The sequence below is a fragment of the Amycolatopsis sp. NPDC049868 genome, assembly GCF_044461365.1.
Classification (GTDB): Bacteria; Actinomycetota; Actinomycetes; order Mycobacteriales; family Pseudonocardiaceae; genus Amycolatopsis.
In genome coordinates, this window is record NZ_JBITKV010000016.1 from 1 (window position 1) to 192,546 (window position 192,546).

Annotated in this window: 186 protein-coding genes, 1 tRNA gene and 1 pseudogene; 85 read left to right on the forward strand and 103 right to left on the reverse strand. The window is 68.9% G+C overall.

Annotated features, from left to right (window positions below):
* Positions 1 to 281: 281 nt before the first annotated feature.
* The 4 genes from ACIBTM_RS40180 to ACIBTM_RS40195 all read right to left on the reverse strand — a co-directional run bounded on the left by ACIBTM_RS40180 (position 282) and on the right by ACIBTM_RS40195 (position 8,327).
* Positions 282 to 1,526 (reverse strand): low temperature requirement protein A, encoded by a 1,245-nt coding sequence (locus ACIBTM_RS40180; protein WP_395882382.1) that lies wholly within the window; start codon positions 1,524 to 1,526, stop codon positions 282 to 284.
* A 456-nt stretch (positions 1,527 to 1,982) separates the two neighbouring features.
* Positions 1,983 to 3,455: an MFS transporter gene (locus tag ACIBTM_RS40185; RefSeq protein ID WP_395882383.1), complete on the reverse strand. Its 1,473-nt coding sequence runs from the start codon at positions 3,453 to 3,455 to the stop codon at positions 1,983 to 1,985.
* Positions 3,455 to 7,039 carry a DNA polymerase III subunit alpha gene (gene dnaE, locus ACIBTM_RS40190; RefSeq protein WP_395882384.1) on the reverse strand — a complete coding sequence of 1,195 codons (3,585 nt, stop codon included), beginning with the start codon at positions 7,037 to 7,039 and terminating at the stop codon, positions 3,455 to 3,457. The genes ACIBTM_RS40185 and dnaE overlap by 1 nt, the downstream gene beginning before the upstream one ends.
* Before the next feature lie 202 nt (positions 7,040 to 7,241).
* The gene (locus ACIBTM_RS40195) at positions 7,242 to 8,327 is read right to left on the reverse strand and encodes a plasmid pRiA4b ORF-3 family protein (RefSeq protein WP_395882385.1); all 1,086 of its coding nucleotides are present in this window, start codon (positions 8,325 to 8,327) and stop codon (positions 7,242 to 7,244) included.
* A 131-nt stretch (positions 8,328 to 8,458) separates the two neighbouring features.
* On the opposite strand from ACIBTM_RS40195, the gene ACIBTM_RS40200 reads away from it, so the two are divergent.
* The 7 genes from ACIBTM_RS40200 (at position 8,459) to ACIBTM_RS40230 (ending at position 15,955) form a co-directional block, all read left to right on the forward strand.
* Positions 8,459 to 8,860: a nitroreductase/quinone reductase family protein gene (locus tag ACIBTM_RS40200; RefSeq protein ID WP_240594125.1), complete on the forward strand. Its 402-nt coding sequence runs from the start codon at positions 8,459 to 8,461 to the stop codon at positions 8,858 to 8,860.
* Between the two features lie 316 nt (positions 8,861 to 9,176).
* The gene (locus ACIBTM_RS40205; protein WP_395882386.1) at positions 9,177 to 9,317 is read left to right on the forward strand and encodes a hypothetical protein; all 141 of its coding nucleotides are present in this window, start codon (positions 9,177 to 9,179) and stop codon (positions 9,315 to 9,317) included.
* A 98-nt stretch (positions 9,318 to 9,415) separates the two neighbouring features.
* On the forward strand, positions 9,416 to 10,087 hold the full coding sequence (locus ACIBTM_RS40210; RefSeq protein ID WP_395882539.1) for a FadR/GntR family transcriptional regulator: 672 nt from the start codon (positions 9,416 to 9,418) through the stop codon (positions 10,085 to 10,087).
* A gap of 4 nt (positions 10,088 to 10,091) precedes the next feature.
* A complete protein-coding gene (locus ACIBTM_RS40215) occupies positions 10,092 to 11,531 on the forward strand; it encodes an amino acid permease (RefSeq protein WP_395882387.1) in 1,440 nt (479 codons plus the stop codon).
* Positions 11,528 to 12,481: an asparaginase gene (locus ACIBTM_RS40220; protein WP_395882388.1), complete on the forward strand. Its 954-nt coding sequence runs from the start codon at positions 11,528 to 11,530 to the stop codon at positions 12,479 to 12,481. The genes ACIBTM_RS40215 and ACIBTM_RS40220 overlap by 4 nt, the downstream gene beginning before the upstream one ends.
* A 10-nt stretch (positions 12,482 to 12,491) precedes the next feature.
* Entirely contained in the window at positions 12,492 to 13,880 is a 1,389-nt protein-coding gene (gene aspA / locus ACIBTM_RS40225; RefSeq protein WP_395882389.1) for an aspartate ammonia-lyase, read from the forward strand.
* A 452-nt stretch (positions 13,881 to 14,332) separates the two neighbouring features.
* The gene (locus ACIBTM_RS40230) at positions 14,333 to 15,955 is read left to right on the forward strand and encodes a CocE/NonD family hydrolase (protein ID WP_395882390.1); all 1,623 of its coding nucleotides are present in this window, start codon (positions 14,333 to 14,335) and stop codon (positions 15,953 to 15,955) included.
* A 10-nt stretch (positions 15,956 to 15,965) separates the two neighbouring features.
* Here ACIBTM_RS40230 and ACIBTM_RS40235 read toward each other — a convergent pair whose 3' ends face one another.
* Entirely contained in the window at positions 15,966 to 16,727 is a 762-nt protein-coding gene (locus ACIBTM_RS40235) for a metallophosphoesterase (RefSeq protein ID WP_395882391.1), read from the reverse strand.
* Positions 16,728 to 16,731: 4 nt separating this feature from the next.
* Complete coding sequence (locus ACIBTM_RS40240) at positions 16,732 to 17,361, reverse strand: GntR family transcriptional regulator (RefSeq protein ID WP_395882392.1); 630 nt, start codon at positions 17,359 to 17,361, stop codon at positions 16,732 to 16,734.
* A gap of 46 nt (positions 17,362 to 17,407) precedes the next feature.
* On the opposite strand from ACIBTM_RS40240, the gene ACIBTM_RS40245 reads away from it, so the two are divergent.
* The gene (locus ACIBTM_RS40245) at positions 17,408 to 18,586 is read left to right on the forward strand and encodes an aminotransferase class V-fold PLP-dependent enzyme (protein ID WP_395882393.1); all 1,179 of its coding nucleotides are present in this window, start codon (positions 17,408 to 17,410) and stop codon (positions 18,584 to 18,586) included.
* On the opposite strand, the gene ACIBTM_RS40250 is transcribed toward ACIBTM_RS40245, so the two are convergent.
* On the reverse strand, positions 18,583 to 19,074 hold the full coding sequence (locus ACIBTM_RS40250) for a DUF1453 domain-containing protein (protein WP_395882394.1): 492 nt from the start codon (positions 19,072 to 19,074) through the stop codon (positions 18,583 to 18,585). The genes ACIBTM_RS40245 and ACIBTM_RS40250 overlap by 4 nt on opposite strands.
* Positions 19,075 to 19,137: 63 nt before the next feature.
* Here ACIBTM_RS40250 and ACIBTM_RS40255 point away from each other — a divergent pair, with 63 nt between their 5' ends.
* From ACIBTM_RS40255 to ACIBTM_RS40265, 3 genes are read left to right on the forward strand one after another with little or no spacing between them, the layout of a single operon-like run.
* The gene (locus ACIBTM_RS40255) at positions 19,138 to 19,746 is read left to right on the forward strand and encodes a TetR/AcrR family transcriptional regulator (protein WP_395882395.1); all 609 of its coding nucleotides are present in this window, start codon (positions 19,138 to 19,140) and stop codon (positions 19,744 to 19,746) included.
* Positions 19,743 to 21,239, forward strand: a complete 1,497-nt coding sequence (locus ACIBTM_RS40260) for an AMP-binding protein (protein WP_395882396.1) — start codon at positions 19,743 to 19,745, stop codon at positions 21,237 to 21,239. Before ACIBTM_RS40255 ends, ACIBTM_RS40260 begins: the two co-directional genes overlap by 4 nt.
* 41 nt (positions 21,240 to 21,280) lie before the next feature.
* Entirely contained in the window at positions 21,281 to 21,700 is a 420-nt protein-coding gene (locus tag ACIBTM_RS40265; RefSeq protein ID WP_240594137.1) for a cupin domain-containing protein, read from the forward strand.
* 160 nt (positions 21,701 to 21,860) lie between these two features.
* Here ACIBTM_RS40265 and ACIBTM_RS40270 read toward each other — a convergent pair whose 3' ends face one another.
* Positions 21,861 to 22,379, reverse strand: coding sequence for a MarR family winged helix-turn-helix transcriptional regulator (locus tag ACIBTM_RS40270; protein ID WP_395882397.1), 519 nt, complete (start codon positions 22,377 to 22,379; stop codon positions 21,861 to 21,863).
* A gap of 14 nt (positions 22,380 to 22,393) precedes the next feature.
* Here ACIBTM_RS40270 and ACIBTM_RS40275 point away from each other — a divergent pair, with 14 nt between their 5' ends.
* Positions 22,394 to 22,897 carry a carboxymuconolactone decarboxylase family protein gene (locus ACIBTM_RS40275; RefSeq protein ID WP_395882398.1) on the forward strand — a complete coding sequence of 168 codons (504 nt, stop codon included), beginning with the start codon at positions 22,394 to 22,396 and terminating at the stop codon, positions 22,895 to 22,897.
* Between the two features lie 448 nt (positions 22,898 to 23,345).
* Here the strand turns inward: ACIBTM_RS40275 and ACIBTM_RS40280 are convergent, their stop codons facing one another.
* From ACIBTM_RS40280 to ACIBTM_RS40295, 4 genes are all read right to left on the reverse strand, one after another.
* Positions 23,346 to 24,299: a GNAT family N-acetyltransferase gene (locus ACIBTM_RS40280; protein ID WP_395882399.1), complete on the reverse strand. Its 954-nt coding sequence runs from the start codon at positions 24,297 to 24,299 to the stop codon at positions 23,346 to 23,348.
* A gap of 47 nt (positions 24,300 to 24,346) precedes the next feature.
* A tRNA-Val gene (locus tag ACIBTM_RS40285) sits at positions 24,347 to 24,418 on the reverse strand.
* Positions 24,419 to 24,456: 38 nt separating this feature from the next.
* Complete coding sequence (locus tag ACIBTM_RS40290; protein ID WP_016336116.1) at positions 24,457 to 24,918, reverse strand: peroxiredoxin; 462 nt, start codon at positions 24,916 to 24,918, stop codon at positions 24,457 to 24,459.
* A 76-nt stretch (positions 24,919 to 24,994) separates the two neighbouring features.
* Positions 24,995 to 25,426, reverse strand: a complete 432-nt coding sequence (locus tag ACIBTM_RS40295) for a DUF3052 domain-containing protein (protein ID WP_016336117.1) — start codon at positions 25,424 to 25,426, stop codon at positions 24,995 to 24,997.
* 402 nt (positions 25,427 to 25,828) lie between these two features.
* Here ACIBTM_RS40295 and aceE point away from each other — a divergent pair, with 402 nt between their 5' ends.
* Positions 25,829 to 28,624, forward strand: coding sequence for a pyruvate dehydrogenase (acetyl-transferring), homodimeric type (gene aceE / locus ACIBTM_RS40300; protein WP_395882400.1), 2,796 nt, complete (start codon positions 25,829 to 25,831; stop codon positions 28,622 to 28,624).
* Positions 28,625 to 28,749: 125 nt separating this feature from the next.
* Positions 28,750 to 29,961 carry an alpha-hydroxy-acid oxidizing protein gene (locus ACIBTM_RS40305; protein WP_395882401.1) on the forward strand — a complete coding sequence of 404 codons (1,212 nt, stop codon included), beginning with the start codon at positions 28,750 to 28,752 and terminating at the stop codon, positions 29,959 to 29,961.
* Here ACIBTM_RS40305 and ACIBTM_RS40310 read toward each other — a convergent pair.
* Together ACIBTM_RS40310 and ACIBTM_RS40315 are read right to left on the reverse strand one after the other, a co-directional pair.
* The gene (locus ACIBTM_RS40310; RefSeq protein WP_395882402.1) at positions 29,958 to 30,596 is read right to left on the reverse strand and encodes a nicotinamide riboside transporter PnuC; all 639 of its coding nucleotides are present in this window, start codon (positions 30,594 to 30,596) and stop codon (positions 29,958 to 29,960) included. The two genes, ACIBTM_RS40305 and ACIBTM_RS40310, sit on opposite strands and share 4 nt — an antisense overlap.
* Before the next feature lie 204 nt (positions 30,597 to 30,800).
* Complete coding sequence (locus tag ACIBTM_RS40315; protein WP_395882403.1) at positions 30,801 to 31,538, reverse strand: hypothetical protein; 738 nt, start codon at positions 31,536 to 31,538, stop codon at positions 30,801 to 30,803.
* A 330-nt stretch (positions 31,539 to 31,868) separates the two neighbouring features.
* Here ACIBTM_RS40315 and ACIBTM_RS40320 point away from each other — a divergent pair, with 330 nt between their 5' ends.
* The 5 genes from ACIBTM_RS40320 (at position 31,869) to ACIBTM_RS40340 (ending at position 36,923) form a co-directional block, all read left to right on the forward strand.
* Positions 31,869 to 33,083 (forward strand): PucR family transcriptional regulator, encoded by a 1,215-nt coding sequence (locus ACIBTM_RS40320; protein WP_395882404.1) that lies wholly within the window; start codon positions 31,869 to 31,871, stop codon positions 33,081 to 33,083.
* 328 nt (positions 33,084 to 33,411) lie between these two features.
* Positions 33,412 to 34,338, forward strand: a complete 927-nt coding sequence (locus ACIBTM_RS40325) for an ACP S-malonyltransferase (RefSeq protein WP_395882405.1) — start codon at positions 33,412 to 33,414, stop codon at positions 34,336 to 34,338.
* On the forward strand, positions 34,335 to 35,318 hold the full coding sequence (locus ACIBTM_RS40330; RefSeq protein ID WP_395882406.1) for a beta-ketoacyl-ACP synthase III: 984 nt from the start codon (positions 34,335 to 34,337) through the stop codon (positions 35,316 to 35,318). The genes ACIBTM_RS40325 and ACIBTM_RS40330 overlap by 4 nt, the downstream gene beginning before the upstream one ends.
* 68 nt (positions 35,319 to 35,386) lie before the next feature.
* The gene (locus ACIBTM_RS40335) at positions 35,387 to 35,632 is read left to right on the forward strand and encodes an acyl carrier protein (RefSeq protein ID WP_004559006.1); all 246 of its coding nucleotides are present in this window, start codon (positions 35,387 to 35,389) and stop codon (positions 35,630 to 35,632) included.
* Positions 35,633 to 35,672: 40 nt separating this feature from the next.
* Entirely contained in the window at positions 35,673 to 36,923 is a 1,251-nt protein-coding gene (locus ACIBTM_RS40340) for a beta-ketoacyl-[acyl-carrier-protein] synthase family protein (protein WP_395882407.1), read from the forward strand.
* Between the two features lie 70 nt (positions 36,924 to 36,993).
* Here ACIBTM_RS40340 and ACIBTM_RS40345 read toward each other — a convergent pair whose 3' ends face one another.
* Positions 36,994 to 37,503 (reverse strand): RICIN domain-containing protein, encoded by a 510-nt coding sequence (locus tag ACIBTM_RS40345; RefSeq protein WP_395882408.1) that lies wholly within the window; start codon positions 37,501 to 37,503, stop codon positions 36,994 to 36,996.
* 135 nt (positions 37,504 to 37,638) lie between these two features.
* Between ACIBTM_RS40345 and ACIBTM_RS40350 the strand changes: the two genes are divergently transcribed.
* Positions 37,639 to 39,195: an alpha/beta fold hydrolase gene (locus ACIBTM_RS40350; RefSeq protein ID WP_395882409.1), complete on the forward strand. Its 1,557-nt coding sequence runs from the start codon at positions 37,639 to 37,641 to the stop codon at positions 39,193 to 39,195.
* Here ACIBTM_RS40350 and ACIBTM_RS40355 read toward each other — a convergent pair.
* From ACIBTM_RS40355 to ACIBTM_RS40370, 4 genes are all read right to left on the reverse strand, one after another.
* Complete coding sequence (locus tag ACIBTM_RS40355) at positions 39,176 to 41,536, reverse strand: cation-translocating P-type ATPase (protein ID WP_395882410.1); 2,361 nt, start codon at positions 41,534 to 41,536, stop codon at positions 39,176 to 39,178. The genes ACIBTM_RS40350 and ACIBTM_RS40355 overlap by 20 nt on opposite strands.
* Positions 41,537 to 41,601: 65 nt before the next feature.
* Positions 41,602 to 42,195 carry a hypothetical protein gene (locus tag ACIBTM_RS40360; protein ID WP_395882411.1) on the reverse strand — a complete coding sequence of 198 codons (594 nt, stop codon included), beginning with the start codon at positions 42,193 to 42,195 and terminating at the stop codon, positions 41,602 to 41,604.
* A 42-nt stretch (positions 42,196 to 42,237) separates the two neighbouring features.
* A complete protein-coding gene (locus ACIBTM_RS40365; RefSeq protein WP_016336127.1) occupies positions 42,238 to 42,741 on the reverse strand; it encodes a DUF3145 domain-containing protein in 504 nt (167 codons plus the stop codon).
* A 316-nt stretch (positions 42,742 to 43,057) separates the two neighbouring features.
* Complete coding sequence (locus ACIBTM_RS40370) at positions 43,058 to 44,530, reverse strand: S8 family peptidase (protein ID WP_395882412.1); 1,473 nt, start codon at positions 44,528 to 44,530, stop codon at positions 43,058 to 43,060.
* A 193-nt stretch (positions 44,531 to 44,723) separates the two neighbouring features.
* Here ACIBTM_RS40370 and ACIBTM_RS40375 point away from each other — a divergent pair, with 193 nt between their 5' ends.
* Positions 44,724 to 46,166 (forward strand): hypothetical protein, encoded by a 1,443-nt coding sequence (locus tag ACIBTM_RS40375; RefSeq protein ID WP_395882413.1) that lies wholly within the window; start codon positions 44,724 to 44,726, stop codon positions 46,164 to 46,166.
* On the opposite strand, the gene ACIBTM_RS40380 is transcribed toward ACIBTM_RS40375, so the two are convergent.
* Positions 46,163 to 47,536 (reverse strand): dihydrolipoyl dehydrogenase family protein, encoded by a 1,374-nt coding sequence (locus ACIBTM_RS40380; protein WP_395882414.1) that lies wholly within the window; start codon positions 47,534 to 47,536, stop codon positions 46,163 to 46,165. The two genes, ACIBTM_RS40375 and ACIBTM_RS40380, sit on opposite strands and share 4 nt — an antisense overlap.
* 157 nt (positions 47,537 to 47,693) lie before the next feature.
* Between ACIBTM_RS40380 and ACIBTM_RS40385 the strand changes: the two genes are divergently transcribed.
* Positions 47,694 to 48,398, forward strand: coding sequence for a histone-like nucleoid-structuring protein Lsr2 (locus ACIBTM_RS40385; protein WP_395882415.1), 705 nt, complete (start codon positions 47,694 to 47,696; stop codon positions 48,396 to 48,398).
* 56 nt (positions 48,399 to 48,454) lie between these two features.
* Here ACIBTM_RS40385 and ACIBTM_RS40390 read toward each other — a convergent pair whose 3' ends face one another.
* The 5 genes from ACIBTM_RS40390 to ACIBTM_RS40410 all read right to left on the reverse strand — a co-directional run bounded on the left by ACIBTM_RS40390 (position 48,455) and on the right by ACIBTM_RS40410 (position 52,804).
* Complete coding sequence (locus ACIBTM_RS40390) at positions 48,455 to 49,183, reverse strand: lipoate--protein ligase family protein (RefSeq protein WP_395882416.1); 729 nt, start codon at positions 49,181 to 49,183, stop codon at positions 48,455 to 48,457.
* A complete protein-coding gene (locus ACIBTM_RS40395; RefSeq protein ID WP_395882417.1) occupies positions 49,180 to 50,565 on the reverse strand; it encodes an NAD(P)(+) transhydrogenase (Re/Si-specific) subunit beta in 1,386 nt (461 codons plus the stop codon). The genes ACIBTM_RS40390 and ACIBTM_RS40395 overlap by 4 nt, the downstream gene beginning before the upstream one ends.
* Entirely contained in the window at positions 50,562 to 50,861 is a 300-nt protein-coding gene (locus tag ACIBTM_RS40400; RefSeq protein WP_016336134.1) for an NAD(P) transhydrogenase subunit alpha, read from the reverse strand. Before ACIBTM_RS40400 ends, ACIBTM_RS40395 begins: the two co-directional genes overlap by 4 nt.
* A complete protein-coding gene (locus ACIBTM_RS40405; RefSeq protein ID WP_395882418.1) occupies positions 50,861 to 51,967 on the reverse strand; it encodes a Re/Si-specific NAD(P)(+) transhydrogenase subunit alpha in 1,107 nt (368 codons plus the stop codon). The genes ACIBTM_RS40400 and ACIBTM_RS40405 overlap by 1 nt, the downstream gene beginning before the upstream one ends.
* A 180-nt stretch (positions 51,968 to 52,147) precedes the next feature.
* Positions 52,148 to 52,804, reverse strand: coding sequence for a TetR family transcriptional regulator (locus ACIBTM_RS40410; RefSeq protein ID WP_395882419.1), 657 nt, complete (start codon positions 52,802 to 52,804; stop codon positions 52,148 to 52,150).
* An 89-nt stretch (positions 52,805 to 52,893) separates the two neighbouring features.
* Between ACIBTM_RS40410 and ACIBTM_RS40415 the strand changes: the two genes are divergently transcribed.
* From ACIBTM_RS40415 to ACIBTM_RS40435, 5 genes are all read left to right on the forward strand, one after another.
* On the forward strand, positions 52,894 to 53,985 hold the full coding sequence (locus ACIBTM_RS40415) for a ferredoxin reductase (RefSeq protein ID WP_395882420.1): 1,092 nt from the start codon (positions 52,894 to 52,896) through the stop codon (positions 53,983 to 53,985).
* Positions 53,986 to 53,998: 13 nt separating this feature from the next.
* On the forward strand, positions 53,999 to 55,114 hold the full coding sequence (locus ACIBTM_RS40420) for a fatty acid desaturase family protein (protein WP_395882421.1): 1,116 nt from the start codon (positions 53,999 to 54,001) through the stop codon (positions 55,112 to 55,114).
* A 10-nt stretch (positions 55,115 to 55,124) separates the two neighbouring features.
* Positions 55,125 to 55,337, forward strand: coding sequence for a hypothetical protein (locus ACIBTM_RS40425; RefSeq protein WP_395882422.1), 213 nt, complete (start codon positions 55,125 to 55,127; stop codon positions 55,335 to 55,337).
* Between the two features lie 187 nt (positions 55,338 to 55,524).
* A complete protein-coding gene (locus ACIBTM_RS40430; RefSeq protein ID WP_395882423.1) occupies positions 55,525 to 56,787 on the forward strand; it encodes a sensor histidine kinase in 1,263 nt (420 codons plus the stop codon).
* Between the two features lie 8 nt (positions 56,788 to 56,795).
* Positions 56,796 to 57,440: a response regulator gene (locus ACIBTM_RS40435; RefSeq protein ID WP_395882424.1), complete on the forward strand. Its 645-nt coding sequence runs from the start codon at positions 56,796 to 56,798 to the stop codon at positions 57,438 to 57,440.
* A 32-nt stretch (positions 57,441 to 57,472) separates the two neighbouring features.
* Here ACIBTM_RS40435 and ACIBTM_RS40440 read toward each other — a convergent pair whose 3' ends face one another.
* Positions 57,473 to 58,003, reverse strand: a complete 531-nt coding sequence (locus tag ACIBTM_RS40440) for a GNAT family N-acetyltransferase (protein ID WP_395882425.1) — start codon at positions 58,001 to 58,003, stop codon at positions 57,473 to 57,475.
* A gap of 31 nt (positions 58,004 to 58,034) precedes the next feature.
* On the opposite strand from ACIBTM_RS40440, the gene ACIBTM_RS40445 reads away from it, so the two are divergent.
* The 3 genes from ACIBTM_RS40445 to ACIBTM_RS40455 are packed head-to-tail and all read left to right on the forward strand — an operon-like array spanning position 58,035 to position 59,834.
* Positions 58,035 to 58,598, forward strand: coding sequence for a helix-turn-helix domain-containing protein (locus ACIBTM_RS40445; RefSeq protein ID WP_395882426.1), 564 nt, complete (start codon positions 58,035 to 58,037; stop codon positions 58,596 to 58,598).
* Positions 58,599 to 58,608: 10 nt separating this feature from the next.
* Positions 58,609 to 59,418: a DUF3626 domain-containing protein gene (locus tag ACIBTM_RS40450; protein WP_395882427.1), complete on the forward strand. Its 810-nt coding sequence runs from the start codon at positions 58,609 to 58,611 to the stop codon at positions 59,416 to 59,418.
* A 5-nt stretch (positions 59,419 to 59,423) separates the two neighbouring features.
* Positions 59,424 to 59,834 (forward strand): secondary thiamine-phosphate synthase enzyme YjbQ, encoded by a 411-nt coding sequence (locus tag ACIBTM_RS40455; protein WP_126736027.1) that lies wholly within the window; start codon positions 59,424 to 59,426, stop codon positions 59,832 to 59,834.
* On the opposite strand, the gene ACIBTM_RS40460 is transcribed toward ACIBTM_RS40455, so the two are convergent.
* On the reverse strand, positions 59,772 to 60,770 hold the full coding sequence (locus ACIBTM_RS40460) for an ABC transporter permease (protein ID WP_395882428.1): 999 nt from the start codon (positions 60,768 to 60,770) through the stop codon (positions 59,772 to 59,774). The two genes, ACIBTM_RS40455 and ACIBTM_RS40460, sit on opposite strands and share 63 nt — an antisense overlap.
* Positions 60,771 to 60,897: 127 nt before the next feature.
* Between ACIBTM_RS40460 and ACIBTM_RS40465 the strand changes: the two genes are divergently transcribed.
* The 4 genes from ACIBTM_RS40465 (at position 60,898) to ACIBTM_RS40480 (ending at position 65,614) form a co-directional block, all read left to right on the forward strand.
* On the forward strand, positions 60,898 to 61,584 hold the full coding sequence (locus ACIBTM_RS40465) for an HAD hydrolase-like protein (RefSeq protein WP_395882540.1): 687 nt from the start codon (positions 60,898 to 60,900) through the stop codon (positions 61,582 to 61,584).
* A 9-nt stretch (positions 61,585 to 61,593) separates the two neighbouring features.
* Positions 61,594 to 62,520 (forward strand): hypothetical protein, encoded by a 927-nt coding sequence (locus ACIBTM_RS40470; protein ID WP_395882429.1) that lies wholly within the window; start codon positions 61,594 to 61,596, stop codon positions 62,518 to 62,520.
* On the forward strand, positions 62,517 to 63,368 hold the full coding sequence (locus ACIBTM_RS40475; RefSeq protein WP_395882430.1) for a hypothetical protein: 852 nt from the start codon (positions 62,517 to 62,519) through the stop codon (positions 63,366 to 63,368). Before ACIBTM_RS40470 ends, ACIBTM_RS40475 begins: the two co-directional genes overlap by 4 nt.
* Positions 63,369 to 63,439: 71 nt before the next feature.
* Positions 63,440 to 65,614, forward strand: a complete 2,175-nt coding sequence (locus ACIBTM_RS40480; RefSeq protein ID WP_395882431.1) for a bifunctional lysylphosphatidylglycerol flippase/synthetase MprF — start codon at positions 63,440 to 63,442, stop codon at positions 65,612 to 65,614.
* Here ACIBTM_RS40480 and ACIBTM_RS40485 read toward each other — a convergent pair.
* Positions 65,551 to 66,477 (reverse strand): hypothetical protein, encoded by a 927-nt coding sequence (locus tag ACIBTM_RS40485; protein WP_395882432.1) that lies wholly within the window; start codon positions 66,475 to 66,477, stop codon positions 65,551 to 65,553. The genes ACIBTM_RS40480 and ACIBTM_RS40485 overlap by 64 nt on opposite strands.
* 162 nt (positions 66,478 to 66,639) lie before the next feature.
* Positions 66,640 to 68,388 (reverse strand): proline--tRNA ligase, encoded by a 1,749-nt coding sequence (locus tag ACIBTM_RS40490; RefSeq protein WP_395882433.1) that lies wholly within the window; start codon positions 68,386 to 68,388, stop codon positions 66,640 to 66,642.
* A 126-nt stretch (positions 68,389 to 68,514) separates the two neighbouring features.
* Between ACIBTM_RS40490 and ACIBTM_RS40495 the strand changes: the two genes are divergently transcribed.
* On the forward strand, positions 68,515 to 68,871 hold the full coding sequence (locus tag ACIBTM_RS40495) for a VOC family protein (RefSeq protein WP_395882434.1): 357 nt from the start codon (positions 68,515 to 68,517) through the stop codon (positions 68,869 to 68,871).
* Between the two features lie 28 nt (positions 68,872 to 68,899).
* A complete protein-coding gene (locus ACIBTM_RS40500; protein ID WP_395882435.1) occupies positions 68,900 to 69,805 on the forward strand; it encodes a 2-hydroxyacid dehydrogenase in 906 nt (301 codons plus the stop codon).
* Between the two features lie 270 nt (positions 69,806 to 70,075).
* Here ACIBTM_RS40500 and ACIBTM_RS40505 read toward each other — a convergent pair whose 3' ends face one another.
* Both ACIBTM_RS40505 and ACIBTM_RS40510 read right to left on the reverse strand, forming a co-directional pair.
* Positions 70,076 to 71,011 (reverse strand): aminoglycoside phosphotransferase, encoded by a 936-nt coding sequence (locus tag ACIBTM_RS40505; RefSeq protein ID WP_395882436.1) that lies wholly within the window; start codon positions 71,009 to 71,011, stop codon positions 70,076 to 70,078.
* Between the two features lie 73 nt (positions 71,012 to 71,084).
* Positions 71,085 to 72,053: a GNAT family N-acetyltransferase gene (locus tag ACIBTM_RS40510; RefSeq protein WP_395882437.1), complete on the reverse strand. Its 969-nt coding sequence runs from the start codon at positions 72,051 to 72,053 to the stop codon at positions 71,085 to 71,087.
* Positions 72,054 to 72,112: 59 nt separating this feature from the next.
* Between ACIBTM_RS40510 and yaaA the strand changes: the two genes are divergently transcribed.
* Together yaaA and ACIBTM_RS40520 are read left to right on the forward strand one after the other, a co-directional pair.
* Positions 72,113 to 72,868 (forward strand): peroxide stress protein YaaA, encoded by a 756-nt coding sequence (gene yaaA / locus ACIBTM_RS40515; RefSeq protein WP_395882438.1) that lies wholly within the window; start codon positions 72,113 to 72,115, stop codon positions 72,866 to 72,868.
* Between the two features lie 87 nt (positions 72,869 to 72,955).
* Positions 72,956 to 74,407, forward strand: coding sequence for a trypsin-like serine protease (locus ACIBTM_RS40520; RefSeq protein WP_395882439.1), 1,452 nt, complete (start codon positions 72,956 to 72,958; stop codon positions 74,405 to 74,407).
* Between the two features lie 61 nt (positions 74,408 to 74,468).
* Here ACIBTM_RS40520 and ACIBTM_RS40525 read toward each other — a convergent pair whose 3' ends face one another.
* From ACIBTM_RS40525 to ACIBTM_RS40535, 3 genes are all read right to left on the reverse strand, one after another.
* Positions 74,469 to 75,986, reverse strand: a complete 1,518-nt coding sequence (locus ACIBTM_RS40525; RefSeq protein WP_395882440.1) for a phytoene desaturase family protein — start codon at positions 75,984 to 75,986, stop codon at positions 74,469 to 74,471.
* Positions 75,987 to 76,058: 72 nt separating this feature from the next.
* Positions 76,059 to 77,606, reverse strand: a complete 1,548-nt coding sequence (locus ACIBTM_RS40530; protein ID WP_395882441.1) for a S8 family serine peptidase — start codon at positions 77,604 to 77,606, stop codon at positions 76,059 to 76,061.
* Positions 77,606 to 78,769, reverse strand: a complete 1,164-nt coding sequence (locus tag ACIBTM_RS40535; protein ID WP_395882442.1) for a S8 family peptidase — start codon at positions 78,767 to 78,769, stop codon at positions 77,606 to 77,608. Before ACIBTM_RS40535 ends, ACIBTM_RS40530 begins: the two co-directional genes overlap by 1 nt.
* Positions 78,770 to 79,078: 309 nt before the next feature.
* Here ACIBTM_RS40535 and ACIBTM_RS40540 point away from each other — a divergent pair, with 309 nt between their 5' ends.
* From ACIBTM_RS40540 to ACIBTM_RS40555, 4 genes are all read left to right on the forward strand, one after another.
* Positions 79,079 to 81,904 carry an ATP-binding protein gene (locus ACIBTM_RS40540; protein ID WP_395882541.1) on the forward strand — a complete coding sequence of 942 codons (2,826 nt, stop codon included), beginning with the start codon at positions 79,079 to 79,081 and terminating at the stop codon, positions 81,902 to 81,904.
* A 223-nt stretch (positions 81,905 to 82,127) separates the two neighbouring features.
* Positions 82,128 to 83,069, forward strand: coding sequence for a serine protein kinase RIO (locus ACIBTM_RS40545; RefSeq protein WP_395882443.1), 942 nt, complete (start codon positions 82,128 to 82,130; stop codon positions 83,067 to 83,069).
* 344 nt (positions 83,070 to 83,413) lie between these two features.
* A complete protein-coding gene (locus tag ACIBTM_RS40550; RefSeq protein ID WP_395882444.1) occupies positions 83,414 to 84,913 on the forward strand; it encodes a DEAD/DEAH box helicase in 1,500 nt (499 codons plus the stop codon).
* 142 nt (positions 84,914 to 85,055) lie between these two features.
* Positions 85,056 to 86,243: an 8-amino-7-oxononanoate synthase gene (locus ACIBTM_RS40555; RefSeq protein ID WP_395882445.1), complete on the forward strand. Its 1,188-nt coding sequence runs from the start codon at positions 85,056 to 85,058 to the stop codon at positions 86,241 to 86,243.
* Here ACIBTM_RS40555 and ACIBTM_RS40560 read toward each other — a convergent pair.
* Together ACIBTM_RS40560 and ACIBTM_RS40565 are read right to left on the reverse strand one after the other, a co-directional pair.
* The gene (locus tag ACIBTM_RS40560; protein ID WP_395882446.1) at positions 86,209 to 86,691 is read right to left on the reverse strand and encodes a GNAT family N-acetyltransferase; all 483 of its coding nucleotides are present in this window, start codon (positions 86,689 to 86,691) and stop codon (positions 86,209 to 86,211) included. The genes ACIBTM_RS40555 and ACIBTM_RS40560 overlap by 35 nt on opposite strands.
* Before the next feature lie 33 nt (positions 86,692 to 86,724).
* Positions 86,725 to 87,558: a S1 family peptidase gene (locus ACIBTM_RS40565; RefSeq protein ID WP_395882447.1), complete on the reverse strand. Its 834-nt coding sequence runs from the start codon at positions 87,556 to 87,558 to the stop codon at positions 86,725 to 86,727.
* A gap of 436 nt (positions 87,559 to 87,994) precedes the next feature.
* Between ACIBTM_RS40565 and ACIBTM_RS40570 the strand changes: the two genes are divergently transcribed.
* Entirely contained in the window at positions 87,995 to 88,153 is a 159-nt protein-coding gene (locus tag ACIBTM_RS40570) for a M15 family metallopeptidase (protein ID WP_395882448.1), read from the forward strand.
* Positions 88,154 to 88,227: 74 nt separating this feature from the next.
* Positions 88,228 to 89,622 (forward strand): mycothione reductase, encoded by a 1,395-nt coding sequence (locus ACIBTM_RS40575; protein ID WP_395882449.1) that lies wholly within the window; start codon positions 88,228 to 88,230, stop codon positions 89,620 to 89,622.
* 56 nt (positions 89,623 to 89,678) lie between these two features.
* On the opposite strand, the gene ACIBTM_RS40580 is transcribed toward ACIBTM_RS40575, so the two are convergent.
* Together ACIBTM_RS40580 and ACIBTM_RS40585 are read right to left on the reverse strand one after the other, a co-directional pair.
* Positions 89,679 to 90,191 (reverse strand): hypothetical protein, encoded by a 513-nt coding sequence (locus ACIBTM_RS40580; protein ID WP_395882450.1) that lies wholly within the window; start codon positions 90,189 to 90,191, stop codon positions 89,679 to 89,681.
* 55 nt (positions 90,192 to 90,246) lie between these two features.
* The gene (locus ACIBTM_RS40585; RefSeq protein WP_073849030.1) at positions 90,247 to 91,494 is read right to left on the reverse strand and encodes an MFS transporter; all 1,248 of its coding nucleotides are present in this window, start codon (positions 91,492 to 91,494) and stop codon (positions 90,247 to 90,249) included.
* Between the two features lie 48 nt (positions 91,495 to 91,542).
* Between ACIBTM_RS40585 and ACIBTM_RS40590 the strand changes: the two genes are divergently transcribed.
* On the forward strand, positions 91,543 to 92,232 hold the full coding sequence (locus ACIBTM_RS40590) for a FadR/GntR family transcriptional regulator (protein ID WP_395882451.1): 690 nt from the start codon (positions 91,543 to 91,545) through the stop codon (positions 92,230 to 92,232).
* Between the two features lie 168 nt (positions 92,233 to 92,400).
* Here ACIBTM_RS40590 and map read toward each other — a convergent pair whose 3' ends face one another.
* The 6 genes from map to dxr form a co-directional block, all read right to left on the reverse strand.
* Positions 92,401 to 93,258 carry a type I methionyl aminopeptidase gene (map, locus tag ACIBTM_RS40595; protein ID WP_395882452.1) on the reverse strand — a complete coding sequence of 286 codons (858 nt, stop codon included), beginning with the start codon at positions 93,256 to 93,258 and terminating at the stop codon, positions 92,401 to 92,403.
* A 23-nt stretch (positions 93,259 to 93,281) separates the two neighbouring features.
* A complete protein-coding gene (locus tag ACIBTM_RS40600; RefSeq protein WP_395882453.1) occupies positions 93,282 to 95,087 on the reverse strand; it encodes a penicillin-binding transpeptidase domain-containing protein in 1,806 nt (601 codons plus the stop codon).
* Positions 95,088 to 95,137: 50 nt separating this feature from the next.
* The gene (locus ACIBTM_RS40605) at positions 95,138 to 95,992 is read right to left on the reverse strand and encodes a GNAT family N-acetyltransferase (protein WP_395882454.1); all 855 of its coding nucleotides are present in this window, start codon (positions 95,990 to 95,992) and stop codon (positions 95,138 to 95,140) included.
* Between the two features lie 154 nt (positions 95,993 to 96,146).
* A complete protein-coding gene (gene ispG / locus ACIBTM_RS40610; RefSeq protein WP_073849032.1) occupies positions 96,147 to 97,298 on the reverse strand; it encodes a flavodoxin-dependent (E)-4-hydroxy-3-methylbut-2-enyl-diphosphate synthase in 1,152 nt (383 codons plus the stop codon).
* 118 nt (positions 97,299 to 97,416) lie between these two features.
* On the reverse strand, positions 97,417 to 98,658 hold the full coding sequence (locus ACIBTM_RS40615) for a M50 family metallopeptidase (protein ID WP_395882455.1): 1,242 nt from the start codon (positions 98,656 to 98,658) through the stop codon (positions 97,417 to 97,419).
* A gap of 3 nt (positions 98,659 to 98,661) precedes the next feature.
* Positions 98,662 to 99,867: a 1-deoxy-D-xylulose-5-phosphate reductoisomerase gene (gene dxr, locus ACIBTM_RS40620; RefSeq protein ID WP_395882456.1), complete on the reverse strand. Its 1,206-nt coding sequence runs from the start codon at positions 99,865 to 99,867 to the stop codon at positions 98,662 to 98,664.
* 95 nt (positions 99,868 to 99,962) lie between these two features.
* Here dxr and ACIBTM_RS40625 point away from each other — a divergent pair, with 95 nt between their 5' ends.
* Complete coding sequence (locus ACIBTM_RS40625) at positions 99,963 to 100,232, forward strand: DUF2631 domain-containing protein (RefSeq protein ID WP_037342353.1); 270 nt, start codon at positions 99,963 to 99,965, stop codon at positions 100,230 to 100,232.
* Between the two features lie 12 nt (positions 100,233 to 100,244).
* Here ACIBTM_RS40625 and ACIBTM_RS40630 read toward each other — a convergent pair whose 3' ends face one another.
* Positions 100,245 to 100,847 carry a hypothetical protein gene (locus ACIBTM_RS40630; RefSeq protein WP_395882457.1) on the reverse strand — a complete coding sequence of 201 codons (603 nt, stop codon included), beginning with the start codon at positions 100,845 to 100,847 and terminating at the stop codon, positions 100,245 to 100,247.
* Positions 100,848 to 101,066: 219 nt separating this feature from the next.
* Between ACIBTM_RS40630 and ACIBTM_RS40635 the strand changes: the two genes are divergently transcribed.
* Entirely contained in the window at positions 101,067 to 101,738 is a 672-nt protein-coding gene (locus tag ACIBTM_RS40635; RefSeq protein ID WP_395882458.1) for a peptidylprolyl isomerase, read from the forward strand.
* A gap of 211 nt (positions 101,739 to 101,949) precedes the next feature.
* On the opposite strand, the gene ACIBTM_RS40640 is transcribed toward ACIBTM_RS40635, so the two are convergent.
* Together ACIBTM_RS40640 and ACIBTM_RS40645 are read right to left on the reverse strand one after the other, a co-directional pair.
* Complete coding sequence (locus ACIBTM_RS40640; RefSeq protein WP_395882459.1) at positions 101,950 to 102,453, reverse strand: SMI1/KNR4 family protein; 504 nt, start codon at positions 102,451 to 102,453, stop codon at positions 101,950 to 101,952.
* 32 nt (positions 102,454 to 102,485) lie between these two features.
* Entirely contained in the window at positions 102,486 to 103,376 is an 891-nt protein-coding gene (locus ACIBTM_RS40645) for an SMI1/KNR4 family protein (protein WP_395882460.1), read from the reverse strand.
* A gap of 1,027 nt (positions 103,377 to 104,403) precedes the next feature.
* On the opposite strand from ACIBTM_RS40645, the gene ACIBTM_RS40650 reads away from it, so the two are divergent.
* From ACIBTM_RS40650 to ACIBTM_RS40660, 3 genes are all read left to right on the forward strand, one after another.
* Entirely contained in the window at positions 104,404 to 105,492 is a 1,089-nt protein-coding gene (locus ACIBTM_RS40650) for an acyltransferase family protein (protein ID WP_395882461.1), read from the forward strand.
* A 143-nt stretch (positions 105,493 to 105,635) separates the two neighbouring features.
* Positions 105,636 to 109,283, forward strand: a complete 3,648-nt coding sequence (gene metH, locus ACIBTM_RS40655) for a methionine synthase (protein WP_395882462.1) — start codon at positions 105,636 to 105,638, stop codon at positions 109,281 to 109,283.
* A 12-nt stretch (positions 109,284 to 109,295) separates the two neighbouring features.
* Positions 109,296 to 110,732, forward strand: coding sequence for a PLP-dependent aminotransferase family protein (locus tag ACIBTM_RS40660; protein WP_395882463.1), 1,437 nt, complete (start codon positions 109,296 to 109,298; stop codon positions 110,730 to 110,732).
* Here the strand turns inward: ACIBTM_RS40660 and ACIBTM_RS40665 are convergent.
* On the reverse strand, positions 110,722 to 111,450 hold the full coding sequence (locus tag ACIBTM_RS40665; RefSeq protein WP_395882464.1) for an alpha/beta fold hydrolase: 729 nt from the start codon (positions 111,448 to 111,450) through the stop codon (positions 110,722 to 110,724). The two genes, ACIBTM_RS40660 and ACIBTM_RS40665, sit on opposite strands and share 11 nt — an antisense overlap.
* Positions 111,451 to 111,498: 48 nt before the next feature.
* On the opposite strand from ACIBTM_RS40665, the gene ACIBTM_RS40670 reads away from it, so the two are divergent.
* Positions 111,499 to 112,749 carry a cytochrome P450 gene (locus ACIBTM_RS40670; RefSeq protein WP_395882465.1) on the forward strand — a complete coding sequence of 417 codons (1,251 nt, stop codon included), beginning with the start codon at positions 111,499 to 111,501 and terminating at the stop codon, positions 112,747 to 112,749.
* Between the two features lies 1 nt (position 112,750).
* On the opposite strand, the gene ACIBTM_RS40675 is transcribed toward ACIBTM_RS40670, so the two are convergent.
* Together ACIBTM_RS40675 and ACIBTM_RS40680 are read right to left on the reverse strand one after the other, a co-directional pair.
* A complete protein-coding gene (locus ACIBTM_RS40675) occupies positions 112,751 to 113,488 on the reverse strand; it encodes a LamG domain-containing protein (protein WP_395882466.1) in 738 nt (245 codons plus the stop codon).
* A 138-nt stretch (positions 113,489 to 113,626) separates the two neighbouring features.
* Positions 113,627 to 115,084, reverse strand: a complete 1,458-nt coding sequence (locus tag ACIBTM_RS40680) for an MFS transporter (protein ID WP_395882467.1) — start codon at positions 115,082 to 115,084, stop codon at positions 113,627 to 113,629.
* Positions 115,085 to 115,170: 86 nt separating this feature from the next.
* On the opposite strand from ACIBTM_RS40680, the gene ACIBTM_RS40685 reads away from it, so the two are divergent.
* Complete coding sequence (locus ACIBTM_RS40685; protein WP_395882468.1) at positions 115,171 to 115,557, forward strand: MarR family winged helix-turn-helix transcriptional regulator; 387 nt, start codon at positions 115,171 to 115,173, stop codon at positions 115,555 to 115,557.
* A gap of 15 nt (positions 115,558 to 115,572) precedes the next feature.
* On the opposite strand, the gene ACIBTM_RS40690 is transcribed toward ACIBTM_RS40685, so the two are convergent.
* On the reverse strand, positions 115,573 to 116,469 hold the full coding sequence (locus ACIBTM_RS40690; RefSeq protein ID WP_395882469.1) for an LLM class flavin-dependent oxidoreductase: 897 nt from the start codon (positions 116,467 to 116,469) through the stop codon (positions 115,573 to 115,575).
* Positions 116,470 to 116,576: 107 nt separating this feature from the next.
* On the opposite strand from ACIBTM_RS40690, the gene ACIBTM_RS40695 reads away from it, so the two are divergent.
* The 5 genes from ACIBTM_RS40695 to ACIBTM_RS40715 all read left to right on the forward strand — a co-directional run bounded on the left by ACIBTM_RS40695 (position 116,577) and on the right by ACIBTM_RS40715 (position 120,315).
* A complete protein-coding gene (locus tag ACIBTM_RS40695; protein ID WP_395882470.1) occupies positions 116,577 to 117,005 on the forward strand; it encodes a hypothetical protein in 429 nt (142 codons plus the stop codon).
* Positions 116,999 to 117,214, forward strand: a complete 216-nt coding sequence (locus ACIBTM_RS40700; RefSeq protein WP_395882471.1) for a helix-turn-helix transcriptional regulator — start codon at positions 116,999 to 117,001, stop codon at positions 117,212 to 117,214. The genes ACIBTM_RS40695 and ACIBTM_RS40700 overlap by 7 nt, the downstream gene beginning before the upstream one ends.
* 14 nt (positions 117,215 to 117,228) lie before the next feature.
* Positions 117,229 to 118,191: an NAD(P)-dependent alcohol dehydrogenase gene (locus ACIBTM_RS40705; protein WP_395882472.1), complete on the forward strand. Its 963-nt coding sequence runs from the start codon at positions 117,229 to 117,231 to the stop codon at positions 118,189 to 118,191.
* 83 nt (positions 118,192 to 118,274) lie between these two features.
* On the forward strand, positions 118,275 to 119,810 hold the full coding sequence (locus tag ACIBTM_RS40710; protein WP_395882473.1) for an alkaline phosphatase D family protein: 1,536 nt from the start codon (positions 118,275 to 118,277) through the stop codon (positions 119,808 to 119,810).
* A 115-nt stretch (positions 119,811 to 119,925) separates the two neighbouring features.
* Positions 119,926 to 120,315: a hypothetical protein gene (locus ACIBTM_RS40715; protein ID WP_395882474.1), complete on the forward strand. Its 390-nt coding sequence runs from the start codon at positions 119,926 to 119,928 to the stop codon at positions 120,313 to 120,315.
* Positions 120,316 to 120,352: 37 nt separating this feature from the next.
* On the opposite strand, the gene ACIBTM_RS40720 is transcribed toward ACIBTM_RS40715, so the two are convergent.
* Positions 120,353 to 121,216, reverse strand: a complete 864-nt coding sequence (locus ACIBTM_RS40720) for an alpha/beta fold hydrolase (RefSeq protein ID WP_395882475.1) — start codon at positions 121,214 to 121,216, stop codon at positions 120,353 to 120,355.
* Between the two features lie 28 nt (positions 121,217 to 121,244).
* Positions 121,245 to 122,069, reverse strand: a complete 825-nt coding sequence (locus tag ACIBTM_RS40725; protein ID WP_378368567.1) for a GAF and ANTAR domain-containing protein — start codon at positions 122,067 to 122,069, stop codon at positions 121,245 to 121,247.
* Between the two features lie 272 nt (positions 122,070 to 122,341).
* Between ACIBTM_RS40725 and ACIBTM_RS40730 the strand changes: the two genes are divergently transcribed.
* Positions 122,342 to 123,775, forward strand: coding sequence for a SpoIIE family protein phosphatase (locus ACIBTM_RS40730; RefSeq protein WP_395882542.1), 1,434 nt, complete (start codon positions 122,342 to 122,344; stop codon positions 123,773 to 123,775).
* 6 nt (positions 123,776 to 123,781) lie between these two features.
* Here the strand turns inward: ACIBTM_RS40730 and ACIBTM_RS40735 are convergent, their stop codons facing one another.
* From ACIBTM_RS40735 to ACIBTM_RS40760, 6 genes are all read right to left on the reverse strand, one after another.
* Complete coding sequence (locus ACIBTM_RS40735; RefSeq protein WP_395882476.1) at positions 123,782 to 124,336, reverse strand: cysteine hydrolase family protein; 555 nt, start codon at positions 124,334 to 124,336, stop codon at positions 123,782 to 123,784.
* A 68-nt stretch (positions 124,337 to 124,404) separates the two neighbouring features.
* Positions 124,405 to 125,232, reverse strand: a complete 828-nt coding sequence (locus ACIBTM_RS40740) for an acetylxylan esterase (protein WP_395882477.1) — start codon at positions 125,230 to 125,232, stop codon at positions 124,405 to 124,407.
* 138 nt (positions 125,233 to 125,370) lie between these two features.
* A complete protein-coding gene (locus ACIBTM_RS40745) occupies positions 125,371 to 125,922 on the reverse strand; it encodes a hypothetical protein (protein ID WP_395882478.1) in 552 nt (183 codons plus the stop codon).
* A gap of 80 nt (positions 125,923 to 126,002) precedes the next feature.
* The gene (locus ACIBTM_RS40750; RefSeq protein ID WP_395882479.1) at positions 126,003 to 127,184 is read right to left on the reverse strand and encodes a cysteine desulfurase-like protein; all 1,182 of its coding nucleotides are present in this window, start codon (positions 127,182 to 127,184) and stop codon (positions 126,003 to 126,005) included.
* An 80-nt stretch (positions 127,185 to 127,264) separates the two neighbouring features.
* Positions 127,265 to 129,250 (reverse strand): peptidase S8/S53 subtilisin kexin sedolisin, encoded by a 1,986-nt coding sequence (locus ACIBTM_RS40755; protein ID WP_395882480.1) that lies wholly within the window; start codon positions 129,248 to 129,250, stop codon positions 127,265 to 127,267.
* A gap of 128 nt (positions 129,251 to 129,378) precedes the next feature.
* The gene (locus ACIBTM_RS40760) at positions 129,379 to 130,182 is read right to left on the reverse strand and encodes a sulfite exporter TauE/SafE family protein (protein ID WP_395882481.1); all 804 of its coding nucleotides are present in this window, start codon (positions 130,180 to 130,182) and stop codon (positions 129,379 to 129,381) included.
* A gap of 91 nt (positions 130,183 to 130,273) precedes the next feature.
* Here ACIBTM_RS40760 and ACIBTM_RS40765 point away from each other — a divergent pair, with 91 nt between their 5' ends.
* On the forward strand, positions 130,274 to 131,038 hold the full coding sequence (locus tag ACIBTM_RS40765) for an AraC family transcriptional regulator (RefSeq protein WP_395882482.1): 765 nt from the start codon (positions 130,274 to 130,276) through the stop codon (positions 131,036 to 131,038).
* Here ACIBTM_RS40765 and ACIBTM_RS40770 read toward each other — a convergent pair.
* Positions 131,035 to 131,445, reverse strand: a complete 411-nt coding sequence (locus ACIBTM_RS40770) for a hypothetical protein (protein ID WP_395882483.1) — start codon at positions 131,443 to 131,445, stop codon at positions 131,035 to 131,037. The two genes, ACIBTM_RS40765 and ACIBTM_RS40770, sit on opposite strands and share 4 nt — an antisense overlap.
* 173 nt (positions 131,446 to 131,618) lie before the next feature.
* Here ACIBTM_RS40770 and ACIBTM_RS40775 point away from each other — a divergent pair, with 173 nt between their 5' ends.
* Positions 131,619 to 132,035: a polyketide cyclase gene (locus tag ACIBTM_RS40775; RefSeq protein WP_395882484.1), complete on the forward strand. Its 417-nt coding sequence runs from the start codon at positions 131,619 to 131,621 to the stop codon at positions 132,033 to 132,035.
* A complete protein-coding gene (locus tag ACIBTM_RS40780) occupies positions 132,032 to 132,616 on the forward strand; it encodes a dihydrofolate reductase family protein (RefSeq protein WP_395882485.1) in 585 nt (194 codons plus the stop codon). Before ACIBTM_RS40775 ends, ACIBTM_RS40780 begins: the two co-directional genes overlap by 4 nt.
* Before the next feature lie 32 nt (positions 132,617 to 132,648).
* Here ACIBTM_RS40780 and ACIBTM_RS40785 read toward each other — a convergent pair whose 3' ends face one another.
* Together ACIBTM_RS40785 and rlmN are read right to left on the reverse strand one after the other, a co-directional pair.
* Positions 132,649 to 132,942, reverse strand: coding sequence for a hypothetical protein (locus ACIBTM_RS40785; RefSeq protein ID WP_395882486.1), 294 nt, complete (start codon positions 132,940 to 132,942; stop codon positions 132,649 to 132,651).
* A 31-nt stretch (positions 132,943 to 132,973) separates the two neighbouring features.
* Entirely contained in the window at positions 132,974 to 134,080 is a 1,107-nt protein-coding gene (gene rlmN, locus ACIBTM_RS40790; protein WP_395882487.1) for a 23S rRNA (adenine(2503)-C(2))-methyltransferase RlmN, read from the reverse strand.
* 176 nt (positions 134,081 to 134,256) lie between these two features.
* On the opposite strand from rlmN, the gene ACIBTM_RS40795 reads away from it, so the two are divergent.
* Positions 134,257 to 134,868 carry a PadR family transcriptional regulator gene (locus ACIBTM_RS40795; protein WP_395882488.1) on the forward strand — a complete coding sequence of 204 codons (612 nt, stop codon included), beginning with the start codon at positions 134,257 to 134,259 and terminating at the stop codon, positions 134,866 to 134,868.
* Here ACIBTM_RS40795 and ACIBTM_RS40800 read toward each other — a convergent pair.
* The gene (locus tag ACIBTM_RS40800; RefSeq protein WP_395882489.1) at positions 134,814 to 135,653 is read right to left on the reverse strand and encodes a class I SAM-dependent methyltransferase; all 840 of its coding nucleotides are present in this window, start codon (positions 135,651 to 135,653) and stop codon (positions 134,814 to 134,816) included. The genes ACIBTM_RS40795 and ACIBTM_RS40800 overlap by 55 nt on opposite strands.
* Positions 135,654 to 135,768: 115 nt before the next feature.
* Here ACIBTM_RS40800 and ACIBTM_RS40805 point away from each other — a divergent pair, with 115 nt between their 5' ends.
* On the forward strand, positions 135,769 to 136,614 hold the full coding sequence (locus ACIBTM_RS40805; protein WP_395882490.1) for a VOC family protein: 846 nt from the start codon (positions 135,769 to 135,771) through the stop codon (positions 136,612 to 136,614).
* A 40-nt stretch (positions 136,615 to 136,654) separates the two neighbouring features.
* Here ACIBTM_RS40805 and ACIBTM_RS40810 read toward each other — a convergent pair whose 3' ends face one another.
* The 6 genes from ACIBTM_RS40810 to rpsB form a co-directional block, all read right to left on the reverse strand.
* Positions 136,655 to 138,166: a carboxylesterase/lipase family protein gene (locus ACIBTM_RS40810; protein ID WP_395882543.1), complete on the reverse strand. Its 1,512-nt coding sequence runs from the start codon at positions 138,164 to 138,166 to the stop codon at positions 136,655 to 136,657.
* 82 nt (positions 138,167 to 138,248) lie between these two features.
* Positions 138,249 to 139,145 (reverse strand): phosphatidate cytidylyltransferase, encoded by an 897-nt coding sequence (locus ACIBTM_RS40815; RefSeq protein WP_395882491.1) that lies wholly within the window; start codon positions 139,143 to 139,145, stop codon positions 138,249 to 138,251.
* On the reverse strand, positions 139,145 to 139,702 hold the full coding sequence (gene frr, locus ACIBTM_RS40820; protein WP_038509892.1) for a ribosome recycling factor: 558 nt from the start codon (positions 139,700 to 139,702) through the stop codon (positions 139,145 to 139,147). The genes ACIBTM_RS40815 and frr overlap by 1 nt, the downstream gene beginning before the upstream one ends.
* Before the next feature lie 51 nt (positions 139,703 to 139,753).
* On the reverse strand, positions 139,754 to 140,497 hold the full coding sequence (gene pyrH, locus ACIBTM_RS40825) for a UMP kinase (protein WP_005154669.1): 744 nt from the start codon (positions 140,495 to 140,497) through the stop codon (positions 139,754 to 139,756).
* A 92-nt stretch (positions 140,498 to 140,589) separates the two neighbouring features.
* The gene (tsf, locus tag ACIBTM_RS40830) at positions 140,590 to 141,414 is read right to left on the reverse strand and encodes a translation elongation factor Ts (RefSeq protein WP_395882492.1); all 825 of its coding nucleotides are present in this window, start codon (positions 141,412 to 141,414) and stop codon (positions 140,590 to 140,592) included.
* Positions 141,415 to 141,506: 92 nt separating this feature from the next.
* Complete coding sequence (rpsB, locus tag ACIBTM_RS40835) at positions 141,507 to 142,379, reverse strand: 30S ribosomal protein S2 (RefSeq protein ID WP_395882493.1); 873 nt, start codon at positions 142,377 to 142,379, stop codon at positions 141,507 to 141,509.
* 382 nt (positions 142,380 to 142,761) lie between these two features.
* On the opposite strand from rpsB, the gene ACIBTM_RS40840 reads away from it, so the two are divergent.
* On the forward strand, positions 142,762 to 143,367 hold the full coding sequence (locus ACIBTM_RS40840) for a murein hydrolase activator EnvC family protein (RefSeq protein ID WP_395882494.1): 606 nt from the start codon (positions 142,762 to 142,764) through the stop codon (positions 143,365 to 143,367).
* A 133-nt stretch (positions 143,368 to 143,500) separates the two neighbouring features.
* On the opposite strand, the gene ACIBTM_RS40845 is transcribed toward ACIBTM_RS40840, so the two are convergent.
* The 23 genes from ACIBTM_RS40845 to ACIBTM_RS40955 all read right to left on the reverse strand — a co-directional run bounded on the left by ACIBTM_RS40845 (position 143,501) and on the right by ACIBTM_RS40955 (position 163,977).
* Positions 143,501 to 144,349, reverse strand: a complete 849-nt coding sequence (locus tag ACIBTM_RS40845; RefSeq protein ID WP_091600115.1) for a FliA/WhiG family RNA polymerase sigma factor — start codon at positions 144,347 to 144,349, stop codon at positions 143,501 to 143,503.
* Between the two features lie 107 nt (positions 144,350 to 144,456).
* Complete coding sequence (locus ACIBTM_RS40850) at positions 144,457 to 145,452, reverse strand: tyrosine recombinase XerC (protein WP_395882495.1); 996 nt, start codon at positions 145,450 to 145,452, stop codon at positions 144,457 to 144,459.
* A gap of 105 nt (positions 145,453 to 145,557) precedes the next feature.
* Positions 145,558 to 146,697 (reverse strand): DNA-processing protein DprA, encoded by a 1,140-nt coding sequence (dprA, locus tag ACIBTM_RS40855; protein ID WP_395882496.1) that lies wholly within the window; start codon positions 146,695 to 146,697, stop codon positions 145,558 to 145,560.
* Positions 146,694 to 148,205: a YifB family Mg chelatase-like AAA ATPase gene (locus ACIBTM_RS40860; RefSeq protein ID WP_395882497.1), complete on the reverse strand. Its 1,512-nt coding sequence runs from the start codon at positions 148,203 to 148,205 to the stop codon at positions 146,694 to 146,696. The genes dprA and ACIBTM_RS40860 overlap by 4 nt, the downstream gene beginning before the upstream one ends.
* Complete coding sequence (locus ACIBTM_RS40865) at positions 148,206 to 148,592, reverse strand: YraN family protein (RefSeq protein WP_395882498.1); 387 nt, start codon at positions 148,590 to 148,592, stop codon at positions 148,206 to 148,208.
* A 243-nt stretch (positions 148,593 to 148,835) separates the two neighbouring features.
* Complete coding sequence (locus ACIBTM_RS40870; protein WP_003096226.1) at positions 148,836 to 149,159, reverse strand: DUF2469 domain-containing protein; 324 nt, start codon at positions 149,157 to 149,159, stop codon at positions 148,836 to 148,838.
* Complete coding sequence (locus tag ACIBTM_RS40875; protein ID WP_395882544.1) at positions 149,156 to 149,935, reverse strand: ribonuclease HII; 780 nt, start codon at positions 149,933 to 149,935, stop codon at positions 149,156 to 149,158. The genes ACIBTM_RS40870 and ACIBTM_RS40875 overlap by 4 nt, the downstream gene beginning before the upstream one ends.
* Before the next feature lie 58 nt (positions 149,936 to 149,993).
* Positions 149,994 to 150,923: a signal peptidase I gene (gene lepB, locus ACIBTM_RS40880; RefSeq protein WP_038509871.1), complete on the reverse strand. Its 930-nt coding sequence runs from the start codon at positions 150,921 to 150,923 to the stop codon at positions 149,994 to 149,996.
* A 31-nt stretch (positions 150,924 to 150,954) separates the two neighbouring features.
* The gene (gene rplS / locus ACIBTM_RS40885; RefSeq protein ID WP_005154717.1) at positions 150,955 to 151,323 is read right to left on the reverse strand and encodes a 50S ribosomal protein L19; all 369 of its coding nucleotides are present in this window, start codon (positions 151,321 to 151,323) and stop codon (positions 150,955 to 150,957) included.
* Positions 151,324 to 151,483: 160 nt separating this feature from the next.
* Complete coding sequence (gene trmD / locus ACIBTM_RS40890; protein WP_395882499.1) at positions 151,484 to 152,248, reverse strand: tRNA (guanosine(37)-N1)-methyltransferase TrmD; 765 nt, start codon at positions 152,246 to 152,248, stop codon at positions 151,484 to 151,486.
* Positions 152,248 to 152,760, reverse strand: coding sequence for a ribosome maturation factor RimM (rimM, locus tag ACIBTM_RS40895; RefSeq protein ID WP_037342315.1), 513 nt, complete (start codon positions 152,758 to 152,760; stop codon positions 152,248 to 152,250). The genes trmD and rimM overlap by 1 nt, the downstream gene beginning before the upstream one ends.
* A gap of 16 nt (positions 152,761 to 152,776) precedes the next feature.
* Positions 152,777 to 153,016 (reverse strand): RNA-binding protein, encoded by a 240-nt coding sequence (locus tag ACIBTM_RS40900; protein WP_003103110.1) that lies wholly within the window; start codon positions 153,014 to 153,016, stop codon positions 152,777 to 152,779.
* On the reverse strand, positions 153,013 to 153,459 hold the full coding sequence (gene rpsP, locus ACIBTM_RS40905; protein ID WP_037342314.1) for a 30S ribosomal protein S16: 447 nt from the start codon (positions 153,457 to 153,459) through the stop codon (positions 153,013 to 153,015). The genes ACIBTM_RS40900 and rpsP overlap by 4 nt, the downstream gene beginning before the upstream one ends.
* Before the next feature lie 157 nt (positions 153,460 to 153,616).
* Positions 153,617 to 154,420: a lysostaphin resistance A-like protein gene (locus ACIBTM_RS40910; RefSeq protein ID WP_395882500.1), complete on the reverse strand. Its 804-nt coding sequence runs from the start codon at positions 154,418 to 154,420 to the stop codon at positions 153,617 to 153,619.
* 57 nt (positions 154,421 to 154,477) lie between these two features.
* Positions 154,478 to 155,227 carry a lysostaphin resistance A-like protein gene (locus ACIBTM_RS40915; RefSeq protein ID WP_395882545.1) on the reverse strand — a complete coding sequence of 250 codons (750 nt, stop codon included), beginning with the start codon at positions 155,225 to 155,227 and terminating at the stop codon, positions 154,478 to 154,480.
* Between the two features lie 45 nt (positions 155,228 to 155,272).
* Positions 155,273 to 156,346 carry an amidohydrolase family protein gene (locus tag ACIBTM_RS40920; protein ID WP_395882501.1) on the reverse strand — a complete coding sequence of 358 codons (1,074 nt, stop codon included), beginning with the start codon at positions 156,344 to 156,346 and terminating at the stop codon, positions 155,273 to 155,275.
* Between the two features lie 3 nt (positions 156,347 to 156,349).
* Positions 156,350 to 157,894: a signal recognition particle protein gene (gene ffh, locus ACIBTM_RS40925; protein ID WP_395882502.1), complete on the reverse strand. Its 1,545-nt coding sequence runs from the start codon at positions 157,892 to 157,894 to the stop codon at positions 156,350 to 156,352.
* Positions 157,895 to 157,972: 78 nt separating this feature from the next.
* Positions 157,973 to 158,215 (reverse strand): hypothetical protein, encoded by a 243-nt coding sequence (locus ACIBTM_RS40930; protein WP_395882503.1) that lies wholly within the window; start codon positions 158,213 to 158,215, stop codon positions 157,973 to 157,975.
* A gap of 312 nt (positions 158,216 to 158,527) precedes the next feature.
* A complete protein-coding gene (locus tag ACIBTM_RS40935; RefSeq protein WP_395882504.1) occupies positions 158,528 to 159,388 on the reverse strand; it encodes a Ku protein in 861 nt (286 codons plus the stop codon).
* 50 nt (positions 159,389 to 159,438) lie between these two features.
* Complete coding sequence (locus ACIBTM_RS40940) at positions 159,439 to 159,831, reverse strand: hypothetical protein (protein ID WP_395882546.1); 393 nt, start codon at positions 159,829 to 159,831, stop codon at positions 159,439 to 159,441.
* A gap of 91 nt (positions 159,832 to 159,922) precedes the next feature.
* A complete protein-coding gene (locus tag ACIBTM_RS40945) occupies positions 159,923 to 162,238 on the reverse strand; it encodes a [protein-PII] uridylyltransferase (RefSeq protein WP_395882505.1) in 2,316 nt (771 codons plus the stop codon).
* 9 nt (positions 162,239 to 162,247) lie between these two features.
* On the reverse strand, positions 162,248 to 162,586 hold the full coding sequence (locus tag ACIBTM_RS40950; protein ID WP_395882506.1) for a P-II family nitrogen regulator: 339 nt from the start codon (positions 162,584 to 162,586) through the stop codon (positions 162,248 to 162,250).
* Positions 162,583 to 163,977 carry an ammonium transporter gene (locus tag ACIBTM_RS40955; RefSeq protein WP_395882507.1) on the reverse strand — a complete coding sequence of 465 codons (1,395 nt, stop codon included), beginning with the start codon at positions 163,975 to 163,977 and terminating at the stop codon, positions 162,583 to 162,585. Before ACIBTM_RS40955 ends, ACIBTM_RS40950 begins: the two co-directional genes overlap by 4 nt.
* A gap of 175 nt (positions 163,978 to 164,152) precedes the next feature.
* Here ACIBTM_RS40955 and ACIBTM_RS40960 point away from each other — a divergent pair, with 175 nt between their 5' ends.
* Positions 164,153 to 165,013, forward strand: a complete 861-nt coding sequence (locus ACIBTM_RS40960; RefSeq protein WP_395882508.1) for a putative RNA methyltransferase — start codon at positions 164,153 to 164,155, stop codon at positions 165,011 to 165,013.
* Positions 165,013 to 165,627, forward strand: coding sequence for a (2Fe-2S)-binding protein (locus ACIBTM_RS40965; RefSeq protein WP_395882509.1), 615 nt, complete (start codon positions 165,013 to 165,015; stop codon positions 165,625 to 165,627). Before ACIBTM_RS40960 ends, ACIBTM_RS40965 begins: the two co-directional genes overlap by 1 nt.
* A gap of 294 nt (positions 165,628 to 165,921) precedes the next feature.
* On the opposite strand, the gene ACIBTM_RS40970 is transcribed toward ACIBTM_RS40965, so the two are convergent.
* Positions 165,922 to 166,347 (reverse strand): LuxR C-terminal-related transcriptional regulator, encoded by a 426-nt coding sequence (locus ACIBTM_RS40970; protein WP_395882510.1) that lies wholly within the window; start codon positions 166,345 to 166,347, stop codon positions 165,922 to 165,924.
* Positions 166,348 to 166,568: 221 nt separating this feature from the next.
* On the opposite strand from ACIBTM_RS40970, the gene ACIBTM_RS40975 reads away from it, so the two are divergent.
* From ACIBTM_RS40975 to ACIBTM_RS41010, 8 genes are all read left to right on the forward strand, one after another.
* The gene (locus ACIBTM_RS40975) at positions 166,569 to 167,378 is read left to right on the forward strand and encodes a hypothetical protein (RefSeq protein ID WP_395882511.1); all 810 of its coding nucleotides are present in this window, start codon (positions 166,569 to 166,571) and stop codon (positions 167,376 to 167,378) included.
* Between the two features lie 286 nt (positions 167,379 to 167,664).
* The gene (locus tag ACIBTM_RS40980) at positions 167,665 to 168,882 is read left to right on the forward strand and encodes a hypothetical protein (RefSeq protein ID WP_395882512.1); all 1,218 of its coding nucleotides are present in this window, start codon (positions 167,665 to 167,667) and stop codon (positions 168,880 to 168,882) included.
* Positions 168,879 to 169,343 carry a hypothetical protein gene (locus ACIBTM_RS40985; protein WP_395882513.1) on the forward strand — a complete coding sequence of 155 codons (465 nt, stop codon included), beginning with the start codon at positions 168,879 to 168,881 and terminating at the stop codon, positions 169,341 to 169,343. Before ACIBTM_RS40980 ends, ACIBTM_RS40985 begins: the two co-directional genes overlap by 4 nt.
* Positions 169,340 to 170,710 (forward strand): hypothetical protein, encoded by a 1,371-nt coding sequence (locus ACIBTM_RS40990; protein ID WP_395882514.1) that lies wholly within the window; start codon positions 169,340 to 169,342, stop codon positions 170,708 to 170,710. Before ACIBTM_RS40985 ends, ACIBTM_RS40990 begins: the two co-directional genes overlap by 4 nt.
* Positions 170,711 to 170,734: 24 nt before the next feature.
* Entirely contained in the window at positions 170,735 to 171,916 is a 1,182-nt protein-coding gene (locus ACIBTM_RS40995) for a hypothetical protein (RefSeq protein WP_395882515.1), read from the forward strand.
* Between the two features lie 54 nt (positions 171,917 to 171,970).
* Complete coding sequence (locus ACIBTM_RS41000; RefSeq protein WP_395882516.1) at positions 171,971 to 173,260, forward strand: O-acetylhomoserine aminocarboxypropyltransferase/cysteine synthase family protein; 1,290 nt, start codon at positions 171,971 to 171,973, stop codon at positions 173,258 to 173,260.
* The gene (locus tag ACIBTM_RS41005; protein WP_395882517.1) at positions 173,257 to 173,733 is read left to right on the forward strand and encodes a CoA-binding protein; all 477 of its coding nucleotides are present in this window, start codon (positions 173,257 to 173,259) and stop codon (positions 173,731 to 173,733) included. Before ACIBTM_RS41000 ends, ACIBTM_RS41005 begins: the two co-directional genes overlap by 4 nt.
* A 35-nt stretch (positions 173,734 to 173,768) precedes the next feature.
* The gene (locus ACIBTM_RS41010; RefSeq protein WP_395882518.1) at positions 173,769 to 173,945 is read left to right on the forward strand and encodes a hypothetical protein; all 177 of its coding nucleotides are present in this window, start codon (positions 173,769 to 173,771) and stop codon (positions 173,943 to 173,945) included.
* Here the strand turns inward: ACIBTM_RS41010 and alc are convergent.
* Both alc and allB read right to left on the reverse strand, forming a co-directional pair.
* Positions 173,936 to 174,952, reverse strand: a complete 1,017-nt coding sequence (gene alc / locus ACIBTM_RS41015) for an allantoicase (RefSeq protein WP_395882519.1) — start codon at positions 174,950 to 174,952, stop codon at positions 173,936 to 173,938. The genes ACIBTM_RS41010 and alc overlap by 10 nt on opposite strands.
* Position 174,953: 1 nt before the next feature.
* Complete coding sequence (allB, locus tag ACIBTM_RS41020; protein ID WP_395882520.1) at positions 174,954 to 176,282, reverse strand: allantoinase AllB; 1,329 nt, start codon at positions 176,280 to 176,282, stop codon at positions 174,954 to 174,956.
* 105 nt (positions 176,283 to 176,387) lie between these two features.
* Here allB and ACIBTM_RS41025 point away from each other — a divergent pair, with 105 nt between their 5' ends.
* Genes ACIBTM_RS41025 through pucL form a run of 4 tightly spaced genes read left to right on the forward strand, consistent with a single transcriptional unit; the run spans position 176,388 to position 178,613 of the window.
* Positions 176,388 to 176,864, forward strand: coding sequence for a helix-turn-helix domain-containing protein (locus ACIBTM_RS41025; RefSeq protein ID WP_395882521.1), 477 nt, complete (start codon positions 176,388 to 176,390; stop codon positions 176,862 to 176,864).
* 58 nt (positions 176,865 to 176,922) lie between these two features.
* Positions 176,923 to 177,414 (forward strand): 2-oxo-4-hydroxy-4-carboxy-5-ureidoimidazoline decarboxylase, encoded by a 492-nt coding sequence (gene uraD, locus ACIBTM_RS41030; protein ID WP_395882522.1) that lies wholly within the window; start codon positions 176,923 to 176,925, stop codon positions 177,412 to 177,414.
* The gene (uraH, locus tag ACIBTM_RS41035; RefSeq protein WP_395882523.1) at positions 177,411 to 177,728 is read left to right on the forward strand and encodes a hydroxyisourate hydrolase; all 318 of its coding nucleotides are present in this window, start codon (positions 177,411 to 177,413) and stop codon (positions 177,726 to 177,728) included. Before uraD ends, uraH begins: the two co-directional genes overlap by 4 nt.
* 6 nt (positions 177,729 to 177,734) lie before the next feature.
* Positions 177,735 to 178,613 carry a factor-independent urate hydroxylase gene (gene pucL / locus ACIBTM_RS41040; protein ID WP_395882524.1) on the forward strand — a complete coding sequence of 293 codons (879 nt, stop codon included), beginning with the start codon at positions 177,735 to 177,737 and terminating at the stop codon, positions 178,611 to 178,613.
* Here the strand turns inward: pucL and ACIBTM_RS41045 are convergent.
* Positions 178,610 to 180,115, reverse strand: a complete 1,506-nt coding sequence (locus ACIBTM_RS41045) for an alpha/beta hydrolase (RefSeq protein WP_395882525.1) — start codon at positions 180,113 to 180,115, stop codon at positions 178,610 to 178,612. The two genes, pucL and ACIBTM_RS41045, sit on opposite strands and share 4 nt — an antisense overlap.
* A gap of 172 nt (positions 180,116 to 180,287) precedes the next feature.
* On the opposite strand from ACIBTM_RS41045, the gene ACIBTM_RS41050 reads away from it, so the two are divergent.
* Together ACIBTM_RS41050 and ACIBTM_RS41055 are read left to right on the forward strand one after the other, a co-directional pair.
* Positions 180,288 to 180,839 (forward strand): TetR/AcrR family transcriptional regulator, encoded by a 552-nt coding sequence (locus ACIBTM_RS41050; protein ID WP_395882547.1) that lies wholly within the window; start codon positions 180,288 to 180,290, stop codon positions 180,837 to 180,839.
* A gap of 102 nt (positions 180,840 to 180,941) precedes the next feature.
* Positions 180,942 to 181,631 carry a hypothetical protein gene (locus tag ACIBTM_RS41055; protein ID WP_395882526.1) on the forward strand — a complete coding sequence of 230 codons (690 nt, stop codon included), beginning with the start codon at positions 180,942 to 180,944 and terminating at the stop codon, positions 181,629 to 181,631.
* A gap of 43 nt (positions 181,632 to 181,674) precedes the next feature.
* Here the strand turns inward: ACIBTM_RS41055 and ACIBTM_RS41060 are convergent, their stop codons facing one another.
* From ACIBTM_RS41060 to ACIBTM_RS41090, 7 genes are read right to left on the reverse strand one after another with little or no spacing between them, the layout of a single operon-like run.
* Positions 181,675 to 182,046, reverse strand: a complete 372-nt coding sequence (locus tag ACIBTM_RS41060; protein ID WP_395882527.1) for a gamma-glutamylcyclotransferase — start codon at positions 182,044 to 182,046, stop codon at positions 181,675 to 181,677.
* Positions 182,037 to 183,479 (reverse strand): NCS2 family permease, encoded by a 1,443-nt coding sequence (locus ACIBTM_RS41065; protein WP_395882528.1) that lies wholly within the window; start codon positions 183,477 to 183,479, stop codon positions 182,037 to 182,039. The genes ACIBTM_RS41060 and ACIBTM_RS41065 overlap by 10 nt, the downstream gene beginning before the upstream one ends.
* A 34-nt stretch (positions 183,480 to 183,513) precedes the next feature.
* Positions 183,514 to 184,008, reverse strand: a complete 495-nt coding sequence (locus tag ACIBTM_RS41070; protein ID WP_395882529.1) for a nucleoside deaminase — start codon at positions 184,006 to 184,008, stop codon at positions 183,514 to 183,516.
* 31 nt (positions 184,009 to 184,039) lie between these two features.
* Positions 184,040 to 186,322, reverse strand: coding sequence for a xanthine dehydrogenase subunit D (pucD, locus tag ACIBTM_RS41075; protein ID WP_395882530.1), 2,283 nt, complete (start codon positions 186,320 to 186,322; stop codon positions 184,040 to 184,042).
* The gene (locus tag ACIBTM_RS41080) at positions 186,319 to 187,668 is read right to left on the reverse strand and encodes an 8-oxoguanine deaminase (protein WP_395882532.1); all 1,350 of its coding nucleotides are present in this window, start codon (positions 187,666 to 187,668) and stop codon (positions 186,319 to 186,321) included. Before ACIBTM_RS41080 ends, pucD begins: the two co-directional genes overlap by 4 nt.
* Positions 187,665 to 188,135 carry a (2Fe-2S)-binding protein gene (locus tag ACIBTM_RS41085; protein WP_395882533.1) on the reverse strand — a complete coding sequence of 157 codons (471 nt, stop codon included), beginning with the start codon at positions 188,133 to 188,135 and terminating at the stop codon, positions 187,665 to 187,667. Before ACIBTM_RS41085 ends, ACIBTM_RS41080 begins: the two co-directional genes overlap by 4 nt.
* Complete coding sequence (locus ACIBTM_RS41090) at positions 188,126 to 188,995, reverse strand: FAD binding domain-containing protein (RefSeq protein WP_395882534.1); 870 nt, start codon at positions 188,993 to 188,995, stop codon at positions 188,126 to 188,128. Before ACIBTM_RS41090 ends, ACIBTM_RS41085 begins: the two co-directional genes overlap by 10 nt.
* A gap of 136 nt (positions 188,996 to 189,131) precedes the next feature.
* Here ACIBTM_RS41090 and ACIBTM_RS41095 point away from each other — a divergent pair, with 136 nt between their 5' ends.
* The 5 genes and pseudogenes from ACIBTM_RS41095 to ACIBTM_RS41115 form a co-directional block, all read left to right on the forward strand.
* Complete coding sequence (locus ACIBTM_RS41095) at positions 189,132 to 190,553, forward strand: PucR family transcriptional regulator (protein WP_395882535.1); 1,422 nt, start codon at positions 189,132 to 189,134, stop codon at positions 190,551 to 190,553.
* Between the two features lies 1 nt (position 190,554).
* Complete coding sequence (locus ACIBTM_RS41100; RefSeq protein ID WP_395882536.1) at positions 190,555 to 191,037, forward strand: MarR family winged helix-turn-helix transcriptional regulator; 483 nt, start codon at positions 190,555 to 190,557, stop codon at positions 191,035 to 191,037.
* 36 nt (positions 191,038 to 191,073) lie between these two features.
* Positions 191,074 to 191,679: a DsbA family protein gene (locus ACIBTM_RS41105; protein WP_395882537.1), complete on the forward strand. Its 606-nt coding sequence runs from the start codon at positions 191,074 to 191,076 to the stop codon at positions 191,677 to 191,679.
* 9 nt (positions 191,680 to 191,688) lie between these two features.
* Entirely contained in the window at positions 191,689 to 192,168 is a 480-nt protein-coding gene (locus ACIBTM_RS41110) for a GNAT family N-acetyltransferase (protein WP_395882538.1), read from the forward strand.
* A gap of 157 nt (positions 192,169 to 192,325) precedes the next feature.
* Positions 192,326 to 192,546 (forward strand): annotated as a pseudogene (locus tag ACIBTM_RS41115) (HNH endonuclease); the annotation flags it as partial.

The following is a 192,546-nucleotide window of genomic DNA, read 5'->3' on the forward strand; positions in this document are numbered from 1 at the left end:
CTCTACTGGCTTAGTTCACTAGCACACTGTTGAGTTCTCAAGCAACACACCCCGAATCGCACCGTGGCTACACGGCCTTATCCGAAGCAGTCATTTCTTGGCTTTGTCCGGAGCACACCCTAGCACCTGCTCGAAACTGCCGTTTCAGCGGGGGTAGAGTTACCTCTCCGGTTCGGGACCACCCACTCTACCACCATCCGGTGGGAGCTTGGTTCGTGTTCCCGGCGGCCGCTCGGTTTCCCTGGCGACGAAGAGAACATTACACGGCCCGAAACCGGCGTTTACAGGGGGGTCCCTTTTTTCGCGCCGGCGCTCTGACCTGCGTCGATCTGGCTCTCGCCCGGCACCGGCTCGCCGTGGGTCGCGACGACCGTCAGCACGACGAGCGCGGCGGCGAGCCCCGCGGTGATGTGGATGGGCGCCGGCGTGAACGACGCGGCGAGCACGAGCACCGCGGTCACCGGGAAGCCGATCGCGATCGGACGGCATTCGTTGCTGGGTCCGATGTGCATGAGCCAGACGCTCAGGAGGTAGATCGCGACGGGCACGGTCGTCGCCATGGCGGCGGGCAGGGAGGCGACGTGCCCGGTGTGGGTGTCGTAGTCGACCGCCACTTCGAGGCCGGCGCCGAGCGCGGCGGCCGAGGCGAAGATCAGGTAGTGCCCATAACCCCAGCTCGCGACGGTGAACAGGTTCTTCGCCTTCTCCAGCCTGGCGTGGCCCGGCTGATCGAAGTACAGCCACCACAACGAGAAGACCAGCACGAGCCCGGCGGCGGCGAGCGAGATCAGGCTGCCGGTGTGCTTGCCCTCGTCCAGCCCCTCCTTGACCGCGGTGGTCGCGCCGAGGATGGATTCACCCAGCACGATGATCGTGAACAGGCCGTAGCGCTCGGCGATGTGGTGCGGGTGCCAGCCCGTCCAGCGCTTGCGTTCGGCGATCACCGGGACCGCGAGCTCCGCCACCAGGAGCAGGAAGAACGACGGCAGCGCCAGCGACTCCGGGAGACCGAGGCGGACGACCCACAGGATCTGAACGATCGTGATGCCGATGGCGTAGCGCAACGCGGCCGGACGGCATTCCGGATCGGTCCGCGCGGCGCGCAGCCACTGCACGACCATCGCGAGCCGCATCAGGACATAGCCGGCGACCACGATCTTGAAGTCGCCGTCGAAGGCGGACGAGACACCGGCGGCGACGGTCAGCCCTCCGGCGATCTGCACCAGCGTCACCAGCCGGTACGGGACGTCGTCGGTGTCGAACGACGACGCGAACCAGCTGAAATTCAGCCAGCCCCACCAGATCGCGAAGAACACCATCCCGAAGCTGAGCACCCCGTGCCCGATGTGGTTCTCGGCGATCGCGTGGTGCAGACCGGCGGCGGCCTGCGCGACGGCGACCACGAAACACAGGTCGAACAACAGCTCCAGCGGGGTCGCGACCCGGTGCCCTTCACCGGAGTCGCGCATCGTCATCGGCCGGTACCAGACCCGCAGCCGATTCCGCCGAACAGAACTCTCCGCCATCGGTGCTCCTCGCAATCTCGATCTGCGGAGATCTTCGCAGCCGGAAGCGGATGACACACTCGGAGAGACGCGCGGCGGGTGGGCCCGGGCCGGGTGCACCTCCCCAGGCGACCCCGCACGGGCCCACCCGCGCGAATGCCTCACCGCGACCAGGCTCGCCAGTGGTGTCGAACCGGCCGCCGCCGAACGGTCCCCCGCGGACGCCGACGGCTGTCCACCGGCTCGTGACCGTAGGTGTCCATTCCTGAGAACTCCGGACTCACCACGATCGCTTCCGCCGATCGATCCATCCCCGATCGATCGACAGAAATACCACTGTCGGTAGCCAAGTCACAGCGGTGAAGGCTCCGTTAGGTGTACCCGGTTGCTCTGAGTAGCACCAGAGGATGACTACCTCCGTCACTCGGATGGAGCATCCGATCTTGCCGAACGTAGTCGTCGGCACCTACGAAAGACTCAGCCGCGTTGACAATCGGCGGCGGCCCGCACGGCTTCCTCCCGCTCTGTGAGCGATCGCCGCGTCCTACGTGCACGAAGTTCGATCACGGCGAGTAAGAGCGCCGAGCTCGTCAACGCGGCGGCGCACAGCATCGCCGCGGTCAGCGCCGCCGGATAGCCGCCGGTCGCGCCGAGTACCGCGTGGAAGACCGAGGCCAGCACGACGGTGCCGATCGCGGTGCCGATCCGTTGCCCGGTCTGCAACGCTCCCCCGGCCACTCCGGCCATCGCCGTCGGGACGCGTTCCAACGTGAGCGTGGTGTTCGGCGAGATGACCATGCCACCGCCGACACCGGCGACGAGCAACGGCGGCGCGAACCACCAGCCCGCCGCGGCGCCCGGATCCTGCCCGGCGAGGATGGCGACCGTCACCATCCCGGCGATCACCATGACCAGCCCCGCGACGGTCAGCTTGCGACCCCACTTCGACACCAGCCGCCCCGCGATCGCCGCCGACACGGCCGAGCCGAGGGCGAAGGAGGTGACGGCAAGCCCGGATTGCAGTGGCGTGTAGCCGAGTCCTTGCTGGAAGAAGACGGCGAAGACCAGCCACATTCCGGTGAACCCGCTGAAGTACAGCGCGCCGACGGCGGCGCCCGAGGCATATCCCGGGGTGCCGGTGAACAGCCTGATGTCGAGCAGCGGCGGACGACCGCGCCGCACCATCGAGCGTTCCCAGCGCACGAACGCGAAGCCGAAGACCACCGCGACGACGAACAGCCACCACAGGCTGCCGAGCCCGCCCTGTTCGGATTCGATCAACGGCAGCAGGACACCGAGTACGGCGACACCCAGCAGCATGATGCCGACGAAGTCGATCTCACCCCGCAGGCTTCTCGGCGGGGCCTCGGCCTTCGGGAGCCATCTCAGTGCCAGTGCGAACGCCAGGATCCCGAGCGGCACGTTCACGTAGAAGACCCAGCGCCAGCCTTCCGGATCACCGAAGACGGCGAGGATCACGCCGCCGAGCACCGGCCCGACCGCGGTCGAGATCCCGACGGTGGCACCGAACATGCCGAACGCGCGGCCGCGTTCGGCGCCGCGGAACAGATCCTGGATCATCCCGCTGTTCTGCGGCGTCATCATGCCCGACGCGAAACCCTGCAGGAGCCGCGCGATGATCAGCGTCGTCTCGTTCGGCGCCGCGCCGGCGAACGCGCTGGTCAGCACGAACGCGGCGAGCGCGAACAGGAACATACGGCGGCGGCCGAGCGCGTCGCCGAGCCTGCCGCCGGACACCAGCACCAGCCCGAAGGCCAGCGCGTAGCCCGAAACCACCCACTGGATCCCGCCGCTCGACGCGCCGAGATCCTTCTGGATCGACGGCAGTGCCGTGTTGACGATGCTGACGTCGAGCAGGCCCATGAACCCGGCGGCGAGGGAGACGGCGAGCGCCTTCCAGCGCCGGGGGTCTGGTTCGTAGGCGTTCATCAGGTGCTGGCGGCGATCCCGGGGATGCCCTTGAGCTCACCGATCAGCATCGACGACACCTTGACCGGATAGTCGTAGAGCGCGAAGACCGTCTGGTTCTTGCCGACCAGTTTCAGGTGCACCGGGGTCTCGCCCTTGTGCGCCAGCAGGGTCTGCTTCAGTTCGCTGACCACCGACTGGTCGATCTTCTCCGCCGCGGCCAGCAGGACCAGCGGCAGGTCGTCGTCGCCGTTGCCGACCTCGGACAGGTCGAGCGGTACGAGGCCGCCACCGAAGATGGACATCTTGTCCTCGCGCCAGTTCACCCGGCCCTTGACCAGGACCGCGTTGTCCTCGATGAGGTCGGCGGAGAACATCGCGTAGGACTTCGGGAAGTACAGCACCTCGAGCGAGGCGTCCATGTCCTCGATGGTGCAGATCGCCCAGGGCTCGCCCTTCTTGTTGACCCGGCGTTCCAGCGAGGTGATCAGCCCGGAGACGATCAGCTCGCCTTCCTTCGGCGGGTCGGCGAGGATCGCGGCGATCGGCCGCGGCGCGTGTTTGCGCAGGATGCGTTCGGCGCCGTCCAGCGGATGCGCCGAGACGTACAGGCCGAGCATCTCCCGCTCGTAGGCCAGGAGCTGCTTGCGCGGGTACTCCTCTTCGCCGAACTTCAGATGCGCGAGCGGTGAAGAGGACGCCGCGGCCTCCGCGTCGTCGTCCCCGCCGAACCCGAAGAGGTCGAACTGGCCCATCGCCTCCTGGCGCTTGAGCGGGACCACGGCTTCGACCGCGTCTTCGTGCACCTGGATCATCGAAAGCCGCGTGTTGCCGAGCGAGTCGAAGCCGCCCGCCTTGATCAGCGATTCGATGACCCGCTTGTTGCAGGCCACCAGCTCCGACTTGTCGAGGAAATCGGTGAAGGAGGAGTACTTCCCCTTCTCCTCGCGGGTCTTGATGATCGACTCGACGACGTTCGCGCCGACGTTGCGGACCGCACCCATGCCGAAGCGGATGTCCTCCCCGACGGCCGCGAACCTCAGCGCCGATTCGTTGACGTCCGGCGGGAGCACCTTGATCCCGAGGCGGCGGCACTCGGAGAGGTAGACCGCGGACTTGTCCTTGTTGTCACCCACCGAGGTGAGCAGGGCGGCCATGTACTCCGGCGTGAAGTTCGCCTTGAGGTACGCCGTCCAGTACGAGATCAGGCCGTACGCGGCCGCGTGGCTCTTGTTGAACGCGTAGCCGGCGAACGGGAGGATCGTGTCCCAGAGCGCCTTGATCGCCTCGGAGGAGAAGCCGCCGGGAACGAGCTCGCTCGACTTCATCCCCTCTTCGAAGCCGACGAACTCCTTCTCGAGGACTTCCGCCTTCTTCTTACCCATGGCGCGGCGGAGCACGTCCGCGCGGCCCATGGAGTAACCGGCCACCTTCTGGCCGATGTGCATGATCTGCTCCTGATAGACGATCAGGCCGTAGGTGTCGGCCAGGATCTCCTTCAGGGGCTCTTCGAGCTCGGGGTGGATCGGTTTGACCTTTTGCCGCGCGTTCTTGCGGTCGGCGTAGTCGTTGTGCGCGTTCATGCCCATCGGGCCGGGGCGGTACAGCGCGCCCACCGCCACGATGTCGTCGAACACCGTCGGCTGCATCCGGCGAAGCAGGTCACGCATCGGCCCGCCGTCCAGCTGGAACACGCCGAGCGTGTCACCGCGGGAGAGCAGCTTGTACGTCTCCGGGTCTTCGACGCCGAGGGTGTCGAGGTCGATGTCGATCCCGCGGTTGGTCTTGATGTTGTCGATCGCGTCACCGATGACGGTGAGGTTCCGCAGGCCGAGGAAGTCCATCTTCAGCAGGCCGATGGCCTCGCACGACGGATAGTCCCAGCCGGTGATGATCGAACCGTCGTCACGCTGCCACAGCGGGATGGCGTCGGTCAGCGGGTCGCACGACATGATGACCGCGCAGGCGTGGACGCCGGCGTTGCGGATCAGGCCTTCGAGACCACGGGCGGTCTCGAAGATCGTCTTGCACTCTTCGTCGGTCTCGACGAGGGCGCGGACCTCGGCCGCTTCGCCGTAGCGCTCGTGCTTCGAGTCGACGATGCCCGAGAGCGGGATGTCCTTCGCCATGATCGGCGGCGGGAGCGCCTTCGAGATCCGGTCCGCGATCGCGTACCCCGGCTGACCGAAGTGGACACGGGCGGAGTCCTTGATGGCCGCCTTGGTCTTAATGGTGCCGAACGTGATGACCTGCGCGACCTTGTCGACGCCGTACTTCTCGGTGGCGTAGCGGATCATCTCGCCGCGACGGCGGTCGTCGAAGTCGATGTCGATATCGGGCATCGAGACGCGCTCGGGGTTCAGGAACCGCTCGAACAGCAGCTTCTGCGGGATCGGGTCCAGGTTAGTGATACCGAGGACGTACGCGACCAGCGAGCCGGCGGCGGAACCACGGCCGGGGCCGACGCGGATGCCGACCTTGCGGGCGTAGTTGATGAGGTCGGCGACGATGAGGAAGTAGGCGGGGAAGCCCTTCCCGATGATGACGTCGAGCTCGATCTCGATGCGCTCGTTGTAGTACGGGTCCGGCACGCCGTCCGGGTACCGCCACTTGAGGCCGCGCGCGACCTCTTCCCGCAGCCAGGTGCCCTGGTCGTAGCCGTCGGGGACCTCGAAGAACGGCAGCCGGTCCTTGTGCGTGTACACGTCCTTGTAGGACTCGACGCGCTCGGCGATCAGCAGCGTCGAGTCGGCGGCGCCGGGTACCTCTTTGTCCCAGTACTCCCGCATGTCGGCGGCCGACTTCAGGTAGTAGCCGTCACCGTCGAACTTGAACCGGTTCGGGTCGTTCAGCGTCTTGCCCGCCTGCACGCACAGCAGCGCGGAGTGGGTGTCGGCCTGGTCCTTGGTGACGTAGTGCGAGTCGTTGGTGGCCAGCGGCTTGAGGTCGAGCAGCTTTCCGACCTCGAGCAGCCCCTCACGGACCGACCGCTCGATCGGCAGCCCGTGGTCCATCAGCTCGAGGAAGAAGTTGTCGGCGCCGAAGATGTCCTTGTAGTCCGACGCCGCCTGGATCGCCTCGGTGCGCTGCCCCAGCCGGAGCCGCGTCTGCACCTCGCCCGAGGGGCAGCCGGTGGTCGCGATGATGCCGTGGTGGTTCTCCGCGATCAGCTCGCGGTCCATCCGGGGCTTGCGGTAGTAGCCCTGCATGCTCGCCAGGGAGGAGAGCTTGAACAGGTTGCGCAGACCGGTGGAGTTCTCGGCGAGCATCGTCATATGGGTGTAGGCACCACCACCGGAGACGTCACCGCCCTCACCGAACTCGTCGGCGCCACGCTGGTTCGACTGCCCCCAGAAGACCGGCTTCTTGTGGAACCGGCTCTCCGGCGCGATGTAGGCCTCGATGCCGATGATCGGCTTGAGGTCGTGTTTGACCGCCTGCTGGTAGAACTCGTCCGCGCCGTACATGTTGCCGTGGTCGGTCATGCCGACCGCGGGCATGCCCAGGCGCGCCGCCTCCTTGAACAAGGGGGCGATCTTCGCCGCACCGTCGAGCATCGAGTACTCGGTGTGCACATGCAGGTGGACGAAGGAATCGTTCGACACCAGCGAAAACCTCCCCTAGGCAGACGGATCCCTGGCTGCTTGACGCGGGCCGGTCCTCCCACCTTATGCGCCGATGGATCTCGGCGCCCGGGCGGGCCAGCACCCCGGCGAAGGCCAGTCTGTACCTCCGACCGGCCGCCGCCAAGCACCGACTCGGCGCGGTTCGCGATGACCTCGGTTACCCCCCGAACGGGGTGCCAGGTCAGTTCAGCCGGGCCAGCCGCTCGTTGACCACCTCCCTGTCGAACCACTCCGGATCGAAGCCGTGGCCGCCGAACTCTTCGATCAGTTCCTCGTTGTCTTCGTCGTCCGGTTCGCGCAGGGCGTCCAGCAACGTCTCGTAGCTGCTCATGTCGTCACATTCAGGCGGAGGCGCGGCGCGTTCGCCGCCGAGGCAGCTCGGTGCCTCGGGGAGACCGACCAGCCGCTCGACGCGGATCCAGTGCCTCCAGCTCTCCGCCTCGTAGACGAGCCGGTGGCCTGGCGAGGTGACAACCTGGCCGAGTGTCACTTCGTCGTCGAAACGATCGCCATCACAGCTCTGCGCGTCGACGCTGAAGCCTCCGTACGGGGTCTCGAACCGGTGATACTCCCGTTCGTCACGGTCGAACGCGGCCGCGAGGATCCGGTGCAGTCCGGCGAGGGTGACGTCGGAGCGGACTTCGACCCTTCGCCAGATCGCGTCTTCCGGCTCGGCCAGGGCGACCGCCAGCCACAGCCCCATGGCCGGCACGGGCGAGGGCAGGACGAGCGGCAGCGGATCGGCCGACGGTATGCGCGGCAGCGGATCGTAGTCGGGAAGGCCGAGCCACCGGCGCAGCTGGGCCGCCCGCTCGGGCAGATCGGGCCTCGGATCTCTCCCCACCTTCAAGAGGTCGGGGATCCTCTCCCGAATCCAGGCGACGCTGTCCGCTTTGACGTTCAGCGCCGCTTCGACCTGGCTTCGGAACTCCTCGGGGCTCAGCGGTGCCTCGACCACCTCGAAGCCGTTGCGGAGCACCGCCTGAGCGTCCTCGGGGAGGGGATGGAGCTCGATCACGTCGACCTCGCGACCGTTCACCACCACCTCGACACCCACCGAGCGTTTGCCGGCGGTCAGCGTGGCGGCCAGGACCACCAGGTCCTGATCCACCTGGCCTTGGACGACGCAGCCGGAAAGCTCGACCGGCCCGTGGAGCAGCTTCGGCCAGCGCTCCACCCTGGACACGTCCAAGAGCGGACGCGCCGGGCGGGAGCGCTGGTGCTTCGGTCGTTCGGCGGGCTTGCGGCCGCGGCTGACGGGGGACACGGGATCAGTATCGCCAGCGGTACCGACAGTTTCGGCGTCGTGAGCAGCGCTGATCGGAAAATGCTTGCCGACCTGGGCGCGGATGTGCAAACTGACCAGCCGCCAAGATCAACCGAACGCCCGGAGAGTTGATGATCGACCTGCAGGCCATGAACGAGCGCGTGATCGCGGAGTTCCGCGCGAACGGCCGCCACGGCGACGGTCTCCCGACCTTGCTGCTCACCACCACCGGTGCCCGCACCGGGCGTCGGCACGTGACGCCGATGCTGTTCCTGGCCGATGACGACCGCTACATCGTCTTCGCCGCCAACGGGGGCGCGCCCGGGCATCCGGACTGGTATCGCAACCTGGTCGCGGAGCCGTCCGTCGACGTCGAGGCGGATGGAGAGGCCTTCACCGCTCACGCGATCGAGGTCACCGGAGCGGCTCGGGACCGGCTATTCGCAAAGCAGGCGAAGGCGTTCCCAAGGCTGGCCGAGCATCAGTCGAAGACCACGCGGCCGTTCCCGGTGATCGCGCTCAGCCGCGTATGACGTGCAGTGGGTCGTGAGTGGCGTGCCATCGCTGCCCTTGCTCGCTTTCGAGTACATGAAGGCCCCCTTCCTTGCGCTAGACGCAGTGAAGGGGGCCTTCACGTACTTGGGGAAGGTGTGAAGGTCGAGTTTCCTCGGCTGAGCCGAGGGAAGGGGCCTTCACGCGCATCTGCTGTGGCTGCTGGGGCAGGTGGTGTTGCAGAGCCGCGGGTGGCGATCGCGTAGTCCGTGAAGGCCTCCTTGCCTACCTTCAGGGTAGGCAAGGAGGCCTTCACGGACCTGCGGCCAACGGCCACTCACGACCAACGTGACCCATGTGACACTGGCCACCTCCGCGCGGGAATCCGATGTCACCACGGAACTCCGCGTCTACGAAGGTGCCCAGCACGGATTCCAATTCTCGGGCGACTACCCCATCGACACGGACCTCGCGGGGTGGATCGAAGCGCTCGGCTGATCTCTTGACAAAGCGTTGGACCGACCGCACGATCTCGTCTCATGAACCTGTCTGACAGCCAGACAGCCGGACACGGTAGTCCACGGCGCATCAGCGCGATGGAGGCCGTTCTGGCCCATCTCCGTGGCGCCATCGAGCGCGGCGAGTACCCCGTCGGCCAGAAACTGCCGTCGGAATCCGCGCTCGGCAAGGAGTTCGAGGTCAGCCGCTCCGTCGTCCGCGAAGCCTTGCGGGGGCTGCAGGCACTCGGCCTCACCGTGTCCAAAACGGGCAAAGGGACCTTTGTGACCGCCACCGGGCCGGTCGAGAACCCCACCTTCGGGACCTACTCGGCCCGTGACCTGTTCGAGGTCCGGCGGCACGTGGAGATCCCCGTCGCCGGGTACGCGGCCGTCCGCCGCAGCACCGACGACCTGGACCTGCTCGGTCACCTCGTCGAGCGCATGGATCTCGAAACCGACAACACCGCGTGGGTGGCGCTGGACTCGCTGTTCCACATCACCATCGCGCAGGCCTCGGGCAATCCGGTGTTCGGCAAGGTCATCGAAGAGATCCGCGACGCGCTGGCCCGCCAGTCGTCCTTTCTCAACCAATTGGGGGACCGTCGGACCCGCTCGAACACCGAGCACCGTGAGATCGTCACCGCCATCGCCTCCGGTTCCGAAGCGGACGCCATCGCGGCGATGACCTCCCATCTCGAGCACGTCGAGAACGCGCTGACCACCATCGTGCGGCCAGGCCACACGACGCACCAGAACAAGGACGACTGACACCGTGACCGAACAGACCCTCAGCGCGGACGGCAAAGCCGCGCCGGTGCCGGCCGACGCCGGTGACGCCGGCTACGACAAGGCGCTGAAACCCCGCCACGTCAACATGATCGCGATCGGCGGCGCCATCGGCACCGGCCTGTTCCTCGGCGCGGGCGGACGGCTCGCGCAGGCGGGCCCGGCACTCGCGATCGTGTACGCGGTCTGCGGACTTTTCGCGTTCTTCGTGGTGCGCTCACTCGGCGAACTCATCCTGTATCGCCCCTCCTCCGGCGCCTTCGTCTCCTACGCCCGGGAATTCATGGGTGAGAAGGGCGCTTTCGTCGCGGGCTGGATGCACTTCCTGAACTGGTCGACGACCGGTATCGCGGATATCACCGCGATCGCGCTGTACGCGCATTTCTGGTCGTTCTTCACCCCGATCCCGCAATGGGTGCTGGCGCTCGTCGCGCTCGCGGTGGTGCTGGCGCTGAACATGGTTTCGGTGAAACTGTTCGGCGAGATGGAGTTCTGGTTCGCCATCATCAAGGTCGCCGCGCTGGTGACGTTCATGGGGATCGGGATCTTCCTGCTGGTCACCCAGCAGCCGATCGACGGCAACACGCCGGGCTTCTCGCTGATCTCCGACCACGGCGGGATCTTCCCGGCCGGCGTGCTGCCGATGGTGCTGATCGTCCAGGGTGTCGTGTTCGCCTACGCCTCGGTCGAACTGGTCGGCGTCGCCGCCGGTGAGACGGAGAACCCGCGCAAGATCATGCCGAAGGCGATCAACTCGATCATGTGGCGGATCGGGATCTTCTACGTCGGCTCGGTGATCCTGCTGGCGATGCTGATGCCGTGGGACGCCTACTCGAAGCAGGAAAGCCCGTTCGTCACCGTGCTCTCGCATATCGGTGTGCCGCAGGCGGGCAACGTGATGAACCTGGTGGTGCTGACCGCGGCGCTGTCCAGCCTGAACTCGGGCCTCTACTCCACCGGCCGCATCCTGCGGTCGATGTCGCTGGCCGGTTCCGCGCCGAAGTTCACCGGCGTGATGAACAAGAACCACGTGCCCTACGGCGGGATCCTGCTCACCTCGGCGGTTTGCGTGGTCGGTGTCGGCCTGAACGCGGTCGTGCCGAGCCAGGCCTTCGAGATCGTGCTGAACTTCGCCGCCATCGGCATCCTCGGCACCTGGGCGATCATCGTGCTTGCGCATCTGCTGTTCGTCCGCAAGGCCAAGCGCGGCGAGGTCGAGCGCCCGTCGTACCGCCTGCCGTTCTCGCCCTACACCGAGATCGCGACGCTGATCTTCCTCGCCGCGGTCGTGGTGCTGATGGGCTTCGACGAGACCGGCCGGATCACCCTGTACTGCCTGCCGATCATCGGGCTCGCGCTGGTGGGAGGCTGGTTCGGGGTCCGCAAGCGGATCAACATGGGCGTCTTCGAAAAGACGAAGCTGTGATCCCCGAGCTCCGCGTACCCGCGCACGAACCGCTGGTGCATCTCCTCCGCGACGGCATGGTCGAAGGGGTGCACCACGGTTCGGCCGTGGTGCTCGCGCCCGACGGCCGCGTGCTGTTCTCCGCGGGCGACATCGAGGCGGCGTTCTATCCGCGTTCGGCGGCGAAACCCTTGCAGGCCACGGCGATGGCGCGACTCGGGGTCGAGCTGAGCGCCGCCGGGTTCGCCGTCGGCGCGGCCAGCCACTCCGGCGAAGAGATCCATCTCGCCGAGGTGCTCAGAACCCTCGACGGCGCCGGGCTCACCGCGGAAGACCTCCGGACGCCGGAAGACCTGCCGTTCGACCCGGTCGAACGCGACGCTTGGGTCGCTTCGGGACGGAGCGCCTCCCGGCTGGCGCACAACTGTTCCGGCAAGCACGCGGCGATGCTCGCGACCTGCCGTCGGCACGGGTGGTCCACAAAGGACTATCTGGACCCCGCGCATCCGCTGCAGCGCGCGATCGCGGAGTGCGTCGAGGAGCTGACCGGGCAGCGGATCCCGAAGGTCGCCGTCGACGGTTGCGGCGCTCCCCTGTTCGCGGTCTCGCTGCGCGGTCTCGCCCGCGCGGTCGGCAAGATCGCCGCGGCGGCGCCGGGAACACCGGAAGGCCTTGTCGCCGGAGGGATCCGGAAGCATCCGGAACTGGTCGCCGGTACGCGTCGCGACGTCACCGCGCTCATGCACGCGGTCCCCGGCCTGATCGCCAAGGACGGTTTCGAAGCCGTCCAGGTCGCCGCCCTCCCGGACGGGACGGCGATCGCGATCAAGATCGCCGACGGCGGCGACCGCGCGCGGCGACCGGTGCTCGCCGCCGCGCTCGCGATGTGCGGGGTAGACCGGAACGTGCTGGAACCCACCCCCGGCCTGCGCGTGACCGGCGCGCTGGCCGAACTCGACCTCGCCGCCTGAGGAGTCTTCGATGCATCGCGTGGAACACGACCTGCTGGGGGACAAGGAAGTCCCTGCCGACGCTTACTGGGGTGTGCACACCGCCCGTGCCAGGGAGAACTTCCCCATCACCGGCACCGCGATCTCCGCGTACCCGCACCTGATCGCGGCGCTCGCCTCGGTCAAGGAGGCCGCCGCCCACGCCAACGCCGACCTCGGCCTGCTGGAACCGGACGTCGCCGACGCGATCCGCCGGGCGTGCCGCGAGATCCGGGAAGGCGCGCTGCACGAGCAGTTCGTCGTCGACGTCATCCAGGGCGGCGCGGGCACCTCGACGAACATGAACGCCAACGAGGTGATCGCGAACCGCGCGCTCGAACTGCTCGGGCACGAGAAGGGCGATTACGCCCGCGTGCACCCGAACGAGCACGTGAACCTCGGGCAGTCGACCAACGACGCGTACCCGACCGCGGTCAACGTCGCGACGATCATCGCCGTACGCGAACTGGCCGAGGCGATGATCGTGCTGGAGCAGGCTTTCGCGGCCAAGGCCGTCGAGTTCCGCGATCTGCTGAAGATGGGCCGCACGCAGTTGCAGGACGCCGTCCCGATGACGCTGGGGCAGGAATTCGGCACCTACGCGGTCATGCTCGGCGAGGACCGGCTGCGGCTCACCGAGGCGGTGACGCTGCTGCACGAGATCAACCTCGGCGCGACCGCGATCGGCACCGGGCTCAACGCCGCGCCCGGATACGCCGAAGCCGCCGTCGCGCACCTGCGCGAGATCACCGGCCTGCCCGTCGTGTCCGCCGCGGACCTCGTCGAGGCGACACAGGACTGCGGCGCGTTCGTGCACCTTTCGGGAGTGCTCAAGCGGATCGCGGTGAAACTTTCGAAGAGCTGCAACGATCTGCGGCTGCTCTCGTCGGGGCCCCGGGCGGGGCTCAACGAGATCAACCTGCCGCCGGTGCAGGCGGGGTCGTCGATCATGCCCGGCAAGATCAACCCGGTCATCCCCGAGGTGGTCAACCAGGTCGCGTTCGAGGTCATCGGCAACGACGTCGCCGTCACGATGGCGGCCGAGGCCGGGCAGCTGCAGCTCAACGCGTTCGAGCCGCTGATCCTGCACTCGCTTTCGGAGAGCATCACGCATCTGCGGTCGGCCTGCCTGGTGCTCGCGGAGCGATGCGTCGCCGGGATCACCGCGAACGCCGACGTGATGCGGGGCTACGTCGAGAACTCCATCGGGCTGGTGACCGCGTTGAACCCGAGCATCGGGTACGCGGCGGCGACCGAGATCGCCAAGGAGGCGCTCGAAACCAGGCGCGGGGTGGCGGAACTCGTCGTCGAGAAGGGCCTTCTGCCCGCCGAGGAGCTGGCGAAACTGCTGAAGCCGGAGACACTCGCCCGGCTTTCCTGAGACTCGCGGGGCGGTACCGGGCGGTCCGCCCCGCGTCTGTTTCTCGTGGGTGGCGGGTTGCGAAAGCGGCGATGTCCTGAAGGCCACCCTTGAGACATCCAACGTCCCGAAGGTGGCCTTCAGGGCACGCTGGTCGTGAGTGGCGATTCGGGTTAGAGCCAACCCTGTCTTAGGTATCTATTGCTGATGCACGGGTGACGATGTCGCGTGACTGGATGACCGACACGCGTGATCAGACGGACGACACACGTGTCGTCCATCCAGTCACGCGTGTCGTCCACCTGATCACACGCGCCGTCCCCTGAGACACGCCTAACCGGCGAAGCGATACAGGTCCTCGTGAGTGGCGATTCGGGTCAGAACACGAATCGCCTGTTACGAGACCCACCACCCTCTCGACCTGGAGTACGGTCGCAAGCGGAAGGTGATCCTCCGCGTGAAAGGCGGCCAGCGTGCTCGACCGACTCATCGACCGGTACCTCGGCCTCCCACCCGCCGAGGGCCCCGCCCCCTCGGTGACCAAGGCGATCCCCGTCCCGATGCCCGACGGCGCCCGTCTGCTGGCGGATCGCTACGCCGTTCCGGGCGGCGAACCCCGGCCGGTCGTGCTGATCCGCACGCCGTACGGCCGCAAAGGCGTGATGGGCAAGGTCTTCGGCGAGACGTTCGCGCGGCACGGGCTGCAGGTGGTCCTCCAGAGCACTCGCGGGACGTTCGGCTCAAGCGGCGAGTTCCGGCCGTTCCACCTGGAGAAGGAGGACGGCCTCGCCACCGTCGCCTGGCTGCGCGAGCAGCCGTGGTGCGACGGCCGGGTCGCGATGGCGGGCGCGAGCTACCTCGGCCACACGCAATGGGCCGTCGCGCCGTACCTCGACGAGCCGCTCGAAGCGCTTTGTCTCGGTGTCACCGCCTCGGAATTCGTCTCGACCTTCTATCCCGGCGGGATCCTCGCGGTCGACAACATGGTGTCGTGGTCGGCGCTGATCGGCAGGCAGGAAGGCCGGTTCGCCGGTCTGCCGAATCCCTGGCAGACGAAGAAGACCCGCAGGGCCATGGCACATCTGCCGGTTTCCGGCGCGGACGTCGCGGCCATCGGCAAGCAGGTGCGGTTCCTGCAGGACGTCTCCCGGCACGCCGAACCCGGCGACGATTTCTGGGCGCCGTCGGATCACAGCGCCGAGGTCGCCGCCCTGAGGACACCGGTGAGCATGGTGACCGGCTGGTACGACCTGTTCATCTCCGCCCAGCTGCGTGATTTCAAGGAGCTCGCCGCGGCCGGGCGCGAACCGCGGATCACCATCGGGCCGTGGGCGCACGGCGAGCCCGCCAGCCTGAAAACCCTGATCACCGACCAGATCGGCTTCCTCTCCGCGTACCTCCTCGGCGATCGCGCGCCGCTGAGGCAGTCGCCCGTGCGCCTGTACCTCCAGGGCTCCGGACGCTGGCTGGACTTCGAAAGCTGGCCGCCGAAGTCCGACGCCACTCCGTACTTCCTGCGCCCTGGCGGGCTTTCCGTCGCCGAACCCGTCGAGTCGAAGCCGGGCACGTTCACCTTCGATCCGGCCGATCCGACGCCGACCGTCGGCGGCCCGCTGCTGTCGGGCGTACAGAAACAACAGGACAACAAGGAGATCGAGGTGCGGCGGGACGTGCTGCTCTTCACCGGTGACGTGCTCGAGCGCGATCTCGACGTCATCGGCGAGATCTCCGCGCTGGTGCATGTCCGGACCGACCTCGGGCACGGTGACGTCTTCGTCCGGCTGTGCGATGTGGACCGTCGCGGCGTTTCCCGCAATGTCACCGACGGCATCCTCCGCTTGCGTCCCGGCGGTTCCGGATCCGATGTGGACGGTGTGGTCGCGGCCGAAGTCCTGCTCGATCCGACGGCCTACCGGTTCCGGCGCGGCCACCGGTTACGAGTGCAGGTCGCGGGCGGAGCGTTTCCGCGCTTCGCCCGCAACCACGGCACCGACGAGCCGGTTTTCAGTGCGGTGGACGGGAAACCCGCGCGGTTCGAGATCTTCCACGACCCCGCGCATCCGTCCCGGATCACGCTGCCGGTGTTCGCGGGGTAGGCCGGCGCCCTCAGGCCGGGACCACCCGCTGGTGCGTGGTCAGCCTGCCGTCGTCGTGCAGCACGTGGAACAGCAGCGACGGCGGCAGGTCGTAGTCGACCGGGCCGCCTTCACTCCAGTGCCGGAGACCGTTCTCCTCCCACGGGAACAGGATGCTCGACCCGACCGAGGGCGCCGCCCGCAGCGGCACCCCCGCGAACGTCGTCGACGCCGCGGTGTGGACGTGCCCGCAGAGCAGGGCGGCCACGCGCGGGTGTCGGGCGAGCACCTCGGCCAGCTTGTCCTCGCCGTACTGGCGCATCGCGTCCACCAGCGGCAGGCCGAGCGCGACCGGCGGGTGATGGAAGGCGATGAAAGCGGGGCCGTCTCCGTCGGCGAGCACACTGTCCAGCCACGCCATGGTCTCGTCGTCGAACTGCCCGTCCGGCTTGCCCGGGATACTCGAATCGGCCATGACGAACGTGACGTCGCCGACGGTGTGCGCCACGTTGACGGGGGATTCGTCCGGCGTCTGGCCGAGCAGCCCTTCACGGAACGGCCCGCGTTTGTCGTGGTTGCCGGGGCAGGTGAACAGCGGCGTATCCGTCTTGAAGAGCTCGGCCGCGCGCCGGTACTCCTCGACGGTGCCGTTGTCGGCGATGTCACCGGTCACGAGGATCGCGTCGACCGGTTCCGCCAGGCTCTCCAGGTACCGCATGACCCGCGCTGTCCGTTCATCGGCGCGGTCCCCGCCGTCGAGATGGTTGTCGCTCAAATGTGCCGTCACGAACATCGTGTCACCCCATGTCTTCCAGATATGCCAACGTCTTCACCCAGTTCCGCCCGAGCAGCCCGACCGCCGCCTCAAGGTCGCCGGCACGGATCGCCTCGGCGATCCGGTGGTGCTCATCGATACTCTCCCTCGATCGCTCGACGCCACCGAAATAGCGTGCGTCATAGCGTTTCAGCAGTGGCTTCGTCTGCTCCAGCAGGCGCAGCAGATGCGGATTCGTGCAGCGCGAGACGAGCAGCGCGTGCCAACGATCATCCAAAGTGGACAGATCACCCTGCCGTCCGAGTTCCTCGGTCATCTCGTCGGCGATCCGGTCCAGGCCGCCGGTGAGCCCGGCGAGGTCCTGCGGCGAGCTCCAGCGCAACGCGAGCGATTCCAGCTCCGCGACGAGCGGGTACAGCTGCCGGGCCTCGTCCGGATCGAACGGCGGCACGAGGAAGCCCCGGTTCGGTGCCGAGACGAGCAACCCCCGATCGGCCAGCCCGATCAGCGCTTCGCGCAACGGGGTGCGGCTGACGCCCAGCTCGCGGGCGAGGTGCACCTCGTTGATGCGGCTGTCCGCGGCGATCCGGCCGTCGAGCACGCGAGCGGTGATCTCCTCCGCGAGGTCGCGGCGGAGCAGGTTCCTCGTCATCGGTGCAGTATTGCATGCACTTCGACCGTACTGTATTCAGTTAGGCATGACGGACTTCGATGTGAACCGCGCTCGCGCCGAAACCCCGGGCTGCGCGGAGGTGGTCCACTTCAACAACGCCGGATCGTCGCTGCCGCCCGCGCGAGTGACCGACACAGTCGTCGATTACCTGCGCGAAGAGGCTCTGATCGGCGGATACGAGCAGGCCGCGGCGACCGTGGAGCGGATGAACGGCGTGTACGCCTCGGCCGCCCGTCTCGTCGGCGCCGACCCCGCCGACATCGCCCTGACCGACAACGCGACCCGCTCCTGGCAGGCGATCTTCTACGCGCTGCCGTTCGCCGCCGGAGACCGGATCCTGACGGCGAAATCCGAGTACGCGAGCAACGTCATCTCCTTCCTGCAGATCGCGAAGCGCACCGGCGCCATCGTCGAGGTGGTCGACAACGACGAGTCCGGGCAACTGGACGTCGAAGACCTCGAACGCCGCGTCGACGGCGACGTCAAGCTGATCGCCGTCTCCCACGTGCCGACCCAGGGCGGGCTGGTGAACCCGGCCGAGGAGATCGGCGCGGTGGCCAGGGCGGCCGGGATCCCGTTCCTGCTGGACGCGTGCCAGAGCGCCGGCCAGATCGACCTCGACGTCGCGCGCTTGAACTGCGACGCGCTCAGCGTGACCGGCCGCAAGTACCTGCGCGGGCCGCGGGGTACCGGATTCCTCTACGCGCACCCGCGGCTGCGTGAACGCGTCGAGCCCGCGATGCTCGATCTTCATTCGGCGGCGTGGACGGCGCCCGAAAGCTACGAAGTCGATCCGACGGCGAAGATGTTCGAGGTCTGGGAACGCGATCACGCCGCCCTGCACGGTCTCGGCGCGGCGATCGATTACGCCCTCGAATGGGGCTTGCCCGCCATCGAAGCCCGCGTCGCCGCGCTCGCGGCGAAACTGCGTGACGCGCTCCGCGAGATCCCCGGCGTCCGTGTCCACGACCAGGGCGTGCGACAGTGCGGGATCGTCACGTTCAGCGTGGCGAAAACGCCGTCACAGGAAGTGAAACAGCGTCTGGCCGCGGCGAAGATCAACGTCAGTGTCACCGAGGCGACGTCCGCCCAGTTCGACTTCGCCGAGCGCGGGCTGCCTCCGCTGGTCCGGTCTTCGGTGCACTACTTCAACACCGAAGACGACCTTGCCCTCCTCGTCGGCGAAGTCGGGAAACTGGCCTAACGGCGGGACAACAGCGACTCGGACGGCGGGGCGTACGGCAGCCCCGTCGTCTTCGCGCGCTTGCCGATCACCAACGCCTCCCCCAGCAGACTGACGCCGATCGACAGCGTCACCGGCCGCGCGTCGGGATGCGCCCCCGCCGCGGTGGCCAGGAAACCGATCCCGAAGTTCACCAGCAGCGACAGCACCCACACGCCGAACGTCCAGCCGGTGTAGCGCAGCCACAGCACGCCGTCGCGCTCGAAAAGTTTCGTGGTGGTGGCACGTACCGCGCCGAGACCGCAGCCGGCCGCGGACCCCAGCGCCAGCCAGAGACCGTCGGTGAAGGTGAAGATCTCCAGTTTGACCAAGCCGTAGACGCCGATCCCGAGCAGGACCACCGGCGCCCCGAACACCTCCCGGGCCACCAGTGGCTCCCCGCGCAGCCTGCGCACGATGAGCACGATCACCGCGGCGACCACCAGCGCGATCAGCAACCAGGTCCTCATGAACTCCCCCTTTGTGGCATGACTGTGCCAAATAAAATAGCAAGGTCGTGCTATAAAGACAACGTGCCCAAGATCGTCGATCCGGAAGCCCGCCGCCTGGAGATAGCCGAAGCCGTCTTCCGGGTGATCCAGCGGGACGGCCTCGCGCAGGCATCGCTCAGAAGCGTGGCCGAGGAGGCCGGCCTCGCGATCGGTTCGGTGCGGCACTACTTCGGCGGCCACGACGAGCTGATCGTGTTCGCCATGCGCGCGCTCGGCGACCGGCTGGAGGCCCGCTTGGCCGGACATATCCCCGTGCTGCTCGACCCCGCCACACCACGCTCACGGCGACGGGAAGTCACCGAGGCCTTCCTCTGCGAACTGCTTCCCCTCACCGAGCAGACCCGGGCCGAAGCCGACGTCTGGCTGGCGTTCTCGGCCGCCGCGAAGAACCGGCCCGACCTCGCCGAGGAGGCCACCCGCATGCACGAGGGGGTCCGCTTCCTCGTCCGCCGGGTACTCGACGGCGCGAACGAGGCGGGCGGCCTCCTCGGCGACCTCGACCTGGCCGTCGAGACCGAGCGGCTCGCCGCGCTGCTGGACGGTCTCGCGTTGTCCGCGGGCCGGACCTCGCCGGAGCTGATGCGCACGGTGCTCAGACGGCACCTGGATTCCCTGAGGCGCCCGGGATGAGCACCTTCTACGAAGTCGCCGCCCAGGACCCCGGCCGCGTCGCGGTGATCGACGTCGACGGCCGGGAGACCACCTTCGGCGAACTTTCGGCGCGGGCGAACCAGCTGACCCACGCCTTGCGGGCGCTCGGCCTCGGCGAAGGCGACGGCGTCGTCGCGATCATCCACAATGGACTCACCTACTACGAGCTCTTGCTGGCGACCCTTCAGGCGGGGATGTACTTCACGCCGGTGAACCACCGGTCCTCGCCTGCCGAGATCGCCTACATCGCGGCCGACAGCGGCGCCAAGGTCGCCGTCGCGGACGCGGACATCGCGGCCACGTGCACCGCGGAACTGGACGGCCTGCACCGGTTTTCGCGCGGCGAGACGCCCGGCTGGGCCGAGTACGCGGCCTGGGGAACGGGCCTGCCCACGACCACGCCGGAGCGGCGGACCGCCGGGCAGACGATGCTCTACACCTCCGGGACCACGGGGCGCCCCAAAGGCGTCCGGCGCGCCCTTTCCGGGCGGCCGCCCGCGCTGCACCCGATCCACGCGCACACCCTCGGACGCCTGGATGTCCGGCCGGGGCACGGCGTGCACCTCGTCGCCTGCCCGCTCTACCACGCGGCGCCCGGGATGTTCTCCACCGCGAGCCTGCACCTCGGGCACACACTCGTGCTGATGGACCGGTTCGACGCCGGGGAAACGCTGCGGCTCACCGAGAAGCACCGCGTGACGAGCACACATCTGGTGCCGACGATGTTCCACCGCATGCTCCGGCTGCCCGAGGACGTGCGTGCGCGCCATGACCTGTCGAGCCTGACCTCGGTGATCCACGGCGCCGCGCCGTGCCCTCGGGAGATCAAGGAGCGGATGCTCGCTTGGCTCGGACCGGTGGTGCACGAGTACTACGGCGCGTCCGAGGGCCTGATCGCGGCCGTGCACGCGCGCGAATGGCTCGCCGAACCGGGTACAGTCGGCAAACCCTTGGACGGCGTGCGGGTCGAGGTTCGCGACGACGACGGCCGCGAACTCGCCGCGGGCGAGGCCGGGATGCTCTACTTCAGTTCCGCGCACACGAAATTCGACTATCACGGCGATCCTGACAAGACGGCCGCCGCGCGCTCCGGGGAGTTCGTCACCGTCGGGGACGTCGGTTATCTCGACGCCGCGGGACGGGTGTTCCTGTGCGACCGGCGGACGGATCTCATCCTTTCCGGTGGCGTGAACATCTACCCCGCCGAGATCGAGGCGCGGCTGCTGAGCCATCCCGACGTCGCGGACGTCGCGGTGATCGGGGAGCCGGATCCCGAATGGGGGCAACGGGTCGTCGCCGTCGTGCAGCCGGCCGAGGGCATCACCGGGGATTCCGCGCTGGCGAAACGACTCGAAGAGCACTGCCGGGCCGAACTCGCCGGGTTCAAGACGCCGCGCCGGTTCGACTTCCGGGACCGGTTGCCGAGGACGGAGAGCGGCAAGATGCTGCGCCGGACGCTTCGGGCGGAATGAACGGCCCTTTCGGGCAGGGCCGATCGCGGTACGGTTCGCCCATGCGCCTGCGGTCCGTGACCACGCTGCTCGCCACACTCGTTCTCGCGCTCGCCGTCCCCGCGACGGCCGAGGCGACTCCCGGGTCCGGAGTGACCGGGACGATCTTCGAGCAGAGGACGGTCGGGAACACCGACTACGTGTTGCGCGAGGTCGTCATCCAGCCCGGCGGCTACACCGGCTGGCACTACCACGACGGAAAGCTGTACGCGTACGTCAAGGCAGGCACTCTGACGCACAACTCGGCCGACTGCGGACTCGATGGCCTGTACCGGAAGGGCGCCGTCTTCACGGAGCCGAGCGATACTGTCCACATCGGACGGAACCTCGGGACGACACCGGTGGTCCTGGAGGTGCTCTACGTGCTACCGCACGGGAGCCCGCTCTCGCAGGACGCGCCGAATCCGGGTTGCCCGTTCTAGGTCGTGTCCTGTGAGTCTGTTCGATGGGCTTCGTGATCCAGGTGGTTCCTGACGGTGCGGGCGGATCGGCCTCGTACCGGGTTGTACTCGGCCGCATCCGCCCGTGCCGTCAGGGAGTGCCTGGGCGCGAAGACCGCGAACAAGACTTGCAGGACTCGGCCTAGGCACCGAACCAGCCGGCGACGTCGAGGCGGAAGCCGTCCGCGGGCGCCATCGTGCGGAGGTCGGCTTCGAGCGCTCGGACCCTGTCGGTACCCAGCGTGTCGGCCCATTCCTTGCGTAACTCCTCGAAGATCGCCGCCGACCGGCCGAGTGAGTCGAAGCCGCGGCCGGTGAGCCGCACGACCTTGCGCCGCGCGTCGGCCGGGTCGTCGACGCGCGCGACGTAGCCGAGCTGCTCCAGCTTGTCGACGGTCTTGCCGGCCGCCTGCTTGCTGACCCCGAGCCGCCGCCCGATCTCGCTCGCCGTCGCGCCTTCGCGGCCGATCGCCTGCATGGCGAAGCCGTACGCCGGGCGGACGTCGGGATGCCCCTGCTCGGCGAGTTCGGCGTGCAGCCGGTCGATGATCGAGCGGAAGCCCGCGAACAGCAGGAGCGGCAGCTCGAAGCCGGGGGTTTCGCGAACTCGCTTGCCAGATTCGACAACCTGGTTTACCTTTTCGTCAACCACGTTGACCATCTTAAGGGGAAACCTTGTTCACCGATCACACCGTCGAAACCGCGCCCGAGGCCTCGCGTCGCTCCATGGAAGCGACCATCCGGAAGTTCGGGCACCTCCCCACCGCCGTCGCCCGGCAGGCGTCGTCACCCGAACTGCTCGACGGATTCCTGAAACTCAGCGCGAGCTTCGAGCGGACGACACTCGACCCCCTCGCGCGGGAAACGGTCGTGATGACCGTGGCGACCCGCAACGGCTGCGAGGTGTGCGTCGAGATCCACACCGGCAGACTGAAGGATCATCACGCGGACGACGACGTCATCGCGGCGCTCCGCTCGCAGCAGCCGGTTCCCGACGAGCGGCTGGAAGCCGTCCGGCAGTTCACGTTGGCGGTGCTCGAAACCGCGGGCGGCGTCGACGACGAGACCCTGCGGACCTTCTTCGGGCACGGATACACCGAACGGAACGCCCTCGAAGTCGTCATGGGCATCGGGGCCTACACGATGTCGACCCTGGCGAACAGGCTCATCCGGGCCTAGTCGCTCACTGTGATCGCCCCTCGCGGCCCGGATCACTCCAATGGCCGCCGATCTTGATGTATCTGGGCAGTCCCGACCGTCTCCTGTCTTGTGCAGCCGAAAGTTCGCCACCCGCGGCGCGGCGCACCGGCGGTCTGGCCTGCCGAGGGGGCAGACCAGACCGCCGAAACCGAAAACGTTCCACAGGTGTTGGGGGTGCGTGAAGGCCTCTTTCCCGCGGCTTAGCCGGGGAAGGAGGCCTTCACGTGTCTTGAGTGCATTTAGCCGACTAAATGCGTCAGGGAGGGCGGTCAGGGGGCGGGATCGCGGTGCACCGGCAACCACAGCAGTCACGGCAGGCTGCGCGTGAAGGCCCCCTTCCCCAAGTACATGAAGGCCCCCTTCCTTGCGTCTAGCGCAAGGAAAGAGGCCTTCACGTGTCCGGAGCGCATTCAGCCGACTAAATGCATCAGGCTTCGAGTGCCCAGCGCACGTACCGCATCGTCGGCACGAAGCCCGCCTTCTCGAACACCCCGAACGCCCCGGACGGATCCGCCGAGTCCACGTTCAAACTCGCGCGGTCGTAGCCGTGCTCGGCGGCGGCCCGCAGCGCGTGCCCCATCAGCGCGCTCGCGACACCACGCCGCCGGTGCTCCCGAAGCGTCCCGATCGCCATGAAGTGCGCGTCGCGGACGCCGGTGGCCTCCGTGTCCGCCTCCCACCACATGGTCACCAGCATTCCGACCGCGGAGCCCGCCTCCCGAAGCAGGAAGCTGACCTCGGGCCGGAAGGTCTGGTTGGTGATCTTGTTCCGCCAGAGATCGGCGGGCATCGGTACCGCACCCCAGTAGTCCCGGTACGCCGCGTTCCGGACCGCCCGGAAATCCTGGTCGTTCCGCTCGGACCACGGCTCGACCGTGAACCCGCCGGGGATCGCAGGACCGTTCAAGGCGCCGAGCGCGTGCTCCATCCGCTGGAAGTAGCGCACCGGCGCGAACCCCCGTGACCGGACGAGTTCGGCCAGCCCGGCGATGCGCTCCGGCCGGTTGACGTCCACCACGAGCTTCGCGTCAGGGTGGTGCAGCGCGTGCACTACCTTGGCCGCCGCCACGCCCGCGTCGACGAGCGCGCCGCCGATCCCCCGGCGGCGATACCCGGGATGAACTCCCCCGTCGAGGAAGACCCGATGGATCTTCTCCGCGGATGGCTTGAAGCGGATCTTCATGTAGCCGGCCATCACGTCGCCGTCGAAAGCGGCGAGGCTTGCCCGTTCCAGGTCCGCGTACGGGTCGACCAACTCCTGGAGAGTGTCCTCCGCCGTGTAGTTCTCGCCGATCTCGTCGACGGTCTCCATCGCGTTGAGGAGATCGGCCGACGCCTTGGCGTCTTGCGGGGCGAGGGGCCGCCACGTGAGGTCGTGCATCCGGCTCAAGGTAGTGCCGCGCGAGCAGGGTGTCGCCGGGTTTTCGGTGGGCGCAGTAGGGATCGAACCTACGACCGCTCGGGTGTAAACCGAGTGCTCTCCCGCTGAGCTATGCGCCCGGGAGGTGGCACCCGCGCGCGGGTGCCACCGTGAAGACTCAGGCCAGCGAGGCCACGGCCTTCTTCCACGCCTGCTGGTCGCGCGCCTCGCCCGGCTGGTTGACCTCGGCGAACCGGACGACGCCGTCCTTGTCGATCAGGAAGGTGCCACGGGTGGCCAGGCCGGCCGCCTCGTTGAAGACGCCGTAGGCCTTCGCGACCTCACCGTGCGGCCAGAAGTCCGAAAGCAGCGGGAACTGGTAGCCCTCCTGCTCGGCCCAAGCCTTGAGCGAGAACGGGGTGTCCACGGACACGCCGATGACCTGGACGCCCTGGCCGTCGTAATCCGCGAACTCGTCGCGGAGCTGGCACAGCTCACCGGTGCAGATGCCGCTGAACGCGAACGGGTAGAACACGAGCAGGACCGGCTTGTCGCCCTTGAAGGACGACAGCGTCACGGACTGCTTGTTGTAGTCGTTGAGCGTGAAGTCCGGGGCTTGCGATCCGACCTCGACGGCCATACCGGCGGTTTCCTCTCAAGAGCGAACAGGGGCCTGCGACGACAACCCTATCGTGTCGTTCGCGCGGCTCCCGAAGTCACCGCTTGGTCTTCGACGACTTCGGCGAAACCAGCCGCGTGCCCGCCCACTTGGGGCCGGCACTGATGTTGGCCGTCTGCGCCAGTCCGACCTGCGGCACCGCCTCGGCGATGTCACTCGGCTCGACATGCCCGGGCTGACCCGTCTTCGGGGTCAGCACCCAGATCACGCCATTCTCGTTCAGGGGAGTCCGGACCTCGATCAGCGTGTCACCGAGATCACCGTCGTCTTCGCGCCACCACAGCAGCACCACGTCGATGACCTCGTCGGCGTCCTCGTCGAGGATGTCGCCGCCGATCTGTTCCTCGATCGCCGCACGAAGGTCGTCGTCGACGTCCTCGTCCCAGCCGATCTCCTGGACCACCATGTCCGGCTTGATCCCGAGCCTTTCGGCGACGCTGCTCTGATCAGCGTCTCCCGCGGCGACCACTGCTGTCACTCCTCCAACTACGACGGAGCGTGGTGTCGCGTCGGCCTGATCGACCGGGCGGGCACCACACTCGGGTACACGATGCCCGTTAGCGAACACTGGTGAAGCGTTCCGCGCAACCGTCCACACCGGATCTTGAACAACTCGTGTCGCGGCGTACGGACATTCAGCCCACTCTCAGGGGGTCGATTCGGGCGCGCCTGGGCACCTCCGAACGGCCTGCTTTAGGGTGGGAGAGAAAACGCGCGCGCGAGTACAGGCGCGTGCGAGGCGTGTCGCAATCGGGTCCGCGAACGTTACCGATCAGTAGCGGTGACGCGAACGGAACCGGAGGACGACGATGGACGGCGAACACGCCCGCGTACGAGCACAACCAGCTACCACCTTTCGCAAGGAGACCCCTTGGCCCCGCAGAACGACGGCGCCTCCGGCAAGGAGACCCCGGCACGCGTCCGCGTCATCCGTGACGGATTGGCGGCGCACCTGCCCGACATCGACCCGGAGGAGACCGCCGAATGGCTGGACTCCTTCGACGAGGCGCTGGCCAGGGGTGGTCAGCAGCGCGCCAGGTACCTGATGCTGCGCATCCTCGAGCGGGCCAGGGAGCGCCACGTCGGCGTCCCGGCGCTGACGTCGACGGACTACGTCAACACCATCCCCACCGAGAACGAACCCTGGTTCCCCGGTGACGAGGAGATCGAGCGCCGGTACCGCGCCTACATCCGGTGGAACGCCGCGATCATGGTGCACCGCGCGCAGCGTCCCGGCGTCGGCGTCGGCGGGCACATCTCGACCTACGGCTCGTCCGCGGCGCTGTACGAAGTGGGCTTCAACCACTTCTTCCGCGGCAAGGACCACTCGGGCGGCGGCGACCAGATCTTCATCCAGGGGCACGCCTCCCCCGGCATCTACGCCCGCGCGTTCCTCGAGGGCAGGCTGTCCGAGAACCAGCTGGACGGCTTCCGCCAGGAGTTCTCGCACGCCGGCGAAGGCGGCGGCCTGCCGTCGTACCCGCACCCGCGGCTGATGCCGGAGTTCTGGGAGAACCCGACAGTGTCCATGGGCCTCGGCCCGATGAACGCGATCTACCAGGCGCGATTCAACCGCTACCTGCGCGATCGCGGTATCAAGGACACCAGCGACCAGCACGTCTGGGCGTTCCTCGGCGACGGCGAGATGGACGAGCCGGAATCGCGCGGCCTCATCCATGTGGCCGCCGGCGAGGGCCTCGACAACCTGACCTTCGTGATCAACTGCAACCTGCAGCGGCTCGACGGCCCGGTGCGCGGCAACGGCAAGATCATCCAGGAGCTGGAGTCGTACTTCCGCGGCGCCGGCTGGAACGTCATCAAGGTCATCTGGGGCCGCGAGTGGGACTCGCTGCTGCACGCGGACCGCGACGGCGCGCTGGTCAACCTGATGAACACCACGCCGGACGGCGATTTCCAGACCTACAAGGCCAACGACGGCGCCTTCGTCCGCGAGCACTTCTTCGGCCGCGACCCGCGGACCAAGGAACTGGTCAAGGACCTCACCGACGCCGACGTCTGGAACCTCAAGCGCGGCGGGCACGACTACCGCAAGGTCTACGCGGCCTACAAGTCGTCGCTGGAGCACCATGGCCAGCCGACGGTGATCCTGGCCCACACCATCAAGGGTTACGGCCTCGGACCGTCCTTCGAGGGCCGCAACGCCACGCACCAGATGAAGAAGCTCACCCTCGACGATCTCAAGCTGTTCCGGGACGCCCAGCGCATCCCGATCAGCGACGAGGAGCTCGAGCGCGACCCGAAGCTGCCGCCGTACTACCACCCCGGCAAGGAATCGCCGGAGATCGAGTACATGATCGGCCGCCGCAAGGCGCTCGGCGGGTTCCTGCCGGAGCGCCGCACGAAGGCCTCGAAGGCCCTCGTGCTGCCCGGAGACAAGGTCTACGAAGGCATCCGCAAGGGCTCGGGCAAGCAGGAGGTCGCCACCACGATGGCGTTCGTCCGGCTCGTCCGCGAGCTGGCGAAGGACTCCGAGATCGGCAAGCGGATCGTCCCGATCATCCCGGACGAGGCGCGCACCTTCGGTCTCGACTCGATGTTCCCGACGGCCAAGATCTACAACCCGCACGGCCAGACGTACACGTCGGTCGACGCGAGCCTGATGCTGGCCTACAAGGAGTCCGAAAAGGGCGTCATCCTGCACGAGGGCATCAACGAGGCGGGCTCGACCGCGTCGTTCACCGCCGTCGGCACCTCGTACGCCACGCACGGCGAGCCGATGATCCCGATCTACATCTTCTACTCGATGTTCGGGTTCCAGCGGACCGGTGACGGCCTCTACGCGGCGGCGGACCAGATGGCCCGCGGGTTCGTGCTCGGCGCCACCGCCGGCCGCACCACGCTGACCGGTGAGGGCCTGCAGCACGCCGACGGGCACTCGCTGCTGCTGGCGGCGACCAACCCGGCCGTCGTGGCCTACGACGCGGCGTGGTCGTTCGAGATCGCCCACATCGTGCGGGACGGTCTTCGCCGGATGTACGGCGAGACCGGGCCGGACGGCAACGGCGAGAACATCTTCTACTACATGACGATCTACAACGAGCCCTACCAGCAGCCCGCCGAGCCCGAGAACCTCGACGTCGACGGCCTGCTCAAGGGTCTCTACAAGTACGCGGACGCCCCGTCGGGCGACGGCCCGGAGGCGCAGATCCTGGTCTCCGGCGTCACCATGCCGGACGCGCTGCGGGCGCAGCAGATGCTGGCCGAGGAGTGGGGCGTACGCGCGGCCGTGTGGTCGGCGACGTCGTGGACCGAGCTGCGGCGCGAGGCCGTCGAGGTCGACCACGACAACCTGCTCCACCCGGGCGACTCCCCGCGTGTGCCGTACATCACGCAGAAGCTGTCCGGCGCGAACGGGCCGGTCGTCGCGGTCTCGGACTGGATGCGGGCCGTGCCGGACCTCATCCGTCCGTGGGTGCCGAACGACATGCTGACGCTGGGCACCGACGGGTTCGGGTTCTCCGACACCCGCCCCGCCGCCCGGCGGAAGTTCCTGGTCGACGCCCAGTCGATCGTGGTCGGCACGCTGAGCGCGCTGGCCAAGCGTGGCGAGATCGACCAGTCGAAGGCGGCGGAGGCGGCGCGCAAGTACCGCCTCGACGACGTCGCCGCCGCGGGTCCGCAGTTGTCGGACTCCGGCAGCGCCTAGCGATGCCATGAACGGTCCGTTCCTTGCGAAATTTGCAAGGAACGGACCGTTCATTGCGTTCGGGACCGGACGAGCTAGGGTGAGACATCGGATGTTTGCGGTACAGCAGGGAAGGGTGAGCGAGTGTGACCAAGCGTCGACTGCCGAAGCCGAGTGAGCTGAAGCAGATCCTGCGGCCGAAGCCGATCGTGCTCAACCCGACCGACCGGCGACTGGCGGGCGCGCACACGATCGCCGACCTGCGGATGCTCGCCCGCAAGCGGACGCCACGGGCGGCGTTCGACTACACCGACGGCGCCGCGGAGCTGGAAGACAGCCTCCGCCGCGCCCGGCAGGCCTTCCGCAGCGTGGAATTCCACCCGAACGTTCTGCGCGGCGTGTCCGATGTGGACACCGGCAAGGAGATCCTCGGCAAGCGTTCGGAGCTGCCGTTCGCGTTCGCGCCGACCGGGTTCACGCGGATGATGAATCACGAGGGCGAGTCCGCGGTGGCCCGCGTCGCGCAGCGCAACGGCATCCCGATGGGGCTGTCGACAATGGCGACGACGTCCATCGAAGACCTCGCCGCGGCCGCCCCGGAGGCCCGCAAGTGGTTCCAGCTCTACGTCTGGCGTGACCACAAGGCGGGCGAAGATCTGATGAATCGCGCCTGGGCCGCCGGCTTCGACACGCTCATGCTGACGGTGGACACCCCGGTCGCGGGCGCGCGGCTGCGCGACGTCCGCAACGGGTTGACCATCCCGCCCGCACTCACCCTCAAGACGTTCGTCGACGGCGCGATGCATCCGGCGTGGTGGTTCAACCTGCTGACCACCGAGCCGCTGACGTTCGCGTCGCTGAGCCAGTTCGACGGCACGGTCGCCGAGCTGCTCAACCAGCTCTTCGACCCGACCCTGAACTTCGACGACCTCGACTGGGTCCGCCAGACCTGGCCGGGCAAGCTCGTGGTCAAGGGGATCCAGAACGTCGACGACGCGCGCGACGTGGTCAAGCACGGCGCCGACGCGGTGCTGCTGTCCAACCACGGCGGCCGCCAGCTCGACCGCGCGCCGACGCCGATCGAACTGCTGCCCGCGGTGCTCGACGAGATCCAGGGCGACGCGGAGGTGTGGGTCGACACCGGCATCCTGTCCGGCGGCGACATCGTGGCCGCGATCGCGCGCGGCGCGGACGCGGTGCTCATCGGGCGCGCGTTCCTCTACGGCCTGATGGCCGGGGGCGAGCGCGGCGTTCAGCGGTGCGTGGACATCCTGCGCTCCGAGATGACCCGGACGATGCAGCTGCTGGGTGTCCGCACCCTCGCCGACCTGAAGCCGTCGCACGCCACCATGCGCTAGACCGCGGCCGAGACGCCGGACGGCGCGGTGCTGACCTGCTTCGCCGTCCGGTTCCAGCTCCACCAGCCGTGCACGACCAGCCCGGCGAACACGATGTACACCGCCGCCGAGAAGTACAGGCCCGAGGACAGCTGCAGCGGTACGCCGATCGCGTCGACGACCAGCCACACCAGCCAGAACTCGACGAGACCCGCGCCCTGCGCGGCGAAGGCCACCAGCGTGCCGACGAAGATCGCGGCGTCCGGCCACGGCGCCCACGAGGCGTCCAGCGCGTCGAGGACCAGCGCCATCGCGGTGGTGCCGATCGCGAACGCGCCGATCATCGCCAGGCGCTCACCGAGGCGGCCCTTGCGGACGACGACGCCGTAGACCGGGTCGCTGCGGCGGGACCAGGCCCACCAGCCGTAGATCGAGATGGCGAGGATCGCGACCTGCCTGGTCGCGAGCCCGCCGAGATGTGCGGAGACATAGACCGAGAACAGCAGCACGGTGGCGCCGACCTGGACCGGCCACGTCCACAACGTGCGGCGTTGCGCCAGGAAGACCACGGCGAGCGCGAAGATCTGCCCCGCCAGCTCGGCGAAGGAGATCGATTGTCCGAGCACCGTGACACCGTTGTGCAGCAGGAAGTCCACGTCCGCACCCCTCTCCGTCTACCGCTCCAACATGCTCCGTCCCGGCCCCATTCCCTAGGGAGTGTGAGGTGCGGAACAGGCGGGCGGCTCGAAGGATGCCGAGGAGACGCGAAAGGGGCCCTCCACCGCGTGTTCCGCGGCGATGGGCCCCTTCTGCTCCACGCGGGCCCGGTGCCTTCCTCGATCACCGGGCCCGCGGGATGCTCAGGAATCTACGCGACCGATGCCCACGGGCGAAGTCGGCGGCTCCGAACGGACCTCCCGCTTGCCGTCCCCGGCCTCCAGCTGCCCCTGCAGGTTGGCCAGCCAGCCCTGCCAGCGGTCCTGCGCCGGCTTGATCAGGCCGCCGCCGAAGCCGACGACGATCACGCCGCCGATGGTGGCGAGCACGGTGATCAGGACCGGCCCGGTGATCGCGGTCGCGATGTTCACCTGGCCGAGCGCGGCGATGATGCCGAACGCCATGATCATCCAGTAGGCGATGGTGCCGAGCAGCCGTCCCGCGGGCCGGGTGGACAGCGCGCCGGTCACCAGGTCGCGGACGACCTTCGCCACGGCGGCCGCGACGATCACCAGCACCAGCGCCACCAGGATCCGCGGCAGGAACGCGATGATGTCGTTGAGCAGCGCGCTCACCGGATTGCTCTCACCGAATACACCGAACGCGAGCTGCAGCGCGATCAGGAGAATGAAGTAGTACACGAGTTTGACGAGGATCCCGCCCGCGTCGACATTCGCCTGTTTGAGCGTTCCGGTGAGCCCCGTCTTCTCGATGAGCTTGCCGAAACCGATCTTCGACAGAACCAGTCCCAATGCCTTCGACACGGCTTTCGCGATCAACCAGCCGATCAGCAGGATGATCAGGAAACCGATCAATTTCGGCACGAAGGTGGCGACAAGGTTCCATGCTTGTCCCAGACCGTCTTTCAGCTGCTCGCCCACGGCGAACTCCCTCCTCTGCGCATCCGCGCCCAACACCGGTGCGGCTTGCGAGGGATCGTTGATCACGAGCAGCGCACCGGCAACTCGGCGACCCACGATCGAGTGAGTGAGCTAGCGGGAAAAGATCGACAAGTCCCATACTTGTCCTACCGGTGGGGACCGGGGAGACGAGGCCGTCCGGCGCAGCGAAAAACGCGAGCGCCGGGCGGCCTCGAGTTTTATACAGAGACTTTCGCAATTCGCCGCCGATTACTGTCCACTTCGGATCCCATGGGCGGGCGGCCGCAGGATGAGGATCACCTTTGCCTGCCGGACTAGGATCGCCTGACCATGGCTGATGCGACTTCCGGACGGCGTGTGCCCAAGCACCACGGGCTGTCCGCCAAGACCCTCCGGCGGCTCGAGCACGCCTCCGGCCGGCTCGCGAGCGCGAGTGTGGCGGTGATGGAAGAGCGGCTGAGCTGGTTCGCCCGCCTTCCCGCCGACCAGCGCGCGAGCGTCCTGCTGATCACCCAGGCGGGTGCCGCCGGTTTCGTCGACTGGCTCCGCGACGCCAAGGAGGCGCTCTCCCTCACCACCGAGGCGTTCCGCGAAGCACCCGCCGAGCTCTCCCGCTGGGTGAGCCTGCGGCAGGCGGTCGGCATGGTGCGCCTGGCGATCGAGGTGTTCGAGGAACAGCTGCCGGAATTCGCCGCGAACGAGGCCGAACGCGCCGCGTTGATCGAGGGGATCCTGCGCTACGGCAGGGAAATCGCGTTCGCCGCCGCCAATTCCTACGCGGCCGCCGCCGAGGCGCGCGGCGCCTGGGACGCGCGGCTGGAGGCGCTGGTCGTCGACGGCATCGTCCGCGGCGACGCCGAGGAGGCGGTGCTCTCCCGCGCCGCCGCGCTCGGCTGGGATCCGGCCGCGCCCGCCACCGCGCTGGTCGGCACCCCGACGTCGGACGACCCGCCCGCCGTCGTGTTCGAGGTGCGCAGCCGCGCCGCCAGGGTCGGGCGCCCCGTGCTGCTTTCGGTACAAGGCTCCCGGCTGGTCGTGGTGGTCGCCGGGCCCACCGACGGCAGTGTCAAGGACCGCGAGATCCTCACCAAGCTGTCGGTCGCCTTCGCCGAGGGCCCGGTCGTCGCCGGCCCGACGGTGCCCACCCTCGCCGAAGCGCACCACAGCGCGACCGAAGCGCTCTCCGGACTGCGCGCCATCGTCGGCTGGCCCGGTGCGCCGCGGCCCGCGAGATCGATCGACCTGTTGCCGGAACGCGCGTTGTCCGGTGATCCCGAGGCCGAACGCCTGCTCGTGGAAATGATCGCGCGACCGCTCGAAGAAGCGGGCCCGGCCTTGCTGCGGACGGTGGAGACCTACCTCGACAGCGGCGGAGTCCTGGAGACCTGCGCGCGGACGCTCTTCGTGCATCCGAACACCGTCCGGTACCGGCTGCGGAAAGCGGCCGAACTGACCGGCCGCCACGCCGCCGAATCGCGGGACGCGTGGGTGCTGAAGGTGGCGCTGACGGTCGGGCGGCTGGCCCGTGCCCGCGGGCTCTGGTAGCCAAAGCGACCGAGGCTAAGGCGACCGAGGTCTTTTAATCCCTTGGAGTGCCGCGTTCTGCCCGAAGGGCTCGCGAACGGGGCGGCAGGCCGCATCAGCACCCGCTTCAGCCGACCCCGCAAAGTCACGGCCCGGCGACCCGTTCACGACCGCGGCATAGACGATCCAGTGACGGACTTCATAGGGAAAGCTGGTTGAACCCGACAAGGCTTTTGGGTTAAGCGCGGAGATCAGGAAGGCGCTTTTGGAGGGTTCCGACAATTACGTCGGCCGGACTTGGTGAGCGTCGGCATCACGACCATGGTGGCCGAGAGTGTTCTCTAATGGGGTGACAGTTGCAGTCCTCGCCCCCGGTCAGGGTTCCCAAGCCCCAGGCATGCTCTCCCCTTGGCTCGAGCTCGACGGCGCCCGCGCGCGCGTCGAAGCCTGGTCCGAGCGGGCCGGTCTCGACCTCGTCCGCCTCGGCAGCGAAGCGGACGCCGAAGAGATCCAGGACACCGCGATCACGCAGCCGCTGATCGTGGCCCTGTCACTGCTGGCGTTCGAGCACCTTCAGCGTGCGGCCCCGGTCGCCGCGGACGCGCCGGTCGCCGGCCACTCCGTCGGCGAACTGGCGGCCGCCGCCATCGCCGGGGTGCTGAGCCCCGAAGACGCCGTCGCGCTGGCCGCCGTCCGCGGCGCCGAGATGGCGAAGGCGTGCGCTCTGGAGCCCACGAGCATGGCCGCGGTCATGCTCGGCGAGCCGGAGCAGGTCGTCGCGTGGCTCGAAGGCCACGGTCTCGCCGCGGCGAACCGCAACGGCGCCGGACAGATCGTCGCCTCCGGCGCCGCCGACGCGATCGAGAAGATCGTCGCCGAGCCGCTTGAGGGCACCAAGGTCCGCGCGCTCAAGGTCGCGGGCGCGTTCCACACCTCCTACATGGCACCCGCGCGTGAAGCGCTGGCCGCCCACGCTGCGAAGATCACCCCGGCGGACCCGACGCGTCCGCTGCTGTCGAACGCCGACGGCCAGGTCGTCACCAGCGGAGCCGAGTACCTCGACCGGCTGGTCAAGCAGGTCACGAGCCCGGTTCGCTGGGATCTGACCATGGACGGTCTGGTCACCGCGGGCGTCACCTCGACGCTCGAACTCCCGCCGGCGGGCACGCTGACCGGGCTGGTCAAGCGGCAGCTCAAGGGAACCGTGACCACCACGATCGCTCTGAAGACGCCGGCCGAGCTGGCGAAGCTTCAGGGGCAGGAGGACGCTTCGTGACCGACCGATCCACTTTGCGGCAGGCGCAGGGCGCCGCCGGGACCCGCATCCTCGGTGTCGGGAGCTTCCAGCCCGAGAAGATCGTGACCAACGACGATCTCTCGAAGATCATGGACACCAACGACCAGTGGATCCGCGAGCGGGTCGGCATCGTCGAGCGCCGGTTCGCCGAGAAGGACGAGTCGCTGGTCGACATGGCGGTCAAGGCGGGCACCGCCGCGCTGGCCGACGCCGGCGTGGACCCGTCCGAAGTGGACACGGTCATCCTGCCGAACTGCACGATGCCCACCCAGATCCCGAACGCCGCCGCGCAGGTGGCCGACCGGATCGGCATCACACATCCGGCCGCGTTCGACCTCAACGCCGCCTGCGCCGGATTCTGTTACGGCATCGGCGTCGCTTCGGACCTCATCCGGGCGGGCAGCGCGAAGAAGGCGCTCGTCATCGGCGCCGAGAAGCTCACCGACCACGTCGACCCGGTCGACCGCGCGAACGCGATCATCTTCGCCGACGGCGCCGGCGCGGCGGTGGTCGGCCCGGCCGACACCCCGCAGATCGGCCCGGTCGCCTGGGGCAGCGCGGGCGAGCACGTCGACCTGATCTACATGCGCGACGACAAGTGGATCTACCAGGAGGGCCAGTCGGTCTTCCGCTGGGCGACCACGCAGATCGCGCCGATCGCCATGCAGGCGCTCGAACTCGCCGGGCTCGAACCGTCCGATGTGGACGTCCTGATCCCGCATCAGGCCAACCTGCGCATCGTCGAAGCCATCGCCAAGAAGCTGCGCGCCAAGGGCGCCCGCGAGGACATGGTCGTCGCCGACGACATCAAGTACTCGGGCAACACCTCGTCCGCGTCGATTCCGCTGGCGCTGGACCACATGCGCAAGGCGGGCACCGCGAAACAGGGCGACGTCGTGCTCGCCGTGGGCTTCGGGGCCGGACTCTCCTACGCGGGCCAGGCCTTCGTCTGCCCGTGATGAATACTTCCCCTGCGGGCACCGTGTCCGCAGGGCAGCCGAAAGCATCACCGAGAAGGGAACAACCAGTGGCAGACAACGCAGAGATCCTCGCCGGCCTCGCCGAGATCGTCGAAGAGGTCGCCGGTGTGGCGCAGGACGACGTGACCGCCGAGAAGTCCTTCGTGGACGACCTCGACATCGACTCGCTGTCCATGGTGGAGATCGCTGTCCAGGCCGAGGACAAGTTCGGTGTCAAGATCCCGGACGACGAGCTGGCGAACCTGAAGACCGTTGGCGACGCGGTGAACTACGTGTCGGCCAACTCCAAGTAAGTCCGACTTCTTGATTGGCGCCGACCTTGGGGAGACTCCAATGAGCAACAACGACGTCGTGATCACCGGGATGGGCGCGACCACGCCGCTCGGCGGGGACGTCGCGTCCACGTGGGACGGCCTGCTCGCCGGGGCGAGCGGGATCCGCCGCATCGAAGCCGACTGGGTCGACGAACTCGAGCTGCCGGTGAAGATCGGCGCCATGCTCGCCGTCGACCCGTCCGAGGTCCTGCCGCGGGTTCAGGCCCGGCGGCTGGACCGCTGTGAGCAGGTGGCGCTCATCGCCGCCCGCCAGGCTTGGGCGGACGCGGGCTTCGAGCAGCCGACCGACGAGCATCAGGATGTGGAACCCGAGCGCCTCGGGGTGACCATCGGTACCGGTGTCGGCGGTCCGGTCACCCTGATCTCCCAGAACGACCTTCTGCACAAGCAGGGACTCCGCAAGGTCTCCCCGCTGACCGTGCCGATGCTGATGCCGAACGGCCCCGCCGCTCACGTCGGGATCGACCTGAAGGCGCGTGCCGGTGTGCACTCGCCCGCGTCGGCCTGCGCGTCGGGCGCGGAAGGCATCGCCGCCGGCTACGAGATGATCCGCTCGGGCCGGGCCGACGTCGTGGTCGCCGGTGGTGCCGAATCGTGCATCCACCCGATCACCCTCGCCGGTTTCGCCCAGGCGCGGACGGTGTCCACCCGCAACGACGACCCGGCGAAGGCGTCCAGGCCGTTCGACGTGAACCGTGACGGTTTCGTCCTCGGCGAGGGCTCCGGAGTCGTGATCCTGGAGCGGGCGGACCGGGCCAAGGCCCGCAACGCGCGGATCTACGCACGGCTGAGCGGGTACGGGATCACCTCGGACGCCTACCACATCACGGGCAACCACCCGGAGGGCGTCGGCCAGATCGCCGCCATGCGGCAGGCGATGACGATGGCCGGGGTCTCCCCGTCCGACGTCGGCCACGTCAACGCGCACGCGACCTCGACGGTCGTCGGCGACGTCGGCGAGGCCGCGGCGATCCGCAACGCCGTCGGCGAGCACGTCGTGGTGACCGCTCCCAAGGGCGCGCTCGGTCACCTGGTCGGCGGCGCGGGCGCGGTCGAGGGCATCGCCACGATCCTGGCGATCTACCACGGGCTCATCCCGGCGACACTGAACCTCGAGAACCTGGACCCGAAGGTGCAGCTCGACGTCGTCTCCGGTGAGGCGCGCAAGGTGGAGCTGGGCGCGGCGATCAGCAACTCGTTCGGCTTCGGCGGGCACAACACGGCGCTGTTGTTCACCCCGGCGGCCTGATTTCAGTACGTGAAGGCCCCCTTCACCGCGTCTGGCGCGGTGAAGGGGGCCTTCACGTACTTCGGCCGGGCTAGGGGTGGATGAGCCACAGCGTCATGGGGTGGTCGTCCTGGCAGTCGTAGATCTGCATCTGGGTGAGATCCGCGGTCTCGCCCTTGGCGTCCAGGCACCGGGTCGGGTTACCGCCGCCGACCTTGGAACGGATGAAGTCCGGCACGGAGTTGGGGAACGCCGGCGGGACCCACCGCTGGCCGCTGTTCGTATTGCAGGTCACCTGGATGACCGGGGCCCGGTTGGTGTTGCTGCCGAGGACATCGAGGCAGAAGCCGCTCGCCTGGTTGATGAAGCGGAACGTGCCGGTCGTGCTGGGAACGATCGCCCATTTCTGGATGGCGTTGTTGGTGCAGGGCATCTGCACTACAGGCGCGAGGTTTCCCAGTGGGGTGCTCGGGTGCGGCTGGATGCACTTGTTGCTGCCGAAGTTGCGCACACGGTGGTAGCCATCCGCGCTCGCGGGCGGTGCGGCCAGCGCCGTCACCGCGAGCGTGGCGCTCAGCAGTCCGATGATCTTGGCCTTCATGATTCCCTCGTCTTCCCGGTGCCGCCGATCGCGGCCCGACGCGTCGAGAGTGGCCTGGAGTGCTGCGCCCCCACTGCGCTCGCGCTGCGGCGGAACGTTCTCGCCCCGGGCGGCGACTCTCCAGGAGGGGGTCTCATGCTGGTGCGGATTCTCGGCCCGGTGGACGTGGTGGCCGACGGTGTGGTGCGACCGGTACGGGGGTTGCGGCGCAAGGCGTTGCTCGCCGTGCTGGCGCTGCGGGTGGGCGAGATCGTGAGCGTCGATCGGCTCACCGATGTGGTGTGGGGTGCCCGGCCGCCCACGGCGAACACGGTGCAGACCCACGTTTCGGCGTTGCGGGGAATGCTGGGCGACCGCGACGCGATCGTGGCCCGCTCCCCCGGCTATGTGCTGAACGCGGCGACTGATCTGGCCGGCGCCCAGCAGCTGATCGAGCAGGCCGGGCAGACGACGGACCCCGCCTCGGCCGCGGCACACCTGCGCGAGGCAGTGGCGTTGTGGCGAGACGAACCACTGGCCGACGTCACCGGCATGACGTGGCTGCACGAGCAGGCCGAGCGGCTCGCGTTGCTGCGGCTCGACGCCGTGGAAGCGCTCGGCGAGGCACGGCTGGCGCTCGGCGAGCACGCGCGGCTCGTGCCCGAGCTGGAAAAGCTGTGCCGCCTGCATCCGTTCCGCGAACACCTGCACCGGCAGCTGATGCTCGCGTTGTACGGCGTGGGACGGCAGGCGGACGCGCTCGACGTGTACGAGCGCCTGCGGCGGGCGCTGGACGATCAGCTGGGTGTCGAGCCGGGTCCGGCGCTGCGTGAGTCGCACGCCGCGCTGCTCCGTCAGGACACCTCCTTGGAGCGGCCGCCGGCGCCGCTCACCGCCGAGCCGAACAGGTTCTGCACGACCGGCTCGGGCGCGCGGGTCGCCTACAACGCCACCGGCCGGGGATCCCCGCTGGTGGTCCCGCCCGGCTGGATCGCGGCGCTGGAGCTGGGCTGGCAAGACCCGGGACTACGCGCGCTCTACGCGCCCTTGCTGGCCGGGCACCGGGTGATCCGCTACGACCTGCCGGGCACCGGCCTGTCCGGGCCCGTTACCCGGCCGCGATCGCTGGACGGAGAGGTCGAAGCGCTGCACGCGGTCATCGACGCGGCCGGCGCGGAGCGGGTGGCGCTGCTCGGTGTGTCGATGGGGGCGCCTGTGGCGCTGGCGTTCGCCGCCCGGTATCCCGACCGGGTCGATCGCCTCGTGCTGTACGGCGGGTACGCCGACGGCGGCGCCATCGCGCCCGCGTCCGCGCGGCGGGCGTTCGTGGGCCTGGTCCGGGAGAACTGGGGCCTCGGCACCGAATTGCTCGCCGACGTCCTGATGCCCGACGGCGACGCGGCGGCCCGCGCGCGGTTCGTCCGCATGCAGCGCGCGACGGCGTCGGCCGAGGAGGCCGCCCGCCTGCTGACCACCTGCTACGAATTCCGCGTCACCGGACTGCTCGACCAGATCACCGTCCCGACCCTGGTGCTGCACCGGCGAGAAGACCGGGCCATCCCGTATGCCTCGGGCAAAGAACTCGCCACCCGCATCCGGGACGCCCGGTTCGTCGCGTTGGAGGGCCGCAGCCACCTGCCATACGTCGGAGACGCGCACGCGGTCGTGAACGCGATCGTGGACTTCCTCGCTGTCACGCCTCCTGACGCTTGACCAGATGCCGCCCCACCCACCAGGCGATCTCCACCAGCACGATCCCCACCCCGGCACAGGCGAAGGCCGACAGCGTGTACGCGCTCACGCTCGGATCCAGCGCGAAGAACTTCTGCGTGAACGGGATCAGGAACAGCGCGAGGGTCAGCACGACCATCCCGCCGATCAGCAGGATCTTCCACCACCGGTACGGCCGCGCGACGATCCCGAGCACCCACAGCGCGATCGTGATGAGGGTGATCAGCGCCGTCGTCCCCGCCTGGATCTTGTCCAGTTCGGACTGCCCGGATCCCTTGTACACCAGCAGATAACTCACGAACGTCGCGGTGGCGATGACCAGCCCGGCAGGTACGGCCATCCGCATCACCCGGCCGACGAAACCGGTACGGGCGCGTTCGTTGTTCGGCGCCAGCGAGAGCACGAAGGCGGGCAGGCCGATCGTGAACCACGCGGTGATCGTGATGTGCCGCGGCAGGAACGGGAACGGCACCTGCGCGATGCCGACCATCAGTGCCAGCAGTACCGAGTAGACCGTCTTGGTGAGGAACAGGTTCGAGACGCGCTCGATGTTGCCGATCACCCGCCGCCCCTCGGCGACGACATGCGGCAGGGTGGCGAACTTGTCGTCCAGCAGCACGATCTGCGCGACCGCGCGCGTGGCCGGGCTGCCGGCACCCATCGCGACGCCGATGTCCGCGTCCTTCAGCGCGAGGACGTCGTTCACGCCGTCGCCGGTCATCGCGACGGTGTGCCCCTTCGACTGCAGAGCACCGACCATCGCGCGTTTCTGCAACGGTGTCACGCGGCCGAAGACGGCGCGATCCTCCACTGTGTCGGCCAGCTTCTCGGCGTCCTCCGGCAGCTTCCGCGCGTCGATGGGCTTGTCCGCGCCCGGCAGGTCGAGCGTGCCCGCGACGGCGCCCACCGAGATGGCGTTGTCACCGGAGATGACCTTGACCGCGACGTCCTGGTGCGCGAAGAAGTCCAAAGTGTCCTTCGCGTCGGGGCGGACCTTCTGCTCCAGCACCACGAGCGCGACCGGTTCGATGTCGCCGGGGCCCTCGGCCGCGTCGACGACCCGCTCGGCACGGCCCAGCAACAGGACACGCAGACCGCGCGAGCCGATCTTCTCGGCCTCCGCCCGGTGCTCCCCCTCGGCCAACAGGACGTCGGCCGCGCCGAGCACCCAGTCGCCGTCGCCGCCGAACGAGGCACCGCTCCACTTGCGCGCCGAGGAGAACGGCATCGTGGTGGTGATGCGCCAGCCAGGATCGGTCCGGTACGCCTCCGCGATCGCCTGCAGGCTCGCGTTCGGGCGCGGATCGGCGGCGGCGAGCGCGGCCAGCGCGTCGTCCACCGGATGGCCCGGCGTGATCTCCCGGACCTCGGAAAGCCGCATCGCGTTCTCGGTGAGCGTGCCGGTCTTGTCCGCGCACACCACGTCGACCCGGGCGAGACCTTCGATGGCCGGGAGTTCCTGCACCAGGCACTGGCGCTTGCCGAGCCGGATGACACCGACCGCCAGCGCGACACTGGTCATCAGCACCAGGCCCTCCGGCACCATCGGCACGAGCGCCGCGACCATGCCGCGCAGCGCGTCCGGCCAGGCCTGGTCGCCCGCGAACTGGTTGTAGATGGTCAGCGCGCCCGCCGGGATGAGCAGGTACGTGATGAACTTGAGGATCTTGTCGATGCCTTGGCGCAGCTCCGACTTCACCAGGGTGAACTTGCTGGCCTCCGCGGCCAGTTTCGCCGCGTAGGACTCGTCGCCGATGATGTCCGCGCGGTAGGTGCCGCTGCCCGCGACCACGAAACTGCCGGAGAGCACCTTGTCACCGGGCTGCTTGACCACCGGATCGGATTCACCGGTCAGCAGCGACTCGTCGACCTCCAGCGCGTCGGCCGTCAGCGCCGGGCCGTCAACGACGATCTTGTCGCCGGGCCCCAGTTCGACGAGGTCCCCGAGGACGACGTCCTCCGGGGCGATCTCGGTGCTCTGCCCGTCACGGCGGACGGTCGGCTTCGCCTGTCCGACGATCGCGAGCCGTTCCAGGGTCCGTTTCGCCCGGAGCTCCTGGATGATGCCGACCGCGCTGTTGACGATGATCAGCCCGCCGAACAGCCCGTCGATGAAATACCCCGTCGACAGGATGAGCACGAACAGCACGCCGTAGATCGCGTTGATCCGGGTGAAGACGTTCGCACGGATGATCTCGCCGGTGGTCCGGCTGGTCTTCGTCGAGACCGTGTTGGTCTGGCCCGCGGCCACCCGCTGGGCGACCTCTTCGCTGGTGAGCCCCCTCGAGGCGTCGGTCAGCAGGGCCGGCTGATCAATTGCCATGCCCGCGACTCTATTCGGCCCGGCGCACGCCCGCGTCAGCCTCGGGGACCATGTCGCCCCTTACTTCAGCATCTTTCGTGTTCGGGGTTGGTGCCGCCGTCGGTCGTGTCGACGCGCCACGACCCGGTCTCCAGCCGCAGCGGCAGCACCAGCCGCCAGCGGATGCACCCTTCCGGCAGATACACCGGCGCGTCTTCGACGTCCTGCGTGCTGGTGAAGGCGACGAGCACCCGGAGCATGCCCGACGTGCCCGGCTCGATGCGATAGACGAGAATGCTGCCGTCCCGAGTGGACTGGAAATCCTTCTTCCACTCCGCCGAGGTCTTGGTCTTGGCCCGGTCACGGCTGACCACCGAAGTCCACTTCAGATAGTCACGCTCGTTGATGGAGTCGAAATACCCCTGCAGCACTTGCCGGACGCTCTGGTACTGCGGATGCGCGAAGACGTCGGGGGTCACCTCGACGACAGGGGAACCGGGCTGTTGCTCCGGGGCGACCGACGTCGGAGACTCGCTGACGACCGGCGGGGTGGGCTCGGCCTCCGGGCGCGTGTAGAGATCGCGTGCCAGCAATCCGACGCCGACGGTCATGGAGATCACGACCACGATGACGGGGATCAGCCACCGCTGGCGAGAGAGGGGGCGAGGCTGGGCGGTCACCCTGAAAGGTTAGCCGCCCGCCTCTTCCGTCTTCACCGGCGTCTACCCGACTTGGTGCAGCCAGGTGACCGGGGCACCGTCACCGGCGTGCCGGTACGGTTCGAGCGCTTCGTCCCAGTTGGCGGCGAGGAGCTCGTCGAGCTTGTGCGCCAGCGATTCACCGGAGCGGACCTTGCTCACCAGGGCGCGCAACTGGTCCTCGCCCACGACGATGTCGCCGTTGGCACTGGTCCTGCCGTGCCACAGGCCGAGGCCAGGAGCGAAACAGAACCTCTCCCCGTCGACCCCCGCACTGGGCTCTTCGGTGACTTCGAACCTGATCATCGGCCACGCCTTGAGCGCGGACGCCAGCTTTCCGCCGGTGCCCGAAGGCGCACGCCAACCACATTCGGCGCGGAGCTGACCTGGACTGGCGGGCTGCGCCGTCCACTTCAACTCGACTCGGGCACCCAGGGTGCCCGAAATAGCCCACTCGACGTGCGGACACACCGCAGACGGCGACGAGTGGACGTACACCACGCCACGGGTGTTGCCACGGGTGCTCACTGCTGACCTCCGCTACTCGACGAGGGGCGTCTTCCCCTACGACCTCGCGAGCTGCGCTGGTCAGGTGGCTCGTGCCGCCTCCCGGTACGCGTGAGCACATTGTGCACCCCAACTGTGCTGTTTGGCCACATGAACACCACAAGTCGCACCTGATTGGGACGCGAGACTCCTGCGAAGGCCCCCTTCTTTCGGCTGAGCCGAAAGAAAGATCCCGTTCCCGGGTTAACCCGGGGACGGCAATTGTGCCCCCATGCCGTGAAGGCCTCCTTCCCTACGCTGAGGGTAGGGAAGGAGGCCTTCACGGACTTGGGACGCCTCAGCCCTGGGCGCCGAGGGACTTCGCCGCGGCGAAGGTGTCCACCAGACCAGTGCCCTTGTCGAAGCTCGACGTGTACGGCCCGGCCGCCACGTACGGCGAGCCGTTGGCGAACTTGTACGCGGTGCCCTTGATCGCGGCCTCGATTTCGGCGGGGCTCGCGTTCGGCGCGACCTGGAACAGCTGCGCGACGATCCCGGTGATCTGCGGCGCCGCCATCGAGGTCCCGCTGATCACGTTGTAGGTGCCGAGGTCCAGGAGCCCCGGGCCGTTCTTGGGCTGCAGGCCCTGCGTGCAGATCGGCTGCGTGGGCCGGCACGACGAGAGGATGTTCTCCCCCGGCGCGGAAACGTCGGGCCAGCTCGACTGGCTGCTCTTGAGGCCGCGCGACGAGAAGTCGGAGACCGTGCCGTCACGGGTTTCGGTCCCCTGATCGTTGAACGACGCCACCGAAAGGACACCCGGCGTCTGGTCCTGCCCCGGCGGGTTGGAGAGGTTCGCCGAACCGTCGCCGCCGTCGTTCCCGTTCGCCCACACCGTGACGACGCCCTCCGCGGCGAGCGCGCGCTGCAGCTTCACCGTCGCCGAGTTCGGGTCGAAGGCGCCACCACCGCTGGGACCGTAGGAGTTGTTGGTCACCTTGATCGGCGGGCACACCGACGCCGCGACACCCGCGCCGCACGGCGCCTTGTGGTTCTCCAGCACCCAGTTCAGCGCGGCGTCCGTGCCGAGGACGAGCAGCGCGGCCCCGGTCGAGACCGAGACGATCTTCGAGCCCGGCGCCGAACCGCCGACCTTGGTGCCGTCGGTCAGCGTCAGCCGGTTTCCGGCGGCGATGCCGGTGACGTGCGTGCCGTGGCCACCCAGGGAGAGGGTGTCGGTGTCGACGGAGGTCGGGACGTCGACGATGCAGCTCGTCGTCGTGCCGCCGAGGCAGAGGCTCTTGAGGTTGCGCACCACCCGCGTCTTGCCGTCGGCGCCCTTGAACGCCGGATGTGTCGGGTCGACACCGGTGTCGATGATCGCGACGGAGACGCCCTTGCCGTCCACGGGAGCGCCACCGGCGTCCTTGAGCTGCGTCTGCGTCTGCAGGCTCCGCGTCGCCGTGGTGCCGGCGCTGCCGTGTGCCTTGAGCTTTTCGTTGCCTTCGACGTAGGTGACCCCGGAGACCTTGCGCACCGCGCGCACCTGGTCGGCGGTACCCCGGACGGCGACGACGCCGATCTTCCGGAACGAGGTGATCTTCGTGAGCCCGGCCGAGCGGGCGGCGCGTTCGGCGGTGGCGACGTCGTCGGCGTGCACGAGCGCGGTCACCCCCGTGGCACCGGTGACGGCCGACAGCAGGCGGGTGAGTCCGGGGGCGGCGGGTGCGAGCGGTCCCGCGGCCTGCGCGGGGACCATCCCCGCGGCCGGGACGGCGAGCAGGGCGACGACGAGCGCGGCGCGTCGACGCCAGGGTCGAGATACGGCCATTGCGTTTCTCCTGGTGACAGGGGGCAAGGAACTGTCACTTACCAACGAGTACCACCCGGACGGGTGACGATGCTCACGCGTATTACAACTTTTCGGAGCAACATCACTGCGCCTACCTGGGACGTGTCTCCGCATTAGTCCGGATGGAGGCGCTAGTTTGTGCAGCGAGACCGACGAGATGGGGAGGGGTTCGGTGCGACTCGTTCGCCTCGCTCAACAGCCGTCCCGGGTGGCCGAGGACGTCCGCGCCGCGCTGGCTTCACTCGGCCGGGGCAGCAACGTCGTCGGCGGGGTCGCCCTGATCGGCGCCAGCCCGGTCGAAGGACGACCCGTCGAAGCCGTCGTGGTCATGCCGAAGGGTGTCCTCATCGTCATCGGTGTCGACCTGCCCGACCCGGCCCTGAAACTCGAAGCCCCGCTCGGCGGACCGTGGAAGGCCGACGGCTGGCCGCTGGTCCACGGCGACACCTCGATCAACCCGGCCACGGACGCGCTCTCGCTGTCCGCCGCGTGCACGCACAAGATCGCGGACGTCGCCCCCGGCGCCGGGCCGATCGGCACGATCATCGCCGTCGGCCCCTACGTGGAGAAGGTCGACCAGCCGGCCGCGGACCTCGCCGGTTCGGTCCGCGTCCTCTATCCGACCGCGACGACGATGCTCGCCGCGACGGTCTCCCTGGCCACCGCGCCCCGCCCGCGCTCGGTCCAGCAGGCGCGGGACCTGATCGCCGCGCTCGCCCCGGACGCGCCGCCGATGCCCGAGGAGATGTTGCTCGGGGAGGGGTTCAGCGCCTACTCCGACGACGAGCCGACGGTGATCCGCGAGAACCCGCTCGTCGCGATCGCGCCGACGGTTCCGGTCCAGCATCCGGGGAAGGGGAAGAGACCGGCGAAACCGGCCGTGCCGCCCGCCAAGCCCGCCCCTCCCGTTCTGCAGGCCGCCCCCGCGAAGCCCGTCCCCCCGGTCCGGCAGCCCCCGCCGCCGGCGGCCGCTCCCTCACCGGCCGAGCCGCCCACCCCGAAGGCGTCGCGACAGTCCAAGACGGTGAAGTGGCTCCCGGTCGCCGCGATCGGCTTGCTCATCGTGTTGCTGATCGCGGCCATCAGCGTCGCTTCCGGCGGTGACGACACCGCGTCCACCCAGACTCCCCCGCCGCCGACCCCGGCGACCAGTCCCCCGCCACCGAGCAGCAGCGCGGTGGAGAACATCCAGTTCACCTCGCGGGCGTCGGCCGCGGACCAGAAATGCGCGTCCCACGCGTACGGCGACGTCCAGTCGAGCCTTCAGCAGACGAGTTGCTCGACGGTGAAACGGGCCAGTTTCGCCAGTTCCATCGACGGCCGGGCCGCGGCGGTGACTATCGCCGTCGTGGAATTCCCGAACACCGAGCAGGCGAGCGCGTTCAAAGCCACCGCCGATACCCCCGGCGGTGGCGGCATCCTCGATCTCGCCACCGAGACCAACCAGTGGCAGGGCGAGGTGCCGGTGTTCGAAGGCGCCGCCTACCAGAGCAGCCTGGACGGAAAGTCGGTCCGCTTGATCCAGGTGGTGTGGCTGCCGGGACCGTCCACTCCGGACGATCCCGGCCTCGTCCGCGGCGCGAAGGCCGCGCTCGAACTGCCCGTGAACGGCTAGAGCCCGTAGGCCTCCAGCAGCCGCAACCAGACCTCGCTGATCGTGGGGAACGACGGGACCGCGTGCCACAGCCTCGGCAGCGGGACCTCCCCGACGATCGCGATCGTCGCCGAATGCAGGAGTTCGGACACGTCCTGCCCGACGAAGGTCGCGCCGACCAGGACGTCACGTTCGGTGTCGACGACGATACGCGCCTTGCCCGCGTAACCGTCCGCGTGCAGTGACGAGCCGGCCACCGCGATGTCGATGTCGACGACGCGATGCGGCTTGCCCTCCTCGGGTCCGGCGAGCCCGACCGACGCGACCTCCGGGTCGGTGAACACGACCTGCGGGATGGCGTGGTGATCGGCCGTGGCGCTGTGCGCGCTCCACGCGGCGGAGTCGACGGGTTCGCCCGCCGCCTGCGCCGCCACCGAGTCACCCGTGGCCCTGGCCGCGTACTTGCCCTGATGGGTCAGCGGCGCCCTGCCGGTGACGTCCCCGACGGCGAACAGCCAGTCACCGTCCACAGCGGACACACGGCCGTTGTCGTCGGTCGTGAGCGGTGCGCCCGCTTCGAGCCCCAGCGCCTCCACGCCGAGTCCGTCGGTCGCCGGGCGGCGGCCGGTGGCGACGAGCAGTTCGTCGACGACCAACCGGCCGCCGCCCTTCAAAGCCAGTTCTTTACCACCGTCCAAAGCGGACACGGAGTCGAGGCCGGAGCCGGTGTGCACGGTGACCCCGGCTTCGCGGAGCCCCGCGATGACGGCGTCGCCCGCGAACTCCGGCAGTCGCGGCAGGGGGCGCGCTCCCGAGATGATCAAGTGGACTTCGGCGCCGAGCGTGGCGAAGGCCTGCGCCATTTCGACTCCGACGACACCGCCGCCCAGTACGCCGAGGCGGCGCGGGACCGCTTCCGCCGAGGTCGCCTCACGTGAACCCCACGGCGAAATCGTGTCCAGCCCGGGGATCGACGGCGTCCGCGGGACACTGCCCGTGGCGACGATCACGGCATGCCGTGCGGTCAGCTCGTCACCTCCGTCGACCGTGACCTTCCGCTCACCGGTGATCCGGCCGTGCCCGCGGATCGGGACGATCCCGACGCCTTCGGCCCACTTGACCTGTCCGGTGTCGTCTCCCTTGCCGGTGAACCAGTCGCGGCGGGCGAACACCTCGGCCGGGTCGACGGCGTCGCCCACCGGGACGCCGGGGACCCGTTTGGCGGCGGCGAGGAGGTTCCCCGGCCGCAGCAGTGCCTTGCTCGGAATGCAGGCCCAGTAAGAACATTCGCCGCCGAAGCGTTCGTGTTCGACGAGCGCGACCCGAAGGCCTCCGCGGGCTGCCCGTTCGGCGGCGACCTCGCCGACCGGGCCGCCTCCGATCACGATCACGTCAAAAGTCTGTGCTGACATGCATTCAGCGCACACCACCGCGCAGCTTCGCGCAACCTGCCGCTATCCTCGTGTCGCTGCGTGAGTCAATCAGCCGCGGGTTCAGGTTTCACCGTGCCGGTTACGCAGTAGAACGATCGAGCGCGGGAGGTTTTTCATGGCCAGGAACACTGCTGTGCATTTGCTGGATGATCTGACCGGCGAGGCGGCCGAGGAAACGGTCGCTTTCGGTTTGGACGGAATCGCTTACGACATCGACCTTTCGGCCGACAACGCCACCGCACTCAGGGAAATCCTGCGTGCCTATGTGGAGAACGGCCGCCGGATCGGCGGACGCAAACTGCGGCCGCGGGTCGTGCAGCGTCCCAAGGGCGCGCGGGTGTCGAAGTCGACCCCGAAGACCGCGGCCACCGCGGCGAAGGCCGAGGCGAAGACGGCCGCGAAGCCGGGTCGCAAGCCCGCCGCCAAGGGTGTCGCCGGCCGCAAGCCCGCCGCCGCCAAGACGGCCGCCGCCACCAAGTCGGAGGCCAAGGCTCCCGCCAAGACCACGGCGAAAGCCACCGCGGCCAAGGCGAAGGCCACCCGCGGCGCGGCGGCGAAGACCACGGCGGCCAAGGCTCCGGCCGGCCGCGCGAAGGCCGCGGCCGCGGCGAAGACCCCGGCCAAGACGGCATCGAAGGCCACCGCCAAGACGACGGCCACGAAGGCCGCCCCGAAGGCCGCGGCCGCGAAGACGACCGCCGCCAAGGCCGCGCCGAAGGCCGCGGCCAAGGCTCCGGTGAAGAAGGCCGCCGAGCCGAAGAAGACCACGCGCGCCGCCCGCAAGGTGCCCGCCGTCACTTTCTCGGCCACCGAAAAGTAATTCATCGAAAAAGGCCCTTTCGCGATATTCGCGAAAGGGCCTTTTCCGATTTCACCTCATTTACGCTGAGCGCCTTCGGCATGCCATCGCGGGTAGTGGTACCGCGTGTGCTGGAGCGAGCGGTGCCACTCCAGCTCCTCGTCCGACGGCTTCCGGGTGGCGAGTTCACCCAGTTGCGCGGCCGCCGCCACGCGGACGGCGGCCGTGACGTCGGCAACACCTTTTCGCAGGCCATGCTCGGCGAGCGACGCGACCCGGCTCCGGTGGGAGTCGAGCGGACGGGGATCCGCGGGTGCCGAAGTGAGGTACCGGCCGACTCGTTCGGCGGCGGTCGAAACGAGCAGGGTGGAATGCGCGAGCAAGCCCGTTCTCGTCCGGAAGACGGCGAAACCGCACAGCTTCGCGTCACCGACGAACAGACCTCGATCACCGAGCCGCGACGGCAGCCCGAGTTCGGCCACCGTCGCGGTCATCAGTTCCCCGAGTGCTTCCAAGGGTCTGTCCGACGGCCCCGGCAGGACGAGCGTGATGTTGAGATTGCCGGGATCGTGGAACACGGTGCCGCCACCGCTGGCCCGGCGCAGCACCGGGACGCCGTCGCTCGCGCAGACGTCGGCCTTGACCTCGCGTTCGATCTTCTGCCCCCGCCCCACGACCACACAGTCGGTGTTGCGCCAGATCCACAGGACCGGCGCCTCCTGGGCGGCGCGCAGGAGGGCTTCGTCGAACGCGAGGTTGTCGGCCGGGTCGTCGAACGAGGCGACGACTTCCGAGGGACCGATCACAGTGCTTTGAGTTCCTCCACGATCTCGCCCACCGACGATTTGGCGTCGCCGAAGAGCATGCTTGTCTTCGCATCGTAGAAGAGCTCGTTGTCGATGCCGGCGAAGCCCGAGCTCATCCCGCGTTTGAGCACGATCACCGACCGGCTGTGGTTCACCTTGAGGATCGGCATCCCGTAGATGGGCGAGCCGGGATCGGTCTCCGCGGCCGGGTTCGTGACGTCGTTCGCGCCGATCACCAGCGCGACGTCGGTCTGGGCGAACTCGGAGTTGATCTCGTCCATCTCCTTGAGCTGCTCGTACGGGACGTCGGCCTCGGCGAGGAGCACGTTCATATGCCCCGGCATCCGGCCCGCCACCGGGTGGATGGCGTACGCGACCGTGATCCCCTTCGCCTCCAGCAGCTTCGCCATCTCGCGGACGACATGCTGCGCCTGCGCGACGGCCATGCCGTACCCGGGCACGACCACGACCTTGTTGGCGTACGCCATCTGGATCGCGGTGTCGGAGGCGCTGGTGCTGCGGACCGGCCGGACCTCGCCGGATCCGCCGCTCGCGACCGCCGTGCCGCCGCCGAACCCGCCGGCGACGATGGCCGGGATCGACCGGTTCATCGCCTTCGCCATCAGGTTCGTCAGGATCGAACCCGAGGCGCCGACGATCATGCCCGCCACGATCAGCGCGGTGTTGTCGAGCGCGAGACCCATGGCCGCCGCGGACAATCCGGTGAGCGCGTTCAGCAACGAGATGACGACCGGCATATCCGCACCGCCGATCGGCAGCACGACCACCACGCCGAGGATTCCCGCCGCGACCAGCAGGCCGATCATCAGCAGTTCGGCGTCGCCGCCGGTGGCGATGACGACGGCGAACACGATCGCGGCGATCAGCACCAGCGCGTTCACCGGCTGCTGCAGTTTGCCGAGGGTGATCGGACGGCCGGAGATGAGTTCCTGCAGTTTCCCGAACGCGATGTTCGAGCCCCAGAAGGACACCGAACCGACGATCGCGGCGAACAACGACGCGATCGCGACGTACGCCGGCTCGTGCGCGTAGCCCTCGGTGGTGCGGAACTCGACCCACGCGATGAGCGCGACCGCCCCGCCGCCGACGCCGTTGAACAGCGCCACCATCTGCGGCATCGCGGTCATCTTCACCTTGCGCGCGGACGGCACGCCGACGACGACACCGATCGCGACGCCGAGCGCGATCAGCAGCCAGTTGCTCATTCCCGGGGTCAGCAACGTCGCGATCACCGCGATGCCCATGCCGACGGCGGCGATCCAGTTGCCGCGCACCGCGGTGCGCGGACCGGTCAGGCCCATGAGGCCGTAGATGAACAGTGCGAAGGAAATGATGTAGAGGACGGCGATGAAGGTCGTCACTTGTCACCACCGTCTTCCGGCTTCTTCGCCTTGAACATCGAGAGCATCCGGTCGGTGACGAGGAAGCCGCCGACCACGTTGATCGTGCCGAAGGCGATCGCGATCACCAGCAGGACCTTGTTCAGTACGCCGTCCACCCCGAGGCCGAGCACGATCAGCCCGCCGAGCAGGACGATGCCGTGGATGGCGTTGGTCCCCGACATGAGCGGGGTGTGCAGGGTGTTGGGCACCTTGGAAATGACCGTGAAGCCCACGAATCCGGCGAGTACGAGGATCGCCAGGCTGCCTACGAGCATCACTCGACCCCTTCTTCTTTTCCGGCCACGCAGGCCCCGGCGACGATCTCGTCGGAGAAGTCGAGCGCGAGCTTGCCTTCGGAGTCGACGAGCAGTTCCAGCAACTCGGTGACGTTGCGCGCGTAGAGCTCGCTGGAATGCGCGGGCATCTCCGCGGCGAGGTTGAGCGGCGAGCAGATGGTGACGTCGTGCTCGACGATCTCCTCTCCCGGTTTCGTCAGTTCGCAGTTACCGCCGGACTCGCCCGCGAGGTCGACCACGACACCACCGGCGGGCATTCCCTTCACCGCGTCGGCGGTGACGAGGATCGGTGCCCGGCGGCCGGGGACGAGGGCGGTGGTGATCACGACGTCGAACCTCGTGATCGCCTCGGTCAGCCTGCGTTGCTGCTCGGCCTTCTCCTCGTCGGTCAGCTCGCGGGCGTACCCGCCTTCGCCGACCGCCTCGATGCCGAGGTCGAGGAATTTCGCGCCGAGCGACTTCACCTGCTCGCCGACCTCGGGCCGGACGTCGTACCCGGTGGTCTGCGCGCCGAGCCGTTTCGCCGTCGCCAAGGCCTGCAGCCCCGCGACACCGGCGCCGAGCACGAGCACCTTCGCCGGGGGCACCGTTCCGGCCGCGGTGGTGAGCATCGGGAAGAAACGGGTGAGCTTCTCCGCGGCCAGGAGGACCGCGCGATAGCCCGCGACACTGCTCTGTGACGACAACGCGTCCATCGCCTGCGCGCGGGAGATCCGCGGGATCGCCTCGACGGCGAAGGCGCGGATGCCCGCCGATTCGAGCGCGGCGATCCCCTCCGGATCACCCCTCGGATTCAGGAAGCCGATGAGGACGGTGCCCTGTTTGAGCTTCGCGACTTCGGCCGCGCTCGGAGGCGCCACCTTCACCACGATGTCGGCATCCCACGGATCGCCGATCACCGCGCCCGCTTGCTCGAAGGTCTCGTCGGCGAGCAGCGCGCCTTCGCCCGCGCCGGGCTCGACCACCACCCGCAGTCCGCGTCCGGAGACGCGCTCGATGAGTTTCGGTACCAGCGCGATGCGACGTTCACCTTGTCCGGTTTCCCGGACCACGCCGACCGTGAGCTGCTCGTTCTCTGCCGCCACAGGCGACCTCCTCGCTGGAGAGGACCACACGAACCCGCACTGTTTACCACGTCCGGCCGACAACTTTCCTGGCTGAACGTATCCGGACGGCATCTTTCCGTGACATCACTCATCACGATCGATCCAGCCATCGATCCAGGTGCGCGACGTCATATGCGCGCTATGGCAACGATTTCCGCATCACGGAACGCTGCGCCAGTTCGGCACTCCCAGGAAGATCAGCCGCAGCCGCCGTTCGGCCGTGCGGACGATCTCGTCGTCACGCGAAGGTGTTTCGAGCAGCTCCAGCACGGTCGTGAGCATGGTCGTCACGATCAGGTCGGCGAGCAGGTGCAGATCTTCGGTGCTCCAGTCACGGAGGAAGTCGAACCGCGCGAGGTCGACGGCGAGTTCGCTGACGAAGAGCTTGAGTTCGAAGCCGATCGCCTGCCGGACCGGGCCGGTGCCGCCGTAGCGCTCCCTGGTCAGGAAGTGGAAATGGTCCTCGTGTGCCCGCACGTGCTCGCGCAGGATGCGCACCGACGAGCGGATCATGTCGTGGTACGCCGACGGCCTCGTGCGCGCGGAGCGGATCATCGTGCGCAAGGTGCGCATCGACTCCTCGACCAGCGCCACGCCGAGCTCGTCCATCGACGCGAAATGGCGGTAGAACGCCGTCGGCACGATCCCGGCCTGCTTCGCCACCTCGCGCAGGCTGAGCCCGGAGAACCCGCGTTCCGCGACCAGGTCGAGCGCCGCGTCCAGCAGTGCCTGCCGGGTGCGTTGCTTGCGTTCCTGCCGGGAAACGGGCTCGGTTGTCACGACGGACAGCGTAATCGCCTCCGCGCTATCACCCACGTCACATCGGTGTCCTCTCGCGTTGACAAGCGGAATCTTCACCACTTCACTGTTCAGTGTACAAGCGTTCACTGAATTTGGGAGAAGTGATGACGGCACTGGTACCGCGCAGGGCCAGGCGGCTGGCCTCGCTGGCCGAGGCCCTGCTCACGCCCCACGGCATGGACCGCTACCTCGAACTCGTCGACCCGATGCTGGTCCGCCGCGAGATCCGCGGCCTGGTCACCGGCGTCCGGCGGCAGACGCCCGACACGGTCACGCTGACCATCCGGCCGAGCCGGGCCTGGCGCGGCCACCTCGCGGGCCAGTACGTGCGGGTGACCGTCGAGATCGACGGCGTCCGCCGCACCCGCTGCTACTCACCCGCCGGTTCGGAGCACGACGGCACACTGGAACTGACCATCAAGGCCGACCCCCATGGCCTCGTTTCGCGGCACCTGAACCGCACGGTCACCCTCGGTTCGGTACTCGGACTGTCCACTGCGGACGGTGAGTTCATCCTGCCTTCGCCGAGGCCGCGGCGAATCCTGCTACTGAGCGGCGGGAGCGGGATCACGCCCGTCCTGTCGATGCTGCGCACGCTGGCCGACGAGAAGTACGAGGGCGATCTCGCCTTCCTGCACTACTCCAACGGCGCCGAAGACGCCCTCTACCGCGCCGAACTCGCCGACCTCGCCCGCCGCCTGCCCGGCCTGCGGGTGGTACACGCGTTCACTCACGCGAAAACCGGCGGCGACCTGCACGGGTTCTTCTCGAAGGAGCACCTCGCGGAGGCCGCTCCGTGGTACCCCGACGCCGAAACCTTCCTGTGCGGTCCGAAGCCGCTGATGGACTCGGTCCGCGAGGTCTTCGAGTCCGACGGCCTCGGTGCACATCTGCACACCGAGGAGTTCACCCCGCCGGCGCTCACCTTCGACACCGAGAACGCCGAAGGGCAGGTGCGCTTCGCGCGCAGCGGCCGCGAGATCGCCAACTCCGGGAAACCGTTGCTGGAGCAGGCCGAAGAAGCGGGACTGAGCCCGGAACACGGCTGCCGTATGGGCATCTGCTTCTCCTGCACGCAGATCAAGACCTCGGGCTGCGTGCGCAACGCCAAGACCGGCGAGACCTCCAGCGAAGAGAACGAAGAGATCCAGCTCTGCATCTCCGTCCCGGTCGGGGACGTCGAGATCAACGCTTAGAAAGGAGCGGGCCATGACCGGCTTGCAGGACAAGCTCACCCCTCAGCAGGTCGAGGACTTCGGCCGCGAACTGGACGAGATCCGGCAGCGGATCGTCGCCGACCTCGGCCAGGTGGACGTCGACTACATCCACAACGTCATCAAGACCCAGCGCGCGCTCGAAGTCGCCGGCCGCGGACTGCTGTTCGCCGGTTTCTTCCCGCCCGCCTGGGTCGCCGGCGTCGCCGCGCTTTCGGTGGCGAAGATCCTCGACAACATGGAGATCGGCCACAACGTCATGCACGGCCAGTACGACTGGACGCGCGACCCGGCGCTGAGCTCCCAGCGGTTCGAGTGGGACACCGTCGCGCCTTCGGAGAACTGGCGCCATTCCCACAACTACATCCACCACACCTACACCAACATCCTCGACAAGGACCGCGACATCGGTTACGGCGTCCTGCGGATGGACCCGGCGCAGAAGTGGAACCCGTACTACCTGGGCAACCCGGTGTACGCGACGCTGCTCGCGCTGTTCTTCCAATGGGGCGTCATGCTGCACGACCTCGAGTTCGACCGCGTCGTCAAGGGCGAGCGCAAGTGGTCGGACAACAAGGAGGTCGGCATGAAGATGCTCCGGAAGGCCGGGCGCCAGGTCGGCAAGGACTACGTGCTCTTCCCGCTGCTGACCGGTCCGCTCGCGCCGCTGACCTTCCTCGGCAACGCCACCGCGAACCTGACGCGCAACCTGTGGGCGTTCTCGATCATCTTCTGCGGGCACTTCCCCGCCGACGTCGAGAGCTTCACCGAAGAGGAGACCGAGAACGAGTCGCGCGGCCAGTGGTACCTGCGGCAGATCCTCGGCTCGGCGAACATCACCGGCGGCAAGCTCTTCCACATCATGACCGGGAACCTCTCGCACCAGATCGAGCACCACCTGTTCCCGGACATCCCGGCGCGCCGCTACCCGGAGATCGCGGGCGAGGTGCGGGCGATCTGTGAGAAGTACGGCCTGCCGTACAACACCGGTCCCCTGCACAAGCAGCTGTTCTCGGTGGCCAAGAAGATCGTGAAACTCGCCCTGCCGTGGAACGGTGAGCCCCGCACCCCGGCTACCGTGGAGAGCGACAAGACCCTCCGAGCGGCTTAAGGTGTCTGACATGGTCGGTCAGTTCGAAAGCACCAAGGACGTGGTCCAAGAGGTCACCGAGTCCGCGGCCACCCATATCGGCAACATCGCGACGATCATCACCGGCGCGATCCGGGACATCGCCCGCGAGACGGGCGACTGGCTGACGGACGTCATCGAGATGCGTGAGGCGTCCCAGCGGGCGCAGGCGGACGAGAACCGCGAAGACCAGGGCTCATCCTGAACTTGCAGGACAGGCCTGGGCATGTCGCGAAAGCCACTTTCGGGACATCTGACGTCGCGAAAGTGGCTTTCGCGACATGTCCGACAGCCGCGTGCCGTCCTGGTGAAAGTCCGAAGCGCGCGTAGAGCCGCGAAGACTAGGGAAACCTGGATGGGCACGGGGCGGGTGGCCACGGCAGGCTGAAGCCGTGATCACCCGCCTCGCCCTGCCTCGACGCGTCCTCAGCGCACAGCTGAACCGCGCGTATTGGGGCGAGCTGACCTGGGTGCTCATCGGCGCGCCGCTGACGCTGGCGTTCGCGGCGCTCGTGGTCGTCGGGCTGCTCCTCGGCGCGGGCCTGAGCCTGCTGACCATCGGGCTTCCGGTGCTCATCGGCGTCCTGGCCGGCGCCAGGCTGATCGGCACCGCCCACATCGGCCTGGCACGCGCCCTGCTCCGGACGACGGTCACCCCGCCTGCCCGGCCCGAGCTGCGGCCAGGCCTCTGGAACGGCGTCAAGGGCAAGCTCGGGGATCCGCTCGGCTGGCGGTCGATCGCCTACCTGGTGATCCGGTTGCCGCTGTCGTTGATCGAGTTCTTCCTGGTCGTCACCCTGTTCGTGTACGCGGTGAGCACGCTGAGCTATCCGCTGTTCTGGTTCACCCTGAACGGCGAGGCCATGCCGACGTTCGACCTCCGCGTCGACATCTGGCCCCTCACCCTGCCGCTCGCCGTCACCGGGCTGGCCGTCCTGCTGGCGATGCCGTGGGTGGTCCACGGGCTCACCGAGTTCGACCGTCTGCTGGTACGCGGCGTTCTCGGCGCCGAGGACCTTTCGAAGCGGGTGCGCGATCTCGAACGCAGCCGCGCGACCGCGGTCGACGACGCGACCCGGCGGCTGCGCCGGATCGAACGCGACCTGCACGACGGCGCGCAGGCCCAGCTGGTCGCGCTGGCGATGAAGCTCGGCATCGCGAAGGACGAACTGTCCGGCGACGGCGACATCGAGCAGGTCACCGCCCTGGTCACCGCCGCGCACGCCAACGCGAAACAGGCGCTCGTCGAACTTCGCGACCTCGCCCGCGGCATCCATCCCGCCGCGCTCGACGCCGGCCTCGACGTCGCGCTGTCCACTTTGGCCGCGGGCTCGGGCATCGACGCGCGGATCACCGTGGACCTGCCGAGCAGGCCGTCCCCGTCGATCGAGACCATCGCCTACTTCACCGTCGCCGAACTGCTGACGAATGCCGCCAAACACACTTCCTCCGCGATCGAGGTCGACGTGGGTATCGTCGGCGACGACCTGCGGCTCGTGGTGCGCGACGGCGGTGAAGGCGGGGCCCGGCCGGTAAGCGGCGGAGGGCTCGCCGGGATCTCCGAGCGGCTCGCGACGGTGGACGGTGGGCTCGACATCGACAGCCCTCCGGGAGGGCCTACGGTGATCAGCGCGGAAATACCGATACGGAAATAGGGGGCGGCGTGCGCGTCGTGATCGCGGAGGATTCGGCCATCCTCCGGGCGGGGCTCGTCGAACTGCTGAACCTTCGGGGGCACGAGGTCGTCGCGGCCGTCGCCGACGGCGACAGCCTGTGCGCGGCGGTTCGCGAACATCGGCCGGACGTGTCCATTGTGGATATCCGGATGCCGCCGACGCACACGGACGAAGGACTGCGCGCGTCCATCGCGCTCCGCGCGGAACTGCCGGGGTGCGCGATTCTGCTGTTCTCGCAGTACGTCGAGACGCAGTACGCGACGGAACTCCTGGCCGATCGCGCGGGCGGCGTCGGCTATCTGCTGAAGGACCGCGTCGCGGAGGTGTCGGATTTCCTCGACGCGCTCCGCCGGGTGGCCGAAGGCGAGACCGTGCTCGACCCGGAAGTGGTCAGCCAGCTGTTCACCGCCACCCGGAAGACGGACGCGCTCGCGGGACTGACGCCGCGGGAGCGCGAGGTGCTGGGGTTGATGGCCGAGGGCCGGTCGAACTCGGCCATCGCGGCGGCGCTGTTCCTTTCGGCGGGCTCGGTGGAGAAGTACGTGTCGAGCATCTTCGGGAAGCTGGCGCTGTCACAGTCCGAAGGGGACAACCGGCGGGTTCTGGCGGTGCTGCGGTACCTGGAGTCTTGAGGCGCGTGTCTCGCGAGTTCCGGAAACGCGGCTCACCGCGGCTCCACCGGAACCCCGTCCGGCTCAGGCAGGCAAAGCTGCACCCACGCGACATCCCGCCACGCCCCGTGTTTGTACCCGATCCGCCGGTACGTCCCCACCGGCTCGAAACCCAGCGCGCGGTGCAGCCCGGCGCTCGCGTCGTTCGGCAGCACCATCCCCGCGCAGAAGTTCCGGAAGCCGCGGGACGCCAGCTCGTCCAGCAGCGCCTGATAGAGCGCGCGCCCGCCACCGGTCCTCCGGCGGCCCAGCTCCAGATAGATACTGACCTCGCAAGACCAGCGATACGACGGCCGGCCGCTGAAGGGGCCTCCGTAGGCGTAGCCGACGACGCGACCTTCGTCGTCTTCGAGCACGAGCCATGCGTGCGATTTCTGCGCCTTGGCGATACGTTCGGCCATCTCGTCCGGCTTGGGCGGCTCGGTTTCGAACGAGATCACCGTGTCGGTGACATACGGCGCGTAGATCTCCGCGCACGCCGTCGCGTCGGCTTCCGTCGCTTCCCTGATCACCATGACAACCATAGTAACCGAGGCTGCCACTATAATGAACAGCATGTCGGATCCCTTGTCCGCGTCGCTCGCCGCGACGCTCCAGGCCGCGAGACTCGATCAGAACCTTTCGGCCAACGCACTCGCCGAGTCCTCTGGCGTGTCCCGGGCGATGATCGGCAAGATCGAACGTGGCGAGGCGCAGCCGACGGCAGTCCTGCTCAGCAGGCTTTCCGCGGCGCTCGGGATGACGTTGTCCGAGTTGATCGCACGCGCCGAACACGGCGACCGGCGGCTCGTGCGCGCCGCCGATCAGCCGACGTGGACCGACCCTGACACCGGGTACGTGCGCCGCGCGGTCTCGCCTTCGCTCGGCGGGCCGCTGGAACTGGTCGAGGTCGTGCTGCCCGCGGGCGCCGAGGTCGCCTTCCCCGCCCACACCTATCTACTGACCCATCACCAGATCTGGGTACTCGACGGGCATCTGCGATTCCGCGAGGGCGACGTCGAGCACGAACTCGACGCGGGCGATTGCCTGCAGCTCGGCACCCCGCAGCCCTGCGCCTACGTCAACCCGACCGGGGAACCGGTCCGATATCTGGTCGCGCTCGCCCGGCGGCACGCCTGATACTCGGACGATGAAGTCCCGGGCCCTCGCCTACGTCGCGGCGAAAGCACGCGGCGGACACGAGGCCGGATTGCCGGTGACCCTGCACTTCCACCCCGACAGATCCACAGTGGACGGACGCCTGCCGCTCGAAGCGATGGCCGAAGACGGGTTCTACCGCAACCAGTTCGAAACCGGGACGAGCAACGGAGGGCTCACCGCGCGTCCCGGCGGCGACCGCTGGCACTGGGAGAGCCGGATGTTCGGCGGAGCCTACGACGACGCGCCCGCGGCCGATCGGCCGAAGTACGGCGCGTTGAATTTCCGCCGCCGTGTCCACGGAGGCGCGCCGAGATTCGGTTCGGCCCATTTCCGCATGGCCGCGCACACGAGCGCGCGGACGACGTTCTGCTATCCGGACAGCGTGCTGAATCCGGCGGATTTCGGCTACGGCACAAGGGTTTCCGCATTGATCGAGCTGGCGGCCCGAGACGACACCGACCTTCTCGACGACTACATCGAGGCACACGTCCACGGCCCTGTCGACCTCGCGAAGGATGTCGAGGCCCTGGTGCTCGACCCGAGCCATCGTGGCACCGACGTGGAAAAGGCCGCTTCACGGCTCGGCTGCCCGGTCGAATGGCATCCGGGTTTCCGCCTGTCCACCGAAGAACTCGAACGGCACCCGGCATACCGCGGCGCCGAATTCGTCGAACTCGGCCTGGCGCTGGCGGAAGACGGCTACCTCGACCCGCGTGTCCTGGGCGAAGCCCGGCACATCGACCAGCAGGCCCTCAAACGCGTCTGGCACTACGTCGCCCGCTTCGGGGCACTACCGTGACGTGCATGTACTCCACGGAGATCGAGGTGCGCACCGGCAGCGTGGCCGTGGTGCACGACCTGACCAAGGACGCCGAGGCCTTCCTGCGCGACGCGGACGCCGAAGACGGGATCCTGCACGTCTTCGTCCCGCACGCGACGTCCGGGCTGGCGATCCTCGAAACCGGCGCCGGCAGCGACGAAGACCTGCTCACGGCGCTCGACGAACTGCTCCCCCGCGACGGCCGCTGGCGGCACCAGCACGGCAGCCCCGGTCACGGCCGTGACCACGTCCTGCCCGCGCTGCTGCCGCCGTTCGCGACGATCCCGGTGCTCGGCGGGGTGATGACGCTGGGCACCTGGCAGTCGGTCTGCCTAGTGGACACCAACCTGGACAACCCGGTCCGGCGTGTCCGTTTCAGCCTGCTGGAGGGCTGACCGGCCCGGCCACAGCGCGAGCACCAGTCCTGCCACGAGCAGCCCGGCGAGCACCCACACCCCGGTCGTGACGTCCGGCGCGCCGGGCACGCCCTGCAGCAGGCTCCGGAGCCCTTCCGCCGAGAACCGGAACGGCGTCCAGGACCACAGCACGGCGCGGTACGCGGGGTTCAGCAGTTCCGGCACCTGGCCCGCGACGGCGGGCGCGACCAGGTACAGCGGGCCGAGGATCGCCATCGCCCGCACACCCAGCAGCCTGAGCAGCCCGGCCTGCAGGGCGGCGAATCCGGTGGAGGCCAGGAAAAGGAAGCCGAGGACGTCCCAGCCGAGCGGGAGCGCGGAGTCCCACAGTTTCAGGAAACCGGCCAGCACGGCGGTGACCAGCACGCCCGCCGCGACGATCTGGGTGAAGCGCGCGGCAGCCCCCGCGTCCCGGCCGATCCGCCGTCCGGCCAGGACCAGCACGGCGCCCGCGACCAGGCAGCCGACCCAGGCCAGCGCGCTCAGCGCGAGCGGCGCGACCCGGCCCGCCGCGCTCGCCGGGTGCAGCGTTTCGATCTTCGGCGTCCCGCCGAGTGCCTGCGCGGCACCGGCCAGCGCCTGCTGCGCGATCTGCGTCCCGGACGGGTTCACCGCCCCGGAGAGCACGACCGTCGACGGAAGTTCGAGGACACCGTAGACCTCCTTGTCCTCCAACAGTTTCCGGCCTTCTTCGGGTGAGGTCACCCGCCACGAGACCTGACCTCCGCCGTGGGAGGCGATCCCGTTCGCGGCCGCCTGGAGCGGCCCAGGGGGTGCGGCCACGGCGAGGGGCAGTCCGTCGGGCGCGACGGTGGCCTGCGCGCCGAAGGTGAGGAAGCCGAGCACGACGGCGACCAGCGCACCGGCCACAGCGGCTAGCAAGGCGAAGGCCCCAGCGGGGCGACGGTTCGGCATGACCGTTCTCCATTTATTCGTCACTTGTTGAATTAGCTGCCAAGGTAGGCCTCGGCCACCAAGAAGTCAACAGACGTTGAATAAGGTCACCGGTACCGTCGATCGCGTGACTACTCCGCACCGGCTCGTGCTGTGGGACATCGACCAGACCCTCGTGGACCTGCGCGGCGTGGGCGCCGCCTGGTACACGACCGCGCTCGCCGAGGTCGCCGGCGTCGAACTGCGGGCCCTGCCGAATTTCGGCGGCCGCACCGAACGCGCCATCAGCGCGGACATCCTGACCTCGCACGGCGTCGAGCCCACCGAGGAGAACGTGCGCAAGCTCTGGCTCGCGCTGATCGCGGTCTCCGAAAGCCACGCCCCGACCCTGTCTTCGAGCGGCCGGGCACTCCCCGGCGCCAAAGACGCGCTGACCGCCTTCGCCACACACGGCGGCATCGTCCAGACACTGGTCACCGGGAATCTGCCGGAGATCTCGGTGCACAAGCTGACCGCGTTCGATCTGCACGAGCACGTGGACTTCGAGATCGGCGGCTACGGCTCGCTCTCGGCGCACCGGCCCGACCTGGTACCCGCCGCTGTCGGCCACGCTTCGGCGAAACACGGCACCGAGTTCGCGCCCGAGTCGGTCGTCGTCATCGGCGACACCCCGGACGACGTGCGTGCCGCGCTCGACAACGGCGCCGTCGCGGTGGCCGTGGCGACAGGGCAGTTCAGCGCCGAGGAACTGGCCGCCGCGGGCGCGCACACCGTGCTCGGCGACCTGTCCGACCTGGTAGCGGTACGTGCGGCCGTGCTCGGGGGCGCCAACTAAGCTCGTTTCATGGCATACCCAGGCGGCGGCAACGGCTGGCCGGAGCAGCAACCGCAGCAGCCCTATCAGCAGCAGGGATACCCGCCCCAGTACCCGCAGGATCCCCAGCAGCAGTACCAGGGCTACCCGCAGCAGGGATTCCAGCAGTTCCCGCAGCAGACGTACCAGGGTTTCGCGCCGGAGCCGCCGAAGGGCGGCAAGAAGGGCCTGTGGATCGGCCTCGGCGCGCTCGTGCTGGTCATCGCCGTCGGCGCCACGCTCTTCTTCGTCCTGCGTGACGGCGAAGAGCCGCAGCCTCAGGCGGCACCGCCGTCGTCCTCCGCGCCCGCGCCGCCGCCGTCTTCGGCGACGAAACCGCCGTCCGCGAGCAGCGGAGCACCGAAGGACAACAAAGTCCCCTCGACGACACCCGGCTGGCAGGGGATCCTGTCGGTCAAGGACAGAACCGCCTACGACCTGCCCACGTCGGGCTGGGAGACCGAGCCGGGCCAGATCGTCGGCTACAACGAGGGCGAGTTCAAGATGGTCATCCACGAGGCGTCGACGTACAAACTCGGCGCCTGCCCGGAGGCCCGCGGCTCGAACCGCGGTGTCGTCGGTTTCGCCACCGCGGACCAGATCCCGGTCGAGAACGCCGCCAGGGGTGCCGTCCGGCTCTGGATCCAGGCCGCCACCGGCAAGGCCGAGGTCCCGCTGCCCGCCATCACGCAGGTGCCGATCGCGGGCGGCTCGATCCAGGCGGTCAGCTCGACCGGGACGTTCACCCCTGCCGAGACCGAGGATTGCCGCGCCCCGAGCGTGAAGGTCACCTCGGCCGCGTTCAAATCCGGCGACCAGACCATTTGCTTCGTCATGGCCATCGACCAGGGCACCCCCGACGCGCTGCCGGAGGCGGACGCCCAGAAGATCCTCGCGAGTCTGAGGCCTCAGCAATGACCGGCCCCGGTGGGCACATCGACGAACCTCGGCAGTGGTTCGTCGATCCGCTCACCGGGCGACCGCTCGAAACCGAAGCCGAACAGACCAGGCCGCTTCCGGTCATCCGGGAAACCGTTCCGCCGCGCCGCCGCCTGCGCCTCAGGCCGACGCTGGGGGTCCTCGGACTGGTCCTCGTCCTCGCCGTCGGCACGACGGCCACCTATCAGGCCAGGACCGCGCCCCCACCGCCGTCCGCCCACGATCTCGTCCTGCCCGACCCGGTGCCCGCCACCCGGATCGAGCCCGTGATCGCGGGCTGGCAACCGGTGCAGTCCGACGATCACCCGCTCGTCTACGACGCCCCACCGGACTGGAAGCTCGAAGAGCCCGACGTCGCCATCGGCTACGAAACCCCGGCCGGGGACCTCGTCACCCTGCAAGGCGTCGCACGGTACCGGCACGCCTTCTGCCCCGGCTCCGATCTTTCGGCACGCGCGATGGCGGGGTTCACCACCATCGACGAGGGCGAGGTCGGCGGGCTCGCCCAGGCGGCCGAGGAAACGACGATCCGCTGGGCCGAAGCGGCGTACGGACACGCCCCGAAGGCGGAGATCGGCAAGGCCGGGCCGGTGCCCGTCCTGGACGGCGGGACGACCGCCACCGCCGTGACCACCACCGTCGTCCCCGCCCAGGACGGGCCGTGCCCGGCGCCTTCGGTCGCGATCACCGCGATCGCCCTCCCGCTGCGCGCACTGCCCGGATCGGGCCGCTACCACGTCCTTCTGGTACTGGCGGACCAGGGGATTCCCGGTGCGATAGCCAGCGGTGTCGTCCTCAAGATGGGTGAGAGCATCCGTCGCGAGTAGCACTCCCCTAAGGGAAATATGGGTCCCGTGCCGGATGTGTCCGGGCACCGCCCACCCCTAATTTGAGTTCCATGCCAAAAGGGGGAAGCGGGACGGCCGCGCCGGGCCGGACACACAAGATCGCCACGGTGCTGAGGCGCCGGCTGCCTTTCACCACCCTCGTCACGGTGACCATGCTCGCGCTCGCCTTGGCCACGGGCGCGCTCTGGTCGGCCGCCGAGGACCGCGCGGTGTACCCGTACATCGCGTATGGGCTGCCGTCGCTCGAAGCAGGCCGGTGGTGGACCTTGTTCACCGGACCGCTGTTCGCGGTCGTCCCGCTGTACTACGTGCCGATGGTGCTCAGCTTCGCGTTGTTCGCCGGATTCGCGGAATGGCGGCTCGGCACCCGGCGGGCGATGGCCGTCACCATCGGCGGCCAGTTCGTCAGTGTGCTGGTGGCGGTCCAGTTCCTGGCCTTGAGCCGCAACTCCGGCTGGGAATGGGCGGAACGCGTCGCGGGCAGCCTCGACGTCGGCTTCTCCGGCGGCGCGCTCGCCGCGGTCGCGGTCGCCAGCGCCACCCTGCGCCCGCCGTGGCGCCTGCGGTTGCGCGCCGGACTGTGCGTCTACGCCGGGGTCGCGATCATCTTCGTCGGCACGCTCGCCGATCTCGTGCACTTCTTCGCCCTCGTCCTCGCGCTGCCGTTCGGGCGGAAGTTCGTCGGCGCCAAGGAATCCTCGCGCGAACGGAGGCCGAGCCTTCGCGAGTGGCGGTTCTACGTGATGGCCGGCCTGCTGGTGCTGACGGTCGCCGAACTGGTGATGTCCTTCGTGCCGGGCAACGGTCCCTTCGGTTCGTCCGAGGAGCTTTCGCTGTCCACCTGGGAAGTCGTCGTCCTGTGCCTGATCGTGGTGCCGATCATGAACGGCCTCCGCAAGGGCAGCCAGGTCGCCTGGTGGTGCGCGATGATCCTGACCTCGTTCGTCATCCTGCAGGTGATGGTCTACGGCGGGGTGCTCACGCTCGCGGAGATCCTCGACGAGGACGCCGGTCTGATGGATCCGCCGCTGTTCTTCGTGGACAACCTGCTGTGGACGGTCGAATTCGCGCTGCTGGTCTCCTCGCGTGGCGCTTTCCGCGTGCCGTCGCGGCGGAAGCGCCGCCGTCTCGGCCGGATGGGCAATCCCGCGCTGGCCCGCACGCTGCTCAGCCGCCACGGCGGAAGCACGCTTTCGTGGATGACGACCTGGCCGCAGAACTCGTACTTCGTGGCCGCGGACGGCAAGTCCTACCTCGCCTACCGGCGCCACGCCGGGGTCGCCATCGCCCTCGGCGACCCGATCGCCCCGGACGGCGCCGCCGACCGGACGATCGCCGAGTTCATCACGATGTGCGAGAACACCGGGCTCGTGCCGTGCCTGTTCTCCGCCACCGGTGACACCACCGCCAAGACCGGGGAGCTCGGCTGGAAGCAGGTCCAGGTCGCCGAGGACACCCTGATCGAGCTGGAAACGCTGGAATTCCGGGGCAAGCGCTGGCAGGACGTGCGGACCGCGCTCAACCGCGCCAAGAAGGACGGCATCGAGTTCCGGCTCGTCCGGCTCGCCGACCAGCCGCGCGCGGTGATCTCGCAGGTCCGCGCGATCTCCGAGGAGTGGATCGGCGACAAGGGCATGCCGGAAATGGGCTTCACCCTCGGCGGCGTCGACGAGGCGATGGATCCCGAGACCCGCGTGGGGCTCGCGGTGGACGCCGAAGGTGTGGTCCACGGTGTGACGTCGTGGCTGCCGGTGTACACCGGTGCGGGCGCGATCGGCGGCTGGACGCTCGACGTCATGCGCAAACGCGCCGACGGGTTCCGTCCGTCGATGGAGTTCCTGATCGCGTCGTCATGCCTGGCCTTCCGCGAAGAAGGTGCGAAGTTCGTTTCGCTGTCCGGTGCTCCGCTGGCAAGCTCCGGCGAACCCGCGCACGCCGTCGACCGGGTGCTCGACGCGCTCGGCACGATGATGGAACCGTTCTACGGCTTCCGTTCGCTGCACGCGTTCAAGGCGAAGTTCCAGCCGCGCCACGTGCCGCTGTACCTCGCGTTCCGCGACGAGGCGGATCTGCCGCGGATCGGGATCGCGCTCGGCCGGGCCTACCTGCCGAACACCGGGCTGCTCCGGCTGGCGAAGCTCGCGCGGTCGGGCAAGAAGCCTCAGCGCAGTGTCGAAGGCGGCGGCGTGATGGTCTTGCGGTCGGCTTCCGGGACACCGCGGTAGGTCTTGAGGATCTTCAGGATCAGCTCGCGGTCCGCTCCGCCCGGCGCGTCCTGGCCCGAATAGACGGCCAGGGCCGCCGAGGCTTCGCCCAGCTGGGGCGCGATCACGCCGACCAAGGCGCGATGGGCACCGCACGCTCCCGGCGGCGTGACGACCTCCGCGAGGACGATGCTCGCGGGGACCTTCTTGCCGGTACCGAGCGTGAACTCGGTCGTCTGGGGCGGTTCCGCGGTGATCTTGGCCGTCAGCGGGCCGTCTTCGGGGTTGTAGGCACTGACGGCGAGGTCGTCGATCGCCTTCTTCGCCGCGGCGGCGGGGTCGGCGAGTTTGATGTTGGCCACGCCGCTGCCGCCGATCCTGCTTCGCTTCTCCTGCGGGCAGTAGCCTTCCCCGACGAAGGCGCTGGCGACCATGGTGATGCCCGGGACCTGGGTGCCCTTCTCCCAGCCGTGGATCGTGCCGGGTTTCGGCGTCCAGTTCGGCGGGACGTCGTAGGCGTAGACGCCGTCCTTCCCGGCCACCGACTGCCAGCCTTCGGTCACCGGCGGCGCGACGACCTGAGGCGAAGGCGTGTAGACGGTCGGGGCCCGGGGCGTGGGCGCGCTGCTCTCCGACGACCGGTCACCGTTGTTCGCGAGCGCGGCCACCGCGATGACGCCGAGCGTCGCGAAGAAGCCGTACATGGCCTTTCGCCCGCTCCGCGACATCGGCTGCTTCGCGGGCTTCTCCGGCTCCGGTTCAGGCGCCGGAGTCTCGGAAGCGGGCGTGTAGCCGGACGAGTCCGAGGGCTGATAGCCCCCGAACCCGTCCAGCGCCGCGTTGTCCTCGTAGCCCGGGGAATCCCTGCGCTTTTTGCCGAACACAGCGTCCTCCGTCGGGATTGCGGTGCGTATATCGGTGGATCCAGGTTTCTGCCGGCAAGGCGCCGGTTCGTCCTCGTACCGGGTCGTACTCGGGCGGACCGGCGACGCAGCCGGCAGGAAGCTGGGCCGCCGAGATACGTGCCGAAGTCCCGACGGTGGACGCTACGAACGGACGAGCTTGGCCAAGTGCTCTACGACCGCGTCGACGGCGATCTCCTCGCGGTCACCGGTGCGGCGGTCCTTGACCTCGACGACACCGTTCGCCAGGCCGCGCCCGACGACGAGGATCGTCGGCACACCGACGAGTTCGGCGTCCGCGAACTTGACGCCCGGGGTGGCCTTGCGGTCGTCGAGGACGACCTCGATACCGGCGGCGTCCAGTTCGGCGGCGAGCTTCTCCGCGCCCGCGGCGACCGTCTCGTCCTTGCCCGCGATGACGACGTGCACGTCGAACGGCGAGACCTCGCGCGGCCAGACGATGCCGAGGTCGTCGTGGTTCTGCTCGGCGAGCACGCCGACCAGCCGCGAGACGCCGACGCCGTACGAACCCATCGTGATGCGGATGGGCTTGGAGTCCGGGCCCAGCGCGTCGAGTTCGAACGCGTCCGCGTACTTGCGGCCCAGCTGGAAGATGTGCCCGATCTCGATACCGCGCGCGGCGACCAGGGTGCCCTTGCCGTCGGGCGACGCGTCGCCCTCACGGACCTCGGCGGCCTCGATCGTGCCGTCACCGGTGAAGTCGCGGCCGGCGACCAGGTCGACCACGTGGTGGTCGCGTTCGTCGGCGCCGGTGACCCAGGCGGTGCCGTCGACGACGCGCGGGTCGAGCAGGTACCGGACGCCGTTGTCCTTCAGCGCCTTCGGGCCGATGTAGCCCTTGACGAGGAAGGGGTTCTTCGCGAAGTCGGCCTCTTCGAGCAGCTCGAACTCGGCGGGCTCGAGCGACGCTTCGAGGCGCTTCGGGTCGACCTCGCGGTCGCCGGGGAGGCCGATGGCCAGCAGCTCCCACTCCTTCGCGCCCGGCTGACGGGTCTTCACCAGGACGTTCTTGAGCGTGTCCGCGGCGGTGAAGGTGCGGCCGAGGCCGGCGTTGTTCAAGAACGTGACCAGGGACTCGATGGTCGGGGTGTCCGGCGTGTGGTGGACCTTCGCCTCGGGAAGACCCTCGATCGGCTTCGCCTCGGGAGCGGGCGTGGTGACCGCTTCGACGTTGGCCGCGTAACCCGATTCGGTGCTGCGGACGTAGGTGTCCTCACCCGTCTCGGCGACGGCGAGGAACTCTTCGGAGGCCGAGCCGCCCATCGCGCCGGAGGTCGCCTTCACGACGACGTACTCGATGCCGAGGCGGTCGAACAGTTTGGTGTAGGCCTGGCGGTGCAGCTCGTACGACTTGCTCAGGCCCTCGTCGTCGAGGTCGAAGGAGTAGGAGTCCTTCATGACGAACTCGCGGCCGCGCAGGATGCCGGCGCGGGGACGCGCCTCGTCGCGGTACTTCGTCTGGATTTGGTACAGGACGACCGGGTAGTCCTTGTAGGAGCTGTATTCACCCTTCACGGTGAGCGCGAAGAGCTCTTCGTGCGTCGGGCCGAGGAGGTAGTCGGCGCCCTTGCGGTCCTTGAGGCGGAACAAGGCGTCGCCGTACTCGGTCCAACGGCCGGTGGCCTCGTAAGGCTCCTTCGGCAGCAGCGCGGGGAACTGGATCTCCTGCGCGCCGATCGCGTTCATCTCGGCACGGACGACGTTCTCGATCCGGCGCAGCACCCGCAGGCCCAGCGGCAGCCAGGAGTAGCCACCCGGGGCCACCCGGCGGACGTAGCCGGCGCGTACCAGGAGCCGGTGGCTCGGTACCTCGGCGTCCGCCGGATCCTCACGCAGGGTGCGAAGGAACAACGACGACATCCTGGTGATCACTTCTGGGCTCCTCGCTGGAATTACGTGCTTAGACGTTCTGCGCAGCGTAGTCACCCCGCCCCGGGCCGGTTCAACCGGTTATCGCGGGCGCCCGGTTTTGTCGGTGGGCGCCGCTAGCGTGCCGCCATGGGTATCGAACTGGGCATGATCACGATCGACTGCGCGGATCCGCGCGGGCTCGCGGCGTTCTGGACGAAGGCGCTCGGGGTCGAGGTGGATCAGGACTACGGCGGCGAGTTCCTGATCCTGCACGCCAAGAAGGAGAACGGGCCGGTGTTCGCCTTCCAGCGCGTTCCGGAGCAGCGGGTCGGCAAGAACCGGGTCCACGTGGACTTCGGGACCGACGACATGGAGAAGGAGGTGGAACGTTTGATCGGACTGGGTGCGAAGAAGCTCGACAAGCACGAGATGCCGGGCATCGCGTGGACGGTGCTGGCCGATCCCGTCGGCAACGAATTCTGCGTCGCGACCCACGAGGGCTGACGCCGGTCGCGATGGTCAGAATGGCGGCATGACGGAGCGAGCCATCCTGCCCTGGTCCGACATCGAGCTGCCCGAAGGGCTGAGCGCGCGGCTCTACGACGGCGTGGGCCCGCTGCCGGACGAAGGCCTTGATGACGTCGAGATCTATGTGCTGCCGTACGACACCGGCGCCGAACCGATGAAGCTGATCGCCCGGCTTCCGTCACTGAAGCTCGTGCAGTCGTTGTCGGCCGGGGTGGAGAAGCTGATCCCGCTGGTGCCGGCGGGAGTGAAGCTGGCCAACGGCCGCGGCCTGCACGATCTCAGCGTGGCCGAGCACGCGCTGGCGCTGATCCACGCTTCGCAGCGGGATCTGCCGCGCTGGTTCGCTCAGCAGGCGACGGCGTCGTGGGAGCGCGAGCACACGCGCTCGCTCGCCGACAGCCGGGTGCTGCTGGTCGGACACGGCTCGATCGGCCAGGCCATCGAGCGGCAGCTGGTCGCGGCCGAGGCGATCGTGACCAGGGTGGCGAGCACGGCGCGGCCCGCGGAGCGGGTGCACGGCGTCGGCGAACTGGCCGAGCTGTTGCCGTCCGCCGACATCGTGGTCCTGATCCTGCCCGAAACGCCCGCGACCATGGGCCTGTTCGGTGCCGCCGAACTCGCCGCGCTGCCGGACGGCGCGCTGGTGGTGAACGTCGGGCGGGGTTCGGCGATCGACACCGGGGCGCTCACGGCGGAGACCGTCTCCGGGCGGTTGCGCGCCGCGCTCGACGTCGTCGACCCGGAACCGCTGCCCGCCGGGCATCCGCTGTGGAGCTCGCCCGGGGTGATCATCACGCCGCATATCGCGGGCGGGTCGGCGTCGTTCTACCCGCGCGCGAAGCGGCTGGTCGCCGAGCAGTTGCGCCGGTACGCCGCCGGGGAGGAGCCGCTGAACCTCGTGAGTGGCTAGGACGGTTCCGGTGGACCGTCGAATGTGCCGTGTTCGTGGGCGGTGCCGGTGGTGGGCTGAAGGCTCCCTTCGCCGAGTCTGATGCGGTGAAAGGCGCCTTCAGCCCCGCCGCCAGGAAACGCCATAGTGGGCCTTACCCCTCAATAGAACCGTCCTAGCCACTCGCGAGCCACCGCGCCTCGCCGGAGGTCACGTCCCGCCGGGATGTCGCGAAAGCCACTTTCGGGACATCGAACGTCGCGAAAGTGGCTTTCGCGACACGCCAGGGCGCTACTGCCAGTGCGTCCGGTAGGCGAGCCAGTCGCGCATACCCGCGGCGAGACGGCGCTGCGCCGCGCGCACCCCCGTCGTCGCGGGCGGTTCCGGTAGCCGGCACGCTCGTTCGGCGTGCCCGGCCAGCGCGACACCGAACGCGGTGACCGCCCAGACGGGGACGCCCGTCAGCACGGGGCGGCGCCGGAGCAGCCGGTCGACGTCGGCGGGCTCGTGCCCGGCGTCGAGCAGGTAGGGGACGAGCGCGACCAGATCGAGCCAGCCCGCGCCCCTCGCCGGGTAGCGCCAGTTCGTGACGAGCACCCGGCCCGGTCCGGTCCGCACCAGGTATTCGGGCTGGATGTCGTTGTGCAGCAACGTGTCCCCGGCCGACCAGGGATGCCACGACGTCTCCAGCTGGACGAGCCGGTCGAGATTGCGCACGGCCCATCCGTCGAGGTCGTCCGGCGGTTCCTTCGCGAGTTCGTGCCAGCCGCGCAGGAGCGGGCCGAGATCGTCGAGCGCGTCCGGCACGTCGGGCAACGGGCACGGCGTGAGCGTGCGCCCGAGCGCACCGAAGGTGGCCAGCACCGCGGAGAGGTCCGGCGATCCCGGGCGCAGGTTCGGCCGGGTGCCGTCGAAGTCGGCGAACGCGAGCACCAGCCATTCACCGTCCACAAAGGACAACAGCTTCGGCGTGGGCGCCTCCGGGGGAAGCCTTCGCGCGATGGCGGCCTCCGTCCGGTAGCCGCCCGCGCGCGGGCTGCCCGCCGGGATCGCCTTGAGGAAGACCCAGCGATGACCGCGTTCGAGTTCGAGCCGCGCCGAAACACCGCCGTCGAATTCCGGGGTCTGCCACAACGAACGACGGACCATCGACCCGAGCTCGCGCTCGACGGCGTCACGCGTCGCCGAAGGGAGGTCGTGCCAGCCGAGCCGTGCGGAAACCGGCAACGCCCTACCACCCCCAGCGATCTCTCCGAGAGGATCGACTGTACCGAAATCCACCCTTTCGGGTGACAACCGGTCAGGTCGGAACAGGTTTCACGTACCCGGCCCAGCGCTGGAACTCGCTGAACCCGACGCGCTCGTAAACGCCGAGAGCGCGGTGGGTGTTGTCCTGGTCGACGTTGAGCGAGGCCCGCTGGAAACCCTTGGCCTTGGCCTCGGCGAGCGTGTGCCCGAGCAGCGCACCCGCGATCCCGCGCCCGCGAAGGCTCGCGTCGGTCGCGACGTGGCTGACGTACAGCTCCTTCACGCCTGTGACGGCCTCGTCGGAGGCGAAGTGCGCGCTCAGGACCATCGCGACCACCTGGTCCCTGGCCGGGCTCAGCAGCAGGAACGACAGGTCCGGCTGGAAATCCTTCGCGCCGACCACCAGATGCCGCCAAGCCTCCGGGGACTGCGCCGTGCTCCCCCAGTGATCCGCGAAGGTCTCGTTGCGGGACCGCAGCGTGAGGGCCTCGTACTTCTCCTCGTACGCGACGAGCGGGAACTCTTCCGGCAGCGGCTTCGCCGGCGGGATCGAGCCGAGGTCCGCTCGCATGTCGACGAACCACCGGGCGTGCTCGTACCCGGCGTCCACGAGTACCTCGGAGAGCCAGCGCTGCTTGGTGTTGGCCGCGGCGTGCAGTTCCAGCGGTACGTCCGGATGAGACTTCGCGTGGAGCTTCTTGCCCGCCTCCTCGAACCAGCCGGTGAGGTGCGCGGCGATCGCTTCGTCGCGATAAGCGGGGTGGACGAGCGTGTCGACGCGCATCATGTGCACCGGATCCGCCGCGTCACGCTTGCGGAGCAGACCGTAGGCGACCAGCGTGCCGCCGTCCCAAGCGCTCGTGGTGGCGGTCGGCAGGTCGACGGTCGGCGTACCGATCTCTTCGGCGAGATCCTCCGCGCTGTAGTGCTCCTCGATCGGCTCGGCGCGCTCCGCCTCGGCGAAGGTCTCGGCCAGTCGTGGCATGTCGTCCATGGTCAGCGGGCGCCAGGTCAGGCTCATGCGGACGAGGCTAAGCCCGCGCCTCGGGGTGACGCATTCCATTTAGTTACGCTTCCGAGGTGCTCGTGCTGCTCCCCCCTTCCGAGACCAAGGCCGCCGGCGGTACCGGCGCGCCACTGGACTTCGGCGCGCTGTCGTTCCCGGACCTGAACCCGACCCGCGCGAAGCTGGCCGACGCGCTGGCCGAACTGGCGGGTGACGTTCCGGCCAGTGTCGCCGCGCTCGGCATCACGCCGCGGCAGGCCGACGAGGTCGCGCGCAACGCCGAGCTTTGGACGTCTCCCACGATGCCCGCGCTGCGCCGCTACACCGGCGTCCTCTACGACGCGCTCGACGTGAAGTCCTTCACCAAGGCGACGCTGGCGAAGGCCGAGAAGCGCCTCGCCGTGGCTTCGGCGCTGTTCGGGGTGGTCGCGGCGACCGACCCGATCCCCGCGTACCGGCTTTCCGGTGGCAACGCGCTGCCGTCGCTGGGGACCGTCCGCAGCGTGTGGAAGCCGGTACTCGAACCGGTGCTCCAGGGGATCGACGGACTCGTCGTCGACCTGCGTTCCGGCACCTACTCGGCACTGGCGAAGCTCCGCCCGGACGCGGTGACCGTCCGCGTCGTGACCGAGGACGCGAAGGGCAACCGGACCACGGTGAGCCACTTCAACAAGGCGTACAAGGGACGGCTGGCCGCGGAGCTGGTGAAGTCCCGCAGCGAACCGTCCACTGTGGAGCAGCTGATGCGCGTGCTGTCGAAGGCGGGCCTCGATGTCGAACGGACCGGGGACCACAGTATCGAGCTGCTGACCGGCGACGGGGCGCATTAGTTCCGTACCCCTACGGGCTTCTTCCTCGGTTGTTCCACCAGGCGCGAATGCGGAAAGTGATTTCCAGCCACCTGGAAAGGAACCACCGTGAACAGAAGAAAACGGCTACTGGGGGTCGCCACCGCCGCCCTCGGCTGCCTCTCGGTCCTCCTGCCCGCGCCTGCGACCGCCGCCGACCTGCCCGCGGTCACCCCAACGGATCAAGCGGTCGTCCCCGACGGACCGCATACGAACTCCATCGGCGGTACCCCCGCGTCGGTCAAGGACTATCCGTTCATCATCGCGGGCCTGCGCGAAGGCGGGACGCGACCGCAGGGGCAGACCTGCACCGGGTCGGTCGTCGCGCCGCGCAAGATCCTGATCGCCGCGCACTGCAAGGACGCGGCCGGTGAGAAGTCCTTCCTCTACGGGCTCGACGATCTGAACGCCGGTGGCGGAACGCGGATCGGCGTCGTCAGTTATGAAAAGCACCCGAAGTACGTCAACTTCGACCAGGGCTACGACGTCGCGGTGGTCACCACGGACGCCGACATCCCGGTGCCTGGCGGCCAGTACGCAAAGGTCGCGACGTCGGCCGACACGGGCCTGAACCAGCCAGGCAAGTCCGGGCTGGGACTCGGTTACGGCAAGAAGGACCACAACGACGACACCCGCAACGTCGAATTGCACAAGTTCACCCTGCCGATCGTGCAGGGCAGCAACTGCAGTGGTGTCGGTGCCGGCTTCAAGGAAGCCACGATGATCTGCAGCGGCTACAGCGACGGCCGCGTCACGATCCTTCCGGGTGACAGCGGTGGGCCGCTCATCGTGGACGGCAAGATCGTCGGCGTCGCGTCCTGGAGCCGCAGCGATTTCAAGTGGTACAGCGTCTACGGCAGGCTCAACAACGACATGGGCGACTGGGTCAAGCAGCAGATCGGCGAGCCGCAGAACCCGGAGACGTTCTCGCTCGCGGTGACGCCGTCCTCGCTCAAGGTCGAGCCGGGCAAGTACGTGTCGGCCACGGTGACCAGCAAGCCGGGCAAGAACGGCGCGGAGAAGGTCGATCTCAGCGCTTCGGGGCTCCCGGAAGGCGCGACGGCGACGTTCCAGCCCTCGTCCATCACCTCGGGTGAGTCGGCGAAGGTGAGCATCGAGGTTCCCGCCGGAGCGGCCGAAAAGGACTACGCGGTCACGATCTCGGGCAAGGGCACCACCGACACCGCGACCACGAAGCTGACGCTGACCGTCGGCGAAGGTGGACCGCAGCCCGGTGACCTCAAGGTGGGCCTGAGCCCCACCAGCGGGACTTCGCAACCCGGTTTCTTCAGCAATGTCACGGTTTCCGCCACCGGCGGCACGGGCACGATCACGCTGTCGGCGTCCGGGCAAGGGCTGCCGTTCGCCCCGTTCTTCAACCCGCGGACGATCTCGAGCGGTGGCAGTTCGACCATGCAGGTGGTCGCGCCCTTCCAACCGGGCACGTACCCGGTGACCGTCACCGCGACGGACTCGGCGGGCAAGAGCGCCACCGCCGTTTACACCCTCACCGTCCAGTAGCGAGTGTCATGAAAGGGTCGTTCAGGACATCTTTCGTCCTGAACGACCCTTTCATGACGTTTCAGGACCGGGCCAGCACCGGCATGGCCGCGTTGTGCCCGGGGATACCCGAGACACCACCGCCTCGCACGGCCCCGGCACCGCAGAGCAGCACCCGCTCATGCGCGGTCTCGACGCCCCAGCGACCCACCTGAGCGGCGTCCGCGGCATAAGGCCACGAAAGATCTCGATGGAAGATGTGTCCCGCGGGCAGCCCCAGCTCGGCTTCGAGATCAAGCGGTGTCTTCGCTTCGACACACAACCGGCCGTCCGGCGCACGCAGCACGCAGTCCTCGATCGGCTCGGCCAGCACACTGTCCAAAGAGGATAAAGTCGCTCGCAAAGCCTCGTCGCGTGCGGCATCGTTGCGGCCCTCGAACAGCCGGGTGGGCATGTGCAGCCCGAACAACGTCAGCGTCTGCACCCCGGCGGCCTGTTCCGCCGGGCCGAGAATCGACGGGTCGGTCAGCGAATGGCAGTAGATCTCGCACGGCGGCAGCGACGGGATACGGCCCGCGGCGGCCTCGGTGTAGGCCCTCGCCAACTGCTCATAGCCCTCGTTGACGTGGAACGTCCCGCCGAACGCCTCTCGCGGATCGACACTCGAATCACGCAGCCGAGGCAACCGTGACAGCACCATGTTCACCTTGAGCTGCGCGCCTTCCGGCGCCTCCGGCGGCTCCTCCCCCAGCAGCCGCGCGAGCGTCCGCGGCGCGACGTTCGACAGCACGTGCCCGCCGCGCGCGGTGAACTCGTCGTCGCCGAGCCGATAGCGCACCGAGCCACCTGGGTCGATCGACAACACTTCGGCGCAGGTCACCAGCCGTGCACCGGCGGAAGACGCGGCCGACGCGAGCGCGCCGGTCACCGCGCCCATCCCGCCCACCGGCACGTCCCAGTCACCGGTCTCGTTGCCGATCACGTGGTAAAGCAGGCAAAGGTTCTGCCGGAAGTCGCCTTCCCCGGCGAAGGTGCCGATCAGCGCGTCGGTCAGGACGACGCCGCGGACGGTGTCGTCGCCGAACATCCCGGTGAGCGTTTCCGAGATCGGCCGTTCGAACAGCGCGTCCCACGCCTCCGGATCGATACCCGAGCGCAGTTCCTCTTTGGCGAGCAGAGGCCGGGTCAGGGTGGGGAAAGTCCGTTTCGCGACTTGGGACGTCATCGCGTAGAACCGTTGCCATGCCTCGTAGTCCTTTGTGGACCCGGTGAGCGCGGAGAACGACGCCGCCGTGCGGCCGTCGTCGCCCGTGTCGACAAGGAGACCGCTGTCGCCGACCGGGGTGTACGACGACATCCGCCGACGGCGGAGGTCGAGCCCGAGGTCCGCGATGATCTCGCGTGGCAGCAGGCTCACCAGATACGAGTACCGCGACAGCCGGACGTCGACGCCGGGGAACGCACGGAAGGAGACCGCCGCCCCGCCGACCTCGTCGCGCCGTTCCAGCACCAGCACCGAACGGCCGGCCCTGGCCAGGTAGGCCGCCGCCACCAGACCGTTGTGCCCGCCGCCGACGATCACGGCATCGTAGGACTCCATTCAAGACCTCCCAGCGAAACGACGATGCGCCGCGGCCATCGTGACCGCGGCGCACCGCCGTTCGCAACAAGCTCAGAAGGTGATGGAGAAACCTTCGATCGTCCCGACGTCGAACCGGTAGACGTCACGGACCCGCAGTTTCCAGGTCCCGTTCGCCGGTTCGGACGAGGCGTTCACCGTGTACGACGTGTGCACGCCGCTCGCCTCGCCGATCCCTCCCGCCTGCTTGAGACCGAACACCGCACCGCTCGGCCCGATCAGGTCTATCGCCAGGTCACCGGTGTAGGTGTGCGCGATGTCGACCTTGACCGGCAGCGTCGCCGACGCCTTGCCGTCGCAGCCTTCCTGCGTCACCGAACTGGTCACCGCGTCACCGGCGTCCGGAATGGACACCGGAGTCGTGTTGGACTTGGCCCCGCACGTCGGCGTGGGGCCACCGCCGCCGATGAACGACACGTTCAGCAGCTTGTTGACCGTGCCGGACGGCAGCCCCTTGAGCACACCGTCGGAGGCGTTGTTCACCAGCGCGTCCCGCGTCTGCTGCGCGGTGGCGCCGGAATTCGCGGCGAGGTACAGCGCCGCCGCCCCGGCCACGTGCGGCGTGGCCATCGACGTCCCGCTCATGTTCGCCGAACCACCGTTGGACGTGGACAGCGACGTGATGTTGCTGCCAGGGGCGAAGATGTCCACGCACGAACTGTGGTTGGAGAACGAGGACTTGTTGTCGCTGCCGTCCGAGGCGCCGACCGTGATCGCCTCGGGGATCCTTGCGGGGCTGACGTTGCAGGCGTTCTGGTTCTCGTTGCCCGCCGCCACCGCGTAGACGAAGCCCGCCGCGATGGACTTCTTGATGACGTCGTCGCCGAGCCCGACCTGGTCCATCCGCAGGCTCAGATTCGCCACCGCCGGTTTGGTGCCGTTCGCGGTCAGCCATTCGGCCGCGTCGACGATGGCGGAGTCCGGGCCGTTGCCCGAACAGTCGTTGCCGAGCACCTTCAGCCCGACCAGCTTGACCTTCTTGGCGACGCCGTAGGTCTTGCTGCCGATGGTGCCCGCGGTGTGACTGCCGTGCCCGTTGCAGTCCTTCCCGTTGCCGCCCACGAAATCCTTGCCGATGGACGCGCGCCCCTCGTACTCCGGGTTTTCCGGGTTGATCCCGGTGTCGAAGTCGTACGCGGTGACCCCCTCGCCCGTGTTCGGGTAGGTGAAGCTCTTGTCCAGTGGCAGGTTCTTCTGGTCGACGCGGTCGAGGCCCCAGGTCGGGTTGGTCTGGGTACCGACGGCACGCGCGGTGCCGTCCTGGTAGACCGCCTTAACCGCCGGGTCGGCCGCGAGCCGCCGCGCCTGCTGCTCGGACAGGCCCTTGACGGAGAATCCGCGGAGCACGTTCTTGTACGCCGACCGGACCTCGCCGCCGTAGCGGCCGGTCAGCGCGGCCGAGGACCGCTCGACCGCCATGGTGCCTGCCTCGTGGAGCTCAACGATGTACTGATCGCCGTAGTGCTGCTTCGCCTGCACGACAACGCCTTCCGCCGGAGCGGCGAGGGCGTTGCCCGCGGCGAGCGCGGCCAGCGCGGTGGCCGCGACGGCCACCACACCGGCCCGCACGCCGCGGCGCATCAGAGACCCGCCACGTTCAGCAGCTTGTTCGTCGAACCGGAGCCCGGGCTCGTCACGACGCCGTTGGTGGCGGCGTTGGCGAGACCGGAGGCCACGGCGGCGGGGGTCGCCGACGGGTTCGAGGTCAGGTAGATCGCGGCCGCGCCGGCGACATGCGGCGTCGCCATCGAGGTACCGCTCATCTGCTGCGTGCCACCACCGTTGCGCAGCGAGGTGATGCTGGTGCCCGGCGCGAAGATGTCGGTGCAGCTGCCGTAGTTCGAGAACGAGGACCGGCGGTCGTCGCTCTGGGTGGCGTTGACGGTGATGGCCTCACGCACGCGGGCCGGACTGGTGGAGCAGGCGTCGGTGTTGGAATTCCCGGAGGCCACGGTGTTCGTGATACCCGCCGAAACGGCGCGGCGCACGGCGGAGTCCACCCCGGAGTCGGCCGGGCCACCGAGGCTCATCGTGAGCACCGACGGGCCCTTGGCGTTCTTCACGACCCAGTCGATCCCGGAGATGATCTGCGAGTACTGGCCGCTGCCCTGGCAGTTCAGCACGCGGACCGAGACGATCTTGGCGCCCTTGGCCACGCCGTAGGTGGCGCTGCCGACCGTGCCGGCGACGTGCGTGCCGTGCCCCTGGCAGTCGCGGGCGTCGCTGTCGTTGTCGATGAAGTCGTACCCGCTGGTCGCGCGGCCGCCGAATTCGGACTGGCGGTAGTCGACCCCGGTGTCGAGGACGTAGACCGTCGCCCCGGAACCGGTGTTCGGGTAGGTGTACTTCTTGTCCAGCGGCAGGCTCTTCTGGTCGATCCGGTCCAGGCCCCAGGTCGGGTTGGTCTGGGTGCCGGTCAGGTGCGCGACCGCGTCCTGCTGGACGAAGTCGACGTTCGGGTCGGCGGCCAGGCGTTTGGCCTGCGCCTCGGTCATCTTCGCCGAAAAGCCGTTCAGCGCGGCGGTGTAGGTCGCCTTCACCTGGCCGCCGTATTTGGCCGCGAGGCCCGCGTCGCCGCTCTTGAGCGAGACGATGTACCCGTCCGTGACGGCTCCCGGCACACCGGCGCCGCGGATCTGGCCCTCGGCGGCCGTGGCCGGTCCGGCGAAGGCCACGATGGCCGCCGCACAGGCCCCGGCGAGCACCGCACCCGCGATCCGGTGACGTCGAAGTTCTCCACGCATTTCCTGAGCTCCGTTCACTCGAACAGGTGGTTCGCGCCGGCAGGGGTCCAGACCGGCGCCGTGACGTGCAGTCACGCTGGAATCACTTTCGGGTGGCGGGACCTGCGCGAACAAGCGAGGCAACGGTCCGTAGGACTACGTATCTAATGGCGAAATCCACCGTCCCTACGAAAGTCGGGTGACCGTCCGAGCGGGTTCCGTGATCATCGAAACCGCGCTTAAGCTGCGTTCACTCGAACGGTGTGGTTCGTGAAGCGGGGGTGACCCGGCATGGTGATCGGTGGCTACCGACGCAGGACGAGTTCGCCAGTGCTCGTCGGCCGTGAGGCGGAATTACGCGAGCTCCTCGACGGCGCGCTGCGCTCGCCGTCGGTGATCATGCTCGAAGGGGAAGCGGGGGTGGGCAAGACCCGGCTCGCCGCCGAACTGCTGGCCTGCGCCGAATTGGCCGGACGGCCGGTCCTCACCGCGACCTGCCAGCCGCTGCGCGAGCCCTTCCCGTACGGCGTGGTCTTCGACGCGCTGAAGGACGTCCGCCCGGCGCGTGAGCTCAGCCCGGTGACCGGTGTCCTCGCGCCCTACCTGCCCGAACTCGCGGCATTCCTGCCTCAGCCACCGCCTCGGCCCGGCGATCCGAGGGCCGAACGCCACCAGCTCTTCCGCGCCGTCCGGGAACTGCTCGGCTCGCTGGGCCCGCACGTCCTCCTCATCGAAGACCTCCATTGGGCGGACGACGGTTCCCGCCGTCTGCTGCGGTTCCTGATGACCGACCCGCCCGCGGGCCTGACGCTCCTGCTCACGTACCGCCGCGAAGAGACCCCGGGCGGCATCCCGCTCGGCAGCGCTTACCGGCCGGCTCCCGGCACCGCGCACGCGCTCGTGACCGTCCGGCCGTTGGACCGCGACGGCGTCCAAGCACTGGTTTCGGCCCTGCTCGGCGAAGCGAACGTCTCCGCGGAGTTCGCCGCGCGGCTGCACGAGCGAACCGCGGGGATCCCGTTCGTGATCGAGGAGATCGTGCACGCGATCGGCGGCGTCGAGGGGGCGGTGCACGCCGACGGCGCGACCGCGCGGCGTCTGCTCGACACGGTCGAAGTCCCGGCGCTGCTGCGGGAAGCGACAGTCGAACGCCTCATGGCGCTGCCGCCCGCCGCCCGGCGGATCACCGAGGCCGCCGCCGTCCTCGGTACACCGTCCACTTCGGATCTGCTGGCCGCCGCGGCCGCGCTCACCCCCGAACGCGCCCGCCGCGCGCTCGTCCTCGCGCTCGAACGCAACGTCCTCGTGGAGTCCGGCGAAGGCAGGTACGGCTTCCGGCACGCGTTCGCCCGGCAAGCCGCGTACCGCACCATCCCCGGTCCCGACCGCCAGGAACTGCACCGCCGGGCCGCGCGGCTGCTGCGCGACCGCCTCCCGCAATCCCTGGTGCGGCTGGCCGAACACTGCCGGAAGGCGGGAGACCGGGCCGGTGCCCTGAAATACGGCGAGGCCGCCGCGGATCAGGCGTCGACGATCGGTGATCTCGCCACCGCGACCGATCTGCTCCGCACGCTGCTCGACGAACCGGGCCTTCAACCGTCCGATGTGGACAGACTCGCGGTCAAGTTCAGTTCGGTGGCGTGCAACGGACTCGCGCAGACCGAGGTCGTCCCGGCGCTGGAGCGGCTGCTCACCGACGGCAGGCTGTCCGGGCGCCTGAGCGGCGAGGTCCGGCTGGGGCTCGGGCTCCTGCTGGTGCGCCAGGCAGGCGGGCTGGAGGCGGCGAGGACCGAGATCGAGATCGCCGTCAACGACCTCTCCGACCGGCCCGACCTGGCAGGCCGCGGCATGGGCGTCCTCGCCCAGCCTTGGGTCGGCGCGACCCCGCTGCGGGAGCACCGGCGCTGGATGGACCGGGTGGACGAGCTCATCGACCGGGCCACCGACCGGCGGCTGAAGATCATCCTGCTGGCCAACAACGCGGCGTCACGGCTGCACATCGGGGACCCGCGTGGCTGGGACATGCTGGACCGGGCGCCCACCACCGTCGGTTCCGCCGACGAACAGCGGCATCTGGCGCGGCTGCACTGCAACAGCGCCGACGCCTGTGCCTGGACCGGCCACCATCGTCGGGCCAGGAGCCTGCTGCGCAGCGGGATGCAGCTGGCCGCCGACTGCGGTGCGCCGTACGTCGTCAGCACCGCCCGCGCGACGGCCGTCCACACCGACTGGCTCACCGGGAACTGGGACGGCCTCGCCGAACGGGCGGGCGCGCTGATCGACGAGTACCGCGACCTCCTGCCGGTGACCAGCGAACTGTGCCTGGTGCTGGGCCTGCTCGCCGCCGCCCGCGGTGAATGGGACGAGGCCGCGGCCCGGTTCGCCGGTACCGCGGCGGATCAGCCCGAGAACGCGTTCACCCCGGTCGCGATCGCCGCGCACGCCGGGATGGCGGGCATGCTGCTCGCACAGGACCTCGGCGAGGCCGCCGTCACCCAGGCCGGGAAGGGACTGGAACTCTTGCGCGCCAAGGGTGTCTGGGCCTGGGGTGCCGACCTGGTGATGGCCGCCGTCGACGCCTATTGCGCGACCGGCCGGGGCGCCGCGGCGCAAGCGCTGACCGACGAGTTCGAACGCGAGGTCCGCGGGCTCGACGCGCCGTCGACCCGGGCCGCGCTCGCCGCCGATCGCGGTCTCGTCGCCGCCTCCCTGGGCGACCACGCGGAGGCGATCGAGGCCTTCGAGCAGGCGCGGACCCGGTTCGAGGCACTTCCCGCGCCCTATCACGCGGCGCTGATCGCCGAGCGGGCCGCGCGCTGCCGCCTGGCCCGCGACGAGGATGTCGCCGAGACGTTCGCGGCGCTCGCCGAGACCTTCGACCACCTCGGCGCCACCCGGGACGCCGCCCGGTGCCGCCACGCTTTCCGGTCCACCGGCGCCGTCGCGCCCTCGCGGCGCGGCCGCCGGGGTTACGGCGACGAGCTGTCCCCACGCGAGCGCGACGTCGCCCGCCTGCTGGCCGCCGGGCACACCAACCGGGAGATCGCCGAAGTGCTGTTCCTGTCCCGGCGCACGGTGGAACAGCACGTCGCGAGCGTGCTGCGGAAGCTGAAGGTGCGGTCGCGCAGCGAGCTGGCGGGGCTGCGGTCGGCGTAGAGCAGGCTTCACCGCATCGGAAATTAAATCGGTTGCGGTCCGTCCAGAGGGTCGGGAATGATCGTCCGCGATCCGGCAGGGAGCCGGTGGATGCGACTGGGAGGTGCCTCGTGCTGATGACTGTCCGGGGCCTTGGCCGCCCCCATCCACTCGCCCCTCGCGGCTGAGCGCGGAGCCACGACGCTCGCCCGGTGGGGCATCCCTGATCTAGGAGAACCCACCAGTGCGCAAGCACGATCTCGAAGAGTCCTACGAACAACGCCCTCGCCGCACCCGTCGTGCTCGTTTCGACGACGAACCCGAACCTGCTCGCGGCGGACGGCTCACCGAAGCCGAACGTGTCCGCCTCGCCCGCCTGCGGGAGGACGCCTACACCGAGACCGCGATCCCCGACGGCGCCGACCGCTGGAGCACTTGGGGAGAAGCGGAGCAAGGGCCGCTGCCACGCCCGGACTGGGTGATCACCGAACTGGCGGCGGTCGACACCGAACTCGGCATCCTCAAAACCGGTAAGGAGGCGGACGTCCACCTCGTCCGGCGCAACCTGCCCGGCACCGAGGGCACCGTGCTCGCCGCCAAGCGCTACCGCAGTGGCGAGCACCGGCTGTTCCATCGCGACGCCGGCTATCTCGAAGGCAGGCGGATGCGGCGTTCGCGGGAGATGCGGGCGATGGAGTCGCGCAGCAGCTTCGGCCGCAACCTCATCGCCGAACAGTGGGCCGTGGCCGAGTTCGGCGCACTGAGCAGGCTCTGGTCGGTCGGCGCGCCCGTGCCGTACCCGGTGCAGCGCGACGGCACCGAACTGCTGCTGGAATTCCTCGGCGACGGCGAGACGGCCGCCCCGCGGCTGGCCCAGGTCCGGCCGGAACCCGATCAGTTGCGGGAACTGTGGTTCCAGACCTCGGCGATGCTGGAACTGCTGGCGTCGCAGGGGCTCGCGCACGGTGACCTCTCGGCGTACAACCTGCTCGTGCACCGTGAACGGATCATGGTGATCGACCTCCCCCAGGTGGTCGACATCGTGGCCAATCCCGGCGGGCTGGAGTTCCTCGCGCGCGACGTCCGGAACATCGCGACGTGGTTCCACTCGCGGGGATTACCGGAGCGGCTCACGGCGGTGCCGGAGCTGATCGAGGAGCTGCGGGAGATCGCCGGTCTTCGCTGACCGTCCACAGTGTCTCGACGGGGTCCTTCCCGGCACGATCACGCCGGGAAGGACCCCGCGGTGGAGACCCTGCCCACAATCGGTCCCTCCGGTTGGGAGGCCGGATAACAGTCCGGTACAGTAGTGACAGACCGCAACCGGCGGCGTGGATGAGTGGTGTCCGTCGCCTCCAAAGCCAACCGAATGGCTCGCGGTATCCGTATCAACCAATTGGCGCGCGGTGTCACGCAGACGCGGTGTGCCGGGTTCGTCCCTGTGAACGCCCATCTGTGCACACCATCTTGCCCTGCCTGCGTGCGGGCAGCCCGGGCCTCCTTGTGACGTGCCACGTCCGAGAGGCATTTGTGACAGTCACGTTCAACTCCGGCCACGTCTCACCGTCGGCGCGTCAGCACCGCAAGCCGCGCACCCGCCCCGCGGGTGACGCGATGCTGCGCGAAGACGCCGTCGAGACGGTCAAGGCGAAGACCTGGGCGGAACTCGGCCTTCCCGAGCCGCTGCTGCGCGCTCTGGCCGACGCCGGTATCACCTCCCCGTTCCCGATCCAGTCGGCGACCATCCCCGACGCGCTCGCCGGTCGCGACGTGCTCGGCCGCGCCCAGACCGGTTCCGGCAAGACCCTGGCCTTCGGCCTCGCGATGCTGACCCGGCTCAACGGCGGCAGGGCCCGTCCGAAGCACCCCCGCGCGCTGATCCTGGTCCCGACCCGCGAGCTGGCCATGCAGGTCGCCGACTCGCTGACCCCGCTGGCCAAGTCGCTCGGCCTGTGGTGCCGCACCGCCGTCGGCGGCATGGCCTTCACCCGCCAGGCCGACGCCCTTTCCCGCGGCGTCGACCTGCTGATCGCCACCCCCGGCCGGCTGTCGGACCACGTCCGCCAGGGCACCGCGTCGCTGTCCGACGTCAACTTCGTCGCGCTCGACGAAGCCGACCAGATGGCCGACATGGGCTTCATGCCGCAGGTCCGCGAGATCCTCGACCTGACCCCGGCCCGCGGCCAGCGCCTGCTGTTCTCGGCCACCCTCGACGGTGACGTCGACCGGCTGGTCCGCGCGTACCTGACCGACCCGGTCACGCACTCGGTCGCCCCGTCGACCGCGAGCGTCACCACCATGGACCACCACGTGTTCCAGGTGTCGCACCAGGACAAGCAGGACATCATCACCGAGATCGGTGCCCGTGAGGGCCGCACGATCATGTTCGTCCGCACCAAGCACCACGTGGACCGGCTCACCGAGCGCCTGCGCGAGAAGGGTGTCCACGCGGCCGCCCTGCACGGCGGCAAGACCCAGGGCCAGCGCAACCGCGTCCTCGCGGACTTCAAGGAGGGCTACGCGCCCGTCCTCGTCGCCACGGACGTCGCCGCGCGCGGTATCCACGTCGACGACATCTCGCTGGTGCTGCACGTCGACCCGGCCGCCGACCACAAGGACTACCTGCACCGCGCCGGCCGTACCGCGCGCGCCGGGGCGTCCGGTGTCGTGGTCACGCTGGTCACCCACGACCAGCGCCGCATGGTGCGCCGGATGACCGACCGCGCCGGCGTCCGCGCCGAGCAGACCACGGTCCGCCCGGGCGACGCCGAGCTCGCCCGCATCACCGGTGCGCAGCAGCCCAGCGGCGAGCCGGTCGTCGAGCGTCGTCGTGAGTCCCCGCGTCGCGGCGGTGGCCGCGGCTACGGTGGCGGCGACCGCGGCTACCAGGGTTCGCGCGAGGGTCACGGTCACCGCGAAGGCGGCCGTCCCGGTGGCTTCCGCGGCCGCCCGCGTCGTGGCGAGTCCGGTGGCGGCAACGGCCGTCCGCAGCGTCCGGGCGGACGCCCGCGTCGCAGCTACGACAGCTGACGTAACTGAAGCCGGTTCCCCCGGCGGCTAGTGCCATGAAAGGTCCTTTCCTTGCAAAATTTGCAAGGAAAGGACCTTTCATTGCGTTCGCTGTGGGGACCACCACGTCCATCGGGAAACGGCGGATGGGAGACTGCGGGACGTGACTTCTCCCGGCCCCGCCTCCCAGAACCTCCCGCCCGACCAGGTCTTCGACTGGCTCGACGTGGAAGCGGAGAAGCGGGCCGAGGCCGGGCTGGTGCGCAAGCTGCGAATCCGGCAGGCACAGGAGCCGGAGCTGGACCTCGCGGGCAACGACTACCTCGGGCTCGCCAGGGACAAGCGCGTCGCCGGTGCCGCCGCGGCGGCCGCGTTGCGCTGGGGCGCCGGCGCGACCGGCTCCCGTCTCGTCTCCGGTACCACCGAGGTCCACGCCGAACTCGAGCACGAACTCGCCCGCTTCTGCGGCACGCAGGCCGCGCTGGTCTTCTCGTCCGGTTTCACCGCGAACCTCGGCGCCGTCACGGCCCTGTCCGGCGCGGATTCCGCGATCGTCACGGACAAGTACATCCACGCCTCGCTGATCGAGGGCTGCCGCCTGTCCCGGTCGGACATCGCCGCCGTCGCGCACGGCGACCCGAACGCCTTCAAGCACGCGCTGGCGACCCGCCGCAAACCGCGCGCGCTCGTCGTCACCGATTCGGTGTTCTCCGTCGACGGTGACATCGCCCCGCTGGAGCAGCTCGCCGGTGTCTGCCGGGAGCACGGCGCGTCACTGCTCGTCGACGACGCGCATGGCTTCGGCGTCCTCGGCGAGGGCGGCCGCGGCGCCGTGCACGCGGCGGGGCTCTCCGGCGCACCGGACGTCGTCACCACGATCACCCTGTCGAAATCCCTTGGGGCACAAGGCGGAGCGGTACTCGGGCCGCGTCGCGTGATCAAGCATCTCGTGGACACCGCGCGCAGTTTCATCTTCGACACCGGGCTCGCACCCGCCAGTGCCGCCGCCGCGCTGGCCGCCCTCACCGCGTTGAAGGCCGAGCCGGAGCTGGCCGCCAAGGTGACCGAAGCCGCGGGAAACCTTGCGATGCAACTGAAATCGGCGGGTTTCCGGGTCGGTCTCCCGGACGCCGCGGTGATCTCGGTGCAGGCCCCGTCGCCGGAGGCGGCCGTCGCGTGGGCGGCCGCGTGCGCCGATCAGGGCGTGCGGGTCGGCTGCTTCCGGCCACCGTCCGTGCCGGACGGCATCTCCCGCCTGCGCCTGACCGCGCGGGCCGACCTCACCGAGGCCGACGTGGACCGCGCGGTCGGGGTGATCACGGCTGCGGCGCCTCCCGGCGCCACATCGTGATGTGCGGGATCCCGTCCTCCAAGAACTCCTCGCCCTCGGCCACGAAGCCGTACTTGGCGTAGAACTTCGTCGCGTACGTCTGCGCGTCGAGAACGCACGGCGCGTCCCCGATCCCCGCGAGAGCGGTCTCCATCAGCCGTCCCGCGAGCCCCTTGCCGCGTGAGCGGACGGCCGTGCACACCCGGCCGATGCGGAAGGTGCCGCCGGCGTCCTGCAACACCCTCAGGTACGAGTCGACGGCGACGGAACCACCGACCCAGAGGTGCCGGGTGCCGGGCAGGAGGTCGCGTCCGTCGATCTCGTGATAGGCGCAGTCCTGCTCGACGACGAACACGTCCACGCGCAGGCGGAGGATGCCGTGCAGCTGCGCGGCGGTGATCTCGTCACCGGCGACGGACAGCGGGAACGACGAGGTCTCGATGATCGGGGTGTCGGTGCTCACGCCCACTTGTTAGCACATCGGACGTGAAGAAGGCACCGATCAGCCGATCAGGCCCCGGTTCTTCTGCTGGGAGATCTCGTTCGCGAAGTGGGAAACACGGGTGTAAACGCCGGGTTTGCCCGCCTTCGCGCAGCCTTCGCCGAACGACACGATCCCGATCAGCGTGTCGCCCACCATGAGCGGTCCGCCCGAATCGCCCTGGCAGGCGTCGACGCCACCTTCGTCGTAGCCGGCGCACACCATGTCGCTCGGGTCGTAGCCCGAGTACGCGGTGCGGCAGGTCTTGTCGCTGACCACCGGAACGACCGCGCTGCGCAGATAGTCCGACCGCGCGCCGCCGTCGGCGACCCGGCCCCAGCCGAGGACCGTCGCCTTCGTGCCTTCGGCGTACAGGTCGGCGTTGCCGTTGTCCGCGACCTTCGCGGGCCGGTACGGCAGCTGACCGCTGACCGTCATCACGGCGATGTCGTCGCCCTTGCCGGGGTCTCCGCTGTAGTCGGGGCTGACCCAGATCCGCGAGACACGCAGCTCCACGCCGTCCCGCGAACGCTTGTCCTCCCGCCCGGCCACCACGCGGACGTCGGCGCGTTTGACCGCGACCGCGCAGTGCGCCGCCGTCGCGACCGTCGTGGAGCTGACGATCACCGCGCCGCAGTACTGGTTGCCGCCGCGATCGGCCAAGTAGACCGCGTACGGGTACTGCGAGACCGAAGCCTTGCCGCCACCGACGATCCGCGGCTGGGCGGCCTGATCCGGACCGCTCACCGCGCTGTCGTCCGCCGAAGCACTGTTGACCGCGACCGGCACCATCACCGCCGTCGCGAGGACCGCTCCGACCGCGAGCAGCAGCGTGCGACGTGACTTCTTGGGCATGTTCTGTCCCTTCACCGGGGCGTACGTACGGTCAGACCCTGGGAAGTCATTCGACTCCAGCGCGTACACGAGCGATCGCGAATACCCTAATCGGAGAAAGCCCGATGCGGTGTCACTGAAACGGGTGGAACTGTGCTCACCGAACGCATCTGTCACCCTGGACGTCGTGCGGGCCACGGCGACGATTCTGGCGGTTACGGCCCTTCTGCTCTCCTCGTGTACGAGCCCCGTGGCCGGCGGTCCCGCGGAAACCTCTTCAGCGGCAACGACTTCGGCCACGTCGGCCCCTCCGCCCGCGCCGGCCTGGCAGGTCGGCGCGAAGCCGCTTCCCTTGCGTCATGACGGTTTCGGGCAGATCCTCCCGTGCTGACGAACTGCGCTATCGCACCTTGTCGTTCTGGGTTTCGACGGCCGCGCGCATATCGGGGAAATGCTCGTGAACGCGTCGGCGTACCTCGACCGGGGGAACCGGCGGCCGGGGATGATGACCGCCGGAGACCCGACCGTGGCCGCCTTCGCCGCGATCGGCTGGACCTGGGGCGGCACCTGGACGACGCCGACGGACCGGATGCACTTCAGCTCCACCGGACGCTGAACCGGGAACAACCGGCCCCCGTGACAAGTTGGCTAGAGTCGGAACCACCCGCTCCCGCCGCAAAGGAAGACAGCGTGCCCCACTACGACCTGGTGATCGTCGGTACCGGATCGGGCAACTCGATCCTCGACCCGCGTTTCGCGGACTGGAACACGGCGATCGTGGAGAAGGGCACGTTCGGCGGCACCTGCCTGAACGTGGGCTGCATCCCGACGAAGATGTTCGTGCACGCCGCCAACGTCGCGGCCACCCCCGCTTCGTCGTCGAAGTTCGGCGTCGACGAGGAGCTGACCGGCGTCCGCTGGCGCGACGTGCGCGACCGGATCTTCGGCCGGATCGACCCGATCGCCGCGGGCGGCCGCGAATACCGCGTCGGGCACGAGGACAACAAGAACGTCACCGTGTACGAGGGCGAAGGCCGCTTCACCGGGCACAAGGAGCTGCGGGTCAGCTATTCCGACGGCCGCCCCGCCGAGACGATCACCGCCGACAGGTTCGTGCTCGCCGCCGGCGGACGGCCGGTGATCCCGGACATCCCCGGCCTCGCCGAGACCGGCTACCACACCTCCGACACGGTGATGCGGCTCGACGAGCTGCCGTCGAGCATCGTGATCCTCGGCGGCGGGTACATCGCGGCCGAGTTCGCGCACGTCTTCGCCTCGTTCGGGGTGAACGTGACCGTGGTCAACCGCTCCGGCGCGCTGCTGCGGTCGGAGGACGACGACGTCAGCGCCCGGTTCACCGAGCTGGCCTCGCAGCGGTTCGACGTCCGGCTCGACCGGAAGACCGTCCGCGCACGCGAGACCGCGTCGGGCGTCGCCCTGGACCTCGAAGGTCCCGAGGGCGCCGAAACCGTCGAGGCCGACGTGCTGCTGGTCGCGACCGGCCGCACGCCGAACTCCGACATCCTGGACGTCGCCGCCACCGGCGTGACCACGGGCGAGCGCGGGCACGTCGTGGTCGACGAGTACCAGCAGACCGTGGTCGACGGGATCTACGCGCTCGGCGACATCTCGTCGGTCTTCGAGCTGAAGCACGTCGCGAACCACGAGCAGCGCGTGGTGCAGCACAACCTGTCGCACCCGGACGAGCGGATCGAAGCCGACCACCGGTTCGTCCCGCACGCGGTGTTCACCTCGCCCCAGGTCGCCTCCGTCGGGCTGACCGAACGCGAGGCGCGCGAGCGTGGCGTGTCGTACGTGACGTCGCACCAGGACTACGCCGGTATCGCCTACGGCTGGGCGATGGAGGACACCACCGGCTTCGCGAAGCTGCTCGCCGACCCGGCCACCGGGCAGCTGCTGGGCGCGCACATCATCGGCCCGCAGGCGTCTTCGGTGATCCAGCCGCTGATCCAGGCGATGAGCTTCGGGCTGGACGCGAAGAGCATGGCGCGCGGGCAGTACTGGATCCACCCGGCGATGCCGGAACTGGTCGAGAACGCGCTGCTGAATCTTCCGCTGGACTGACTTCCGCCGCGTTTGGTCCTCTGAATGCGCGACGCATTCAGAGGACCAAACGCGTCTCAGATGACGATGACGCAGGCCTGGGCCTTGTTTCGCATCGCGAGGCCGCCGAGCGCGTTCCTCGTGTCGTCCAAGACGGTCATCAGGGCGGGCGAGCGGGCCCCCTCCCCCGAGAACCGCTCGCCCGCCGCGACGTACCGGCGGACGGCCGCCAAGAACTCCTCGCGCGCCGATGCCGCCCCTCCCGGCACCGTGCGGACCCCCGTCGCCCCCTTGAGGACGTCCTTGGCTCCGTCCACCCTCGCCGCGACGTAGTGCTGCGACTTGCGCAGCTCCGTCGCGGCGTCCCCTTTCGCGTCCGGCCAGTAGCGCCGGATCTCCGCGCTGCTGTCCTTCCACGCCTGCACACACACCCGGTCCACGGCGCGGTAGAACTCCTGCGACGAGATCGCCGCCGCGGGCCGCTCCGGCGCCATGGCGACGCACACCGCGGCGAAACACGCCAGAGCCGACCCGTACGCCAGTCCCTCCACCACGCCGACCCCCAGGACCGAGTTTTTGAACAGGTTCAACTCGCTCAGGTTATGGCTCCGCCCCGTGACGGGTCAAGAAGTTTTTTGAACGCGTTCAGACGAAGCGGCGACGACCGGCGAAGGCACCGAAGGTCATCTGTGCGGCGAAGACCACGAGCATCATGATCCAGGGCACGGTCCAGCCGTGGGTGAGATCGTGAAGCAGCCCGAAGAGGAACGGCCCGACGGCCGCCATCAGGTAGCCGATGCCCTGCGCCATCCCCGACAGCCGCGCGGTGTCCTCGCCGGTGCGCGCCCGCAGCGCGATCACGGTCAGCGCGAGCGAGAAGACGCTCATCCCGAGCCCGATGAGGAGGCACCAGAGCAGTGGCGAGGCGGCCGGCGCGACCATCATGCCGACCATGCCGACGAAGCCGGGAACGCCCAGCCCGACGATCCACGGGCTCTGACTCTTGTGCCGGGCGGCCATCGGCGCCACCACGAGGCTGATCGGGACGGCGATGAGCGAGATCAAGCCGAGCAGAAGCCCGGAATCACCCTTGCTCACCCCCGCGTCGATCATCACCTCCGGCAGCCAGCCCATCACGACGTAGGCCAAAAAGGCCTGAGTGCCGAAGAAAAGCGTGACCATCCACGCAAGGGGGCTACGCAGGAGCGATCGCCCGCTACCCTGCTTGCCTGCCTCGGCAACGGGCGCACGCCCCGCACCGCGGGCTGCGAGAATCCAGACGAGGAGTGCGAGCACCGCCAGTACCGACCAGGCGCCGAGACCTTGGCGCCAGCCGCCGAACGCGTTCTCCAAGGGAGGGGTGAGCGCGGACCCCAGGGCGCCCCCGCCCTGCAGAGCGGCGGTGTACACGCCGGTCATCATGCCGACACGTGCCGGGAAGGAGTCCTTGATGACGACCGGGATCAGTACGTTCGCCAAGGCGATTCCCGCCGTGGCCACCAGGGTTCCCCCGAGCACGACGTACGGTCCGTCGATCACGCGCAGCACCAGGCCGACGGCCAGCACCGAAAGCGCGGACGCGATGGCCGCGCCGATGCCGAACCGACGGGCCAGCAACGGCGCGGCGAGTCCGGCGGCGGCGAAACAGAGACCGGGGAGTGTGGTGAGCACGCCCGCCCAGGTCGCCGTCGCGCCGAGGTCGTCGCGCATCTCGCCGAGCATGGGGCCGATACTGGTGATCGCGGGACGCAGGTTGAGAGCCACCAGGATCACCGCGACACCGAGCAGAACGCCGCCGGTGATCACTCCCGGCCGCCACTCCGTTTCGATCGAGCCTTCGAGCTCAAGGCTTTCGTCGAACGGGGCCACGGATTCTCGAGAGTCGACACGCACGTCGGCTAGTATCACATACATAGGATGATTGGATGAAGGGACAACGCTGTGCCATTGGCCACCACGCGCCGTGCCGGCCTGGTCGATCAGGTCATCGAGCAGCTGCGTGACGCCGTCACGCAGGGAGAATGGCCCATCGGTCAGCGGATTCCGACGGAACCGGAGCTGGCGGGCCAGCTCGGTGTCGGGCGCAACACCGTCCGCGAGGCCGTTCGCGCGCTCGCGCACACAGGGCTGCTCGAAGTCCGCCAGGGCGACGGCACCTATGTGCGGGCGACGAGCGAGGTCTCGGGCGCCATCCGGCGGCTGTGCGGTTCCGAACTGCGCGAGGTGCTGCAGGTGCGGCGCATCCTCGAGGTCGAGGGCGCCCGGCTCGCGGCCGGGTCGCGGACCGAGGAGGAAGTCGCCGAGCTGCGTTCCCTGCTCGAACGCCGCAACGCCGAGCTGCGCGACGGCCATTGGGAGGACTTCGCCCGCCTCGACGCGGAATTCCACTTCGCCGTCGTCCAAAGTGGGCATAACGCCCTGCTGACCGAGATGTACCGCGGGCTCACCGAGGTGATCACGGCCAGCGTGGCCGCCACGTCGAACGTGACGCCGGGGCGCGAGTATCTGCCGGAGATAGGGCATGAAGGCCTCGCCGAGGCCATCGCCGACCGCGACGCCGACCGGGCCGCCAGCGAGGCATGCGGTTTCCTCGACGAACTCCTGGCCAGGGTGGAGCAGGACGACTCCTGACAGACAAGCGGTCTCCCCAAGGGCGCGCTGCGCCCGACGGAGACTTCACGTCGCGCGCCCTCTTTGGGCCGGAGGCCCACGGAAACACGATGAAGGGGCGCCTTCACACTCACCGCGAGATCGAGTGCGAACCGGCGCCCCTTCGGCGTGTTTCCGTCAGCGCGCGACCTAGGGCACTGTGAGGATCTCCGCGCCGTTCTCGGTCACCACGAGGGTGTGCTCGAACTGGGCCGTCCACTTCTTGTCCTTGGTGGTGACGGTCCAGTCGTCGGCCCAGATGTCGTAGTCGATGGTGCCGAGGGTGATCATCGGCTCGATCGTGAAGGTCATGCCCTGTTCGATGACCGTCTCGACGGACGGCTCCTCGTAGTGCAGGACGGTCGGCGCGGTGTGGAACGCCGGCCCGACACCGTGACCGGTGAAGTCGCGCACGACGCCGTAGCCGAACCGCTTCGCGTAGGACTCGATGACGCGGCCGATGACGTTGAGCTGCCTGCCGGGGCGGACGGCCTTGATGGCACGCATCGTCGCCTCGCGCGTGCGCTCGACCAGCAGCCGCGCCTCCTCCGAGACGTCACCCGCCAGGAACGTCGCGTTGGTGTCACCGTGGACGCCGCCGATGAACGCGGTGACGTCGATGTTGCAGATGTCGCCGTCCTCGATCACCGTCGAATCCGGGATGCCGTGGCAGATCACCTCGTTGAGCGAGGTGCAGCACGACTTCGGGAACGCGCGGTAGCCGAGCGTCGACGGGTACGCGTGGTTGTCCAGCAGGAACTCGTGGATCACCTTGTCGATGTCGTCGGTGGTCGCGCCGGGTTTGACGGCCTTGCCACCCTCCTCCAGCGCCTGCGCCGCGATCCGGCTCGCGACCCGCATCGCCTCGATCACCTCGGGCGTGCGGACCCCGTTGCCCGTGTCGCGTTTCGGCGCCGGCCGGTCGACGTACTCGGGACGGGCGATGCTGGCGGGGACGACTCGCCTCGGCGTCTGGACGCCGGGCTTCAAGGGGGAGCGAACGGACATAGGCCCAGCCTACGACCTGACGGCTAACCGAGCCCCGCCAGGAAGCGCTGGGCGGCCTCGACCGCGGGCCTGGACGTCCCCGCGTCGGTCGTCAGCACCGCGAAGGCCAGGTCCCCGGTGTAACCGACGAACCAGCCGTGCGAATGCGTGCCGTCGCCGAACTGGGCCGTCCCGGTCTTGCCACGGACGTCCGGCAAGGGCTTGAGCAGCGTCGCCGTACCGTCGGTGACGACCTCGCGCATCATCGCGCGGAGGGCGTCGAGCACCTCCGGCTTGATCGGTTTGCCGAGCCCGGACGACGTGGTGGCCATCCCCCGCACCAGCGTCGGCACCGGGACCTTCCCCGACTGGACCGTCGCGGTGGCGACCGCCAGACCGAACGGGCTCGCCACGACGGTCCCCTGGCCGAACCCGTTCTCCGCCCGCTGCGCGACGGTGTTCGCCGGCGGTGACGAACCGGTGATCGTCGTCAGGCCCGGGATCACGAAGTCGGCGCCGACGCCGAGATCACGCGCGGCGTCGGTCAGCGCGGCGGGAGGCAGGTCGGTCGCGAGCTTCGCGAACGTCGTGTTGCAGGACTTGGCGAACGCCGTCGACAGCGGGACGACGCCGAGGGCGAACTTGCCCTCGTTCGGCACCGTCCGGTTCTCGAAGGTGGCCGTGCCGGGGCAATCCACCGGGCTGTCCGCCCGCACCGAGCCCGCGGACAACGCCGCGACGGCGGTGGCCATCTTGAACGTGGAGCCCGGCGGGAAGCGGCCGGTGAGCGCGATCGCGCCCTGCGGGTCGGCCGGGGCGTTCTGCGCCACCGCCAGCAGTTCGCCGGTCGACGGCTGGATCGCGACCAGCGCGGAGGCCGTCGGGACCGGGGCGAGCGCCCGTTCCGCCGAACCCTGCGCCTTCACGCTGAGCGTGCTGACGACCGCGGGCGCCGGCTTGGGGTGTTCGGAGTGCAGGTCGGTGATCTCGCCGCCGCCCGTGTCGAGCGTGACGACACGCCAGCCCGCCGAGCCCTCCACCTGGTCCTCGACGAGCGACCGGACCGCGGGCAGCACCTGCTTGCCGAAGTTCTTGTCGTCCGGCAGCAGCCTTTCCTGCTGGCTGAACCGGACACCGGGCAGGTCGTAGATCTCGGGCTTCACCTCTTGGTAGCTGTTCGCCCGCAGGCTCACCACCGGATAGCCGGAGCCGGGTTTGAGCGCCTTCACGCCGTCGCGGATCGACTGACCGGTCACCGACGCCTCGAACCGGTTGAGCGCCGCGCCGAGTTTGTCGGTGACGGCCACCAGGTCGCCCGCCTTCGCCGGGTCGAGCACGACGCTGACGACCGTCTGCGGGCGCAGCAACGGCATCCCGTCGCGGTCCAGCACCGGCGCGAGATCCGGCGGGTCCGCCTTCAGCGCGATGCTCTGCTGCGCGGCCAGCTGCGGATGGAGCGCGGTGGGCAGCCAGCGCACCTTCCAGCCGTCCTGGGTGGAATGGACCTGCGCGTCGGCCTTGTACGTCCAGACCCGGCCGCGCGGCAGGTTCCAGGTGAGCTGATAGGTCGCCGTCCCGTTGTCCGCGCCGGACGAATGCCGGACCTGCTTGTCCAGGACCTTGATCGACTCGGGGGAAAGCGCCTTCCGCGCCATCTCCAGCGAATCGCGCGCGGCCTCCGGCGAATCGGTGAAGGAGGCCGCGGCGACGACGTCACCGGAAGCGAGCCCGCCGAGGAAACCCGTGACGGCGTCCTCAGGCCCGGAATCGGCGAAGAGCCCGCATCCGGCGGCCGAGAGGCCCACCATCCCCGCGAGCACGACGACGGCGACACGACGACCTGCAGGCATGCTCCGGATCCTGCCAGTCCGGGCGGTTTCCGCCCGGATGCAACGCCGATCTAGAAGAGAACCGTCGCGTACTGCCCGACCTGCTGGAAGCCGATCTTGCGGTAGGCGGCGAGCGCCGGGCTGTTGTAGGCGTTGACGTACAGGCTCGCCGTGCGGCCCATCCCGCGGACGAGCCTGGTCACCACGGACGCAGTCCCGGCGGTGCCGATCCCGCCGCCGCGACGTTCCGGATGCACCCAGACCCCCTGGATCTGGCCGACCGTGGAGGACATCGCGCCGATCTCGGCCTTGAAGACGACCTCGCCGTCTTCGAACCGCGCGAACGCCCGGCCGCCGGCGATCAGCTCCGCGACGCGGGCGCGATACCCGGCGCCACCGTCCCCGTTGCGGGGATCGACGCCGACCTCCTCGACGAACATGGCGATCGCGGCCGGGAGATACCGGTCGAGTTCCTCCGGGCGCACCGCGCGGACCAGCGGATCCGCGGCGACGGACGGAATCCCGTCGAGCGCCATCAACGGCTGGTCGTGCCGGACTTCCCTGGCGGGGCCCCATTCCGGCTCGAGTTCGTCCCACAGCCCCAGTACCTGCTCGGCCGGGCCGACCAGCGACGAGCAGCTCCGCTGACGGCGCAGGGCGCGATCGGCGAAGGAACGCAAAGCGGAGGCGTTGCCGCGCAACGGGATCAGATTCGGCCCGGAGAAGCACAACCCCTGGAGCCTGCCCGCCCGCACCGGACGGGAATCGGCGGCCCAGAGCTCGCCACCGAGCCGCCAGGGGTCGAGACCCGCGGTCTCCACCCTGGCACTGACCATGCAGCTGCCGACCGGGTCTGTGGCGAGCGCGGCACGGACCGCGGGATAGTCCCGATCATCGAGCAGCCGTGCACCTGCAAGCCGCAACACCACTCCAGGGTGCCAGATGAGCGGCGTAAACGGAACGCAAGCTTCACGACACGCTGAGAGAACTTCGGCAGGTCGGGGCCGTCAAGTGCAAGGAACGGTCCTTTCCTTGCGAAATTTGCGAGGAAAGGACCGTTCCTAGCGTGGTCTCGACCAGTCAGCCGACGGTGACGGTGGGCTCTCCCTCGCCGATCGTCTGGCCCGACTCCTCGGCGATCCGCATGGCCTCTTCGATCAGCGTCTCGACGATCGCGTGCTCCGGCACGGTCTTGATGACCTCGCCCTTGACGAAGATCTGGCCCTTGCCGTTACCCGACGCGACACCGAGGTCGGCCTCACGCGCTTCCCCGGGACCGTTGACGACGCAGCCCATGACCGCGACGCGCAGCGGGACCTCCATACCCTCCAGGCCGGCGGTGACCTGCTCGGCGAGCGTGTAGACGTCCACCTGCGCACGGCCGCACGAGGGGCAGGAGACGATCTCGAGCTTGCGCTCCTTGAGGTTCAGCGACTGCAGGATCTGGATCCCGACCTTGACCTCTTCCACCGGCGGCGCCGACAGCGAGACGCGGATCGTGTCGCCGATGCCCTGGCGCAGCAGCGCGCCGAACGCGACGGCCGACTTGATGGTTCCCTGGAACGCCGGGCCCGCCTCGGTGACCCCGAGGTGCAGCGGATAGTCGCACTGCTCGGCGAGGATCTCGTACGCGCGCACCATGACCACCGGGTCGTTGTGCTTCACGGAGATCTTCACGTCGTAGAAGTCGTGTTCGGCGAACAGCGACGCCTCCCACAGCGCCGACTCGGCCAGCGCCTCCGGGGTCGCCTTGCCGTACTTGTCCATGATCCGCTTGTCCAGCGAACCCGCGTTGACGCCGATCCGGATCGGGGTGCCGTGGTCCTTCGCGGCCTTCGCGATCTCCTTGACCTGGTCGTCGAATTTGCGGATGTTGCCCGGGTTCACCCGGACCGCCGCGCAGCCCGCCTCGATCGCGGCGAAGACGTACTTCGGCTGGAAGTGGATGTCGGCGATCACCGGGATCTGCGACTTCTTCGCGATCGCGGGCAGGGCCTCGGCGTCGTCCGCGGACGGGCAGGCGACACGCACGATGTCACAGCCCGCAGCGGTCAGCTCGGCGATCTGCTGCAGCGTCGCGTTGACGTCGGAAGTGAGCGTGGTGGTCATCGACTGCACCGAAATCGGGTGCTCGCTGCCGACGCCGACCGGCCCGACCTGCAGCTGTCGGGTCTTACGACGCTCGGAGAGGACGGGAGGAGGAAGCGCTGGCATACCAAGAGCGACAGTCACACCGTCAAGCGTACCTACCCCGATCGGCGGACATACACGACGTCAGCCGTCACGGTGAGCAGCATTACCTGGGCAGCCCAATCTTGCTGACAGCGCGCTCCGGTCCGGCCCTTCCCCGTCACTGGAACAGCTTGACCGGGTTCACGATGTCGGCGGTGACGGTGAGCAGAGTCACCGCGCCGCCGATGAAGACGAGCACCATCGTGACCGCGGACAGCTTCGTGTAGTCGACGGGTCCGCCCGCCGCCTTGCCGCGCAGTTTCCGGAACCAGTCACGGACGCGCTCGTACCAGACGACCGCGATATGCCCGCCGTCGAGCGGGAGCAGCGGCAGCAGGTTGAACACGCCGATGAAGAAGTTCAGGCTCGCCAGCAAGAGCACGAAGATCTCCCACAGGCCGCGCTCGGCGGCCTCGCCACCGATCCGGCTGGCGCCGACGACGCTGACCGGGGTGTTCGGGTCACGCTCGCCGCCGAAGATGGAATCCACCACCGCGGGGATCCGCGACGGGAACTCGATCAGCCGCTTGGCGGTCTCGGAGAACATCGTGCCGGTGAAGCTGAGCGTCCCGCCGATCGCGTCGACCGGGCCGTAGGTCAGCAGCGGCGGCGCGGTGTTCTGGATCGGCGAGGCACCGATCATGCCGACGTCCTTGACCGTGGTGTTGTTGGAACCGTCGGCGACCAGCCGCTGCACGCGCGGCACGTCGACGGTCAGGTTCAGGCGCTGGCCGTTCCGCTCGACCACGAACGGCGTCGGGCCGCTGGCGACCTGGACGGCCGCGAGCATCTCGCGCCAGGTCTTGATCGGCTTGCCCGCGACGGAGACGACCTTGTCGCCCGCCTGGAGACCGGCGGTCTTCGCGGGGGTCGGGGCGTTCGGCGGGCAGGAGGTGTCGTTCAGCTGCTCCACCGTGGTGGCCGGGCGGGCGCAGGACGTGGCGCTGATCACGGCTTCGGCGGGGGCGGCCTGCGCGGCCGGGTTCGGCAGGCCCATGGTGACGGCCATCAGGTACAGGATGACGAAACCGAGGATGAAGTGCATCGCCGAGCCCGCCGACATGACGACGGTGCGCTTCCAGGTCTTGAAGCGCCACATCGCGCGCTTCGACTCCTCCGGGGTGACCTCGTCGAGCGCGGTCATGCCCGCGATGTCGCAGAACCCGCCGAGCGGGATCCACTTCATGCCGTACTCGGTCTCACCGCGGCGGAAGGAGAAGATCGTCGGCCCGAAGCCGATGAAGTAGCGCCGGACCTTCATGCCGAAGGCCTTGGCCGCCCACATGTGACCGGCTTCGTGCAGCGCGACCGACAGGCAGATGCCCAGCGCGAACAGCACGATCCCGAGAATGAAGACCACGCGCTACTTCCCCTTACCGATCAGCGCACCGGCACGCGCGCGAGCCCAGCGCTCGGCAGCTAGTACGTCATCCACGTCGCGAGGTTCACGACGCCATTCGTCGGCGGCTTCCACCACCTGGGCAATAGTGTCCACAATCGAGGTGAAGCCGGTGTTCTGTGCCAGGAAGGCGGCCACCAGTTCCTCGTTCGCCGCGTTGTACACCGCCGGGATGCAGCCACCGACGGTCCCGGCGTGCCTGGCCAGCTCGACAGCGGGGAAAGCCTCGTTGTCCAGCGGCTCGAAAGTCCAGCTCGCGGGCTTGTCCCAGACGCACGCCGCCGCGGCTCCAGGGACGCGGTCCGGCCAGTGCAGGGCCAGCGCGATCGGCAGCCGCATGTCGGGCGGACTGGCCTGGGCGATCGTCGAGCCGTCGACGAAGGTCACCATCGAGTGGATGATCGACTGCGGGTGGACGACCACGTCGATGCGGTCGGTCTCGATGTCGAACAGAAGCTTCGCCTCGATCAGCTCCAGCCCCTTGTTGACCAAAGTGGACGAGTTGATCGTGATGAGCGGACCCATCGACCAGGTCGGATGCGCCATCGCCTGTTCGACGGTGACGTCGGCCAGCTCCTCGCGCTTGCGCCCGCGGAACGGGCCGCCCGAGGCGGTGAGCACGAGCCGGGCGACCTCGGACTCGCGGCCGGCGCGCAAGGCCTGCGCGATCGCGGAGTGCTCGGAGTCCACCGGGACGATCTGGCCGGGCTTGGCCGCGGCCAGCACGAGCGGCCCGCCCGCGATCAGCGACTCCTTGTTGGCCAGCGCGAGCGTGGCGCCGGTGGCGAGCGCGCGCAGGGTCGGCGGAAGCCCCTGGGAGCCGGGAAGCGCGTTGAGCACGACGTCGACGGGGGTGGCGTCGATCATCTCGACGACCGCGTCGGCCCCGGCGAAGATGCGCGGGAGCTTGAAGTCACCGCTGGAGTAGCCGCGCTTCTGCGCCTCGGCGTACAGCGCGAGCTGCAGGTCTTCCACGGCCGTCGGCCTGCTGATGGCGACGGCGTCGACCTGGTGCGCCAGGGCCTGCGCGGCCAGCGCGGCGGGGTCGGAGCCGCCCGCGGCGATCCCGGCGACCCGGAACAGCTCCGGGTTGCGGGCCGCGACGTCGAGGGCCTGGGCGCCGACCGAACCGGTCGAACCGAGCACGAGCACACTTCGCGAGGTAGTCATCGGGGTCCATTGTCGCTTGGGGCCCGTCGGGCGCGTGCAGCCAGGTGTGGGATCATTCGCGGGCAAGCGAACCATCGGGTTTTGAGGAGTTGATCGTGGCGAGCAAAGCGGTCGAAAAGCGCGGCCGGGTGGGCGTCGACACCGTCGACCCCCGCGACGAGCCGTCGGCCGAGTGGGGCTGGCACGGTTCCTTCCCGAAGGCGACGCGGATCGCGGGCTGGCTGAGCGCGATCATCCTGCTGGTGATGCTGTACGGCAACCACCACGGCTGGACCGAGAACCTGTGGCTGATCGGGCTGTCCCTGCTGATGATGTTCGGGCTGGTGCTCGACATCCGCAAGCAGCGCACGGCCTGGCGCAAGTAGCTTTTTCACGGCTCAATGGCCCCTGTCCACCTTCGTGGGCAGGGGCCATTCGCCGGTCTGGGCCCACAGCTCGTTGACGATCTTGACCGCGTCACCGGCCTCGACCCCGTAGCGATGCCGGTACTTCGCCGCCGGACGCTGGACCGCCGCGGCGACATCCCCGATGGCGACGTCGTTCCACGAGTCGTTCGGGAAGAACTGCCGCATCACGGCGAGGAACCGGCCGGTCGCCCACACCGGGTCGGTCCGCTGTTCGAAGGACCCCCAGCTCGCGCGCTGCTGGAAGAGCCCGACCGAGTCACCGAGGCCGCCGTCGAGGTTGGCGATACTCGACTCGACGATCACCGTCGCGATCGCGATGGCCGCCGCGCGATCGTTGAGCCCCGATCTCTGGACCGTCTCGACGATCACCCTGGCGCACGAGGTGTTGTACGGGTTCATGTAGCCGCGCATCTTGGTGGCGAGCTGCTGGTTGAGCGCACCTGCCGTATCCGTGTCGTCGGCGGACGTTCCCGCCTGGACACACGGCAAGGCGACGTGTTCGACCTGGTCAGGCCGGATCTCGGTGGGTGGGAGCAGGACGAGGGAGAAGGCGAGGTACGCGGCGGTGAACATGCGGCTCCGTTGGTCTTGAGTGGCGATTCGTGTTCTAACCCGAATCGGCACTCACGACCACCTGGACCGATGGCTCACCGCCACGCTCACCCGCCCGATGTACATGAAGGCCCCCTTCCTGTACCTAGGCGCAAGGATGGGGGCCTTCATGTACTTGGGGAAAGCGCGCCCGCGTGAACGGCTACCCGGCGACCACCCTTTTGGGTTAGGTTCCCCCTCATGAAGCTGCGCTGGGGTGTCACCGTTGTCGTTTCCGCTCTCGCCGCCGTGTTCCTGCCCGCTGTCGCCACCGCCGCACCCGCGTCTTCGGTGCCGATCGTGCGCTGCGAGTTCACGCCGACGCCCGAAAACCCCGCGGCCCGCCCGGTCCTGCGGCCGCTCCCCTTCGCCTTGCCCCGCGGCACCGTCGACGTCACGTTCCGCTTCAACTACGGCCCGGTGACCGTGCGCCTGAACCGCGCCGGCGCCGCCCCGTGCGCCGTCCACAACCTGGCGAGCCTGGCCTTGCAGCGCTTCTACGACCGCAGCCAGTGCTGGCGCCTGACGAACTCGTCGCGTCTCGGCGTCCTTCAGTGCGGCGACATCTACGAAGCCGAAAAGGGCGGGCCGGGCTACAAGTTCCCGGACGAGGTCGACGGCACCGAGACCTACGAACGCGGCACCATCGCCATGGGCAACCAGGGCCCCGGCACCAACGGCAGCGAATTCTTCATCGTGCACTCGTTCGCGAACATCCCGAAGAACTACTCGGTGATGGGCAAGGTCGTGCGGGGTATGGAGGTGCTGGACCGGATCGTGGCTGCCGGGATCATCCCGACTGATCCGAACGGCCCGCAGGATGGGCTGCCCGCGAAGCCGGTGAAGATCCAGAAGGCGACCGTCGGTTTCTGAGGCTTCCGCCGACCGTGAGGCCGCCCTCTCTTACGGGAGCGGATCAGAGCGTATCGATTTCGGCCCTCTTTGAGTCGATGATCGCGTAGTCGCCGGGATAGGGGACCCGAACCCCGATCCCGTTAGGCCACGAGACAATCGCGAGCGAGGCCACGTTGGAGATCCTTCGCTCATCTGATTGCCTCCAACATCTCCTGGGTCAGCTTCACGCTCAGCCATGAAGCGTATTGCTACGAGACGGGTCAGCGGCCTCGACCAGGAGCCCGAGGAACTCGCCGAAATCACCGGCTATTCGGCGGGGAACTCGATCTTCATCGATGTAAACGACAGCAGGCTCACCGTCGCTTTCGCAATCGCGGTAGTCGAGCATGACCGTGTCATGCCCACCGGAAGGCATATCGAAGAGCACTATTCCGATATCCGGATATTCCCATTCCGCTATCAGGTCTCGGCTGCCGCGGCCACCGCTTGAGTCGATTCCATGGTCACCGCCGATACCGAGCAGCGCCCGCACCTCGAAATGATCGTCCGCCCACGAGGTCGGGAAGGACGTCGGACACAGCCTGCGACGGAGGAGCCCACCGTTCATCCGGCGCAAGACGTCCAAGTAGGAGGACGGGAGCCGATACCCGAGCCGCGCCTCGGCCTGGCTGATCAGCTCATCATCGACGGGCGGACCTGTCACCATATCTTCACCTGCGAACGGTTCGATCACCGTCTTCCTTCCAAACCACTGCTCGGTCGAGCTCAGACAAATTCCTGTGAAAGGACGAATTCGGCGACCTCCTTCCGCTGGAGCGTCCTCCAGACCGGATCCCGTGTCACCGATGTAAGCCAGTCCTCGAAATCGGTACCGTCGCTGCGAAACCACCACACCGCACGACTCCCGAGTGAGCGCAGGTCCGCATCCACACGGCAGCGGAACTCAAAGCCGACTTGTGAGTACTGTTCGTGCTCACCGTCGGCATCGACGATCTCCATCTGCCGCACGAACCCGACCGAGAACATCGGCTCGGAACCCCAGTTCACTTCGCCGTACTGGAAGAGAAACCCGTCACTATCGGCGTCATCAGGTACATCGAACTCGACGCCCTCGAAGCCGCGGATCGCCGCGATCACCTCGTCGGCGACTGGCGGCTTCCGGCGTGATCCAGGCAGCCCGAGGAGGTCTTGCGCGACGCTTGCCGCAGAGCCGACGGGGAGTTTCACCCCTCCGCGGTACAGAGCCCGAGCACACAACGCGAGAGCGAAAGACCCGAAGTCGTCCCCCAGCTTCTCCCTGGTCTCATCTGCATGAACCCAAGCCAGGACCGGGTACTCGCCAGAGTCATCCTGCTGCGAGGAGTCGAGGACGACCGCCCCGCCCATCCCATCGAACGTCACCAAGATCAGTTCGGAGGGCATCCCATGGTCCCGGCGCATGTCCAAGGTCTCGGCGATGGACCCGAAGAACTCCTCTCCCGCGATCTCCCAGGCGCCGAATTCCTGGATCAGACGGCGATACGAGGGAGGGAACGCGACACCAAGAGTCCGTTCCGCTGCGCTGATCGTTGCCTCGTCCGAACCATCGGCATGGTTCGAGATGTCTTCGTTCGCGCGGATCAGTTCGATCAGCCGCTCGCTCGCCTCGACGCTCATTCGATGACCTGACCTTCTATTTCAACCAGGACAGTGTCCAGGAGTCGCCGGAGATCCGGAGCGGCAATGGTGACTCCTGTCTGATCCGCAGCATAGGTGTCGGACACGAAGGCGCCTCCGCGAAGCCATCGCCCCGCGAGTACGTCCCACGCCGAATGCACGAAGGTCCCGTTGCCGAGATCCGGCAACGACACCTCCCGCACGACGGCATAAGGACCACCGGTTCCGTCGCACAACCGAAGTCCGCGAGCAGTCGGCTGCCGCCCGGATCGTCATCCGCCAGAACCACTTGGTTCCCACCTGGGGATAGCAGCACCTCGCCTCGAATCCTCGCTCGAACTTGGCGCTCAGGGAGGACATCCGCATGGCCCAGGAGCGCAGATCCGGCCGGCGCCCATCGAATTTCACTAGCCCCCGAAGCCCCTGTCGAACCAGGAAATCGAGCCACCGCGAGAAATTCCGCCCCGCGGGGAGAGGAACGCGCCGCCGCCCGCCTCGCGGGCTCCCGTTCGCCCGACCGCAACAGCTTGAGCACGAGTTCATCGGACTCGGTCACGCGCTGCTTGAGCCGGCCACTTTCGTCGACCACCGGACCACCATGGACGACCCCGGCCGCCATGACGACGACCAGCGACAGAAGTTCATCGAGCGCCTGTCCACGCGAGAGAGCCTCCGCGAAGACCGACCACCGCCCCGGGATCTCGGCATACTCCGGGCCCATCACCATGACCGGCGCTTCCCCAGTCCAAAGCCGTCGCATCGTGACCGTGGCCACACGAGCGACCGACACCATCCGCGGCTTGTCTATACACCACGCTTCGTAATCGAGCGCCATCATCTAATCGCTTTCCGGTAATCCAAGAGCAGCGCGTCACGCAAGCCGGTAAATCTCCAACAGCGAGCCCCGCATGAGCGGATCGGCGCACACAGGGAACACACAGCCCCCGCACAGGAACCAGCATTTCACCCTTTAGAGTGACTCATTCGCATCGGCCCGACTACCGGTGACATTCCTGGGGGTTCGACCATGATGACGCACGAGCAGTACCTGTCCACGAAGAGATTCCCGGCCCTCGACGGGCTGCGCGCGATCGCCGCGCTCCTCGTGGTGGTGTTCCACTACGGAGGACCGTCGTGGGCCATGGCCAACGGGTGGATCGGCGTCCACCTCTTCTTCGTTCTTTCGGGCTTCCTGATCACCACGCTGGCGCTGCGTGAAGAAGACCGAAACGGGAAGATCTCGCTCGCGAACTTCTATATCCGTCGCGCGTTTCGCATTCTTCCCGTGTATTTCGCAGTCCTGGGCATCATCGTGGTGTTCACCTATCTGCGCGGCCAGTACACGTCCAGCGGGCTCTCCGGAGCGATGCCGTACTTCCTGACGTTCACCAACGAATTCACCCACAACGCGCCTTTCGGTCAGTCGTGGACCCTGGGGGTCGAGCAGAAGTTCTACCTCGTCTGGCCGTTCCTGGCCTTCGGCATCGCGGCGCTGAGCTTCCCGAAGCGGCTGGGCCTGGCGCTCGGCCTGATCGCGCTCATGATCGCCCTCATCCCGGTGATGCCGTACGCCGGTGCCTACTCGCCCATCATCATCGGTTGCGCGCTCGCCATCGGCCTCCACTACCGCAAGGGCTTCGCGGTCCTCCGCGTCTTCACCCATCCCATCGCCTGCTTCGTCCTGCTCGCGGCTCTCGTCGTCCTCCAGATCCATGTCACCGACATCGAAGCCTTCTTCCACGACGGCGGCACGATCGGCGGCACCACGTACGCGGTGCTGGTCGCACTGTTCATCACCTCGCTGATCCCGCGCGGTCCGGTCGCCTGGCTCTTCTCCACCCCTCCGATGCGGTTCATCGGCGAGCGGTCGTACTCCGTGTACCTCCTGCAGGGAGTGGCGGCGACCGTGGTCGCGCTGTCGATTCCTCAGCTGGGCACCCACCGGACACTGACCGCGATCGCCGTGACCGTCGTCGCCCTCGTCATCTCCGACGTCCTCTACCGCTGGGTCGAGGTGCCGATGATCGAGGTCGGCCGCAAAGTGGTCGCGCGGCGCAGGCCCACACCTCCCCATCTCACGATCCGGGAAGCCGAACCCGCCCTGGCCAGGGGCTGAGCGATTCGGACGGATCACCCTTGTGCCAGTCCGGTACTCTGGTCGCCAAGGTCGAGAGGCGCTGCAACGGACCGCGGGGTCCGCCACGCTCGGCCCCGGACTTCACCGCAAGGGCGCCTCCCACGACATGGGAGGAGCGCTGGATGGAAACGACCGCCCTGCGAAAGCTGCTGGATGAGCGCATCGTGGTGCTCGACGGCGCGTGGGGGTCGATGCTCCAGAACGCCGGCCTCAAGCCCGAGGACTACCGCACCGAGCGGTTCCAGGATCACCCTCGTGACATCACCGGCGACCCCGACCTGCTGAACATCACCCGGCCGGACGTCGTCCTCGACATCCACCGCCAGTATCTGGACGCCGGTGCCGACATCACGACGACGAACACGTTCACCGCCACGACCATCGGCCAGGCGGACTACGGGCTCGAGCATCTCGCGTACGAGATGAACCTCCGCGGCGCCCAGATCGCGCGCGAGGCGGCGGACGCGGCGGGCGGGAAATTCGTCGCCGGGTCGGTCGGACCGCTGAACGTGACCCTGTCGCTGTCGCCCAAGGTCGAGGACCCGGCGTTCCGCGCGGTGACCTTCGACGAGGTGTACGCCGCGTACGCCGACCAGATCAAGGCGCTCGCCGAGGGCGGCGTGGACCTGCTGCTCATCGAGACGATCTTCGACACCCTCAACTGCAAGGCCGCGATCGCCGCGGCCCGTGACGTCGCGCCGCATCTGCCGCTGTGGATCTCGGTGACGATCGTCGACCTGAGCGGCCGGACGCTGTCCGGGCAGACGGTCGAGGCCTTCTGGAGCGCCATCGAGCACGCCGATCCGCTGCTCGTCGGCGTCAACTGTTCGCTGGGCGCCGAGGAGATGCGCCCGCACATCAGCGAACTGTCCCGCCTCGCGGGCACGTACACGGCCTGTCACCCCAACGCCGGCCTGCCGAACGCGTTCGGCGGGTACGACCAGACGCCCGAGGAGACCGGCGGGCTGCTCGGCGACTTCGCCACGGCCGGGATGGTCAACGTCGTCGGCGGCTGCTGCGGCACGACCCCCGCGCACATCAAGGAGATCGCCGACGCCGTCCGGGGGATGGCACCGCGAACCGTCCCGGATCCGAAGGCGCACACCCGGTTCAGCGGGCTCGAACCGTTCGAGATCGGCAAGGACACCGGGTTCGTCATGATCGGCGAGCGGACCAACGTCACCGGGTCCGCCAAGTTCCGCAAGCTGATCGAGGCCGACGACCACCAGGCCGCCGTCGACGTCGCGCTGGAGCAGGTCCGCGGCGGGGCGAACCTGCTGGACGTCAACATGGACGCCGACCTGCTCGACAGCGAACAGGCGATGACCACGTTCCTGAACCTCATCGCCACTGAACCCGAGGTCGCCCGGCTGCCGATCATGATCGACAGCTCGCGCTGGACGGTCCTCGAAGCCGGGCTGAAATGCGTGCAGGGCAAGGGGGTCGTCAACTCCATCAGCCTCAAGGAGGGCGAGGAACAGTTCCTCCAGCAGGCCCGCCGCATCCGCGACTACGGCGCCGGCGTGGTCGTGATGGCCTTCGACGAGCAGGGCCAGGCCGACACCGCCGACCGCAAGGTCGAGATCTGCGCCCGCGCCTACGACCTGCTCACCGAGCAGGCCGGTTTCGTCGCCGAGGACATCATCTTCGACCCGAACGTGCTCGCGGTCGCCACCGGTATCTCCGAGCACAACGGGTACGCCAAGGCGTTCATCGACGCGTTGCCGCGGATCAAGGAACGCTGCCCCGGCGTGCACATCAGCGGCGGTATCTCGAACCTCTCGTTCTCCTTCCGCGGCAACAACGTCGTGCGCGAGGCGATGCACTCGGCCTTCCTGCTGCACGCCGTGCGCGCCGGGCTGGACATGGGCATCGTCAACGCCGGGCAGCTCGCGGTCTACGAGGACATCCCCAAGGATCTGCTGGAACTGGTCGAGGACGTGCTCTTCGACCGCCGCGAGGACGCCACCGACAGGCTGGTCACCTTCGCGGAGACGGTCAACGGCAAGGGAACCAAGCGCACGGTCGACCTCTCCTGGCGCGAGAACACGGTCGAGGCACGCCTCAGCCACGCGCTGGTGCACGGCATCGTCGACTACATCGAAGAGGACACCGAGGAAGCGCGTCAGAAGCTGCCGAGGCCGCTCGAGGTCATCGAAGGCCCCCTGATGGACGGCATGAAGATCGTCGGCGACCTGTTCGGGTCCGGGAAGATGTTCCTGCCGCAGGTGGTCAAGAGCGCGCGCGTGATGAAGCGGTCGGTGGCCTACCTCGAGCCGTTCATGGAGGCCGAGAAGGAGAAGGCGCGCCTCGAAGGCCGGGTCGAAACCCGGCAGGGCAACGGAAAGGTTGTCCTGGCGACGGTCAAGGGCGACGTGCACGACATCGGCAAGAACATCGTCGGCGTAGTCCTCGGCTGCAACAACTACGAGGTGATCGACCTCGGTGTGATGGTCCCGGCTTCGGTCATCCTGGACACCGCCGTCTCCGAGGGCGCCGACGCCATCGGGCTCTCCGGCCTGATCACGCCGTCGCTGGACGAAATGGTCAACGTCGCCGCCGAAATGGAGCGGCGCGGGCTGAAACTGCCGTTGCTGATCGGTGGTGCGACCACGTCGCGCCAGCACACCGCGGTCCGCATCGCGCCCGCGTACGAACACACGACCGTGCACGTCCTCGACGCCTCCCGCGTCGTCGGCGTCGTCGGCGACCTGCTCGACGCGGACCGCGCCGAAATCCTCGACAAGAAGAACCGCGAGGACCAGGAAGAGCTGCGCGTGCAGCACGCGAACAAGCAACGCACCCCGTTGCTCACGGTCGAGCAGGCCAGGGCCAACCCGGAGAAGGTCACCTTCGACGACATCCCGACGCCCGCGTTCACCGGCGTCCGGTACGTCTCGCCGCCGCTCACCGAGCTGCGCGAGATGATCGACTGGACCTTCCTGTTCCTGGCCTGGGAGCTGAAGGGCAAGTACCCGGCGATCCTGGACAACCCGGTGGCGCGCGAGCTGTTCGACGACGCGAACACCCTGCTGGACCAGATCATCGCCGAGGAGCGGTTCCAGGCGAAGGGCGCGTACGCGTTCTGGCCGGCGCACTCCGAGGGCGACGACATCATCCTGGACTGCGCTGATGCGCCCTCGGCGGGAAAGAGTGCCTCGGGCGGTGGCCTCAAGTTCCCGATGCTGCGCCAGCAGACCAAGAAGCCGCTGGAGCGGCCGAACCGCTGCCTGTCCGACTACATCGCCCCGGCGGGCGCGGGCGACCACCTCGGCGGATTCGCGGTCACCATCCTCGGTGCCGAGGAGTTCGCGGCCGAGTTCGAGGCGAAGCAGGACGACTATCGCGCCATCATGGTGAAGGCGCTCGCGGACCGGCTCGCCGAGGCGTTCGCCGAGCACCTGCACCTCCAGGCGCGGCGGGACTGGTTCGAACCGGACGCCGATCCGAAGCTGGAAGACCTGCACGCCGAGAAGTTCCGTGGCATCCGCCCGGCACTGGGCTACCCGGCGAGCCCGGATCACAGCGAGAAGCAGGAGCTGTTCGACCTGCTCGACGCGGGCAGCTTCGGGATGGCACTGACTGAGTCGTTCGCGATGACGCCGGCGGCGAGCGTCAGCGGGCTGATCTTCGCCCACCCCGCTTCGCGGTATTTCACCGTCGGACGGCTGGGCAAGGACCAGGTAGAGGACTACGCGGCCCGTCGCGGCCTCGAACTGTCCACTGTGGAACAGTGGCTCCGCCCGAACCTCGCCTACGATCCCGAATGACACAATGACCGGGTGACTGCCGAGGGCTCGGACTTCCTGCAGCTGGACATCGGGGACGCACCGCCGGGGCGCCGGTCGGACTGGCTGGCGTCGCGGTTGCGGCACGCCATCTCCGACGGCCGCCTGCCGGTCGGCAGCAGGCTGCCCGCGACCAGGGCGCTGGCCGCGGACCTGCGGGTCTCCCGCGGTGTGGTCACCGAGGCCTACCAGCGGCTGGTCGAAGACGGTCACGTCGCCGGACGCGGCCGCGCGGGCACGGTGGTCGTCGCGGCACCGGCGAGGACGAAGGAGCAGACCGCACCCGGTCCGCCGTCCGCCGGCACGATCTTCCGGCCCGCCCCCGGGATCGGCGTCTTCGACTCGCTGCGGTCGACCCCGGCGAGGATCGACCTGTCCCCCGGCGTGCCGGATCTGACGGCGTTCCCGCGGACGGCCTGGTTACGCGCGGAACGCACCGTGCTCAACGACCTCTCGGCGGCGGCCTTCGGCTACGGCGACCCGCGGGGCGCGCCCGCGTTGCGGCTGGCCATCGCGCACTGGATCGCCCGCACCCGGGGCATCACCGCCGACGCCGACGACGTGCTGATCGTCGCCGGTGTCGCGCAGGGTCTCGGGTTGCTGGCGCAGGTGCTGCACGACAACGGGGTCTCCGCGATAGCCGTCGAGGATCCGAGTTCGCTGGGCGCGCGGCAGCATCTGCACGACCGGCGGCTGGCGACACCGCCGATCCGGGTCGACGAAGACGGGATCGACGTCGGCGAGCTCGCGCGCAGCGGCGCGCCCGCCGTACTGCTCACGCCCGCGCACCAGTTCCCGACCGGTGTCGTGCTCGGCGGAGAACGCCGCCGCGAACTCATGCGCTGGGCCGCGGATGGCGGGCTGATCATCGAGGACGACTACGACGCCGAGCACCGCTACGACCGCCCGCCGGTCCCCGCGCTGCGCTCGATGCTCGCCGAGCAGGTCTGTTACGCGGGCAGTGTGTCGAAGTGGCTCGCGCCCGCGCTCCGGGTCGGCTGGATGCTGGTGCCGCCGCGGTACCGGGACGAGGTGGTCGCGGCCAAACGGTTCGCCGACCTCGGCAACGCCGTCCTTCCGCAGCTGGTGCTCGCGCACCTCATGGAGTCCGGCGAGATGGAACGGCAGTTGCGGTTCGTGCGCAAGCGGCATCGCCGCCGCCGGGACGCGATGATCGACGCGCTCCGGACGCATCTCCCGGACGCCGTGGTGCACGGCGCCGCCGCCGGGCTGCATCTGACGATCACCTTCGACGCCGAGTTCTCCGATCTCGACTTCGCCGCCTCCGCGCTGGAGCAAGGGGTGAAGGTGCAGCCGCTGTCGTGGCACTGTCAGCGGCCGATGAATCCCGGCCTCGTCCTCGGGTACGGGGCGAGCCCGGCGAGCGATATCGCCGAGGGCATCGCCGTCCTGGGCAAGATCAGGCGCTGAGTCCGCCGAGCGCCGCCCGCACCGCACCCGGGTCTTCGACGTGGGCGTTGTGGCCCAGCCCCGGAAGTTCGATGGAAGCGGGGCTGAGCGCGCGAAGCTGCTCAAGGCGGCTCATGGGGTCGTTCTCACCGGCGGCGAGGACGACCGCGCAGCGCGCCGCGCCGAGCAATCCGCGCATGTCGGGAGCGCCGACGGCGAACGCGCGGGGGTCCAGCGCCAGCCGCCAGCCGCCTTCGGTTTCCACCACACCGTCCGGATCCGCATCGGCGAGACCGGCCAAACCGGCGATCTTGAGGAAGCCTCGTTCGGCGTCCTCACGGGCCGGGAACACCCTCGGCGGCTTGGCCGCCATGGCGGACGCCCTCGCGAGGTCGTCCTCGCTCCATTCGACCTTGACACCGACCGCGAGCAGTCCGGTGACCTCCACCCCGAACCAGCCGGAGGCCAGCGCGAGCCCGACCACGCCACCCAGGGAGTGGCCGATCACCAGCAGCGGACCGCGTTCCGGGAGCGCGTCGGCGACCGCCGCGGCCAGGCCGCCGAAGGAGTAGTGAGCCGAGTGCGGTGACGCCCCGTGCCCGGGGAGATCGGGCGCCAGCCAGCGGTAGCCGGGTTGCCGCATCAGGCCGTCCCAGACCGCGCCCGTCGCGCCGAGGCCGTGCAGCAGGAGCACGGCGGGGCCTTCGGTTCCGGCGGTGCGCATCTTCAGCGTGTCCACCGGACGGATCTTTCCTCAGTCCCCTGTGCGCGGGCTAGTGTCGGAGCCGTGATCACCGATCCGGACGTATACACCCGAGGAGTGCCCTACGAGCACCTCGCGGCGCTGCGCCGGACGTCGCCGGTCGTGCGCGTGGACGATTTCTGGGCCGTACTGCGGCATTCGGACGTCAAGCAGGTGCTGAAGAACCCGAAGCAGTTCTCGTCGCATCTCGGCGGGACACAGATCCGGGATCCGGCGACCGAGCAGGACCTCGGTTACGTCCGCCGGATGATGCTCAACATGGATCCGCCCGAGCACGCCCGGCTGCGGGGCCTGCTCACCAAGGCGTTCACGCCGCGGGCGGTCGGCAGGCTGACCGAGCGGATCCAGGGCTGGGCCAGGGAACTGATCGCCGGGGTCCGGGAGGACGGCGAGTGCGACTTCGCCACCCTCGCCGCCGATCTCCCGTTGCTGACGCTCGCCGAGGTCTTCGGGATCCCCGAACAGGACCGGCGGCTGATGTACGACTGGAGCAATCGCGTGATCGGCTACCAGGACGCCGACTACGCGGTGAGCGCGACGGTCGAGGCGGGCGACGTCACCGATCTCGCGCGGGCGGCGCTGGCGGTCCGGCCGGTTCCCGGGCCGGACGGCGCGATGCCCGATCCGCGCACGCGCGCCGGGATGCCGGATCTCTACGCGTACGCCACCGCGCTCGGCGAGTACAAACGCCGTCATCCCGGCGACGACGTGATGAGCAACCTGATGGGTCACGTCGAAGACGGCGGCCGGGTTTCGATCGCGGAGTTCGAGAACCTGTTCTGGCTGTTTTCCGTGGCGGGCAACGAAACGCTGCGCAACGGCATCCCCGGCGGGATGCTGGCGTTGCTGTCGCATCCGGACCAGTACCGGCGGCTGCTGGCCGACCGTTCACTGCTTCCCGGTGCGGTGGAAGAGATGTTGCGCTTCTGGACGCCGGTCATGCACTTCCGCCGGACCGCGACCGAGGACGTCATTCTGTCCGATGTGGACATCCGCGCGGGCGAAAAGGTGGTCGTGTGGTTCTCCGCCGCGAATCGCGACGAGTCCGTCTTCGAAGACCCGGACCGCTTCGACATCGGCCGCACTCCCAATGATCACCTGACCTTTGGGCACGGCCCGCATTTCTGCCTCGGCGCCCAACTGGCGAGGGTGCAGCTGCGCGCGATGTTCGAAGCGGTCCTGGATCTGCTCGGCGAGGCCGAACTCGCCGGTGAACCGGTGCGGTTGCGGTCGAATTTCCAGAACGGGCTGAAATCCCTGCCGATCCGCTGGTGAATCAGCCCTTGTACAGCGCCGAGACCTCGGCGCGGTCCAGTGCTCGCGGGAAGAACCGCACGTCGTCGACCCCGCCGGGCCAGAACCGTACGGGCGCCCCCGCCGCCTTCGCCGCTCCGATACGGACACCACCGGTGGCCTGCCACGGGGTGCCAAGCGTGCCGTCACCGACTCGCATTCCGTTGACGTACAGCCAGACCTTCCCGGCCGCGGGGTCATAGACGCCCACGAGATGAGTCCAGGTGCCGACTTCCGACGGCAAGGTGCTCGTCGCCACCTTCGTCGTGGTCGCCTGGTCCGAATCACTTTCGGGGCCCGAGAACGTCCAAGCGCCGAACTGGCTGTTGTCGTCGTCGACGACGTGCCCCAGCTGGATCTTGCTCGTCCGCAGTCCGTCGACGCTGACCGCGGTGACCTTCCCGAAGTTCTTTTCGGTCAGGTTCACCCAGGCGCTGACGCTGAAGGCCTGATCGGTCCGGAAGTCGACCTGGTCGCCGACGGCCTGATCGTCGGCGCCGTCGAACCAGACGGCGTTGCCCTGCCGTCCCTGGCCGAACGACGCTCCATTGTGGAGCGAAACGACGCGTCCGGCGATGACGTCGCGGGCCTCCGACCCCGACGTTTCGTCGAGCGGCCAGTGGTTCGCCGGCGCGGGAAGGACCGGCGCGGCGGTGGCCACGGACGCACCGGTCAGCGCGAGCAGCGCCGAGGCCGCCAGAACGACGGCACGGCGGGACATGGCAAGAGACCTCATGTGTAACCCCCAGAGTTACGGTGTCCGGCTCTTCTCGATACCGGGCGGTCCGATGGATCTTTCACCCCGGACACGCCGATCGGGGGCGGCGGGATGCCCGCCGCCCCCGAATTGAGAGCCGGATCACTCGGCCGCGGCGTACTCCGGTTCGGCGACGGCGGAGCGGGCTTCGGCCTTGCGCAGGCCGACGACTCCGGACAGCGCCACCAGGACACTGACCACGGCGATGCCGGTGACGACGGTCAGCGCGGGCGCCAGACCGTTCAGCAGCGCCGCCGGACCGGTGGCCCCGCCCGAGTTACCGGTCAGCACCGCGGTCACCACGGCGAGCCCGATCGCGCCGCCGACCTGGATCGACGTGTTCAGCAGCCCGCCGGCGAGCCCCTGCTCGTCGTCGGCGATGCCGTTGGTCGCCTGGATGTTCAGCGACGAGAAGGCCAGCATGAAGCCGATGCCCAGCAGGATCATGCTCGGCAGCACCGAACCGGCGTAGCTGGAGCTCTCGTCGATCCGCAGGAACAGCGCGTACCCGATGACGTGGGCGACGACACCGGCGAGGATCGTGCGCGGGGTGCCGAGCCGGTCGATGAGCGGCTCGATCCGAGGCGAACCGAAGGCCACGATCAGCGCGGCGGGCAGGAACCCGAGCGCGGTCTGCAGCGCGGACCAGTGCAGCACGTTCTGCAGGTACAGCATGACCACGAACTGGAAACCGATGTAGGCGCCGAAGAACGTCGCGCCGCCGAGATTGGCGCGGGCCAGCGGGCCGGAGCGCAGGATGCCGAGCCGGAGCAACGGGTGCTTGCTGCGCTTCTCGATGAACACGAAGGTGGCGAGCAGGGCGAGCGCGAGCGCGAACGAGATCAGGGTCCGCGGCGCGGCCCAGCCGATCTCCGGGGCCTCGACCACGGCGAAGACCAGCAGGAGCGAACCGGCGGCACCGGTGATCGCGCCCGGGAAGTCGTACCCGCCACCCGACTGCGGCTCGTAGGTCGGGATCAGCTTGATCGCGGCGACCAGCGCGGCGATCGCGATCGGCACCGGCAGGAGGAACGTCCAGCGCCAGCCCACCTCGGTGAGCAGACCGGAGAAGACGAGGCCCGCGGAGTAACCGCTGGCGCCGAAGACGGCGAAGATGCTGATCGCCCGGTTGCGGGCGGGGCCTTCGTGGAAGGTCGTGGTGATGATGGACAACGCGGCCGGCGCGGTGAACGCGGCGGCGAGCCCCTTGATGAAGCGGGTGGCGATCAGCAGCGTGCCGTTGTCGACGAGGCCGCCGAGCAGGGAAGCGAGCGCGAAGACCGCGACGGCGACAAGGAAGACCCGGCGCCTGCCGAGCAGGTCGGCGGTGCGCCCGCCGAGGAGCAGCAGGCCGCCGTAGCCGAGCACGTAGGCGCTGATGATCCACTGCAAGGCACCGGTGGAGAGGCCGAGTTCGGCCTGGATGGACGGAAGGGCGACGGCGACCATCGACACGTCGAGCGCGTCGAGGCCGACGACCACGGACACGGTGAGCAGGACACCCCAGAGGCGCGCGTCCCACCTTGTCGAGCTGGTGGACAGCTGCACGGAAGAACTCATGATCCGTAGAGTACATGCACACGCATCTAATGCAAGTGCATTAAATGACTTTGCATAAAATCCATGTGCATGCTATCTTGGGCCGCGTGAGCGACGTCGCCGAAGAAGACCTGCTGCGGGAGTGGCACGACCTGTCCGCCCGGCACGCGGCGGTCTTCGGCCTGCTCGAGTGCCGGCTTCAGGAGCGCCACGGGCTCGGTGTCACCGAGTTCGAAGCCCTGGAACGACTGGTGACGTGCGCGGTCGGCAAGTGCCGCGCGGCCGATCTGACCGAGGTCGTGCACCTGAGCCAGAGCGCCACGTCACGGCTCGTCGCCCGTCTCGAGCGCGAGGGCCTCGTCCAGCGCGCGCTCTGCGAGTCGGACCGGCGCGGGATCTTCGTCGTCGTGACCGACGAGGGTCGTCGCCGCTACGAAGCGGCGAAGCCGACGCACCGGGCGACCCTCGAAGAAACCCTCACCGTCAACGCCTGAAGCCAGACCGGCCGGTCAGCCCCGGGCCAGCTCCTCGCGAACCGCGGGGACGACCTCGTTCCCCCATCGGCCGAGCGCGCTGTCCGTGGAAGTCCCGTCCTCGACCGGGAAGTAGATGAACCCCGCCGCGCCGTGGTCGCGCACCGCCGCGACCAGTTCCTCGGCCCACTGTTCCGGCGAGCCACCGATCCAGCGCCCGTCGCCGTCACGCGGGGACGCCACCGGGTTTTCCGTTATGCGGCCAGGGAAGTTGTAGATGGTCGCGATCTCACCGGGGTCCCGGCCCGCGTCGACGGCCGCCTGGTCGATCACCGGCCGGGATTCGGCGAACCGCGGACTGAGCCAGTCCGCGGCATGCCCCGGGATCCAGCCGTCGGCCAGTTTCCCGGTCACCGCGAGGGATTTGGGCCCGACCGCCCCCGTCCAGACCGGAGGCGCGGCCGCGGCCGCCGGCACCAAACCGTCGACGGAGTAGAACTCCCCCTCGAACGTCACCGGCGCCCCGCCTCCGGAAAGCGCCTTGATCAGGGTGATCGCCTCGCCCATCGCCCGGACCGCCTCGGCGGGCGTCCGGTGCTCCACCCCGAGTTTGGCGATCTCCCGCCAGAGCCCGCCCGCACCGACCCCGAGCGCGACGCGACCGCCCGAGAGCGCCGAAAGTGACGTGATCGTCCTCGCCAGCATCGGCGCGGGACGGCTCGGCAGGTTGGTGACGTTGACGGCGGCCGTCACGCGCGACGTCCTGCCGAGGATCACGCCCAGCGCCGCGTAAGCGTCCAACCGGTCGGCGAAGTACGGGTGATCGGACAAGCTGACCAGGTCGAGTCCCGCGCGGTCGGCCTGTTCGGCGTGCCGCAGAAGATCTTCCACCTCGCCGACGCCGGTTTCGAGGCCGAATCCGAACAGTGCCATGACCACTCCTTAAGTTCGTAATACGTACTATTTGTATCACGAACTAGTTATCGTGTCGAAGTAAAGAATGTTTGACATGATGTCTAGAACTCTTTACCTTGGGTTTCGTGGCACTGGAAGAGAAACGCGCATGGATCACGGTGGTGGTCACGATCGGCGCCTACGTGGCGTATCTGATCGTCATCCTCGGCCGGGCAGGCTCCGGCCCGCTCGTCGACGTCCCCTACGTGGCGACGTTGCTGTGGACGATCGGGGCGGCCATCGCGGCCACGATCGTGCTGTACATCGCCGTGACGATCGCCTCGCCGCGCGACGACGACCGCAAAGACCAGCGAGACCGCGAGATCGGCCGGTTCAGCGACTACGTCGGACAGTCGTTCGTCGTGATCGGCGGCGTCGCGGCGCTCGTCATGGCGATGGCGGAGCTGGACCACTTCTGGATCGCCAACACCGTCTACCTCGCCTTCGTCTGCTCGTCCCTGCTCGGTTCGATCGCGAAGATCGCCGCGTACCGCTGGGGCTTCCAGGCATGGTGAAACCGACCAAGGTCACGAACTCCATCCGCGCCCTGCGCTTCATGAAGGGCGAGATGACCCAAGCCGAACTCGCGGACCGGGTCGGCGTCACGCGCCAGACGGTCATCGCGATCGAGCAAGGCCGCTACTCGCCGTCGCTCGAAATGGCGTTTCGGATAGCCCGGGTGTTCGGCGTCGGGCTCGACGACGTTTTCCAGTACCCAGACTAGGAAAAGAGGCCGCCATGAAGGCGATCGTCCAGAACGAGTACGGCAACGCCGACGTCCTGAAGCCCGCCGATCTGCCCGAACCGGAAGCGGGGCCGGACGGTGTGGTCGTCCGGATCCGGGCGGCGGGGGTCGATCCCGGCGTCTGGCACCTCATGGAGGGCTCGCCGTATCTGGTGCGGCTGATGGGTTTCGGGGTACGGAGACCGAAGACCCGCGTTCGCGGGATGGATTTCGCCGGTGTCGTGCACGCCGTCGGCGGCGAGGTGACACGATTCCGCCCCGGCGACGAGGTTTTCGGTACCTGTCAGGGATCTTTCGCCGAGTACGCACTGACCACAGTGGACAGTATTGCCCGTAAACCCGAGCGGCTCGGCTTCGACGAAGCGGCGGCCGTGCCCATCTCCGCTTTCACCGCGCTCCAAGCACTCCGGGACAGGGGCCGGGTCGCTCCCCGGCAGAAGGTCCTGGTCATCGGCGCGGGCGGCGGCGTGGGCACCTTCGCGGTGCAGATCGCCAAGGCGTTCGGCGCCGAGGTGGACGGCGTCTGCGGCACGGGCAAGGTCGATCTGGTGCGCTCGCTCGGCGCGGCCCGGGTCTTCGACTACACCCGCGAGGACTTCGGAGGCGGCTACGACCTCATCGTCGACACCGCCGGCAACCGGTCGCTGACCGCGCTGCGGAAGTCTCTCACTCCGCGAGGCACTCTCGTCATCGTCGGCGGCGAGACCGAGGGGAAATGGATCGGCGCGGTGGGCCGCACCCTGCGGGCGCTGGTTCTCGGGCCATTCGTGAAGCAGAAGCTCCGCGCCCTGCTGTCCACGGAAAATCAGGACGATCTGCAGACGCTGCGCGCACTCATCGAGGCGGGAAAACTCACGCCGGTCATCGACCGGGCCTACTCGCTGGCCGAGGTACCCGAAGCCGTTCGCTACGTGCGGGCAGGACATACGAGCGGCAAGGTCGTCATCACCGTCTGATGTTCTCCCCCACGTCGATCTCCGGTCATCTCGGCGGTGTTCGGTGTCGGAGAGCGATCCGCCGAACGCCGAGGAGACCACCGATGTCCGTCAACCGCCGGGATCTGTTGCGAGGCGCCGCCACCGCCGGTGCGCTGGGGCTGGCCTGGCCGTTGAGTTCGCGGATGACGGTCGCGCAGGCCGAGGAGGCCGCCGTCGCCTTGGGCGCGACCTGGGACGAGGCGCCGTTCACGCTCGGCGTCGCGTCCGGCGACCCGGTCCCGTACGGCGTCGCCCTCTGGACCAGGCTCGCGCCGAAGCCGATGGAGTTCGAGCAGCCGCTGGACGACACCGTCGAGGTCGGCTGGGAGGTGGCCACCGATCGCGGGTTCCGCCGCCGCGTGGCACGCGGGACGACGGCGGCCACCGCAGGGCTCGGACACAGCGTGCACGTCCCGGTGTCCGGGCTGGAGCCTGGCTCGCAGTACTACTACCGCTTCCACGCGCTCGGCAAGGTCAGCCGGGTCGGCCGCACCCGCACCGCGCCGGTCGGGCCGGTCCGGCGGGTGCGGTTCGCCTCGGCGAACTGCCAGGCGTTCCACGACGGGTTCTACGCGGCACACGCCGGGATCGCCCGGGAGGAGCTGGATTTCGTCGTCCACCTCGGCGACTACGTCTACGAGCACGGTCAGGTCGGCGGCAACCCGCTGCGTGACCACGAAGGTCCTGAGGTGCTGACCCTGCCGGCGTACCGGCGGCGGCACGCGCTCTACAAATCCGACCCGTCGTTGCGGGACGCCCACGCGGCCCACCCCTGGTTCATCACCTGGGACGATCACGAGGTCGTCAACGACTACAGCGGCACCACCCCGTCGTTGCGGGCGCGGCGCTCGGCGGCGTATCAGGCCTGGTTCGAGCATATGCCGGTGCGCCCGGATCACCCCTCGACGCCGAGGATCCACCGGCAGCGCCACTGGGGCGATCTCCTCGATCTGTCCATTTTGGACCTTCGGCAGTACCGGTCGGCGCAGAACCTGCCCGACGGCACGATCCTCGGCGCGGACCAGAAGGCATGGCTCAAGGACCAGGTGACCGGTGCGGGCGAGGCTTGGCACTGCTGGGTGAACTCGATCATGCTGAGCCAGCTGGCGAAACCCGACGGCGGCTACATGTTCACCGACCAGTGGGACGGCTTCCTCGCCGAACGCAAGGAGGTGCTGACCCACGTGGCGCAGAGCGGCCTCGAAGACCTCGTGGTGATCACCGGCGACTGGCATTCCGCGTTCGTCGACGACATCCGCGCGGACTTCGCGGATCCGGCCACCCCGGTGATCGGCACGGAGTTCACCGCGCATTCGATCTCCTCCGGCGCCTACTCCCCCGAGTGGAACGCCACGAACGGACCGAAGATGGGCGCGGCGAACCCGCACCTCAAGTACTTCGAAGGCGACCGGTACGGCTACGACGTCTACGAGGTCACCCCGCGCCGCTGGAGCACGCACATGCGGGTGATCGGCGACCGGCGCGACCCGCGTTCCCCGGTGAGCACCCTGACGACGTTCCACGTCGACCGCGGCAGGCCCGGATCCTATGAGGACCGGTCCACCAGCACGTCTCCGGCACAGTACCGGCGCCGCTAGGCCAAAAGGGGCGCCGGGAACTCAGAAGAGGGGCGGGCGACGCTCTTTCGGAGCAGTGCGGTTCACCGCACGCGTTCTCGTTTCACCTGCCCGATGAATTCACGACAATTCTTCCGTGCGGCTAATCTGGACTTTCCACTGGGAACCAGACGCGGGAGAAACAATGAAGAAGAAAATCGCCGCTTTAGTCATGGCCGCCTTTTCGGCGGCCGGTTTCCTCGCCGCCTCGCCGGCCGCCGCGGCGACCGAAGGCCAGTTCCCGCCTTACGCATGCGACAGCAATCGCTACGGAATCCTCTTCGGTGAGGGCATTTCGATGACCTGCTTCTCGCTGCCGAGGCACTCGGAAACCTATCGGGTGGTCGCCCACTGCGCGTCCGGATCTTCCTTTTGGTACACCGTCGGACATTGGGTACCGCTCGGTTTCGGCCCCTCGACGGCGGAATGTCACGGCGCGTTGCTTTCGGGCGCCTACGTGGCCGGATATCACGTAGACGACTTCTAATATCCGAATGAGACGATGTCGATCTTGACGGCGCCTTTCAGCGTCCGCTCCCGGCTGGTCCCCACCGGCCCACTTCCGCGGTGAGCCACCGGTGCAGGGAAAAGGCCAGTTCGACCGGCGCGTCGTACTGGATCAGATGCCCGGCATCGGGAATGACGTCGAGGAGGGCACCGGGAATCGCGTCGGCGAGCTGCTCCGCGCGGTCCACCGGGATCCAGGTGTCGTCCGCTCCCCAGATCACCTTCACCGGCAAGGCGAGCTCCGGATAGCGGTCCTGGATCTCGTCGGTGTACCGGACGTCCGCCTCCGCGATCTGCCGATAGAAGGCGCGTTGTCCCGCCTCGTCCAGCCAAGGCCCGGTCAGCGTGGCCAGTTGCGCGCCGGTGAGACCCCGATGGGAGGCCGTCCCGATGTAGGACTCGAGCGCGCCCTTGTGCACCATCGGAGGCTGAGCCTGGAAGACCTCGGCGTTCTCGGCGACGAGCCGGAAGAACTCCGAACCCCAAGGGCGCAGCGCGACGACGTCCACCAGCGCGAGCGAGGCGTACTCCGCACCGTGCAGCAGCTTCGCGCGCAGCGAAACGGCCCCGCCGTAGTCGTGGGCGATCACGTGCGGGGCGGTCAGCCCCCAATACGTGAGCAGGTCGGCGAAAAGCTCGCCCTGCGTGCCGAGATCGACGGCGTGGCCGGAATCCTTCGACGAACTGCCGTATCCGGGCATGTCCCAGACGTGGACGGCGAACTCCTCGCTGAGCGCTCGCGCGAAAGGCGCCCACAGTTGCGCCGACCACGGTGTCCCGTGGCACAGCACCACCGGGGCGCCTTCGCCGAGGCGCTCCCACGCCACCGAACGGCCACGCCACTCGAACGTCCGCGACAACTCCAGCTCACCGAAACCCATGATCGCGATCGTAGTTGCGCCGCCCCGCTCAGTCGGGCAATTGCAGTTCCGTATGCCGTTTGGACAGCATCTCCGCCAGTTCCCGGAGTTTGACGTTCATGTTCTGCGACGTATGCCGCAGCACCTCGAACGCCTCCGCGGCGTCGATCCCTCGCCGCGCCATCAGGATGCCCTTGGCCTGCCCGATCGCGTCCCTGCTGTCCAGCGCCTGCTGGAGCTGCTCCTCCTGGAGCTGACCGCGCGTGACCGCGTGCGTCGTCGCCAAAGCCAGCGATGCGTGCGTCGCCAGAAGAAGCAGCACGTCGCGGTCGGCCCTGGCGATGCCGTGCGGGCGGCGCGAGTAGACGTTCAACGCGCCGGAAAGCTGCGAACTCGACGCCTCCGGCAGCAAGGCCGTCGAGACCAGCGAGTGGAACCCGAGCGCCGCGGCGGCAGGGCCGAAGCGCGGCCAACGAGCGTCTTCAGCGAGGTTGTCACTGAAGGCCGCCGCCGGCCCGGAAACCCGGGCCGCTTCGACACAGGCACCCTCGCCGTACTGATATTGCAGCTGATCCAGTTCGCCGGCGATCTCGTCGGTGCCCACCGGCGTGTGGAATCCCCCGTCGGGATCGAGGAGGGTGACGCTGACCAGATCCGCACCCGGCACCAGATCACGCGTCGCGAAGACCACTCGTTCGAGTACCGCCGCGATCGAACCGGAATCCAGCAACGCCCTGGTCAGGGACACGAACTGGTTGACCAGTGGCCCGGCGAGGAGCCGGGCGCCGTTTTCAGAGGTCACCGGCAGTTCGCCGTCGCCGACATCCTCGACGAATCGGTTCTTGTCCCGCTGCCAGTCGATTTCATCGTCCAAAGCCCGCCTCTCCCACTGCTGCACATCGGCGTGATGCACCACGGGAGCCACCGGCGGGAACCGGCGCCGAGCGCGCACCATCAACCGCCGCAACCAACCCGGTTACCGGCGGATCGGCGCTAACTTCTCAACGCTCAGAACCGCTTTCGGAAGCCGACTTTAGCCGAATGCGATCACCCCGCCTACCGCGACCCACGTTCGGCCCCTCTCGGTCATGTTTCATCCGGCGTCCTCGTTGGTATCCGGGCGCCGTGTCGCCGAGAACCCCGGGGGTGGTCACTGTGTCCTCGATCCAGGCCGAGGAGCAGCGACGGATCATCGCGGCCTGCTTCGCGCGCACCGGTCTCACGGTGGAGCAGCTGTGGCTGAGGTACTTCGCGCTCGGCGGTGACGTCAGCGACGTCGAACTGGAGGCGTTCCTGCAGGGACTGCTCCCCCTGCCCAGAATCCAGCGGGACATGGTGGCCCACGCGGTCAACGAACGCCTCGACGAGATCTCCGGCGTACGCCGGGCACCGTACAGCCGCGACACCAGCGAGGACATCCGGCCTCGCGGCCCCCTAGCCGCGCTAGTGGGCCTGCTCGACGGCGCCCACCGGGTCGCCCCGGAGCGGCTGCCCGAGGTCATCGCCGCCGCCGGGCGCGCGCTGGACCTACGGATCGCCGTCTATCTCGCCGACTACGACCAGCACCGGCTCATCCCGTTTCCCGATCAGCCGCCCGGCCGGGTCCCGCTGGCCATCGAAAGCAGCACCGCCGGGCGGGCGTACCGGCACGCGGGCACCATGCTGGCCGAAGACCCCGCCGGGCCGCGGTTGTGGACGACGCTGCTGGACGGCGACGAGCGCATGGGCGTGCTCGAGGTCGAAGCCGGTGCGGAGACCGACCTCAACGACCCCGCGCTGCGCACGCAGTGCCACTGGCTCGCGTCGCTGTCCGGCCACCTCATCGCCGCCGCGATGCGCTACGGCGACGGCCTCGACATGACGCGCCGCCGTCGACGCCGCGGCCCCACCGCCGAGCTGCTCTGGCAGCACCTGCCCCCGTTGACGGCGGCGACGCGCGACGTCGTGGTGGCAGGCGGCGTCGAGCCCGCCTACGACGTTCGCGGCGTCACTTTCGACTACGCCCTTTCCGAAACGACGGCGTGGCTGGCGATCTTCGACGCGGGCCGGGACACCGAGTCCGCGGGCCTGATGGTGGCGGCGGCACTCGCGGCTTACCGGTCGGCCCGCCGCGAGGGCAAAGGCCTGCACGGCCAGGAGAGCGCTGTCGACAAAGCGCTTTCGGCGCAGTTCGGTGCCGGTGCGAAAGTCCGTGGCACCCTCGCCGAAGTGGATCTCGCCCGCGGGGACCTGCGCCATCTCGAAGCGGGCGGCGAAGCGCCGCTCGTGCTCGGCAGCGGCCCTGGACCGACCACAGTGGACAGTACGCGGCGATCGCCGTTCGGCGCCGGGACACCCGGCCGGGTCTCGGCCGCCCGCCTCCGGCCCGGAGATCTCCTCGTCCTGCACACCGAAGGCCTCGCGGAAGCGCGATCCGCCGACGGCGCGCGGTTCTCATTCGGGGGATGCCTGGACGCCAACGCCAAGCACGTACCACCCGAAGTCGCCCGTCGCGTGCTGCAGGCGGCGAAGTCCCACTGCCACAACAAGTTCGCCGGCGATGCCGGATTGCTGCTCGCCCACTGGCCAGGAACGCCGTAAAGCGGCTCAGCCGCCGAAATCGACGTCTTCGGTCATCACCGTCCCTCCCTTCCGGCCGGGCGCGGCGTGAAACCGCCAGTAACGGTTCGTGTGTGCGATGACCTGTTCCGGGGTGATTCCCCCGCCCGCCGACTTGTCCACGGTCGTGTGCGCGTCGCCGACCAGCGTCGCGTCGTACCCGCGGACGATGGCGCCGTGCAGCGTCGAACGGATGCAGACGTCGGTCTCGGCCCCGACGACCACGAGCCGTCCGACACCGCGTTCGGCCAGCACCTTCTCCAGATCGGTGTCCTCGAACGAGTCACCGTAGGACTTTTCGACGACCGGCTCGGCTTCCTCCCGGTCCAGCTCGCCGACGATCCGCCATTCCTCGCTCCCTCGCACCAGCTCGTCGTCGGAATGCTGCACCCACACGACCGGGACGCCTTCCCGCCGTGCCCTGCCGACGAGACCGCCGATCTTCGCGACCACGGCGTCGCGCTCGTATCCGTCGTCGACGACGGCGTTCTGGACGTCGACGACGAGGAGCGCCGTGTTCGGCCGGTTGGCGAGAGTGGTCATGACAGGTATCCCTCCAGGTCGGACTCCTGAGGCGGACCCTAGCCCGGACCACCGACAAGAACCGGCGATCAAGCCCCCGGAACGGCCAGGGCCTTCGCGTTGCGCTGGACATCGGACCACGCGCCGTCACGGCACAATCCGCAGGACGGGCCGAAGAACTCCGCGCGGGCCCGCTCGTCGCCGGAAAGCCAGAACCGGAACCACGCCGTGATCGCGCCGCGGAACCCGCCTCCGTCGCCGACGGGCGTGAAGTGGGTCGCCCCGCCGAGTTCGCCGTAGATCGCGGGGATCTGGTCCGCGAGGCGGTATCGCGGGACGACCAGCAGCCCGGGGATGACGATGGTGTCGAACTGGCCGCCGAGGAAGAACGAAGGGCCCTTCAGCGCCGTGACGGAGCCCAGCGGTCCCGGCTCGATCGGGATCGTGGTGGTGATTCGGGAGTCGGCACCGGCGGCGATCGCTCCGCCCCCGCCCTGGGAATGGCCGGTGGCGCCGATATGCGCGGTGTCGATCTTCCCTTCGTAGCGACTGCCGGGACGGGAGTTCTCGGCGATCAAGGTCGTGGCTCCGGCCAGCATCTCCTGCCCTGAACCGGCGTTCGGTGTGTCGGCGGCCGCGACGACGAACCCGTGGGAGGCCAGATGCCGCAGCAGGCCGTCATAGATCTTCGGGTTCGCACCGGTCCCGTTACCCCACAGGATCACCGGATGCCTCTCCAGCCGCGAAGGCCGGTACACGGTGTGGGCGCTGTCGAGGGCCTCGACGGTCACCGCGTAGGGGCCTGGTTCGCTCCACCGGGTGTCGATGCCGGTCGCGGCCGTCGCGGCGGGCGCGAGGCCGACGGTCGCGAGCGCGACCATCCCGGCGATCAGTGTCCGTGCACGAAGTCTCCCCATGATGGTCACCGTCCCGTTCCGCCAGGGCCCCGTTGCCCACGGCGTTCCTTCTCAGGGTGTCGGTACGGTCACCGTACGTCCATGGGGCCGATCACAAGATCGGGCGAAGGAGTCTTGTGATCGGCCCCAAAGCCAGGGTCAGCCGACGAGCTGCCACAGATAGCTCGGGCTCTTCACCGGTGCGACGGCGTTCTTCTTCCAGAGGTACTTCACCTTGCAGGGCGGGACGATCCGGTACTTCTGCACGGTGAAGGAGCGGCCTTCCTTGTACTGCTGCAGCCGCAAGGTCTTCCCCGCGGGCACGGTCGCGGCGTAGGACCAGGAGTCGGCCTTCGAGTAGCTCGCGCCGACGCTCACCGCCAGCGAGACGCTCGCCTTCGCGAAGATGACGCCCGCCTCCGCGCTGGTCGTGCCGGTGATGGAGGCGTTGACCGAGGACGTCGTCGTCTTGTTGTAGGTGATCGTGCCCGGCCCGCGCAGGTAGTCGCTGCGCAGATTCGTCTTCATCCAGGCCTTGGCACCGTTCGAGATCTTGTAGTCGGGCGGATCGTTGACCTCGGGACAGGGCTGGATCGCGAGCGACGAGGCCCCCGCCCCGAGTGCCGCGGGCGCCACGCACAGCGCGCAACCGAGAAGAACAGAAGCGGCCACCGACCGGAAACGCATCGCGAACCTCCCGTTGTCGATCATTGTCGAACGGTAGTACGGCTCCCGGTGACGGCGTGGAAATCCAACCTGTTCGAGTTACGCCCGACTGTCCACAGTGGCCTTCACCCGAACGTCGAAAGCCCGTCCAGCAACCTGTCGACGTCGTCGGTACTGGTGTACGGTGCCAGCCCGACCCGGAGCGCCGGATCCTCCAGTTTCAAGGCCGCGAAGACTTCGTAGGCGTAGAAGGATCCCGCCGGGGCGACGACGTTCCTTTCGGCGAGACGCCGTTGCGCCTCACGCTCGCGGCCGCCGAGGCTCATCAGGACGGTCGGGGTCCGGTCCGCCGCCTTGCAGTGGACGGTGACGGCGTCGCCCAGTCCTTTCTCCAGCCTGGTGCGCAACGCGCTTTCCTGCTCGCGCAACGAGTTCATCGAGTTCGCGAGCCGTTCTCGTCGCGACCGGCCCGCACCGGGATCCAGCGCGGCGAGGAAGTCCACCGCCGCCGTCGCGCCCGCGAGTATCTCGTAGGGCAGCGTGCCGAACTCGAAGCGCTCGGGAACGGTGTCGGGCGACGGCATGAGCTTGTCCGGCTCGACGGTTTCGAGCAGGGCGGGCGACGCGCCGAGCACCCCGCAGTGCGGGCCGAGGAATTTGTACGGCGAGCAGACGAAGAAATCCGCTCCGAGCGCGGGCACGTCCACCGGTTCGTGGGCGGCGTAGTGCACTCCGTCCACGAACACCAGCGCCCCGGCGTCGTGGGCGAGATCGGCGATCCGGCGGATCGGCGGCTTGGTGCCGAGGACGTTCGAGGCCGCCGTGACCGCGACCAGCCTCGTCCGTTCGGTGAGGACGAGGGAATCGAGGTCGAGTTCCGTGGTTTCGGGGTCGATGTCGAGCCATCGGACGGTCATCCCGGCTCGTCCGGCGGCCTGGACCCACGGCCGGACGTTGGCGTCGTGATCGAGACGGCTGACGACGATCTCGTCACCCTCACGCCAGCTTTTGGCCAGGTGCCGGGAAAAGTCGTACGTCAGCTGGGTGGCGCTACGGCCGTGGACGACGCCTTCGGCCGGCACGCCGAGGAAGTCGGCGAAGGCGGCACGGAAGCCCGAGACGGCGTTCTCCGCGTTGAGTTCGGACGGGCTGACCCCGCCCCGGTTCGACAACGGACGGGTCAGCGTCCCGGCGATGGCGTCGGCGACGGGCCGGGGTGTCTGGGTGCCCGCGGGCCCGTCGAAGAAGGCGGTTCCGTCGGCGAGGGAGGGGAAATGGAGCCGGAGAGCGGCGACGTCGATGGCCATGTCCCCGACTCTGACATCCGGCGAGGAACGCGTAAACGCTTCGTGGCCGGAACTTGCTCCGGCCACGAAGCGTCTTAGGCTCAGTACAACGTCAAGCGGTACGCGCCGGACTGCGCGGTGCCGGCGAACAGATACCGGCCGTCCGCGCTGACCGCCAGCGAGAGCACCCTGGGATCGGGCAGTGCGCCGGGCACGGGTGACCAGGTGCGGCCGAAGTCCGTGCTGCGCAGCACGCCGCCCCCGGTCGCGTTGCTCGCGAACCACACCCGGAAGTCGAACGGATGCGGCAGGATCCGGCCGATCTCCTGGGGAGCTTCGCCGTCGTGAACCCGGCGGAACGTCCGGCCGCCGTCCTCGCTCAGGTGGATGCCCGCGCCGCCGATGAGCACGCGCCCGCCACCCCATCGGCTGACCGAGATCGAACTGACCGGTTCGCTCGTGACGTGGGTCCAGGTCTTGCCGCCGTCGTCCGACCGGGACAGGCCGTTGGAGTCGCCGCCCCAGACGCGGTTCGGGTTCCACGGATCACCGGCGAACGTGATGAAGCCGTTGTCGGTCGCGAGCTTTTCCCAGGTCTTCCCGGCGTCGTCGCTGCGGTAGAGCACGTAGCCACTGGGCGCGAAGGCCGAGACGAGCAGCCGGTCCGGGTCGGCCGGATGAGCGAAGATCGTCCTGGGGAGGCCTTCCTTCGCCTTCGCCGCGAATTCCCAGGTCCGCCCGCCGTCACCGCTGCGGAGCACGTCGAGCGCGAACCCGTTCCGGGTGACCTGCCAGACGACGTCCGGACGGCCCGGCGAGACGGACAGACGAGCGTCCTCGTGCAGCCGGTCGGTCGGGTGCGACTGCCAGACCCGGTCCGTCGCGGCCACCTTGCCGCGCGGGAGCGGAGTGTTGTAGATCTCCTGCACGCCCGCCGCGACGACGCTCTCGCGCAGGAGGTTGCCGGTGGTCACGAGGTCGCGGATGGATTCGCCGGGGACCCCGATCTGCTGGTAGCCCCGCTTGCCCTCGTCCGCGTACACGCCTCGGTAGAGCGAGGAGATCAGCGTGGTGGCGGGTTTGCCCGGTCCGGAGGGGAGGTCGATCATGTCGCTGACGCCTTCGCCCGGCGCGGGGACCGGTTTGCGGGACCAGGTGCGGCCGAAGTCCGCGCTGACGTCTATGTCGTTATACGTCGACACGTACAGACGCCCGCCGACGAAGCGCGGTTCGCGCAGGGTCTGCTCGCCGGGATCGCGGCGCAGCACCGTCCAGGTCTTGCCGCCGTCGGTGGAGCCGTGCAGTTCGGGGCCGACCGTGACCACGAATCGCTTGCCGTCCGAAGCGACCTGGTTGATCTCGCCGTTGGCCCGGTAGACCAGTTCGGCCCGCGGTTCCTTGCCACTGACCCCGCGGACCGCCCACAGCGCGTACTCCGGGTGGACCGTCGCGAAGTAGGCGTCGTCGCCGGCCATCGTGAGTTTGAGCGCGCCGACCGGTGCGGCGTTCCCCTCGCGCGGCCAGGTCCTCGGCACGTCGTTCCAGTGGTCACCACCGTCGGTGCTGACGCTCAGCGAATCGAGGTTCTGCACCACGATCACCCGGCCCGTCGGGTCCGTGGCCATGCCGAACGCGCCGTCGGGGTACCACTCGCGCAGGGTCTCCCACGTCTGGCCGCGGTCGGTGGTCCGCACCAGCATGCCGCGCCATTCGCCGAGGATGCCCGCAGGTTTGTTGCCCACCGCGAGCATCCGGTCCGGGTTCGCCGGATCGACGAAGAATCCCTGGATGGCGGTGTCTTGCGGCAGTTCGCGGCGCACGGTCCACGAGGCGCCGCGGTCGCCGGAGAGCCACAGGGCGGGCGGACCGGGCTGCATCATCGCCAGCCCGGCGGGCGAAACGGCGAGCAGCCCGCCGATGCTGTTCGGGCCGACCGGTTCCCAGCCGCCGCGCGGCATCCCGGTCGCGTTGACGTCCGTGGGCGGTGACTGGGGTTCGGCGGTGGCCACCGACGTCGCCCCGGTGGTGCCGAGAACCGTCAGCAGCCCGAGAACGAACATGCGTTTGGTGATCGATCTCAGTTTCATGCGGGAGATCTTGGCGCAAGATCCGGAAAAGGGATAGAGGATTCGTCGGATCTTTGCCGGGCGATAACCCCTTGCCACGCCAGTGATCCCTTGTCAAGGGCTTGACAACTGCAGGACTCATCCGATCACTAGCGAACGACGATCGCGATCAGCGCGGCGGCGAGCAGGGCGAGGTACGCGATCGCGTGCGCGCGGTCCGGGATCCGGCCGACCACCCGGCGCGTCACGGCGATGGTCGGCAGCGACCCGCACAGCAGCGCGCCCGCGGCCACCAGGTCGACGTAGCCGAGGTGAGCGGAGCCCGAAGCCGTGCCCGTCGCCGCGAAGGCGTAGACGGCCGTGCCGATCACCGCCACGGGCAGGCTCAGCGGGTTCGCCAGCGCGGTCGCGTCGGCCATCGGCAGTCCCTTGCGCCGCATGAGCGGCACGGTGAGAACGCTGCCCCCGACCCCGAGGAAGCTCGCCACGGCGCCGATCCCGGTCCCGCCCGCGGTGGTGGTGATCCCGCCGAGAGCACGCGGCCTGTCGTCGTCCCGCCTGCTCACGAAACCCTTCCGGACCACGCTGTCGGCGATGGTCAGCGCGAGGTAGGCGACGAAGAGCCAGCGCAGGACGCTCTCGTCGGCCACGGTGGCGGCGAAGGATCCGAGCACGGCGCCCAAGCCGATGAAGGCGATGAGCGGCCACAGATAGTCGCGGCGGAGCCGCCCTGTCCGCAGCTGGGCGAGGGTCGCGCTCCCGGCATTCACCACCATCACCGCGGTCGACGTGGCCACCGCCACGTGCATGGCGCCCAGCGCGTGTCCCGGATCGGCGAGCGCGAAGGCGTAGACGACGGGCACGGTGATGAATCCGCCGCCGAATCCGAAAAGGACAGTGGTGACGCCGCTCAGGCAACCGAACCCGAGGAGCACCGAGATCTCGATCAGCACTCCTTCGACGGTAGGCTTCGCCCGCGCGGCGGGCATTCGAAAGCCCGCCAGTTTCTTTCGCCGATCGGACACCCGGCGTAGCCTTGGTGAGATGCGTGACATCCCCATCGACGAGGTCGACCACCTCGACCGCGCGGTGGTGGCGATCCGCACCGATTACCCACCGGGGCACCGGATCCTGCCGCACCGGCACCGGCGGGCACAGTTCCTCTACAGCGCGACCGGATCGATGCGGGTCGAAACGGCCGACGGCACGTGGACCATCCCGACCCGGCGCGCGGTGCTCGTCCCGCCGGAGACCGTCCATCAGGTCTTCACGACGACCGTGAGCACCAGGAGCCTGTACATCGAGCCGAAGGCGGTGCCGTGGTTCCCGCGCCGCTGCCAGGTCGTCGAAGTGTCCGCGCTGCTCCGTGAACTTCTGAACGAGGCCGTCGGCGTGCCGGATCTGTACACCTCCCGAGGAAGGGATGCCGCGGTCATCGGCCTGGCCCTGCACGAGATCCGGCGGTCCGCCCCGGTCCGGCTCGACCTCCCGCTGCCGAAGCACGAACGGCTGCGCGCCCTGTGCGAGTCCTTTTTGGACGCTCCGGACATCCACGATCCGGCGAGCGCCTGGGCGAAGCGGCTGCATGTGAGCGAGCGGACGCTGAACCGGCTCTTCACCGCGGAAACCGGGATGGGTTTCGCTCGCTGGCGGCAGCGGGCCTGCGTCCTGCATTCCCTGTCACTGCTGTCGGACGGCCTGCCCATCGCCGCGATCGCCGCCTCGATCGGCTACGAGAGCCCCGCCGCGTTCTCGACGATGTTCACCCGTCTTCTCGGCACCGCGCCGCGAGACTACAAGGACGCCTAAGCGGGCAGCCAGTCGTCGGTGTTGCGATACCTGCCAAGCCCGACGGCGTCGAACTCGTCGAAGTAGTCGCCCTTGAGCACGCCCAAACGCCGAAGCGCCTGGGAGATCGGACTGCCGTCGGCCGGGCGGGGATCGTCTTCGCCGACGTGCAGCGGGCCGAGGACGGTCTCGCCGCGTTCCCACACCTGCGCGGATTGCGTCCCGGCGCCGCCGAAGTACTCGGCTTCGACGTACGCCACGGCTCCATGCTCGGAGCATTCGGCGAGCGGCCCGATGTCGAACCGCGCCTCGGTCACCGGCATCAGCGAGAGGTTCTGTCCGAGCGGCACGAGCCTTGCGCCTTCGAGTGAATCGAGCAGACGGCTCCGCGCGGACTCGGTGACGATGACGGCTTGCAGGCGATACACGCCCGCATCCTGCCACTTCGCCGTCCTGGGACGAATTTTCCGCCGGTGATGTCGATCGGCGCCGAATCCGTTCGTAGCCAGGGTGAGACGACAAGGAGCGTGCCCACCATGGCTGAAGAGAATGTAAGTGCCACCCTGACCGTCGATGTGCCCCCCCCACCAGGGTTTTCGCGGTGCTGGCGGACCCGGCGACCCATGTCGCGATCGACGGGACCGGCTGGGTCCGGGAACCCGCCGACCGGGCGCGGCTGACCGAGATCGGGCAGTTGTTCCGGATGGACATGTATCACGCCAGTCACCCGGACGGCGACTACCGCGTGGTCAACAAGGTCGAGGTACTCGACCCACCACGCTCCATCGGCTGGCTGACGGGAACCGAACAGGCCGACGGCCGGGTGGAGTTCGGCGGCTGGATGTGGCGCTACGACCTGGCACCACTCGGCTCGTCCGGGACCGAGGTCACGCTCAGCTACGACTGGTCGGCCGTGCCTCAGGACATCCGCGAATACATCCGGTTCCCGCCTTTCGGCCCCGAACACCTCACCAACTCGCTGCACCACCTGGCAGAACTCACCGAAGGAGCAGCATGACCGCGACCTACACGTTCGACGTCTTTTCCAGCCTCGACGGTTACGGCTCCCACACCGGCGATTGGGGCGGCTACTGGGGCAAGCAAGGCCCTGAATTCCTCGAACACCGACTCGCCCTGTACTCCGAGGAGCAGCGGATGGTCTTCGGAGCCACCACGTTCCGGGCGAACATGGAGATGCTCAACGCGGAGATCCCGGACATCGAGGTGCTGGACCCGTGGGTCTCCCGGCTGAAGCACCTGCCGGCGACAGTGGTCTCGACAACGCTGCGAGAGCCGATCGACTGGCCGGACGCGACCATCGTGAGCGGGGACGCGGTCGACGTCGTCACCCGGCTCAAACAAGTGTCCGAGGTACCGCTGCGCTCGCACGGCAGCCTGGCGATGAACCGGGCGCTGATGGCCGCCGGCCTGGTGGATCGCGTCCAGGTGACGGTCTTCCCGGTGATCACGGGAAGGACCGGGGCAGCCTCGATCTTCCAGGGTGCGGCCGACTTCGACCTCGAACTGCTCGAGAGCCGGACGTTCGACGGACGGATCCAGGAGCTCGTCTACCGGCCCGCTCCGCACGAATCGAGCTGACAATCCACAAAGGACGGTCGCGTCGATCCGGTCTACGCGGTGATCGACGCGGCCGTCGTCCCGAGCCAGGGCGCCAGCACGGCTTCGAGGTCGGCGTCCGACAACGCGTACGGCCCGCCGTGGAACTCGTGCCACCGCGAAGCGTCCCGCGCCGCCATGTACTCCACCTCGAACGCCCGCATCAGGACGTACATGAAGGTCACCGAGCTGAACCGCTCACCGAGCAACGTCCTGGCCTCGCGCGCGACACCGGTCGCGCCATGGCCGAGCACGTCCGCGAGCTTCAGCTCCTCCGCAGCCGGATCCAACAGGCTGGGGGCATACATCACGACAAAATCTCCATCACTGAAAGGAAACTCAGTTCTCGGCGGCGAGCTGACCGCACGCCGCCGCGATCTCCTGGCCACGCGTGTCACGCACCGTGCACGCCACTCCGCCCGCGTTCACCAGCCGGACGAACTCCCGCTCCACCGGCTTCGGCGAGGCGTCCCACTTGCTTCCCGGCGTCGGGTTCAGCGGGATCACGTTCACGTGCACCAGCTGGCCCAGGTGCTGGCGAAGCCGCTTCGCCAGCAGCTCGGCACGCCAAGGCTGATCGTTGACGTCCCGGATCAGCGCGTACTCGATCGACACGCGGCGACCGGAAGTGTCCGCGTAGTACCGGGCCGCGGACAGGACCTCGTCCACCGACCAGCGCTCGTTCACCGGCACCAGCGTGTCCCGCAGTTCGTCGTCCGGCGTGTGCAGCGAAACCGCCAGGCGCACCTGCATCTTCTCGTCCGCCAGCTTCCGGATCGCCGGCGCGAGACCCACCGTCGACACGGTCACCGAACGCTGACCGATACCGAGCCCGTCCGGCGAGGGATCGGTGATCCGCCGGACCGCCGCCACCACCCGCTTGTAGTTCGCGAGCGGCTCGCCCATGCCCATGAAGACGATGTTCGAGAGACGGCCGGGGCCGCCGGGCATCTGACCGTCGCGCATCACGGCGGCGGCGGAGCGGACCTGGTCGACGATCTCCGCGGTCGACAGGTTCCGGTCGAGGCCGCCCTGGCCGGTCGCACAGAAGGGGCACGCCATGCCGCAGCCCGCCTGGCTCGAAATGCACAGGGTCGCGCGGTCCGGATAGCGCATCAGCACGCTCTCCAGCAGCGTCCCGTCGTGCGCGCGCCACAAGGTCTTGCGCGTGGTCCCGTCGTCGCAGGCGAGCGCCTTGATCTCGGTGAGCAGCGTCGGCATCAGATCGTCGACGAGCTTCTCCCGTGACGCCGCCGGGATGTCGGTCATCTCCTCCGGGTTCACCGTGAGCCGCGAGAAGTAGTGGTTCGAGAGCTGTTTCGCGCGGAACGGCTTCTCACCCAGCTCGGCGACGGCCGCGGCCCGCTCGGCGGCGGTGAGATCGGCGAGGTGGCGCGGCGGGAGGCCGCGCTTGGGCGCGTCGAAGACGAGAGGGAGGGCAGTCATAGCCCACCCAGTCTCCCATGTCCACCTTCGGCGCACCCGAGCCGCCCCGGAGCACTGTTCCCTGGATCACGGCACCACAAGCCACTGAGAGCCAACTCACACGAAAGAGGTTGTCGGGCGACCGTTTCCGATATATCGTGAATGGGTCGGAACATTACGAAGAGAGGATTCACATCATGCGACGACGACCTTTCCCTCCAGAACACGGCCGGCCCGCCTTCGGACCTTGGGCTCGCGGCGGCTTCGGCGACTTCCCCCCGGGGCCGGGCGGACCGGGCCACCGGCACCGGCACGGCCGTCGCGGCGGCCCCGGCGGGCGGCGCGGCAAACGCGGTGACGTCCGCGCCGCGATCCTGGCGCTGCTTTCCGAGCAGCCGAGGCACGGCTACGAGATCATCCGCGAGATCGGCGAACGCAGCGGCGGCTTCTGGAAGCCGAGCCCGGGCTCGGTCTACCCGACCCTGCAGATGCTGGCCGACGAAGGCCTGGTGATCAGCAAGGACGAGAACGGCAAGAAGCTGTTCGAGCTCACCGAATCCGGCCGTACCGCGGCCGAGCAGCAGGACGCGGTCCCGCCGTGGGAGCAGATCGCCCACGACGTCGACCCGGTCGAGGTGAACCTGCGCAAGGCGGGCGCGACACTGGCCGCGGCGGTCGCGCAGGTCATGCACGCCGGCAGTGAAAGCCAGCAGGCCCGCACCGTCGACGTGCTCAACGAGGCACGCCGGACGATCTACGGCATCCTCGGCGAGGCCGAGGACACGACTCCGGACGAGGACACGGAGTGATCCGGCACGACGAGGCCGGTGGGCTTGACGCGCGTATGCACGCGATAGCCCACCGGCAGCGTCACCTGCTTCTCCCCGGCGCCTGACGAAACCTCGTTGAGGCGCCGGACCTCCGCGATCGCCTTCGCCGCGACCGGAGCGCTGAACTCGATCTTCAGCACCGCTTCCATCGCGGCGGCGTCTTCGAACAGCCACCGCGTCATCACCTTGCGGCAGTCGAATCCCTGACGGGCGAAGAACTTCTCGACCCCGGGCGGGTCGTAGTGCGGAAGATCCAGGCGCATCCAGCGGCCGTAGGGCTCACTCGTCACATCGAGATCCACGATCATCATCAGCCCACCCGGGCGCAGCACCCGCTCCGCTTCGCGAAGACCGGGTTCACAACCGGGGCCGAAGAAGTACGCGGTGCGGGCGTGGACGACGTCGAAAGCCGCGTCCGGCAGGGGAAGGCGCTGCGCACGCCCGTGCCGCACCTCGACGTTCGCCAGCCGCTCCACCCGGTTCCGCGCGTCACGGACGAGCGGCTCATGGGGTTCGACGCCGACCACCGACCGCGCCGTCGCGGCGAACCTCGGCAGGTGGAAACCGTCACCACAGCCGATGTCGAGGACGTCCGCCCCGGACCAATCGCGAGCCCCGGCGAGCACCTGCCAGATCTCGTCGTCGACGTCCTGCGCGCGGTTCTCGACCTCGTAGGCCTTTTGGTAATACCAGATGTTCGGACTCGGCAGCACTTCCTCGCCGCCACGGCGGGAGGAGGAGAGGGCTCGGGGAAACCAGCGCACGGAAGCTCCAACGCAGGGACACCGGGCCGGGTTCCGGGGTATCCGGGTCGAAATCTTTAACGGAAACAATGCGGTCAGCGACTAGACTTTACTCCCACCGGTAAGGGAGAACCGCATGTCGCTCGGCTCGGCCGCCCACACTTCCGTCATACCTTCGGGAATCCCGTGCTGGATCGAGCTCGCGTGCAGAGACGAAGCGGCCGCACAAGCCTTCTACAGCGGGCTTTTCGACTGGGAGTTCACCGTTCAGCGTGATCCGGCGACGCCGACCGGCCGGTACTCGATCGCGACCTTGAACGACGTTCCGGCAGCCGGCCTCTACCGAGCGGGCGCGGAGGGACCGTCCGGCTGGAACGTCCACATCTCGGTGCACCAGGCGGCCGCCGCCGCCGAATGGGTGGACAGTCTCGGTGGCCGGGTCACGCTCGGACCGATGGCGATCCCCCATCGCGGCAACATCCTCCACGCCATCGACGCTTGCGGCGCGCACGTCGTCTTCTGGGAGCCGCCCGCCACTTGGGAATTCGCGACAGGGGTGCCGAATACCTTCAGCGGCGCGGACCTCAACACCCACGACGGCGCGGCGGCGGATCACTTCTACTGCCGCCTCTTCAACTACACCAGCCATCAGATCGGCGACGGCGCGTCGCTCGACTACGCCGAATGGCTCATCGAGCACGAACCGGTGCTGTACCGGTACGTGATGGGTTCGGAATACCGGCCGGACACTCCCCCGCACTGGATGGTCTACCTCGCCCTCGACCCGGCTCGTGGCGCGGACGCCGCGGCCGGACAGGCCTTGATGCTCGGCGGCGCCGTCGTGGTCCAGCCCTACGACACCCCGTACGGCCGGATGGCGATCCTCGCCGACCCGGACGGTTCGGTCTTCGCCGTGATCGACCACTCCCGGGCCGTCGAAGGCTGGGGCACCGCCGAAGTCGACGATCCTTACGACGACTGAGCCGAAGAGCCGGGACGACGCCGTCGTCCCGGCTCTTTCGTCAGAGGCCGGCCCAGAAACCGCAGTCGTGCACGGCCTCGAGGTCGACCGGGCCGATCACGCCAGGCGCCAGCGACTGCGTCCGCGGCGACGGACGCCACTTCGGCAGTTCCCCGCCGTTCGGATCACCAGTGCGCGCGAACGCGGTCCAATACCGAATCATTTGGGCCGCGAGTTCTCGCTGGGCGGGTGTCAATTCAGCCGGAAGCTCGGTAAAATCAGACAAATAAGCCAATTCGGCGGCATGGGAAGCGCCGAGACGCATTCCCGGAGGAGCGGGGAAAAGCGGCGGAGCGGCCCGATCGGCGAACTCGTAACCGAAGGTCCGCGTGCGCTGACGCAGCAACCGCTCGGTCCCCGCCTGCGGGCAACCCCAGATCCGATCGGTCATCGCGTCCGCGAACGCCATCGCCGGGCCGCCGTGCTTCGCCGACGGATACCGGGCCGCGACGAGCGGCGCCTTCTCGCCGAACGCGGTCCGCAGCAGTTCCCGGTAATGCTCCTCGGTGAACGGATGCCCGGGGAACAAGGCGACGAAGAGCCTCGCCTCGTCCCTGGTGACCCCGGTCAGCACCGGCACACGGGCGAAGTGACCCGCCTTCAGCGCGTCGGCCGGATGCTCCGGCAACAGGCCGGTGCCGAACGCGGGTGTCGAGAACGGCTGGTTCACCAGGTCCTTGACCGGAAGCCGCCGGAGACAGCCGACATCGGCGCAGCCGAGCTTCTTCGTCGCGTCGGCACCCATCGCCTCGACGTCCGCGCGGGGCAGATACGGCGAACCCGCTGGGACGCCGGGGAAGAACCCACCGTCGGGCCAGGTCAGCGTGCACGGACCGCTCTGGATGATGGCGCGGTGGAACAGCCCCGCCGCCGACGGCGAGGTCAGCTGGGCGCAGGTGCTCATCGCACCGGCGGATTCACCGAACAGCGTGACATTCCGCGGATCTCCCCCGAAAGCATGCGCGTTGCGCTGCACCCAGCGAAGCGCGGCCTGCTGGTCTTGAAGGCCGAAGACGCCGGAGTCGCGCCCTAACTCCGGATGCCCGAAGAAGCCGAACACACCCAGCCGGTAGTTCACGGTCACCACCACGACGTCCCCACCGAGGGCCATGCGCTTGAAGTCGTAGTCGCTGCCCGCCCCGGAGATGAAGCTGCCACCATGAACCCAGACCAGCACCGGACGCGGCTTGCGCGCCGGCTTGGCCGGGCTGATCACGTTGAGATACAGGCAATCCTCGGCGTCACTCGGCGCGGAACCGAGTCCCGCGCCCTGCGCGCATCGAGGCCCCGGTCTGCTCGCGTCCCGCACGGCGGACCACGGCTCGGGTCTCCGTGGCGGCGTCCAGCGCAGGTCGCCGACCGGGGGCGCGGCGAACGGAATGCCTTGAAAACTCCGGTATCCGTCGGCGCTCACACCACGCACGAGACCGGAATCCGTGCGGACGACCGGGCTTTGGCCCGCCTCCGCCACGGTCGTCGTCAGGGCGCCGAGCGTCACCACGCTCAGTGCCATGGCCAGAAGTCGCTTACTCATCCGTCGAGTTCGCATATTCCCGACCTTGGCCCGGCGCGCCGGGCTTGTCACACAGGTTCGGCTAAACGGGGACGAACGCCGAGAGCAGCAACCAGGAGACGACGGCCGAAGGAAGCAAGGAGTCGAGCCGGTCCATCAAGCCACCGTGCCCCGGCAGCATGTTCCCCATGTCCTTGACCCCGAGGTCGCGTTTGATCAGCGACTCGACGAGATCGCCCAGTGTCGCCGTGCAGACGATCGCCGCCCCGAAGAGCACACCCTGCCAGGCGTGGCCGTCGATCAGGAGGCTCAGCGTCAGCGCGCCGGCGACCACCCCGGCCACGAGGGAACCGGCGAAACCTTCCCAGGTCTTCTTCGGGCTGATGGTGGGCGCCATCGGGTGTTTGCCACCCAGCACACCGGCGATGTAGCCACCGGTGTCCGAGGCGACGACACCGATCATGAACGCCAGCACCCGGCCGACACCGTCCTCCGGCGGGACGAGCATGGCGGCGAAAGCACCGAAAAGCGGGATGTACGCGGCGGCGAAGACCGACGCGCTGATGTCGCGCAGATACCCGTCCGCGCCGCCGGGCAACCGCCACAGCAGGCAGACGAGCACCGTCAGCACGAACGCCGTCAACGCGCCTTCGCGGCCGTACGGCCACGCGAGCCAGATCATCGCCTGACCGCCGACGAGCACCGGGACCAGCGCGATCCGGATGCCTGCCGCTCGCTTCAGTGCCCCGGCCAGCTCGATCGTGCCGACCGCGATGGCGATGGCGATGATGCCGATGAACAGAAAGCGCACGGTGAGCAGGGACGTGATGATCGCCGCGCCCAGCAGCAGCCCGACCCCGATCGCGGCGGGCAGGTTACGGCCGGCGCGGGAAACCTTCTGCACCGGTTCCGGCTTCTCCGCCGGAACCGGTTCCGGGACGTCCACCCGGTCCTCGCGTTCCTCGCTCACCTGGCTCATCAGACCTCGAGTAGCTCGGCTTCCTTGTGTTTCACCAGCTCGTCCACCTTGTGGGTGTAGGTGTCGGTGAGGTTCTGGAGTTCCTTCTCGGCGTGGACGACCTCGTCCTCGCCCGCCTCGCCGTCCTTCTTGATCCGGTCGAGTTCTTCCTTGGCCTTGCGGCGGACGCTGCGGATCGAGACGCGGGCGTCCTCGCCCTTGGACTTGGCGACCTTCACCATCTCCTTGCGGCGCTCTTCGGTGAGCTGCGGGATGACGATGCGGATCACGTTGCCGTCGTTGCTCGGGTTCACGCCGAGGTCGGACTCGCGGATCGCCTTCTCGATGGCGTTGAGCGAGGTCTGGTCGTAAGGCTTGATCAACGCCATCCGGGCTTCGGGGATGTTGACGCCCGCCAGCTGGTTCAGCGGGGTCGGCGCGCCGTAGTAATCGACGACAACGCGCGAGAACATCCCGGGGTGGGCCCGGCCGGTGCGTACCGACGACAGGTCCTCCTTGGCGACGGACACCGCTTTTTCCATCTTCTCCTCGGCGTCGAGGAGGGTCTCGTCGATCACGGCAACTCCCGTTGTTGTGTATGCGTACCGATTACGGAGATCAGAGCAGGACTACGCGGGCACCCCGTCGGCGGGGGTGTCGACCAGGGTGCCGATCCTTTCACCGCTGACCGCTCGGGCGATGTTCCCCTCGGTGAGCAGATTGAACACGATGATCGGCATGTTGTTGTCCATGCACAGGCTGAACGCGGTGGCGTCGGCGACCTTGAGGTCCCGTTCCAGCACCTCACGGTGGCTGATCTCGTGGAACATCTCGGCGGTCGGGTCGCTCTTCGGGTCCGCGGTGTAGACGCCGTCGACGGCCTTCGCCATCAAGACGGCCTCGCAGCCGAGTTCGAGCGCGCGCTGCGCGGCGGCCGTGTCGGTCGAGAAGTACGGCATGCCGACCCCGGCGCCGAAGATGACGACGCGGCCCTTCTCCAGGTGACGCTCGGCGCGGCGCGGGATGTACGGCTCGGCGACCTGCCCCATGGTGATGGCGGTCTGCACCCGGGTGGGCAGGCCCTCCTTCTCCAGGAAGTCCTGCAGTGCCAGGCAGTTCATGACGGTGCCGAGCATCGCCATGTAGTCCGCGCGGTCGCGGTCCATGCCGCGCTGCGACAGTTCCGCGCCGCGGAAGTAGTTGCCACCGCCGATCACGACGGCGATCTGGACACCCGTCCGCGCGACGTCGGCGATCTGCTGGGCGACCGAGTGCACCACATCGGGATCAACCCCGATGGAACCGCCGCCGAACATCTCGCCGCCCAGTTTCAGCAGCACCCGCCGGTATCCGCCTTCGACCCGGACACCCATGTCGCCCTCCTAATGCTCTGAAACCCGACTGTGCCCCGTCCCCGATGGACGGAGACGGGGCACAGTGGTGATTCTTGTGTTCCGCGCCTGGATCAGGCCTGGCCGACCTCGAACCGGGCGAACCGGCTCACGGCCACGCCGGCCTCGTCGAGCAGGGCCTTGACGGTCTTCTTGTTGTCCTTGACCGACGGCTGCTCGAGCAGGACGTTGTCCTTGTAGTAGGCGTTGACCTTGCCCTCGATGATCTTGGGCATGGCCTGCTCCGGCTTGCCCTCTTCACGGGCGGTCGCCTCGGCGACGCGGCGCTCGTTCTCGACGATCTCGGCCGGGACCTCGTCACGGGTGAGGTACTTCGCCTTGAGCGCGGCGACCTGCATGGCGGCGCCACGAGCGGCCTCGGCGGCGGCCTCGCCCTCACCGGTGTACTCGATGAGCACGCCGACGGCGGGCGGGAGGTCCGCACCGCGACGGTGCAGGTAAGTGGTGGTGGTGCCCTCGTAAGCGGCGACCCGGCGCAGCTCGAGCTTCTCACCGATGCGGGCGGCCAGCTCCTGGACCTGCTCCTCGACGGTCTTGCCGTCGAGCGAGGCGGCCTTCAGCTTCTCGACGTCGCTGGTCTTCTCGGCCTTCGCGACCTCGACGATCTTCGCGGCGAGGGCCTGGAAGTCCTCGTTCTTCGCGACGAAGTCGGTCTCGGAGTCGAGCTCGATCAGCACGCCGCCGTCACCGGCGACGAGGCCCTCGGCGGTGGCGCGCTCGGCGCGCTTGCCGACGTCCTTGGCGCCCTTGATGCGCAGGAACTCGACGGCCTTGTCGAAGTCGCCGTCGTTCTCCTCCAGCGCCTTCTTGCAGTTCATCATGCCGGAGCCGGTCAGCTCCCGGAGACGCTTCACGTCTGCGGCGGTGTAGTTCGCCATCGTGGGTGTGTCCGTCCTTTTTCAGGTACGAGAAAGTCTTTTGGGGAATTCACTCGTGGGGCCGCCCGGAGGCGGCCCCACGAGCGGGTGGATCAGGAGGAGGCGGTCGCCTGCTCGGCCGGAGCCTCGGCGGGCGCGTCGGCCGCGGCGGCGGCTTCCTTGGCGTCCGCGGCGGCGGTCTCCGAGCCGGCCAGCAGCTCCTTCTCCCACTCGGCCAGCGGCTCGTCCGTGGCGACGCCGGCCTCGGGCTTGGCGTCGGCGGAGGAACCGTTGCGGCTGGAGCGGGCCATCAGACCGGCGGCGGCGGCCTCGGCCACGACCTTGGTCAGCAGCGCGGCCGAACGGATCGCGTCGTCGTTACCCGGGATCGGGTAGTCGACCTCGTCCGGGTCGCAGTTGGTGTCCAGGATCGCGACGACCGGGATGTTCAGCTTGCGAGCCTCGCCGACGGCGATGTGCTCCTTCTTCGTGTCGACGATCCACACGATGCTCGGCACCTTGGCCATGTCGCGGATACCGCCGAGGGTCTTCTCGAGCTTGTCCTTCTCACGGGTGAGCGTGAGGATCTCGCGCTTGGTCAGGCCGGCGAAACCGCCGGTCTGCTCCTGCGACTCGAGCTCCTTCAGGCGGAGGAGACGCTTGTGCACCGTCTGGAAGTTGGTCAGCATGCCGCCGAGCCAGCGCTGGTTCACGTAGGGCATGCCCACGCGCGAGGCCTCGGAGGCGATGGCTTCCTGAGCCTGCTTCTTCGTGCCGACGAACATGATGGTGCCGCCGTGCGCGACGGTTTCCTTGATGAACTCGTACGCACGGTCGATGTACGTCAGCGTCTGCTGCAGGTCGATGATGTAGATGCCGTTGCGCTCGGTGAAGATGTAGCGCTTCATCTTCGGGTTCCACCGACGGGTCTGGTGCCCGAAGTGCACGCCGCTGTCGAGCAGCTGCTTCATGGTGACGACGGCCATTGCCGGAATCAACCTCTTCTGTGTCGTGCGCGCCCGGCTCCGCCGGAACGCGCTTGCTCGGTTCGTCGCTCTCGGCCGGGTGGCCGATCGCCCTGGTGCCGATGCTCGGGCCCGGACCCTGTGGTGAAGTGACCTCAGGGACCGCCGGGCCGTGTGCCCCCGGCTGTCCTGACCCTCCGTGAGGAGATCGGCCATCGGGAGCGCGCACGTGCACGCGAAGTCAGTCCGCTGCCGCGGACCGCGCAAAAGAGTCTACTCCCTGTCGCCACCGGGTACCGCACCGGCAGCCCCTGATGAGAGGGGTTGTCCACAACCGCCTCGGTTATCCACAGATTCCCCCGGCGCGCCCCGCACGCCACGCCGGTCCCCCAGCCTGGAACACATGACCATGACGACCTGTTCCCGCCCTGTCACCAGGCACTCCTTCGCTCTCGACCGCACCGGCGGGAGGCACCGCCGCCCTGGGCGCCCTCGACGCCTTCCCCGGCTCGCGATCCTCGCGACACTGCTCGCGATCTTCGCGTCGGCGGCGATGCCGGGAACGGCCAGAGGCGCGCCGTCCCCGCAGGGACGCCTCTCTTGGCCACTCTCGCCAGCACCGAGCGTCACCAGGTACTTCGAGCCGCCCTCGACTCCGTACGGTCCCGGTCATCGGGGCGTCGACCTCGCCGCGGCACCGGGCACGAACGTGCTCGCGGCCGCCGAAGGAGTGGTGATGTTCGCCGGGCAGGTGGCGGGCCGCGGCGTGGTGTCGATCGACCACGATGGAGGGCTTCGCACCACCTACCAACCGCTCGCGCCGACGGTCACCGCGGGTGATCAGGTCTACCGGGGGCAGGTGCTCGGCACGCTCACGGCCGGCCACCCTGGCTGCCCGGAGCCGGCGTGCCTGCACTTCGGCGTCCGGCGGGGTGAGGAGTACGTCGATCCCCTCGCGTTGCTCGGCGAGCCGTCCGAGATCCGGCTCAAACCGTGGGAAGGAGACTGAATCGCGCCCCGCGAGGTTGCCATCGTCGCGCCGTCCACCCAATCACGCGTGTCGTCCATCCGATCACTCGTGTCGTCCACACGATCACGCGTGTCTTCACGGATCGCACGTCTGGCCGAGGCCGATGTTCTCGTCAGGCCTGCTCGACCAGTTTGGCGCGTAGCCGCATGACGGCACGGGTGTGCAGCTGGCTGACCCGCGACTCGGTGACGCCGAGGACCTTGCCGATCTCGGCGAGCGTCAGGCTCTCGAAGTAGTAGAGACCGACCACGATCCGGTCGCGTTCGGTCAGCTGCGCGATCGCTTGCGCCAGCTGGCGTCGGTTGTCCTGATCGACCAGGACGGCGACCGGGTCGACGGCGCCGTCGTCGGGCAGGGTGTCGACCAGCGAGCCGCTGTCCTTGCCCGCGGCGACCAGGTCTTCCAGCGCGATGACACTGGTCAGCTGCATCTGGCCGTAGAACTCGCGCAAGTCGTCGACGCTGATTTCGAGCTCGGCCGCGAGTTCGGCGTCGGTCGGCGTGCGGTTCAGCCGGGCGCCGAGGCGTTCCAGCGCGCGCTCGGCCTCGCGGGCCTTGCTGCGGACCGCCCTGGGGACCCAGTCCTGGGAACGGAGATCGTCGAGGATCGCGCCGCGGATGCGCTGCATGGCGTAGGTCTCGAACCGCAGGCCCCTGGCGGGTTCGAACTTCTCGATCGCGTCGACCAGGCCGAAGATCCCGGACTGGATCAGGTCGCCGACGTCGACATGGGTCGGCAGCCCGGTGCCGACCCGGCCCGCGACGTATTTGACGAGCGGGGCGTAGTGCAGCACGAGCCGGTCGCGCACGACCTGGTCCGGCGACTCGGTGAACTCCCGCCACAGCGCCTGGATCCCGGCGTCCACTTCGTAGCCGGTCCGCGCTTCGGGCGCGACGGCAGGACCGTCCCCGCCGGGACGATGTTTCCCGGCGGCTTCGGTGACATGTGGGTCGGCGGTCATGGGGCCGCCGTTCTCAGCATGCGACTCAGCGTGATCTCCGTGCTCGTGCGGATGCGCGTGCGCCGCCGGTTCGGGCCGCCGGGTCACCTGCCGAGTTCTCCCCGGCATCATCGGGCCCGGGGGTGCGCGCGGTCGTGGATCGCCTTCAGCCGATCGACGGTCACATGAGTGTAGAGCTGCGTTGTAGCCAGCGTAGCGTGACCAAGCAGTTCCTGAACGCTTCGAAGATCAGCGCCGCCTTCGAGCAGATGGGTGGCCGCGGAATGCCTCAGGCCGTGCGGCCCCATGTCGTTCGCGCCCGGCACCGAACCGACGGCGTCGTGGACGATCCGCCGGGCCGACCGCGGGTCGAGCCTGCCTCCCCGCGCTCCCAGGAAGAGCGCCGCTTTTCCCGGCTCCTTCTTTTCGACGGCGAGCTTTCCCCTGCCCTCGTCCAGCCAGGCCCGCAAAGCCCCTTCGGCGGGGACGCCGAACGGCACGACACGTTCCTTGCCACCCTTGCCCAGCACGAGCACGACCCGGCGGGAGAAGTCGACGTCGCCCACATCCAGCCCGCACAGTTCCGAGACCCGCACACCGGTCGCGTAGAGCAGTTCCACAATGGCACTGTCCCTCAAAGCCACCGGGTCGCGCTGTTCGGCACCGGCGGCTGAGAAGCGCATGACATCGCTCGCCTGCTCCGCACGGAGGACCCCGGGAAGCTTGCGGTGCGCGCGTGGCGCCACCAGCCGTCCGCCAGGATCCGATGCGAGCGCCCCACCTCGGTGGGCCCATGCGGTGAAGGTGCGGGCCGCCGCCGCGCGCCTCGCCAGTGTCGTCCGGCTGGCCCCCTCCTCGCGTTGCCGGGCGAGCCAGCCGCGCAGTGTCCCGATGTCGAGATCCTCGAACCGGCCGCCGTTCCCGTCCACGAAACCCATCAGCGACACCACGTCGCCGACGTAGGCACGCACGGTGTGCGCGGACAGCCCGCGTTCCAGGGAAAGGTGCCGCTCGTAGTCGTCGATCAGCTTCCGGACAGGCTCCGGCAGCGCGGCACGGGCGGCGCGCAGATCGGGCCTGCGGGCGCGTTTCCCCGTGCCGTGGGGACCTTCGGTCGACGGCATGCCGATCACGCTGCGCGATGTACGGCGGATGGTCAAGTATCGCCGCACCCTGTTGCGGTGTCCGTGGTCGGATCGTGCCGGGATGGCGTCTCAGGTGTAGGCCAGTCAGGTCTTGGTGGTCCGTCTTCGCCACCCTGCGTCACTCCTTTCCGCGAAGCCGTCGAGTTCCAGTTCGGGAAGCAGCGAGCGGACGCGCTCGACCGGGATGCCCGACTCGGCCGCGACCCGTTCCTCCGGTCTCGCCGACCGTTCGGACAGCGCGTCGTGCACTCGCAGTGCCTCCGGACCGAGCCGATCGGTGCGGCGGCGCGGTTTCGACGGATCCGCTCCCGGCGCCCCGAACCGTCCGGCGGTCTCGAGGATCTCGTCGACCGAGGTCACCAGCGTGGCCTCGCCTTCGCGGATCAGCGCGTGGCAGCCGGCGGACATCCCCGACGACACCGGCCCCGGCATGGCCATCACGACCTTGCCCAGGGCTCCGGCCGTACTCGCGGTGTTCCGCGCGCCGCTGCGCCTACCCGCCTCGACCACGACGGTCCCCTCCGTGAGCGCCGCGATGAGCCTGTTCCGGACGAGGAACCGATGCCTGGCGGGCGACGTGCCCGGCGGGTATTCGCTGACCACCGCGCCGGCCTTGCCGATGTTGCGCAACAAGGTCGCGTGCTGCGCCGGGTACCCGATGTCGGCTCCGCAGCCGAGCAGGGCGACCGTCGTCCCGTCCGCGCTCAGCGCGCCCCGGTGGGCCGCGCCGTCGATGCCGTACGCCGCCCCCGAGAACACCGGGATCCCCCTGCTCGCGAGGTGATAGCCCACTTCGGCCGCGTTGTGCTCGCCGTATCCGGTCGCCGCGCGGGCGCCGACGATCGCGATCGCCTGGTCGACGGCCTCGTCGAGCCTGGCCGGACCGCGTACCCACAGAGCCAGTGGAGGTGCCATACCGGAAACTCCCCTGCGCTGGGCCACGGCCAGCGAAAGCAACGGCCAGGCGGGCCATTCGCCGTCTTCCGGGATGACGAGCCTGGTCTCGTCGGCCGCGGCCCGCTCCAGATCCCGCTCGGCGTAGTCGTGCGCTCGCCGCGCGGCCGTCTCGTCACGCACCTTCGGCGGGCAGTCGGCGCGCCGCACCCGTTCCGCGGCGACGACCGGGCCGAATTCGTCCACGAAACCGGCCAAAGCGGGTGCCGGGGGCTCGGCCACGCGGAGGAGGTACGACCGCGCGAGACGTTCGGCTTCGAGTTCACTCATCCGGATGACCTCTCCCGGAAGTTCAGGGCCGCCGCGACCTCATCCGCCTCCGGCTTGTCGGCCCCCTTCAAATCGGCGAGTGTCCAAGCGATGCGAAGGCAGCGGTCGGCGCCGCGCGCCGTGATCGCGCCTCTTTCCAACGCGCGGTCCAGCAGGGCCGTGACCTGCGACGGCAGGGCGAATTCACGGCGCAGCGCGGGGCCGGGCACCTCCGCGTTCGTGAGCCAGCCGTGCTCCGCCCAGCGTTTCGTGGCCCGCTCACGTGCCTCTAGCACTCGCTCCCGGACGGGCGCCGACGCCTCGGGCGGCTCACTCAGGTGTGCGTTGAGCGCGGACAGCGGACGCAGCCGAACCCGCAGATCCACCCGATCGAGTAGTGGCCCGGACAGCCGGCCCAAGTAGCGCCTTCGCACGGTCGACGAGCATGTGCAGTCGGCGTCCTTCGCCGGGGCACAAGGGCAGGGGTTGGTCGCCATCACCAGCTGGAACCGTGCCGGGTACCGCACGGCGCCCTTGACCCTCGCGATCCGCACTTCGCCCTCTTCGAGCACCGTGCGCAGCGACTCCAGCCGCTCCGGGCCGAATTCGCAGACCTCGTCGAGGAACAGGATTCCCCGGTGTGCACGGCTGATCGCGCCGGGGACCGCCAGGCCGCTTCCGCCACCGATCAGGGCGGGCACGCTGATCGAATGATGCGGCGCGACGAACGGTGGCACGGTGACCAGCGGTTCGGCGCGGGAGAGCGAACCGTCGATCGAATGCACCGCTGTCACCTGCAGCGACTCTTCGGCGGTCAGCCTGGGAAGCAGGCCGGGAAGCCGTTTCGCGAGCAGGGTTTTGCCCACCCCGGGTGGGCCGGTCATGAGCAGGTGATGCCCGCCGGCCGCGGCCACCTCCAGCGCCCATCGCGCTTCCGGCTGTCCCACCACGTCGGCGAGGTCGGGTACCCGCGGCGGCTCCTGGACGACGCCCGGCTCGGGGTGGGTGAGCTCCCCTTCACCCTTGAGCCAGTCCACGAATTCGCTCAACCGCGCTACCCCGCCGACCTCCAGTCCGCCCACGAGAGCGGCTTCGAACAGCGACTCGGCGGGAACGACGGCCCGTCGGTACCCGGCGTTGCGCGCCGCCAGCAGCCCCGGCAGCACCCCGCGGACCGGCCGTACCCGGCCGTCGAGGGCGAGCTCACCGAGCAGCACGGTGTTCAGCAGCTTCGTGGCGGGGACCGAGCCGGTGGCGGCCATGACCGCCGCCGCGATCCCCAGGTCGTAGCCCGACCCCACCTTCGGGAGATTCGCCGGCGACAGGCCGAGGATCACCCTCTCGTCCGGCCAGGTCCGCCCGGAATTGCGCACGGCGGAACGGACCCTGTCCTTGGCCTCTTTCAGCCCGGTGTCGGGCAGGCCGACCATCGTCACCTTCGGCGATCCGCCGCCGATGTCGGCCTCGATCTCGATCATCCGGCCCTCGACGCCGAGAAGTGCGACCGACCAGGCCTTCGCCAGCGCCATTCAGAACGCCGCCTTGATATGCCGCACCCGGGGCGGGGCGTCGGGCGAGGCGACGATCGCGATGATGTCGTAGCGGACCGGGGCCCAGCGGAGCATGAACTTGCGCTGCCACTGGTATGCGAGACGGCGGATCCGATCCGCCTTGTCCGGGGTCACCGCCTCGGCCGGGGTGCCGAAACCCAGCCCTGTCCTCGTCTTCACCTCGCAGAAGACGAGGCGCTTCCTATCGGTCGCGATGAGGTCCAGTTCGCCGTCACGGCAACGCCAGTTGCGGCTCAGGACGACATAGCCCGCCTTCTCCAGATGCCGGACCGCGAGGTCCTCGCCCCAACGGCCCAGTTCGATCCGTGGTGTCCCGGCGGGCGGTTGTTCGGCAGTGCTCGTCATCTCGATCCCCCTCAGCGATCGTCACAGTGCGTGTACGACCAACGCTGCCAGGGTGAGCGGGTGGCGGACAGACCCGATTTCGCCGCCTGTGGACAACTGGGGTGTTGTGGATGGTTCGGCCGGCGGGGAAGCTCATCGGCCGGAATCGTCGGTGGGCTGTGCTAAGGGCCCACGGGCAAGTACGTGAAGGCCCCCTTCACGGCGTCTAGCGCCGTGAAGGGGGCCTTCACGTACTTGGGGCGATCAGCCGGAGAACGGTCCGTCTTCCGGCAGCCGGAGATCCGGTTTGTCGAGCTCCTCGACGTTGACGTCCTTGAACGTGATGACCCGGACGTGCTTGACGAACCGGGCGGGCCGGTACATGTCCCACACCCACGCGTCGGACATGCGGACCTCGAAGTACACCTCGCCGCCGCCGTCGCGCACCTGCACGTCGACGGCGTTGGCCAGATAGAACCGCCGCTCGGTCTCCACCACGTACGAGAACTGGCCGACTATGTCGCGATACTCGCGGTAAAGCGAGAGCTCCATCTCGGTCTCGTACTTCTCGAGATCCTCTGCGCTCATGAAATCCGCGCCCCTCCTCGCGATTTTGCTGCTGTTCCAGCGGCGGAGCGTTCATTGTTACCCACGTACGGGCCGAGGGCACGTATCGGCACGCTCGGGTTTTCCAGCGCCGCGACGGTCAGCACGACCGGGTGAGGCGGCCGCACACGGTGTGCGGCGGCCGCGGTGGCCACGTTGGCGTACGACCAGCGATGGACCGGACTCGGACCGTGAGTGTTCAGAGCCGCGCTGTGGTCGGTGGTGCTGTACCCCTTGTGCACGTCGAAACCGTAGTGCGGGTGGATGTCGTGCAGGTCGCCCATGATCCGATCCCGGGTGACCTTCGCCAGCACGGAAGCCGCCGCCACGCACGCGACGGCCTTGTCCCCCTTGATCACCGGAACGCTCGGGGCGGGCAGCCCGGACACACGGAACCCGTCGGTCAGGACATAGCCGGGCGTGTTCCGCAACGCCGAGACGGCACGCCGCATGCCTTCGAGGTTCATGACGTGGATGCCGAACAGGTCGACCTCGGCCGCCGGGATGACGATGACCGAATAGTCGACGGCACGCTGGACGACCCGGTCGTACACCCGGTCGCGGGCCTTGGCGGTGAGCACCTTCGAGTCGGTGAGCTCGGGCAGGCGGGCGGCGTCACCAGGACGCAGGACACAGGCGGCCACGACGAGCGGGCCGGCGCAAGCACCGCGCCCTGCCTCGTCGACTCCGGCGACGGGCCCGAGGCCCCGCCGGTCCAGCGCACCCTGCAAACCCCAGAAGAGGTCGCCACGCACCACTGCCCGCGGCGGCCGAAGCGGCTCCGCCGGTGTGAGCGGTACAGGAACTCTCAAGGCCTTACCGCCTCCGGTCGACCGCCTTGCGCACTCCGGCCGACATCCGCCTGCCGAGGAAGAGCACGGGCCACGCCGCGGCGATACCGACCCCCAGGGGGAGTCCCTGCTGCCAAGCCGGGGCGCCGAGCGCCAGCGGCTGAGCGTTCGCCTGCGGGTTGTGGTCCGAAACGCCACCCCAGCGGCCGGGCGGGAGCACGATGACCCGTGCCTTGCCGATGATGTTGTCCACCGGGACGGCGCCGTTGACCCCACCGCCACCCTGGATACGGGAGTCGCTGGAGTTGTTGCGATTGTCGCCCATCACCCAGACGTATCCGGCGGGCACCTTGACCGGCTCGAACGTCCGCTCGGTGGGGGCCATGCCCTCTTCCCAGTGGACGTACGGCTCGTCGAGTGCCTTGCCGTCGACGACGACGCGGTTGTTGTCGCAGCACTGGACCGTCTGGCCGCCGACCGCGATGATCCGCTTCACGAAGTCGCGCTCGTCCGGCGGCGCGAACCCGATCAGGGAACCCAGCGTGCGGAATCCGGTGACGAAGATGTTGCTGGACTCCGGCGTATCGATCTCGCCGACCCAGGCGGGCGGTCCCTTGAAGACCACCACGTCGCCCGGGCCGGGATCGGTGAAGTCGTACGTGATCCGGTCGACCAGGATCCGATCGCCCGTGCATCCCGAGCAGCCGTGCAACGTGGTCTCCATCGACCCCGAGGGGATCATGTAGACCTTGGCGAGGAACTGCTGGATCAAGATCGTCAGCACGAGCGCGACGACGATCAGGATCGGCAGTTCCTTCCAGAACGACCGCTTCTTGTTGACCTTGCCGAATTTCTTGGAACCGGACCGGCCCCGGCGGGAGGCCCGGGTGGGGCGCTCCTCTTCGGGGCGATCGGGCTCGTCTTCGGAGGTGTTCTGGGACACGGGTTCGACCACGACGCCAGGTTACCTGTAACCGAGTGACTACCTACTTGGCGGAGGTCGTCTCGCGGTTTTCGCGGCGTTCCTTGATCTTGGCGGCCTTGCCGCGCAGCTCGCGGAGGTAGTACAGCTTCGCCCGGCGGACGTCGCCGCGCTTGAAGACCTCGACCTCGGCGATGTTCGGCGAGTGCACCGGGAAGGTGCGCTCCACGCCGATGCCGAACGACACCTTGCGGACCGTGAAGGTCTCGCGGATGCCGCCGCCCTGGCGACGCAGCACGACGCCCTGGAAGATCTGGTTGCGCTCGCGGTTGCCCTCGATGACGCGGACGTGAACCTTGAGCGTGTCGCCCGGTCGGAAGTCCGGGATGTCGGAACGCAGTGACTGCGCGTCCAGCGCGTCCAGGGTGTTCATCGGTGGTCCGTCCTCGTCTTCGTATGGCTTACGTGCAGCTTGGGCGCGCAGTGTCGGGCACTGCGACCTACCCGGGGGCTGATGGCGTTCCGGTGTACGGCGCCGGCTGCGAAGCCGCGCGTCCACTCACGCCAACCTGTCAAGTATTGCAGACCAGGTCTCAGGTGCTTGACCCGGCCTGGCCGGTGCCCTCGTCCAACCGTTCGAGGACCCCGAGATCGTGCTTGTCGAGACTACCCTCGGGCAGCAGGCCGATCAGTTCGGGCCTGCGCCGGACGGTGCGTTCCAGCGCCTGGTCGCGGCGCCAGCGGTCGATCAGCGCGTGATTCCCCGAGCGCAGGACGTCGGGTACGGCCAGGTCGCGCCAGACCTCCGGCCGGGTGTAGCTGGGGCCTTCGAGGAGGCCGTCGGAGAACGAATCCTCTTCGGCGGAGCGGGCGTTGCCGAGCACCCCGGGCAGCAGCCGGACGACGGCCTCGACCATCACCAGCACCGCGGCCTCGCCGCCGACCAGCACGTAGTCGCCGATGGAGACCTCGTCGACGGGCATCCGCCGCGCGGCGTCGTCGATCACCCGCTGGTCGATGCCCTCGTAGCGGCCGCAAGCGAACACCAGGTGCTCTTCCGCGGCGTACTGGTGGGCCATGGCCTGGGTGAACGGCCGGCCGGCGGGGGTCGGGACCACGAGGCGGGTGTTCTCGCCGCAGACCTCGTCCAGGGCGGGGCCCCAGATCTGCGGTTTCATCACCATGCCGGGTCCGCCGCCGTACGGGGCGTCGTCGACGGCTCGGTGGACGTCGTGCGTCCAGTTCCTCAGGTCGTGGACGCCGACCTCGATGAGGCCGCGGTCGATCGCGCGCCCGAGCAGCGCGGCGCGGAGCGGGTCGAGGTACTCGGGGAAGATCGTGACGACGTCGAGGCGCATCAGGCGTCCAGCAGGCCTTCCGGCGGGTCGAGGACCACGCGTCCGCCCGCGACGTCGACGGCAGGGACGATCGCCTTCACGAACGGCACCAGCACCTCACGTCCGTCGTGTTCGATCGACAGCAGTTCCCCGGCAGGCGAATGCACGATTTCGAGCACCTTGCCGACGACGGTGCCGTCGGCGAGTTCGGCCCGCAGGCCTTCGAGTTCGTGGTCGTAGAACTCGTCGGGGTCTTCGGTCGGCGGCAGCGTCGAGGTGTCGGCGATCAGCAGCGCGCCGCGGAGGGTCTCCGCGACGTCCCTGGTCAGCACCTCTTCGAAACGCACCAGCAGCCGCCCGCTGTGTTCGCGGGCGGCTGCGATGGTGAGGTCTCTGCTGCTGCCGTCACGCAGCTTCGTCGTGACGGCCGAACCGACCGCGAACCGCTGTTCCGGCGAGTCCGTGCGCACGTCCACCGCGAGTTCCCCGCGAATTCCGTGCGCCTTGGCGATACGGCCGACTACGACGTCCATCCCGTTGTGTCCTTGGTCAGCGATCGGTGTCGACGACGTCCACGCGGACGCCGCGGCCACCGATGCCGCCCATGACGGTGCGCAGGGCGGTCGCGGTACGACCGCCCCGGCCGATCACCTTGCCGAGATCGTCGGGGTGCACGTGCACCTCGAGCGTGCGGCCACGGCGCGTGGTCAGCAGCTCGACCCGGACCTCGTCCGGGTTGTCGACGATCCCGCGCACCAGGTGCTCGAGGGAGTCAGCGAGGAAGCTCACGCCTCGGCCTTGTCACCCTCGGCGGCTTCGGCCTTCTCGGCTTCGGCCTTCTTCGGAGCGGACTTCTTCTTCGGCGTGGTGGCCTCGGCGGAGGCCGAGTCACCGGCGGCCGCGAGCGCGGCGTTGAACAGGTCCTGCTTCGACGGCTTCGGCTCGGCGACCTTCAGGGTGCCCTCGGCGCCCGGGAGGCCCTTGAACTTCTGCCAGTCACCGGTGATCTCGAGGATGCGCTGGACCGGCTCGGTCGGCTGGGCACCGACGGACAGCCAGTGCTGGGCCCGCTCGGTGTCGACCTCGATGAAGCTCGGCTCTTCCTTGGGGTGGTACTTGCCGATCGTCTCGATGGCCTTGCCATCACGGCGGGTGCGCGCGTCGGCGACGATGATGCGGTAGTACGGCGCACGGATCTTGCCGAGACGCTGCAGCTTGATCTTGACGGCCACGGGTGTGGGTACTCCTCAGTTCTCTCTGATGCATGTGGAAGGCGCACGCCAGCCGAGTGGGGACACGGCTGCGCACACCCGAAGGGTGAGCTCGGGCGCGGTGAGAGGGTCCGGCCAAAGCAGGCAAGCGTACATTCTGCCAGACGCCGGATGGCTGTCAGAACGCGGCTATCCCGAGCGAGGCGAGCAGGATCGTCACGGCCGGGAGGAAGTTGTTCACCTGATGGGCGACCACGCTGCCGAGCAGCCGCCCGGTGAACACCCTGGCCAGCCCGATCGGGATCGCGATCACCAGCAGCAACGTGGTGCGCAGCGGTTCGAGGTGGCTCGCCGCGAAAACCGCCGTGGAGACCAGGAACGCCGCGATCCTCCCCCAGCGCTCGGTACGCCAGGTCAGCCGCTCCACCGCGCCCCAGAGCAGGCCGCGGTAGATGATCTCCTCGCAGATCGGCCCGACCAGCCACAGGTAGATGAACATGACGACGGCGGCCGAGACCGACATCCGCCGGTCCTCGACGAGCGCGCTGATCGCCGACGTCGCGTTCTCGTTGCCGACCACCTGCGTCCAGACGTAGGCGGCGAGCGAGGTCAACCCGAGCCCGAGCACGCCGAGTTTGAGCCCGACCTTGACGTCGGCCCAGCTCCAGCCGATCCGCAGGTCGGTGAAGGGGCCGTTGCCCCGCAGCCGGGTGATCAGCAGCGCGACCCCGGCGGCGACCATCGTCGGCACCATGGTGCCCAGCAGCACCATGCGCATCGGCAGGGGCTGGCCGGGCTGGACGTCTCCGAGCAGGACGCTGATGAACGCCGCCGACGCCAGCAGGACAGCCTCCACCAGGAGGAAGGCCCCGAATCCCCAGCGATGCGGCGGTGGCGTGTCGGGCGCGGCCACCTCACCTCCGGCAGTGAGCTCGTCCGGCGCGGCCTCGGGGATCGGCTCCCTGGGCTGAGATACGGTCACGCCGATCCTCCGGTGATCGTTCGGTTACTCAAAGACTCTAACCGCCTGGACCGGCGATCACCTCGCCGCGAAGAGCAATACAGCCGGTGGGAGGTTGTTGGCCGCGTGCGCGATCACGGACGCGCTCACCCGGCCGGACAGATAGCGGGCGAGACCGATGGCGATGCCCTGGCCGAACAGCGCGATCGTGCGCGCGGCCTCGCCGTGCAACTGGGCGAACACCAGCGCGGTGACCAGCAGGATCACCCATGAGGGCAGGCGGTGGAAGCCCATGGCGTTCCACAGCGTGCCGCGGAAGACCAGTTCTTCGGTGACCGGAGCGGCGAGGACGACGATGACCGCGGCCAGCACCAGCCAGATCGTGTCGCCTTCGGTGGTGCCCGACAGTTCGGTGATCGGCCCCGGCGAGACGTCGGAGAAGGTCCTGTCGTCGCTGTCCGTCCCGTAGACGGCGAGCAGGAGCAGGTTGAGGAGGTAGCCGGCGGCGAGCGCGGCGGCTCCGCAGGCGAGCCCGATCCGGACGTCGCGCCAGGTGGGCTTGAGCCCGAAGTCCGTGCGAAGACCCTGCCCCCAGACGCGCGAACCGATCACCGGGCCAAGACCGAGTACGAGAGTCGGCAGGAACGCGAGGATCAGCAGCGGGCCGACGTCACGGAGTTCGAGCGGGTCGTAACCACCGAAGCGGCCTGACATCAGGAAGCTCATGACGAGCGTGACGAGGTGGTATCCGGCGATGCCCGCGAAGAACGCTACGAATCCCCAGTGCGCTCCGAGCACCAGACGCTCGCGAGCCTGCCCGTCGTCCACCACGCCTCCACGCTAAGTGCCGCTCCGGTCACAGGTGGAGTCGGGTCAGGCGTAGATCTTGCCACGCAGGACGATGTGACTCGGATGGCGGAGCACCGCGAGATCCTCACGCGGATCGGACGGGTAGACGAGCAGATCCGCCGAAGCGCCGTCGACGATTCCCGGCACGCCGAGCCAGTCACGGGCCGCCCACGAGGCCGAAGCCAGCGCCTGCTCCGCGGACATGCCCGCCTTGTGCAGCGCTTCGATCTCGTCGACGAGCCTGCCGTGCTCGACCAGGCCGCCCGCGTCGCTTCCCGCGTACACCTGGACACCCGCCTCGATCGCCGTCGAGACCATCTCCCCCACGCCGGCGTGCAGCGCCCGCATATGGTCCGCGTACACCGGGTACTTGCCCGCCTTGTCCGCGATGCCGGGGAAATTCTCGATGTTGATCAGGGTCGGCACGAGCGCGACCCCGCGTTCGGCGAGGACACCGAGCTGGTCCGCCGAGAGCTCCGTGCCGTGTTCGAGGCAGTCGATCCCCGCGTCGATCAGACCGGGCAACGCGGCTTGGCCGAACACGTGCGCCGTCACCTTCGCGCCCTCGGCGTGTGCGACGGCGATGGCCTCGGCGAGAACGTCGTCGGGCCAGAGCGGCGCGAGATCGCCGACGCCCCGGTCGATCCAGTCTCCGACGAGCTTGACCCAGCCGTCGCCGTCACGCGCCTGTTCGGCGACCGCCTTAGGCAGTTCGGACGGGTCCTCGAGTTCGATACCGAGGCCGGGGATGTAGCGCTTGCGCAGGGCGAGATGCCGTCCGGCGCGGATGATCCGAGGCAGATCGGCCCGCTCCTGCAACGGCCGGACGTCGATCGGCAGCCCGCAGTCGCGGATCAGCAGCGTCCCGGCGTCGCGGTCGGCGATCGCCTGTTCGGTGGCCTCTTCGAGCGTGGTCGCGCCGCCGACCCCGATACCGGGATGACAGTGCGCGTCGACCAGTCCGGGAACGAGAAAGCCTTCCCGGACAACGGTCTCCGCTCCGGCCACCGGTTCCGTCGTGATCCGGCCGCCGGTGACCCACAGCTCACGGTGCTCGCCGTCCGGCAGGACGACACCGGCCAGGTGCAGCGCCTCCACCGGCTACTTGTCCTTCGGCAGCTTGAACTTCTTCGGGTCGAACCCGGGTACGTCGTTCATGCCGCCGAGCTGCGAAAGGTCGGGCATTCCAGGTCCCCCGGGCATTCCGCCGCCCGGAGGCAGCATCGGCATACCGCCGGGGAAGCCGCCGCGGACCTTGGGCTGCGTCGGGCCACGCCCCTTGCCCTTCTTCCCCTTCTTGCCCTTGCGGTTCTTGCTGCTGCCGCCGCCTCCGCCGCCGAAGCCGAAACGGCCCGCCATCTGCGCCATCATCTTGCGCGCTTCGAAGAACCGGTTGACCAGGTCGTTCACGTCGCGGACGGCGACACCGGACCCCTTCGAGATCCGCACGCGGCGCGAGGCGTTGATGATCTTCGGGTCGGCCCGCTCGGCGGGGGTCATGCCGCGGATGATCGCCTGCAGCTTGTCGAGCTGCTTGTCGTCGACCGCCGCGAGCTGGTCCTTCATCTGGCCGGCGCCGGGCAGCATGCCGAGCAGGTTGCCGATCGGGCCCATCTTGCGGACCGCGAGCATCTGCTCGAGGAAGTCCTCGAGGGTGAGCTGGCCACTGCCGAGCTTGGCCGCGGTCTGCTCGGCCTTCTCCTGGTCGAAGTGCTGCTCGGCCTGCTCGATGAGGCTGAGCACGTCGCCCATGCCGAGGATCCGGCTGGCCATCCGGTCCGGGTGGAAGAGGTCGAAGTCTTCGAGCTTCTCACCGTTGGAGGCGAACAGGATCGGCTGGCCGGTGACCTGGCGGACCGACAGCGCGGCACCACCACGGGCGTCACCGTCGAGCTTGGTGAGCACGACACCGGTGAAACCGACGCCGTCGCGGAACGCCTCGGCCGTGGTGACCGCGTCCTGACCGATCATCGCGTCGACGACGAACAGCGTCTCGTCCGGCGAAACGGCGTCGCGGATGTCCGCGGCCTGCTTCATCAGCTCTTCGTCGACACCGAGACGGCCGGCGGTGTCGACCAGGACGATGTCGTGCTGGGCGCGCTTGGCCTCGTCGATGGCGCGGCGGGCGACGTCGACCGGGTCTCCGACGCCGTTGCCGGGCTCGGGCGCGAAGACCGCGACCCCGGCCCGCTCGCCGACGACCTGCAGCTGCGTGACCGCGTTGGGACGCTGGAGGTCACACGCGACCAGCATCGGCGCGTGGCCCTGCTTCTTCAGCCACATCGCGAGCTTGCCCGCGAGCGTCGTCTTACCGGCACCCTGCAGACCCGCGAGCATGATGACCGTCGGCGGGTTCTTCGCGAACGTGAGCCGCCTGGTCTCGCCGCCGAGGATGGTGACGAGTTCCTCGTTGACGATCTTGATGACCTGCTGCGCCGGGTTCAGCGCGCCGTGCACCTCGGCGCCCTTGGCGCGTTCCTTGATCCGGGCGATGAAGTCCTTGACCACAGACAGCGCGACATCCGCCTCGAGCAACGCGATACGGATCTCACGCGCGGTGGCGTCGATGTCGGCGTCGGAGAGCCTGCCCTTGCGAGACAGGGTCTGCAGGGCGGACGTGAGCCGATCGGAGAGGGTGTCGAACACGGGTGTGCACGCTCCAGCTGGGTCGTTGTGGCTTGCCGGTACGAACCGGCGGCTTCCCAGGGTAGTCGGTGTCCGAGGTCAGCGTTTGACGCGGTTGCGGACGGCCGGCAGCGTCAGTCCGAGCAGCAGCGGCCCGAGGACGCGCATGGCCAGCCGCATGACCTCGCCGAACGACGTCTGCTCCTTCGGCAGCGAGGCCGGTTTCGTTTCCAGCGAAACGGTGCTCTGGGCGACGTAGCTCAAGGTGTCCCCGAAGGCGGGCGTGGCCTTGAATCCGCCTAGCCGGAAGCCGACGGTGGCCAGCAAGACGAGGACGGCCAAGGTCGTGAGGGCTCTCTGGCGCTTGCGGTACGAGCCGAACGCGCAGGCGCCTTCCAGCCGCAGCGCAAAAAACAGGGCTCCGGGACCGGTCGCCCCTCGTTGACCGGTACCGGAGCCCCTACGGAAGGCTCGCCTCCCCGCGAGCCGACCGTAAGCACACTTGGCGAGCTTCGCGGGACTCTGTATCGCCGGACCCCCAGTACCAGGCGATTCGCTGCCCGCGCTCTCTTTCCGCGCGATGGCATAACCATGCCCGGTCACCGTGGGGTCACGGCAGCGTGAAGACCCCCAACTCCCCCTGAGTAGATCTACTCAACTGGTCTTGGCCGACGACGAAGCCCGCTTCGCCCGCGTCCGCGCCTGGCGTGCCTTGTCCGCCGCTTCCCTGGCCTTCTCGACCGGGGCGCGATCGGCTTCGACCGCGCTCTGCTGCAAGGCGGCCAGCAGCCGCGTCACACCTTCCGCCTGTTCGGCGGCGGTCGGCTGGAGGACGTCGTCGCCGTCCAGCTTCGCCTGGATGAGTGCTTCGAGCGCCTCACGGTAGCGATCGGTGTACCGGCCGGGTTCGAAATCCTGCGTGAGATCTTCGATCAGCGAGACCGCGTTCCGCAATTCCCCGCGCCGCAGATCGACGTCCTCGTGCAGGAACGGGAAGTCCGGCCGCCGGATCTCGTCGGGCCACAGCATCGTCTCGAGCAGGATCACCTGATCCCGCACGCGCAGCGCGCCCAGCGTCTCGCGCTGCCGCAAGGTCACCTTCACGATCGCGATCCGCCCGGACTGCTGCAGCGCCTCGCTCAACAGCACGTACGGCTTGGTGCCCGCCGGCTCCGGTTCCAGGTAGTAGCTGCGCGCGAAGTACATCGGGTCGACCTGTTCGGCCGGGGTGAAACCGACGACGTCCATCGATTGGGTGGTCGGCGCGAGCAGCGACGCGAAGTCACGGGCGGTCAGCAGGACGACGTCGCCGTTGGGGACCGGGTGCCCCTTCGCGATCTCGGCCGCGGGCACTTCGGCGCCGTCGACCTCGCAGACCCACTTCACCCGCACTCTGCCGCCGTCCGGCTCGTGCACCTGGTGGAGGGGGATGTTGTGCTCTTCGGTCGCGCTGTACGCCTTCACCGGAATGGCGTATGTCCCGAATCCGATCGTGCCTTTCCACACCGCTCGCATGGCCCACCTCCGCCTGGTCAGCGTATCCACGCGCCGAAGCGGCGGGACAGCTACAAACGGGTGTCAGGGGCGACTGAATCGCTCACACATTCGAATGACGGGCGCGATTCGGCGAGTGCCTCGGCCGAACAGTCGACAGCGGTGGCCGCCGCACGGAGCACTTCGGCGACCACCTCGACGTCGACCATCGGGGCGGTGGCCAGCGCGCCTTCGCCTCCCCCTTCGACCCGCCCCGCCATGCCTTCGAGCGCGATGGCCAGTGCCTGCTGGCCCGCGACGAGGTGCCGGACCACTTTGAGCAGTTCGGGCACGGTCGCGGCGGTACCGGACGCGGTGAGGGAGACGGCGAGGTCGTCCGCGCAAGCGCGGAGATGGGAGGCGACGACCGTCGGCGGCAGCGTGATCCGCTGTGGTCCGGGCGAGTTCTGCTCGTGCCCCAGCACGCGCTCACCGCCCTCCGGCTCCGTCGGGTCTCGACCGCGCACATCCTGCCACCGCTACCCTCCGCGACTCGCACGACACCCCGATCCCGGTTCAGGAAGCGGCCGCCAGCAGTGCCGCTTCGACCTTCGACCGCCACGCCTGGTCGACCCGGCCGCTCCGCGGCGCGACGGCGAACGAGTCGACGACGGCGCCACCGAGCGTGGCCACCTTCGCCCACCGGACCTCGGCCTCACACCGGCGCAGCGCGCCCGCGACCCGGTACAGCAGCCCGATCCGGTTCGCGGCCCGAAGTTCGACGACGACCGTGTCGCGTCCGCTGGTCTCGTCGTCGAACCAGATCACCTTCGCCCCGGCCGACGGCGCCTCCTCTCCGCCGTAGTCCCGTTCCTTCGCCGCGAGCCGCTGGGTGAGCGGCAGCGTCCCCGCCACCGCCCGCGCGAACTGCTCCCGCAACAGCGTGACGTCGGGCAGCGAGCCGAATTTCGGTGACGCCGTGAAGACTCCCGCCCGTCCCCCGTCGTGCCCGCGCAGCACCGCCGCGTGGACCTCCAGCGAGTTCAGCGCCAGCACCCCGGCCGCGGGCGCCAGCAGTTCCGCGCGGGCGGGGACCGCCAGTACCACCGTCACCACTTTTCCGGCGGCGGTGATGCGCACCTCGCCGCGGCCGGACGCGACGGCTTCGGCGACGAGCTCCCGTTGTTCGGCGCCCATCGGCTCCGGCGGCAGGAAACCCTTGCCGTGCAACGCTTCTTCGCAGCCGGACACCAGTTCGGCGAGCAGGCGTGCCTTCCAGTCCGTCCATACGCCCGGCCCGGTGGCCAGCGAATCCGCCGTCGTCAGTGCGTGCAGCAGTTCCAGCAGGACGAGATTGTCGTCGAGCGTCTTGGTGACCCGCTGGATCGTGGCGGGATCGCTGATGTCCCGCCGCGTCGCGGTATGCGGCAGCAACAGGTGATGCCGCACCATCGCCGCCACCAGCGCCGCATCGGCGGCGGGCAACCCGAGCCGGGCGGCCACCTGTGCACTGATCTTCGCGCCGAGTTCGGAATGGTCCGCGTCGCGGCCCTTGCCGATGTCGTGCAGCAACGCGCCGATCAGCAACAGATCCGGCCGCGAAACGGTGGTCGTCAGTTTCGACGCCTCGACCGCGGCCCGCACGAGATGTCTGTCGACGGTCCACGAATGCACCGGCGACCTCGGCGGGAGATCCCGCACCGCACCCCATTCGGGGAACAGCCGCGCCCACAGGCCGGTGCGGTCCAGCGCCTCCACGGCGTCGACGAGTCCCTCACCCGCGCCGAGCAGTTCCACCAGCGCCTTGAGGGCGTCGGCAGGCCACGGCGCGCGCAGTTCGGGTGCCGTGTCGGCGAGCGCCCGCAGGGTTCCGTGCGCGATGGGCTTGCGGATCCGGGCCGACGCCGCGGCGACCCGCAGCAGCAGGGCCGGGTCCTTGGCGGGCAAGGCGTCCCGCGCCAGCGCGACCTCGTTCCCGTGCAGGACGACGCCCTCGTCGAGCGGCGTCCGAACCGGACGGCGGCCGAACCGCGCCTTCGGCGGTTCCACAGTGGACCGGAGCGCGACGTCGACCGCGTACGCGATCGTCCGCCCGGCACCGGAAAGCTTGCGCGCCAAGGTGAACCGATCACCGAAACCGAGTTCACCCGCGACCGTCTCGGCTTCCGGCGCGCTGAGGATGTCCCGCTCCCGGCGCAGTTCCTTGCGCAGTTCCGTCCGGACGTCCAGCAGCAGACTCTTGGCCGCGAGCAGTTCCTCGCCGGGCCTCGCCGTCAGCTGTGCCGCTGCCAGAGCTTCCAAGACGGCGAAGTCGCGAAGCCCGCCTCGGCCGTGCTTGAGATCCGGCTCGGCGGACTGCGCGATCTCGCCGCTACGGGCCCAGCGCTGACGCACCGCGTCCGACAGCTCGCCCATCCGTTTCCGGGCGGTTCTCCGCCACTGGTCCCGCGACGCGGCCGCCAGCCTCGCGGTGATTTCGGTGTCCCCGGCGATGTGGCGGATGTCGAGCAGCCCCATCGCGGTCCGCAAGTCCTCCGACGCCACCTTCAGTGCCTCACCCGGCGTGCGGACCGAGTGATCGAGGCCGATCTTGGCGTCCCACAACGGGTACCAGATCGCGTCGGCGATCTCGCCGACGCGCGAGTTGCCGTTGTGCAGCAACAACAGATCGAGGTCGGAGAAGGGCACCAGCTCGCTGCGCCCCAGGCCGCCGACGGCGGCCAGCGCGACACCGGGTTCAGCGGTGTCGACACCGGCCGCCGAAGCGCCCTTGCCCAACCAGAATTCGTAGAGGTCGACCAGGGCCGCCCGCAACGCGGCCGCCCCTAGCCTCCCGTGCCTGCCCTCGAGCAAACGCTCGGTGGCCTTGACCAGTTCACCCCCGTCGGCCATCCGTGACGCCTATAGGGCGTCCGAGCCGCGCTCGCCGGTGCGTACCCGGATGACCGTCTCCACCGGCGTCACCCAGATCTTCCCGTCACCGATCTTGCCGGTGTGGGCGGCCGTGGTGATCGCGCCGAGGACCTTCTCGACGTTGGAATCGTCGGTGACGACCTCGACCCGCAGTTTCGCCACGAAGTCCACGGAGTACTCCGCACCCCGGTAGACCTCGGTGTGGCCCTTCTGCCTGCCGTAGCCCTGTACCTCACTGACCGTCATGCCGAGCACGCCCAGCTGCTCCAGCGAGGAGCGGACGTCGTCGAGCGTGAACGGCTTGACGATCGCGGTGATCAGCTTCATGCCTTGCTCTCCTCGAGTTTCGTGGCCGCGGTTCCGGTGGCCGTCTTGACCGGGACGGAGCTCGGCTGGCCGAGGCCGCCGCCCGAACCGGTGAAGTCGTACGCGCTCTCCGCGTGCTGGGCCTCATCGATACCACTGACCTCGTCCTCCGCGCTGACGCGGAATCCGCCGAGCTTCTTGATCACCCAGCCGATGATGAAGGTCAGCACGAACGAGTAGCCGAGGACCACGGCCGCCGCGAGCGCCTGCTTGCCCAGCTGGCTGAGGCCACCGCCGTAGAACAGGCCGTCGACACCGAGCGAGTTGACGCTGGTCGTGCCGAAGAAGCCGATGAGCAGCGTACCGACGAGACCACCCACGAGGTGGACGCCGACGACGTCGAGGGAGTCGTCGAAACCGAAGCGGAACTTGAGGCTGATCGCCAGTGCGCACAGGACACCGGCGATGAGGCCGATGGCGATGGCGCCCAGCGGGCTGACGAAACCCGCCGCCGGGGTGATCGCGACCAGACCGGCGATCGCGCCGGAAGCGGCGCCGAGGGTGGTCGGCTTGCCGACCTTGATCTGTTCGACGATCAGCCAGCCGAGCACGGCGGCCGCGGTCGCGACGGTGGTGTTGGTGAACGCGACGGCGGCGAGGTCGTTGGCGGCCAGCGCCGAACCGGCGTTGAAGCCGTACCAGCCGAACCACAGCAGCGCGGCGCCCAGCAGCACGAACGGCACGTTGTGCGGGCGTCCGGTGCCCTTCGGCCAGCCCTTGCGCTTGCCGAGCACGATCGCGAGCGCGAGACCCGCCGCGCCGGCGTTGATGTGGACCGCGGTACCGCCGGCGAAGTCGAGCGCCTTGAGCTGGTTGGCGATCCAGCCGCCGACCGAATCGGCGCTGATGAAGCCGTTGAACGAGAACACCCAGTGCGCGACCGGGAAGTACACGACGGTCACCCACACCGCGACGAACAGCGTCCAGCCCCAGAACTTGGCGCGGTCGGCGATGGCACCGGAGATCAGCGCGGGCGTGATGATCGCGAACATCAGCTGGAACATCACGAAGGCGAACAGCGGCAGCGCGTCCGCGCCGGGCCAGGCGACCTCGGGCGTGGTGCTGGTCGCGGCGGTCGCGAATCCGGCCAGCTTGCCGGAAATGGTCGAAAGACCCGCGAAGTCGAAGTTGCCGAGCAACCCGCCGCCCACGTCGTTCCCGAACGCCATCGTGAAGCCGTACAGCGTCCAGAGGACACCGACCACGGCCAGCGCGATGAAGTTCATCATCAACATGTTCAGAACGCTCTTCGCGCGGACCATGCCGCCGTAGAAGAACGCCAATCCCGGTGTCATGAGCATGACCAGCGCGGCGCTGATCAACACCCATGCGGTGTCTCCTGCGTTCAGCACAATCTTCCTCCCGTGCCTGGGGTGTACTGCGCAGGAATCTTTGGACCGCGGTGTTTCCTCGGGCGGCGATTCAGGTTTCACCCGCGTGAACTGTCGGTACGGCGTTGTTACGGGGAGGTTTCCGGTGACCTGGTGCGTTCTGTCCGGTTGCGAAACCTCGTGGTCGAATAGGGCCATGAACGCGCGTGTATCCGGCCATGACCCTCTGCCACCGGCGATCGTCCGGTCGTTGCGGTGTTCGATCTGTGGTGACCCGGTCGGGGTAACGGAGCGCACGGTGCGTTGCGACCGAGGCCACTCGTTCGACGTGGCGAAGCAGGGGTACGTCAACCTTCTGCACGCGCGTATCCCGGCGGGGACCGCGGACACGGCGCCGATGGTCGCGGCCCGTGTCGACCTTCTGGCGTCGGGTGTCTACCTGCCCCTCGCCGACGCCCTCGCGAAGGTGGCTTCGGAGCACGTCGAGAACGGGATGGTCATCGACGCCGGCGCGGGCACGGGGTACTACCTCGCGCACGTGCTCGACGCCGTCCCCGCCGCCTGCGGACTCGCGCTCGACGTCTCCGCCGTCGCCCTGCGCCGGGCCGCTCGCGCGCACGCGCGCGCGGGCGCGGCCGTGTGGAATCTATGGGAGCCCTGGCCGGTCGCGGACTCATGCGCGACGCTGATCCTCAACGTCTTCGCGCCCCGCAACGCCCCGCAGTTCCACCGCGTTCTGAGCGAAGACGGGCTGCTGGTCGTCGCGACACCGAACCCTGGTCACCTTCGGGAACTGGGTGACCTGGTGATCTCCGTCGACGGTGGCAAGGACGCGCGGCTGGAGGACACCCTCGGCGAACACTTCACCCGGGTGGACCGGCACGAGGTCACCCGACAGGTGGCTTTGGGGCCCGCCCAGATCCGCCAGGTGGTGGAGATGGGCCCGAGCGCACACCACCTCCACCGTGACGGCCGCCGCGAACGCCTCGACGCGATCACCGGACCGGTGGACGTCACCACTTCGTTCAGCGTCACGCTGTACCGGCCGGTGTCCTGATGGAGGCACCCGCGACCCTGCTCGCCGACGCCGCCTGGGTCCGCGCCCGTATCGGAGGTGCCGCGAAGCTCTACGGCTGCTCCCGGCCCGAGGTGCTCGGCACGATCTGGTGGTACTCGCTCTCCTCCGTCCTCGTCGCGCCCTCGGTGGAATCCCTCGTGCGAGGCGAACCCCTGGACCCGTCACTCGACGCCGTCACGATCGACCTCGTCCCGGACGGCCGCTTCACCGGCGCCCGATCGTCACGGCTCCTCGCCGGTGGTCTTGCCGAACTCGGTGAAGCGTTCGCCGGGACACTGGGCACGGCGATCCGCACGATTTCGGCCGTCACCGGGGCGAATCCGCGGGCGCTGGGCGCCATCGCGACGGATTCGATCGGCAACCGCCTGCTGTGGACCGGCGACACCGAACGAGCGATCGCGCTGGCGGCACCGCTCGTGGCCGCGATCGGGCTCGGGCTGCCGGAGCCTCGGTTCTCCAAAATCGGACGGAACACCGTGGTGCGCCGTGCTTCCTGTTGCCTGATCTACGAGGCGGGCAACCCGAAATGCACCAGCTGCCCCCGGCAGACCCCGGAGGAACGGGACCGGCGGCTCCGCGCCGCTCTCGGTTAGTGCACGGTTTCTTTACGGGACAAGGCGAAGTGGTCCTGGCGATCTCGGGATCGCGAGTGGCAAGTCGTGCTCCCCTTGAGCTGTAAGGCAAAGGTGACACGTTGCGAAAGTGCCTTTCGCGACATTCGACGTAGGCGGCCTTCACCCAAGTACATGAAGGCCCCCTTCCTTGCGCCTAGGTACAAGAAGGAGGCCTTCATGTACCTAGGCTTCACGCACTTCGGCTGCCCAACCCACCCTGCGACGCGGCTCTGTGACCATTGGGGCGCGTGACGCATCGTGTGGGTGATCGCCTCATCCGGCGGCGAGATTCTCACCGGTCAACGCGGCCACCATCGCCGCCCGGGAACCGACCCCCAGTTTGGTGAAGATCCGGCGCATATGCGCGGAAACCGTGTTCAGGCTGATTTCCAGCACGCCGGCGATCTGCTTGTTCGTATAGCCACGGCCGACCATGCGCGCCACTTCGTGCTCGCGCGGGCTGAGCAGGTCGTGCGGCTCCGGCGTCACCGGGACGAGCAGGCATCTGACGCCGTGCTCGGTGACGTCGAGCAGCGGTTTCCGCTGCACGGTGCCCCCGTCGTTCAGTTCCATGACACGTCTGACGAGTGATCTCGTCAGGTTTCGTACGGCTTCGTCCTCCGTGACGACCGTCGCCCGCTGCCGCGCGAGGTCGTGTAGCGACGACGCGGGAAATCCCATCACCGGGCTCGTGGACATAGACCGGCCTCCCCCCTCTAGGTTCCCTCCCTCTCTAGCAAACCCCTCCGACACGAAAAGCGCATCGTCGGTTTGTGTGACAAGTACGAACTAGTCGATTCATGTCACGCAGGAACGTGTGACTACCGGTGCCCCCCGGTATGCGGGCAGTGTCGGGTCAGTGCTCACCGACGCACCGCGCCGGCGATCGCGGATTTTCACCGGAGCAGAGGAGAACGGTTATGAGCCGTGGCTATGCGGCAGTGGACGGCGAGCTGGAAGACGAGCTGAGCCGTGAACTCGAGGCCGAGTTCGAAAACGAACTCGAGGACGAACTGGAAGGCGAATTCGAAGACGAGGACGAGTTCGAAGACGAGCTCGGCGGCCTGGCCCGGGAGCTCGAAGACGAGCTGGAGGACGAGGTCTACGGCGAGTACGAGGATGAGGACGAATTCGAGTCCGAGTTCGAGGCCGTCGTCCGCGAACTCGAGGACGAGTTCGAACTGGAATCCGAGGACGAGGACTTCACGCATCCGGCGCGGCGGGTCTATCCCGACGCCGAGATGATGGCGCAACTGGCCTTCCAGGCCGAGAACGCCGAGACCGAGGACGAGGCGGAGGCCTTCCTCGGCGCGCTCGCGCCGCTGGCGTTCCAGGCGGCGAAATGGGCGGCGCCGAAGATCATCAAACACGGTCCTCAGCTGATCCGCGGCGCGGTCAACCTCGGGCGCAAGCTGTGGCGGAACCCGGCGACCCGCCGCGCCGTCCGGCATATCCCGAAGATCATCGGCCGCACCGCGCGCGACGTCGGGCGCCGGTACGCCGACGGCCGCCCGATCAACGCCCGGTACATCACGCGCAGGCTGGTCGGCCACACCGTGAACAGTGCGCAGAACGCGCCCGCGAACCGCCGGAACCAGCAGCGCCGCCGCGGCCGTCCCCAGCAGCGCCGTCGTCGCCCCGCCGCCCGCGGCGGGCGCCGGACGCAGTCCCGGGGCCGGGCGGGCGCCGCCCGTCGTGGCAAGGCGCGCGGCCGTGCGCGCCGCCGCTGAGTCTCTGTTGGTGAACCCGCGTCCGCGATCGACGTCGGCAGGGCGCGACCTGGCCTATCAGGTCGCGAAGGAACTGAAGGCGCCCTGCCACCGCCATAGCGGGGCCTTCGGCCGAGGCGGGTTCACCCGCAGGGTCGCTTTCCCGGACAGAACTTCAGCTCCGCCAACACGCGCTGAGGCGCAGCCCGCGGCATCCGGTGAATCGGCCTCGTCCACCGGGTTCCGGCGGGCGAGGCCGTCCGGGGACGACGAACTGACGGCTTGGGTCCTGTCCCAGGCCACCAACGTGGAGCGGCATCTGGAGGCGCTGCGGCCGTTCCGCTGGTCGGAGTTCGGTGATCCGGCCACCGGCCCGAGCCGGGCGCATCTCGCGGCGGTCAATCAGACGATGGCGACCTTGCGGAAGCCGTTGTACTCCGCGACCCGTTCGGTTCGCCGTGCCGCGGACGAGGCGGTGGCGCGGCCGGAGCGGGCCGAGCTCGCCCGGCTGCTGCGGGCGAAGTCCCGGGCACAGCGCTGGGTCACGACCACCGAACGGGTCTGGGACTTCTACCTCGATCTGTTCAACCAGCGGCAAGGCGCGTTCGCCCCGTGGCTGGTGGCGTGCGACCGGGTGGCACTCGACTGCTATCAGTACGCCTACCTCGGGATCGGGCGCTGGCGGTCGATCCCGACCCCGCCACCGTTCTGCTACCTGCGCACCGGATCCGGTCCGGCCACCTCGCGCCGCGGGATCCCCCTGCGGCGGCTGGGGAACCGGCTCAATCCCTTTCCGCTGATCCAGCTTCCGTACCACCGGCTGGTGAACCCGTGGACGCTCGGCGCGGTCCTGCACGAGGTGAGTCACAACCTGCAGAACGACCTCGGCATCGCCAGGGCGATCCCGCTGCAGGTGGCGGCAAGACTCGTCGAAGCGGGGGTGCCGCGGGACGTGACCGGCGTCTGGGTCAGGTGGAACCGGGAGACGTTCGCCGACCTGTCCGCGCTGCTGCTGGGCGGTCCGGCGGTCGTCGGTTCGCTGTTCGACGTCATCGGGCGCACCGAACTCGAAACGACGGGGTTCACCCCGCGCGCGGTGCATCCGGTGCCGTACCTCCGCGCGAAGATCTCGGTGGAACTGTTGCGCCGCATGGGTTTCGCCCGGCACGCGGAGTCGTACGCGGCGATGTGGCACAAGCTGTACCCGCGGGCGAAGCTGATCAACGCACCGTCGGCACTGCTGAAGACGGCGGACAAGGCGATCCCCGCGGTGGTGGACGCGATGTGCTTCACCTCGTTCCCGTCGCTGGGGCACCGTCCCCTGGCGAAGGTGCTGCGGTTCGAAGCCAAAGAACAGGCGATGATCGAAGAAGCCGCGGAAAGACTGGCCGATGGGGTCTCCCCCGGCGTGGTACCGGAACGGTTCCTGATCGGCGCGGTCCGGTTCGCGCTCGACGAACGGATGGCTCCCCCGAAACGGCTTTTCGGCTTCTTCATGGAAGAGCTCGGCAGGAGGGCGAGATGACGCTCGACACCGAATTCTCCCGGCTGGGCAAGGAAGTGAACCAGGTGGCCGCGTGCTGGCGGGCGTTGGAGATCAGCGTCGCCGAAGACCGGCCCGCCGGCGTCGGGCTCGCCGCGGCGGATCATCTCGCCGAGGTCGTCTTGGACGGAACCGGGGAGGTCGAGGCGGCCACACGCGCGACACAGCGCCCGGTGAGCGCGGAGTCGTTGCACACCACGGCGTCGTCGCTGCTGAACCTGCGGCGGCGGGTGGACGGGCAGTGCCGTTCGCACCACGCGGTCTCCGGGCTGCTGCGCGCGGTGCACGGACGGGAACAGGAATGGCGGGGCTGGGCGAAGAGCTTCCACGCCGGGGTGGACCAATGCGCCGCCGCCTTGTCCTCGGCGGAGGACGTGATGGTGCGGTGCTGGCGTGAAGCAGTGGAACTGGCCGAATTCAAGGGATGTGGGGCGACCCGATGACGATCAACGACGACCGCGGCGCGACGTTGCCGCGCGCACAGGACATCGACAGCGCGTATCCGCTGTCGACCGGGCAGTACCCACCGCAGGCGGCGGCCCCCGGCAAACTCGCCGAACAGACGATCAGCGACATGCTCGGCTGGAAGTGGCGCGAAGGCGACACCAAGGGGTTCGTCGCCGCGCTGACCGGCAGCTTCGAGCTGAAAGAGGTCCAAGGCCGCACCGAGGCGAAATGGACTCCGCGCGGATACGCGATCCAGGCCGACCTCGGCGCCGTCACCGGCGGCCAGGCCTCGCTCGCGGCGAGGGCCAGGAGCGCGGTCAAGGACTCGCTGGCACTGCTCGATTCGCTCCGTCCACTGAGGACGGACGCGGATCCCGAGAACGCGGAGGGCTTCCGCGCGCTCGTCCGGCACGATCTCGAACAGATCCGGCAGGAGCTGGAGAACCCGCTGATCCGCGTGGCGCGGGTCGATCAGCTCTTCCTGCTGCTGCTCGGGAACGGCGGCCTCGCGGTCGGCGCCGGGGACCGTACGCAAGGGCACCTCGGCCAGCTTCGGGACGAGTTCGGCCTGGTCTCGGGCAAGGTCAACACGATCGAAGAGGAACGGATCCAGACCTCCTTCATCACGCTGACGGATTGGGTGGTCTCGTTGTTCAGGGGCTGGCAGGACGCACGCGACAAGATCGACCCGTTCTCGCAGCCGGCCGGCGGCCAGCCGTTCTTCGGTCCCGCCGTGGTCGCGCTCTCCCAGCTGCTGTCGGCGACCGCCTCGCAGGTCGACGAGGTCGTCGCGATGCTGCGGTCGGTGTTCGTCCAGCAGGAGGACCTCGAAGTGCTCCGCGTCCCGGATCCGCAGGGCGGGACGATGTCGCTCGGCGGGCTGCTGCGCTGGATCCGCGAGTTCGCCACCTTCGAGGGCGGCAAGCTGATCGAGTCGGCGGGCAAGGAAGGCGTCGGCACGTCGTTCCTGCAGATCGCGAAGCGGCTGCAGCGGATCGTGGCGAACCTTCCCCGGCAGAACACCGGCGGTCCCAACGGCGACGTGCCGGGCAACTTCCGCGCGTCGCTTCCCCCGGGGTTCTTCAGCTCCCGTGTCCAGCGAGCCATCGACGAACTCGACGACCACCTCCAGGAGGTCGTCCGGATCGCCGCGCCGATCGGGCGGGACGGCTCACCGTCCTCGTCCGAGCCGAACCCGCCCGCGCCGCCCACCCCGCAGCTCACGCCGCCGCCCGGCCGGACACCGGCGGTGCCTTCGGTCGCCGAGCTCCGTGAGGGGCGCGGCGCCGGAGAAGGGCAGACACCACCCGAGGCGGAGGAACCGCCGAAACCCCGGACCACGCGCAAGCGGCCCGGGCAGTAGCCGGACCCGTACGGGAGGAAGACGATGGGCACGGAAAAGGAATACCGGGAACTCTTCGACCGGGTCGCGGCCTTGCGCGGCCAGGTCGCCGGCAAGCTCGCGAACGAACTGGGCAGTGACCCGAAACTCGGCGACGCGGTCCTCAAACAGCTGGACGACATGCTCACCGCCGTCGAGGCCGAACAGCGGGGCAAACCGGGGCCGGCGGACGGCGGGATCGCACAGCTCGTCGGGCTCGGCGACGGTTCGGCCGCGGACCTCGGCGCGACGTCGATGCCACCGGGTGTCGACGCCTACGACGAGACCGTCGCCTCGGAACGGGTCATCGCGGTCGGCGATCTGTACTACCTGTACCAGCACGAACGGATCGGCGTGTTCCGCGTGGTGCAGAAGCTGCAGGAGCTGTTCCAGGGCGGCGCCATCCGGCTTTCGGACGGCCCCGGCGCGTTCGGGCTGTACCGGTTCGACCGGCGGGACGTCCTGCGCTACACCCGGCGGGACCGCGTCAGCGCGTACCGGCGTGTGCTGGGCTACGGCAAGGGGCTCGGCTCGGCGAACTCGCGGCCGAACACCGATTTCCACCAGCTGTTCACCCAGTTCAGCAACCAGGTCGCCTTGTTCTGGCGGGACAAGCGGATCTCCGACGTCGTCCGCGAACGCGCGTACGACCCGAGTTTCGGCAGTGTGGCGGTCGTCCGGCGCAGCGGTCTCGACCTGCGGAACAACCTGAAGTTCACCTCGTACGGTCACCTGAACGTCCTGCGGGTCGAGGTCATGCAACTGCTGACCGAGGCGTTCAAGATCCTCGGTTCGGAGGACGTGCTGGACCTGTTCGGCGCGGCCAACGCGTGGGACACCGTGGACGAGGTGCTGATCCGCTACTTCGATCAGCGGCTGGTGTCCTCACCACGTCAGCGGATGGCGGTCACCGGACGTCAGGTGCTGCGCTGGCTCGCGGCGCCGCACATCCTCGAGACCACCCGCTCCGAATTCGAGGCACTGCTGCTCGAAATCGCGGAGCCGGCCGAAGAGTGGCTGACCTCGGCACAGTCCCTGCGGCTGGCCGACCGGACGAACTCGCGAGAGGTACTGCCGGTCGATCGCCAGCGGCCTGCCGGGGTCGCGGTGTCCCGTGAACCGCGTCCGGTCACCCCGCGCCGGAACGGTCACCGTCCCGGCACCGTGATCACCCTGGACCGCAAGTAGCCACGTGCTGGGAACGATGGTCACGGAGTGGGACGCGAGGTAGCGTCGGGCGCGATGAGTGAACGCACCTGGGGCTTCCGCACCCGCGCCCTGCACGCGGGCGGGACGCCCGATCCGGCGACCGGCGCCCGCGCCGTGCCCATCTACCAGACCACGAGCTTCGTCTTCGAGGACGCGGCCGACGCGGCGAACCTGTTCGCGCTGCAGAAGTACGGCAACATCTACAGCCGCATCGGCAACCCGACGGTCGCGGCCTTCGAGGAGCGCTTGGCCAGTCTCGAAGGCGCGATCGGCGGGGTCGCCACCGGCAGTGGTCAGGCAGCGGAGTTCTTGACCTTCTCCGCCCTCGCCGAGGCGGGCGACCACATCGTCTCGGCGGGCGGGCTCTACGGCGGGACGGTCACGCAACTCACCGGGACGCTGCGCCGCTTCGGTATCGAGACCACCTTCGTCAGCGGAGACCGCATCGAGGACTACGCGGCCGCCATCACGGACCGGACCAAGCTGCTCTTCACCGAGGTCATCGGCAATCCCGGCGGAGGGATCGCCGACATCGCCGGGCTGGCCGAGCTCGCGCACGCACACGACATCCCGCTGGTCGTCGACGCCACCCTGGCGACGCCGTACCTGTGCCGCCCGATCGAGCACGGCGCGGACATCGTGCTGCATTCGGCCACGAAGTTCCTCGGCGGGCACGGGACCACGCTGGGCGGGGTGGTCGTCGAGTCCGGGAAGTTCGACTGGGGCAACGGGAAGTTCCCGCGGATGACCGAGACCGTCGAAAGCTACGGCGGCCTGAAGTACTGGGAGAACTTCGGCGAGTACGCCTTCTGCACCCGGCTTCGCGCCGAGCAGTTGCGCGACATCGGCGCCGTCCTCTCACCGCACTCGGCCTTTCTCCTGCTGCAAGGGGTCGAGACACTGCCGCAGCGGATGGACGCCCATGTCGCCAACGCGCGAGCCGTCGCGGAGTACCTCGCGAACGACAGCCGGGTCGCCTGGGTGAACTACGCGGGCCTGCCGGATCACCCACACCACGACCGCGCGAGGAAGTACCTGCCCGCCGGGCCGGGCGCCGTGTTCTCCTTCGGCGTCGACGGCGGCCGCGCGGCCGGGGAGACGTTCGTGAACTCGGTCGAGCTGCTGTCGCATCTGGCGAACGTCGGGGACGCGCGGACGCTGGTCATCCATCCGGCGTCCACCACCCATCAGCAGCTCTCCGAGGACCAGTTGCACGCGGCGGGGGTGGGAGCGGACCTGATCCGCCTGTCGGTCGGGCTGGAGGACGTCGACGACATCCTGTGGGATCTCGATCAGGCGCTCGGCAAGGCGGTGGCGGGATGACCTACGACGTCGGCGCGGTCGAGCGGCGCCGCATCCTCTCGCGGACGAAGTCGGTGACCATCGTCGGCGCCTCGAACAATCCGGCGCGGCCGAGCTACTTCGTCGCGACGTACCTGCTCTCCTCCAGCAAGTACGAGGTCAACTTCGTGAACCCGCGGCTGGACGAACTCCTCGGGCGGCCGGTGTACCCGTCGCTGGCCGACGTGCCCGGCGAGGCCGACCTGGTCAGCGTGTTCCGCAAGCACGACGACCTCCCCGGCGTCGCCGAGGAGGTCGTCGAGGCCGGAGCGCGCACGCTCTGGCTTCAGCTGGGCCTGTGGCACGAACCCGTCGCCGACCGCGCCAAGGAGGCGGGGCTGGACGTGGTGATGAACCGGTGCGTCAAGATCGAGCACGCCCGGTTCGCCGGTGGGCTCCACCTCGCCGGTTTCAACACCGGCGTGATCAGCTCCCGTCGCCAGTCCGCCCCCTGACCAGGGCCTGCCCCGGCCCGTGAGAGGGTGGCGGCATGGCCAAACCGACGCCGCTGCAGATCAGGAACATCGTCATGGCAGTGCTCATGGCGGGTGCCCTGGTGTGGAACCTGTCCATCGGCGGCGCTTGGTGGCTCACCGCGATCTTCTCGGTCGGCATCGTCCTCTCGTTGTTCTCCGCGTACCTGAACCGGCGCGACGCTCAGCCCTGAGCCGCTTCGAAACGCGAAGCGACATCGGCGCGGCCACGCTCCGAAAGCGCCCCGAAGAGACGTAGGCGCGCCATCCCGCCGTCGGGATAGATGTCGAGGCGGACTTCGGTCACCTCGGGTCCCGCGGCGAGGGCGAACCGGTGCCGCGTGTCGGGCTGCAACCGCGTCTTGGGCAGCAGTTCGACCCATTCGCCGTCGCCGTCCCGGCCGCTCAGTGCCGCCCAGCCCGGCGCGTTGCCCTTGAGGTTGCTGTTGTCGAACTCGGCGAAGCGGACGACGCCCGCGCCGGCGAGCCGCACCGTGACCCAGTCGTTCCCGTCGTCCCGCCGCCGCGCGGTCTCCCAGCCCTCGGCCTGATGCGCGGCGAGCCCCGGCGAGAGAAGGTTGTTGGGCGAGGAATAGAACATGTTGCTGCATCCGGTGACCACCGCGCCGTTCTCCAGCGCGGCGAGATCGAGCGCACCGAGGTCGAGCAGGCGCGGGTCCGGGATCGGGGTGCCGTGCACGCGCAGCCGGGCCACGCCGCCGTCCGGATGCATGGTCAGCCGGACGTGCGTGTAGCGCTTGCTGCCGCCGATCTCGAAGAAGTTCTCCGTGTGCCCCGCCGCCGCGCCACGTTTCACCAGCACGTCCCAGTCCGCTTCGGACAGTTCGGCCGCGTTGGGATAACCGTCGACGGCGCACGCCTCGACCGAGACGAACGGCGGGTAGTTGCCCTTGAAGAACGCGGTGTCCACGATGACGCCGGTGATCGCGCCCGCCAGGCCGAGCCGGATCACCGCCTGGTCGTCGCCGGGCTCGCGGTGCCGCCGGGTCTCCCAGCCGTCGTAGACCTGGCCCTTGGGGCCGAAGGTCTCCGTCTGATGCGCGGGTACCCAGGGATTGACCAGGTTCTCCTTCTCGGCGAACAACTCGTCCGTCGCCCACATCACGGTCCCGCCGAACTTGCGCGAGGCCAGATCGGGCAGGGCTGTCCACTCAGGACGGTCGTTCACGGCATCCTCCATCTCAGCAATCACCCCGGGTCAGCAGAACGCCTGCCGGGTCTTCACCGGTGATCTCCTCGCCCCGCAGCCACGTGCTCCGGACGACACCGGCCAGCGGCCGTCCGTGGTAGGCGCTGACCGGGTTGCGGTGCTTCAATTTCGCGACGTCGACGACGAAGGCCTCGTCGGGCGCGAACACGCTGAAGTCGGCGTCGTAGCCCGGCGCGAGATGCCCCTTGCGGCGCATCCCCGCCTGCGCGGCCGGATGTTCGGCCATCCAGCGGACGACGTCGGTGAGGGCGAACCCGCGCTGCCGTGCCTGGGTCCAGACGGCGGGCAGGCCGAGCTGCAGGCCGGCGATCCCGCCCCAGGCGAGCCCGAAATCGCCGCTGTCGAAGCGTTTCAGTTCGGGCGTGCACGGCGAATGGTCGGTCACCACGCAGTCGATGACGCCGTCCGCGAGACCCTGCCACAGCAGTTCGCGGTTCCCGGCCTCGCGGATCGGCGGGCAGCATTTGAACTGCGTGGCGCCGTCGCCGATCTCCTCCGCGGTGAAACTCAGGTAGTGCGGGCAGGTCTCGGCGGTGAGCCGGACACCGTCACGCCGCGCGCTCTCGACCATCGGCAGGGCGTCCGATGAGGACAGGTGCAGGATGTGCGCGCGGACGCCGGTCTTCCTCGCCAGCTCGATGACCTGCGCGATCGCCACGTTCTCCGCGCCGCGCGGACGCGAGTGCAGGAAGTCTTCGTACTTCTCGCCGTGCGGATCGGGCGCGTGATCGATCGCGTCGGAGTCCTCCGCGTGCACGATGATCATGCCGTCGAAGGTCCGCAGTTCGGTCATCGCCTCTTCGAGCCCGCGCGCGTCCAGCGGCGGGAACTCGTCGACGCCGGAATGCAGCAGGAAGGATTTGAAGCCGAACACGCCGGCCTCGTGCAGACCACGCAGGTCCGCGAGGTTACCGGGGATCGCGCCGCCCCAGAACCCGACGTCGACGTGCACCCGCCCCTCGGCGGTCTTGCGCTTCACCTCCAGGGACGCGACGTCGACCGTCGGCGGCAGGCTGTTCAGCGGCATGTCCACGATCGTGGTGACCCCGCCCGCCGCGGCCGCGCGGGTCGCCGAGGCGAAACCCTCCCATTCAGTGCGGCCCGGGTCGTTGACATGCACGTGCGTGTCCACCAGACCCGGCAGGAGGACGACGTCCTCGCCGAGTTCGAGTACCCGATCGCCGTCCAGGTCGGCTCCGGCGGGCTCCACCGCGACGATGCGGCCGCCGTCGACACCGATGGTCGCGGGTACCTCTCCGGCGGCCGTCACGGCTCGGGCGGCTTTGATCACCAAGTCCATCTAAAAGCCTCCAACTTCCACTGAGTGGAATCGAGGTTTCGCACTCCGACATTAACTCCGGCCACCCTGCTCGTCAACGAGCCCGGGCGGCGCTACCTTCGCTTCGTGCAGTTAGAAGCCGAGTTCACCAGCGAACCGTTCCACGGCGAGGGTCCGCCACCCGAACACGCCGTCAAAGCCCGCGACACCGCGGAAGACGCGGGACTGTCCGCCGACTTCGGCCCGCTCGGCACCCTCGTCCGCGGTGACGCCGACACCCTCCTCGACGCGCTTCCCGCCATCGCCAGGGCGGCGCTGGACGGCGGCGCCACGCGCGTGACCCTCCAGCTCCGGCAGGTCGGCGACGACGCGGGCGAGCCCGCCGTAGAACTGCACAGCGCGCTCGCCCGCCTAATCGGCGACGTCGAACGCGAACTCGGCGGGAAACTCGACACCCTCGACCGGGCCGCCAAGCAGCGCGCGGTGCGACTGCTCAAGGAACGCGGCGCGTTCGGCCTCCGCAAGTCGGTTTCGACGGTCGCCGAGGCACTGGGGGTCACGAGGTTCACGGTCTACAACTACCTCAACCGGGACCAAGACTGAAGAGCTGTTTCAACAAAATGTTGACGACGGCCGAAGCGTCGCCGTACCGTCAGTTCCCGTGCCGCTCACCATTCGAGAGTTCAACGAGGCTCCCGCACAGGACGTCCGGCCGGCGCTGACCGCCTGCCTCGACGTCCCGCGCTGGGTGGAAACCCTGCTGGCCAGGCGCCCGTACGCCGGCCTCGCCGCGCTGCTCGCCGCGTCCGAGGCGCTCACCCCGTTGCGCCCCGAAGAGGTCCGGCGCGCCATGGCGGCCCATCCCCGGATCGGGGAGAAAGCCGGCGGCGAGAGCACCGAAGCGGGCTGGTCGCGCTCCGAACAGTCCGGAGTGGACGGTGACGCGGCGCGCGAGTTCGCCGCGGCCAACGCCGAATACGAAGCGACGTTCGGGCATGTCTTCCTGGTCTGCGCGAGCGGCCGGAGCGGCGCCGAACTGCTGGAGAACCTCCGTTCGAGGCTTTCGAACGGCCCCGAGAAGGAACTCGAAGTGGCCGGCCAAGAGCTGGCCAAGATCGCCGCGCTGCGGCTGGAGAAGGCGGTGACGGCATGAGCCTCGTGACCACGCACATCCTCGACACCGCCGCGGGACGGCCCGCCGCGGACGTCGGCGTCCGGCTCGAAACCGGCGCCGGCGATCCCGTCGCCGAAGGGCGGACCGACGCCGACGGCCGGATCCGCGACCTCGGCCCGGACACCCTGGACCCCGGGGTGTACCGGCTGGTCTTCGACACCGGCGCCCACCTCGGCCCGGACTCCTTCTTCCCCGAAGTCACCTTGACCTTCCGCATCGCCGACGGGACCGAGCACCACCACGTGCCGTTGCTGCTGAGCCCGTTCGCCTATTCCACCTATCGAGGGAGCTGATCGCCCGTGGCCATCACCCTGGGCCCCAACCAGTACGGCAAGGCCGAAGTCCGGCTCGTCACCGTTCAGCGCGAAGGCACCGTCCACCACCTCAAAGACCTCACCGTTTCGACGTCGCTTCGCGGCGACCTCGCGGCGACGCACCTCACCGGCGACAACGCCGATGTCGTCGCGACCGACACGCAGAAAAACACCGTCTACGCCTTCGCCAAAGAGGCCCCGGTCGGCGAGATCGAGGACTTCGCGCTGCGGCTCGGACGCCATTTCGTCGGCTCGTTCGAGCACATCACCGGCGCCCGGATCCTCATCGACGAACACGGCTGGAACCGGATCTCGGGCCACGACCACGCGTTCTCCCAAGCGGGCAGCGAGAAGCGGACGACCGCCGTGACCGTCCAGGGCGACCAGGCCTGGGTGGTGTCCGGTTTGGACGATCTCGTGGTGCTCAAGTCGACCGGTTCGGAGTTCCACGGCTTCCCCCGCGACAAGTACACGACGCTGGCCGAGACGAACGACCGGATCCTGGCGACCGCCGTGACCGCGCGCTGGCGTTACCAGGGCGACGGGATCGACTGGGCCACGAGCCACGCGGAGGTCCGGCGGATCATGCTGGAGACGTTCGCGGACAAGCACAGCCTCTCCCTGCAGCAGACGCTGTACGCGATGGGAGAGGCTGTGCTCAAGGAACGCGAAGAGGTCGCCGAAGTCCGGCTTTCGCTGCCGAACAAGCACCACTTCCTGGTGGACCTGTCACCGTTCGGGCTGAAGAACGACAACGAGGTCTTCTACGCCGCCGACCGTCCGTACGGCCTGATCGAGGGCGTGGTCCTCCGCGACGACGCCGAAGACGCCGGCCTGGCCTGGCACACCCTCGCCGCCTTCTAGGGCACCGGCAGCGGCATACCGGGGACGCTCTGGTCGGCGGGGACGACCCCGTCGACCAGGTAGGCGTTCACGATCTCGTCCACCTTGGGGTTCCCGTCCGCGTAGAGCCCGTGGTCGCCCTCACCGGTCACGGTCAGCATGCGCGAGTTCGCGAACCCCGCGTGCGCCTTCCTGGCGCCCTCGATCGCCGTGGCCGGGTCGTGCTCGGAGTGCACGATCAGCACCGGCGGGACCCCCTTGCCGTCCAGTTTCGGCAGCGGGCGCGGCTCCTTGTCCCAGAACAGGCAGACCGACGCGTTCAGCGTGCCGCCACCCGCCAGGAGCAGCCCGCGGTCCAGGTTCCGCTGCGAAGCGCGGATCAGCGACTCGCGGGTGCCGATGAAACGCCCTTCGCCACAGAGGGTGTTCCAGAAGGTGGCGTCCTGCGCGTCGGGGTGGTCGCCCGCGGCCTCGACGGCGGCCTTGGCCTCGGCCTTCGCCCCTGGATTCTCCATCGCGTCCCGGACCTTGACCAGCAGTTCGGCCAGCGCCGGGAACGTCGCCTTCTTGTAGAGCAGGTAGATGATGGACATGTCGAGCGCCATCGGCCCCTTCCCGTCCATCGGGTTGCGGGACAAGGCATAGCGGACCCGCTCATAGGTCTGCCGGACCTCTTCGCCGTTGGTGCCGAAGTGGTACTTCGCGTCGTACCGCGCCATCCACGGCAGGAAGTCCTGCCGCCAGCGCCGCTCGAAACCGACCGGCTGCCGGTCGAACGTCTTCTGCCAGTCCGTGGTGAACTCCGTCGAGGAGTCGAGCACGAATCGCCCGGTCCGCTGCGGGAACTGCTGGGCGTAGTGCGCTCCCAGCCAGGTTCCGCCGGAGTAGCCGACCCAGTTGATCTTCTCCCGGCCGAGCAGGACGCGGAGCAGATCGAAGTCCCTGATCGTCTGGTGGGTGGTGATCAGCGGGCCGAGCTCGCCACCGGCGCTCTGACAGGACCTGGCCACGTGCTCGGCATTGGCCAGGATCTGGTTCAGATTGCGCGGGTCGCGATCGCGCGGATCCAGCTGCTGGATGAGCCCTGCCGCGCCCCGGCAGGTGACGTTGGTGCTCTTGCCGGTCCCGCGCACGTCGATGCCGATGACGTCCTGGTGTTCACGCAGTTTCTCCTGCCCGCGGAAGGTCACCGGGAACCAGCGCCCGGGACCGCCCGGCCCGCCGGGATTGGTGAACGTCGAGGCCGTCGACGGCCCGGTGGACTTCAGCCTGCTGACGGCGATGGTCAGGTCCTGCCGCTCGTCCGCGCGATCCCAGTCGCGAGGAGTACGGAACGTCGCGCATTCGAGCCCGCTGATGTCGGTGCCCGGCGGCAACGTGACCAGTTCCTCCGCCGCGCAAGGATGCCAATCCAGCTTCTGGCCGGCGTAGTGAGCCGGGACGCTCGCCGAAGCCGTGGTGGCTCCGGTGAGCAGCCCGCCCACGATCACCGGAAGCAACCCGACGGCCAATAGCCGCTTCATGTCCTTCCCCCTGTCTTCCTCGGATTCTCGACGGCTCCCGACGCTAGGGCCGGGCACACCACGCGAACATCGACCGCAGGTAGCGCCGGAAGGTGAACCAAGGTCGAAGGGACGACCGGAACTTGATAGAACGCTCTATCATGGAGCCGTGACTGGAACGCGGGAACGCATCGTGAACGCCGGCGCCGAGCTGCTCCGGCGCAACGGGTACACCGGTACCGGGGTGAAGCAGATCGTCGAGGCGGCGAACGCGCCCTTCGGCTCGCTGTACCACTTCTTCCCCGGCGGCAAGGAACAGCTCGGCGAGGAGGTCATCCGCACCTCGGGGATGATGTACCTCGCGCTGTTCGAGATCTTCTTCGCCGACGAGCCGGACCTGATCCACGGTATCGAGGCCTGCTTCGCCGGCGCCGCCGAGACACTGAAGGCGACCGACTACGCCGACGCGTGCCCCATCGCGACCGTCGCGCTGGAGGTCGCCAGCACCAACGAGAAGCTGCGGATCGCCACGGCCGACGTGTTCACGGCGTGGATCGAGACCGGAACCGAGAAGCTGGGCAAGTACGGCCTCGACCCCGAGTCCGCTCGGCGGCTCACGATCGCTTTGGTGAACAGCCTCGAAGGGGCGTTCGTCCTGAGCCGTTCACTGCGTGACACCGAGGCACTCGAGGTGGCGGGGGCGTCGTCCGTGGCCTTCGCGCGAACGCTGCTCGCCGATGCGTGAAGCACCGACGGCGGGCTTCTGAACACAGGGATTTCTCCGCAACGGACGACGACTTCCGGCCGACCTAGCCGTCGCCAACACCGGAATCCGTTTGGGGAGCCCATGATCATCAGGAAGCTCGTGCTCGGCACCATCGCCGCGGCCGCGTTGCTCACCGCGGGCGCGATGCCCGCGACCGCCGCCGAGGTGCAGCCGTCCACCCTGACCGCGACCACCAGCACCACGCAGATCGACGCCGGGAAGACCGTCACGATCTCCGGGAAACTCACCAAGTCCGACGCCACCCCGATCGCGGGGGCCGAGGTGGCCATCTCGTTCTGCTTCAACGGCTTCTGCGGTGAGGCGCAGGCCAAGCCGGTCACCGACGCCGCCGGCGCCTACAGCGCCACGCTGACCCCGATCCGCACCGGCAACTACCACGCCGACTTCTTCTCCACCGACCCGTCGATCGCGAACTCGCGCGCCGACACCCCGAAGATCGTCGTGCTCCACCCGGTCGAGATCACGTCGTTCACGGCGGGCCGCGGCGTGGACAAGGCCGTGACCGCGGCGGGCACGATCGAGTTCCCCGGCCGGTACACCGCGAACCCGATCCCGGTCGAACTCCAGTACTTCTCACTCAGCACCTACCGCTGGACCACGGCGGCGACGGTCGACGCCACCTGGAACGGCACCACCTGGGCCTTCGCGGCCTCGGCCGAGCACCGCAAGCCCGGTGTCTGGCGGGCCTTCTACGCGGGCCGGCCCGAGATGTTCCACTCCGCCGCGAGCGACCTCGTCTTCGTGCTCTGACGTTCCGTGAAGGCCTCCTTGCGGGGAGGCCTTCACGGAACCTCTAGCGGGAAGCGAGATAGGCCCGCCAATCACCGACGGAGGAGATGTCCGCCAGCTCCGATGAGTCCACATAGGACGAACGCAGGACGGTGGCGAGACAGGCCGCGCCGTCCTCCAGTTCGACGACGCCGAGCTCCAGTTCCGGCGGTTCCGCGGGAACGAGGTGGTCCCTCAGCACCGTGAGCGGCAGGTCGTAGACCTCGCCGACGACGGACGCGGAACCGCCCTCGTACATCGCCGGGAACCGGTCGCCCACGGAGAAGTAGCGGTACTTGGGCGCGGAGCGGGCCACGCAGCACAACGGCGCGCCCTGCAACTGTTCGTGCAGCGGTCCGCCGCGCATACCGCCGCCGTTGAGGAACATCAGAACCACGACATGATCCCTTCGATCCCGAAGTACACCCCGAACACCGCGGCCAGGATCCCGAGGATCCAGCCGATCTCGCGGATCTTGCCCTTGCAGATCTTGATCAGCACGTAGGCGACCAGCCCGGCGCCGATCCCGTTGGTGATCGAGTAGGTGAACGGGATCAGCGCGATGGTCAGGAACACCGGGATCGCGAAATCCAGGTCCTGCCAAGGGATCCGGCGGCATTGCGCCATCATCATCCCGCCGATGACCACCAGCGCGGGCGCCGCGGCCTGTGCCGGGACGACGGCCGCGAGCGGCGTCAGGAACAGCGTCGCGGTGAACAACCCGCCGGTGACGATGCTCGCCAGCCCGGTCCGCGCGCCTTCGCCGACGCCGGCCGCCGATTCGAGGAACACGGTGTTCGGCGCCGATCCGGTGACGCCGCCCGCCAGCGCGCCCGCGCCGTCGACCAGCAGGATCCGGCCCATCCCCTCGACCTTGCCGTTCTTGACCAGGCCCGCCTCCTCCGATACGGAGGTGATCGTGCCCATCGCGTCGAAGAACCCGGAAAGCACCAGCGTGAACAGGAAGACCGCCGCCGTCACCGCGCCCGCCGACCCGAATCCGCCGAAGAGATCGATATCCCCCAGCAAGCTGAAATCGGGATGTGCCACGACCTGGTCGGGCACCTTGGGCTCGACCAGCCCCCAGCCGTCGACCTGGAACACGCTGTTGACGAGCACGGCGAGCCCGGTCGCGACCGCGATGCTGATCAGCACCGCGCCCGGCACCCCGCGGCTCACGAGCACGATCATCAGCAGCAGCCCGAGACAGAAGATCGCGATCGGCCAGCCTTCGAGGTGGCCGGCGATCCCCATCCGCACCGGCACCGTCGACTGCGCGGAATCCGGTGTCCTGGTCACGAATCCGGCGCTGACCAGGCCGACCAGCGCGATGTAGAGCCCGATCCCGACGGTGATCGCGACCTTGAGGGCCATCGGGATCGCGTTGATGATCCGTTCCCGGACCCCGGAAACGGCCATCAGCACGATGCAGAAGCCTTCGAGGACGACGAGCCCGAAGGCCTGCGCCCAGGTCATGGCCGGAGCCATCTGGAAGGCGACGACACCGTTCACGCCGAGGCCTGCCGCGAGCGCCAGCGGCGCGTTGCCGACCAGTCCCATCAGGATCGTGGTGACACCCGCCGCCAGCGCGGTCGCGGTGGTGATCGCCTCGGTGCTCAGCCGCGCGCCGGTGATGTCGGCCGACGCGCCGAGGATGAGCGGGTTGAGCAACACGATGTAACACATCGCGACGAACGTGGTGATCCCGCCACGCACCTCGCGGCCGATCGTGCTGCCGCGATGGGAGATCTTGAACCAGCGGTCGAGCCCGGACAGCCGCCTCGGCTCGGACGAGGGCAGGTGGGGACGCTCTGTACCTAATTGGGTCATGCCTACTCCACAACGTTGTGGGGCGGGAAGAGAATCAGTAAACCTTCTTGTCGGGTTTCGACAGCCAGGCCTGGAAAGGCGCGAAGGAGTCCGGAAGGGACAGTTGGCCGACGGGTAGTGACCAGGTCTCGCGCGGGCGGGAAAAGAGGTCGTAGAACTCGCGGTCGTCGAAGCCCGCCTCGGCCGCGTCGTGGCGGTCCGCGGCGTAGACGACCTTGCCGACACGCGCCCAGAGCGCGGCGGAAAGGCAAAGCGGGCAAGGCTCGCAGGAGGTCACGAGGACACAGCCGTCGAGTCTGTAATCGCCGATCGCCTGGCAGGCCGCGCGGATCGCGACCACCTCGGCGTGCGCCGTCGGGTCCAGCGTCGGCGTCACCTGGTTGGTCCCGGTGGCCAGCACCGAACAGTCGCGGACGATCATCGCGCCGAACGGGCCGCCGCCGCTTTCGACGTTCGAGGTGGCCAGCTGGACGGCTTCGGCGAGCCATTTCTGCTCGTCGGACTCCGAAATGGACAGACGGGTACCCACGGATGTGCTCCTAGCTCGAAAAAGTACGGATTCAGGTGCCGGTGAGGTGTTCGGGACGCACCGGGACACGGGGCAGCGCGAGCCCGGTGGCCGCGCGGATGGCCGCGACGATCGCCGGGGTGGACGAGATCGTCGGCGGCTCGCCGACCCCGCGCAGACCATACGGGGCGTTGGGGTCGGGCCGTTCCAGGACGTCGATGTCCATCGGCGGCATGTCCAGCACGGTCGGGATCAGGTAGTCGGTGAACGACGGGTTGCGGATCTTTCCGTCGGCGGTCTGGATCTCCTCCATCACCGCGAGCCCGAGCCCCTGCGCGGAACCGCCCTGGATCTGGCCGAGTACCGCCTGCGGGTTGAGCGCCTTGCCGACGTCCTGCGCGCAGTCGAGCGCGACGACCTTGATCAGGCCGAGTTCGGTGTCGACGTCCACGACCGCGCGGTGTGCCGCGAAGCCGTACTGGACGTGCGCGTTCCCTTGCCCTGTCTCGGGATCGATGGGCACCGTCGGACGGTGCCGCCATTCGACGGTCTCGTCGAAGACCTCGTCACCGAGGACGTCGGCGAGGTCCGCGAGCACGCTGCCGTCGGCCGAGACGACCTTGTTCGCGACGACGTTCAGCTTCCCGTCCGCGGCGAGTCTGCCCGCCAGATGCTTGTGCAGCCCGGATCGCACCGCGACGCACGCGGCCTGCACGGCGCCGCCGGTGACGTAACTCTGCCGGGACGCCGACGTCGAACCGCCGTTGCCGATATTGGTGTCCATCGGCAGGATCGTCACCTGCTCGATGCCGAGTTCGGTCCGCACGATCTGCTGCATGATCGTGACCAGGCCCTGGCCGACCTCACACGCGGCGGTGTGCACGGTCGCCGCGGGTTCGCCGCCGACGAGCTGAAGCCGCACACGGGCCGTCGAGTAGTCGTCGAAACCCTCGGAGAAACAGATGTTCTTGATGCCGACCGCGTACCCGACACCCCGGACGACGCCTTCGCCGTGCGTGGTGTTGGAGACGCCGCCGGGCATCCGGCGCAGGTCGAGTTCCTCGTGCGTGACCGGCAACGGCTTGGCGCGCAGGCGTTCCAGCAGTTCGGCGACCGGGGCGGCCGAGTCGACGATCTGGCCGGTGGGCATGACACTGCCTTCGGCCATCGCGTTGCGGATCCGGATGTCGACCGGGTCGATACCGCACGCTTCGGCGAGCTTGTCCATCTGGGACTCGTACGCGAAGCCCGCCTGCACCGCACCGAAACCGCGCATCGCACCGCACGGCGGGTTGTTGGTGTACACGCCCCAGCAGTCGACCGAAGCACTGTCCACATTGTACGGACCAACGCCGAGCGTGGCCGCGTTCGCCACGACCGCGCCGGTGGACGACGCGTACGCGCCACCGTCCAGGTACAGCTTCGCCTTGACGTAGACCAGGCGGCCGTCCTTGTCGGCTCCGTGCTCGTAGTACATCTTCGCCGGGTGGCGGTGCACGTGGCCGTAGAAGGATTCCTCGCGGTTGTAGACCATCTTGACCGGCTTGCCCGTGTGCAGGGCCAGCAGACACGCGTGGACCTGGATCGAGAGGTCTTCGCGGCCGCCGAACGCTCCGCCGACACCGCCGAGCGTCAGCCGGACCTTGTCCTTGGGCAGGCCCAGCGCGGCGACGATCTGCTGCTGGTCGACGTGAAGCCATTGCGTGGCGACATAAAGATCGACACCGCCTTCGGTGTCCGGGATCGCCATACCCGACTCCGGCCCGAGGAAGGCCTGGTCCTGCATGCCGACCTCGTAGACGCCGGACACCACGACGTCGGCCTTCACCGACTGGTCACCGTGGCGGATCTTGGCGTGACGCACGACGTTCCCGCCGGGGTGCAGTTCGGCGCCCTCACCGGCGGCGGCCTTCTCGGAATCCGTCACCGGTTCGAGGACCTCGTAGGAGACCTTGATCCGTTTCATCGCCCGGCGCGCGGTCTCGGGGTGGTCCGCGGCGACGAGCGCGACGGGCTCGCCCTGGTAGCGCACGACGTCGACGGCGAGCACCGGCTGATCCGCGTGCTCCAGGCCGTACTTGTTCACGCCCGGCACGTCTTCGTGCGTCAGCACCGCGTACACCCCTTGCACGGCAAGGGCTTCGGTGATGTCGATACCGGTGATCCGCGCGTACGGATGCGGGCTGCGCAGCGTCGCGCCCCACAGCATGTCCTCGTGCCACAGGTCCGAGGAGTAGGCGAACTCACCGCGGACCTTGACCGTGCCGTCGGGCCGCCGAGGGCTCGCCCCCACGCCGTTCTCGGTGGTCTGCTTGGAGACTTCAGTGGTGGTCATACCGTCTCCCTCAGCCGGGCACTGGCCACGGCCAGCTCACGGGCGATCTCGTCTTCGGATTCCTCGCGCGGTGCCCCGCCGTCGACGACGGTCGCGCCGCCGACGAACAGCCGCTCGACCGGTGGGGTCGTACCGAGCACCAAGGCGGCGACCGGGTCGGTGATCCCGGCGTAGTTCAGGCCGTTCAGGTTCCAGACCGCGAGATCGGCGAGCTTGCCGACCTCGATCGAGCCGAGGTCCTTCTGCCTGCCGAGGCAGCGCGCGCCGCCCATCGTGCCCATCCACAGCGCTTCCCGCGTGGTCAGCCCGCGCGGCCCGCCGCGCTGCCGTGCCTGCAACAGCGCCTGGTGCAGTTCCTCGCCGAGGCCACCGGATTCGTTGGACGCCGCGCCATCGGCGCCGAGCCCGACCGGTACCCCGGCGTCGAGCAGCTGCCGGACCGGGGCGATCCCGGCGCCGATCCGCCCGTTGGACGTCGGGCAGTGCGCCGCACCGGTGCCGGTGGCGCCCATCCGCCGGATCGCCTCCGGGGCGAGGTGGATCGAATGCGCGAGCCAGACGTCGTCGGCGAGCCAGCCGAGTTTGTCGGCGTATTCCGCCGGGGTGCAGCCGACTTCGGCGAGGCACTGCTTCTCCTCGTCGACCGTCTCGGCGAGGTGCGTGTGAAGCCGGACCCCCTTGCGGCGCGCCAATTCCGCCGCGCCGGTCATCAGCCGCTCGCTCACCGAGAACGGCGAGCACGGGCCGGCCGCGATCTGCAGATGCGCGCCGGCGGAGGCGTCGTGGAACCGGTCGATCGCGGCTTCGGTGCCCAGCAACGCGGCCTCGGTCTCTTCGACGAGGTTGTCCGGCGGGAGCCCGCCCTGGGACTCGCCCCGGTCCATCGAGCCGCGCACGACGTGCAGCCGTACGCCGACGCGGATCCGGGCGGCGGCGAGGGCTTCGACCTCGTCGCCGCCGTCACGCGGGAAGACGTAGTGGTGGTCGGCGACCGTGGTGCAGCCGGTGGTCGCGAGCCTGGTGAGCCCGGCCGTGGCCGCCGCGTGCGTGATCTCGGCGTCGAGCCTGCCCCAAATCGGATACAGCGCGACCAGCCATTCGAAGAGGGTGTGGTCGGCGGCGAGACCGCGCGTGGCCCACTGGTAGAGATGGTGGTGGGTGTTGATCAGGCCGGGGGTGACCAGGCATCCGGAGCCGTCGACGCGTTCGTCGTACTCGCCGTCGGGCGCCTTCCCCGCGCCGACCGCCGCGATGCGGTCGTTCTCGATGACGACGTGGCCCGAGGCGTGCTCGGTGCCCGCGCCGTCGACGGTCGCGATCGCGGCGTTCTCGATGACGGTCTTCACGCGGTCTCTCCCCTGGTCGCGGCCAGCCGGACGGCGTCGAGGATCTTCTCGTATCCGGTACACCGGCAGAGGTTCCCCGCCAGCGCCTCGCGAATCTCCTCGTCGGCGGGGTTTTCGACCCGGTTGAGCAGATCGTGCGCGGCCACCACGAGGCCGGGGGTGCAGAAGCCACATTGGACGGCGCCCGCGTCCACAAAGGACTGCTGGACCCGGTCCAGCTCGTCACCGTCGGCGAGCCCTTCGACCGTGCGAACCTCGCGGCCCTCCACCTGACCGGCCGCGACCAGGCACGAACACACCGGGACGTCGTCCAGATACACCGTGCAGGAACCGCATTCGCCCTGTTCACAAGCGTTCTTGGAGCCCGGGAGACCGAGCCGCTCGCGAAGCACGTAGAGCAGGCTTTCGCCCTCCCAGACGTCGTCGGCCTGGCGGGACTCGCCGTTGATCGTCACGTTCACGCGCACTCGCGTTCACCCTTCTGGAAGTCGTTCCACGCCCAGGTCAGCGTCCGCCGCGCCAGAACGGACAACGCGTGCTTGCGGTAATCGGCGCTGCCGCGGACGTCGTCGATCGGCGACGCCGCCTCCGACACCAGCTCGCCGAACCGGCGTTTGACGGAATCCGTGAGAGACGCCTTGGTGGACCAGGGAAGTTCGTCGTTGAGGTACTCCTCCGCCGCGGTCGCGCGACGCGGGGTCGGCGCCGCCGAGCCGACGGCGGCGCGGATCTCGCGGGTGTCGAGATGCAGCGCCAGCGCGAACGAGCAGACCGCGATGACCATCGCGTTACGCGTCCCGACCTTCGCGAATTGCTGCGGCCCGACCTCCGCGGGCAGGTGTACCGCGGTGATCAGCTCGTCGGGTTCGAGAGCGTTGCGCTTGACGCCGAGATAGAACTCCTCGGCCGGGATGAGCCGTGTCCCCCGCACCGACGCGGCCTCGATCACGGCGCCGAGCACGAGCAGCACGGGATGGGTGTCGCCGGCGGGCGAGGCGGCGCCGAGGTTCCCGCCGACGGTGCCGCGGTTGCGGATCTGAGGCGAGCCCACGGTGCGGGAAGCCATCGCCAGCGCGGGCAGAACTTCACCCAGCTCAGCGATCACCCGGACGTAGGGCACCGAGGCGCCGAGACGGATCTTGCCGTCGGTTTCGGTCCACTCGGCGAGTTCGGTGACGCGGTTGAGGTCGAGCAGCGCGCCGGGGCGGCGGTGGTCGAAGTTGAGCTCCACCATGACGTCCGTGCCGCCCGCGATGGGTACCGCGTCGGGCCGCTCGGCCTTGACGGCGAGCGCCTCGGTCAGCGAGCTGGGGCGCAGGAAATCCACTCTCGGGCTCCTCGGTTCGGCGGAGGTGTGTGACGGCTGACTCAGTAGACGCCCTGCCCCCGTATGGCGGCAACGGTGCCGAAGCATGAAATCTCCCCTGCCCGGACGGGCGGTTTTGTGCTTTCCTACAAACCTGATGACGACCGTGAAAACTCTGCTGGCGCTGCCCGGGCTGCGCTTGCGCGTACGCGCCGGGACTGCTCTGCTCGACCGTCCGGTGTCCCGGATCTACGTCACGGAACTGCCCGATCCCGGGCGGTACGTGTCGGCGGGCGAACTCGTCCTGAGCGGGTTGCTGTGGTGGCGCGGGGCGGGTGATTCCGAGGCCTTCGTCGCCGCGCTGGCGAAGGCCGGGGCGGCGGCGCTGGCGGCGTCCGGGGCGGATTCCGACGGCATACCCGAGGATCTCGTCGAAGCCTGTACGCGGCACGGGATCCCGTTGCTGGAAGTGCCGGCGGACCTCTCGTTCTCGGTCGTCACCGAACGGGTCGTGCTGGCGCTGGCCGCGGCCGCGGAAGGCGCTCGCAAACGTTTGCTTTCAGCGGCGACGGAAGACGCGTCCGTGGAGACGCTGCTGGAGCGGGCGCGCGCCGAGATCGGTCTCCCCTGCTGGGTGGAACCCGTCGGCACGCCGTCGGAACTCGTGCGGCGGTTCGTCGCCGCGGGCGGCCGTTCCCTGGAGGCGGACGACGTCTCCGTCCGGCCCGTCGGCGGCAGGCACGCGTTGCCGTGGCTGCTCGCGATCGGCGGCCCGCTGACCGCCGCACAGGCGGAGATCGCCGAGGAACTCGCCGGACTGGTCGGGCTCGCGCGCACGCGGGCGGACGAGGTGCGCGCCGTCACCGACAGGGTGCTCGACCCCTTGCTCGCCGCGCTCGACGAGGGAAGCGATCCGCACGCGGCCCTGACCGCGACCGGACTGCGCGGCGATCTGCGATTCGTCGTCGCGCGCACCGAAGGATCCGAAGCGGCGCGCGGCATCCTGACGGAACTGCTGCCGCCGGGCGCGCTCGTCGGCCCCGCCGGGGAAACCACCTGGGCGGTGGCCGAGGACGACGGCGAGTGGCCGGAAGAGTGGCCCGCCACGGTGACCGCCACTCTGGCGGGCGTGGAACCGCTGCTGCCGTGCCGGCGGGTGCTGATCGGGATCAGCGATCGTTCCCCGGTCTCCGTGCTGCGGGGCGCGAAGGAGGTCGCGCGCTACGCGCTGGCCGTGGCGACGGAACGGCCCGGCACGATCGAGGTCGTCCCCGGCGGCGAGATCGGCATGCACCGGCTGCTGCTGGCGGGCACCCCCGACGACCTGCGGGCGGCGTTGCGGCGCCGGGTGCTGGGCCCGTTGCTGAGCTACGACGCCGAGCAGGGCACCGATCTGGTGCACACCCTGCGCGTCTTCCTCGAATGCTCCGGCTCACCGACGCGGGCCGCGCGGGCGCTGCACGTCCACGTCAACACGCTGCGGTACCGGATCGGGCGCGCGAGCGAACTGCTCGGCACCGATCTGACCGAGTTCACCGAACAGCTCGACGTCTATTTGGCCTTGTCGGCAGGGAGCTGAAATGGGTATCACCACGGCGAAAGAAGCCGCCTACGACCCGCGCGTGCTCGCCTTCGGCCGGCTGATGGGCGCGGCGAACCGGCTCGAATACCTGCTCGGCCGCGCGCTGGAGGTCGAATGCGGGATCTCGCACCTGATGTTCGAAGTCCTCCTGATCGTCGGCAGGTCGGGCGAAGCCGGGATGAGCATGCGCGCGATCGCGCAGGAGCAGGTGCTGACCACCGGCGGCGCGACCCGGCTGGTCGACCGGATGACCACGCTCGGCCTGGTCTTGCGTTCCTCCGATCCCCAGGACCGCCGCGTGCAACTCGTCCGGCTGACCGCCCGGGGCGAGGAGACGACCGTGCGGGCCGCGCGGGTGCACGTCGAGAACATCCAGCGGCTCTTCCTCGACCCGCTGCCCGCGGACCACCGCGAACGGTTCGCCCAGGACCTGCGGACGCTGAGCCACTCGGCACGTGACGCACTCCCCAAGCTCAAGTAGGAATATCTGACCAGTCAGACATCGTTGGGTCTCGTCATGAAGCTCATCTATGTCTTCGACGCGTACTGCGGCTGGTCGTACGGGTTCGCCCGCACCATGGCCGACGTCGCGCACCGGCATCCGGACCTGCCGGTCGAAGTGGTTTCCGGCGGCCTGTTCCTGGGCGGGCGCCGGGTGCCGATCCGGCAGTTCGGCTACGTCCAGGGAGCCAACGCCGAGATCACCCGCCGCACCGGCGCGCCGTTCGGCGAAAGCTACGAACGGCTCATCGCGGACGGCGAGTTCGTCATGGACTCCGAGGCCGCCGCCTGCGGGATGGCGGCGTTGCGCGAGGTCGCGCCGGACCGTGCGGTGCGGCTCGCGGCCCTGCTGCAGGAAGCCTTCTACCTCGACGGACTGAGCCTTTCCGAGGTCTCGACCTATCGCGTGGTCGCGCAGCGAGCGGGACTGGACGGGGACGCCGTCGAGGCCGCACTGGACCGGGTTTCCGCCGCGGACGACTTCCGGCGGGCGCGGAAACTGGGCGTCACGGGCTATCCGACCCTGCTGGCCGCCTTTCCCGGAGAACGGATTGTGACCCTGGTCGCCGGGAACGCGAGCGCCGACGAAGTGGAGCGGCGGATCGGCGCGCTGGTTTCCTAAACTCCGGGCATGCCCTTGACACTTCGACCGGCCATCTCCGCGGACGCCGACGCCGTCGCGAAGATCTGGTACCACGGCTGGCAGGACGGCCATCTCGGCAACGTGCCCGACTCGCTCGTCCGGATCCGCACCCGCGATTCGTTCTGGGAACGGGCCGCGGAACGCGTCGGCGACACGACCGTCGCCGTGTCGGACGGCGAGGTGGCGGGTTTCGTGATGGTCGTCGGCGACGAGGTCGAACAGGTCTACGTTTCCTCGGACCATCGCGGGAGCGGAGTGGCCGGGGCGCTGCTCGCGGAAGCCGAACGGCTGGTGCGCACGGGCGGGCATTCCCGCGCCTGGCTCGCGGTGGCGCCGGGGAACGCGCGGGCGCGGCGGTTTTACGAGCGGTGCGGATGGGCCGATGAAGGCGAGTTCGACAATCGGGTCGACGGGCCGGATGGGGCGGTTTCGGTGCCTTGTCGGCGATACGTAAAGCCGGTTGATTGAGTTTCCGTTATTGGGCGCGCTTAGTCGACTAACTGCGAGGGTTGCCCAGGGTGATTCGGCGTTGGCGAACGTTTCACTCTTCAGTGTTGTTAGTGCGTTTTGCTTGTTGCTCAAAATTACGAACACATGTTCGATGGAATTGCGGTATTATGGAGGTGTGTCCGAGACCTTCCTTCCCGAGTTGCCGCAGGAGCTGTGGCGTGCTGGCAAGCTGGAGCTTGCGCATGGCGTGGAGCAGTCTCTGCGGGTGATCAGGGTGGCGACTGCTTGTTTGGGGCGGTTTTTGGCGGAGATCGAGTCTCGTGGTGCCAAGGATTTGTATGGGTATGGCAGTGCGGCGAGCTGGCTTGCGGATGTGGCGGGGTTGTCGCGCGCTGA

Coding starts and splice junctions, on each gene's coding strand:
- ACIBTM_RS40180 (WP_395882382.1), bottom strand. CDS start 1,526: ATGGCGGAGAGTTCTGTTCGGCGGAATCGGCTGCGGGTCTGGTACCGG.
- ACIBTM_RS40185 (WP_395882383.1), bottom strand. CDS start 3,455: ATGAACGCCTACGAACCAGACCCCCGGCGCTGGAAGGCGCTCGCCGTC.
- ACIBTM_RS40200 (WP_240594125.1), top strand. CDS start 8,459: ATGATCGACCTGCAGGCCATGAACGAGCGCGTGATCGCGGAGTTCCGC.
- ACIBTM_RS40210 (WP_395882539.1), top strand. CDS start 9,416: ATGGAGGCCGTTCTGGCCCATCTCCGTGGCGCCATCGAGCGCGGCGAG.
- aspA (WP_395882389.1), top strand. CDS start 12,492: ATGCATCGCGTGGAACACGACCTGCTGGGGGACAAGGAAGTCCCTGCC.
- ACIBTM_RS40235 (WP_395882391.1), bottom strand. CDS start 16,727: ATGTTCGTGACGGCACATTTGAGCGACAACCATCTCGACGGCGGGGAC.
- ACIBTM_RS40240 (WP_395882392.1), bottom strand. CDS start 17,361: ATGACGAGGAACCTGCTCCGCCGCGACCTCGCGGAGGAGATCACCGCT.
- ACIBTM_RS40245 (WP_395882393.1), top strand. CDS start 17,408: ATGACGGACTTCGATGTGAACCGCGCTCGCGCCGAAACCCCGGGCTGC.
- ACIBTM_RS40250 (WP_395882394.1), bottom strand. CDS start 19,074: ATGAGGACCTGGTTGCTGATCGCGCTGGTGGTCGCCGCGGTGATCGTG.
- ACIBTM_RS40260 (WP_395882396.1), top strand. CDS start 19,743: ATGAGCACCTTCTACGAAGTCGCCGCCCAGGACCCCGGCCGCGTCGCG.
- ACIBTM_RS40265 (WP_240594137.1), top strand. CDS start 21,281: ATGCGCCTGCGGTCCGTGACCACGCTGCTCGCCACACTCGTTCTCGCG.
- ACIBTM_RS40270 (WP_395882397.1), bottom strand. CDS start 22,379: ATGGTCAACGTGGTTGACGAAAAGGTAAACCAGGTTGTCGAATCTGGC.
- ACIBTM_RS40280 (WP_395882399.1), bottom strand. CDS start 24,299: ATGCACGACCTCACGTGGCGGCCCCTCGCCCCGCAAGACGCCAAGGCG.
- ACIBTM_RS40290 (WP_016336116.1), bottom strand. CDS start 24,918: ATGGCCGTCGAGGTCGGATCGCAAGCCCCGGACTTCACGCTCAACGAC.
- ACIBTM_RS40320 (WP_395882404.1), top strand. CDS start 31,869: ATGGCTGATGCGACTTCCGGACGGCGTGTGCCCAAGCACCACGGGCTG.
- ACIBTM_RS40340 (WP_395882407.1), top strand. CDS start 35,673: ATGAGCAACAACGACGTCGTGATCACCGGGATGGGCGCGACCACGCCG.
- ACIBTM_RS40345 (WP_395882408.1), bottom strand. CDS start 37,503: ATGAAGGCCAAGATCATCGGACTGCTGAGCGCCACGCTCGCGGTGACG.
- ACIBTM_RS40350 (WP_395882409.1), top strand. CDS start 37,639: ATGCTGGTGCGGATTCTCGGCCCGGTGGACGTGGTGGCCGACGGTGTG.
- ACIBTM_RS40355 (WP_395882410.1), bottom strand. CDS start 41,536: ATGGCAATTGATCAGCCGGCCCTGCTGACCGACGCCTCGAGGGGGCTC.
- ACIBTM_RS40370 (WP_395882412.1), bottom strand. CDS start 44,530: ATGGCCGTATCTCGACCCTGGCGTCGACGCGCCGCGCTCGTCGTCGCC.
- ACIBTM_RS40385 (WP_395882415.1), top strand. CDS start 47,694: ATGGCCAGGAACACTGCTGTGCATTTGCTGGATGATCTGACCGGCGAG.
- ACIBTM_RS40400 (WP_016336134.1), bottom strand. CDS start 50,861: ATGCTCGTAGGCAGCCTGGCGATCCTCGTACTCGCCGGATTCGTGGGC.
- ACIBTM_RS40415 (WP_395882420.1), top strand. CDS start 52,894: ATGACGGCACTGGTACCGCGCAGGGCCAGGCGGCTGGCCTCGCTGGCC.
- ACIBTM_RS40420 (WP_395882421.1), top strand. CDS start 53,999: ATGACCGGCTTGCAGGACAAGCTCACCCCTCAGCAGGTCGAGGACTTC.
- ACIBTM_RS40425 (WP_395882422.1), top strand. CDS start 55,125: ATGGTCGGTCAGTTCGAAAGCACCAAGGACGTGGTCCAAGAGGTCACC.
- ACIBTM_RS40440 (WP_395882425.1), bottom strand. CDS start 58,003: ATGGTTGTCATGGTGATCAGGGAAGCGACGGAAGCCGACGCGACGGCG.
- ACIBTM_RS40445 (WP_395882426.1), top strand. CDS start 58,035: ATGTCGGATCCCTTGTCCGCGTCGCTCGCCGCGACGCTCCAGGCCGCG.
- ACIBTM_RS40450 (WP_395882427.1), top strand. CDS start 58,609: ATGAAGTCCCGGGCCCTCGCCTACGTCGCGGCGAAAGCACGCGGCGGA.
- ACIBTM_RS40455 (WP_126736027.1), top strand. CDS start 59,424: ATGTACTCCACGGAGATCGAGGTGCGCACCGGCAGCGTGGCCGTGGTG.
- ACIBTM_RS40460 (WP_395882428.1), bottom strand. CDS start 60,770: ATGCCGAACCGTCGCCCCGCTGGGGCCTTCGCCTTGCTAGCCGCTGTG.
- ACIBTM_RS40470 (WP_395882429.1), top strand. CDS start 61,594: ATGGCATACCCAGGCGGCGGCAACGGCTGGCCGGAGCAGCAACCGCAG.
- ACIBTM_RS40475 (WP_395882430.1), top strand. CDS start 62,517: ATGACCGGCCCCGGTGGGCACATCGACGAACCTCGGCAGTGGTTCGTC.
- ACIBTM_RS40480 (WP_395882431.1), top strand. CDS start 63,440: ATGCCAAAAGGGGGAAGCGGGACGGCCGCGCCGGGCCGGACACACAAG.
- ACIBTM_RS40495 (WP_395882434.1), top strand. CDS start 68,515: ATGGGTATCGAACTGGGCATGATCACGATCGACTGCGCGGATCCGCGC.
- ACIBTM_RS40500 (WP_395882435.1), top strand. CDS start 68,900: ATGACGGAGCGAGCCATCCTGCCCTGGTCCGACATCGAGCTGCCCGAA.
- ACIBTM_RS40510 (WP_395882437.1), bottom strand. CDS start 72,053: ATGAGCCTGACCTGGCGCCCGCTGACCATGGACGACATGCCACGACTG.
- ACIBTM_RS40525 (WP_395882440.1), bottom strand. CDS start 75,986: ATGGAGTCCTACGATGCCGTGATCGTCGGCGGCGGGCACAACGGTCTG.
- ACIBTM_RS40530 (WP_395882441.1), bottom strand. CDS start 77,606: ATGCGCCGCGGCGTGCGGGCCGGTGTGGTGGCCGTCGCGGCCACCGCG.
- ACIBTM_RS40535 (WP_395882442.1), bottom strand. CDS start 78,769: ATGCGTGGAGAACTTCGACGTCACCGGATCGCGGGTGCGGTGCTCGCC.
- ACIBTM_RS40565 (WP_395882447.1), bottom strand. CDS start 87,558: ATGCCCAAGAAGTCACGTCGCACGCTGCTGCTCGCGGTCGGAGCGGTC.
- map (WP_395882452.1), bottom strand. CDS start 93,258: ATGTCCGTTCGCTCCCCCTTGAAGCCCGGCGTCCAGACGCCGAGGCGA.
- ACIBTM_RS40600 (WP_395882453.1), bottom strand. CDS start 95,087: ATGCCTGCAGGTCGTCGTGTCGCCGTCGTCGTGCTCGCGGGGATGGTG.
- dxr (WP_395882456.1), bottom strand. CDS start 99,867: ATGACTACCTCGCGAAGTGTGCTCGTGCTCGGTTCGACCGGTTCGGTC.
- ACIBTM_RS40630 (WP_395882457.1), bottom strand. CDS start 100,847: ATGTTCACCGCCGCGTACCTCGCCTTCTCCCTCGTCCTGCTCCCACCC.
- ACIBTM_RS40635 (WP_395882458.1), top strand. CDS start 101,067: ATGAAGCTGCGCTGGGGTGTCACCGTTGTCGTTTCCGCTCTCGCCGCC.
- ACIBTM_RS40645 (WP_395882460.1), bottom strand. CDS start 103,376: ATGAGCGTCGAGGCGAGCGAGCGGCTGATCGAACTGATCCGCGCGAAC.
- ACIBTM_RS40650 (WP_395882461.1), top strand. CDS start 104,404: ATGATGACGCACGAGCAGTACCTGTCCACGAAGAGATTCCCGGCCCTC.
- metH (WP_395882462.1), top strand. CDS start 105,636: ATGGAAACGACCGCCCTGCGAAAGCTGCTGGATGAGCGCATCGTGGTG.
- ACIBTM_RS40675 (WP_395882466.1), bottom strand. CDS start 113,488: ATGTCCCGCCGTGCCGTCGTTCTGGCGGCCTCGGCGCTGCTCGCGCTG.
- ACIBTM_RS40680 (WP_395882467.1), bottom strand. CDS start 115,084: ATGAGTTCTTCCGTGCAGCTGTCCACCAGCTCGACAAGGTGGGACGCG.
- ACIBTM_RS40690 (WP_395882469.1), bottom strand. CDS start 116,469: ATGGCACTGTTCGGATTCGGCCTCGAAACCGGCGTCGGCGAGGTGGAA.
- ACIBTM_RS40700 (WP_395882471.1), top strand. CDS start 116,999: ATGGTGAAACCGACCAAGGTCACGAACTCCATCCGCGCCCTGCGCTTC.
- ACIBTM_RS40705 (WP_395882472.1), top strand. CDS start 117,229: ATGAAGGCGATCGTCCAGAACGAGTACGGCAACGCCGACGTCCTGAAG.
- ACIBTM_RS40710 (WP_395882473.1), top strand. CDS start 118,275: ATGTCCGTCAACCGCCGGGATCTGTTGCGAGGCGCCGCCACCGCCGGT.
- ACIBTM_RS40720 (WP_395882475.1), bottom strand. CDS start 121,216: ATGGGTTTCGGTGAGCTGGAGTTGTCGCGGACGTTCGAGTGGCGTGGC.
- ACIBTM_RS40735 (WP_395882476.1), bottom strand. CDS start 124,336: ATGACCACTCTCGCCAACCGGCCGAACACGGCGCTCCTCGTCGTCGAC.
- ACIBTM_RS40740 (WP_395882477.1), bottom strand. CDS start 125,232: ATGGGGAGACTTCGTGCACGGACACTGATCGCCGGGATGGTCGCGCTC.
- ACIBTM_RS40745 (WP_395882478.1), bottom strand. CDS start 125,922: ATGATCGACAACGGGAGGTTCGCGATGCGTTTCCGGTCGGTGGCCGCT.
- ACIBTM_RS40750 (WP_395882479.1), bottom strand. CDS start 127,184: ATGGCCATCGACGTCGCCGCTCTCCGGCTCCATTTCCCCTCCCTCGCC.
- ACIBTM_RS40755 (WP_395882480.1), bottom strand. CDS start 129,250: ATGAAACTGAGATCGATCACCAAACGCATGTTCGTTCTCGGGCTGCTG.
- ACIBTM_RS40765 (WP_395882482.1), top strand. CDS start 130,274: ATGCGTGACATCCCCATCGACGAGGTCGACCACCTCGACCGCGCGGTG.
- ACIBTM_RS40780 (WP_395882485.1), top strand. CDS start 132,032: ATGACCGCGACCTACACGTTCGACGTCTTTTCCAGCCTCGACGGTTAC.
- ACIBTM_RS40785 (WP_395882486.1), bottom strand. CDS start 132,942: ATGTATGCCCCCAGCCTGTTGGATCCGGCTGCGGAGGAGCTGAAGCTC.
- rlmN (WP_395882487.1), bottom strand. CDS start 134,080: ATGACTGCCCTCCCTCTCGTCTTCGACGCGCCCAAGCGCGGCCTCCCG.
- ACIBTM_RS40795 (WP_395882488.1), top strand. CDS start 134,257: ATGCGACGACGACCTTTCCCTCCAGAACACGGCCGGCCCGCCTTCGGA.
- ACIBTM_RS40805 (WP_395882490.1), top strand. CDS start 135,769: ATGTCGCTCGGCTCGGCCGCCCACACTTCCGTCATACCTTCGGGAATC.
- ACIBTM_RS40810 (WP_395882543.1), bottom strand. CDS start 138,166: ATGGCACTGAGCGTGGTGACGCTCGGCGCCCTGACGACGACCGTGGCG.
- ACIBTM_RS40815 (WP_395882491.1), bottom strand. CDS start 139,145: ATGAGCCAGGTGAGCGAGGAACGCGAGGACCGGGTGGACGTCCCGGAA.
- pyrH (WP_005154669.1), bottom strand. CDS start 140,497: ATGGGTGTCCGGGTCGAAGGCGGATACCGGCGGGTGCTGCTGAAACTG.
- tsf (WP_395882492.1), bottom strand. CDS start 141,414: ATGGCGAACTACACCGCCGCAGACGTGAAGCGTCTCCGGGAGCTGACC.
- rpsB (WP_395882493.1), bottom strand. CDS start 142,379: ATGGCCGTCGTCACCATGAAGCAGCTGCTCGACAGCGGCGTGCACTTC.
- ACIBTM_RS40840 (WP_395882494.1), top strand. CDS start 142,762: ATGACCATGACGACCTGTTCCCGCCCTGTCACCAGGCACTCCTTCGCT.
- ACIBTM_RS40845 (WP_091600115.1), bottom strand. CDS start 144,349: ATGACCGCCGACCCACATGTCACCGAAGCCGCCGGGAAACATCGTCCC.
- ACIBTM_RS40850 (WP_395882495.1), bottom strand. CDS start 145,452: ATGCCGTCGACCGAAGGTCCCCACGGCACGGGGAAACGCGCCCGCAGG.
- dprA (WP_395882496.1), bottom strand. CDS start 146,697: ATGAGTGAACTCGAAGCCGAACGTCTCGCGCGGTCGTACCTCCTCCGC.
- ACIBTM_RS40860 (WP_395882497.1), bottom strand. CDS start 148,205: ATGGCGCTGGCGAAGGCCTGGTCGGTCGCACTTCTCGGCGTCGAGGGC.
- ACIBTM_RS40865 (WP_395882498.1), bottom strand. CDS start 148,592: ATGACGAGCACTGCCGAACAACCGCCCGCCGGGACACCACGGATCGAA.
- ACIBTM_RS40870 (WP_003096226.1), bottom strand. CDS start 149,159: ATGAGCGCAGAGGATCTCGAGAAGTACGAGACCGAGATGGAGCTCTCG.
- rplS (WP_005154717.1), bottom strand. CDS start 151,323: ATGAACACCCTGGACGCGCTGGACGCGCAGTCACTGCGTTCCGACATC.
- trmD (WP_395882499.1), bottom strand. CDS start 152,248: ATGCGCCTCGACGTCGTCACGATCTTCCCCGAGTACCTCGACCCGCTC.
- rimM (WP_037342315.1), bottom strand. CDS start 152,760: ATGGACGTCGTAGTCGGCCGTATCGCCAAGGCGCACGGAATTCGCGGG.
- ACIBTM_RS40935 (WP_395882504.1), bottom strand. CDS start 159,388: ATGCGAGCGGTGTGGAAAGGCACGATCGGATTCGGGACATACGCCATT.
- ACIBTM_RS40945 (WP_395882505.1), bottom strand. CDS start 162,238: ATGGCCGACGGGGGTGAACTGGTCAAGGCCACCGAGCGTTTGCTCGAG.
- ACIBTM_RS40950 (WP_395882506.1), bottom strand. CDS start 162,586: ATGAAGCTGATCACCGCGATCGTCAAGCCGTTCACGCTCGACGACGTC.
- ACIBTM_RS40960 (WP_395882508.1), top strand. CDS start 164,153: ATGAACGCGCGTGTATCCGGCCATGACCCTCTGCCACCGGCGATCGTC.
- ACIBTM_RS40965 (WP_395882509.1), top strand. CDS start 165,013: ATGGAGGCACCCGCGACCCTGCTCGCCGACGCCGCCTGGGTCCGCGCC.
- ACIBTM_RS40970 (WP_395882510.1), bottom strand. CDS start 166,347: ATGTCCACGAGCCCGGTGATGGGATTTCCCGCGTCGTCGCTACACGAC.
- ACIBTM_RS40975 (WP_395882511.1), top strand. CDS start 166,569: ATGAGCCGTGGCTATGCGGCAGTGGACGGCGAGCTGGAAGACGAGCTG.
- ACIBTM_RS40985 (WP_395882513.1), top strand. CDS start 168,879: ATGACGCTCGACACCGAATTCTCCCGGCTGGGCAAGGAAGTGAACCAG.
- ACIBTM_RS40990 (WP_395882514.1), top strand. CDS start 169,340: ATGACGATCAACGACGACCGCGGCGCGACGTTGCCGCGCGCACAGGAC.
- ACIBTM_RS40995 (WP_395882515.1), top strand. CDS start 170,735: ATGGGCACGGAAAAGGAATACCGGGAACTCTTCGACCGGGTCGCGGCC.
- ACIBTM_RS41000 (WP_395882516.1), top strand. CDS start 171,971: ATGAGTGAACGCACCTGGGGCTTCCGCACCCGCGCCCTGCACGCGGGC.
- ACIBTM_RS41005 (WP_395882517.1), top strand. CDS start 173,257: ATGACCTACGACGTCGGCGCGGTCGAGCGGCGCCGCATCCTCTCGCGG.
- ACIBTM_RS41010 (WP_395882518.1), top strand. CDS start 173,769: ATGGCCAAACCGACGCCGCTGCAGATCAGGAACATCGTCATGGCAGTG.
- alc (WP_395882519.1), bottom strand. CDS start 174,952: ATGGAGGATGCCGTGAACGACCGTCCTGAGTGGACAGCCCTGCCCGAT.
- allB (WP_395882520.1), bottom strand. CDS start 176,282: ATGGACTTGGTGATCAAAGCCGCCCGAGCCGTGACGGCCGCCGGAGAG.
- uraH (WP_395882523.1), top strand. CDS start 177,411: ATGAGCCTCGTGACCACGCACATCCTCGACACCGCCGCGGGACGGCCC.
- ACIBTM_RS41045 (WP_395882525.1), bottom strand. CDS start 180,115: ATGAAGCGGCTATTGGCCGTCGGGTTGCTTCCGGTGATCGTGGGCGGG.
- ACIBTM_RS41055 (WP_395882526.1), top strand. CDS start 180,942: ATGATCATCAGGAAGCTCGTGCTCGGCACCATCGCCGCGGCCGCGTTG.
- ACIBTM_RS41065 (WP_395882528.1), bottom strand. CDS start 183,479: ATGACCCAATTAGGTACAGAGCGTCCCCACCTGCCCTCGTCCGAGCCG.
- pucD (WP_395882530.1), bottom strand. CDS start 186,322: ATGACCACCACTGAAGTCTCCAAGCAGACCACCGAGAACGGCGTGGGG.
- ACIBTM_RS41095 (WP_395882535.1), top strand. CDS start 189,132: ATGACGACCGTGAAAACTCTGCTGGCGCTGCCCGGGCTGCGCTTGCGC.
- ACIBTM_RS41100 (WP_395882536.1), top strand. CDS start 190,555: ATGGGTATCACCACGGCGAAAGAAGCCGCCTACGACCCGCGCGTGCTC.
- ACIBTM_RS41105 (WP_395882537.1), top strand. CDS start 191,074: ATGAAGCTCATCTATGTCTTCGACGCGTACTGCGGCTGGTCGTACGGG.
- ACIBTM_RS41110 (WP_395882538.1), top strand. CDS start 191,689: ATGCCCTTGACACTTCGACCGGCCATCTCCGCGGACGCCGACGCCGTC.